At 70.1% G+C, this 223,491-nt stretch carries 222 protein-coding genes (2 of these 222 running past the window's edge); 100 read left to right on the forward strand and 122 right to left on the reverse strand.

The window, feature by feature from the left end; genetic code table 11:
• Positions 1-641: the 3' portion of a DUF6766 family protein gene (locus tag ABD235_RS10615; protein ID WP_344172561.1), read on the forward strand. It extends 31 nt beyond the left edge of the window; 641 of the gene's 672 nt are visible here — the last part of the coding sequence; its start codon lies beyond the left edge, outside the window; it ends in the stop codon at positions 639-641.
• Between the two features lie 68 nt (positions 642-709).
• Positions 710-916 carry a hypothetical protein gene (locus ABD235_RS10620; protein ID WP_344172563.1) on the forward strand — a complete coding sequence of 69 codons (207 nt, stop codon included), beginning with the start codon at positions 710-712 and terminating at the stop codon, positions 914-916.
• Positions 917-951: 35 nt separating this feature from the next.
• Here ABD235_RS10620 and ABD235_RS10625 read toward each other — a convergent pair whose 3' ends face one another.
• Positions 952-1,833, reverse strand: a complete 882-nt coding sequence (locus ABD235_RS10625) for a manganese catalase (protein WP_344172565.1) — start codon at positions 1,831-1,833, stop codon at positions 952-954.
• 167 nt (positions 1,834-2,000) lie between these two features.
• Between ABD235_RS10625 and ABD235_RS10630 the strand changes: the two genes are divergently transcribed.
• Positions 2,001-2,804, forward strand: a complete 804-nt coding sequence (locus tag ABD235_RS10630; RefSeq protein ID WP_344172567.1) for a sigma-70 family RNA polymerase sigma factor — start codon at positions 2,001-2,003, stop codon at positions 2,802-2,804.
• A gap of 7 nt (positions 2,805-2,811) precedes the next feature.
• Here ABD235_RS10630 and ABD235_RS10635 read toward each other — a convergent pair whose 3' ends face one another.
• Both ABD235_RS10635 and ABD235_RS10640 read right to left on the reverse strand, forming a co-directional pair.
• Entirely contained in the window at positions 2,812-3,462 is a 651-nt protein-coding gene (locus tag ABD235_RS10635; RefSeq protein ID WP_344172569.1) for a methyltransferase, read from the reverse strand.
• Positions 3,459-4,571, reverse strand: a complete 1,113-nt coding sequence (locus ABD235_RS10640; RefSeq protein WP_344172571.1) for a carboxylate-amine ligase — start codon at positions 4,569-4,571, stop codon at positions 3,459-3,461. Before ABD235_RS10640 ends, ABD235_RS10635 begins: the two co-directional genes overlap by 4 nt.
• 168 nt (positions 4,572-4,739) lie before the next feature.
• Here ABD235_RS10640 and ABD235_RS10645 point away from each other — a divergent pair, with 168 nt between their 5' ends.
• Positions 4,740-5,195: a DUF4383 domain-containing protein gene (locus ABD235_RS10645; RefSeq protein ID WP_344172573.1), complete on the forward strand. Its 456-nt coding sequence runs from the start codon at positions 4,740-4,742 to the stop codon at positions 5,193-5,195.
• Positions 5,196-5,288: 93 nt separating this feature from the next.
• Positions 5,289-5,909, forward strand: a complete 621-nt coding sequence (locus ABD235_RS10650) for an acetate uptake transporter family protein (RefSeq protein ID WP_344172574.1) — start codon at positions 5,289-5,291, stop codon at positions 5,907-5,909.
• 9 nt (positions 5,910-5,918) lie between these two features.
• Here the strand turns inward: ABD235_RS10650 and ABD235_RS10655 are convergent, their stop codons facing one another.
• A complete protein-coding gene (locus ABD235_RS10655; protein WP_344172576.1) occupies positions 5,919-6,704 on the reverse strand; it encodes an SDR family oxidoreductase in 786 nt (261 codons plus the stop codon).
• 95 nt (positions 6,705-6,799) lie between these two features.
• On the opposite strand from ABD235_RS10655, the gene ABD235_RS10660 reads away from it, so the two are divergent.
• The gene (locus tag ABD235_RS10660) at positions 6,800-7,054 is read left to right on the forward strand and encodes a hypothetical protein (protein ID WP_344172578.1); all 255 of its coding nucleotides are present in this window, start codon (positions 6,800-6,802) and stop codon (positions 7,052-7,054) included.
• A 54-nt stretch (positions 7,055-7,108) separates the two neighbouring features.
• Here ABD235_RS10660 and ABD235_RS10665 read toward each other — a convergent pair whose 3' ends face one another.
• The 3 genes from ABD235_RS10665 to ABD235_RS10675 form a co-directional block, all read right to left on the reverse strand.
• A complete protein-coding gene (locus ABD235_RS10665) occupies positions 7,109-8,230 on the reverse strand; it encodes an L-dopachrome tautomerase-related protein (RefSeq protein WP_344172580.1) in 1,122 nt (373 codons plus the stop codon).
• 24 nt (positions 8,231-8,254) lie between these two features.
• The gene (locus tag ABD235_RS10670; protein WP_344172582.1) at positions 8,255-8,668 is read right to left on the reverse strand and encodes a CBS domain-containing protein; all 414 of its coding nucleotides are present in this window, start codon (positions 8,666-8,668) and stop codon (positions 8,255-8,257) included.
• 76 nt (positions 8,669-8,744) lie between these two features.
• Positions 8,745-9,578: an SDR family oxidoreductase gene (locus tag ABD235_RS10675; protein WP_344172584.1), complete on the reverse strand. Its 834-nt coding sequence runs from the start codon at positions 9,576-9,578 to the stop codon at positions 8,745-8,747.
• A gap of 131 nt (positions 9,579-9,709) precedes the next feature.
• On the opposite strand from ABD235_RS10675, the gene ABD235_RS10680 reads away from it, so the two are divergent.
• Positions 9,710-9,868, forward strand: a complete 159-nt coding sequence (locus ABD235_RS10680; RefSeq protein ID WP_344172586.1) for a hypothetical protein — start codon at positions 9,710-9,712, stop codon at positions 9,866-9,868.
• Positions 9,869-9,892: 24 nt separating this feature from the next.
• On the opposite strand, the gene ABD235_RS10685 is transcribed toward ABD235_RS10680, so the two are convergent.
• The gene (locus ABD235_RS10685) at positions 9,893-10,738 is read right to left on the reverse strand and encodes a hypothetical protein (RefSeq protein WP_344172588.1); all 846 of its coding nucleotides are present in this window, start codon (positions 10,736-10,738) and stop codon (positions 9,893-9,895) included.
• On the reverse strand, positions 10,735-11,229 hold the full coding sequence (locus tag ABD235_RS10690; protein ID WP_344172590.1) for a SigE family RNA polymerase sigma factor: 495 nt from the start codon (positions 11,227-11,229) through the stop codon (positions 10,735-10,737). Before ABD235_RS10690 ends, ABD235_RS10685 begins: the two co-directional genes overlap by 4 nt.
• Positions 11,230-11,349: 120 nt before the next feature.
• On the opposite strand from ABD235_RS10690, the gene ABD235_RS10695 reads away from it, so the two are divergent.
• On the forward strand, positions 11,350-12,093 hold the full coding sequence (locus ABD235_RS10695) for an SDR family NAD(P)-dependent oxidoreductase (RefSeq protein ID WP_344172592.1): 744 nt from the start codon (positions 11,350-11,352) through the stop codon (positions 12,091-12,093).
• 55 nt (positions 12,094-12,148) lie between these two features.
• Here ABD235_RS10695 and ABD235_RS10700 read toward each other — a convergent pair whose 3' ends face one another.
• The 4 genes from ABD235_RS10700 to ABD235_RS10715 all read right to left on the reverse strand — a co-directional run bounded on the left by ABD235_RS10700 (position 12,149) and on the right by ABD235_RS10715 (position 16,654).
• Positions 12,149-13,087, reverse strand: a complete 939-nt coding sequence (locus ABD235_RS10700) for an RNA polymerase sigma-70 factor (protein ID WP_344172594.1) — start codon at positions 13,085-13,087, stop codon at positions 12,149-12,151.
• 80 nt (positions 13,088-13,167) lie between these two features.
• Positions 13,168-13,962, reverse strand: a complete 795-nt coding sequence (locus ABD235_RS10705) for an inositol monophosphatase family protein (protein WP_344172596.1) — start codon at positions 13,960-13,962, stop codon at positions 13,168-13,170.
• A gap of 19 nt (positions 13,963-13,981) precedes the next feature.
• Positions 13,982-15,193 (reverse strand): GNAT family N-acetyltransferase, encoded by a 1,212-nt coding sequence (locus ABD235_RS10710; protein ID WP_344172598.1) that lies wholly within the window; start codon positions 15,191-15,193, stop codon positions 13,982-13,984.
• Positions 15,194-15,250: 57 nt separating this feature from the next.
• Positions 15,251-16,654 carry a PepSY-associated TM helix domain-containing protein gene (locus ABD235_RS10715; protein WP_344172600.1) on the reverse strand — a complete coding sequence of 468 codons (1,404 nt, stop codon included), beginning with the start codon at positions 16,652-16,654 and terminating at the stop codon, positions 15,251-15,253.
• Positions 16,655-16,798: 144 nt separating this feature from the next.
• Here ABD235_RS10715 and ABD235_RS10720 point away from each other — a divergent pair, with 144 nt between their 5' ends.
• Both ABD235_RS10720 and ABD235_RS10725 read left to right on the forward strand, forming a co-directional pair.
• Positions 16,799-17,344 carry a hypothetical protein gene (locus ABD235_RS10720; protein WP_344172602.1) on the forward strand — a complete coding sequence of 182 codons (546 nt, stop codon included), beginning with the start codon at positions 16,799-16,801 and terminating at the stop codon, positions 17,342-17,344.
• 123 nt (positions 17,345-17,467) lie between these two features.
• Positions 17,468-18,025, forward strand: coding sequence for a sigma-70 family RNA polymerase sigma factor (locus ABD235_RS10725; RefSeq protein ID WP_344172604.1), 558 nt, complete (start codon positions 17,468-17,470; stop codon positions 18,023-18,025).
• Here ABD235_RS10725 and ABD235_RS10730 read toward each other — a convergent pair.
• Positions 18,011-18,379 (reverse strand): hypothetical protein, encoded by a 369-nt coding sequence (locus ABD235_RS10730; RefSeq protein ID WP_344172606.1) that lies wholly within the window; start codon positions 18,377-18,379, stop codon positions 18,011-18,013. The two genes, ABD235_RS10725 and ABD235_RS10730, sit on opposite strands and share 15 nt — an antisense overlap.
• A 180-nt stretch (positions 18,380-18,559) precedes the next feature.
• Between ABD235_RS10730 and ABD235_RS10735 the strand changes: the two genes are divergently transcribed.
• From ABD235_RS10735 to ABD235_RS10760, 6 genes are all read left to right on the forward strand, one after another.
• Positions 18,560-20,155: a RecQ family ATP-dependent DNA helicase gene (locus tag ABD235_RS10735; RefSeq protein WP_344172608.1), complete on the forward strand. Its 1,596-nt coding sequence runs from the start codon at positions 18,560-18,562 to the stop codon at positions 20,153-20,155.
• Positions 20,156-20,234: 79 nt separating this feature from the next.
• Entirely contained in the window at positions 20,235-20,927 is a 693-nt protein-coding gene (locus ABD235_RS10740) for a GAF and ANTAR domain-containing protein (RefSeq protein ID WP_425553099.1), read from the forward strand.
• Positions 20,928-21,085: 158 nt separating this feature from the next.
• Positions 21,086-21,793 (forward strand): ANTAR domain-containing protein, encoded by a 708-nt coding sequence (locus ABD235_RS10745; RefSeq protein WP_344172612.1) that lies wholly within the window; start codon positions 21,086-21,088, stop codon positions 21,791-21,793.
• A complete protein-coding gene (locus ABD235_RS10750; protein ID WP_344172614.1) occupies positions 21,790-22,491 on the forward strand; it encodes a GAF and ANTAR domain-containing protein in 702 nt (233 codons plus the stop codon). The genes ABD235_RS10745 and ABD235_RS10750 overlap by 4 nt, the downstream gene beginning before the upstream one ends.
• A gap of 77 nt (positions 22,492-22,568) precedes the next feature.
• On the forward strand, positions 22,569-23,465 hold the full coding sequence (locus ABD235_RS10755) for an aldo/keto reductase (protein WP_344172616.1): 897 nt from the start codon (positions 22,569-22,571) through the stop codon (positions 23,463-23,465).
• 140 nt (positions 23,466-23,605) lie between these two features.
• Positions 23,606-23,818, forward strand: coding sequence for a hypothetical protein (locus tag ABD235_RS10760; RefSeq protein ID WP_344172618.1), 213 nt, complete (start codon positions 23,606-23,608; stop codon positions 23,816-23,818).
• 3 nt (positions 23,819-23,821) lie between these two features.
• On the opposite strand, the gene ABD235_RS10765 is transcribed toward ABD235_RS10760, so the two are convergent.
• The 4 genes from ABD235_RS10765 to chvE form a co-directional block, all read right to left on the reverse strand.
• Entirely contained in the window at positions 23,822-24,844 is a 1,023-nt protein-coding gene (locus tag ABD235_RS10765; protein WP_344172620.1) for a LacI family DNA-binding transcriptional regulator, read from the reverse strand.
• A gap of 99 nt (positions 24,845-24,943) precedes the next feature.
• Complete coding sequence (mmsB, locus tag ABD235_RS10770) at positions 24,944-26,194, reverse strand: multiple monosaccharide ABC transporter permease (RefSeq protein ID WP_344172622.1); 1,251 nt, start codon at positions 26,192-26,194, stop codon at positions 24,944-24,946.
• A complete protein-coding gene (gene mmsA, locus ABD235_RS10775; RefSeq protein WP_344172624.1) occupies positions 26,191-27,729 on the reverse strand; it encodes a multiple monosaccharide ABC transporter ATP-binding protein in 1,539 nt (512 codons plus the stop codon). Before mmsA ends, mmsB begins: the two co-directional genes overlap by 4 nt.
• Positions 27,730-27,760: 31 nt before the next feature.
• Positions 27,761-28,900, reverse strand: coding sequence for a multiple monosaccharide ABC transporter substrate-binding protein (gene chvE, locus ABD235_RS10780; protein ID WP_344172626.1), 1,140 nt, complete (start codon positions 28,898-28,900; stop codon positions 27,761-27,763).
• A gap of 231 nt (positions 28,901-29,131) precedes the next feature.
• Between chvE and larA the strand changes: the two genes are divergently transcribed.
• Entirely contained in the window at positions 29,132-30,433 is a 1,302-nt protein-coding gene (larA, locus tag ABD235_RS10785) for a nickel-dependent lactate racemase (RefSeq protein ID WP_344172628.1), read from the forward strand.
• A 3-nt stretch (positions 30,434-30,436) separates the two neighbouring features.
• Here larA and ABD235_RS10790 read toward each other — a convergent pair whose 3' ends face one another.
• From ABD235_RS10790 to ABD235_RS10800, 3 genes are read right to left on the reverse strand one after another with little or no spacing between them, the layout of a single operon-like run.
• Entirely contained in the window at positions 30,437-31,228 is a 792-nt protein-coding gene (locus ABD235_RS10790; RefSeq protein WP_344172630.1) for an MBL fold metallo-hydrolase, read from the reverse strand.
• On the reverse strand, positions 31,225-32,022 hold the full coding sequence (locus ABD235_RS10795; RefSeq protein ID WP_344172632.1) for an alpha/beta hydrolase: 798 nt from the start codon (positions 32,020-32,022) through the stop codon (positions 31,225-31,227). Before ABD235_RS10795 ends, ABD235_RS10790 begins: the two co-directional genes overlap by 4 nt.
• A 27-nt stretch (positions 32,023-32,049) precedes the next feature.
• Complete coding sequence (locus tag ABD235_RS10800; protein WP_344172635.1) at positions 32,050-32,844, reverse strand: alpha/beta fold hydrolase; 795 nt, start codon at positions 32,842-32,844, stop codon at positions 32,050-32,052.
• A gap of 169 nt (positions 32,845-33,013) precedes the next feature.
• Here ABD235_RS10800 and ABD235_RS10805 point away from each other — a divergent pair, with 169 nt between their 5' ends.
• Positions 33,014-33,973 carry a helix-turn-helix domain-containing protein gene (locus ABD235_RS10805; RefSeq protein WP_344172637.1) on the forward strand — a complete coding sequence of 320 codons (960 nt, stop codon included), beginning with the start codon at positions 33,014-33,016 and terminating at the stop codon, positions 33,971-33,973.
• A gap of 6 nt (positions 33,974-33,979) precedes the next feature.
• Here the strand turns inward: ABD235_RS10805 and ABD235_RS10810 are convergent, their stop codons facing one another.
• From ABD235_RS10810 to ABD235_RS10830, 5 genes are all read right to left on the reverse strand, one after another.
• Positions 33,980-35,410, reverse strand: coding sequence for an alpha-L-fucosidase (locus tag ABD235_RS10810; protein WP_344172639.1), 1,431 nt, complete (start codon positions 35,408-35,410; stop codon positions 33,980-33,982).
• Between the two features lie 73 nt (positions 35,411-35,483).
• Positions 35,484-37,178, reverse strand: a complete 1,695-nt coding sequence (locus tag ABD235_RS10815) for a type 2 periplasmic-binding domain-containing protein (RefSeq protein ID WP_344172641.1) — start codon at positions 37,176-37,178, stop codon at positions 35,484-35,486.
• A 33-nt stretch (positions 37,179-37,211) separates the two neighbouring features.
• Complete coding sequence (locus ABD235_RS10820) at positions 37,212-38,156, reverse strand: carbohydrate ABC transporter permease (protein WP_344172643.1); 945 nt, start codon at positions 38,154-38,156, stop codon at positions 37,212-37,214.
• Entirely contained in the window at positions 38,153-39,142 is a 990-nt protein-coding gene (locus tag ABD235_RS10825; protein ID WP_344172645.1) for an ABC transporter permease, read from the reverse strand. Before ABD235_RS10825 ends, ABD235_RS10820 begins: the two co-directional genes overlap by 4 nt.
• Positions 39,142-41,538, reverse strand: coding sequence for a glycoside hydrolase family 95 protein (locus ABD235_RS10830; RefSeq protein WP_344172647.1), 2,397 nt, complete (start codon positions 41,536-41,538; stop codon positions 39,142-39,144). Before ABD235_RS10830 ends, ABD235_RS10825 begins: the two co-directional genes overlap by 1 nt.
• A gap of 135 nt (positions 41,539-41,673) precedes the next feature.
• On the opposite strand from ABD235_RS10830, the gene ABD235_RS10835 reads away from it, so the two are divergent.
• The 4 genes from ABD235_RS10835 to ABD235_RS10850 are packed head-to-tail and all read left to right on the forward strand — an operon-like array spanning position 41,674 to position 46,604.
• A complete protein-coding gene (locus ABD235_RS10835) occupies positions 41,674-42,993 on the forward strand; it encodes an L-fuconate dehydratase (protein WP_344172649.1) in 1,320 nt (439 codons plus the stop codon).
• Positions 42,990-43,775 (forward strand): FadR/GntR family transcriptional regulator, encoded by a 786-nt coding sequence (locus ABD235_RS10840; RefSeq protein ID WP_344172650.1) that lies wholly within the window; start codon positions 42,990-42,992, stop codon positions 43,773-43,775. The genes ABD235_RS10835 and ABD235_RS10840 overlap by 4 nt, the downstream gene beginning before the upstream one ends.
• Entirely contained in the window at positions 43,747-45,774 is a 2,028-nt protein-coding gene (locus ABD235_RS10845; RefSeq protein ID WP_344172653.1) for a glycoside hydrolase family 36 protein, read from the forward strand. The genes ABD235_RS10840 and ABD235_RS10845 overlap by 29 nt, the downstream gene beginning before the upstream one ends.
• Positions 45,775-45,824: 50 nt before the next feature.
• On the forward strand, positions 45,825-46,604 hold the full coding sequence (locus ABD235_RS10850) for a FadR/GntR family transcriptional regulator (RefSeq protein WP_344172655.1): 780 nt from the start codon (positions 45,825-45,827) through the stop codon (positions 46,602-46,604).
• On the opposite strand, the gene ABD235_RS10855 is transcribed toward ABD235_RS10850, so the two are convergent.
• The 6 genes from ABD235_RS10855 to ABD235_RS10880 are packed head-to-tail and all read right to left on the reverse strand — an operon-like array spanning position 46,589 to position 52,185.
• Positions 46,589-47,425 carry an amidohydrolase family protein gene (locus tag ABD235_RS10855; protein ID WP_344172657.1) on the reverse strand — a complete coding sequence of 279 codons (837 nt, stop codon included), beginning with the start codon at positions 47,423-47,425 and terminating at the stop codon, positions 46,589-46,591. The genes ABD235_RS10850 and ABD235_RS10855 overlap by 16 nt on opposite strands.
• On the reverse strand, positions 47,422-47,760 hold the full coding sequence (locus ABD235_RS10860; RefSeq protein WP_344172659.1) for an L-rhamnose mutarotase: 339 nt from the start codon (positions 47,758-47,760) through the stop codon (positions 47,422-47,424). Before ABD235_RS10860 ends, ABD235_RS10855 begins: the two co-directional genes overlap by 4 nt.
• Positions 47,757-48,938 (reverse strand): mandelate racemase/muconate lactonizing enzyme family protein, encoded by a 1,182-nt coding sequence (locus ABD235_RS10865; protein WP_344172661.1) that lies wholly within the window; start codon positions 48,936-48,938, stop codon positions 47,757-47,759. The genes ABD235_RS10860 and ABD235_RS10865 overlap by 4 nt, the downstream gene beginning before the upstream one ends.
• Before the next feature lie 28 nt (positions 48,939-48,966).
• Positions 48,967-49,866 carry a carbohydrate ABC transporter permease gene (locus ABD235_RS10870; protein ID WP_344172663.1) on the reverse strand — a complete coding sequence of 300 codons (900 nt, stop codon included), beginning with the start codon at positions 49,864-49,866 and terminating at the stop codon, positions 48,967-48,969.
• 2 nt (positions 49,867-49,868) lie between these two features.
• Positions 49,869-50,810 (reverse strand): carbohydrate ABC transporter permease, encoded by a 942-nt coding sequence (locus tag ABD235_RS10875; RefSeq protein WP_344172666.1) that lies wholly within the window; start codon positions 50,808-50,810, stop codon positions 49,869-49,871.
• A 1-nt stretch (position 50,811) separates the two neighbouring features.
• Positions 50,812-52,185 (reverse strand): ABC transporter substrate-binding protein, encoded by a 1,374-nt coding sequence (locus tag ABD235_RS10880; RefSeq protein WP_344172669.1) that lies wholly within the window; start codon positions 52,183-52,185, stop codon positions 50,812-50,814.
• Positions 52,186-52,361: 176 nt separating this feature from the next.
• Here ABD235_RS10880 and ABD235_RS10885 point away from each other — a divergent pair, with 176 nt between their 5' ends.
• Positions 52,362-55,010, forward strand: coding sequence for a right-handed parallel beta-helix repeat-containing protein (locus ABD235_RS10885; protein ID WP_344172672.1), 2,649 nt, complete (start codon positions 52,362-52,364; stop codon positions 55,008-55,010).
• Between the two features lie 55 nt (positions 55,011-55,065).
• Here the strand turns inward: ABD235_RS10885 and ABD235_RS10890 are convergent, their stop codons facing one another.
• The 4 genes from ABD235_RS10890 to ABD235_RS10905 are packed head-to-tail and all read right to left on the reverse strand — an operon-like array spanning position 55,066 to position 58,448.
• Positions 55,066-55,959 (reverse strand): SDR family oxidoreductase, encoded by an 894-nt coding sequence (locus ABD235_RS10890; protein ID WP_344172674.1) that lies wholly within the window; start codon positions 55,957-55,959, stop codon positions 55,066-55,068.
• Positions 55,960-55,961: 2 nt separating this feature from the next.
• Positions 55,962-56,507, reverse strand: coding sequence for a hypothetical protein (locus tag ABD235_RS10895; protein ID WP_344172676.1), 546 nt, complete (start codon positions 56,505-56,507; stop codon positions 55,962-55,964).
• The gene (locus ABD235_RS10900; protein ID WP_344172679.1) at positions 56,504-57,571 is read right to left on the reverse strand and encodes an NAD-dependent epimerase/dehydratase family protein; all 1,068 of its coding nucleotides are present in this window, start codon (positions 57,569-57,571) and stop codon (positions 56,504-56,506) included. The genes ABD235_RS10895 and ABD235_RS10900 overlap by 4 nt, the downstream gene beginning before the upstream one ends.
• A gap of 46 nt (positions 57,572-57,617) precedes the next feature.
• Positions 57,618-58,448: a SigB/SigF/SigG family RNA polymerase sigma factor gene (locus ABD235_RS10905; RefSeq protein ID WP_344172681.1), complete on the reverse strand. Its 831-nt coding sequence runs from the start codon at positions 58,446-58,448 to the stop codon at positions 57,618-57,620.
• A 210-nt stretch (positions 58,449-58,658) separates the two neighbouring features.
• On the opposite strand from ABD235_RS10905, the gene ABD235_RS10910 reads away from it, so the two are divergent.
• The 5 genes from ABD235_RS10910 to ABD235_RS10930 all read left to right on the forward strand — a co-directional run bounded on the left by ABD235_RS10910 (position 58,659) and on the right by ABD235_RS10930 (position 61,728).
• Entirely contained in the window at positions 58,659-59,225 is a 567-nt protein-coding gene (locus ABD235_RS10910) for a hypothetical protein (protein ID WP_344172683.1), read from the forward strand.
• 103 nt (positions 59,226-59,328) lie between these two features.
• The gene (locus ABD235_RS10915) at positions 59,329-60,273 is read left to right on the forward strand and encodes a manganese catalase (RefSeq protein WP_344172685.1); all 945 of its coding nucleotides are present in this window, start codon (positions 59,329-59,331) and stop codon (positions 60,271-60,273) included.
• A gap of 74 nt (positions 60,274-60,347) precedes the next feature.
• Positions 60,348-60,554 carry a DUF6343 family protein gene (locus ABD235_RS10920; RefSeq protein ID WP_344172687.1) on the forward strand — a complete coding sequence of 69 codons (207 nt, stop codon included), beginning with the start codon at positions 60,348-60,350 and terminating at the stop codon, positions 60,552-60,554.
• 5 nt (positions 60,555-60,559) lie between these two features.
• Positions 60,560-61,378: an MBL fold metallo-hydrolase gene (locus tag ABD235_RS10925; RefSeq protein WP_344172689.1), complete on the forward strand. Its 819-nt coding sequence runs from the start codon at positions 60,560-60,562 to the stop codon at positions 61,376-61,378.
• A 29-nt stretch (positions 61,379-61,407) separates the two neighbouring features.
• Positions 61,408-61,728 carry a hypothetical protein gene (locus ABD235_RS10930; RefSeq protein WP_344172692.1) on the forward strand — a complete coding sequence of 107 codons (321 nt, stop codon included), beginning with the start codon at positions 61,408-61,410 and terminating at the stop codon, positions 61,726-61,728.
• A 9-nt stretch (positions 61,729-61,737) separates the two neighbouring features.
• Here the strand turns inward: ABD235_RS10930 and ABD235_RS10935 are convergent, their stop codons facing one another.
• A complete protein-coding gene (locus tag ABD235_RS10935; protein ID WP_344172694.1) occupies positions 61,738-62,970 on the reverse strand; it encodes a neutral zinc metallopeptidase in 1,233 nt (410 codons plus the stop codon).
• Between the two features lie 102 nt (positions 62,971-63,072).
• Between ABD235_RS10935 and ABD235_RS10940 the strand changes: the two genes are divergently transcribed.
• Together ABD235_RS10940 and ctaD are read left to right on the forward strand one after the other, a co-directional pair.
• Complete coding sequence (locus ABD235_RS10940) at positions 63,073-63,666, forward strand: hypothetical protein (protein ID WP_344172696.1); 594 nt, start codon at positions 63,073-63,075, stop codon at positions 63,664-63,666.
• A gap of 38 nt (positions 63,667-63,704) precedes the next feature.
• On the forward strand, positions 63,705-65,450 hold the full coding sequence (gene ctaD / locus ABD235_RS10945; protein WP_344172698.1) for an aa3-type cytochrome oxidase subunit I: 1,746 nt from the start codon (positions 63,705-63,707) through the stop codon (positions 65,448-65,450).
• Here ctaD and ABD235_RS10950 read toward each other — a convergent pair.
• Entirely contained in the window at positions 65,447-66,841 is a 1,395-nt protein-coding gene (locus ABD235_RS10950; RefSeq protein WP_344172700.1) for a M20/M25/M40 family metallo-hydrolase, read from the reverse strand. The two genes, ctaD and ABD235_RS10950, sit on opposite strands and share 4 nt — an antisense overlap.
• Positions 66,842-66,915: 74 nt before the next feature.
• On the opposite strand from ABD235_RS10950, the gene ABD235_RS10955 reads away from it, so the two are divergent.
• A complete protein-coding gene (locus ABD235_RS10955) occupies positions 66,916-68,217 on the forward strand; it encodes an APC family permease (RefSeq protein ID WP_344172702.1) in 1,302 nt (433 codons plus the stop codon).
• A gap of 85 nt (positions 68,218-68,302) precedes the next feature.
• Here the strand turns inward: ABD235_RS10955 and ABD235_RS10960 are convergent, their stop codons facing one another.
• On the reverse strand, positions 68,303-68,815 hold the full coding sequence (locus ABD235_RS10960; RefSeq protein ID WP_344172704.1) for a universal stress protein: 513 nt from the start codon (positions 68,813-68,815) through the stop codon (positions 68,303-68,305).
• A gap of 206 nt (positions 68,816-69,021) precedes the next feature.
• Here ABD235_RS10960 and ABD235_RS10965 point away from each other — a divergent pair, with 206 nt between their 5' ends.
• Complete coding sequence (locus ABD235_RS10965) at positions 69,022-69,603, forward strand: TetR/AcrR family transcriptional regulator (protein ID WP_344172706.1); 582 nt, start codon at positions 69,022-69,024, stop codon at positions 69,601-69,603.
• A 40-nt stretch (positions 69,604-69,643) separates the two neighbouring features.
• Here ABD235_RS10965 and ABD235_RS10970 read toward each other — a convergent pair whose 3' ends face one another.
• From ABD235_RS10970 to ABD235_RS10990, 5 genes are all read right to left on the reverse strand, one after another.
• Positions 69,644-70,339 (reverse strand): hypothetical protein, encoded by a 696-nt coding sequence (locus ABD235_RS10970; protein WP_344172709.1) that lies wholly within the window; start codon positions 70,337-70,339, stop codon positions 69,644-69,646.
• A 68-nt stretch (positions 70,340-70,407) separates the two neighbouring features.
• Positions 70,408-70,848 (reverse strand): TraR/DksA family transcriptional regulator, encoded by a 441-nt coding sequence (locus tag ABD235_RS10975; RefSeq protein ID WP_344172711.1) that lies wholly within the window; start codon positions 70,846-70,848, stop codon positions 70,408-70,410.
• A 109-nt stretch (positions 70,849-70,957) separates the two neighbouring features.
• Entirely contained in the window at positions 70,958-72,175 is a 1,218-nt protein-coding gene (locus ABD235_RS10980; RefSeq protein WP_344172713.1) for a PucR family transcriptional regulator, read from the reverse strand.
• A 10-nt stretch (positions 72,176-72,185) separates the two neighbouring features.
• Complete coding sequence (locus ABD235_RS10985; protein ID WP_344172715.1) at positions 72,186-72,851, reverse strand: response regulator; 666 nt, start codon at positions 72,849-72,851, stop codon at positions 72,186-72,188.
• Positions 72,827-73,834 carry a sensor histidine kinase gene (locus tag ABD235_RS10990; RefSeq protein WP_344172717.1) on the reverse strand — a complete coding sequence of 336 codons (1,008 nt, stop codon included), beginning with the start codon at positions 73,832-73,834 and terminating at the stop codon, positions 72,827-72,829. Before ABD235_RS10990 ends, ABD235_RS10985 begins: the two co-directional genes overlap by 25 nt.
• Positions 73,835-74,014: 180 nt before the next feature.
• Here ABD235_RS10990 and ABD235_RS10995 point away from each other — a divergent pair, with 180 nt between their 5' ends.
• The 5 genes from ABD235_RS10995 (at position 74,015) to ABD235_RS11015 (ending at position 78,065) form a co-directional block, all read left to right on the forward strand.
• Positions 74,015-74,329 (forward strand): TraR/DksA C4-type zinc finger protein, encoded by a 315-nt coding sequence (locus ABD235_RS10995; protein WP_344172719.1) that lies wholly within the window; start codon positions 74,015-74,017, stop codon positions 74,327-74,329.
• 8 nt (positions 74,330-74,337) lie between these two features.
• Complete coding sequence (locus ABD235_RS11000; protein WP_344172722.1) at positions 74,338-75,132, forward strand: rod shape-determining protein; 795 nt, start codon at positions 74,338-74,340, stop codon at positions 75,130-75,132.
• Positions 75,133-75,253: 121 nt separating this feature from the next.
• Complete coding sequence (locus ABD235_RS11005; protein WP_344172724.1) at positions 75,254-77,116, forward strand: FAD-dependent oxidoreductase; 1,863 nt, start codon at positions 75,254-75,256, stop codon at positions 77,114-77,116.
• Complete coding sequence (locus ABD235_RS11010) at positions 77,116-77,268, forward strand: hypothetical protein (RefSeq protein WP_344172726.1); 153 nt, start codon at positions 77,116-77,118, stop codon at positions 77,266-77,268. Before ABD235_RS11005 ends, ABD235_RS11010 begins: the two co-directional genes overlap by 1 nt.
• 65 nt (positions 77,269-77,333) lie before the next feature.
• Positions 77,334-78,065, forward strand: coding sequence for a lipoate--protein ligase family protein (locus tag ABD235_RS11015; protein ID WP_344172728.1), 732 nt, complete (start codon positions 77,334-77,336; stop codon positions 78,063-78,065).
• An 11-nt stretch (positions 78,066-78,076) separates the two neighbouring features.
• Here ABD235_RS11015 and ABD235_RS11020 read toward each other — a convergent pair whose 3' ends face one another.
• Positions 78,077-78,820, reverse strand: coding sequence for a GAF and ANTAR domain-containing protein (locus tag ABD235_RS11020; protein ID WP_344172730.1), 744 nt, complete (start codon positions 78,818-78,820; stop codon positions 78,077-78,079).
• A gap of 153 nt (positions 78,821-78,973) precedes the next feature.
• Between ABD235_RS11020 and ABD235_RS11025 the strand changes: the two genes are divergently transcribed.
• Entirely contained in the window at positions 78,974-79,156 is a 183-nt protein-coding gene (locus ABD235_RS11025; RefSeq protein ID WP_344172732.1) for a hypothetical protein, read from the forward strand.
• A 137-nt stretch (positions 79,157-79,293) separates the two neighbouring features.
• Here ABD235_RS11025 and ABD235_RS11030 read toward each other — a convergent pair whose 3' ends face one another.
• The 3 genes from ABD235_RS11030 to ABD235_RS11040 are packed head-to-tail and all read right to left on the reverse strand — an operon-like array spanning position 79,294 to position 80,530.
• The gene (locus ABD235_RS11030; protein WP_344172734.1) at positions 79,294-79,752 is read right to left on the reverse strand and encodes a DUF6098 family protein; all 459 of its coding nucleotides are present in this window, start codon (positions 79,750-79,752) and stop codon (positions 79,294-79,296) included.
• 35 nt (positions 79,753-79,787) lie between these two features.
• Positions 79,788-80,282 carry a DUF1269 domain-containing protein gene (locus tag ABD235_RS11035; RefSeq protein ID WP_344172736.1) on the reverse strand — a complete coding sequence of 165 codons (495 nt, stop codon included), beginning with the start codon at positions 80,280-80,282 and terminating at the stop codon, positions 79,788-79,790.
• A gap of 14 nt (positions 80,283-80,296) precedes the next feature.
• Positions 80,297-80,530, reverse strand: coding sequence for a hypothetical protein (locus ABD235_RS11040; RefSeq protein ID WP_344172737.1), 234 nt, complete (start codon positions 80,528-80,530; stop codon positions 80,297-80,299).
• A gap of 109 nt (positions 80,531-80,639) precedes the next feature.
• Here ABD235_RS11040 and ABD235_RS11045 point away from each other — a divergent pair, with 109 nt between their 5' ends.
• Positions 80,640-81,695: a lysylphosphatidylglycerol synthase domain-containing protein gene (locus ABD235_RS11045; RefSeq protein WP_344172739.1), complete on the forward strand. Its 1,056-nt coding sequence runs from the start codon at positions 80,640-80,642 to the stop codon at positions 81,693-81,695.
• Here the strand turns inward: ABD235_RS11045 and ABD235_RS11050 are convergent.
• Together ABD235_RS11050 and ABD235_RS11055 are read right to left on the reverse strand one after the other, a co-directional pair.
• Positions 81,692-81,952 (reverse strand): SHOCT domain-containing protein, encoded by a 261-nt coding sequence (locus ABD235_RS11050; RefSeq protein WP_344172741.1) that lies wholly within the window; start codon positions 81,950-81,952, stop codon positions 81,692-81,694. The genes ABD235_RS11045 and ABD235_RS11050 overlap by 4 nt on opposite strands.
• Positions 81,949-82,416, reverse strand: coding sequence for a DUF6325 family protein (locus ABD235_RS11055; RefSeq protein WP_344172743.1), 468 nt, complete (start codon positions 82,414-82,416; stop codon positions 81,949-81,951). Before ABD235_RS11055 ends, ABD235_RS11050 begins: the two co-directional genes overlap by 4 nt.
• Positions 82,417-82,593: 177 nt before the next feature.
• Between ABD235_RS11055 and ABD235_RS11060 the strand changes: the two genes are divergently transcribed.
• Together ABD235_RS11060 and ABD235_RS11065 are read left to right on the forward strand one after the other, a co-directional pair.
• Positions 82,594-84,594: a hypothetical protein gene (locus ABD235_RS11060; RefSeq protein ID WP_344172745.1), complete on the forward strand. Its 2,001-nt coding sequence runs from the start codon at positions 82,594-82,596 to the stop codon at positions 84,592-84,594.
• A 19-nt stretch (positions 84,595-84,613) separates the two neighbouring features.
• Entirely contained in the window at positions 84,614-85,765 is a 1,152-nt protein-coding gene (locus ABD235_RS11065) for a S1C family serine protease (protein ID WP_344172747.1), read from the forward strand.
• On the opposite strand, the gene glsA is transcribed toward ABD235_RS11065, so the two are convergent.
• The 7 genes from glsA to ABD235_RS11100 all read right to left on the reverse strand — a co-directional run bounded on the left by glsA (position 85,734) and on the right by ABD235_RS11100 (position 93,462).
• Positions 85,734-86,768 carry a glutaminase A gene (glsA, locus tag ABD235_RS11070; protein ID WP_344172749.1) on the reverse strand — a complete coding sequence of 345 codons (1,035 nt, stop codon included), beginning with the start codon at positions 86,766-86,768 and terminating at the stop codon, positions 85,734-85,736. The two genes, ABD235_RS11065 and glsA, sit on opposite strands and share 32 nt — an antisense overlap.
• 1 nt (position 86,769) lies before the next feature.
• Positions 86,770-88,566 (reverse strand): SLC13 family permease, encoded by a 1,797-nt coding sequence (locus ABD235_RS11075; RefSeq protein WP_344172751.1) that lies wholly within the window; start codon positions 88,564-88,566, stop codon positions 86,770-86,772.
• 9 nt (positions 88,567-88,575) lie between these two features.
• On the reverse strand, positions 88,576-90,243 hold the full coding sequence (locus ABD235_RS11080; protein WP_344172753.1) for an AbgT family transporter: 1,668 nt from the start codon (positions 90,241-90,243) through the stop codon (positions 88,576-88,578).
• The gene (locus ABD235_RS11085) at positions 90,240-91,766 is read right to left on the reverse strand and encodes a leucyl aminopeptidase family protein (protein ID WP_344172755.1); all 1,527 of its coding nucleotides are present in this window, start codon (positions 91,764-91,766) and stop codon (positions 90,240-90,242) included. Before ABD235_RS11085 ends, ABD235_RS11080 begins: the two co-directional genes overlap by 4 nt.
• 76 nt (positions 91,767-91,842) lie before the next feature.
• The gene (locus ABD235_RS11090) at positions 91,843-92,325 is read right to left on the reverse strand and encodes a DUF1269 domain-containing protein (protein WP_344172757.1); all 483 of its coding nucleotides are present in this window, start codon (positions 92,323-92,325) and stop codon (positions 91,843-91,845) included.
• 79 nt (positions 92,326-92,404) lie between these two features.
• Positions 92,405-92,926, reverse strand: a complete 522-nt coding sequence (locus ABD235_RS11095) for an RDD family protein (protein ID WP_344172759.1) — start codon at positions 92,924-92,926, stop codon at positions 92,405-92,407.
• A complete protein-coding gene (locus ABD235_RS11100) occupies positions 92,911-93,462 on the reverse strand; it encodes a hypothetical protein (RefSeq protein ID WP_344172761.1) in 552 nt (183 codons plus the stop codon). Before ABD235_RS11100 ends, ABD235_RS11095 begins: the two co-directional genes overlap by 16 nt.
• A 237-nt stretch (positions 93,463-93,699) precedes the next feature.
• Here ABD235_RS11100 and ABD235_RS11105 point away from each other — a divergent pair, with 237 nt between their 5' ends.
• A complete protein-coding gene (locus tag ABD235_RS11105) occupies positions 93,700-94,146 on the forward strand; it encodes a DUF6069 family protein (protein ID WP_344172763.1) in 447 nt (148 codons plus the stop codon).
• Here the strand turns inward: ABD235_RS11105 and ABD235_RS11110 are convergent.
• The 3 genes from ABD235_RS11110 to ABD235_RS11120 all read right to left on the reverse strand — a co-directional run bounded on the left by ABD235_RS11110 (position 94,115) and on the right by ABD235_RS11120 (position 98,403).
• On the reverse strand, positions 94,115-96,847 hold the full coding sequence (locus ABD235_RS11110; RefSeq protein WP_344172765.1) for a winged helix-turn-helix domain-containing protein: 2,733 nt from the start codon (positions 96,845-96,847) through the stop codon (positions 94,115-94,117). The genes ABD235_RS11105 and ABD235_RS11110 overlap by 32 nt on opposite strands.
• Before the next feature lie 112 nt (positions 96,848-96,959).
• Entirely contained in the window at positions 96,960-97,814 is an 855-nt protein-coding gene (gene qcrC, locus ABD235_RS11115; protein WP_344172768.1) for a cytochrome bc1 complex diheme cytochrome c subunit, read from the reverse strand.
• A 94-nt stretch (positions 97,815-97,908) separates the two neighbouring features.
• Positions 97,909-98,403: a hypothetical protein gene (locus tag ABD235_RS11120; RefSeq protein ID WP_344172770.1), complete on the reverse strand. Its 495-nt coding sequence runs from the start codon at positions 98,401-98,403 to the stop codon at positions 97,909-97,911.
• A 204-nt stretch (positions 98,404-98,607) separates the two neighbouring features.
• Between ABD235_RS11120 and ABD235_RS11125 the strand changes: the two genes are divergently transcribed.
• On the forward strand, positions 98,608-99,078 hold the full coding sequence (locus ABD235_RS11125; RefSeq protein ID WP_344172772.1) for a DUF7144 family membrane protein: 471 nt from the start codon (positions 98,608-98,610) through the stop codon (positions 99,076-99,078).
• A 23-nt stretch (positions 99,079-99,101) separates the two neighbouring features.
• Here ABD235_RS11125 and ABD235_RS11130 read toward each other — a convergent pair whose 3' ends face one another.
• On the reverse strand, positions 99,102-99,455 hold the full coding sequence (locus ABD235_RS11130; protein ID WP_344172774.1) for a PRC-barrel domain-containing protein: 354 nt from the start codon (positions 99,453-99,455) through the stop codon (positions 99,102-99,104).
• A gap of 198 nt (positions 99,456-99,653) precedes the next feature.
• On the opposite strand from ABD235_RS11130, the gene ABD235_RS11135 reads away from it, so the two are divergent.
• From ABD235_RS11135 to ABD235_RS11175, 9 genes are all read left to right on the forward strand, one after another.
• Positions 99,654-100,778: a polyprenyl synthetase family protein gene (locus ABD235_RS11135; protein WP_344172776.1), complete on the forward strand. Its 1,125-nt coding sequence runs from the start codon at positions 99,654-99,656 to the stop codon at positions 100,776-100,778.
• A 28-nt stretch (positions 100,779-100,806) separates the two neighbouring features.
• Positions 100,807-102,333 (forward strand): phytoene desaturase family protein, encoded by a 1,527-nt coding sequence (crtI, locus tag ABD235_RS11140; protein ID WP_344172778.1) that lies wholly within the window; start codon positions 100,807-100,809, stop codon positions 102,331-102,333.
• 68 nt (positions 102,334-102,401) lie between these two features.
• On the forward strand, positions 102,402-103,304 hold the full coding sequence (locus ABD235_RS11145) for a phytoene/squalene synthase family protein (RefSeq protein WP_344172780.1): 903 nt from the start codon (positions 102,402-102,404) through the stop codon (positions 103,302-103,304).
• On the forward strand, positions 103,301-103,654 hold the full coding sequence (locus tag ABD235_RS11150) for a lycopene cyclase domain-containing protein (protein WP_344172783.1): 354 nt from the start codon (positions 103,301-103,303) through the stop codon (positions 103,652-103,654). Before ABD235_RS11145 ends, ABD235_RS11150 begins: the two co-directional genes overlap by 4 nt.
• Positions 103,651-104,001 carry a lycopene cyclase domain-containing protein gene (locus ABD235_RS11155; protein WP_344172786.1) on the forward strand — a complete coding sequence of 117 codons (351 nt, stop codon included), beginning with the start codon at positions 103,651-103,653 and terminating at the stop codon, positions 103,999-104,001. The genes ABD235_RS11150 and ABD235_RS11155 overlap by 4 nt, the downstream gene beginning before the upstream one ends.
• Complete coding sequence (locus tag ABD235_RS11160; protein WP_344172788.1) at positions 103,998-104,723, forward strand: class I SAM-dependent methyltransferase; 726 nt, start codon at positions 103,998-104,000, stop codon at positions 104,721-104,723. The genes ABD235_RS11155 and ABD235_RS11160 overlap by 4 nt, the downstream gene beginning before the upstream one ends.
• Complete coding sequence (locus ABD235_RS11165; protein WP_344172790.1) at positions 104,720-106,303, forward strand: FAD-dependent oxidoreductase; 1,584 nt, start codon at positions 104,720-104,722, stop codon at positions 106,301-106,303. The genes ABD235_RS11160 and ABD235_RS11165 overlap by 4 nt, the downstream gene beginning before the upstream one ends.
• Positions 106,304-106,404: 101 nt before the next feature.
• A complete protein-coding gene (locus tag ABD235_RS11170; protein ID WP_344172792.1) occupies positions 106,405-107,289 on the forward strand; it encodes a Rieske (2Fe-2S) protein in 885 nt (294 codons plus the stop codon).
• A gap of 165 nt (positions 107,290-107,454) precedes the next feature.
• The gene (locus ABD235_RS11175) at positions 107,455-108,153 is read left to right on the forward strand and encodes a GAF and ANTAR domain-containing protein (protein WP_344172794.1); all 699 of its coding nucleotides are present in this window, start codon (positions 107,455-107,457) and stop codon (positions 108,151-108,153) included.
• Here ABD235_RS11175 and ABD235_RS11180 read toward each other — a convergent pair.
• From ABD235_RS11180 to ABD235_RS11195, 4 genes are all read right to left on the reverse strand, one after another.
• A complete protein-coding gene (locus ABD235_RS11180) occupies positions 108,150-108,848 on the reverse strand; it encodes a GAF and ANTAR domain-containing protein (protein WP_344172796.1) in 699 nt (232 codons plus the stop codon). The genes ABD235_RS11175 and ABD235_RS11180 overlap by 4 nt on opposite strands.
• A 280-nt stretch (positions 108,849-109,128) precedes the next feature.
• Positions 109,129-110,358, reverse strand: coding sequence for a multidrug effflux MFS transporter (locus ABD235_RS11185; protein ID WP_344172798.1), 1,230 nt, complete (start codon positions 110,356-110,358; stop codon positions 109,129-109,131).
• Positions 110,359-110,378: 20 nt separating this feature from the next.
• Positions 110,379-110,897 (reverse strand): cyclophilin-like fold protein, encoded by a 519-nt coding sequence (locus ABD235_RS11190; RefSeq protein WP_344172800.1) that lies wholly within the window; start codon positions 110,895-110,897, stop codon positions 110,379-110,381.
• A 25-nt stretch (positions 110,898-110,922) separates the two neighbouring features.
• Positions 110,923-111,942 (reverse strand): zinc-dependent alcohol dehydrogenase family protein, encoded by a 1,020-nt coding sequence (locus tag ABD235_RS11195; protein WP_344173705.1) that lies wholly within the window; start codon positions 111,940-111,942, stop codon positions 110,923-110,925.
• Positions 111,943-112,090: 148 nt separating this feature from the next.
• On the opposite strand from ABD235_RS11195, the gene ABD235_RS11200 reads away from it, so the two are divergent.
• The gene (locus ABD235_RS11200) at positions 112,091-112,984 is read left to right on the forward strand and encodes a helix-turn-helix transcriptional regulator (protein WP_344172801.1); all 894 of its coding nucleotides are present in this window, start codon (positions 112,091-112,093) and stop codon (positions 112,982-112,984) included.
• Here ABD235_RS11200 and ABD235_RS11205 read toward each other — a convergent pair.
• Positions 112,942-113,784, reverse strand: a complete 843-nt coding sequence (locus ABD235_RS11205; RefSeq protein ID WP_344172804.1) for an SDR family oxidoreductase — start codon at positions 113,782-113,784, stop codon at positions 112,942-112,944. The two genes, ABD235_RS11200 and ABD235_RS11205, sit on opposite strands and share 43 nt — an antisense overlap.
• A gap of 146 nt (positions 113,785-113,930) precedes the next feature.
• Here ABD235_RS11205 and ABD235_RS11210 point away from each other — a divergent pair, with 146 nt between their 5' ends.
• The 4 genes from ABD235_RS11210 to ABD235_RS11225 all read left to right on the forward strand — a co-directional run bounded on the left by ABD235_RS11210 (position 113,931) and on the right by ABD235_RS11225 (position 118,839).
• Entirely contained in the window at positions 113,931-114,827 is an 897-nt protein-coding gene (locus ABD235_RS11210) for a helix-turn-helix domain-containing protein (protein ID WP_344172806.1), read from the forward strand.
• 129 nt (positions 114,828-114,956) lie between these two features.
• On the forward strand, positions 114,957-115,610 hold the full coding sequence (locus ABD235_RS11215; protein ID WP_344172808.1) for a fasciclin domain-containing protein: 654 nt from the start codon (positions 114,957-114,959) through the stop codon (positions 115,608-115,610).
• Between the two features lie 44 nt (positions 115,611-115,654).
• Entirely contained in the window at positions 115,655-117,133 is a 1,479-nt protein-coding gene (locus tag ABD235_RS11220) for a cryptochrome/photolyase family protein (RefSeq protein WP_344172810.1), read from the forward strand.
• Positions 117,134-117,237: 104 nt separating this feature from the next.
• Positions 117,238-118,839 (forward strand): DHA2 family efflux MFS transporter permease subunit, encoded by a 1,602-nt coding sequence (locus tag ABD235_RS11225; RefSeq protein ID WP_344172812.1) that lies wholly within the window; start codon positions 117,238-117,240, stop codon positions 118,837-118,839.
• Here ABD235_RS11225 and ABD235_RS11230 read toward each other — a convergent pair whose 3' ends face one another.
• A complete protein-coding gene (locus tag ABD235_RS11230) occupies positions 118,840-119,772 on the reverse strand; it encodes an SDR family oxidoreductase (RefSeq protein ID WP_344172814.1) in 933 nt (310 codons plus the stop codon).
• A 41-nt stretch (positions 119,773-119,813) separates the two neighbouring features.
• Positions 119,814-120,437, reverse strand: coding sequence for an NADPH-dependent F420 reductase (locus tag ABD235_RS11235; protein ID WP_344172816.1), 624 nt, complete (start codon positions 120,435-120,437; stop codon positions 119,814-119,816).
• A gap of 147 nt (positions 120,438-120,584) precedes the next feature.
• Between ABD235_RS11235 and ABD235_RS11240 the strand changes: the two genes are divergently transcribed.
• Positions 120,585-121,484 carry a LysR family transcriptional regulator gene (locus ABD235_RS11240; protein ID WP_344172818.1) on the forward strand — a complete coding sequence of 300 codons (900 nt, stop codon included), beginning with the start codon at positions 120,585-120,587 and terminating at the stop codon, positions 121,482-121,484.
• A gap of 13 nt (positions 121,485-121,497) precedes the next feature.
• On the opposite strand, the gene ABD235_RS11245 is transcribed toward ABD235_RS11240, so the two are convergent.
• Entirely contained in the window at positions 121,498-122,082 is a 585-nt protein-coding gene (locus ABD235_RS11245) for a TetR/AcrR family transcriptional regulator (protein ID WP_344172820.1), read from the reverse strand.
• A gap of 124 nt (positions 122,083-122,206) precedes the next feature.
• On the opposite strand from ABD235_RS11245, the gene ABD235_RS11250 reads away from it, so the two are divergent.
• The gene (locus ABD235_RS11250; protein ID WP_344172822.1) at positions 122,207-122,941 is read left to right on the forward strand and encodes an SDR family NAD(P)-dependent oxidoreductase; all 735 of its coding nucleotides are present in this window, start codon (positions 122,207-122,209) and stop codon (positions 122,939-122,941) included.
• Between the two features lie 26 nt (positions 122,942-122,967).
• Complete coding sequence (locus tag ABD235_RS11255) at positions 122,968-123,105, forward strand: hypothetical protein (RefSeq protein ID WP_344172824.1); 138 nt, start codon at positions 122,968-122,970, stop codon at positions 123,103-123,105.
• On the opposite strand, the gene ABD235_RS11260 is transcribed toward ABD235_RS11255, so the two are convergent.
• The gene (locus tag ABD235_RS11260) at positions 123,095-124,012 is read right to left on the reverse strand and encodes an alpha/beta fold hydrolase (protein ID WP_344172826.1); all 918 of its coding nucleotides are present in this window, start codon (positions 124,010-124,012) and stop codon (positions 123,095-123,097) included. The genes ABD235_RS11255 and ABD235_RS11260 overlap by 11 nt on opposite strands.
• A gap of 46 nt (positions 124,013-124,058) precedes the next feature.
• Between ABD235_RS11260 and ABD235_RS11265 the strand changes: the two genes are divergently transcribed.
• Positions 124,059-124,523 carry an MDR/zinc-dependent alcohol dehydrogenase-like family protein gene (locus ABD235_RS11265; RefSeq protein ID WP_344172828.1) on the forward strand — a complete coding sequence of 155 codons (465 nt, stop codon included), beginning with the start codon at positions 124,059-124,061 and terminating at the stop codon, positions 124,521-124,523.
• A 229-nt stretch (positions 124,524-124,752) separates the two neighbouring features.
• Positions 124,753-125,811, forward strand: coding sequence for a response regulator transcription factor (locus ABD235_RS11270; protein ID WP_344172830.1), 1,059 nt, complete (start codon positions 124,753-124,755; stop codon positions 125,809-125,811).
• Here the strand turns inward: ABD235_RS11270 and ABD235_RS11275 are convergent.
• From ABD235_RS11275 to ABD235_RS11290, 4 genes are read right to left on the reverse strand one after another with little or no spacing between them, the layout of a single operon-like run.
• Positions 125,748-126,923 carry a zinc-dependent alcohol dehydrogenase gene (locus ABD235_RS11275; RefSeq protein WP_344172833.1) on the reverse strand — a complete coding sequence of 392 codons (1,176 nt, stop codon included), beginning with the start codon at positions 126,921-126,923 and terminating at the stop codon, positions 125,748-125,750. The genes ABD235_RS11270 and ABD235_RS11275 overlap by 64 nt on opposite strands.
• A complete protein-coding gene (locus ABD235_RS11280; RefSeq protein WP_344172835.1) occupies positions 126,920-127,414 on the reverse strand; it encodes a hypothetical protein in 495 nt (164 codons plus the stop codon). Before ABD235_RS11280 ends, ABD235_RS11275 begins: the two co-directional genes overlap by 4 nt.
• Positions 127,411-127,989 (reverse strand): type 1 glutamine amidotransferase domain-containing protein, encoded by a 579-nt coding sequence (locus tag ABD235_RS11285; protein ID WP_344172837.1) that lies wholly within the window; start codon positions 127,987-127,989, stop codon positions 127,411-127,413. The genes ABD235_RS11280 and ABD235_RS11285 overlap by 4 nt, the downstream gene beginning before the upstream one ends.
• Positions 127,989-129,149: a glutathione-independent formaldehyde dehydrogenase gene (locus tag ABD235_RS11290; protein WP_344172839.1), complete on the reverse strand. Its 1,161-nt coding sequence runs from the start codon at positions 129,147-129,149 to the stop codon at positions 127,989-127,991. Before ABD235_RS11290 ends, ABD235_RS11285 begins: the two co-directional genes overlap by 1 nt.
• Positions 129,150-129,335: 186 nt before the next feature.
• Between ABD235_RS11290 and ABD235_RS11295 the strand changes: the two genes are divergently transcribed.
• Complete coding sequence (locus tag ABD235_RS11295; RefSeq protein ID WP_344172841.1) at positions 129,336-130,106, forward strand: ZIP family metal transporter; 771 nt, start codon at positions 129,336-129,338, stop codon at positions 130,104-130,106.
• A gap of 16 nt (positions 130,107-130,122) precedes the next feature.
• Here ABD235_RS11295 and ABD235_RS11300 read toward each other — a convergent pair whose 3' ends face one another.
• On the reverse strand, positions 130,123-130,665 hold the full coding sequence (locus ABD235_RS11300) for a TetR/AcrR family transcriptional regulator (RefSeq protein ID WP_344172843.1): 543 nt from the start codon (positions 130,663-130,665) through the stop codon (positions 130,123-130,125).
• Between the two features lie 114 nt (positions 130,666-130,779).
• Between ABD235_RS11300 and ABD235_RS11305 the strand changes: the two genes are divergently transcribed.
• The 3 genes from ABD235_RS11305 (at position 130,780) to ABD235_RS11315 (ending at position 133,568) form a co-directional block, all read left to right on the forward strand.
• Entirely contained in the window at positions 130,780-131,607 is an 828-nt protein-coding gene (locus ABD235_RS11305; RefSeq protein WP_344172845.1) for an oxidoreductase, read from the forward strand.
• 64 nt (positions 131,608-131,671) lie between these two features.
• Positions 131,672-133,129: an MFS transporter gene (locus ABD235_RS11310; protein ID WP_344172847.1), complete on the forward strand. Its 1,458-nt coding sequence runs from the start codon at positions 131,672-131,674 to the stop codon at positions 133,127-133,129.
• A 79-nt stretch (positions 133,130-133,208) separates the two neighbouring features.
• A complete protein-coding gene (locus ABD235_RS11315; RefSeq protein WP_344172850.1) occupies positions 133,209-133,568 on the forward strand; it encodes a PRC-barrel domain-containing protein in 360 nt (119 codons plus the stop codon).
• 45 nt (positions 133,569-133,613) lie between these two features.
• Here ABD235_RS11315 and ABD235_RS11320 read toward each other — a convergent pair whose 3' ends face one another.
• A complete protein-coding gene (locus ABD235_RS11320; RefSeq protein WP_344172852.1) occupies positions 133,614-134,474 on the reverse strand; it encodes an alpha/beta hydrolase in 861 nt (286 codons plus the stop codon).
• A gap of 35 nt (positions 134,475-134,509) precedes the next feature.
• Entirely contained in the window at positions 134,510-135,298 is a 789-nt protein-coding gene (locus ABD235_RS11325; RefSeq protein ID WP_344172854.1) for an SDR family NAD(P)-dependent oxidoreductase, read from the reverse strand.
• A 229-nt stretch (positions 135,299-135,527) separates the two neighbouring features.
• On the opposite strand from ABD235_RS11325, the gene ABD235_RS11330 reads away from it, so the two are divergent.
• Positions 135,528-136,688 (forward strand): LuxR C-terminal-related transcriptional regulator, encoded by a 1,161-nt coding sequence (locus tag ABD235_RS11330; protein ID WP_344172856.1) that lies wholly within the window; start codon positions 135,528-135,530, stop codon positions 136,686-136,688.
• A gap of 6 nt (positions 136,689-136,694) precedes the next feature.
• Here ABD235_RS11330 and ABD235_RS11335 read toward each other — a convergent pair whose 3' ends face one another.
• The 3 genes from ABD235_RS11335 to ABD235_RS11345 all read right to left on the reverse strand — a co-directional run bounded on the left by ABD235_RS11335 (position 136,695) and on the right by ABD235_RS11345 (position 146,055).
• A complete protein-coding gene (locus ABD235_RS11335) occupies positions 136,695-141,536 on the reverse strand; it encodes a hypothetical protein (RefSeq protein ID WP_344172858.1) in 4,842 nt (1,613 codons plus the stop codon).
• A 13-nt stretch (positions 141,537-141,549) separates the two neighbouring features.
• Positions 141,550-144,840, reverse strand: a complete 3,291-nt coding sequence (locus ABD235_RS11340; RefSeq protein WP_344172860.1) for a hypothetical protein — start codon at positions 144,838-144,840, stop codon at positions 141,550-141,552.
• Positions 144,841-144,972: 132 nt separating this feature from the next.
• Positions 144,973-146,055: a LacI family DNA-binding transcriptional regulator gene (locus ABD235_RS11345; protein ID WP_344172862.1), complete on the reverse strand. Its 1,083-nt coding sequence runs from the start codon at positions 146,053-146,055 to the stop codon at positions 144,973-144,975.
• A 112-nt stretch (positions 146,056-146,167) separates the two neighbouring features.
• On the opposite strand from ABD235_RS11345, the gene ABD235_RS11350 reads away from it, so the two are divergent.
• From ABD235_RS11350 to ABD235_RS11360, 3 genes are read left to right on the forward strand one after another with little or no spacing between them, the layout of a single operon-like run.
• Positions 146,168-147,250 (forward strand): substrate-binding domain-containing protein, encoded by a 1,083-nt coding sequence (locus tag ABD235_RS11350; RefSeq protein WP_344172864.1) that lies wholly within the window; start codon positions 146,168-146,170, stop codon positions 147,248-147,250.
• A gap of 28 nt (positions 147,251-147,278) precedes the next feature.
• Positions 147,279-148,310, forward strand: coding sequence for an ABC transporter permease (locus tag ABD235_RS11355; protein WP_344172866.1), 1,032 nt, complete (start codon positions 147,279-147,281; stop codon positions 148,308-148,310).
• Positions 148,307-149,122, forward strand: coding sequence for an ATP-binding cassette domain-containing protein (locus ABD235_RS11360; protein WP_344172868.1), 816 nt, complete (start codon positions 148,307-148,309; stop codon positions 149,120-149,122). Before ABD235_RS11355 ends, ABD235_RS11360 begins: the two co-directional genes overlap by 4 nt.
• Positions 149,123-149,236: 114 nt before the next feature.
• Here the strand turns inward: ABD235_RS11360 and ABD235_RS11365 are convergent, their stop codons facing one another.
• Entirely contained in the window at positions 149,237-149,890 is a 654-nt protein-coding gene (locus ABD235_RS11365; protein ID WP_344172870.1) for a response regulator, read from the reverse strand.
• Positions 149,891-149,958: 68 nt separating this feature from the next.
• Here ABD235_RS11365 and ABD235_RS11370 point away from each other — a divergent pair, with 68 nt between their 5' ends.
• Entirely contained in the window at positions 149,959-150,402 is a 444-nt protein-coding gene (locus ABD235_RS11370) for a pyridoxamine 5'-phosphate oxidase family protein (protein ID WP_344172872.1), read from the forward strand.
• A gap of 190 nt (positions 150,403-150,592) precedes the next feature.
• Here the strand turns inward: ABD235_RS11370 and ABD235_RS11375 are convergent, their stop codons facing one another.
• Positions 150,593-151,525 (reverse strand): universal stress protein, encoded by a 933-nt coding sequence (locus ABD235_RS11375; RefSeq protein ID WP_344172874.1) that lies wholly within the window; start codon positions 151,523-151,525, stop codon positions 150,593-150,595.
• A 166-nt stretch (positions 151,526-151,691) separates the two neighbouring features.
• On the opposite strand from ABD235_RS11375, the gene ABD235_RS11380 reads away from it, so the two are divergent.
• Positions 151,692-153,446, forward strand: a complete 1,755-nt coding sequence (locus tag ABD235_RS11380; RefSeq protein WP_344172876.1) for a GAF domain-containing sensor histidine kinase — start codon at positions 151,692-151,694, stop codon at positions 153,444-153,446.
• On the opposite strand, the gene ABD235_RS11385 is transcribed toward ABD235_RS11380, so the two are convergent.
• The gene (locus ABD235_RS11385; protein WP_344172878.1) at positions 153,447-154,325 is read right to left on the reverse strand and encodes a universal stress protein; all 879 of its coding nucleotides are present in this window, start codon (positions 154,323-154,325) and stop codon (positions 153,447-153,449) included.
• A gap of 246 nt (positions 154,326-154,571) precedes the next feature.
• Here ABD235_RS11385 and ABD235_RS11390 point away from each other — a divergent pair, with 246 nt between their 5' ends.
• The 3 genes from ABD235_RS11390 to ABD235_RS11400 are packed head-to-tail and all read left to right on the forward strand — an operon-like array spanning position 154,572 to position 156,999.
• Complete coding sequence (locus ABD235_RS11390) at positions 154,572-155,555, forward strand: Acg family FMN-binding oxidoreductase (protein ID WP_344172880.1); 984 nt, start codon at positions 154,572-154,574, stop codon at positions 155,553-155,555.
• Complete coding sequence (locus ABD235_RS11395) at positions 155,552-156,022, forward strand: hypothetical protein (RefSeq protein WP_344172882.1); 471 nt, start codon at positions 155,552-155,554, stop codon at positions 156,020-156,022. The genes ABD235_RS11390 and ABD235_RS11395 overlap by 4 nt, the downstream gene beginning before the upstream one ends.
• Positions 156,019-156,999: an Acg family FMN-binding oxidoreductase gene (locus ABD235_RS11400; protein WP_344172884.1), complete on the forward strand. Its 981-nt coding sequence runs from the start codon at positions 156,019-156,021 to the stop codon at positions 156,997-156,999. The genes ABD235_RS11395 and ABD235_RS11400 overlap by 4 nt, the downstream gene beginning before the upstream one ends.
• 60 nt (positions 157,000-157,059) lie before the next feature.
• Here the strand turns inward: ABD235_RS11400 and ABD235_RS11405 are convergent, their stop codons facing one another.
• Together ABD235_RS11405 and ABD235_RS11410 are read right to left on the reverse strand one after the other, a co-directional pair.
• A complete protein-coding gene (locus tag ABD235_RS11405) occupies positions 157,060-158,019 on the reverse strand; it encodes an Acg family FMN-binding oxidoreductase (RefSeq protein WP_344172886.1) in 960 nt (319 codons plus the stop codon).
• The gene (locus ABD235_RS11410) at positions 158,019-159,083 is read right to left on the reverse strand and encodes a zinc-dependent alcohol dehydrogenase family protein (RefSeq protein WP_344172888.1); all 1,065 of its coding nucleotides are present in this window, start codon (positions 159,081-159,083) and stop codon (positions 158,019-158,021) included. The genes ABD235_RS11405 and ABD235_RS11410 overlap by 1 nt, the downstream gene beginning before the upstream one ends.
• Before the next feature lie 211 nt (positions 159,084-159,294).
• Here ABD235_RS11410 and ABD235_RS11415 point away from each other — a divergent pair, with 211 nt between their 5' ends.
• Positions 159,295-160,164: a universal stress protein gene (locus ABD235_RS11415; RefSeq protein ID WP_344172890.1), complete on the forward strand. Its 870-nt coding sequence runs from the start codon at positions 159,295-159,297 to the stop codon at positions 160,162-160,164.
• Positions 160,164-160,682, forward strand: a complete 519-nt coding sequence (locus ABD235_RS11420; RefSeq protein WP_344172892.1) for a DUF1579 family protein — start codon at positions 160,164-160,166, stop codon at positions 160,680-160,682. The genes ABD235_RS11415 and ABD235_RS11420 overlap by 1 nt, the downstream gene beginning before the upstream one ends.
• A 54-nt stretch (positions 160,683-160,736) precedes the next feature.
• On the opposite strand, the gene ABD235_RS11425 is transcribed toward ABD235_RS11420, so the two are convergent.
• Positions 160,737-161,666, reverse strand: coding sequence for an alpha/beta fold hydrolase (locus ABD235_RS11425; protein WP_344172894.1), 930 nt, complete (start codon positions 161,664-161,666; stop codon positions 160,737-160,739).
• Between the two features lie 221 nt (positions 161,667-161,887).
• Between ABD235_RS11425 and ABD235_RS11430 the strand changes: the two genes are divergently transcribed.
• Entirely contained in the window at positions 161,888-163,000 is a 1,113-nt protein-coding gene (locus tag ABD235_RS11430) for an alpha/beta fold hydrolase (RefSeq protein ID WP_344172896.1), read from the forward strand.
• A 191-nt stretch (positions 163,001-163,191) separates the two neighbouring features.
• Positions 163,192-165,948 carry an ATP-binding protein gene (locus ABD235_RS11435; protein ID WP_344172898.1) on the forward strand — a complete coding sequence of 919 codons (2,757 nt, stop codon included), beginning with the start codon at positions 163,192-163,194 and terminating at the stop codon, positions 165,946-165,948.
• On the opposite strand, the gene ABD235_RS11440 is transcribed toward ABD235_RS11435, so the two are convergent.
• Positions 165,908-166,522, reverse strand: coding sequence for a peroxiredoxin family protein (locus tag ABD235_RS11440; RefSeq protein ID WP_344172900.1), 615 nt, complete (start codon positions 166,520-166,522; stop codon positions 165,908-165,910). The genes ABD235_RS11435 and ABD235_RS11440 overlap by 41 nt on opposite strands.
• 256 nt (positions 166,523-166,778) lie before the next feature.
• Between ABD235_RS11440 and ABD235_RS11445 the strand changes: the two genes are divergently transcribed.
• Together ABD235_RS11445 and ppk2 are read left to right on the forward strand one after the other, a co-directional pair.
• Complete coding sequence (locus ABD235_RS11445; protein WP_344172903.1) at positions 166,779-167,327, forward strand: flavodoxin domain-containing protein; 549 nt, start codon at positions 166,779-166,781, stop codon at positions 167,325-167,327.
• A 104-nt stretch (positions 167,328-167,431) separates the two neighbouring features.
• A complete protein-coding gene (gene ppk2, locus ABD235_RS11450; protein ID WP_344172905.1) occupies positions 167,432-168,268 on the forward strand; it encodes a polyphosphate kinase 2 in 837 nt (278 codons plus the stop codon).
• Positions 168,269-168,344: 76 nt separating this feature from the next.
• On the opposite strand, the gene ABD235_RS11455 is transcribed toward ppk2, so the two are convergent.
• From ABD235_RS11455 to ABD235_RS11465, 3 genes are all read right to left on the reverse strand, one after another.
• A complete protein-coding gene (locus tag ABD235_RS11455) occupies positions 168,345-171,047 on the reverse strand; it encodes a bifunctional acetate--CoA ligase family protein/GNAT family N-acetyltransferase (protein WP_344172907.1) in 2,703 nt (900 codons plus the stop codon).
• A gap of 17 nt (positions 171,048-171,064) precedes the next feature.
• Positions 171,065-171,613 carry a PEP/pyruvate-binding domain-containing protein gene (locus ABD235_RS11460; RefSeq protein ID WP_344172909.1) on the reverse strand — a complete coding sequence of 183 codons (549 nt, stop codon included), beginning with the start codon at positions 171,611-171,613 and terminating at the stop codon, positions 171,065-171,067.
• A gap of 87 nt (positions 171,614-171,700) precedes the next feature.
• Positions 171,701-172,264, reverse strand: a complete 564-nt coding sequence (locus ABD235_RS11465) for a hypothetical protein (RefSeq protein ID WP_344172911.1) — start codon at positions 172,262-172,264, stop codon at positions 171,701-171,703.
• 231 nt (positions 172,265-172,495) lie between these two features.
• Here ABD235_RS11465 and ABD235_RS11470 point away from each other — a divergent pair, with 231 nt between their 5' ends.
• From ABD235_RS11470 to ABD235_RS11485, 4 genes are all read left to right on the forward strand, one after another.
• Positions 172,496-173,374: a universal stress protein gene (locus tag ABD235_RS11470; RefSeq protein ID WP_344172913.1), complete on the forward strand. Its 879-nt coding sequence runs from the start codon at positions 172,496-172,498 to the stop codon at positions 173,372-173,374.
• Positions 173,375-173,448: 74 nt separating this feature from the next.
• Positions 173,449-173,910, forward strand: a complete 462-nt coding sequence (locus ABD235_RS11475; RefSeq protein WP_344172915.1) for a GyrI-like domain-containing protein — start codon at positions 173,449-173,451, stop codon at positions 173,908-173,910.
• Positions 173,911-173,987: 77 nt separating this feature from the next.
• Positions 173,988-174,158, forward strand: a complete 171-nt coding sequence (locus ABD235_RS11480) for a hypothetical protein (protein WP_344172917.1) — start codon at positions 173,988-173,990, stop codon at positions 174,156-174,158.
• 146 nt (positions 174,159-174,304) lie between these two features.
• A complete protein-coding gene (locus ABD235_RS11485) occupies positions 174,305-174,868 on the forward strand; it encodes a hypothetical protein (RefSeq protein WP_344173726.1) in 564 nt (187 codons plus the stop codon).
• A 677-nt stretch (positions 174,869-175,545) separates the two neighbouring features.
• Here ABD235_RS11485 and ABD235_RS11490 read toward each other — a convergent pair.
• The 4 genes from ABD235_RS11490 to ABD235_RS11505 form a co-directional block, all read right to left on the reverse strand.
• Positions 175,546-176,904, reverse strand: a complete 1,359-nt coding sequence (locus ABD235_RS11490) for an amidase family protein (RefSeq protein ID WP_344172919.1) — start codon at positions 176,902-176,904, stop codon at positions 175,546-175,548.
• Positions 176,905-176,924: 20 nt separating this feature from the next.
• Positions 176,925-177,506 carry a class I SAM-dependent methyltransferase gene (locus tag ABD235_RS11495; RefSeq protein ID WP_344172921.1) on the reverse strand — a complete coding sequence of 194 codons (582 nt, stop codon included), beginning with the start codon at positions 177,504-177,506 and terminating at the stop codon, positions 176,925-176,927.
• 77 nt (positions 177,507-177,583) lie between these two features.
• On the reverse strand, positions 177,584-180,436 hold the full coding sequence (locus ABD235_RS11500; RefSeq protein WP_344172923.1) for a helix-turn-helix transcriptional regulator: 2,853 nt from the start codon (positions 180,434-180,436) through the stop codon (positions 177,584-177,586).
• Between the two features lie 13 nt (positions 180,437-180,449).
• Positions 180,450-180,929, reverse strand: a complete 480-nt coding sequence (locus tag ABD235_RS11505) for a DUF427 domain-containing protein (protein ID WP_344172925.1) — start codon at positions 180,927-180,929, stop codon at positions 180,450-180,452.
• Positions 180,930-181,362: 433 nt separating this feature from the next.
• On the opposite strand from ABD235_RS11505, the gene ABD235_RS11510 reads away from it, so the two are divergent.
• The 3 genes from ABD235_RS11510 to ABD235_RS11520 all read left to right on the forward strand — a co-directional run bounded on the left by ABD235_RS11510 (position 181,363) and on the right by ABD235_RS11520 (position 183,885).
• Positions 181,363-182,055 (forward strand): methyltransferase domain-containing protein, encoded by a 693-nt coding sequence (locus ABD235_RS11510; RefSeq protein WP_344172927.1) that lies wholly within the window; start codon positions 181,363-181,365, stop codon positions 182,053-182,055.
• 269 nt (positions 182,056-182,324) lie between these two features.
• Complete coding sequence (locus tag ABD235_RS11515) at positions 182,325-183,461, forward strand: MFS transporter (RefSeq protein ID WP_344172930.1); 1,137 nt, start codon at positions 182,325-182,327, stop codon at positions 183,459-183,461.
• Positions 183,462-183,483: 22 nt separating this feature from the next.
• Positions 183,484-183,885, forward strand: a complete 402-nt coding sequence (locus tag ABD235_RS11520) for a MerR family transcriptional regulator (RefSeq protein WP_344172932.1) — start codon at positions 183,484-183,486, stop codon at positions 183,883-183,885.
• A gap of 21 nt (positions 183,886-183,906) precedes the next feature.
• Here the strand turns inward: ABD235_RS11520 and ABD235_RS11525 are convergent, their stop codons facing one another.
• The 3 genes from ABD235_RS11525 to ABD235_RS11535 all read right to left on the reverse strand — a co-directional run bounded on the left by ABD235_RS11525 (position 183,907) and on the right by ABD235_RS11535 (position 186,705).
• The gene (locus tag ABD235_RS11525; RefSeq protein WP_344172934.1) at positions 183,907-184,800 is read right to left on the reverse strand and encodes an SDR family oxidoreductase; all 894 of its coding nucleotides are present in this window, start codon (positions 184,798-184,800) and stop codon (positions 183,907-183,909) included.
• Positions 184,801-184,854: 54 nt separating this feature from the next.
• Positions 184,855-185,595 carry an SDR family oxidoreductase gene (locus ABD235_RS11530; RefSeq protein ID WP_344172936.1) on the reverse strand — a complete coding sequence of 247 codons (741 nt, stop codon included), beginning with the start codon at positions 185,593-185,595 and terminating at the stop codon, positions 184,855-184,857.
• Positions 185,596-185,715: 120 nt separating this feature from the next.
• Positions 185,716-186,705 carry a GlxA family transcriptional regulator gene (locus ABD235_RS11535; protein WP_344172938.1) on the reverse strand — a complete coding sequence of 330 codons (990 nt, stop codon included), beginning with the start codon at positions 186,703-186,705 and terminating at the stop codon, positions 185,716-185,718.
• Positions 186,706-186,844: 139 nt separating this feature from the next.
• Here ABD235_RS11535 and ABD235_RS11540 point away from each other — a divergent pair, with 139 nt between their 5' ends.
• Positions 186,845-187,501: an HD domain-containing protein gene (locus ABD235_RS11540; RefSeq protein WP_344172940.1), complete on the forward strand. Its 657-nt coding sequence runs from the start codon at positions 186,845-186,847 to the stop codon at positions 187,499-187,501.
• Between the two features lie 8 nt (positions 187,502-187,509).
• On the opposite strand, the gene ABD235_RS11545 is transcribed toward ABD235_RS11540, so the two are convergent.
• On the reverse strand, positions 187,510-188,793 hold the full coding sequence (locus tag ABD235_RS11545; protein WP_344172942.1) for an NAD(P)/FAD-dependent oxidoreductase: 1,284 nt from the start codon (positions 188,791-188,793) through the stop codon (positions 187,510-187,512).
• Between the two features lie 42 nt (positions 188,794-188,835).
• Entirely contained in the window at positions 188,836-189,474 is a 639-nt protein-coding gene (locus ABD235_RS11550; RefSeq protein WP_344172944.1) for an HD domain-containing protein, read from the reverse strand.
• A gap of 241 nt (positions 189,475-189,715) precedes the next feature.
• Here ABD235_RS11550 and ABD235_RS11555 point away from each other — a divergent pair, with 241 nt between their 5' ends.
• A complete protein-coding gene (locus ABD235_RS11555; protein WP_344172946.1) occupies positions 189,716-190,174 on the forward strand; it encodes an SRPBCC family protein in 459 nt (152 codons plus the stop codon).
• A 123-nt stretch (positions 190,175-190,297) separates the two neighbouring features.
• Complete coding sequence (locus ABD235_RS11560) at positions 190,298-191,173, forward strand: phosphotransferase family protein (protein ID WP_344172949.1); 876 nt, start codon at positions 190,298-190,300, stop codon at positions 191,171-191,173.
• Between the two features lie 61 nt (positions 191,174-191,234).
• Here the strand turns inward: ABD235_RS11560 and bdeA are convergent, their stop codons facing one another.
• The 6 genes from bdeA to ABD235_RS11590 form a co-directional block, all read right to left on the reverse strand.
• On the reverse strand, positions 191,235-192,113 hold the full coding sequence (gene bdeA / locus ABD235_RS11565; RefSeq protein ID WP_486336032.1) for a bis(hydroxyethyl) terephthalate hydrolase: 879 nt from the start codon (positions 192,111-192,113) through the stop codon (positions 191,235-191,237).
• A gap of 94 nt (positions 192,114-192,207) precedes the next feature.
• Complete coding sequence (locus ABD235_RS11570) at positions 192,208-193,527, reverse strand: ABC transporter substrate-binding protein (protein WP_344172953.1); 1,320 nt, start codon at positions 193,525-193,527, stop codon at positions 192,208-192,210.
• A complete protein-coding gene (locus ABD235_RS11575; protein WP_344172955.1) occupies positions 193,524-194,540 on the reverse strand; it encodes a branched-chain amino acid ABC transporter permease in 1,017 nt (338 codons plus the stop codon). Before ABD235_RS11575 ends, ABD235_RS11570 begins: the two co-directional genes overlap by 4 nt.
• Positions 194,537-195,388 carry a branched-chain amino acid ABC transporter permease gene (locus tag ABD235_RS11580; RefSeq protein WP_344172957.1) on the reverse strand — a complete coding sequence of 284 codons (852 nt, stop codon included), beginning with the start codon at positions 195,386-195,388 and terminating at the stop codon, positions 194,537-194,539. The genes ABD235_RS11575 and ABD235_RS11580 overlap by 4 nt, the downstream gene beginning before the upstream one ends.
• Positions 195,385-196,104 (reverse strand): ABC transporter ATP-binding protein, encoded by a 720-nt coding sequence (locus tag ABD235_RS11585; RefSeq protein ID WP_344172959.1) that lies wholly within the window; start codon positions 196,102-196,104, stop codon positions 195,385-195,387. Before ABD235_RS11585 ends, ABD235_RS11580 begins: the two co-directional genes overlap by 4 nt.
• A complete protein-coding gene (locus ABD235_RS11590) occupies positions 196,097-196,891 on the reverse strand; it encodes an ABC transporter ATP-binding protein (protein WP_344172961.1) in 795 nt (264 codons plus the stop codon). Before ABD235_RS11590 ends, ABD235_RS11585 begins: the two co-directional genes overlap by 8 nt.
• 145 nt (positions 196,892-197,036) lie before the next feature.
• Between ABD235_RS11590 and ABD235_RS11595 the strand changes: the two genes are divergently transcribed.
• Positions 197,037-199,715: a helix-turn-helix transcriptional regulator gene (locus ABD235_RS11595; protein WP_344172963.1), complete on the forward strand. Its 2,679-nt coding sequence runs from the start codon at positions 197,037-197,039 to the stop codon at positions 199,713-199,715.
• On the opposite strand, the gene ABD235_RS11600 is transcribed toward ABD235_RS11595, so the two are convergent.
• Entirely contained in the window at positions 199,712-200,569 is an 858-nt protein-coding gene (locus ABD235_RS11600; RefSeq protein ID WP_344172965.1) for an alpha/beta fold hydrolase, read from the reverse strand. The two genes, ABD235_RS11595 and ABD235_RS11600, sit on opposite strands and share 4 nt — an antisense overlap.
• A gap of 87 nt (positions 200,570-200,656) precedes the next feature.
• On the opposite strand from ABD235_RS11600, the gene ABD235_RS11605 reads away from it, so the two are divergent.
• On the forward strand, positions 200,657-201,136 hold the full coding sequence (locus tag ABD235_RS11605; RefSeq protein ID WP_344172967.1) for a MarR family winged helix-turn-helix transcriptional regulator: 480 nt from the start codon (positions 200,657-200,659) through the stop codon (positions 201,134-201,136).
• An 80-nt stretch (positions 201,137-201,216) separates the two neighbouring features.
• Here ABD235_RS11605 and ABD235_RS11610 read toward each other — a convergent pair whose 3' ends face one another.
• Positions 201,217-202,353 carry an epoxide hydrolase family protein gene (locus ABD235_RS11610; RefSeq protein WP_344172969.1) on the reverse strand — a complete coding sequence of 379 codons (1,137 nt, stop codon included), beginning with the start codon at positions 202,351-202,353 and terminating at the stop codon, positions 201,217-201,219.
• Between the two features lie 85 nt (positions 202,354-202,438).
• Here ABD235_RS11610 and ABD235_RS11615 point away from each other — a divergent pair, with 85 nt between their 5' ends.
• The 3 genes from ABD235_RS11615 (at position 202,439) to ABD235_RS11625 (ending at position 204,838) form a co-directional block, all read left to right on the forward strand.
• On the forward strand, positions 202,439-202,951 hold the full coding sequence (locus tag ABD235_RS11615; protein WP_344172971.1) for a CGNR zinc finger domain-containing protein: 513 nt from the start codon (positions 202,439-202,441) through the stop codon (positions 202,949-202,951).
• An 85-nt stretch (positions 202,952-203,036) separates the two neighbouring features.
• Entirely contained in the window at positions 203,037-203,951 is a 915-nt protein-coding gene (locus tag ABD235_RS11620) for an alpha/beta fold hydrolase (RefSeq protein WP_344172974.1), read from the forward strand.
• 158 nt (positions 203,952-204,109) lie between these two features.
• A complete protein-coding gene (locus ABD235_RS11625) occupies positions 204,110-204,838 on the forward strand; it encodes a GAF and ANTAR domain-containing protein (RefSeq protein WP_344172976.1) in 729 nt (242 codons plus the stop codon).
• A gap of 15 nt (positions 204,839-204,853) precedes the next feature.
• Here ABD235_RS11625 and ABD235_RS11630 read toward each other — a convergent pair whose 3' ends face one another.
• The 12 genes from ABD235_RS11630 to ABD235_RS11685 form a co-directional block, all read right to left on the reverse strand.
• The gene (locus ABD235_RS11630; protein WP_344172978.1) at positions 204,854-205,795 is read right to left on the reverse strand and encodes an NADP-dependent oxidoreductase; all 942 of its coding nucleotides are present in this window, start codon (positions 205,793-205,795) and stop codon (positions 204,854-204,856) included.
• A gap of 221 nt (positions 205,796-206,016) precedes the next feature.
• Positions 206,017-206,850 carry a helix-turn-helix transcriptional regulator gene (locus ABD235_RS11635; RefSeq protein WP_344172980.1) on the reverse strand — a complete coding sequence of 278 codons (834 nt, stop codon included), beginning with the start codon at positions 206,848-206,850 and terminating at the stop codon, positions 206,017-206,019.
• 14 nt (positions 206,851-206,864) lie between these two features.
• Complete coding sequence (locus ABD235_RS11640) at positions 206,865-207,371, reverse strand: MarR family winged helix-turn-helix transcriptional regulator (protein ID WP_344172982.1); 507 nt, start codon at positions 207,369-207,371, stop codon at positions 206,865-206,867.
• A gap of 47 nt (positions 207,372-207,418) precedes the next feature.
• Complete coding sequence (locus tag ABD235_RS11645) at positions 207,419-208,147, reverse strand: DUF427 domain-containing protein (RefSeq protein WP_344172984.1); 729 nt, start codon at positions 208,145-208,147, stop codon at positions 207,419-207,421.
• A 180-nt stretch (positions 208,148-208,327) separates the two neighbouring features.
• Complete coding sequence (locus ABD235_RS11650; RefSeq protein ID WP_344172986.1) at positions 208,328-209,653, reverse strand: metallopeptidase TldD-related protein; 1,326 nt, start codon at positions 209,651-209,653, stop codon at positions 208,328-208,330.
• Entirely contained in the window at positions 209,650-211,101 is a 1,452-nt protein-coding gene (locus ABD235_RS11655; RefSeq protein ID WP_344172988.1) for a TldD/PmbA family protein, read from the reverse strand. The genes ABD235_RS11650 and ABD235_RS11655 overlap by 4 nt, the downstream gene beginning before the upstream one ends.
• A 97-nt stretch (positions 211,102-211,198) precedes the next feature.
• Entirely contained in the window at positions 211,199-211,420 is a 222-nt protein-coding gene (locus ABD235_RS11660; protein ID WP_344172991.1) for a hypothetical protein, read from the reverse strand.
• Positions 211,417-212,211, reverse strand: coding sequence for a COG4280 domain-containing protein (locus ABD235_RS11665; protein ID WP_344172993.1), 795 nt, complete (start codon positions 212,209-212,211; stop codon positions 211,417-211,419). Before ABD235_RS11665 ends, ABD235_RS11660 begins: the two co-directional genes overlap by 4 nt.
• Before the next feature lie 174 nt (positions 212,212-212,385).
• Complete coding sequence (locus ABD235_RS11670) at positions 212,386-213,195, reverse strand: ABC transporter ATP-binding protein (protein ID WP_344172995.1); 810 nt, start codon at positions 213,193-213,195, stop codon at positions 212,386-212,388.
• Between the two features lie 9 nt (positions 213,196-213,204).
• A complete protein-coding gene (locus ABD235_RS11675; RefSeq protein WP_344172997.1) occupies positions 213,205-214,233 on the reverse strand; it encodes a FecCD family ABC transporter permease in 1,029 nt (342 codons plus the stop codon).
• Entirely contained in the window at positions 214,230-215,285 is a 1,056-nt protein-coding gene (locus tag ABD235_RS11680; RefSeq protein WP_344172999.1) for a FecCD family ABC transporter permease, read from the reverse strand. The genes ABD235_RS11675 and ABD235_RS11680 overlap by 4 nt, the downstream gene beginning before the upstream one ends.
• Position 215,286: 1 nt before the next feature.
• The gene (locus tag ABD235_RS11685) at positions 215,287-216,309 is read right to left on the reverse strand and encodes an ABC transporter substrate-binding protein (RefSeq protein WP_344173001.1); all 1,023 of its coding nucleotides are present in this window, start codon (positions 216,307-216,309) and stop codon (positions 215,287-215,289) included.
• A 244-nt stretch (positions 216,310-216,553) separates the two neighbouring features.
• Between ABD235_RS11685 and ABD235_RS11690 the strand changes: the two genes are divergently transcribed.
• Positions 216,554-217,477, forward strand: coding sequence for a MurR/RpiR family transcriptional regulator (locus ABD235_RS11690; RefSeq protein ID WP_344173003.1), 924 nt, complete (start codon positions 216,554-216,556; stop codon positions 217,475-217,477).
• 4 nt (positions 217,478-217,481) lie between these two features.
• On the opposite strand, the gene ABD235_RS11695 is transcribed toward ABD235_RS11690, so the two are convergent.
• Genes ABD235_RS11695 through ABD235_RS11705 form a run of 3 tightly spaced genes read right to left on the reverse strand, consistent with a single transcriptional unit; the run spans position 217,482 to position 220,591 of the window.
• The gene (locus tag ABD235_RS11695; RefSeq protein ID WP_344173005.1) at positions 217,482-218,060 is read right to left on the reverse strand and encodes a Chromate resistance protein ChrB; all 579 of its coding nucleotides are present in this window, start codon (positions 218,058-218,060) and stop codon (positions 217,482-217,484) included.
• Between the two features lie 39 nt (positions 218,061-218,099).
• A complete protein-coding gene (locus ABD235_RS11700) occupies positions 218,100-219,875 on the reverse strand; it encodes an FAD-binding protein (protein ID WP_344173007.1) in 1,776 nt (591 codons plus the stop codon).
• The gene (locus ABD235_RS11705) at positions 219,872-220,591 is read right to left on the reverse strand and encodes a VIT1/CCC1 transporter family protein (RefSeq protein WP_344173009.1); all 720 of its coding nucleotides are present in this window, start codon (positions 220,589-220,591) and stop codon (positions 219,872-219,874) included. Before ABD235_RS11705 ends, ABD235_RS11700 begins: the two co-directional genes overlap by 4 nt.
• Positions 220,592-220,766: 175 nt before the next feature.
• Between ABD235_RS11705 and ABD235_RS11710 the strand changes: the two genes are divergently transcribed.
• The 3 genes from ABD235_RS11710 to ABD235_RS11720 form a co-directional block, all read left to right on the forward strand.
• Complete coding sequence (locus ABD235_RS11710; protein WP_344173011.1) at positions 220,767-221,945, forward strand: peptidase MATCAP family protein; 1,179 nt, start codon at positions 220,767-220,769, stop codon at positions 221,943-221,945.
• The gene (locus ABD235_RS11715; RefSeq protein ID WP_344173013.1) at positions 221,942-223,006 is read left to right on the forward strand and encodes an ATP-grasp domain-containing protein; all 1,065 of its coding nucleotides are present in this window, start codon (positions 221,942-221,944) and stop codon (positions 223,004-223,006) included. The genes ABD235_RS11710 and ABD235_RS11715 overlap by 4 nt, the downstream gene beginning before the upstream one ends.
• Positions 223,007-223,129: 123 nt before the next feature.
• Positions 223,130-223,491: the 5' end (the start) of a sulfite exporter TauE/SafE family protein gene (locus ABD235_RS11720; protein ID WP_344173707.1), read on the forward strand. Its footprint extends 364 nt past the window's final position; 362 of the gene's 726 nt are visible here — the first part of the coding sequence; the start codon lies at positions 223,130-223,132; its stop codon lies off the right edge, out of view.

Below are 223,491 nucleotides of genomic sequence, written 5' to 3' on the forward strand. Positions count from 1 at the left end.
TGGGCTTCGGCGCGCTGTTCCTCGGCGCCCTGATCGGCCAGGCCTTCGCGGGCCTGGCCGACTTCAACAACCAGCAGGTCGCCGAAGGCCTGGCCACGGTCAGCTTGGGCCATTACGTCACCTCGGCCGACTTCGCCGTCGACGTCACCGAGAACTGGCAGAGCGAGTACCTGCAGTTCTTCCTGTACGTCGTACTGACGGTCTGGTGGGTCCAGCGCGGCTCACCCGAGTCCAAGCAGCTCGACGAGCGCGGCCGGGAGTCCGACGAGAAGCAGAAGGTCGGCAAGTACGCCCAGTCCGACTCACCCCAGTGGGTGAAGGCCGGAGGATGGCGGACCAGGATCTACTCCTCGTCGCTCGGCCTGCTGATGGTGACGGTCTTCCTGGCCTGCTGGCTCGTCCAGTCGGTCGCCGGCTGGTCGACGTACAACGAGCAGCAGCTCGAGCAGCTCCAGGATCCCCTGTCCTGGCTCTCCTACCTCGGCTCAGCCGACTTCTGGAGCCGCAGCCTGCAGAACTGGCAGTCCGAGTTCCTCGCGGTGGGTTCGATGGCGGTCTTCAGCATCTACCTCCGCCAGCGCGGCTCCCCCGAGAGCAAACCGGTCGGCACCTCCCACGAGTCCACCGGCATCGCCGGCTGACCAGCGCGTGCGCATGGAGGGGCGGACGTCGGGTACAGCATGATTTTCCCCGGACGGAGGACCGAACCATGGGTGCCGCACTGGTAATACCACTGATCGTCATCGTCCTGGCAGCGGTCGCCTACCTGGTATGGACGCTGTTCGCGGCCGGCCGCGGCGCTGTCGAGGTGGCCAAGTCGGCGCGCGGTGAGAACTCGGGCGAGACCGCGGCCCACACCGACACCGACGATCACAGCAAGATCCGCGACGTCTCGACCAAGCCGCCGCAGGAGTAGCAGCCCGGCCGGCCGGCGACCGGCCGGGCCGGGCGTCACTCCTTCTTGAGTTTGTCCTGGGCGGTTCCGGCCAGCTTCTCCATGGTGTTGGGCAGGTCGGTCGTGCCGTAGAAGCGGGCGTCCGGGTGGGTCGGCGGCGGCATCGGGGCGCTCGTGGTGGGGCCGTCGTGGTAGGTGAACTCGCCGTTGCCGTCCGGCGTCGGGCCCTTGGCCCAGGTGCCCTCGCTCGCGGTCTGGCCGTCGCTGAAGTTGAGGTACTGGTACGAGACCTCGGTGTGCTCCTTGCCCTGCGGGAAGTTGCTCGGCACCGGCAGCTTCTCGGCGCCTTCCTCGCGGAGTTCGGCTGCGGCGGCCAGCCACATGTTCTGGTGCATCGTGTCGCGCGCCAGCAGGAACGACAGCAGATCACGGACGCCGTGGTCGTCGGTCATGTGGTACAGCCGGGCGACCTGCACCCGGCCTTGCATCTCCGCGTTGGCGTTGGCCTGGAAGTCGGCCAGCAGGTTGCCACTGGCCGTGATGTAGCTGCCCTGCCACGGGTTGCCCATGCTGTCGGTCGCCCGCGCGCCGGCGCCCGCGACGATGGCCTGCTGGATGTCGGTGCCACCGACCACGGCCGCGACCGTCGGATCGTCCTGGACCGCGTCCTCGGTGATGCCGAGCGGCGCCTTCTCCAGCAGCTGGGCGATCATCGTGGCCAGCATCTCCACGTGCCCGACCTCCTCGGCGCCGACACCGAAGACCAGGTCGCGGTACTTGCCGGGCGTGTGCATGTTCCAGCCCTGGAACATGTACTGCATTGCCACCGTGATCTCGCCGTACTGGCCGCCGAGCACCTCCTGCAACTTGCGCGCGTAGACCGCGTCGGCACGATCCGGCGTGGACTTGAACTGCAACTCCTGACGATGGAAGAACATTCGCCGCCTCCTCGGGGCTAGGGGAAGCCGCAGGGTTCCCCAAGCCTTCCCGTACAAACGGTCGGCGAGCAGCGATTGTGGCCGGGAAACGTGGGTATCGGGCGACAGTCCGGCGACAGGTCAAACCGCGGCCGCCCCGGCCGGATCTTCGGTGAGCAGGCCCGCCCATGCCTCGAGATCACGCAGCCCACCCGTCCACCACCGTCGAGCGGCGACAGGTCCTGCGGGACCGGCGCTCGGCGGAGATCGAGCACCTGCTCCGGCTCGGCGCCGCCGTCGACGCGGACCGCAGGGCGTCGTACCAGGACCGGGCCGTCGAGCTCGGGGTTCCGATGGCGCACACGCTGGCCGCCCGGTACCGACAGCGCGGTGTCGAGCGCGAGGACCTGAACCAGATCGCCTGCGTCGGTCTGGTGAAGGCGGTGCGCGGCTACCGTCCCGGCCCGGAGACCGACTTCCGCTCGTACGCCGTACCGACGATTCGCGGCGAGCTGCGCAAGCACTTCCGCGACACGGCCTGGATGGTCCGGCCGCCGCGCCGGATCCAGGACCTGCAGACGGCGATCAACGCGACCGAGGGCGAGCTGGCGATCCGCCTGCAGCGTTGGCCGACGTACGACGACCTGGCGACGGCGATCGGCGTACCGGCCGGTGAGATCGTCGACGCGCAACGCGCGCAGGGCTGCTTCCACCCGGTCTCACTGGACGCCCGGTTGCGGACAGCGCCGGACCTCACGCTGGAGCATCTGCTCAGCGGGCCGGGCAACACCTACGAACTGGTGGAGCACGTCGAGACGCTGCGCCCGGTGGTCGCCCAGCTGCCCGAGCGCGACCGGCTGATCCTGCGCCGGAGGTTCGTGGACCACCGCAGCCAGGCCGAGATCGGCGCGGAGATCGGGGTCAGCCAGATGCAGGTCTCCCGACTGCTCCAGCGGATCATGCTGCTGCTGCGCTCGGCGCTGCTGGCCTGAGGATCTGTCAGCGGACCAGTGGCACCGTGGCCCGGATGACCACGACGTCTTCCTCGTCGATGTCGGCCGGGATCCTGCCTTCGGCTTGCTGGGCTCGCATCAACGGGCCCAGCGGCCCGCGGACCTGCGTCCGGACCTCGGCATCGACCAGGCCGGCGGCCCGCAGCCGGTCCAGCGTGGTCTCGGTGCCGATGAGCGAGGAATGGACGAGCAGCAGCACCCCACCGGGCCGCAGGTGGGCCAAAGCCCCGTCGCACAACGCGTCGAGGACGATCCGACCGTCGTGGCCCGCTTCCCACGCGCGGCTGGCGCCACGGCGAGGCACCTCGGGCCTCGGTGAGGGCACGTACGGTGGGTTGCTGGCGATCAGGTCGAACTGTTCGCCGGCCACCGGCGCGAAGTTCCGGCCGCGCCGCGTCCGCACGCGAAGGCCGGCCCGGGCCGCGTTGAGCCTGACCGTGAGCAGCGCTCGCCGGGAGACGTCGACCGCTGTCGTGGACGCGCCGCACTCGGCCGCGGTCAGGGCGAGAACGCCGCTGCCCGTACAGATGTCGAGCGCCGTCGAGCCTGGGCCGAGGCGCTCCTGGCGGATGGCGTCGGCCAGCATCCACGAGTCGGAGATCGGGGCGAAGACGCCGGGCAGCGTGAGCAACTTCATCGGGTGAACACCTCCGTGAGCCAAGGGACCGAACCTTCGGGACCGAGCGCCCGGAGGTGCTCCACCGGCGGGTCCTCCACGATCGCGCGGGCGTCGTCGAGGTCCGCCGGTGCGTAGGGCTCGGCGAAGTCGATGAGGTCGTGCAACAACCGGCGGGTGGGCCGGGCCTCGCCGGTCCGAAGATCGAGCAGTTCGCCCCGGACGCCGTCACGCAGCGCGGCCCACCGGTTCTCGGCGATCCTCCAGGTCGGTGCCGGCGGCTGCAGCCCGCCGAGTTCGTGCCGCTCGGCCAATCCGGTGGCGAGTGCGTGGACGAACCCGGCGATCGCGTGGGTCCGATCCACGGTGGCCTGGACGTCGAGGACCCGCAGTTCGAGGGTGCCGTAGCGCAGGTGCGGCCGCAGCTCCCACCACCATTCGGAGCCGTCGGCAACTGTTCCGCCGTGGGCGAGCCAGTCGAGATCCTCGGCGTACTGCTCCCAGGAGGCGATGACCGGCGGTACGCCTTGGCGGGGCAACAGGGAGGCGATCACCGGACGTACCGAGCACAGGCCGGTGTCGCGTCCGCCGATGAAAGGCGACGCACCGGCCAGTGCGGCCAACTCCGGCAGGAGATTCCGCAGTGCGTGGTACACGGCCAGCGTGGTGTCGGCGTTGCCGAAGGCAAGGTGTATCTGGAGCGACGAGACCAGCTGGCGTTCGATCACCGAGCGGTACCGGGCACCGAGCTCGGCCGCCCGCGCCGTCGGTGACAGCGTGGCGGGTCCTTCGAAGAGCGGATGCACGGGTGCGGCGATCACGGCAAGTTCCGGGTCGCAGGCCGCAGCCAGCAACGCGCGGGTGGCGCGCAACTCGTCGACGGCGCCCGCGACGTCCTTGTGTACGGCGGTCGCGATCTCGACCTGGCAGGCCACCAGCTCCGGCTTCACCCGCGGGTCGTCGATGCGCGCCAGCACCGGGGCCGCGTCCGCGGGCGCCCAGTTGCCCCGCCGTACGAGCAGCAGCTCTTCTTCGAAGCCCACGGTCCCGGCCACGGTGCTCGAGAACAACGACCGGAGGTCGTCCGGGCGGGTCGGCGCGGGGGTGGGATCGGGTGTGGCAGCGATCATGAAACCTCCCGTCGGCACCGAACGAGACGGTGCCGGCGTTCCTGAGGCTCACCTCCGAACCTGACCTGCCGGTACCCGGCGCAAAACCGGTCGTGCGGCGGGCGATATCGGCCGTTACGCGGGGGTACCGGGGCCCGAAGTTTCCTCACTCACAGGAAGGTCGGGCTCATGGCGCAGGCCGGCATCAGCAAGAACTCCACCACCACCGTCCAGAAAGCGGCCACCGCGGTAGCGGTCGTCTTCCTGGTCGTGGGCGTCCTGGGATTCATTCCCGGGATCACCACCGACTACGACACGATGACGTTCGGCGGCCACCACTCCGAGGCCAAGCTGCTGGGCATCTTCCAGGTGTCCATCCTCCACAACATCGTGCACCTGCTGTTCGGCATCGCCGGTCTGGCGCTGGCCCGATCGTTCAGCGGAGCCCGCAACTACCTGATCGGCGGCGGCATCGTCTACCTGGTGCTGTGGATCTACGGCCTGGTCATCGACCAGACCAGCTCCGTGAACTTCGTACCGGTCAACACCGCCGACAACTGGCTGCACTTCGTCCTCGGCGTCGGCATGATCGGTCTCGGCGTCGCCCTGTCCCGCGACGTCCGCACCCACGCGCACAGCCGCTGATCCGGACACACCACATGGTCGGGCCGACACCCAAGGGTGCCGGCCCGGCCTTGTTGTCGGACTACCGAGGCCGATCGCGGGTACCGCACTGGCATGTCCACCGTCGAACCCCGCGTGGTCGTCCGGCCGCTCGCGACCCCGCTCCCCCTCGGCTTCCTCGCGCTCTGCATCGCCACGCTGTCCTTCTCCGCGGTCCAGCTGCACTGGATTCCCGCGTCGCAGGGCCACACGGTCGCCTTGGCCGCCGTCGCCCTGACCGCGCCCCTGCAACTCCTGGTCTGCGTCATCGGCTTCCTCGCCCGCGACCCGGTCGCGGCGACGGGCATGGGCGTCCTGGCAGGATCCTGGGCAGCCGCAGGCCTGGCCACCCTGTCCGCGCCACCAGGGGCGCTCAGCGGCGGCCTCGGGATCGTGCTGGTCGGTGCCGGGCTCGCGATGCTCGTCCCGACCGCCTCGGCGCTCGCCAAACCGGTCGCCGCGCTCGTCATGGGAATCAGCGCGCTGCGCTTCGGCGTCACCGGGATCGCCCACCTCGCCGCCTCCGACCAGTGGCTGACCGTCGCGGGATGGATCGGCGTCGTCCTCGCCGCGGTCAGCCTGTACGCCGCCCTGGCGTTCGAGCTCGAGGCGACGGCGAAGCGCCCGGTGTTGCCTCTCCTCCGGCGGGACGCCGTGGCAACCGACGAGGAACCGGGCGTCCGCTCGCAGCTCTGACCGACGCCCTTACGGGCGGCGCCAAGACGGGTCTTGCAGGTGGCTGCCGGCCATTGGGCCCATCTGCAGCATTCCGCCGTCGGCGGCGATGCTGGTGCCGGTGATGTACGACGCCTTCGGCGAGGCCAGGAACGCGATCACCGCGGCGATCTCGCGGGCGTCGCCCGGGCGGCCGAGTGGCACGCCAGGGCGGTCCTTGCCGTGCGGGTCCTCGTCGGTCTGGCCTGTCATCGGGGTGGCGATCTCGCCCGGGGCGACCGAGTTGGCGGTGATCCCGTGCTCCCCCAGCTCGATCGCCAGCGTCTTCACCAGCAGGCCGAGCCCGCCTTTCGCCGCGTCGTACGGCGCGGCCCCGACGCGCGGCTGGTGCTCGTGCACGCTGGTGACGGCGATCAGCCGGCCGCCGCGGCCCTGCTCGATCATCCGCCGCGCGGCCCGCTGCAGGCACAGGAAGGCGCCGTCGAGGTCGACGCTGATCACCTTGCGCCACTCGTCGTACTCGAGGTCGACGGCGAGCTTGCTCGTTCCGGTCCCGCTGTTGGCGACCAGTACGTCGACGCCGCCGAGCGATTCGATCAGCTCGTCGACCGCGCTCACGGCGCCCGGCAGCTGCTCCAGATCCAGCTGCCGCACCTCGGCACGCCGTCCGGTCGCGCGAACCTCCTCGGCCGTCTCCTCGGCGCCGTCGTGATCGCTGTGCCACGTCACGCCGACGTCGAAGCCGTCCTGCGCGAGCGCCACCGCGGCGGCGCGTCCGATCCCACTGTCCGATCCAGTCACGATTGCTACAGGCATGCCCGCGCGGTACCCCCGCCGTACCATCGAAAACGGCGACCGCCCGCCGTGTCGTGGACGGGCGCTTGACTCACCGCCGGCCGGGTACCGGTGGAGTGCAGACCGTTGCTCTCCGAGGAGGTTGCGATGCCCGGCAAGTCGTCGAACGTGAAGAACGAGAAGCAGTACGAGGCGCTGAAGGACAAGGGCATGCCAAGGAGCGCGCCGCGAAGATCGCCAACGCACCGAAGTCGAGCGAGCACGGCGGTCAGCAGAGCGGCAAGGGCGGCAACAGCAAGCAGGGCGGAACCACCGCCCAGAAGAAGAAGGCCGGCAGCAAAGGCGGAAAGGCGACCGCCAGCAAGAGCTGACTCCCTGGCCGGCCGCAGCACTGACGTGCCTGCTGCGGCAGGCCGAGTCGGGGTTCAGCGCATCAGACGGACCGGACCGGCGTCGATCGGAGTACGGAACAGCGCGTACGGCGGCTCACGGAGGTCCTTGCCGCCCTGGTAGTCCGCCTGCCGATGCAACTGGTTCGCGGTCACGTACAGGTAGCCCTCGGCGACCGCCAGGGTGTCCGGCCAGAGCAACCGCACGTCGTACAGGAGCGTCTCGAAAGTACCGTCCGGAAGACGACGCAGTACGGCGTTGTGCTCGCCGGCCGTGATGTAGAACCGGCCCTTGTCGTCGCTCTCCAGGCCGTCCCCGACGCCGCCCTTGTCGCCCTCGTCCACGACGGTCGCGGCCACGTCGTCGTCGGACACCGAGCGGTCGAACAGCGCCTCGGTGGACACGCTGTACCAGTGCCTGCTCGCCAACGGGCAGTACCAGAGCCGTTGTCCGTCGGCCGAGACGGCGATGCCGTCCGAACCCATCGCGACGGGCTCCGAGGGGCCGTTCCCCGGCTGCTTGAGGAACGGCCGGCCCTCGACGATCGGGCGGCAGTTGCTCAGGGCAACTGCCTTGGTGCTGGGATGGTCGTGCAACCGTCGCCACGCCTCACCGGTACCGAGGTCGACCACGACGATCCCGTTCGGGCCCGACTCCGAGGAGTCGGTGATGTAGGCCGCGCCCGCCGTACCGCGGGTCAGGTCGAACCGGACGTCGTTCAGGTAGGTCGTCTCCAGCGCGACGTCGCGGGGCATGACGATCGTGCTGACCACTTCGTCGGTGGTCAGGTCGACGCAGACCAGCTTCGGACCGCCGTACCGCGTCGGCTGGAACATCGGGCTGCCGGTGTCCAGCACCCACAGGCGATCCGCGGGATCGACCACTACCGACTGCACCGACACGAAGGCGTTCGCGTCGTCCACATCCTTCGCGGAGTTCCAGCCGCTGTCGGGATACGGTCGCTCCTCCCCGGCGCGAAGCTCGACGACCGTCGCCGCGGGATGGTCGCCCCACTCCGGGAAGTTGACGAAAACCCGCCCACCGCGCGACACCGTGACGCCGGTCGGCATGGCTCCGTCGAACGAGTGCACCAACTCCAGCTCGCCCACCGGCTCGGACGCCTTCAGGTTCCGGGGATTGCCTGCGTTGCTGCTCATCGTGCCTCCATCGCCGGACTCAGCTCACTGGGAGATGTCCTGAACGGTGTCACCGGTCTGCTGCTCGGACATCGCGCGGGCGACGTCGGCCTGGGCCAGCATGCCGACCAGGTCGTGACCGTCGATCACCGGCAGCCGCCGTACCTGGTGCTTGCTCATCGTCTGCATCGCTTCCTCGATGCTGTCGTCGGCACCGATGGTCACCGGTTTGCCCTGCCCGAACTGGCCGGCCAGCGCGGTGGCCGGATCGCCGCCCTCGGCGATGCAGGACACCACGATGTCGCGATCGGTCAGCATGCCCTTGAGCCGGTTGTCCTCGCCGCAGATCGGCAGCGCGCCGACGTCCAGGTCACGCATCTTGCGCGCGGCGTCCACCAGCGTCTCGTTCTCGCCGACGCACTCCGCGCCGGCCGTCATCAGATCGCGTGCCTTGGTCATCATCACTCCCTGGGGGTTGGGGTCCTCGGCGCCCCGGTGCCCAGCGGTTCCCGCCCCATGCAGCGGCTGCGGCGCCTTACTTGCCGGGCGTCGTGACCCGTTGTGCGATGCGATCGAAGAGGCGATCAGGCACCAACCGCCGGACCTTCGGTACGACGGTCGCCGCCGCCCCGCTGGTGTAGCGGGTCCGCGGCCGAGCCACCGTCACCGCTTCGACGATCCGCTCGACGCCTTGGTCGACCCCGGCGCTCTCCTTGCCCATCCGCGACAGCCGTTCGCGCAACGCGTCGACCCGCTCGCGGTAGCGATCGTTCGGCGGCAGCGAGTCGAGCGTCTTGGCCGCCTTGGACCAGATCGGGGTCGCCAGCGGACCCGGCTCCACGATCACCACCTGGACGCCCTCGGGCGCCAGCTCCTGCCGCCAGGCGTCCGCGATCGCCTCGAGCGCGTACTTCGACGCGTGGTACGCACCGGCGAACCCCACCGCAACGAGCCCGCCGACCGACCCGACCAGTACGACGCGAGAGCCGTCGACTCGCCGCAGCATCGGCAGGAACTGCTGCGTCACCGCGACCTGCCCGATCACGTTCACCTCGAACTGCTCCCGCAGGTTCTCGATCGGCAGGGTCTCCAGCGGCCCGGGGAACCCCTTGCCCGCGTTGTCGACCAGCGCATGCAGCCCTTCCGAGCCCAGCGCGAGATCGACCTGCCCTGCGAACTCCTTGATCGACGCCGCACTCGTCACGTCCAGCCGTACGACGGTCGTCCGGTCCGACGTCTGCCGGTCCAGCACCTCGGCGTCGTGCTGGTCGTGCACCCCGGCGAACACCCGCCACCCGTCCCGGTCCAGCCGAACCGTCGTCGCCGCCCCGATCCCACTGCCCGCCCCGGTCACCACCGCGCTGCGCATAGCTCTCCTTCCGTCGAGCCACGCCGGTGCCCCGCGAGCGCCGGGTTCAAGCGCTCCGTGCCGGTTTGCGGGTCCCGATCCAGGAAACCGGGTGGGTGTTGCGAAGACATCCCCGACCGAAGGACGCCGCGATGAGCACCACACCGATCCCACCCGTGCCGTTCCTGCCCGACCCGGCTGACCCCGACCGCCCGGCCGGGGCAGATCCCGACGACCCGGACACCACGCTAGACCCGGAGCCCGAACCCGACGCCGACGAGGACCCGGACGAGCAGCTCCCCCGGGACTGACACCCTCCGGAGGAGCGGCCTCGATCAGCTGCTGATCTTGAACTTCGGGGACGTCACCAGTTCCGCCAACTGCTGAGCGGTGAACACCGGCTGCGCCAGCGGCGGTCGCTGCGCGTCCTCGCTCTGCCTGGCCTGTGCCAGGAGCACGACGGTGCCGTCCTCGTACCGGTAGGCGGCCCATTGGTCGAAGCTCCTGCTCCCCTTGGCGGTCCGCACGCCGACCTTCTTGCCGTCGACGTCCACCACAGCACAGTCACCGGTGTCGCCCCAGAAACTCTTCGCCAGCTGGCACGGGTCCGCTGCAGGCTTGCCGTCGGGCGTGATCGACTGCACCAGCAACTGCCCGACTCCGCTGCCCTTCTGCACCGGGATCATGGCCAGGTACTCCCAGTAGTCCTGCTCCCCGTCGCTCGACGCGTACTGGCTCTGCGGCCATCTCATCTTGCGCCCGTCCGGGTACTTCAGGTCCGGTGTGCTGAACCCGGCCGGCACCAGCGAGGAGAGGTCCGTCATCAGCGTCACGGACCGATCGGCGCGCGGACCCGCGGTCGCCGTACGGTCCACCTGGCCCTCCGGCCACGGGTCGTTGGTCTTGCGCGTCGTCGGCGCCGCGCTCGGCGTCGGCGTCGTACTAGTGCCACCGGCAACCATCGGGCTCGCCGACCGGTCACCGGCCAGGTCGGCGACGATCGCCGGTCCGACCGCGACGACAACCGCCAGCGGTACGACGGCAACGCCCGCCCACGCGATCGTTCGCCGCTTGCGCGCCCGGCGGCCCTGCTCGCGCGCTCGTGCGGGATCCATCGACCCTGGTGGGCTGCTGCGCACCATCACGTCGTGCAGCGCCTCGTTGAGATCCTCTTCGTTCACCGAACCTTCTCCTCTTCCAGCAGACCGCGCAGCGTCGCCAACCCGCGCGCGGCCTGGCTCTTGACGTTTCCGGGCGAGCAGTCGAGCAGCACGGCGGTCTGTTCGACGGACTGGTCCTCCCAGTACCGCAGGACCAGTACGGCGCGCTGCCGCGGCGGCACCTTGACCAGCGCCTCCAGCAGCACCAGCCGCTCCTCGGCCTGACCAACCGCCGGCGCCGCCCGATCAACCGTCGGCGACCCGACCGACTCCAGCCGGAACCACCCCCGGCGCCGCTCGGACAGGAACGTACGGACGAGTGTCTGCCGGGTGTAGCTGTCCATCGCCTCGTGCCGCTGAATTCGCCGCCACACCAGGTACAGCTTGGTGAACGTCTGCTGCACCAGGTCCTCCGCACGATGCCAGTCGCCGCAGAGCAAGTACGCCGTACCGCGCATCGCGTCGGAGCGCGCCGCGAAGTACGCCTCGAACGCGGCGTCCCGGTCACTCATCTGGTCTCCCCTCCTCGTTCTTCGGGTTAGACACGCCTCCGGAGCCGAAGTTGGTTGCATCCACCGGCGTATTCCTCGAACCGGATGTCACAGCCGCCTGCGGTACCTCGTCTCGGGGGCATGACGAACACGATGCAGACCTCGGTGCTGATCACCGGAGGCAACAAAGGACTTGGTTTCGAGGCGGCCCGGCGGCTTGGGGAGCAGGGATGGAAGATCTTCCTCGGTTCGCGCGACGTCGGCCGGGGGACCGTGGCGGCCGAGAAGCTGGCGGCCGACGGCGTCACCGTGGTGATGGTCCCGCTGGACGTGACGTCCGACGAGTCGGTGGCGGAGGCGGTCCGGCTCGTACGGGAGCACACCGACCGGCTGGACGTGCTGATCAACAACGCCGGCGCCCCGGGCCGGGGCGTAGCGCCCGCGGACGCGACGGCCGACGAGATCCACTCGGTCTACGACACCAACGTGTACGGACCGGTCAGGGTCACCCACGCGTTCCTGCCGCTGCTGCAGGCGGCGGAGAACCCGCGGGTGGTGATGGTGTCCAGCGGCGGCAGTTCCTTCACCGTCGTGACCGATCCCGAACAGCCGTTCTCGAAATTCCACGAGCTCGCCTACAGCTCGTCGAAGGCGGCGCTGAACATGCTCACCGTCCGGTACGCGCAGGCGCTGCCGGGGATCAAGTTCAACCTCGCGACGCCCGGCGAGATCGCGAACAAGAAGTTCGCCGCGACCGACATGAACAACCACACCGGCGCGCTGACCGTCACCGAGGGCACCGACTCGATCCTGCGGCTCGCGATGCTGGACGCCGACGGGCCGACCGGCATCTTCGTCGACCGCCTGGGCCCGGTCGCGTGGTGAGCGCCTGACGGGCTCCGGGCGGAGCGTTCGGTCCGCCCGGAGCCCGGCGTACAGGTCAGTCGGGCCGGCGGGTCTGCCGGAGCGCTCGGGTGATCGCCCAGGCGTCACCGACCGGGCCGACGTGGCCGAGCTTGTCCGGGTTGAGCACTGAGCGGATCGTCTGGATCCGCCCGTCGAGCGTGTCGAGCACGAACGTGCAGACGACTCCGCCGGCCCGGTCGCGAAGGATCGCGCCCGGCTGACCGTTCAGCGCGCGCACCTCCACGCTCGCCTCCAGCCCGGCGAGCGCCGGGAAGAACGACGCGAGCAGCCTGGACACGTTGTCGGCGCCGACCACGCTCCGAGCCAGCGCGGGCGCCTTGCCACCACCGTCTCCGACCAGCTGTACGTCGGCCGCCAGCAAGTCCCGGACGCCGTCGACGTCGCCGTCGCGCAGCGCGTCGAAGAACCGGGCGGCGAGTTCCTCGCGTTCCTGACGATCGGCCTGGAACCGGGGCCGCCCGAGATCCATGTGGCGTCGCGCCCTCACCGCCAGCTGCCGGCAGGCGGCCTCCGACCTCCCGACGGCCGCAGCCACCTCCGGAAAGCCGAAGCCGAAGACCTCCCGCAGCACGAAGACCGCGCGCTCCAGCGGAGACAGCCGCTCGAGCAGGAGCAGCGCGGCCATCGACACCGAGTCGGCCAGCTCCGCGGACCGCGCAGGATCGTCGTACGGGTCGTCGAGCAGCGGCTCGGGGAACCACTCTCCGACGTACCGCTCCCGCCGGACCCGCGCCGACCGCAGGACGTCGATCGAGATCCGCGTGACCACCGCCGACAGGTACGCCTTGGCCGAGACCGGCTTCGTCCCCGCGGACTCGTACCGCAGCCAGGTCTCCTGCACCGCGTCCTCCGCCTCGGCCACACTGCCGAGAATCCGGTAGGCGATCGAGAACAGCAGCCCCCGCAGCTCGTCGAACTCCTCCCCCGGCGTAGGTCCGAGAACCTCCGTCACCAGCCCTCACCTCCCTGTCCCATCCCGGCGATCACACCCCCAAGACGAAACAGCCCCGTCCTCGTGTGACATCGAGCAATTCAGTCGAAGGGCCAGGTACTCCGAGCAAGCTCCCAAGCCTGCGGCGTCGTCGCCGCGAGCGTCCCGAGCCCGGTCGCGTCGGCGCGGTAGTCCGTGCCGTCCAGACGGCGGGCCACCCCGCCGGCCTCGGCCAGCAGCAGCGAACCCGGCGCGTGGTCCCACGGCAGGATCCGTCCCCAGCAGATGAAGTCGATCGAACCCTCGATCAGCGCCGGATAGTCACACGCCGAGTTGAGGCTGCCCAGCGTCCGCCGGTACGGGACCGGACGTGACTCCATCAGCGCGTGCTGCTCCGGCGGGAAGAAGCGCGTGTGGAAGACACCGCGCAGGTCCGCGACCGCAGGCGCCGTCGTGCCGACCCGCACCCGCTCGCCGTTGCGGAACGTTCCCGCCCCGGCCTCGGCCTGCCAGCCGACGCCGAACTCCGGCTGCCAGATCCAGCTGGCGACCGCCTCGCCGCGCTCCACCAGGGCGATCGCCATCCCGTACGCCGGATCGCCGTCCACGAAGTTGCGTGTGCCGTCGACCGGATCCACCAACCAGCAGGAACCGCCCGGATACAGCACGTCGAGCACCGACGGATCGGCCGCCACGGCCTCTTCGCCGACCACCGGCAGGTCAGGCCGTACGGCGCGCAGCGCGGACTCCAGGAACGCCTCGGCCTCACGGTCCGCGATCGTCACCCAGTCCCCCGGCGACTTCTCCGCCATCTCCGCGTCGGCCAGCGCCCTGAACCTCGGCCGGACGAACCGGTCGCCGGCCTCCTGCAAGAGCGCCAGTACGTCGTCCGCCACGTCCCGCGCGCTCCCGCGGTCAGAAGATCTCCAGGCTGACCGGCGCGACCGACCACCCGAAAGCAGCTGTGGCCGCGGCAAGCGCACCGGGAGTGTGCTCCTTCACCCGCCCAGTGGCGGCGAACTCCGCCAAGGGCCGGCCGCCGAGGTACGCCGCGGCGAACTCAGTCACCGATGCCGAAAGATCCGGCGCGGACTCGGTCCGCTCGCAGCTTGCCTTCTCGGTGTCCCCGGTCAGCCGGAAGCGCCCGTTGTTCGCCTCAACGAGATCGTCGGTCACCTCGATCACCACGTCGACGGCGGTCGCGTAACGTCGCTGGGCAAGGGCGCGCGGAACATCGGTGAGCCGAACCCACAGCGACTCCCCCACCCGGCGGTTGAGCGCGGTCGGGTTGCTCACCAGCTGCAGCAGCGGCTCGTCCACGGCGGCGTGGCCGTACTCCAGCTTGGCGGCCAGATCGAGCGTCAGCAGGTGCTGCCACAGCACGTGGTACGCCGTCGGCTCGAGCGCGACCAGCTCCTCGACCGACACCTCGTTCGCCGGACCGGTGGGCCCCCAGTTCATCTTGCCGCGCCACAGCGCGTACCCGTCGATCACACCCGCCGAGTCGCGATGCACCAGGATGTGCCGGGCACTCTTCCCGCCGCGATGGTCAGGCTTGTCCTGCAGCAGCCCGCGCCACACCAGCTCGGACCGCCCTGACACCCCCGGACGCCTCGTCTGGAACTCACCCAGTACGCCGGCCAGCAGCCCCGGCGCCTCCTCGGCCGAGATCTCCTCGAGGAGACCCACCGAGCCGGACACAGGACGCGGCCTCACCCGGTGCAGGTCGACCTCGTACGACACGCCCCACGCCGCCGACGCGTAACCGAATCGGCCGTAGATGCCCGACTCGCTCGCCCACAGCACCGCCAGCGCCTCGGGCGCCTCGCGCAACTGCCGACTCATCAGCCCGGACAGAATCCCCCGCCGCCGGTGCGTCGCCCGGACCCCGACCGCGGTGACGTGCGCCGCCCCGACCACGGCGCCCGGGACCGACAGGTCACGAGTCATCGCCTTCGCCGTACCGACGAACTGGTCGCCGTCCACGGCGACCAGCGCCCGCTCCGGCTCGAACTGCTCCCGGTCCAGGTCGGTCGGCGAGCTCTCGAACATCATCGCCGCCGCGAACAGTCCCGAGAACCGGTCGTGCTCGTCCGCCGTCGCCGTCCGCACCACGTAGTCCACCATCACGGCATCGTCACACGCCGCTCCGACAATTCTCCACAGCTTTCTGCCGGGCAGCTTCTACCGGGCGACGTTGAACCACGCTCGCAGCGCACCGACCCGGCGCAGGACGAGCTGGTCGAGCAGCAGGACGGCGGCCAGGGTGATCCCGAACAGCGGCAGAAACAGCGCCAGCGCAACGACCAGCACCGCCAGGGCGGGAGTCGCCCGCAGCGGGAGGCGGCCGCGCGGCGCGCCGAGCGCCTTGGTCTTCGGGCGGCGACGCCACCACATCAACGGCCCGCTGACGCACATGAACATCACGCCCAGGCAGAAGGCCGTCGTCAGCCAGAAGTTCAGGAGACCCAGGCGCCGCCCCTCGTGCAGGGCGATGCCCTGGGCCACGACCTTCGCCAGCGCCGGGTAGTCGCTGTACCCGTACGTCGAGACCACGCGGCCGCCGTACTGGTCGACGTGCAGGGTGCGTTCCTTGCCGGGGTCGCTGAAGGCGTACCCGATCGCGGAGAACACGCCTTCGCTGTCGGCCGGCAGCGCGACCGTCATCGGGCGCTGCAGCCCGTTGCGCTGACCCACCTCGATCGCGGTGTCGACGGTGGCGACCGAGCGGCGCCCGTCCTGGGGATTCGAGCGCGGCACCTCGGTGTTGCCGAGGCCCCAAGGAACGGTGTGGCTGTGCGGGAGCGACTCGTCGAGCGTCGAGGTCGGCTTCGACAACGCGCCCGGGTCGGCGCCCCAGAACGACGTCCCGTGGCTGGTCGCGAACTCCTGCGTCTTGGCGCCCCAGAACCCGGTCCACGGCAGTCCGGACACGATCAGGAACAGCAGCCCGACGCCGAGGATCGCGCCCGTCCGCCCGTGCCGGGACCGCAGTACGGCGCCCGCCGCACCCGCGGCCCGGCGCCTGGCCCGCGCCACCCGTCCACGGACGAAGAGGTAGTAGCCGGTCAACGCCATCACGATCGCCCAGCAGGCGGCGACCTCGATGACGAAGTCACCCACCCGCCCCGCCATCAGTTCCCCGTGCAGCAGGATCGCGCCGCCCGACAACGTCGTGTCCGGGTTCAGCGAGCCCAGGACCGTGCCCTCGTACGGATCCACGAAGACGTCGCGCGGGCCGGCGGCGGTGTCGACCGAGAAGACCGTCGAGCGGTCCGGGCCGGACGGCTCGGTCATCGAGACCACGGTGGCGTCGGGAAGGGCCCGCTGGACCGCGTCGAGCTGCGCCGAGTACGGCTGGGCGACCAGACCCGCGGCATGGTCGACCTTCATCAGATCGGCGTGCAGAACGGGCTCCAGCTGGAAGCGGAACAGGTAGATCAGCCCGGTCGTGGCCAGGATCAGCAGGACCGGGACGACCAGGAAGCTCGCGTAGAAGTGCCACCGCCAGAACGCCCGGAACAGTCCCGACCCGCGCCCACGGGCAGCGGGGGTCGCGACCCCTTCGACAACCGTCCCAGCACTCACGCCGCACTCCTTCTGTTCGTCGTCCGCATCAGGAGTCGGTTCACGAGCTCGTTCAGTTCCAGTGACCTGGCTCACACCGAGCCCGAGGTTCCGGTACGCCGGGCTCTGGGGCCCCGCGCGGCGGGATGCGACGATGGTCCGGCCATGCAGCAGCACTGGGGAACCCGAGCCGCCCGCGCCGTGATGTTCACGGCCGTCTGCGTGCTGCTCGCCGTCCTCGGCCACGTCGTGATGTCCGGCGCGTCGGTCCCGTGGTGGGCGGTCGTCCCGGCGTCCGCGTCGATCGCGACCGCCACCTGGATCCTGGCCGACCGGGAACGCTCGGTGCCGTTCGTCGTCGTCGGCACGGTCGTCGCCCAGGCCGAGCTGCACGTCGTGTTCACGCTGGCCCAGTCGTTGCTCCCGGCCCCGATGCACCACCACCTGGCGGACTCGTCGTCGGTGGGAATGCTGGCCGCGCACCTGATCGCCGCGCTCCTGTGCGGCCTCTGGCTCGCGTACGGCGAGCACGCGACGTTCGCCGTACTGCGGACCGTCGCCGACCGGATCCTGCTCCTGCTCGACCCGTGGCGCAGCACTCCGTCCTGGCCGCGGCTGCGGCCGATTCCCACGACGGCGCCGCCCCGGCAGTACCTGCTCGCCGACGCCATCACCTCCCGAGGTCCACCGCGCGGAACCGCTGTCGCCTGACAGCACGCACACCCGGGCCCGACGCCCGGGTCCGAGCCATGCCGTTCGGCAGGCCCGCGTACTTCCGCCCGCCGGCCGCGTCACCAGCGCGGCCGGATCCTGAACCTCAGAAGGACTTCTGTCATGACGTCTGCCCAGTTGGAGCATCCGCCCAACGACCCCTGCACCCATCTCGCGATCGCCGCCCGCAACGGCGATCTCGTGGCCCTGGACAACTTCGTCCGGGCGCTCCAGCGCGACGTACGCCGCTACGTCGTACACCTCGCCGACGATCCGCAAGCGGCCGAGGACCTCACCCAGGAGACGTTCCTGCGCGCGCTGACCAGCCTGCACCGGTTCCAGGGCCGGTCGTCGGCCCGGACCTGGCTGCTGGCCATCGCCCGCCGTACCGTCGTCGACGACCTGCGCCGCCGGGCGTCCCGACCCCGCATCGCCGACCGGGACTGGCAACTCGCCGCGGACCAGGCCCAGCCTTGCGACCTCCCCGGCTTCGACGACGGCATCGCCCTCGCCGAGCTCCTCGACCAACTCCCCCGCGACCGCCGTGAGGTCTTCGTCCTCACCCAACTGGCCGGCGTCCCGTACGCCGAGGCCGCCGCCCACCTGGGCTGCCCGATCGGGACCATCCGCTCGCGCGTCGCCCGAGCCCGAAGCACCCTCGCCGACTCACTCGTCGCCTGACCCCGCGGCTGCGTGCGGCGTATCGGTCGGTACGCCGTACGGAGCCGCACCCAGAGCAACCGGCGACCCCGTCCTGGGGAGGTCCCGCAGGGCGCGTTCCAGGGTCCGGGCCACGGCGCGGTCGCAGCAGGTGTCGTCGCCCATCCAGACCTGGTGGACGAAGACCTCCGCAACCAGCTCGGAGGGACGTCCGCAGTCGCCGGCCGAAGCCTCGATGAACTCGCGGGCCCGGCTCGCGCTCACCCCGAACGACTCCATCAGCACACCCACAGCCTCTTCCACCGCCGTCAGCTCCGCGGTTCGCGAGCTGCCGCCACCGCCCCGGTCCGAGCGCATCATGATGTCGGTCCTCACAACGAACTGGTAGCGACTCCCGGCTCCAGGTCGAACCTTGCCACCAGCCCCTACCCGGTACCCCGGCGCCGGACCCGCATTCCCGCGCTGGGGCGAACAGGCGTGCCGGGCATCGGGCCGGGTACCGCACCGTCGAACTTTCGGCCGCACGGGCCGAGTGCGATCCAGGGGGAGGTCCGAGTGCGCGAGCAGCTCGAGCAGGAGGCGCGGGCCCGGTTCGGATGGACCGAACTGCGGCCAGGTCAGCTGGCGGCGATGACCGCGGTGATGGAAGGCCGCGACACGCTCGCGGTGATGCCGACCGGCGCCGGCAAGTCCGCGATCTTCCAGGTCACAGCTCCGCTGCTCGGCGGCCTGACCGTCGTGGTCAGCCCGCTCATCTCGCTGCAGCACGACCAGGTCGCCCATCTGGACGGCGCCGCGGCCCGGGAGCTGAACAGCACGATCAGCGGCACCGAGCGGGTCGAGATCTTCGCCGCGCTGGACGACGGCCGGATCGATTTCCTCTTTCTCGCCCCGGAGCAGTTGACCAAGCCCGACGTACTGGACCGGCTCGCCGCGGCGCAGCCGACGTTGTTCGTGGTCGACGAGGCCCACTGCGTGACGTCCTGGGGGCACGACTTCCGGCCCGACTACCTCCGTCTCGGCGACGCCGTCGAAGCTCTCGGACACCCGGTCACCGTGGCGCTGACCGCGACCGCCGCGCAGCCTGTGCGCGAGGAGATCGTCGAGCGGCTGCGGCTGCGCGACCCGCTGGTGGTCGTCGCCGGCTTCGACCGGCCGAACCTGCACCTGGCGGTACTGCCCGCGAGCGACATCGACGTACGGCGGGAGCTCGTGCTGCGACAGGCGACGGAGAACTCGGGCTGCGGCATCGTCTACACGGCCACCCGGCGTGAGACCGAGGAGTACGCCGCGGCGCTGACCGACCGGGGCCGACGCGCCGCGGCGTACCACGCCGGGTTGCGCAAGGCGCAGCGCGGCGCCACGCACGACGCCTTCCAGGCAGGCGACCTGGACGTCGTCGTGGCGACGACCGCCTTCGGCATGGGGATCGACAAGCCGGACATCCGGTTCGTGGTCCACGCCGCGCTGGCGGACTCGCTCGACTCCTACTACCAGGAGATCGGCCGGGCCGGACGGGACGGGGAGGAGGCGAAGGCGGTGCTCGTCCACGGGTCCGGCGACCTTGGCCTGCGCCGGTTCCAGACCGCGTCGCCGCCTGACGTCGAACTGGTCGAGCGAGTACTCACCACGATCCGGAGGTCGGAGCGAGCCCTGCTCCGCAGCGAGATCGCCGAACGCACCGAGCTCTCGCGGCCGTTGGTCGGACGGTGCTGCTCACTGCTCGAACAGGTTCGGGCCGTGCGGTTCGGCAAGCGCAACCGGCTGCATCCCGTCGGCGACTCCCCTACGGCCGCCGACGACGCCGTGGCGCTGGCCGAGACGAGGCAGCGGGTCGAGCAGTCGCGGCTGGACATGATGCGCGAGTACGCCGAGACGAGCGGCTGCCGGCGGCAGTTCCTGCTCGCGTACTTCGGTGAGCAACTCGCCGGTCCGTGCGGCCACTGCGACACTTGCGAAGCCGGGCTGCCCGACACCGGCGCGACCGATTCGCCGTACCGGGTGAACGACCGGGTGCGGCACGAGGAGTTCGGACCGGGCGCGGTGCTTCGGTTCGAGGACGGCAAGATCGTCGTCCGGTTCGACGCGGTCGGGTACCGCACGCTGTCTTTGGCGACGGTTGAGGAGAAGGGGCTGCTGACACCGCAGTGATCCAGGCTTGTGCTCGGCGCGGAGGCGTGCAGACTGTAAGCACCGGTCGGCGTCCAGCTCGGCCCCTGCTCAGGAGCCGATGGTGACCGAACTGAACATCGTGACGGTGATGAACACCGTCGCGGAGACCCTGACCTACCCGATCAAGCTGGACGAGGCCTTGGAGCAGATCACCCAGGGCGCGGCCGACACGGTCCCCGGGATCGACCACGCGAGCATCACGCTGACCACCCGTCACGGGCAGATCGAGACCCTGGCCCCGACCGACCAGGTCGCCGTCCTGCTCGACGAGCTCCAGTACGACCTCCGCGAGGGCCCGTGCCTGGACGCCGCCTTGCGCGACCCGTGGGTCCAGGTCGACGACCTCGCCGCCGACGACCGCTGGCCGGGGTACGGCGCACGTGCCGCGGACGAGTTCGGGATCCGGTCCCAGCTGGCGTTCCAGTTCCGGGCCGAGCCGCACGCGCGCGGTGCGTTGAACCTGTACGCGAACAAGGCGCACGCGATCGACATGGACACCCGGCAGGTGGGCGCGATGTTCGCCCGGCTGGCCGCGATCGCGCTCGGCTGGTCGCGGCACGACGAGACCCTCGGCCACGCGCTCGGCAGCCGCGAGCAGATCGGCCAGGCCGTCGGCATCGTGATGGAGCGCTACCAGCTCGACCCGGACCGGGCCTTCTCGTTCCTGGCCCGCACGTCCCAGACCGCGAACGTCAAGCTGCACGACGTCGCCGCCGCGCTGATCGCCGAGACCGTCACCCGGGCCCGCTGACGCCGGATCGACGGGGCGGCGCTCCGGCGCCCGACCGACGGGCGACGAGCTCCGGCGGCCGATTCGCCACGGGTACCGGCCGTGAAGGCAGGCCGTCAGGCGGTGAGCGGCCGCCGCGGGTGCCGACCGACCACCTCGAGCGACGGGACGACGAACAGATGAGCGATCTGGACCGGACGACGCTGCTCGTGCGGCTGGCGAGGCTGATCGCCGACGACGACGCGGACCGGCCGCTGGAGTCGCGTCTGTGCCACGCCTATCTGGCGATCCTGGGCGGCGACGGCGCGGCGATCACGCTGTCGTACACCAACACCGACCGGGTGACGCTCTGCACGACCGACGACCTCGCGGCCCGCCTCGAAGACCTCCAGGAGGTCCTCGGTGAAGGGCCCGGACCGACGGCCTTCCGGACCGGGGCGATCACGGTCGCGGACCTGCGGACCGATCCCGGACCGTGGCCCCTGCTCGCCGACGCCGCGCGCTCCCTTCCCGGGGCCGCTGTGCTGCACGCCGTACCGATCCGTCCCTGGGACGACGGCGTCATCGGGGTGCTGACGATCCATCAGGACGGTACCGACGTTCCTGCCGACGAGCCGGCCCAGTTCCTGGCCAACGCCATCGGCGTGGCGCTGGTCAAGGACCGGCCGGACGAGTCGACCCTCGACGACGGGCCCTGGGCAGCACGGTCCGAGGTCCACCAGGCGACCGGAATGGTGGTGGCCCAGCTCCGGGTGAGACCCGACGACGCGATCGCCCTGCTCCGGGCGCACGCCTTCTCCCACGACGTTTCGCTGTCCGCCGTAGCCCATGAGATCACCAGCCGGCGACTGAAGTTCTCCGACGACGCCGAAAGCGAGACCTCATGACCGCCTCCACCGCTTCGCAAGCGCTCGTCGACGCCGCCGCCGCGGTGGTCAGCCGGACCGACGTCGCCGACACGTTGTCCCGGCTGCTGGCCGACTGCGCCAAGTTCACCGCGGCCGACGCGATCGGCGTACTCGTCCACGACGACCACGGCGGACTCGAGATCCTCAGTGCGACCTCGCACCGTGCTGCCGAGCTCGAGCTGTACCAGCTGCAGCACGACACCGGGCCGTGCGTCGACGCGGCCCGCGATGGCGAGCCGCTGGTCGCCGACTCCGACGCCGACCTCACCGGCCGCTGGGGCGAGGTCGGCGAAGCGATCGTCGCCGCGGGCTTCCACGCCGTTCACGCGGTCCCGCTGCGTTGGCACGGTCGCCTGGTCGGAGCCCTGGGCGCGTTCCACACCGATGCCGGCACGCTCGACGACGAAGCCCGGCAGCTGACCCAGGCGTTCGCCGACCTGGCCACCCTCGCCATCGTCCAGACCCCCGACCTGACCGACCACCAGCTCCAGGAACGCGTCCGCGACGCCCTGGCCGGCCGAACCGTGATCGAACAAGCCAAAGGCGTTCTGGCCCACACCGGCAACCTCGAGATGGACGCCGCCTACCAGCACCTCGTCCGGCACGCCGCCGACCACAACACCACCCTGACCGACGCCGCCACCACGATCATCCAGCAAGCACGGCAACGCCCCTGACCACCCGCAAACAGGTACTGGCGAGAGGGGTAATGACAGGGCCTGGTCCCTGCTCGGCTCTGACGTAGCGTGAAGTCATGGCCAAGGATTCATCGGTACAGAACCTCACGTTGAACAACGGCGTCCAGATGCCCGCTCTCGGTCTCGGTGTGTTCCAGACCCCGCCGGACGAGACGCGCGCCGCGGTGACCTCGGCGCTCGAGCTCGGCTACCGGCACGTCGACACCGCGGCGGCGTACGGCAACGAGCGCGAGGTCGGGCAAGCCATCCACGACTCCGGCATCGCCCGCGACGAGTTGTTCATCGAGACCAAGGTGTGGATCAGCGACTACGGGTACGACGAGACGCTGCACGCCTTCGACAAGAGCGCCGGCAAGCTCGGCGTCGACCAGCTCGACCTGCTCATCCTCCACCAGGCGCTGCCGAGCGACTTCGACCGGACCCTCGCCGCCTACCGCGCGCTCGAGACCCTGCTGGCCGACGGCAAGGTCCGCGCCATCGGCGTCAGCAACTTCATGGTCGATCACCTCCGCGACCTGCTCGCGGCCACGACCGTGGTGCCCGCGGTCAACCAGCTGGAGATCCACCCGTACTTCCAGCAGCGCGAGGTGCAGGTCCTCGACCGCGAGCACGGCATCGTCAACCAGGCCTGGTCGCCGATCGGCGGCATCACGTTCTACCGCGACAGCGGTCACACCAGCGCCCTCGAGGACCCCGTCATCGGCGAGATCGCCCGCAGTCACGGCAAGTCGCCGGCTCAGGTGATGCTGCGCTGGGGACTCCAGTACGGCCGCTCCGTCATCCCCAAGTCGACGAAGCCCGAACGCATCGCCGAGAACCTCGACGTCTTCGACTTCGAGCTCACCGCCGACGAGCTCGCCGCGATCGACGCCCTCGAGACCGGCAAGCGCGGTGGACCGGAGCCCGAGGACATCACCCTGACGACCTTCGGGATGCCGATCCCCGAAGCCTGACCTGTCGGCAGCTGGATCGCCGCGTACAGTGGATGGTGACCGAGGGCTCCTCGGCTCGTCAGCCTGGGCGTGCCGTCTGCGGTGAACCATCAGTTGGATTCGCGGCGCAGCGTGCGCGTTTCTCGAGGGCAGGCGCTCGCGTGAGCAGCCATGACGAACCACCGAATCTCAACCGCCCGGTGATGGTGATCGCCATGGCCGAGGGCGTGCTGATCGAGCGGTACCGGCTACCGATGGAGCTGGCCCGCGCGCTGCTCCACTCCCGAGCCGTCGCCTGCGGTCTGTCCCTGAGCGAGGCGGCCAACTGGCTTCTCGCCACGAACACACTCCCCAGCCCGCATCCTGCTTCGTGAGCGCTACCCCTGCTGCCGGCGACCTGACGCCTTGACGCGCGGCGGCGGCGCCGTGGTGCTGCGGACCAAGAGCGTCGGCTGGACCGGCTCGGGCTGGACCGACGTACCGCCGATGCGGGCGAGGGCCACCTGGATGACGCGTCGCCCCAGTTCCGCGAAGTCCTGCCGCACGGTCGTCAGCGGCGGCGCGTAGTACGCCGCCTCAGGTACGTCGTCGAAGCCGACCACACTGATGTCGTCCGGGACGCGGATTCCGGCTTCGGCGAAAGCCCGGAGCAGACCCAGGGCCATCTGGTCGTTGGCGGCGAAGACGGCGGTGACCACCTCTCCCCCGCGGCGCCGTGCGATCAGCTCGCGACCGGCCAGGTAACCGGTCGGCGGCCACCAGTCGCCGTGCAGCACCCGGGGCACCACGGCGCCGGCCGCTTCGAGCTCCAGGCGCCAGCGGCGTTCCCGGGCATCGGCCTCGAGCGCGTTGGCCGGCCCCCGCAGGTGGTGGACCGTACGGTGCCCGAGCTCCAGCAGGTGCCGGGTCGCGAGTGCGGCGCCCGCCTCCTGGTCGACCCAGACCGCGCTGTCCTGCCCGCCGTCCTCGGCCTGTACGGCGATCATCGGCACCCGAGGGCTCACGTCCGGCAGCGCGCGGACGGCACCCTCGTACGTGCTCAGCGCGACGATCGCGTCGACCGACTGGGTGGCGAGCCGTTCGACGGCCTCGATCATGTCGCCCGCGGTGTCGTCGTCGAGGACCGACACGGTCAGGAAGTAGCCCGCCTCGCGCGCCGCGCGTTCCAGGCCGAGCATCGTCTGCGCCGGCCCGTACTGGCTGATGTTGGCGATCGCGAGTCCGAGCGTCCGGGACGACCCGGTCACCAGGGCCCGCGCCGCGCTGTTCGGCCGGTAGCCGAGCTCGGCGATGGCCTCCAGCACCTTCTTCCGGGTCGCCGCGGCCACGTTCGGCCGGCCGTTGATGACCCTGGAGACGGTCTGGTGCGACACGCCCGCGTGCGCGGCCACGTCCGACATGCCCAGCGAGCGGACGCCTACCACCGCGGCGCCGTCATCGCCGAGATCTGCTGCTCCCGAAACCGCAACGGGCCCCCCATGGCTGGACTCCGAACGTCGTCACCGTGATGCGCCGGCGCGACGTTTATTGTAGATGTCGAAGGCAACGGCGAGCAGCAGCACCATGCCCTTGACGATCGACTGGGTGGACTGGTCGATGCCCATCAGCTGCATCCCGTTGCTCATCACCGCCATGATCAGGCCGCCGACCATCGCCCCGACCACCGTGCCGACACCACCCGCGACGGCCGCGCCGCCGATGAAGGCCGCCGCGATGGCGTCCAGCTCGAACATGTTGCCGGCCGCCGGCTGGGCCCCGTTGGACCGCGACGAGTAGATGACCCCGGCAATCCCGGCCAGGAACCCCATGTTGACGAAGATCCAGAAGTTGACCTTGCGGACCTTCACCCCGGACAGCATCGCGGCCGGCAGGTTGCCGCCGATCGCGTAGACCTGGCGGCCGAACACGGTGTTCTTGGTCATCAACCCGTAGGCGATCACGAGCACCGCCAGGATGATCAGGACGATCGGCAGACCGCGAGCGTGCGCGAGCTGCCACGCGAAGTACATGACGACCGCGGCCACCACGACGACCCGGGTGACGAACAGCGGGAACGACTCCACCGGCTGCTCGTAGCGGATCCGCGCCAGCCGGGTGCGGAACACGCTGACGGCGTACCCGGCCACCGCGAGCCCGGCGATCAGCAGGGTGAACGCGTCGTACCCGTTCCCGCCGAGCAGGCCGTTCAGGAAGCCGCTGGCGACCTGCTGGTACTCCCCCGGGAACGGCGACAGCGAGACGTTGTCCAGGACCTGCAGCGTCACGCCGCGGAACAGCAACATGCCCGCGAGCGTCACGATGAACGCCGGCATGCCGACGTACGCGACCCAGAAGCCGTGCCATGCGCCGACCAGGCTGCCGACCGCCACGGCCGCCACCACGCCGACCCACCACGGCTGGTCCTGCTGGATCACCAGTACCGCCGACACCGCACCGGTCAGCGCGACGATCGACCCGACCGACAGGTCGATGTGACCGGCGATGATCAGGATCACCATGCCGATCGCGAGCACCAGGATGTAGGAGTACTGGAGCACGATGTTGGTGATGTTGCCCGGGCTGAGCAGCACACCGTCGGTCAGGAACGCGAACAGCGCCACGATCACGACGAAGGCGATGTAGATACCGCTCTGGCGCAGGTTGCGCCGGATCAGCGTCAGCGGATCGCTGGTGCCGACGTGCAGCGCGGCCGACGGCGCGCCCTCCGCGGCCGCGTCCCGCGGACGGGTGGACGGTTCGGTGCTGGTCATCCCGCGAACTCCTTGTCCGTCGTCATGCGTGCCATCAGCCTTTCCTGCGTCGCCTCGCCGACCGGCAGCTCACCGGTGATCCGCCCGGCCGACAGGGTGTAGATCCGGTCGCACATCCCGAGCAGCTCCGGGAGCTCCGACGAGATCAGGACCACCGCCTTGCCCTGGGCCACCAGCCGGTTGACGATCGTGTAGATCTCGTACTTCGCCCCGACGTCGATCCCGCGGGTCGGCTCGTCCAGGATCAGCACGTCCGGATCCGTGAACAGCCACTTGGACAGCACGACCTTCTGCTGGTTGCCGCCGGACAGCGTGCCGACCGGATCGAGCACGGTCCGGGTCTTGATGTTCATCTCCCGGCGTCCCTGCTCGGCGACCTTGATCTCCTCGTTGGCGTTGACCCAGCCGGCCCGGGCCAGCTTTCCCAGCGCCGCCGCGGACACGTTCGCCCGGACGTCGGCGATCAGGTTCAGCCCGTACCGCTTGCGGTCCTCGGTGGCGTAGGCGATCCCGTGGCCGATCGCCTCGGACACCGTGCGGGCGCGAACCTCCTGGCCGTGCAGGTAGAGGCGGCCGCTGACGTCACGCCCGTACGAGCGACCGAAGACACTCATCGCGAGCTCGGTCCGGCCGGCCCCCATCAGACCGGCGATCCCGACCACCTCGCCGGCTCGTACGGACAGGCCCGCACCGTCGACGACCTTGCGTTGCTGGGTCGGGTGCCACACCGTCCAGTCCTCGATCCGCAGCACCTCCTCGCCCGGCTCGGAGACCCGGTCGGGGTAGAAGCTGTCCAGGTCGCGGCCCACCATGGCGCGGATGATCCGGTCCTGGGTCGCCTCCTCGGCGCGCATGTCGAGCGTCTCGACCGTGCGCCCGTCGCGGATCACCGTCGTGGTGTCGGCGATCGCCGTGATCTCGCTCAGCTTGTGGCTGATCATGATGCAGGTGATTCCGCGGTCCCGCAGCCGCCGCAGCAGGTCGAGCAGGTGCGCGGAGTCCACGTCGTTGAGCGCGGCGGTCGGCTCGTCGAGGATCAGCAGCCGGACCTCCTTGGACAACGCCTTGGCGATCTCGACCAGCTGCTGCTTGCCGACCCCGAGCTGGATCACCGGGGAGACCGGGTTCTCGTGCAGCCCGACCGACGTCAGCAGCTCACGGGCGTCGGCGTTCGACCGGTTCCAGTCGATCAGGCCGCCGCGCCCACGGCGTTCGTTGCCCAGGAACAGGTTCTCCGCGATCGACAGGTTGGGCACCAGCGCCAGCTCCTGGTGGATGATGACGATGCCGACGGCCTCGGAGTCGCGGATCCCTCCGAAGTGCACCGGCCGGCCGTCGAACCTGATCTCGCCGTCGTAGCTGCCGGTCGGGTAGACCCCGGACAGCACCTTCATCAGCGTCGACTTTCCGGCGCCGTTCTCTCCACAGATGGCGTGGATCTCACCGCGCCGGACGCTGAGGGAGACGTCCTCGAGCGCCTTCACCCCGGGGAACCGCTTGGTGATCCCCCGCATCTCGAGCAGGACGTCGTTCACGGAGCCTCCTTCACGCACCCGGCGCGGTCGATCACTTCGCCTGACCGGCGGCGACCTCGGCGGTCGTGTAGTACCCGGAGTCGACCAGCTGCTTCTGGATGTCGTCCTTGAACACAGTCTGGATCGGCAGCAGGTACGCCGGGACGACCTTGACCCCGTTGTCGTAGGTCTTGGTGTCGTTGGACTGCGGCTGCTTCTTCTGCAGGAACGCCTCGGCGGCGTTGACCGCCTGCTCGGCCAGCAGCCGGGTGTCCTTGAAGATCGTCGAGCTCTGGACGCCGGTGTTGATCAGCTTGACCGAGGCGATCTCCGCGTCCTGACCGGTGATCACCGGCGTCGGGTTGGCGGCCGTGCCGTAGCCCGCGTTGTGCAGCGCGGTGATGATGCCGCGCGAGATGCCGTCGTACGGCGAGAGCACGCCACCGACCTTGGCCCCGTCGTTGTAGCTCGAGGTCAGCAGGTCCTCCATCCGCTTCTGCGCGGCCTCCTGCTGCCAGCGCAACGTGGCGACCTGCTCCATGCCGGTCTGCTTGGACTTGACGACCAGCGTGCCGTTGTCGAGGTACGGCTTGAGGGTCTCCATCGCGCCCTTGAAGAAGTACTGGGTGTTGTTGTCGTCCAGCGAGCCGGCGAAGATCTCGATGTTGATCGGGCCGGTCTTCGTGCCCTTCGAGCCGTCCGGCTTCTCCAGGCCGAGACCCCGCAGCAGCGCCTTGGCCTGGGCGACCCCGACCTTGTAGTTGTCGAAGCTGACGTAGAAGTCGACGTTCTTGCTGCCGCGGATCAGCCGGTCGTAGGCGACCACGGGGATCGACTTGTCGGCCGCGGCCTGCAGCTGGCTGCTCAGCGCGGTCCCGTCGATCGCGGCGATGATCAGGACGTCGGCGCCGCGGGTGATCATCTGGTCGACCTGCTGGGACTGGGTCGGGATGTCGTCGTTCGCGTACTGCAGGTCGACCTTGTAGCCCTTGGCCTCGAGCTTCTCCTTGACCGCCTTGCCGTCCGCGATCCACCGTTCCGACGTCTGGGTCGGCATCGAGACCCCGATGGTCAGGTCGGCCGGCTTGTCCGCGGCGGTGTCGGTGGCACCACCCGCTCCCTCTCCACCGCACGCACCGAGGCCGAGCACCAGTAGGGCGCCACTCAGAACCGCCACAAGCTTGCTCTTCACGAACCGTTCCCCTCCGGGAGAGGTGTCACTCCCGCATCTCAGACCCCGCACGACTGTTGGCGGTCACAGTGTTAGCGTTAACACATAGGCCGTCAAGACATCGGCCGGGCATCCCGGCGTCACGGTCCCGTAACGAGAATTTTCGAAGTCCAGCTGGACATCCATTGCCGGAAGAGGCTTCGGTGATGGCGAGTGATTCTTGAGCGCGTTAACAATTGTAGGATGCCGGGTATGAACCGGAGTGACGAGATGCGGACCGAGACCCGGCTGGCGTACGGCGAGACAGGGCTGTCGCTGACCTTCGATCCGGAGGTCACGACGATCGTCGAACCCGTCCACAGCGCGGCCGCCCCCGACCAGGTCGAGGCCATCCGGACGGCGCTGCGCGAGCCCGTGGCCGGCCCGCCGTTGCGCGACCGCGTCCGGCCGGGGCAGACGGTGGCGATCTCCGCCTGCGACGGCACCCGGCCGCAGCCCCGGCACCTGATGATCCCGGCCGTCATCGACGAGCTCGACGGGATCATCGACCTGGACGACATCGTCATCCTCGTTGCCACCGGCACCCATCGGGGGAACACCGAGGACGAGCTGCGGCAGATGTTCGGCGACCAGGTCGTCGACTCGGTGCGCATCGTGAACCACGACGCCAGGGACTCCGCCCAGCTGGTGTGGCGGGGTACGCACGGCAACGGCGTACCGGTCTGGCTGAACCGTGAGTGGAGCGAAGCCGACGTCCACATCACCACCGGCTTCGTCGAGCCACACTTCTTCGCGGGTTTCTCGGGCGGCCCGAAGCTGGTCGCGCCCGGGCTCGCCGGCCTGGACACCGTCCTCGTCCTGCACGACGCGGCGCGGATCGGTCACGCCCGGGCGACCTGGGGTGTCACGCAGGGCAACCCGGTGCACGACGACGTCCGGGCGATCGCCACGGCGACCGGAGTGACCTTTGCGCTGGACGTCGTGCTGAACCGGGACCAGGACGTCGTCGCGGCCTTCGGCGGGGACCTGCTGCCGATGCACGCGGCCGCGGCGTCGTTCGCGCAGCAGATCGCGATGCGCCCGGTCGACCGGCTCTTCGACGTCGTCGTCACCACGAACTCCGGCTTCCCGCTCGACCAGAACCTGTACCAGGCGGTGAAGGGCATGTCGGCCGCCTACCAGGTCGTCCGCCCGGGCGGGACGATCATCTGCGCGGCCGAGTGCCGCGACGGCTTCCCGGACCACGGCCTGTACCGCAAGGCGCTCGAGTCGGCCGAATCCCCCCAAGCGCTGCTGGCCGAGATCGCCGCGCGGTCCGAAACCGTCCCGGACCAGTGGCAGATCCAGATCCAGGCCAAGATCCAGTCCGCCAATCGAGTGGTCATGCACACCGGTTTCCTGAGCGACACCGACCTCGCCGCCGCGCACCTCGAACAGACCCACGACATCTCGGCCACCGCGGCCCAGGCCCTCGCCGAGGCCGGCCCGGGCGCGACGATGTGCGTCCTTCCCGAAGGACCGCAGACCATTCCGTACCTGGCGGAAGGGCAATAGGTCTCAGACGGTCAGCGTCTTGGCGACTCCGAGCGTGAGCCAGGTCAGGCTGTCACGCACGGCCGCCGGTGCGGCGCCGAAGGCCTGCTCGATGGTGTCGCGGCCTTGCGTGAAATGGCGCCAGCCCTCGTAGTGCACCGGGACAACAGTGTGCGGGCGAACGAGTTCGCAGAGCTCGACGCCCTCGGCGCCGGACATGGTGTAGCGGATCGGGCCGGTGACACCGAACTGGACCGCGCCGAGGTGCAGCACCAGCGTGCCGACGTCGAACCGCTCACCGACACGCCGCACCCCGTCGTACAGGACGGTGTCGCCGGAGATCCACAAGACGCCGTGCTCCTGGCCCTCCCAGCGCAGAGCGAAGCCGGTGACCTCTCCGGTGATCGCGCGACTGAGCGGGGGTCCGTGACGGCACGGCGTCGCGGTGATCTCCAGCGCCGGCCGGTCAGGGCCACGCAGCGTATAGGCCGACCACGGCGCCAGACCGATCGCGTTGCCGCCGAGCCGGCGTGCGCCGGCGACGGTCGTCACGACGACGCCGGCGCTCGGCAGCAGCGCGCGGCCGGCGTCGTCCAGGTTGTCGCCGTGGTGGTCGTGAGTGAGCAGTACGGCGTCGATCGGCGGCAGGTCCTCGACCGCGACCGCGGGACCGGCCTCCTTGTGGGAGGCCGAGCCCCAGCCGAAGGTGTAGCGGCGTCCGGGCGGGTCGAAGGTCGGGTCCGTGAGCAGCCGCCAGCCGTCGACCTCGATCAGCGTGGTCGGGCCGCCGATGTGCGTGATCCGGGCGACGCTCACGGACGGGCGTGGGCGAGCGCCCAGTCGAGCACCTCGTCGGCGATCTGCTGCCAGCCGTCCTGCGCGGGCAGCAGGTGCGCGTAGCCGTCGTACTGCTTGTGCTCGGTGACCGTGTCCGACTTGTAGTGCTTGGCGTTCGAGCGCTGCACCTCCGGCGGCATGATGTGGTCCTCGGAGCCGGAGACGAACAGCAGTGGCGCCCGGTCGTCGTTGTGGTAGTCGACCCAGGTGTCCTGGTGGCCGGGCTGGAAATTCGCGAGCACGCTCCCCCACAGGATGCCGCCGTTGGCGGGGATCGCGTACCGCTCGTACAGCGCGCGGGCGTCGGCGTCGGTGAACGTGTTGGTGAACGCGTACTTCCACTCCTCGAACGTCAGCGGGACCGTCTTGTGCCGGTTGCCCGGGTTCTTCAGGACGGGGAACGTCGACTTCACCTGCGACAGCGGTACGACGCGCACGCCTTCCGTGGGTGCGGAGTTCATCGCCACCCCCGCCGCGCCGAAGCCGTGGTCGAGCAGGATCTGGGTGAAGGCACCGCCGGCGGAGTGACCAATGATGATCGGCGGCGCCGCCAGTGCGCCGACGACCGACTCCAGGTGCTCGATGATCTGCGGCACGGTCACCTTCAGGATCGGCGTCGGGTCGGCGTTGAGCGCCTCGACCTCCACCTCGAAGCCCGGGTACCCCGGCGCGAGCACCGTGAACCCGCGCTGCTCGTAGTGCGTGATCCAGTGTTCCCAGCTGCGCGGCGTGACCCAGAAGCCGTGCACCAGGACGATGGTGTCAGGAGCCATGAGCGTTTCCTTTGCGTACGACGGGTGTCAGGACGTCTTGCGGACAGCGGTGAGGATCAGGTCGGTCGTCGCCTCGGGCTCGGAGATCATCGCGACGTGCGACGCCGCCACCTGGACCGTGCGAGCTCCGGCGCGCTGCGCCATGAACCGTTGCGCCGCGGCCGGAATGACCTGGTCGTCCTTGGCGATCAGCGTCCAGGACGGAATCGTCTTCCACGCCGGTACGCCGGACGGCTGCCCGAGCGTGGCGACGTCGGCGGGCCGCTGGCTGACCGCCATCGCCGCCGCCGTCGCCCGCGGAACGTCGGCGGCGAAGACCTCCCGGAACAGCGACAGCTTGATGTAGCCGTCTACGCCACCAGGATGCGGCCGGAAGTCCAGCGCCGCCTCCCCCAACTGGCTCCCCGGGAACAGGGCCGACAGTCCGCCGACGGTCTCGCCGGCGTCCGGCGCGAAGGCGGCGATGTAGACCAGCGCCTTGACGTTCGGGTTGCCCGTGGCGGCGTTGGTGAGCACGAAGCCGCCGTACGAGTGCCCCACCAGGACGATCGGGCCCTGCACGGTGGCCAGCACGCTGCGCAGGTACGCGCTGTCGAAGTCCACGCCACGCAGCGGGTTGGCCGGTGCCAGCACCGGATATCCCTTGCGCTGCAGGCTGCGCGCCACGTCGTCCCAGCCGGACGCGTCGGCGAACGCGCCGTGCACCAGGACGACAGTCGGTTTGGGGCGGTGCTCGCCCACGGCGGTCGCCGACCCGGCGACGCCGAAGATCAGGGCGATCGCCAGCAGGAGATGGGCAACGGGCCACTTACGCAGGATCATGGTCGGTCCTCGGAGTCGGTCGAGCGCAACGGGGGACGGCGATCGCATCAGTGGGGCGCCTGCTGGCCGAAAACCTAGCCTCCCGCCCGCGGCCCGCCCTAGGATGTGGGTGCACGAGGCTGGGCCCTCGGTGCACACTTCCCGGGGGCGGGAACGGGAGGGGGCTGGCGTGGCTGTTCTGCTCGACACCGCCGCGCTGCCGCACCAGGACCGCGCGGAGGCCTTCTACGCCGCGATGATGTCGGCGAGCGTGCCCTCGCGCGTGGAGCACGAGGTCCCCGACGGCGAGGTGTACGCACGGATGGACTTCTGGCAGCTCGGTGCGCCGGACCTCTTCCGCAGCGAGGGTTCGGGCATCCGGCTGGTGCGAACGCCGAAGCACGTCAGGATCGGTGCGCCCGAACGGCTCGCGCTCGCCGTCCAGGTGATCGGAACCGGCAGGTTCAGTCAGGCGAACGCCCAGCAACGGGTCGGCACCGGCGAGCTGATGCTGGTCGACCTGACCACGCCGTACGACTTCGCCTGGCGAGGCGTCGGCGCGTCCCAGGCGTTCCAGATCGACTACGCCGACCTCGGACTGAGCGTCGAGACCGTCCGTACGGCGGCTCAGCGGCTGCCCAGCAGTCCCCTGTACGACCTGGTGCTGCACCACCTCACGGTCCTGTCGACCGTCAGCGACGCGCTCCAGGGATCCAGCGCGGCCGCCATGCTCGGTGAGGCCACCACCCGGCTCGTCCGCGCTCTGCTGACGTCGGCCGCCGAGGACACCCGGCACGACGTACCGGCGATGACCGACGTGCTGTTCACCCGGATCACCTGGTACGCCCGCCGGCACCTCGCCGATCCCGAGCTCAGCCCGGCCCGGATCGCGGCCGAGCACAACATCTCGCTGCGCTACCTCTACAAGCTGTTCGCCAGGCACCACCTGAGCTTCGAGCAGTGGCTGATCGCCGAGCGGCTCGCCGCCGCCCGGCGGCAGCTCGCCGCACCCGAGAGCCGGCACCGCCCGATCGCGTCGATCGCCGCCCAGTGGGGGTTCCTCGATCCCGGCCACTTCGCCCGGCGCTTCCGGATGGCCCACGGCATGACACCGCAGGAGTGGCGCCGTCAGCAGGCCACCCCGGAGTAGGGAGCCTCAGGCCAGGGTGATGGCCAGGCAGTTCGCCACCTCCAGCGGAGCGGTGTCGGGCAGCCGAACCGTCAGTACGCCGTACGACTGCTCGAACGGCACCGGGCCGTGGCCGAGCAGCCGGACCTCCGTCACGGTCTCGTGGTCGACGAGGCTCCGGATCACCGACCGGCCGTCGGCGGGCCAGGCCAGCTGGAACGCGTACAGGGTGTTGCCGCGGCGGGTGAAGCGGAAGTCGGCGCTGGTCCAGCTGACCCGGTCCTCGGTGAATCCCTTGACGACCACGCTCGACGTTCCCTCGCCGGACACCCGGAACGGCCGGGTCCCGTAGATCCCTTCACCGCAGACCCGCATCCAGGCGCCGACGTCCTCGAGCAGCTGCTCGCACTCGCTGTCGATCGTGCCGTCGGGGAGTTGCGGCACGTTCAGCAACAGGTTGCCGTTCTTGGACACGATGTCGACCAGCAGCTCGACCACGTGGCCGGCGGTCTTGTAGACGTCGCGGACGTTGTAGAACCAGTCGCCGACCGAGGTGTCGGTCTGCCACGGCGTGGGATGGATGGCCCGGGTCTGGCTCCGCTCGATGTCCATCACGCCGACCGCGCTCACCTCGGGCCGGCGGTCCTTCTGCTGGTACACCGCACGACTCGCGCCGTGAACCTTCGCGCTGGTGTTGTAGAGATGCGCGACCGCCCGCAGACCGGGGCCGTAGTCGGCCTCGCCGAACGGCAGCGGGCCGTCGGTGTACAACAGGTCCGGCTGGTACTTGTCGATCATCTCGGTCACGGCCGCGAGCCAGTACTCGTGCCACGCGGGTTCGGTGGCGTACCAGGGGTCCGGCACGTCGACGTCCTCCGCGGGCAGGTACTCGCTGTTGTCGAGGTACAGGTCCTGGTACGCCGGATCCGTCCCGTCGTACGGCACCCCGGCGTACCGGCCGAACCGGTCGGCGCCCTTGTTGACGGCCGTCCAGCTGAACGTGGCTCCGAGATGTTCGGTCAGCCCGAACGGCAGCCCGCGGTCGTCCGCGGCCGCCTTCCACAGCGCGACGATGTCCTTGCCCGGCCCCATCCGCACCGAGTTCCAGCGGTTGACGTCCGACGCGTAGTTGAAGAAGTGGTCGTGGTGCGCGGCCTGGGCCACGAAGTACTTGGCGCCCGCGGCCACGAACCGGTCCATCAGTTCGTGCGGGTCGAACCGTTCGGCCCGCCAGAGCCGAACCAGGTCCTTGTAGCCGAACTCCGACGGGTGCCCGTAGGTCCGCAGGTGGTACCGGTACTGGTCACTGCCTTCGCGGTACATGTTGCGCGCGTACCAGTCGCCGTACCGGGGCACCGACTGCGCACCCCAGTGCGACCAGATGCCGAACTTCGCGTCGCGGAACCAGTCCGGGCACTCGAAGGCGGTCAGGGACTCGAAGCTCGCGTCGAACGGCACAGGCTGCTCCTCGAAACGGTGGACAGGGCTCCGGACCGGCCGTTCACCAATCGGCCGGTCCGGAGGGGGTGGGTTACTTGGTGGGGACCTTGTCGTACGCGGTCTGCTGGATCTCCAGGTAGCGCTTCAGCCCGAGACCCTCGAGTCCCTTGACGTAGGCGTCCCAGTCGCTGTCGATGTTCTTCGAACCGGTGACGAACTGCAGCGAGTTCTGCTGGATGTAGTTCTCGAGGTTGGTCTGCAGGGTCGCCACCTCACTGGCCAGCGACGGGTCGATCCACACCTTCCAGAACGGGTAGATCTGCGCCTTGTCCTCCTTGCCGGCGTACAGCTTGGTGGCCTCGAACAGCTTGCGCTCGTACCCGGGCTGCGAGTGGATGTCGGTGTCGATCACCTCGGAGTTCCGGAACTTCGCGGCGTTGTTGTACTGCGCCAGCGGGCCCCACCCGGAGTTCCGCGGCTTCGAGCCGGGCTTCAGCGGGATCTGCTTGAAGCTCGGCTTCAGCGACTTGTCGAGCGCCACGTCACCGGGAGCGGGGTTGACCCAGGCCTTGCCCTCGGAACCGAACTGCCCGTTCTTCTGGCCCTCGTCGGTGAAGATGTAGTCGAGCATCTTGATCGCCTGGATCTGCTTCTCCGGTGTGGCCTTCGACGTCAGGACGAACGTGGCGCCGGGAATGCTGGGGAAGACGTAGCCGGCGTAGTTCGCGCCACCCGGACCGGTCAGCGGCGGTACCGCGTCGTACTGCTTGTCCCGCCCGTCCGCCGAACCGACGGTGACGAAGATGCCCGAGTGCATGACGGTGCCCCCACCGAGGATGACGGAGCCGCCGTGGTTGCCCTCCTGCTGCATCGCGTCCGGGTTCTGCGTGAAGGCGCCCTTGTCGATCAGGCCTTCCTTGTAGAGCGAGTTGATGTACCGCAGGCCTTCGCGCCAGCCGTCCTTGTTCGCCTGGACGTCGACCTTGCCGTTGTTGAGAACCAGTGTGGTGTTGTTGCCGCCGCTGTTGTTCTGCCCCTGCGGGTCGTAGATGAAGGCGTTCATGAAGTACGGGATGAGGTTGTCGCGGACGTTCGCGCTGATCGGGATCTCGTCGGCCTTGCCGTTGCCGTTCGGGTCCTGGGTCTTGAACGCCTGGAGCACCTTCCGCATGTCCTCGGTGGTCTTCGGCTGCTCCAGGCCCAGCTTCTTCAGCCACGCCGAGTTCAGCCACAGCTTGTCCGGGTACGAGCAGTGGAAGCAGTCCACCCACTGCGGCATCCCGTAGATCTTTCCGTCCGGCGCGGTCGCCATCGCCTTCCACTCCGGCGTGGAGTCCAGCGCCTTCTTGATGTTCGGCGCGTACTGGTCGATCAGGTCGTTCAGCGGTACGACGACACCCTGATTTCCCAGCTTCAGCAGGTCCGCCGTCGTGAACTGGTCGACCCAGGGGATCAGCAGGTACAGATCGGGGTAGTCGCCGCTGGCCAGCGAGATCTGCCGCTTTTCCTTCGCGGGACCGCCGTCGTACGTGGTGGTCTGCCACTTGAGGGTGAGGTTGAGCTTCTGTTTCACCAGCTTGGTGAAATCGCTCGTGGCGAGGTTCTGGTCGGCCGACTGCGGCGCGAACACGTTCAGCGTGACATCGGGATTCCCGGTGATCGTCGGCAGCGGCTTGCCCTGCGCGTCGTCACCCGAGCCTTGCCCGGAGCAGGCCGCGAGCACGAGCGCCAGGAGGCTCAGGCCGGCAACCGCGGCCTGCCTCCTCCTTCTGAACTGTACAGACATAAGTCCCTCACAGGGTCGAGGTGGTGCGGAGGATCAGCCCTTCACGGCGCCGATCAGGATTCCCTTGGTGAAATAGCGGGCGACGAACGGGTAGATCAGCAGCACCGGCACGCTCGCGACCACGATCAGCGAGTACTTGAGCAGGTCGGCGAGCTGCTGACGCTGGATGACGACGGACGCGTCGACGGCGCCGCCACCGGTCGTGTTGAGGATCAGGATGTTCCGCAGGACCAGCTGGAGCGGGAACAGGTCCGGGTTCTTCAGGTAGATCAGCGCGTCGAAGTACGAGTTCCACTGCAGGATCGCGTACATCAGCGCCACCACCGCGATCATCGGCTTGGCCAGCGGGATCACCACCGACCACAGGAACCGCAGGTCCCCGCAGCCGTCGATGTCGGCGGCCTCCACCAGTTCCTGCGGGATCGCGGTCCGGAAGTAGGTCCGCGCGATGATCACCTGCCAGACCCCGATCGCCTGCGGGATGATCAACGCCCACCGGGTGTCCAGCAGACCGACCGACTGCACCACCAGGTAGGTCGGTACCAGCCCGCCGGTGAACAGCATCGTGAACAGGATCAGGCTCATCACGACGTTGCGGCCGACCAGCGTGTGGCGCGACATCGGGTAGGCGATCGCGATCGTCATGGTGACGCTGACGATCGTGCCGACCACCGTGTAGAACAACGAGTTCACGTACCCCTGCACGACCTGCGGGTTCTCGAACACCGCGTGGTACCCGCGCAGCGAGAAGTCCACCGGCCAGAACAGCACCCGGCCGCCCGACACCGCCTCCGGACTGCTGAACGAGCTGGCCAGGATGTAGAGCAGCGGCATCAGCACGACCAGGCCGAACACCACCAGCAGCAGGTAGACGCAGAACATGAAGATGCGGTCGGTCCGCGGCTCGCGGATCCGGCGGGCGCGCGCCGCCCGGCGCTCGGCCCTGGTCAGGGTCCTTGGCTCAGTCACAGTGGTCATGACCACAATCCGTTCCCGGTGATCCGCTTGGCGATCATGTTCACGAGCAGCAGCAGGACCAGGTTGATCACCGAGTTGAACAGCCCCACCGCGGTCGCCATGCTGAAGTCGGCGTTGAGCAGACCGGTCTTGTACACGTAGGTCGCGATGATCTCCGACTGGCTCAGGTTCAACGGGTTCTGGAACAGGAAGGCCTTCTCGAACCCGATGGCCATGATGTTGCCGACGGCAAGCACCAGGATGATCACCGCGGTCGGCATGATCCCGGGCAGGTCGACGTGCCAGATCCGCCGCAGCCGGCCGGCGCCGTCGACCCGGGCCGCCTCGTGCAGCGCCGGGTCGATCCCGGCCAGCGCCGCCAGGTAGATCACCGCGGAGTACCCGGTGGTCTGCCAGACGTCGGACCAGACGTAGATGTGCCGGAAGTAGTCGGGATTTCCCAGGAAGTCGACGGACGGTACGCCGAAGAAGCCGAGGCCCTCGTTGACGATGCCCAACCGCGGCGACAGCACCAGGATCGTCATCGACACCACCACGACGGTGGAGATGAAGTACGGCGCGTAGGTGACCAGCTGCACGGTCTTCTTGAACAGTCCGGTGCGCACCTCGTTCAGCGCCAGGGCCAGGATGATGGCGAGCGGGAAGCTGGCCCCGACGGTGTAGACCGACAGCACGAAGGTGTTCTTCACCAGGGTCCAGAACACCGGGTTGCTGAAGAAGGCGTCGAAGTTCTGCCAGCCGACCCACGGGCTCGCCCAGATGCCCTTGATCACGTTGTAGTTCTTGAACGCCAGCACGGAGTTCGACATCGGGATGTACTTGAAGACGACGAACCACACCAGCGGCACGACCATCAACAGGTACAGGGTCCAGTGCCGTCCGAGACTTCGCCGGAACCTCTTGATCCCCACGCGTTCCCGGCGCCGTCGTCTCCGCCGCTCCGGAAGCTCGCCGGCCGGTGGCCGTACGGTCGTCAGCGTTGCCATCAGACCTCCTCGTCCTGGCGGAGCGCCGCGTTCACCCGGAGCGCGACTCCGGCGGTCAGCCGCACCTCGATGCGTTCCGCGCCGAGCCGGACGACGCGCTCCTGGTCCCGGTCGGCGGTGAGAACGGCCTCCACGCCGTACGGCGTCCAGGCGAGGTCGACCGTGACGGCTCCGCGCGCCCTGAGTCCGGACACCCGCCCGCTGGCCCACTCGGCCGGCAGCGCGGGCAGCAGCTCGATCTCGCCGGTGTGGCTCTGCAGCAACATCTCGGCGATCCCGGCGGTCGCGCCGTAGTTGCCGTCGATCTGGAACGGCGGGTGGGCGCAGAACAGGTTCGGGTAGACACCGGCGCCGCTCCCGGGCCGGCCGGTCGCCGTGTCGTCGGCCGGGCTGAGGAACGCCCGGACCAGCCGGTGCGCCGCTTCCGCATCGCGCAGCCGCGCCCGCAGGCAGATCTTCCAGGCCAGCGACCAGCCCGTCGCTTCGTCACCCCGCAGGTCCAGGGTTCTGGCCGCCGCGGCAGCGAGCTCGGGTGTGCCGTCCGGTGTGATCGCGGAGTCGGGGTGCAGACCGATCAGGTGCGACATGTGGCGGTGATGCGGATCTTCCTCGGGCAGGTCGGCGGCCCACTCCTGCAGCTGCCCCTGCGCGCCGATGGGCGGATCGGGCAGCCGCTTGCGGGCCATGGTGAGTTCGCCGACCAGCGGGTCGACCACGTCGAGCAGTTCGGCCGCCTGCTCGACCCGGAGGAAGAGGTCCGAGATGAGCGCGAGGTCCATCGTCGACGACACCGTGACGGAGGCCGGTTGGCCGTCGTCGGCGAGGTAGTCGTTCTCGGGCGAGGTCGACGGCGCCGTACCGAGACTGCCGTCGGGCAGCTCGACCAGCCAGTCGATGCAGAACTCCGCCGCGCCCCGCAGTACCGGCCAGGAGTCGCCGAGGAACTCCAGGTCGCCGGTGAACTCGTAGTGGTCCCACAGGTGCCGGGCCAGCCAGGCGCCGGCCATCGGCCAGTTCGACCAGCGGGGATCACCTTCGACGGGGAACGACCAGCACCAGGCGTCGGCGTTGTGGTGCGCGGTCCAGCCGCCGCAGCCGTAACGCTCCTGGGCGGTCCGGCGGCCGGCCCGCGCGAGGTCACCGACGTACCGCAGCAAGGGTTCGTGGCACTCGGACAGATTGGTGGTCTCGGCCGGCCAGTAGTTCATCTCGGTGTTGATGTTGATCGTGAAGTTGGAGCTCCACGGCGGCCGCAGGATGTCGTTCCAGATTCCCTGCAGCGTGGTCGGCAGCCCGCCGGGTCGCGAGCCCGCGACCATCAGGTAGCGCCCGTAGTTGAAGGCGAGTGCGGCCAGCGCCGGGTCGTCGACCTGGGAAGTCCGTTCGATCCGGACATCGGTCGGCAGCGCGGACTCCTCCGCCGGCCCCTCCAGCTCGAGCGACGCACGGCGGAACAACTTTCGGTGGTCCTGCTGATGATCGGCCAGCAGTACGTCGTACTCACGCTCCAGCGCCGCGCGCACGATCCGGTCCGCGTTCGACCAGCACTCGTGCCCGGTCCGCGTCGGCGCGACGAACGGACCGTCGTACCCGGTCGCCGTGGACAGCACCACGGTGATCTGGGTCGCGCCCTCCACGACCAGCTCGCCTTCGCTCGCGCGAATCTGGCCGTCGCTCCTTACTCGCAAGGCGATCGCGCCCTCCATGCCGCGGTCGTCACCGTCGGAGTACCGCACGGGCTCCGGCACCTGGCGATGCGGCGGTGCAACGTCGGCGGGCGTCTGCACGAACAGGCCGAGCCCGTCCTCCACCGCGTACGGCGTTGACGGCAACTGCGACGTCAAGCGGCAGCCCAGACCGAGAACGGGCTCCGACGCGGTCAACCGCTGAACGAGGACGCCGTCCGGCGCGCTGACGAACACCTCCTGCCGGACCGCCACTCCCCCGTACTCGTACTGCGTCGTGGCGATCGCGCCGTCGAGATCGAGCTCCCTCCGGTAACCCGCAACCTCTTCAGCCACAGGGATCCGGCCGTCGACGCGGGTTTCGAGCAGGAGATCGCCCAGCGGCAGGAATGCCTGGCAGTAACCGGAATGAAAACCGCCTGCCAACTCGTGCGCCCGGCGAACATCGCCCGCCGTCAGCGCGTCCCGCACAGCCTGTACGGCGTCCGCACCGGTCGCACCGAGCGGAACCGACAGCAGGCGGGCGGTTTCGGGGCCTCCCGACCACAACGTCTCGTCGTTCAGCCCGATCCGATCACTGCCGACGCCTCCGGAACACATCGCGCCGATCCGCCCGTTGCCGACCGGCAACGCCTCCAGCCAGGTTCCGGCGGGCCGGTCGTACAGCAACCTTCGCGCACCGGCGGGATTCGAGCTCTTCAGGTCGCCCATGTCAGAGCCTTCCGAGACGAGTGAATTATTAATCCCATGAATTGCCGGGATCGTAGCGCCGCGCACGCTCCTGGTCCATACTTGGTTGCCATCAAGGCAGATAAAGATGCCATCAATTGATCGTGAGGGGTCCGCATGCCACGCATCAGCTCGGTGGAGGTCATCGACGTCCGCTTCCCGACCTCGCTGAACCAGGACGGCTCGGACGCGATGAACAAGGACGGCGACCACTCCGCGGCGTACGTCGTCCTGCACACCGACGACCCCGGCCTCAGCGGTTTCGGCTTCACCTTCACCATCGGCCGTGGCAACGACCTGTGCGTCGCCGCGGCGGTGCAGCGGGCGCAGCCACTGATCGGCCGGGACGTCGACGCGATCTGCTCCGACCTCGGCGGGATCTACCGGGAGCTGCAGTCGGACAGCCAGCTGCGGTGGCTCGGCCCGGACAAGGGGGTCATCCATCTCGCGCTGGCCGCGGTGATGAACGCGGTCTGGGACCTGGCCGCCCGGCGGGCCGGGGTTCCGCTGTGGCGACTGCTGTCCGAGATGTCCCCCGAAGAGCTGGTCGCCGCCGCCGATCTGCGGTACCTGAGCGACGTCCTCACCGCCGAGCAGGCCGTCGCCCTGCTGGCGGCCCAGGAACCGGGCCGCAAGGAACGGCTCCGGGAGATCGAGGAGTCCGGCTACCCGTGCTACACCACCTCCGCGGGGTGGCTCGGCTACTCCGACGAGAAACTTCGCCGGCTCAGCGAGGAAGCCGTTGCCAGCGGCTACAAACACGTCAAGCTGAAGGTCGGCGCGAACCTGGCCGACGACGTCCGGCGCTGCGGCATCGCTCGCGAGGTACTGGGCCCCGACGGCCACTTGATGATCGACGCCAACCAGGTGTGGGACGTGCCGCAGGCGATCGAGTGGATCAACGCACTGGCCGAGTTCGACCCGCTGTGGATCGAGGAGCCCACCAGCCCGGACGACGTCCTCGGGCACGCGGCGATCCGCAAGGCCGTGGCGCCGATCGGGGTCGCCACCGGCGAGCACGGCATGAACCGGGTGCTGTTCAAGCAGCTCTTCCAGGCCGAGGCGATCGACTACTGCCAGCTCGACGCGGCCCGGCTGGGCAGCGTCAACGAGGTCCTCGCGGTCTACCTGCTCGCCGCCTCGTTCGGCGTACCGGTCTGTCCGCACGCGGGCGGCGTCGGCCTGTGCGAGCTCGTCCAGCACCTCTCCGTCTTCGACTACGTCGCGGTGTCCGGCAGCCTCGAGGGACGCGTCACCGAGTACGTCGACCACCTGCACGAGCACTTCACCGAGCCCTGTGTGATCCGCGACGGTGCGTACGTCCTCCCGGCGGCGCCCGGTTACAGTGCCGAGATGCACAGGCAGTCACTGGAGACCTATCAATTCCCCGAAGGCACCTACTGGTCGTCCCGCGCCGGCGAGGACCCGCGACCATGACGTCGGCCAAGGTGGCCGAACAACCTCCTCGCACCCCTGGTTTCTCGCAGAGCGACGTGGTCGTGCAGGGAATCCGGCAGATGATCGTCGACGGCCATCTCCGCCCGGGCGACCGGCTCCCGGTCGAGAAGCACCTCGCCGCGGCGCTGGGCGTCTCCCGCAACCCGCTGCGGGAAGGAGTTCGAGCGCTGTCGATCATGGGCGTCCTGGAGACCCGGCAGGGCGACGGGACCTACGTCACCGCGCTGGACTCGTCGATCCTGCTGGCCCCGATGGGGTTCGTGGTGGACCTGCAGGACGGCAGCGGTACGCCGCACCTGCACGGCGTACGACGGATTCTCGAGACCGAGGCGGCGGCCGCGGCCGCGCAGCGGATCGGTCCGGACGAGCTGGAGGCCGCCGCCGAGCTGCTGCGCCACAACGAGGCCGAGCTGCTGCTGGACGAACCCAACCACGAGACCGTGATCGAGAACGACATCGCCTTCCATCGCATCATCGCGCAGTCGGCCGGGAACCCCGTGCTGGCCGCGCTGATCGACGCGCTGGGCGGACGGACGATGCGGGACCGGTTGCGCCGCTCCATCACCCAGCCGGGCGCGGACGAGACCGCGCACCGCGAGCACCTGCTGATCCTTTCCGCCCTCACGGCCCGCGACTCCGACCGCGCGCGGGTCCGGATGGCGACCCATCTGTTCACCGTCGAGGACTCGCTCCTCGGACTCGACCTGACGGGCACGAAGAGAGAGTCACCGGATGAAGCCACTGCACTGGAACGCACCTGAACTGTCCCTGACGTTCGTCCTGGACGACGGCCCGGTCCGGCTGCTCGCCGAGGGCGACGGCACGCGGCGAGCAGCCGGTACGCCGGACGCGGCCCGGCCGATGGTCGAGGTCACGGCCGTCGGCTCCGGGAACACCCTCAGCACCAGCCGGCACGTCGACACCGTCCTCGGCCATCGGCTGCGCTACGTCCGTCACGACGACACCGGGACGACGCTGCGCATCCTCCAGGAGGATCCCGAGTCGGGTCTGCAGGTCACCAGCGTGTTCGAAGCCGGTGCCGGGGTCCGCGCCTGGTCGGAGGTCGCTCATCCCGGGCCTGGGACGCTGCGGCTCACCTTCGTGTCGTCGCTGGTCGTCGGTCTCGGGTCGGTGGACGTCGAGCTGTACTCGGCCGAGACGAGCTGGATGGCCGAGAGCCGTTGGTCCGCCCAGCGGTTGCGGTCCGGGGCGCTGGCCGACATCGTCCACGCTCCCCACCAGCCGGTCGCCAGAAGCCGGGCCGCGGTGACCAGCCTCGACTCCTGGTCGACCGGCGAACGCCTTCCGGTCGGCGTACTGGTCGACCAGCAGTACGCGCTGGGCTGGCAGATCGAGCACAACGGGCCGTGGCACTACGAGATCGGCGAGACCCGGTACGGCGGCTACCTGCTGCTGAGCGGCCCGACCGATCAGGAGCACCAGTGGAGTGTCGAGGTCGGCGCGGACAGTCCGTTCACCACCGTGCCGGTGTCGCTGGTCGCCGGATCGGACCGGGACAGCGCGTTCGCGGCCCTCACCCGCCAGCGCCGCGCCGTACGGCGCCGTCGTCCGGTCGACGACCGGATGCCGGTCGTCTACAACGACTACATGAACACCCTGCTGGGTGATCCGACGACCGAGAAGCTGCTGCCCCTGATCGACGCCGCTGCGGACGTCGGCGCCGACTACTTCTGCATCGACGCCGGCTGGTACGCCGAGGGCGACTGGTGGAACACCGTCGGCGCCTGGCAACCGTCGACGACCCGCTTCCGCAACGGGCTCGGCGAGGTGATCGAGCGGATCCACGCGCGCGGCATGGTGCCGGGCCTCTGGCTCGAACCCGAGGTGATCGGCACCCGCTCGCCGATCGCGCTCGAGCTTCCCGACGACGCGTTCCTGACCCGCGGCGGCACCCGGGTCACCCAGTCCGGCCGGTACCTGCTCGACCTGCGCAGCCCGGCCGCGCGGCAGCACCTGAACGACACGGTCGACCGGCTGATCGCGGACTTCGGCGTCGGCTTCTTCAAGTTCGACAACAACACGACGACCGGTCCGGGCACCGACAAGGGCGGAACGTCCCTCGGGCAAGGACTGCTGGAGCACAACCGCGCGCTGCTCGACTGGCTGGACGACCTCCAGGCACGGCATCCGGACCTGCTGATCGAGAACTGCGCGTCGGGCGCGATGCGGATGGACTACGCCATGCTGTCCCGTCTGCACCTGCAGTCGACCTCGGACCAGGAGCATCCGTTGCTCTACGCACCGATCACCGCGGCGGCGCCGGCCACCGTACTGCCGGAACAGGCGGGTCACTGGGCGTACCCGATCAGCGGCAGCACCCGCGAGGAGTTCGTCTTCGCGCTCGTCAACGGCATCCCCGGCCGGCTCTACCTGTCGGGTCACCTGAACCGGATGGACGCCAAAGAGCTCGACCTGGTCCGGTCCGCGCTCGCCGCCCACCGTGAGATCCTCGCCGACCTCGACACCCTCGTCCCGTCGTGGCCGCTGGGACTACCGGCGTGGGGCGACGAATGGATCGCGCTGGCCCTCGACGGTCCCAGCGTCTCCTACCTGGCGCTGTGGCACCGCGCGGCCGGCCCGTCCACCATCACGCTTCCACTCCCCCGCTCGAACGTCGTTCCGCACTTCCCCACCGACCTCGACGGCTGGACCTTCACGCCGACCGGCGACTCGCTCACCGTCACCACCACGACCCCCGAGCCCTCGGCCCGCGTTCTCCGGCTGAACGACCCGGCCTGAGTCACCGCGGTCAGGAGGAACTCGGGCCGGCCGTCGCTAAGATCATACGTATGGCGAAGGACTCGATCACCGCGGCGCAACTGACCCCGCGACGTCTGCCCGTCGGCCGGCTCGGGGTCTCGGTCGTGGCCGAGCTCGTCGACCTGATCGTGACGGGCCGGCTGAAGGAAGGCGATCTGCTGCCGCCCGAAGGCCCGCTGAGCGAGCACTTCGGGGTGAGCCGGACGGTACTGCGCGAGTCGGTGAAACGCCTGGAGGAAAAGGGTCTGGTGACCGTCTCGCAGGGTCGCGGCACCCAGGTCCGGGCGCCCGGGTACTGGAACATGCTCGACCCGGTGGTGCTGTCGGCCCTCATCGACAACGACGAGAGTCTCGGCGTCCTCGACGAGCTGACGATCGTGCGCGCGAGCCTGGAGTCGGCGATGGCCGGCGCGGTGGCCGAGTCGCGCACCGCGGACGAGCTCCGGCGGCTGGAGAACGCGTTGACGGCGATGCGGGAGAGCGAGTCGGAGACCGACTCGTTCCGGCAGGCCGACGTGATCTTCCACTACGCGGTGATGGAGATCTCCGGCAACCGGCTGGCCGAGAACATCGCCAAGCACATCTACAAACGCGCCGTGGAGTCCAGCCGGTACCAGGGCATCAACCCGCCCGACGCGGTGGCGGTGACGCTCAAGGAGCACGAGGCGATCGTCAAGGCCATCGCGCGCAACGACGTGGCCGCCGCGGAGAAGGCGATGCACTCGCACATCCACGGGTCGTGGGAGCGCCGCCGGCTGTCCGACGCTCCCCGGCCGCGCGGCCGCAAGCGGGCTCAGAAGAAGCAGTAGACCTCGGCGGCGTTGCCGCCGTACATCTGTTCGCGCTCGACGTCGGACAGTCCCGCGAGCAGTTCGTCCACGGCCTCCTTCCAGGCCGTTGCTCCCCCGCCGAGCTCGGCCAGTGGCCAGTCCGACCCGTACAGCAGGCGATCCGGACCGAACGCTTCGAGCGCGACCGCCACCCGGTCGGCGAGGTCCTTGGCGTGCCAAGATCTTGGCGCGAGGCCGGAGACGAGGCCCGAGACCTTGGCCACGACGTTCGGGCGAAGCGCCAAGCCTTGCAACCCGGCAGCCCATGCGCTCGCGTCCTGTCCGGGGACCGGCGGACCGCCCAGATGGTCGAGCACGAAGCGCAGCCCTTCGTGGCGACCACTCAGGAGCGCAGCCTGCGGCAACTGCCAGTCGCGCAGGACGAGGTCGAAGCAGAGCCCCTCACGCTCGAGCACCTCGAGGCCGCGGGCGACGTCGCTCCGCAGCAGCCATACCGGATCAGGGTCGATGTGAGCCAGGTGCCGCACACCGACGACCGGGACGGTCGCGTCGCGGCGGATGCGGTCGAGCTGGGGATCCACCTCCGCGGTGAGATCGACCCAGGCGACCAGTCCCGCGACCACCGCCGGATCCAGCCGGGCGAGCCGGACGCTCTCCTCCACGCTGTTGCTCGACTGGACCACGACCGCACGGTGAAGTCCCGTCGCCGCGAGCATCGCCTTCAGGTCCGCCGCGCCGAAGTCCCGGGCGATCGGCGCCATGGTGCCCGGATCGATCCAGTCCTGCGGGTCCAGCGCCCGGTCCCACAGGTGCACGTGCGCGTCGATGCCCTCGGTCATCCCAGGTGCCACACTTCGTCGATCGGTTGCCACAAGGCGCCGGGCGTCCGTTCCTCGGCGATCCGCACCTGGCAGGGATCGGTGTGGGTCCACCACTCCTGCGAGACCGGGTCGTCGGCGATCCGTCGCATGTCCGCGTCGTGGTCGTCGCCGACGTACTCGTAGTACGCGAAGAGCACGTCGCCGAAGACGAAGATGCTGTAGTTGCGGATGTTGCACTCGACAAGCTTCTGCTCGACGCCCGGCCAGACGGCGCTGTGCAGCGCCAGGTACTCCTCGCGCTTCTCGGGACGGACGCCGACGACGAACGCCCGGCGCTCCGGCGCGCGCGTCACGAGACCGGCCTCAGCGGTACGGCGGGAACGTCGATCACGTCCGGCTCGGCCACCAGCCGCAGCGCGGCGCGCTCCGGCCGGATGTGCGGCCCGGCCACGGCGGGGAGGTCCGCCGCGGAGCCGGCCGGTGCGAGCCGGGACTCGTCGACCACGATGCCGAGGCCCGGGCGGTCGCCCAGGACGATGCCGCCGTCGTCGAACTCCTGGTCGACGTCGAGGCCGACCGGGAAGTGCAGGTCCTGGACCTCGTAGGTCAGCAGGTTCGGTACGGCGGCGGCCGCGTGCGCGATCGGGTTCGCGTTGTACGCGACCGGACTCACCGGCAGGTCGTGACCGTGCGCCAGCGTCGCCACCCGCAGGAAGTGCGTGATCCCCCAGACGTTGCCGACCTGGACGATGTCGAGCGCCTTCGCGTCGAGCAACGGGCGGTACTGCTCCAGCCCGGTCAGGTTCTCGCCACTGGCGATCGCCGCGCGCACCTTGCCCCGCAGGGCCGCCATCCCGGCGGCGTCCCACCGGCGCAACGGCTCCTCCACCCAGGTGAGGTCCAGGCGCTCCTCGATGGCGGCCACGTACCGGGCCGCCTGCGCCTGGTTCCACGCCTCGTTGGCGTCGAACATCAGCGCGGGCCGGCGGGAGTTGCGGCCGAGCACGTCCCGGACGATCTCCAGCCGGGGCAGGTCACGGTCGAGATCGCGGCCACCCTTGACCTTGCCGGCCTTGAAGCCGCGGTCCGCGAACCCGCCGTACAGGCCGGCGAGCTCCTCGTCGGTCAAGCCGTACTCGAGCCCGGACGCGTAGCCGGGGACGAACCGTTCGCGCGCCCCGAGCATCCGCCACAGCGGCTCCTCGGCCGCCTTGGCCTTGAGGTCCCACAGGGCCATGTCGACCGCCCCGATGGTGCCGAACACCGAGCCGGAGTGACCGGCCTTGAACACCCAGTCGAGCATCCGGTCGTACAGCGCCACCACCGATCGCGGGTCCTCGCCCTCGACGGCCGGGAAGACCCGCGCGATGTCGGTGTGGGCGCCGAGGCCGACGCCCTCGATCCCGGCGTCGGTCTCGATCACGAGCACGGGGACCGGCGTGGTGGTGCCGCTCTGCACGCCGTTGACGTCGCCGGTCACCCTCCCCCAGTCGTGCACCGTGCTCAGACTGCGGTATCCGGTGATCTTCATCTGTGGTTCTCCTTGGGAGCCGGGGCGGTCATTCCTTGGTTCCTCCCGCCGTCATTCCCGCGACCAGGAACCGCTGCGAGAAGAGGAAGACGATCAGCACCGGCAGGATCGAGACGATCGTGGCCAACGCGAGGGTGGGGAGCTGGATGGAGTCCGACCCCGCCGAGCTGGGGTTGAACGCGGGGGTGGCGGCCAGCAGCGAGGTGAGGCCGACCTGGATCGGATAGCCGTCGCTGGAGGGCAGCATCACGAACGGCAGGAAGAAGTTGTTCCAGTTCTGCACGAAGCTGAAGAACGCGACCAGGGCGACGATCGGCGACGCCAGCGGCAGGGCGACCCGGGTGAACACCTGGAGCTCCGAGCAGCCGTCGATCCGGGCCGCCGCGAGCAGGTCGCGCGGGATGCTGGTGGAGAAGTAGATGTAGGTCAGGTACACGCCGAACGGGAAGAACGACATCGGCAGGATCACCGACAGCGGACTCCCGATCAGGCCGACGCTGTTCAGCTCCAGGAAGATCGGCAGCACCAGCGCGGTGTTCGGGATCAGCATGACGACCAGGGTCAGCACCAGCAGCGCCCGCCGGCCCTTGAACTCGGTGAGCGCGAGCGCGTAGCCGGCCGGGATCCCGACGACCAGGGTGATCACCAGCGCGCCCACGGCGTAGACGGCGGAGTTGGCGATCCAGGTCGTGACCGCGCCGTCCTGGAAGGCGAACAGCTGGTTCCAGTTGGCGACCAGATCGTGCCACGACCCGACCGAGAACGGGTTCGCGACGGTCAGCGCCTTGGCGGACTTGGTGATCGCGAGCAGCAGCCAGACCACCGGTACGGCGAAGAAGAAGACGCAGAGGGTCACCACGACCCCCGCGACGGACCGTCCGCTCCACCCCCGGAGGTTCACGCGGCGCTCGACAGACACGGCTGGCATACTCATTCCTTCTCGAAAAGGCCACCGCGGGTCACGAACACCCACGACAGCAGCAGCGCGACGACCAGCAGGATCAGCGAGATCGCGGCGGCGCCGTTGAAGTCGTTCTGCTGGAACGCGTACTGGTAGGCGAGCTGATTGAGCGAGTAGTCGTTCGGGACCACCGCGTTGCTGGCCTGGCTGAGCAGCTGCGGCTCGACGAACAACTGCGTGCCGGCGGCCAGCGACATGACGCCCATGTAGGCGATCCACTTGCGCAGCAGCGGCAACTGGATCCGCAGGGCGATCTGTACGGCGCTCGCGCCGTCGACCTGGGCCGCCTCGATCACCTCGGTGCTGATGTTGTTCAGCGCGCCGTACATGATCACGATCCAGCCGCCGGCCCCGGTCCAGAACGCGATGATCGCGAAGATCGCCGGCAGGTTCCCGGGCTGGATGACCGCGACGAAACTGTCGAAGCCGAACGCCCGGAGCAGACCGCTGACCGGGCTGGCCGTCGGATCGAGCACGAACAGCCAGAGCAGCACGCTGGACGCGCCGGCCAGAGCGCCGGGGAGGTAGTAGACGAAGCGCAGACCCGTACTGATCCACCGCACCCGTACGGCGTGGACCAGCAACGCCAGCGCCACCACCAGGACGACGAGCGCGACCAGCCAGATGACGAGGTAGATGGTCACGTGCAGCACGGCCGGCCAGAACCGGAAGTCGCCGACCACCTTCGTGAAGTTGCCGGCGCCGGCGAACCCGCCGTCGGCGTTGGTGAAGGCCAGCACCACGGCGTACAGGGCGGGAGCGACCCCGAAGGCCAGCGTGAGCAGCGCGTAGAGCGAGACGAACAGGTAGCCGATCCGCGTGTGACCGGGCGCCCGGCCGCCGGCCCGGGCGGGCCGCCGGCGCTCGGGAGCGTCGACGGCCAACCGGTCGGTCGGTGGAGCGATGGTCATGTCAGTTCACCGTGTATCCGTTGACCTTGGCCTGGTTCTCGATCGCCTGCTGCCACGTCGGCAGGAGCTCGACGATCGACTTGCCACCGGTGACGGCCGTGGTCATCGTCTTCGCCCAGACCGCTTCCTGGCTGAAAATGCCGTAACCCCAGCCCTCCCAGACCTGCGACGCGGCGGTCGCCACCGGCGCCAGCGAGGTCGCGAAGTACTTGCTGGACTCCTGCTTGGCGATCCACTTCTCGGCCGCCGGCGCGTAGGCCGGGTACCCCGGCGCGACGTTCACCTGGTAGTCGTCCGCGGTGGTGACGAACTGGACGAACTTCTCGGCGGCCGCGAGGTTCTTGGAGTGGCTGGAGACGAACCACGTGCCACCGCCGACGTTGCCGGTGACCGGCTTGTCCTCACCCTTCCACGGCAGCGGCGCCGCGACGCCGAGCTGGCCGGCCGGCACGTTGAGGGACTGCGGGTTGTTGAAGATCGCGCCGGCGTACCACGCCGGTCCGGGCATCATCAGCACCTTGCCGGCGTACTTCTTCACGAACTCCGGGGTGAAGACGCTCACCACCGGGACGGTTCCGTTGCCGCGCAGCGTGTCGAGCATCGTCGCCGCCCGCTTGCACTCGGTCGTGTCGGTCTTCACCGTGACCGACTTGGGGCCGGTGACGTCGTTGGCCTGGCACTTGCTCGCCCACAGGAAGACCTCGGGCGTCCACGCGTCACCGGCGGTGCCGATGATGTAGCCGGGGTGCTCCTTGGCCACCTTCTCGCCGAGCGCCTGGTACTCCTCCCAGGTCGTCGGTACGGCGTACCCGAACTGGTCCAGCAGCTTCTTGTTGTACCAGAGCACGGCCTGTGCGAGGTCGTTGCGCAGGCAGTACACCTGGCCGTCGACGGTGCACGGGTCGAGCGACCCGGGCGTGAACTTCGAGAGCGTGTCGGCCGGGACCAGGCCCTTGTCCAGCACGGCCGCGAACGCCTGCTTGCCGTTGCTCTTCTGGCTGGCCCACGCCGCGTCGTTGTTCTGGGTGGAGAAGACGACGTCGGGCCAGCCGTCGCCGGCGCGGTCGAACAGCTGCATCTTGGTCCGGAACGAGTTCGACCCGTTCGCCGATCCGTCGTACGCGACGACCTCGATCTTGGTGTCCGGGTTGGCCTTCTGGAACGCCTTCGCGGCGGCCTGCCGGTCCGCGTCCACCCACACCTTGATGGTCGAAGCGCTGTCCTGCTTGGCCTCGGGGAACCCGCGCGAGCCCTCCTCGGCCTTGGCGCCGCTGCCGCACCCGGCGAGCGCCAGCAGTGCGGTTCCCGCGCAGAGGCCGACGACGGTCGCCGCCGTCCGGCGGCGCCGGCGAACCGGCCTGTGGATTCCGACCATGAGCTGTCCTTGTCTCGTCGACTCTCTAGGGCATACGTATGACGTTTTACCACTGCCGTGGACAGGACGCCAGAGGCCGCCGGAAGGATGGGCTCAAGACGTTACGACCTCTTGTCGGAAACATCATACGTATGTTAACTCTGTCCCGACGCCCCGACGACAGGAAGCGATCGACCATGACCTTGACGTCCGCATCGCGACGTTCGACGAGCACGCCCGCAGGGCGCAGAGCAGCCCTGGTCGCGCTGCTCGGCGCCGGCGCCGTGATCGCCTCGGTACTCAGCCCGTTGGGCGCGCAGGCCGCGCCCGCGACCACCTACTACGCGGCACCCGACGGCAAGGACTCGGGCCACTGCAGCCAGGCGAAACCGTGCTCGCTGGAGCGGGCGCAGCACGTGGTCCGCCCCGCTGCCAAGCACGGCGACGTGACCGTACTCCTTGCTGACGGCAACTACCGGCTCTCTGCGCCGCTCCGGTTCGGGGCCGACGACGGCGGCGGCCGTCACACCATCCGTTGGGTCGCCGCGCCCGGCGCCCGTCCCGTCATCACCGGCGCCTCGAAGGTGACCGGCTGGACCCGGTCCACCGCGGGCCCCGGGATCTGGACGGCGGACACCCCGGCGGGACTCGACACCCGTCAGCTGTACGTGAACGGCGTGATCGCCCCGCGCGCGTCCATCCGCCTCGCCAACGCCGACGTCACCCCGACGGCGACCGGCCTGACCATCAAGAACCCCGCGCTGAGCTACCTGGCCGGCCTTCCCGACCAGAGCCGGATCGAGTTCCAGTCGCTGGGCGACTTCACCAACCGGTACTCGCCGGTCCAGAGCATCAGCCCGACCCAGATCACGATGGCCCAGCCGGCCTGGGACAACAACACGTGGGGCTGGGACACGGTCCAGAACTCCTTCCTGGCCGGGCCGAGCTGGTACCTCGACAACTCGCTGAGCTTCCTTACCCAGGTCGGCCAGTGGTACATCGACCCGACCGGCGGCAAGCTCTACTACAAGCCGGCCGACGGCGTCGACCCGAACCAGCTGGACGTCGAGCTCCCGCGGCTGCAGTCGCTGATCAGCATCGGCGGCAGCTACGACGAGCCGGTCACCGGGCTCGCCTTCGAGGGCATCCAGTTCTCCGGGACCTCGTGGCTCGGCCCCTCGGCCGACGGGTACGCCGACCAGCAGAACGGGCTGTTCATCAAGGGCGCCTACGACTACCGCCCCGCCGACGCGTTCACGAGCTGCTCGCGCGGCTGCGAGATGTTCGAGCGCGCGCGGACCACGTGGTACCAGGAACCCGCCGCCGTCCAGGTGTCGGCCGCCGGCCGCATCTCGTTCACCGGCAACACGTTCACCAACCTCGGACAGTCCGCGCTCGGGATCGGCAACGACGCGAACGCGACCCTGACCGGTGTCGGACTCGGGGCCAGTGACATCGATGTCGTCGGCAACCGCTTCCTGGAGACCAGCGGGCACGGCATCGCGGTCGGCGGCGTACTGCCCGACGCCCATCACCCAAGCGACCCGCGGATGACCAACCAGGACGTCCTGATCGAGAACAACACGGTCAACCGGGTGTCGGTGGACTACAAGGACAACAGCGGGATTCTCAGCACCTACGTCACGAACGCCAGGATCCTGAACAACGAGGTCTCCAACGTCCCGTACGACGGCATCGACACCGGCTACGGCTGGGGCATCAACGACGCCGGTGGCTCGAACGACTACGTCGATCGCGGGTACTACAACTGGAACACGAAGTACACGACGCCGACCACGCTCAAGGACAACCGGGTCGAGGGCAACCTCGTGCACAACACCAAGGCCCGCTTCGCCGACGGCGGCTCGGTCTACAACCTGTCCGCCAGCCCCGGCACGGTGGTCAGCAAGAACTACCTGTTCAACATCTCGGGCGTCGGTCTGTACCTCGACGAGGGCTCGCGGTCGATGACGTACGAGAACAACGTGGTGCAGGGCGGCTCGTTCGTCTTCACCAACGCCTACAGCCTGCGCAACAACACCAGCGACAACGTCATCCGGAACAACTGGTACAACTCCGGCGGAGTCTCGGCACCGAACGCCGCCGCGCACAACAACCAGCTGACCAACAACCTGAAGATCAGCGGGGCCAACTGGCCCGCCGGGGCGCGGGACGTGATCTGCGCCGCGGGCGTCGCGCCGCAGTACCGCACGTCGCTCAACGCGAACCAGCTCGGCTTCACCGGCTGCTCGACCGAGGCGCCCGTCGGTTCCGGATTCGTCGTTGCCAAGGCCTCAGCCGTCAGCTCGTACTTCGGCCAGAGCGGCGACGGCTTCGGCATCGCGGCCGCCGGGGCCGACGTCTGGGGCGCGGGCGGTCAGCGCGACGACCAGTTCGGCGCGATCTACCGGGCCGGCGCGTTCACGCCGAACGCGAGCGTCTCCACCCGGGTCGTGTCGATCAACGACGCCAACGCCTGGGCCAAGTCCGGGGTCATGGTCCGCAACGACATGACCAAGGCGGGAGCCTCGGCCGGCTACGCCGTGGTCGCCGCCACCGCCCGCAACGGGGTCGTGTTCGAGTGGGACTCCAACGGCGACGGCTACCTCGACACCGACGCCCGCGCGAGTGTCGACAGCTACCGTCCCGTCTGGGTCAAGCTCGCCCGCTCCGGTACGTCGTACAGCGCGTCGTACTCCTACGACGGCAAGAACTACGTCCCGGTCGGAGCGCCGGTGACCCTGCCGTCGGCCGCGGCACAGCAGGACGCGGGGATCTTCTCCACCTCGCACGACGTGAACCAGTCCGCCATCAACCAGTTCGACCAGGTCGCCTTCACCGGCTGAGCCGCTGACCTGCCGCAGGCCTTCCCCGTCCGGAGGGCCTGCGGCTTCGAACCGCCTAGGGCAGCGGCTGGCCTCCCGTGACGCCGATGCGCTCGCCGGTGATGTAGCTGGACTCCTGCGAGGCGAGGAACACGTACGCCGGAGCCAACTCGGCCGGCTGCCCGGCGCGGCCCAGCGGGGTGTCGGCACCGAACTCGTCGACCTTCTCCGCCGGCATCGTTGCCGGGATCAACGGAGTCCAGATCGGGCCGGGGGCCACGGTGTTCACCCGGACGCCCTTCGGCGCGAGCTCCTGCGCCAGGCCCTTGGTGAAGTTCACGATCCCCGCCTTGGTGGTGGCGTAGTCGAGCAGGTTCGGCGACGGCTGGTAGGCCTGGATCGACGAGGTGTTGATGATGCTGCCGCCCGGCTTCAGGTGCGGTACGGCGGCCTTGCACAGCCAGAACATCGCGTACAGGTTGGTCTTCAGCACCCGGTCGAACTGTTCCGTGCTGATCTCGGCGATCCCTTCCTGCGCCATCTGGTACGCCGCGTTGTTGACCAGGATGTCGAGACCGCCCAGCTCGCTCACGGCCCGCTCGATGATCTCCTGGCAGTGCGACTCCTCGCAGATGTCACCCGGCACCAGGACGGCCTTGCGCCCCGCGCTCTCGATCAGCTTGCGCGTCTCCTGCGCGTCGGACTCCTCGGACTCCAGGTACGAGATGAGGACGTCGGCACCCTCCCGCGCGAACGCCAGCGCCACGGCCCGGCCGATCCCGGAGTCCCCGCCGGTGATCACCGCCCGCTTGCCGTCCAGCTTCCCGGAGCCGCGGTAGCTGTCCTCACCGTGGTCCGGCTGCTGGTCCATCTCCCGGGTGCGGCCAGGATGCTCGAGCTGCTCAGGCCCCTGCGCATCGGCGCCGGGGTGCTGCGTGGTCGGGTCGTCCGGCTGGTGCTGGTCAGACATCGTCAGGCTCCTTCGACGTACGGCGTACTGGTACAGCGACGCGGTACCCAGGTCGTCACCCCTGACTCTCCCCCCGGCCGTGCCGGCTCCCCTGGTACGCGAGCTCGCGCAGCTGCCGCAACCAGCGCGTGCCCGGTCGGTTCGCCGGTCGGGGTGAGCATCAGCCACCAGGAGACCCCGGCAACGTCGTACGGCGCGAGCGAGCCGTAGCGGACGGCGCTCCAGTCCGGAGACGGCACCGGGATCCAGCGGCTCAGCCGCCCGTGGCCCGCGGTCGAGAACAAGAAGTCCCACGGATCGCCGGCCGGCTGGATCCTGAGCGCGATGCCGAGGACGTCGGGCCGGCCTCCCGGCGTACCGGCGCCCTTCGACAACTGGAGGTCGACGGGATGGTCGCCTTCGGGCAGCAGCGCGTTGGCGGTGTCGACCACGACGTGTCCGGCGAAGCCGACGCGTTGCGGATGGACTCCGGGTGCACGCCGCAAGCGGGCCAGTGCGGAGAACAGGGAGGAGACGCCGGTCGCGGGCGGGCGGACGAGACCGGTCATGGTTCCCGCCGGTGACTCACCGGGCCTCGGCGGATCAGCTCCGACAGCTCGCTGAAGACCGTACGGCGGCGTAGTACGTCCGTCGTGCCGGAGTCTACGCGGTGCATGCCGGCGACGGTTTCCTCCAGCACGGTTCGGGCGTCCTTCGTCGGTTTCCAGCCGAGCTCGTCGCGGGCCCGGGCGGAATCGAGCGCTGGTACGGCGTACCCGAGATCCAGCCAGCCCGGCGAGACCGGCTGCAGCCGCGCGTGCCAGGCCGCCGCCATCGCCGTCCGCACCACCGGGAACGGCACCGGAACCCGGCGGGCGCCGAGCACCTCGGCGATCAAGTCCGCCGTGGCCGGGACCTCAGCCGCGAGGTTGAACGCGCCCGCGGAACCGGCGTCCAGGATCCGGGCGATCGCGTCGGCGACGTCGTCGGCGTGCACCATCGACACGGTCATCCCGTCCGGCAGCGGCAGCACCGGCAGCGCGTTCAGCGCGCCGGCGGGGACGAGCGCCGGTACGCCGTATCGCAGCAGCGCGCTCCCGGCCGACGCCTGCCCGATGATGCCCGGTCGCAATCGCGCGACCACCGGTGCGTCCGCCGAACGCTCGAAGTCGTCGAGCAACCGTTCCGCCGCGACCTTGTGCCGGCTGTACGACGAACTCGGCACCGCCGCCACCGGCCAGCTCTCGTCCACCGGGGCGCCGTCGTCGCGCTTGGCGGCGTACGCACCGACCGACGACATGTGCACGAGGTGAGCCACACCCTCCGCAGCGACCGCGTCGAGGACCCGTTGCGTGCCACCGACCCCGACAGCTTCCAGGTAGTCGACCCGGTGCGAGGGCTGGAACGCCCAGGTCAGGTGCACGACCGCGTCCGCGTTCCGCACCGCCCGCTGGAGGGACTCGCCACAATCCGCGCGGGACAGGTCGACCGACCACCAGGTGATCCCGTCGCCGCGAGCACCGTCGGGAATCCTGCGCGCGATCCCGACGACGTCGTACCCGCCGGACCTTCGCAGCCGCCTGGTCAGCGCCGTACCGACGCTGCCACTGGCGCCGGTGATGACAACTCGCATGGCGCTCCAACCTCTCGGTGTTTCCGCACCGGTACCCGCTCGAACCTCACGCCGTGGCTTGCGCCGCCTGCAAGCGCTCTCGCAGCGAGGCGAGGATCCTCGTGAGCAGCCGGGAGACCTGCATCTGACTGATGCCCAGCTCCTGTCCGATGTCGACCTGCTTCCAGTTCTCGACGAAGCACAGTTCGAGGATCCGCCGGTCGCGCCGATCCAGGTCGCTGATCAACGGACCGAGCTGGTCGATCGTCTCGATCCGGCGCAGGTCCGGATCCTCGTCGTCGGCGATGACGTCGACGAGCCGCAGGTCGCCGTCCTCGTGGCCGACCGGCCGGTCCAGCGACAGCACGGTGAAGCAGCCGCGGGCCGCCTCGGCCTCCCGGACCTGATCGCTGTCGACGCCCATCCGGTCGGCGAGCTCGTCCAGGGTCGGCTCGCGGCCGAGCTCCTGCACCAGCAGCGGCAGCACCCGGGCGATCTTGCCCTGCAGGTCCTGCAGCCGGCGCGGAATGCGGACGGTCCAGCTGCAGTCGCGGAAGAAGCGCTTCACCTCGCCGCGAATCGTCGGTACGGCGTACCCGATGAAGGGCACGCCGGCCTCGAGCCGGAAACTGTTGGCCGCCTTCATCAGTCCGACGCAGGCGACCTGCTCCAGGTCTTCCTGCTCCACGCCACGGCCGCGGAACCGCCGCGCGATCCCCCGGGCGATCTCGAGGTTGAGCTCGACCACCTCTTCGAGCAGCTGCTGCCGCCGGACGCCGTCGGTGGCCTCCGCTCTGGTCCGCAACAGCTGGTGGGTCGCCGCTTCGCGCAGCGCGCGTTGCTCGGACGAGGAGCAGTCGGTGGGAACGGATCGATCGACGAGTGGTGGGGTGTGCATCGGCGTGACCTCGCGGTGCGTGCGTCACGGCGCGGCCTCATCTCCGGACCACGGTCAGTGCTGAGCCGCCAGGCGGGAACGACCACTGCGCGTTCGGTGCCCGCGCCAACGGCCCGTCAAACAACCGTCGCGGTTCGGCCTGGAGTCACTCTCTGTTTGACACCGATCACTCAGGGCACCGGCGAAGCGGCCGAGTGAACGGGGCAAGCCATGGCTGACGACATCGAGCGAGTGCTCGGACTGACCGCGTACGACGCGCACGGCGCGAAGGTCGGCGTGATCATGGCGCTGCACAGTTGCGCCGCCACCGGGTCGATCGAGTGGGCCACGGTGGTTCGCGGAGTCGCGAAGTCCTCGCACGCGCTGGTCCCGCTGGTGGGTGCGCGGATCGCGGACGACGGCGTCCACCTCGCCGTACTGCGCGGTCTCGTGCGGCGGGCGCCGGACGTGACGATCGACGGCGCACTGCCGCCGTCGGACCAGGACCGTCTCGAGACGCACTACGGGCTTCGGCGAACGACCCGCAAGCCCGAGGAGTCGGTGTCGGCCCGAGTGGTGGTCGCTCGCTCGTCCGGTACGGCGTACCAGCCGCTCGGAACCCGTCGGCACCGTGAGCGGCCGGCGGGCCGGCCACGGCGGCGCCGGCCCGAACGCGAGACCCACCAGCGGGGCATCGAGGTCCTCAGATCCGAGAAGCAGCGCGAGCGATCTCTTGCCGACCGGCTGCTCGGCTGGATCCGGGCCTGCCTCCGGCGGTGGACGACGAAGCCCCACTAGTCCTGGCCGCCGCCGCATCTCCTCGGGATGCCGGGGTACCGGTGGCCACCCTCCGTGGCCACGAACCGCGTGGCCCGCGGTGTCTTTCGACGAAGGAGTGACGATGTTCCGGCACACCAAGCGGCTGCAGTTCGAGGCGAAACCAGAACGTCCTGACCCGGTGTACGCGCGCAAGTTGCAGGAGCTGATCGGTGGCGCGTTCGGCGAGATGAGCGTGACGATGCAGTACTTGTTCCAGGGCTGGAACTGCCGGGTCGAGGGCAAGTACAAGGACCTGTTGATGGACACCGCGACCGAGGAGATCGGCCACGTGGAGATGCTGGCCACGATGGTCGCGCGGCTGCTCGAAGGCGCCCCGGCGACGATGACCGCCGAGGCGGTGAAGGACCCGGTGATGGCCGCCGTGATCGGCGGCATGGACCCGATGCAGGCGATCGTGGCCGGCGGCGGGGCGTTGCCGGCGAACTGCCAGGGCGTGCCGTGGAACGGTGGCTACATCGTGGCCAGCGGCAACCTGCTGGCCGACTTCCGGGCGAACGCAGCGGCTGAGGCGCAGGGGCGGTTGCAGACCGCGCGGCTGTACAACATGACCGACGACCCGGGCGTGAAAGCGATGCTGCAGTTCAACCTGGCCCGGGACACGGTGCACCAGAAGCAGTGGCTGAAGGCGATCGAGGAGCTGGAGGCCGACGGGCTGGAGACCCCGATCGTCCCCAACGCCTTCTTCGACGAGGAGGACCAGGTCCACAACCACACCATCTGGGGCTTGTCCGACGGCACCGACGGGCCCACCGGCGGATGGTCCGAGGGCGACGACCCGCTGGAGTACCTGCTCGATCCCGAACCGCTGGGCGGCCCGGGGACCGCGCCGACTCCCGATCCCGCGCTGTTCAGCACCTACTCGACCGTGCAGGACGCCGAAGGCACCGTGAAGGCGAAGGCCCAGGCGGCGAAGAAGTCGAGCACGAAGAAGACCGCCGCGAAGAAGACGACGGCCCGGAAGACCGCCGGCAAGAAGACGGCGAAATCCGCCAGGAAGCGTGCGTAGGGCTGGGTACCGGAAAGGACCCGGGTCCGCCGCTCGCACCGGCGGCCCGGGTCCGCTCCCGAAGAGGTGATCCCATGCTGCCCACCGAAACCCGAACCCCGCTGGACCTGCGCCTCGTGCTCTCGTCGGCCGCGATGCTCGTGGCCGCCGTCGGAGCCATCGTGCTGGCCCTGCTCGGCCTGCCGCAACTCCTCGTCGCCGCACTGGCTCTGCTGGCCGCCGTGGCGCTCATCGATGTCGCGGGAATCCTCAGCGCCCGCCACGAATCCCGCCTCGGCTGATCACCATGCCGCCGTACGACGCAGCTCCCGGCGAGCACGCGATCACCTTCGTCGGCAACGCCACGACGATCATCCGGCTCGGCTCCTTCACCCTGCTGACCGACCCGAACTTCCTGCACCGCGGCCAGCGTGCCTACCTGGGCAAGGGACTCTGGTCCCGCCGGTTGCAGGACCCCGCGTTCACCGTGGCCGAGCTGCCGCCACTGGACGCGGTGGTGCTGTCGCACCTGCACGGTGACCACTTCGACCGGGTCGCGCGCCGGGAGCTCGACCGTTCGGTCCCCCTGGTGACCACCGAGCACGCCGCTCGGCGGCTGGCCCGGTCGGGCTTCGACACCCACGCCCTCGCGACCTGGGACACGTGGCAGCTGAGCAACGCCGACGAGACCCTGACCGTCGAGTCGATGCCCGGCCTGCATGCGCGTGGATTCCTCAGGACCATGCTGCCACCGGTGATGGGCTCGCTGCTCACCTACCAACGGGGCTCCGGTACGCCGTACACGATCTATCTGAGTGGTGACACGCTGACCGGCGACCACCTCGACGCGATCAGGGACCGCTGCCCGCAGATCGACGTCGCCGTCGTCCATCTCGGTGGCACCAGGATCCTGTTCTCGACGGTGACGATGGACGCCGTGCAGGGACTGGACTTCCTGCACCGGATCCGGCCCGGCGTCGCCGTACCGGTGCACTACGACGACTACCGGGTGATGAAGTCCCCGCTCTCGGACTTCCTCGCGGCCGTGCGGGCGGATCCCGAGCCGTGGCGGATCGCCGCGCCCGCGCGGGGCGAGACGATCACTCTGAAGAGCTCCCCACGTTAGCCCGACCTCCAGGAGGGAACCGGTCGACGATGATCGCACCACTGCTCACCGCGTCCTTGACCGTCGCCATGCTCGCCCAGGGCCCGGTGCAGGCTGCCCCCGACCTGGCGGCGTCCGCACCCACCGCGGTCTCCGTCGTCCCTGCCGCGGACAGCCCGTCCCCGACACCGTCGCTCGGCGCCACCACCACTCCGGCGGCCCAGCTGCCCGGTGACAACGACGGTGACGCGGCTGACTACTCGCAGACCGGTTTGGTCTTCGTCTCCGCCGGAGCCCTGGTGCTCGCGGTCGGCGGTTCCGTGGCCTTCTACCTGATCCGCCGCGGCCGCCGTCGCCGTACGCCGGCCTGACGCGCAGGCTCAGAGACAGGCTTTCGCGTTCTCGAACAGTCCGGTCCGCAACGACTTGGTCCTGGCGAACGCACCGCCGTTGTGGAAGCTGCTGGTGACCACCTCGGCCAGGGCCTCGTCGAGGTCACCCGGTGACAGCTGCGAGCTCTCGAGGTCGGAGCCGGCCAGGTACGCCAGCCACGCGCCCGTGAAGCAGTCGCGCTGGACGACCGCTTGTTCGCCGGTGGCGGGCAGGCCCAGTTCACCCTGCGCCGCCTGCGCCCAGGCCTGACTGAGCAACGTCCCGGTCGCGAGATCGCCGATCTGCTCGTGCGCCGCCTGCAGCTCCGGCGTCAGCCGGTCGACCGTCGGAGGCGGGGTGAAGGTCCGCCCGGGCTGGAGCTGCGGCAGGGTCGAGGTCCAGAAGGCGTTCAGGGTCCGGGTCAGGACGTCGACGGCTTCGGCGTACGGAAGATTGCCGCCGCTCTGGGACTCCGAGACCGTGCGGAACGGAAGCTCGGTGGTGACGACGCCCTGGCGCGGGAACTGCGCACACTTCGTCGCCCCTTGCTCGTAGCCGGTCTGGAAGGCATTCACCCGGTCGAAGCCGAGGCCGTGCGCCTGCTGCGCCGCGGCCGCCGTACCGGGTTGGTCCCGCAGGGTCAGGATCGTCGCCACGGCGCTGTCCAACGCGCCGTCCGTCAGCTCGACGGCATCCGCCTCGGACGTCTCCGCGTAGTGGGTCCACGATCCGGCGAAGCAGTCGGCCTGCAACTCCCGTACGACGGACGGCGCGTCGACGCCGGCCCGGGCCTGGACCGCGTGCCCGGTCTCGTGCGCGAGGACGATGGCCGGTGCGACGCTGCCGAACTGCTCGACCAGTCGCGGGAACAACTCGGCCGCGTCCCAGGCGATGTAGTCGTCCTGCCCACCCCCGCAGTAGAACGCGTTGCCGGCCAGGTCCTCGTACGTCTGCCGCTGCCCACCACACGAGAACGGCGCGCTCTGCGGCGTCTTCGCCTGATAGCCACCCGCGAGCCGGGCGAACTGCTGGTCGTAGACCTTCGGCATCTCAGCGGTCCAGTACGCCGTCAGGCTCTGCTGCGCCGCGTCGGTGACCCCGGTCGACTCGGCCGTCCGCCCGAGCGACACCTGCCCCTGGTCCACTTCACGGCGCTGGTTCGACACCAGGGCGATCGCGACGACGAGCGCCGCCACGACGACCAGCAGACCGAGGCGTGCGGACCCACTGTGCTTGTGCATGCGACGGCGGTACCCAACCGGTCGCGCTGTAGCCGCTCGAACTCGTCGGATTCGTGCCGCATGTGAGCCGATCGGCGGGGTACCACCGGTCGGGAGGTTCCGATGGCTACTCACCGCAAGAACATCACGCTGGTACCGATCCTGGCGCGCGGCGCGCATCGCGATCCGCGGCGCGGCGCCTGTTTCATGGAGTACGCGTCCCACCTGGCCGGCCTGGACTGGTCGGACCGGCCGGCCTGCACCCATCCCCTGCTGGCGCTGGTGGCACGGGAGGTGAACGACGAGATGTCCGACGCCGCGCGCGCCTCGCTGGTTCCGATGATTCCGTCGGTGATCGGCCTCGTCCCGACCGACCCACGGTTCGTGCCGTCGCTGGTGGTGCGCTGCGTGCGGCTGGTCCTGCCGATCGTGTCGCCGCAGTTCCGGCGAACGCTGACCCGCGCCGAGCGCAGGGCTCGAGACGTGCTGGCCGAACTGGAGGCGCAACAAGAACCCAGCCTGCGCGCCACCGGGTTCACAGCCGAGGCGCCGTTGATGGTGGCGGGGACGATCCGGGCGGTCTCCGACTTCCGGGCCCGCGACGCGGACGCGTTGCTGCGCCGGCTGCTGGCGGAGGCGATCGACGAGGCCCGGTCCTGGATGCACGATGCGAGCGACTCCGCGCCGGTGACCAGGCCGGCGGAGCGGGTGCGGTAGTGCGGCGTACGACGCTACGAAGGGGGTACTGACGGCCGATGGTGGATCTCGCACAGCGCCGACCGGTGGCGACCGTGGACGAAAGCACGTCCCGCGGCCGACTGGGACAGGCAGTGGTTCGCATCCTCACCACGACCGATCACAAGGTGATCGGCCATCTCTACCTGATCACGTCGTTTGCGTTCTTCCTGCTCGGCGGCCTGATGGCACTGCTGATCCGGGCCGAGTTGTTCTCCCCCGGACTGCAGATCGTCAACGAAGAGGTCTACAACCAGCTCTTCACCATGCACGGCACGATCATGCTGCTGCTCTTCGCGACCCCGCTGTTCGTCGGCTTCGCCAACGTGATCATGCCCGTCCAGATCGGCGCACCCGACGTCGCGTTCCCGCGCCTCAACATGTTCAGCTACTGGCTGTTCCTCTTCGGCGGACTCATTGCCTCGGCCGGATTCCTCACCCCACAAGGCGCCGCGGACTTCGGCTGGACGGCGTACTCGCCGCTGTCCGACTCCACGCGCTCACCGGGCATCGGCGCCGATCTGTGGATCATGGGGCTCTACCTGGCCGGTCTCGGCACGATCCTCGGGGCCGTCAACTTCGTCACCACCATCATCACCATGCGCGCACCGGGGATGACGATGTTCCGGATGCCGATCTTCACCTGGAACACCTTCGTCACTTCACTGCTGGTGCTCATCGCCTTTCCCATCCTGGCCGGTGCACTGCTGATGCTGGAAGCCGATCGAAGACTCGGCGCCCACGTCTTCGACGCCGCGAACGGCGGCCCAATCCTGTGGCAGCACCTGTTCTGGTTCTTCGGGCATCCCGAGGTCTACATCATCGCGCTGCCGTTCTTCGGCATCATCACCGAAGTCCTGCCGGTGTTCAGCCGCAAGCCCGTCTTCGGCTACATCGGCCTGGTTGCGGCAACGATCGCGATCGCCTTGTACTCAACGGTTGTCTGGGCGCACCACATGTACGTGACGGGCGCGATCAACCTGCCGTTCTTCTCGTTCATGACGTTCATCATCGCGGTGCCCACCGGCGTGAAGTTCTTCAACTGGATCGGGACGATGTGGGGCGGCGCGATCTCCTTCGACACACCCATGCTCTGGGCCGTCGGGTTCCTGACCACGTTCCTGTTCGGCGGCCTGACGGGCGTCATCCTCGCCTCGCCGGCCCTGGACTACCAGGTCTCCGACACCTACTTCGTCGTCGCCCACTTCCACTACGTCGTCTTCGGCACCGTCGTCTTCGCCATGTTCGCCGGCTTCTACTTCTGGTGGCCCAAAATGACCGGCCGAATGCTAGACGAGAAGCTCGGCAAGCTGCACTTCTGGCTACTCTTCGTCGGCTTCCACACCACCTTCCTCGTCCAGCACTGGCTCGGCGTCGAAGGCATGCCCCGCCGCTACGCCACCTACAGCGCCAACGAAGGCTTCACCACCCTCCACCAGGTCTCATCCATCGGCGCAATGATCCTCGGCGCCTCCACACTCCCCTTCCTCTACAACGTCTACAAATCCCGCAAATCCCCACTCGTCGGCGTCGACGACCCCTGGGGTTGGGGCCGCTCCCTGGAATGGGCGACCAGCTCACCCCCGCCGAGGCACAACTTCGTCAGCCTGCCGCGGATCCGCTCCGAGTCCCCGGCCTTCGACCTGCATCACCCCGACATCGCCAAGATGGAGTACGGCGACAGCGGCTCCCCCAGGGACAACCTGCTCGACGCCGGCGAGGACCAAGGCCGAGTCGAGAACCTGAACAGGAACGACGAGAACTAGCGCTCGCGAGCGTCCAGACGAGGCCACAGAGCCGCCAAGGTGGCGGCCCCGTGGCGCAGCACCTCGAGCGACACCCGCTCGTCGCTGTCGTGCCAGCGGTCCTCGGGCAGCCCCGTGCCGAAGAAGACGACCGGGACCTCGAGAACCCGCGCGATCAGCTCCGCCGGCCCACCGCCGGCGTTCCCCATCCGGCCCACGGGACCACCGAAGCCCTCCCCCATCGCCTCCGCGAGAGCTTGTACGGCGGGGCGGTCGGCGGGCGTCTCGTACGGCTCGGCCCCGCTCTGCTCGTCGACGTCGAACCGGTAGTCGACCGACGGGTCGATGGTGTCGGCCACCCACCGGCGAAGCTGCTCGGCCACGACGGGAACGGTCTGGTTCGGCACCGTCCGGATGCTCAGATCCGCCGCGGCCACGGCCGGGATCGTTGCGGTCGGCAACCCGACGGCGTCGCCACCGAGGATCGAGATCACCTCGATCGCCGGCCGCGTCCACAACTGCTCAGGAACGGTGTACCCGGCCTCGCCGGACGCGCTGCGGGTCTGCGACCGCGCCACCCAGTCGTCCTCGGAGAACGGCAGCGCACGCAGCTCCGCGCGGCGCTGTTCGCTGGGCTCCACGACGTCGTCGTAGAAGCCCGGGACGGTGATCCGGCCCTTCTCGTCGTACAGGCCGGCCAGGAGGCCGGACAGCGCGAGGATCGGATTGGGCGCGGGCCCGGACACGGCGCCCCCGTGGACGTCGCGCAGCGGTCCGTACACCTCGAGCCGGGCGTTGATCGTGCCCCGCGTCGAGGTGCAGACGGCCGGGTGGTCGGCGCGCCACAGCATCGTGTCGGAGAAGATCACCAGCTCGGCCGCCAGGCGTTCGCGCTGTGCTTCGAGGGTTCGCTCGAGGTGCGGCGAACCGGTCTCCTCCTCGCCCTCGACGAGGAACTTGAGGTTGACCGCCGGTGCCTCTCGGCCGGTGGCGGCGAGATGCGCTCGCAGCCCCCACAGATGGGCGAGCACCTGCCCCTTGGCGTCGGAGGCACCACGCCCGTACAGGAAGCCGTCGCGAACGACCGGCTCGTACGGGCCCGTCTCCTTCCACTGCTCGTCCTTGCTGATCCGGACGTCGTGGTGGCTGTACACGAGAACCGTCCGCGCTCCCGGCGTCGCGCACCACTCCGCGTAGACGGCGGGCGCCTCGTCCTCGGACCAGACCTCGACCGTCGGAAACCCGATGGCGCGCAGCGTCCCGGCCAGCCAGTTCGCCGACCGGTTCACCTCGACTGCCCGCTCCGGCAGCCCGGCCACCGACGGGATCCGGACCCACTCGGTGAGCTCGGCCACCAGGTCGGCCTCGTGGTCGGCCAGGAACTCGTGCGACGCTCTCTCGACGTACGCCATCAGTCCGCTGTACCCGCCGTCGTGGGCGTTAATCCGAGGAGTTGCCGACCGGTGACCCGTGGGCACCGGGACGTATGGCTCTGCGACGCGAAGTGACCACCCCGCTGCTCTACCTGTTCATCCTGGGCGACATCCTCGGCGCCGGTGTCTACGTGCTGGTCGGGCAAGTAGCCGCCGAGTCCGGCGGCGCGGTCTGGCTGCCACTCGTCCTCGCGCTGCTGCTCGCGCTGCTCACCGCGACGTCGTACGCCGAGCTGGTGACCAAGTACCCGCGCGCCGGCGGTGCCTCCTACTACGCCCACCGCGCCTTCGGGCCATTCGCCGGATTTCTCACCGGCTTCTGCATGCTTGCCGGAGGCATCGTTTCGGTCGCCGCGCTGGCCCGGGCCTTCGGCGGCGAGTACCTGGCCGAGTTCGTCACCTCGCCGCCGGCCCTCGTCGCACTGGTCTTCCTGGCCGCCCTCGGCGCGCTGAACGCGTACGGCATCAAGGACTCGCTACGGGCCAACATGGTCGCGACCGCCATTGAGGTGTCCGGGCTGCTGCTCGTCGTCGGCCTCGGCGCCTGGGTGATCGCCCGTGGCGACGCGGACCTCGGCCGGCTCACCCAGGTCGGTACGTCGAGCGGCGGTGTCGTCGCCGCGACGCTCAGCGGCGCCGTTCTCGCGTACTACTCGTTCGTCGGCTTCGAGACCTCGGTCAACGTCGCCGAGGAGACCAAGGATCCGCGGCGTTCGTACCCGCGCGCGCTCTTCGGCGCCCTCGCGACGGCCGGTGTCGTCTACCTCCTGGTCGGCCTCGTCGCGAGCGCCGCCGTACCGACCGATCAGCTCGTGAAGTCCAGCGGTCCCCTCCTGGAGGTGGTCCGGGCCGCCGGCGGCGTACCGACCTGGATCTTCAGCGCCGTCGCCCTCGTGGCGGTCGCGAACGGCGCCCTGCTCACCGGCATCATGTCCTCGCGCCTCGCCTACGGCATGGCCCGCGACGGCCTGCTCCCCCGCGCCCTCACCCGCTTGCTCCCAGGCCGCGGTACGCCGTGGGTCGCCATCGCCGTCACCAGCGGGCTCTCGCTCCTGCTGGCCCTCACCGGCGAGGTCGCCCAACTCGCTTCCACGCTGGTGCTGCTCCTGCTGGTCGTCTTCACCTCAGTCAACCTCGCGGTCCTGGTCCTCCGCCGCGAGCCGGTCGACGAGGACCACTTCCGCGCCCCCACCGCCGTCCCCGTCCTCGGCATCGCCTCGTGCCTCCTCCTTTTCACCCAGATCGAGGCAGGCGTCTGGCTCCGCGGCGGAATCCTGATCGCCGCCGGCCTGATCCTCGGCCTCGTCGCCGCCCGCACGAAGCGCCGGCACCAAGAGCCGGCCGCACGAGCGTGACCGACGGCGCCCGGGCGCACGGCCGCGGCCAACGGGGCCCGGCTGCACGGCCGTGAACAACGCGGCCGACAGGCCGCGGCGCGGGCTACGCGTCGACCAGATCCTTGCCTGGGGCACCTGGTTGGGGCTCCGCGACGGTCTGCTTCGCCGCCGCACCGGGGCGTTCGGCGTACGCGGGCGGGATGATGACCACGGGAACCGTCGCGTGCTGCGCGACCTGCTGACTCACCGAGCCGAGAAGCAGACTGGCGATACCGCCTCGTCCGCGTGAACCCACGACCAGCAGTGAACTGCCGCGCGCGGCCTCGATGAGGGCCTGCGCCGCGGGTCCCTGGACCATCACCTGGTCGAGCCGCACGAAGGTGCGCCCGGCCCGCTCGAGCGACTCGACACTGTCCTCCAGAGTCAACCGCGCTATTTCGGCGACCGTGGCGGGGTCCACCATCATCGCGCCGTACGGCGAAGTCACCCCGGCGGCCGGCAGCCACGCGTGGACGACAACGAGAGCGGCGCCCCGCACCTCGGCCTCGGCGGCGGCCCACTCCAGGGCCTGCTGTGCTGTTTCGCTGCCGTCGACACCGACGACGATCTTCTGCATGTCTCCTCCTGGGTAGTGGGTGATCACCGTGTATTTCGAGCGAAGAGGCGAAGGGTGATGAGAACCACCGTCACCCCGAGCACCATCAACAGGACCAGGTCGCTTCCATCCGTCGCTGCCATCGCTGCTACTCCCTCTCTGTCCGAATTAACGATACATTCAGTGTAGCGTAATTAGCTGCCGATCTGTTCCGGGAGACTGGTGCCATGCCTCACAGCTCAACAGGTCGCGGCCGGCCCCGTCTGGAGTCGACCGACGACCGCATCCTCCAAGCGGCGCTCGAACTGCTCCGCGCCAAAGGCCCGGCCGCGGTGAACGTGGACGCCGTGGCCGCCCGGTCCGGCGTGGCCCGTACGACGATCTACCGCCGCTACCGCAGCCGCGACGAACTGATGGCCGCCGTCCTGGAGCGACTGTTCGACCCCGCCGTCCTGCCCCCGGATCTTCCGGTCGGCGAGAAGCTGCGCTGGGTCCTCGACCGGATCAGCGACATCCTGGAGAACCGCCTCGGTCCCGGCGCCACCGCCGCGGTCGTCGCCGACACCGATCCGGAGTTCACCGCCGCCGTCCGCGCACGCCTGGCGGGCCGGCTGAGTGGGCTCACCGACCTGATGAACGCCGACATCAAGACCGGCCGGCTGCACGCGACCGTCGACCCCGACACCGTCCTCGGCGTACTGATCGGCGCCTATCTCGCCGAGGTCCTGCGCTTCGGCTCCCCCCGCCCCGGCTGGACCGACCGCGTCCTGGGATTCGTCACTCCGGCGGTGACCGCCGAGACCGACTAGCGCCCGAACGGCGTGGACAAAGCCGAAGCACAGCTGTCCGTTACTTGTCCGTGTCGTGCAGCAGCGCGTCCCAGTCGATGGATGCGCCACCTGCCGCGCCGTCGCCGAGGACGAACCGGCTGGGGTCGCCCGCCGCTCGCGGGCCCGATGCCAGCCACGCCGCCAGTCCGCTCGCGGTGCGGCGCTCGATCTCGTCGAGGTACGCCCGCCGCTCGTCGACGATTCGCAACTTTTGCTCCGCCGTACCGGCCCGTTGCAGAGCGGAGAAGCTGACCCGCCAGGCCAAGCACAGGGCTCTGTCGTCGAGGAGGTCCAGCGCGATGCGCGGCGGAGGCTTGGGACCAGGCTCCTCAGGACGAGAGCGCTCGCTTTCCGACAGGTGGCCGTGCTCGCGGAGTTTTCGAAGGCAGTACGTCGCGACAGCCGGCGAACCACCCACGACGAGCGCCGACAGCAGCACGGCTGTCGGCGCGCCCAGCAAGGTCGCCAGGCCGAGGAACGCGACAGCGCCCGCCGCGGACGACATCGCACTGACGGTCACGACTCGCCGTCGACGCCGCGGAGCGAGATCGGCGCCAGGGTTGTCCAGAACGACCATGGCCGCGACGCCGCCCGTGAGCGCCGCCGGAACCATCAGCAGGACAACGCCCGCGAGAGGCCACGTCGCGGCCATGACGAGGCCCAGCACGCCGACCAGGCCACAGAAGCTCCACCAGGCGATCCGATAGGCCTTCATGTCCCGCTCCCCTTCTGCGGCGTGATTCGGTCGGGCAAGTCACCGGGTGGTTTCCGGGGTCGGTCGATTCACCAGTTCGACGGTGGGTCGCTGGCCGGGAAGGAGTCGCGGCCCCAGACGTCGACGATGTGGGGCTGGGCCGGTCGGTGCTCTTCGCGTGACTGGTCGGCGTACTCGCACCGCAGGCAGAGGGCTGCCATTGGAAGAGCATGGAGGCGGTCCCCGGTCAGCGGACCGGCACACCGCTGGCAGGTGCCGAAGCTGCCGATGGCCAGCCGGAAGAGCGCGGCGTCGATCTCGCTCAGGACGCCGGCCGCGGCCCGCTTCAACGCCGCGTTCACCTCCGCCAGCGCCTCGTTGGTGATCGACTCCGCCTCGTAGGCGAGTTTGGTCAGCTGGTCGAGGCGGAACTGTCGTTGCTCCTGCAGTTCCTGGCGGAAGAACTCAAGGTCGACCGCCTGCTGAGTGCGTCGTACGTCGCCGGCGCGCTCAGTGTTCAGGTCTGTCATCTCGGCTCCCTTCATGCCTCCAGCCTGCCGCGCTCCACCCTGTTCGGGTACGGCGGTCACCGGCCAACCTCGAGCGCCCACGTTGCCGCCGCCCGGCAATGTCGGCTGGTCAGGAGACCGACGGCAGCTCGCGCTCGGGCCACTCCAGCAACCGTGCGCCCAGCACCGCGGCCTGCAGGGTGAACCGGTCGGTCGGTACGCCGGGATCGAGGCCCGTCAACGTGCGGATCTTGCCGAGCCGGTAGGTGATGGTTCGCACCGCCACGTTGATCCGGCGGGCAGCCTCGGTCGCGACTTCTCCGGCGGCGAAGTAGGCCTCGAGCGTGGCCACGAGCGGCTCGGCCCCGCCGCGGGCCCGGCCGAGCGGACCGAGCACGCTGGTGATCAGGTCACCGATGGCCGCCTGGTCCCGCACCAGGACCCGGTAGATGAGCATGTCCCGGGCCGTCACGACATCGGGCTGCAACCGCAGGCGACCCGTGAGCACCAACGCTTCGCGGGCCTCCTCGTACGACCGGGCGATCCCGTAGGCCCCCGGATAGGCCCGTCCGGTGGCCACCCGCCATCGCCGTTCCTCGCGGTGCCGGGTCAGCGCGGCCTGCATCAGCCCGCCGATCTCACCGCCCGTCTCCACGCCGGCCGACGTCACGGCAGGAATCAGGACCACGAGCAGGTCGTCCTTCGTCGCGACGAGCACGTCGCGGTCCCCCAGCTGGTCGAGGACGAACCGTTCCAGCACGCTGACCGTGAGCTCGCCTTCGGGCAGGCCCGCGTCCGAGGTGGCCAGTACGACGTGGTGGGCCCGGCCGAGATCGAGCCCGAACGGCTCGGCGCGCTCCACGATCCGCGACAGGTCGGAGTCCCCCCGCAACAGGTCGTCGACCAGCTCCCGCCGCAGCGACTCTTCGTGCCGGATCAGCTGCCGCGTCGCCGCCTGGTAGCTGTCCACCAGTACGGCGATCGCGTCGCTGGCCCCGCGGAGCACCGCTTGCGCCGAAGCCCGTACGGCGTCGCGGTCGCGGTGCGGCACGACGTCGGGCAGGTCACGCCACATCCGCCACGCCGCCGAGAGGTACAGGTCGACCACTCGGCCCGCGGGGATTCCCTGCTCGGCCGCTCGTCGTCCGAGCTCGCGCACGATCGCCAGCTCGTAGTCGCGGGGCCTCCGGCCGGAGATCGCGACGTCGGCCAGCAGGCCCAGGTACTCGACCACGAGATCCAGCGGGGCCTCGGTCTTCCCCGCGGCCGCCTTCGCGAGATCGAGCAGCCACGCCCGGTCGGGACCGCCGGCGGCCGGTCGGGCTGGGGTTCGGTCCGAGGTGGTCATCTGGCTCCTGTCAGGGCTGGACCAGGCCGGCCCGGATGGCGTAGCGGGTGAGCTCCAGCCGGTCGCGCATCCCCAGTTTCTGCAGCATGTTCGCCCGGTGCCGCTCGACGGTCTTGACGCTGATGAACAGCGTTTCCCCGATCTCCTTGGACGAGTAGCCCTCGGCAACGAGTTTGAGCACCTCCTCCTCCCGCACGGTCAGCACCCGTTCGGGAAGGTCGTGGCCACGCCGCAGCCGGTCGAGGTAGTTGCGGATCAAGGCGTTCACCGCACCGGGATAGAGGAACGGCTCACCGCGCATCGCCGCCCGGCAGGCCTCCACCAGGTCGCGGTCGACGACCGACTTCAGCACGTAGCCGGCGGCTCCGGACTTCAGCGCCTCGAAGAAGTACTGCTCGTTGTCGTACATCGTCAGGATCAGGATCCGCAGGCCGGGATGGGCGGCCGACAGTTCGCGGGCCGCCTGGAGCCCGGTCATCCGCGGCATGGCGATGTCGAGGATGGCCAGGTCGACCGCGGTGGTGCGGGCCAGCTCGACCGCCTCCCGGCCGTCGCCGGCCTCGGCGACCACCGACAGATCGGGCTCGCCCTCCAGGATCAGCCGGACCCCGCGCCGTACCAGCGCGTGGTCGTCGGCGAGCAGGATCCGGGTCACGCCTTCTCCGGGCCGCGCCATGTCAGTCCCCCCTCCTGATCGATGCGCACCGACAACGTCACGACGGTCCCGCGACCGGATCCGGACTTCAGGTCGAGGGATCCGCCCACCAGCAGGGCCCGCTCGCGCATGCCCCGCACTCCGTCGCCCTCCTCGGCGAGCCCGAGGCCGCGGCCGTCGTCCTCGATCCGCAGCACGACCCGCTCACCGTCGTGACTCAGCCGCAGCTCCACCTGGGTGGCTTCGGCATGCCGGGCGACATTGGTGAGCCCTTCCTGGGCCACCCGGTAGAAGACCAGCTCGGTCTGTTGATCGAGCGCGGGCAGACCGGGCTGGAACTCGTGGTGCACCGGCAGGCCGGCGTGGGTCGAGATCTCCGTCGCCAGCGAGGTCAAGGCGCTGACGAGGCCGAGGTCGTCCAGCACACCGGGGCGTAGCCGCCGCGCCAACCGGCGTACGTCGTCCAAGCTGGCCCGGGTCGTCTCCTGCGCCTGGTTCAGGTCCGCGCGCAGCACGGGATCGTCGACGCGGTCGGCGGCCCGTTTGAGCTCCATCAGTACGGCGGTCAGGCTCTGGCCCACCTCGTCGTGGAGCTCTTGGGAGATCCGGCGACGCTCGGCTTCCTGCGCCGACAGCGCGCGGGAGTTGCTCGCGGCCCGCTCGGCCTCCAGTCTGGCCAGCATCTCGTTGAAGGCACGGATCAAGCGCGTCACTCCGCCCTGCCCGGCCACGGGAAGACGTTGTCCCGGACGCAGCAGGTCCACCGTCGCCATCTGACGCGTCAGTCGGTCCAGTGGCGCCAGCCCGAGCTGCAGCAGGACCGCGTTGGCGACCAGCATCACCGCCAGACCGACCACCAGCACGACGGCCTCGGTGAACAGGACCGGCACCGACACGGTGACCGGTGCCCACAGCAACAATGCTGTGGCCGCGCACAGCACCACGGCGTTCAGGACGAAGATCCGCCAGAACAGCGGGACCGACGTCACCTCGACAGGTCGCATACCCCCAGCCTGCCCCCTCGCCCGGGTTCCGTCGATCGGGGGTGACACTCATCCGCTACGCCGTCGGCCGAAATGGGTGTTGAGCCCGATGGTGGGAGCGCGTCCTGGCGGCAACCCTTGAGGCAGGCCGCACCGGTACCGGATCACCAGGCCTCCCGACAACGCCGAAAGGACGCCCTCATGAGCACCGACGTGGGCCGCCCCCAGCACCTCACCGTGCACGAAGCCCGCCAGCGGCTGGAGCACGAGCGCAACTCCCGGCTCGTACAGCTACGAGCCATCGAAGCCGGCGCCGGTCCCGCCGAAGCGGACCTGAGGAACGCGCAAACCGCGGCCATCCAGCGGACGCTCAAGGAGATCGAGGCGGCCGGACAGCGCCTGCTCGACGGCACGTACGGGACCTGTTCGAGCTGCGCCACCGCGATCCCCGCCGAACGGCTCGAGATCCTTCCGTACGTCCGCTTCTGCGTCACCTGCCAGCAGCGATCGACCTGAGCGCCGTCATGAACACTGAGCCGGCCAGACGCCGCAGCGTCTGGCCGCGCGGTCGTTCGAGGCCCGGCGTCGCGATCGATCTCGGCAGCGCCCGCACCCGCGTCTGGACCTCCGACGCCGGCCTGGTGGCCGACGCGCCTACCGTGTCGTCGTTCCGGGACGAGCTCAACCATCCGGTACGGCGCGGCAGCATCGTCGACCCCGAAGGCGTCGCGTGGTTGCTGAGGCACCTGCTGCACGGCACCGGCACCCTCGGAGCACGCCCCGGAATCCTCGTCCTGACCATGCCCGCGCTCTGCACGGCAGCCGACCGAGCCGCCGGCTTGTCCGCGGCCGAGGTTCTCGACCCGGCGACCGTTCTCACCGTCGACGGCGTCAAAGCCGCAGCCATCGGAGCCAACGCCGATTTCAGCGGACCTCAGCTCGTCGTCGACTTCGGCGCCCATCTCACCGAGGTGGCGCTCCTGTGCGAGGGATCGGTCAGCGCAGCCAGTTGCACTGCCATCGGCACCAGCGACCTCGCAGGCTCAGTCACGACCACCACGCTCGTCGAGGTCGTGCTCGACATGGTCAGCGGCTTGCTGCGCACCGACTGCGGGCCGCAGATCGTCGACGCCCTCGACACCGGGCCGGTGCTCACGGGCGGCGGCAGCCTCCGACCGGCGATCGTCTACCAACTGTCCAAGCGGTTGTCGTGTCAGGTCCGGCCGGCGCCCAGGCCGCACACCGCCGCCGTTCGCGGCGCGGCGCAACTCGTACTGGCCGCGCACCGGCATCCCAGCAGCAGCCTCCGACGGACCTGAGCCCCGCGCCGCCTTCGCGTGTGGTGTCGGTCATGTTCCGGGCAGACCGGGAATGGAACGCGCGTCTATTTACGCTACACATGGTGTATCGGAAATAGATGAAGCAGCTCAGGAGGACATCATGGACAACAGTTCGGCACGACACCGCGGCTCGATCGGCACCGTGGCGCAGCTCGGGATCCCCGGCGAGGTGGACGTGGCGGTCGTCGGCTCCGGCGGGGCGGGGCTGATGGCGGCACTGTCGGCCGCGAAGGCGGGAGCGCGGGTGCTCGTCGTGGAGTCCCGGGAGATCGTCGGTGGAGCCACCGGGATCTCCGCGGGTGCGGCCTGGATCCCCAACCACGGCTTCTCGACCGAGGCCCTGCAGGTGAACGACGACCTCGATCAGGCCCGCGAGTACATCTACGGCGAGGGCCGGGACCAGGTGCTCGACCACGACCTCGTCGAGCAGTTCCTGCGCACGGGTCCCGAGGTCGCCCGGTTCGTCGAGGAGCACGCCCGGTTCGGATGGATCCCGACGCTCTGGCCCGACTACCGCTCCGACATCGCCGGCGCGTCGGTCGGCCGGGCGCTCTTTCCCGGTCCCTACTCCCCCGAAGGACTCGGCGAGGCCGCCGCGTTCGTCCGCCCGGCCCTGACGACCGGCATGGCCAAGAACCCGCTCCCGTTCTGGTTGCTGGGCGGGATCGGCAGTGACGACGTGTGGCTCGCGGGTCCGGCCCTGGTCGGAGCCCTGCTGGAAGCCGTACTGCGCAACGGCGTCGACGTCCGCGTCGAAGCGCCCGCGGTCCGGCTCGTCACCGACGAACCGGGAGTGCAGGGCGTCGTGATTCGGACCGGCGGGGTCGAACACACGGTGCTCGCCGGTCAGGGCGTCATCCTGGCCAGCGGTGGGTTCGAGAGTTCGCCCGAAGTCACCACGGCCTACCTCGGCGCGCCTTTCGGCGTACAGGTTTCTCCGAAGGGCCATGACGGCATCGCGATGCAACTGGCGCAGGAGCTCGGCGCCGACCTGACCGGTGTGGAGGACGCCTGGTGGATGCCGGGGGTGCAGCTGCCCGGTGAGGAACTCGAGGGCCGGCCGCTCGGTCGCGTGTTCCTGGGCGAGCGCGCACTTCCGCACAGCATCATGGTGAACAGCAAGGGCGAGCGCTTCGCCAACGAGGCGCTCCCCTACGACCAGCTCGGCAAGATCATGCGGGAGGCCGACCCGCAAACCGGTGCCCTGCCGAACGCCACGGCCTGGCTGATCTTCGACCACACCTACTGGACCAAGTTCGGGATCTTCGGCGTCGCGCCCGGTGGCACGGTGCCCGACTATCTCCATCGTGCGGAGACCCTGTCCGAGCTGGCCGCCGAGATCGGGGTCGACGAGGCCGGGCTGCTCGGCACTGTCGAGCGGTTCAACCCCGGCGCTGCCCGAGCCCAGGATCCGCAGTTCAACCGCGGCGACACCTTGTTCGACCGCTACTTCGGCGCGTACTACCCGCGGCTGGGCAAGAACTCGCCCGACGCGAGGTTCCCCGCCGTCACCGCGAAGGCCCGCACCGCCTTCGCCGCGCTGATCGGGCCCCTGGTGAGCAAGCTCGCGGGACGGGTGGCGAGGAGGAACGATCCCGACCGTCTGCGCAAGGCCGTGGTCGGGCCCCTGGCACGGATCATCCGGCCTGTCCTGAAGAGCCCGAAGTCCAGCGTGCTCGGGCCGATCGAGACCGCGCCGTACTACGCACTGCAGGTCGAAGCCAGCGCGCTCGGCACCGTGGGCGGCCCGCGGACCGACGCCCTCGGGCGCGCGCTGGACACCGACGGCCAGGTCATCCCGGGCCTGTACGCCGCCGGCAACGCGGGAGGCGCACCCACCAAGGGCTTCTACGGAGGCGCCGGCGGGACGATCTCGCTCGGCCTGGTGTTCGGCTTCCTGGCAGGACGAGAAGCAGCCCGGCAACCGAAGAGCGCGCACCTCGTGGCGGGTGAGCGGAAATGATGAGTACGACGACGCTCGAGATCGCACTCCTGGTCCTGATCGCGGTGGCAACGCTCGCGGTGTGCTTCGGAGGCATCGTGCTGGCCTACCGGGTGGAGCAGGACACCTCGGACAAGGCAGCTCGCGCCCGTCGCACCACCAAGGAGTTGTAGTTGCTCACGGCAACCAAGGCCTGACTGGGTGCGGACTGTCAGGCGGAGGGTGACACGATGGTGGCATGCAGCTGTTCGTGGGTCCCGTCGGTGATGCGGCGATGGAGCTGGCTGTGGGCAACGCCCTGGTCCGGCGGGCGTCCAGCGGTGAGGTGACCGACGCGATCCGCATCTACCGGCCCGCCGAACCGGTGCTGGTCTTCGGGCGGCGGGACACGCGTCACCCCGGGTTCCCGGCCGCCGTACAGGCCGGGCGCGAGGCCGGCTTCGTGCCGCTCGTCCGTGCGGTCGGCGGACGACCGGTGGCCTACACCTCGGAGGCCGTCGTCGTCGACCACGTGCGCCACGACGCGCGCGCTACCGAGGACCACCAGCGGCGTTTCGCCGACTTCGGAGTCCAGTACGCCGACGCGCTGCGTGAGCTCGGCATCGACGCGCGGGTGGGCGAGGTTCCCGGCGAGTACTGTCCCGGAGCGCAGAGCATCAACGCCCGCGGTGCCGTCAAGCTGGTCGGCACCGCTCAGCGGGTCGTCCAGCGCGCGTGGCTCTTCAGCTCGCTGACTGTCACCGGCGACGACGACCCGATCCGCTCACTCCTGACCGAGGTCTACGCCCACCTGGAACTCCCCCTCGATCCCGCGACCGTCGGCTCGGTGACCACCGAACGCCCGGATCTGACCTCGGCAGAGGTCGAGCAACACTTCCACGCCGCCTTCGCCCCCGGTACGACGCCGACCGCCCTCGATCAGCCCACCCTCGACCTGGCCGCGTCGTACGCCCCCGATCACCGAGTGTGAAGGTGAGCCCGCTACCGGTGGGCGCCGGCCTCGGCGTTGCGGACGAGCTCGGCCGCCACGTCGCGGAGCTTGCGGTTCGTCTGGCGGCTGAAGCGGACCAGCGTCTCGAAAGAGCGGCCGGCGGTGATCGAGTAGCGCTCCATCAGCAGGCCGACCGCCTGTCCGATCAGGTCGCGGGTCTCGAGGGCGGCCAGAAGGTTCTCGGCCCGCTGCGCGCCTGAGTAGGCGACGGCTGCTTGGGCGGCGAGCAACCTGCCGACGTGCTCGGACTCGTCGGTGAACGCGCCGGCCTCGTGCGCGTACAGGTTGAGCGCGCAGAGGCTGTCGTCCTTCACGAACAGGGGGAACGCCAGCATGCTCAGAGCGCCCAGTTCGGCCGCGCGCGGCGCGAACCGCGGCCAGCGGGTCTCCCGGCGCATGTCCTCGACCCGGACGATGCGCCTGTGGCGCAGAGCGTCCAGGCACGGTCCTTCCCCGACCTCCGACATCAGCGCGTCGACCTGGGCCGGCAGCTCGCCCGACTCGGCCTTGTGGACGACGCGGTGGCTGTCGGCCACCTCGGTCACCGAACCGGCTCGAGTCCCCGGAACCAGGTCCATCGCGGCGTCCACTGCTTCTCGCAGTACGTCGTCGGGGTCGTCCACGTGGTGCAGTTCCCGGGCCAGTTCGCTCAGCACGTGGGCGAGCACCTCCGGTCCGGCCTGCTCGTTTCGAGGTGCCGGCCCGAGACTCCACAACCTGCGGCGATCGGTCACGAGCTCTCCCAACCCCTCCTGGGTAGCACCGCGCGGCGGCCCAGTCCAGGGGTGACAAGATGTGGAAGGGTCTTGATCGCCGCGCTTCCAAAGGTCATAGTGGTTCAGCCTCAGACATTCGGGCGCCGCTCACCGCGACCTGTCGAGGCTTCCATGCGCGATCACGAGACCAGCACCGTTCCGCAACTGATCGTTGCCCTGCTCGTCGTCGAGGACGAGTTGCGCGCAGCCCGCCGCAGCGCCGATCTCGAGCGACTGACGGCCCTGATCCGGCGCAAACAGCTCACGCTGCACGAGCTCCGCCGCCGCCACCGGCAACTGTCGAGTCCGGCCTGACCCGCCACCCACCGTCCGGTTGCGGGCCCGCCCTCTTCGGAGGGGACAGGGGGAGCGGGCCCGCAACCACCTTCCGCCACAGAACGAGAAGTGTTGCGCCCGCTACCTGCGCACCGGCAGGTCGCGCCGGTGCCAGTTCACGTCGAGTCCCGGCCGACGTCGAAGCGCTCCTGGTACAGGGCTTTCGCCTCGTCCAGCGCCCGCCGGCCGATCCGAACCAACGGACGGACCTCGACGACCAGCGGTTCGTGGTCCGGTCCCCAGCCCGCCACCTCACCGGTCAGCAGCCACGGGTAGCGGTCCTCCTCCTCGCCCAGTTCGGCGTACTTGCACACCCGCCGTGCGATCCAGTCCTCCGGCTGGCGAGGCCACCACGGCTCAGGGGTGACCGGTGTCGCCGACAGGCCGGGCAGATCCACGTCCGCCTCGTAGTCCCGGCTCACCCCGGACTCGGCGTCGTGCCAGGGACCCTTCGAGTACCGCAGCAGTACGCCGTCCCGCCGGTCGATGAACTCGACCAGCTCGGCCAAGCTCCCGATCACCGGGAGCTCGCGCGGCAGCTCCGCCACCACCCGCGGCGACAACTTCTCGCTCATGCCGCCGCGGTACCCGCCCAAAAGCCCGCCATGCCCTACTCGGCGAACATCTCCCGCAGGGCCTGTTCCTGCTCGGCCGAGAGGTTCGACTGCATCAGCTGCGGCTTCTGAAGGCCGGTGGCGTCGAAGGTCGCCTTGACCTGCTCGCGGGCCACGTCGCTGGTGAGCAGGAACAGAGCCGACGTACCGGGCGTGATCTCGTCCCGGACCGCCTTGATGAACTCGTCGTCGATCCCCACGTCGACCAGGGACCCCGCGACGGCGCCCGACGCCGCGCCCAGGGCGGCCCCGGCCAGCGGCATCAGGAAAATCAGGCCGAACAGCATCCCCCAGAACATGCCGCCGATCGCGCCGGCGCCGGTGAGGTTGCGGACCTGCCGGGTCTTGGGACGTCTGGCCTCCGGCTGCCACGACACCGACGCGGCGTCGTGGATCTTCAGCACGTCCTGTTTCGCGAGCACCTCCAACGTGGCGATGGCCTGGTTCGCGGCGTCCCAGCTCGCGAACCGCCACACGGTCAAAGTCGCCATCGCACTGCTCCAATTCACCGGGATGGGCGGCCACTGTCGGGCGACCGGTTCGGCGGGACCTGCAGGACCTCCAGGATGTCCACGCCGAGCATGTCCAGATGATTGAGTACGCCGGCCAGTGCCGCCTGGTCGACGAGGTAACCGTGCAGGACGGTCTGCGCGGGCTCCGCGTCGGCCGACAGCGCGGGGAACGCATCCGTCAGGTCGCGCGACAACTCGCCTTTGACCCGGATGACGTAGTGGCCCATGACGCAACGCCCCTTTCACCCAACACCTCGATGCTGCTGCGCCGGGCCGCCGGTCGACTCCCCCGGATCGGGGGATGGTGGTACCGCTCCGGCTCCGCACGCTGTTGCCATGGCCGAGCCTCTTCCGCATCCCGCGACACCGGCGGACGCCGCCCCCAAGCGGAAGATCCCGAAACCCCTGGTGCGGTTCGGCCGGATCGCTCTCGTCGTCGTGGTGGCGTGGCTGCTGCTGCGCCTGCTCCGTGACGTCAGCTGGTACGACGTGGGCGCGGCGGTCGCGCACCTCAGCGTCTGGCAGATCGCGGTCCTGCTGGTCGCCGTACTGCTGCGGCGCGCACTGCTGGCCGCGCCACTCGCGCTGCTGATCACCGGGCTGGGCTACCTGCGGGCGATGGTCAACGACGTCGCGGCGGCATCCGTCGCGATGATCGCGCCGTCGCCGAGCGACGTCGTGATCCGGCTGGCCATGTTGCGGTCGTGGGGCATCGACACCACCAACGCCGCGTCTGGCCTGACCGTCAGCACGCTGCTGTTCTACGTCGCGCGGCTGGCCGCGCCCGTTGGAGGGTTCCTGCTGTTCTGGGCCACCCGGACCTTCTACGCGCCGTTCGCCTGGGCGGCCCTGCTGTTCGGCAGCGCCGCCGCGCTGCTGCTGGGCGGACTGCTCTACGCACTGCGGGCCGAGCGCACGGCCGCGAAACTCGGCCGTCTGCTCGGATCCCTGCTGCGCCGGGTCCGGCCTTCCACTCGGGGCCCGGACGTCTGGGCCGGACTGCTGGTCGACTTCCAGTCGCACAGCGCCGAGCGGATGCGCCGGCGCGGAGCGCTCGCGGTCGCCAGCCAGATCGCGCTGGTCGCCGTGGAGGCGAGCGTCCTCATTCTCTGCCTGGTCTTCGTCGGCGTGAAGCTCGACGGACCGACACTCGCGATCCTCGCGTGCAGCTTCCTGATCGTGTACCCGCTGAGCGGGCTGCCGATGATGGGCGCGGGAATCCTCGACGCGACGTACGCCGCCTTCGTCGCCGACCACAGCACGGTGGCCGCGACCGACCTGGTCGCCGGACTGCTGGTCTGGCGGGTCGCCGTCCAGCTCCTGCCGGTGGTGGTCGGTCTGCTCACCGTGCTGGTGTGGCGACGGCTCAACGCCAAAACCGGCGGAGCCTAGTCCGTCGTACCGAGGATCTTGGCCTTCTCGGCCTCGAACTCCGCCTCGGTCAGTACGCCGGAATCCCGCAGCTCGCCCAGCTCCCGCAGCTGCCGCAGCGCGGCGGACCGCTCGTCGCCGGCCGAGGCCGCGGGCGGTGGTGGAGCCGTGGTCGACGCGGCCCAGGCTCCTTGCTGCCGGGCTGCTACCCGGTTGTGCACTCGCGACGCCGTACCGGCGATGACGGCGGTCCGCGCCGCGGTCCTGAGCAGTCTCACGTCAGATCCTCCGGTCCGGTGCCGAGGGCCGCTTCGAAGTCGGCGGCCGGGATCCGTCCGGCGGCGGCCAGCCGCCCGCCCTCCTGCCGGAGCGCGGCCTCCATCGCGACGATCCACTCGTTCTCGTAGATGACGACGACGCCGAGGTTCCCGGGCTCGACGAACTCCCCGGCCTGCCGGAGATCCTCGGCGTCCAGCAGGCCTGAACAGGCTCCGGCGAACGGCAGCAGCTCCGGCAGACCCCAGTTGTTCGGTGCGACGAGGGACAGCGATCCGTCCGCCGCCTTCCGGACCACCTCGAGGTCCAGGACCCGTACGACATCCCGCTCGGCCAGCTGCAGCAGCGCACCGAACCCGTCCTTGCCCGGACCGTCCGGCGGGATCTCGATCACCAGCAGGTCGATCGGACCGAGGACCTGATCGGCGTCCTGCCCGGACACCTGCGACGACACCTGCGACGACATCAGCGACCTCCGCTCGCGCCGCGGGTGCGCGCGACCCATGCGTCGTACGCCGGCACGACCGTCATGGTGCCAGGCCCTTTCCGTCGCGCGGCTCACCCGATTCGGGTGAGCCCGCGGGCCCGGCGGCATCAGCGTTGGATGGTGTGGTGACCCACGCGGCGCACTCATCCTGAGGGCATGGCCGCGACCGCGTGGAGACGTGTTCTCCCGCTGGTCCTGTCCGCCGTCGCGGCGGCAGTACTCCTGTGCCCACCCGGCCGGGCAGTGGCCGCCGGCCCTCAGGACGAGGCCGGGCAAGCGCTGGCCGAGCGCTACTCCCCCGTCGTCCGGTTGCAAGGGGACTCGTCCCGCTGCGCCGACGGCGAGCAGTTCCGGCCGACCGACGTGGAAGCCGTGCTGGGCGATCAACAGGTCGCGCTGCGCGGTCCCTGGCGACCACCGGACCTGATCAAGCCGCAGCCGGAGGGAAGCGACATCGGACGCGGTTACCCCGGCCACTTCCTCGACTTCCCCGGTGATCCGCTCCGGCCCGGATGCGGCTACGCGGAGTGGTCCGCGGCGATCAACTCGGTGCATCCGGCAACGGTCTACGCGCACGTCGTCGCCGATCCGGGACACCCAGGCCAGCTGTCCTTGGAGTACTGGTTCTTCTACGTGTTCAACGACTACAACAACACCCACGAAGGAGACTGGGAGTCGATCCGGCTGGTGTTCGACGTCCAGACCCCGGAGGCCGCGCTGGGCACCGCGCCGACGGCGGTCGGCTACAGCCAGCACGGCGGCGCCGAACGGGCGCTGTGGGATGACGCGAAGCTCGAGATCGTCGACGGCACGCACCCGGTCGTCTACCCGGCGGCGGGTTCGCACGCGAACAAGTTCGGCCGGCGCCTGTACCTCGGCCGCGGCTCGGAGGGACTGGGCTGCGACGACACGACCAGGCCGCTGCCCGGGATCAGTCCGCGCGTCGCCTACGTCCCGATGGCGCGCGCGGACTACCTGACGCAGTACCCCTGGCTGGCTTTCGAAGGGCGTTGGGGCGAACGGCAACGCTCCTTCTTCGACGGCCCGACCGGACCGAACATGAAGAGCTCGTGGACCAGGCCGATCGAGGACGCCGAGTCGACCTGGCGCGACGACAGCAACACGGTCCCCGCCGGGAGCGTTCTCGGACCGAGCAGCACCGGCGCCTTCTGTACGGCGGTCGGTACCGGCTCGAACCTGCTGCGCGAGACGCTCGACCGGACCTGGCTGCTCGGTCTGCTGCTCACGGCGCTGGTGGTCCTGATCTGGTTCGCCGCGAGCCGGACGCGGTGGACCGACGCGGATCCCCTGCCCGCCCGTAAGCGCCGCGCCTGGGGCCAGACGGTCGTCGCCGCCGCGAGGTTGTTCAGGCATCGCGTCGGCCTGTTCACCGGTTTCGCCACCGCCTTCGTCGTCCTGAGCCTGGTGACGGTCGCCTTGGCGAGGATCCAGGTGGCCAGGCGGGACGCTCCGGCCGACCTCGGTGCTCCGACCGAGAACGCGACCGGCTTCTGGGCGTCCCTGCTCGCGCTGGCGGTCACGATCCTCACGCTCGCGACGTACGTCGTCCTGCTGTCGGCCGTCACGGCGACACTCGACCAGCTCGACCGTGGGGGCCCGGCGACGACCGAGCACGCCCTGCGCCAGGTGAGCGCGAACTGGCGGCCGGTGACCCGCGTCGCCGTGCAGTACTTCGTCGTGATCGCCGTCCTCACGATCTTCGTGGCGACGATCCCGGTGGCGATCTACTACGCCGTCAGTCGCGCCTTTGCTCTGCCGGTCGTCATGGCCGAACACTGCTCCGGCCGTACGGCGCTGAAGCGCAGCCGCTTGCTGATCAGGGGCCGGTGGTGGCGCACCGCGGGGCCGCTCGCGGTCGTTCTCGGACTGGGTGTGGCGGTCGGGCCGGTCGCCGGGATCCTGCTGCTGCTCGGCACGGACCTGTCGGCCACGCTGATCGACGTGGTGTCGTCGCTGCTGTTCGCCCTGGCGATGCCGGTCGCCGCCGCGGCCCTCGCCTACCTGTACTACGACCGCGCGACGTCAGGGCCTCGATCACCTGGATCAGGTGAGCTTCCCGACGCCGGCCGAACCTACGCTCGGGGTGGTGACGGGAGCGTCGAGCCCGACCTGACGCCGGTGCGCTCCGACTCCTGAACCGACGGAGGAGGTCCAGATGGTCCAGACCGACGGCGGCCCGCCGGACCCTGCCACCCCCTCATCGCCCGGCCGCGGCCGGCTCGGGACCGTCCGGCTGTTGTCGATCACGACCGCGATCGGCCTGATCGTCGGTGCCCTGGTCACCTCGCTGATCTTCGTCGCCGTCCAGCGCGACGACAGCGCCGCCGGTACGGCGTCCTCGGCCGGCGGCGCCGATCCCGCGACGGCGATGTGCGCCGCGATCGGAGTGGCGAACCAGGTGCTGCCCTCGATCGTGAAGATCAGCGCGCGCCGCGGCGCGCAGGCCGGCACCGGCTCGGGACAGGTGATCCGCGAGGGTGGCTACATCCTGACCAACGACCACGTGATCTCGGTGGCCGCCGGTGGTGGCGGCGCGGTGTCGGTCCAGTACAGCGACGGCCACGAGTCCGCCGCCGTGATCGTCGGTCGCGACCCGAGCACCGATCTCGCCGTACTCAAAGCCGCTGACGAAGCGAAGGGGTTTCCGCTGATCGCTTTCGGGTCCTCGGCGGCGCTGCAGGTCGGCCAGCCCGTGGTCGCGCTCGGTGCTCCGCTGGGACTGGCCAGCACGGTCACGTCCGGCATCGTCAGTGCGCTGGACCGGTACGTGCCGGTCCCGGGCGACGGAGTCACCCATCACCTGATCGGAGCCGTCCAGACGGACGCGGCGATCAACCCCGGCAACAGCGGGGGCGCGCTGGTGGACTGCGCAGGACGCCTGGTCGGCGTCAACGCCGCGATCGCCACCGTGCCGAACGCCGCGGGGATCGGCGGCGGCGGAAGTGTCGGCCTCGGCTTCGCGATCCCGCTGGACCTGGCCGGTCCGATCGCCGACGAGCTGATCCGGACCGGCAAACCGGGGCACCCGACGACGGGGCTGCAGGTCCAGGAGATCCCGCCGGCGGTCGCCCAGGCGGCGAACACCCCGCCGGGGCTTTTCGTGGTCGGCGTCGACGCGGCGGGACCGGCGGCCAAGGCCGGGCTGAAGGCGGGTGACGTCATCACCGCGATCGACGGCCAACCCGCGGTCAGCACTGAGCAGATCGTCGTCGCCACGCTGACCCGTGACGTCGGCGACACCGTCGAGCTGACCTACCTGCGGGCCGGGACGCCGGTCAGCGCGACTCTGACCTTGGCAGCTCCGTAGCCCCCGGTACGACGGCCGGTGCCGGCGGCACCGGCTGCGAGGCGAGCAGGTCGAGACCGAGCCGACGCGCCAGGAAGCGTGCGGCCAACTGCCCCCGCACACTGTTGCCGGCCTGGTCCAACCGCGGCGCAAACGTGCCGAGCGCGCCCTTGCCCGGCGAGACGGTGACGATCCCGCCGCCGATCCCGCTCTTGCCCGGTACGCCGACGTCGAGCAGCCAGTCGCCGGAGGTCTCGTACAGGCCGGCGATCGTCATCACCGCGAGCGTCTCCCGGGCGGTGTCCGGATCGACCACCCGCTGCTGCGTCACCGGACAGATCCCGCCGTCGGCCAGCGTCGCGCCCATCACCGCGAGGTCCGTCGCGGTCACGCTCAAACAGCTCTGCCTGGTGTAGAGCTCGACCGCCTCGCCGGGATCGCCGGCCAGCCCGTCGACGCTGCGCAGCAGCGCGGCCAGGGCGCGGTTGCGGTGGTTCGTCGCGAGCGCCGACTCGAGGACCAACCGGTCCAGGCCGAGCTCGCGGCCCGCGAAGGACGACAGACCGTCGACGACGAACCGCCAGCGCGCGTCCCGCGAACCGCCCGGTGTCAGGCTGGTGGTCGCGATCGCCCCGGGGTTCACCATCGGGTTGGTCCGGCCGCGCGGCGACCGCTCGACCGCCTGCACGGAGTTGAAGGGCAGCCCGGTGGCGTTCACCCCGACCAGCGCGCGGATCGCGTCGAGGCCTGTCGCCTGGCAGACCAGCGCGAACACGAACGGTTTGGCCACGCTCATGATCGTGAACGGCTGCCGTGCGTCACCCGCCTCGAACAGCCGCCCGTCGGTCGCGGCGACGCAGACGCCGAAGGAGTCCGGCTCGGCCGCGGCGAGCGCGGGATACACGTCGGACACGACGCCCTCGCCGACGTCGCGGAAGGTCTCGTACGCCGCGCGGACCACCTCGGCGACGCTCGTCCGCTCCGGCAGGCCGCCGGTCGACACGTACCTGCCCGGCGACGGCATCTCAGAACGGCCAGACGAGCGGGATGATCACCAGCGCCGTCAGCAGCCACCACGCCATCACGACCAGACCGAGCTTCCAGTAGTCCCCGAACCGGTAGCCGGCCGGGCTCATGATCATCATGTTCGCCGGGGTGGAGATCGGCGTCAGCAGCGACGCCGCGCCCGCGACGGCGATCAGCATCAGGACCGGACGAACCGACGTACCGGTCCCTTCCGCGGCCGCCACCGCGATCGGCGCGACGATCAGCACGGTCGCGGTGTTGCTGACCATCTGCCCGAGCGTCGCGGTGAGCAGGAAGAGGGCCACGAGCAACAAGTACGGCCGGCCCGGCCCGACGGTGTCGACGATCAGGTCGGCGATCCGGTCCGCGCCACCGCTGGACTGGATCGCGGCCGACAGCGGGATCAGCGCGCCGATCAGCACCACGATCTGCCAGGAGATGGCGCGGTAGGCCTGCCGTGGGCCGACGACCTTGGTCAGCACCATCGCCGTCGCGGCGAGCAGGCCGGCCATCGCCGGCGGGACGGCTCCCGTCGCGAGCAGCACCACCATCGCCGCGAGGACGGCGACGGCGACCGACGCCTTCGGCCCCCACGGCACGGCCTGGCGCCGGACGAGTTCCGGCGAGTCCACCAGCAGGACGTCCCGGTCCTTGGTCAGCTCGTCCAGCGCGTCCCACGGTCCGTGCACGAGGATCGCGTCCCCTTCGGCCAGCTGGGTCTTGCGGTCACCGCGATCCTTGCCCATCCGCTGAACGGCGATGATGACGAGGTCGCGGCCTCGGTGCATCCCGGGAAAGACCGTCTCACCCACCAAGGACGACCGGGGCGGGATGACGGCCTCCACCACTCCGGCCTCGCGCGACATCAGGTTGTCGACGGGCGTCGGTGCCGTGCTGACCACGAGCGACGAGTCGCTGGTCAGGCTGCCCACCTGGTCCGGCGGACCGGTCACCACCAGCACGTCGCCGACATCGATGGCCGCGTGCACGCGCGCCCGTCCGCGTTCGTCCTGGACGCCCACGACCACGACGTCGGGGTACGGCGTCAGGTCGAGGTCGCCGACGTCCTGACCGACCAGCCGCGACAACTCGCGCACGCGCAGCCGGTAGAACCCGTTGGCGAGGGCGTAGTGACTGTCGAGCGTCTGGGCGTGCACGGCCAGGTCGGCGGCCGGATGAGCGGGCCGGGCGGCCGGGAGCAGCTTGGGGCCCAGGAAGACCGAGATCGCGATCGTGCCCAGGACCAGCGGCACGCCCACCACCGCGAACGAGAAGAACGGGAACGCACCGGCGCCGGCGTCGGCGGCCGCGTCGGAGACGATGATGTTGACCGGTGTCCCGGTCAGCATCAGCAGCGAGCCCGCGCTACCGGCGAAGGTCAACGGCATCAGCATCCGGGACGGCGGCTCACCGATCCGCAGCGCGAGCATGACGACCAGCGGCAGCAGCGCCGCGGTCGCGCCGTTCAGCGTGATCAGCGCCGACAGCACGGCGCAGAGGCCGGTGACGGCCACCAGCAAGCGCACCCGCGTCGTACCGGCGTACCGGACGATCGTCTGGCCCGCCCACGCGGTGACGCCGGTGGAGTCGACCGCCTCGCTCACCACGAACAGCGTCGCGATGAAGATCACCACCGGGTCTCCGAACCCGGCGAGCACCTCGGTGAAGTCGAGCACTCCCGTGGCCCACAGGGCCAACGCGGTCAGCACGGCCACGAGCTCGACCGGCAGCCGGTTCCAGACGAACAGCGCCACGGTGAGCCCGAGGACGACCAGGCTCACCGTTCCGTCATCCACTGCGACCGCCTAGCCGAGATGCACCGGAGCGGACGGGCCCCACGGGATCCCGATGAGGTACCACGCGACGTAGAACAGGGTCCAGGCGATCAGCACGATGATCGTGTACGGCAGCATCATCGACACCACGGTGCCCAGACCGGCCTTCTTGCGGTACTTCTGGCAGACCAGCACGATGAACGGCAGGTAGACCATCAGCGGCGTGATCACGTTGGCCGGACCGTCGCCGACCCGGTACGCCGCGACCACCGTCTGCGGTGCGACGCCCAGCCGGTAGAACAGCGGGATGAAGATCGGCGCGAGGATCGCCCACTTCGGGATGACGCCGGGCATGATCAGGTCGATCACCAGCACCAGCACGATGAAGCCGATCAGCAACGGCAGGGCGCCGATGTCGGCGCGCTCGAGCAGGTCGGCCAGGCCGGTCGCGGCCAGCGTCGACATGTTGGTGTAGTTGAAGTAGGCAATGAACTGGGCGATCAGCAGCATCAGGAAGATCAGGCCGCCCAGACCGTTGAAGGTTTTGACGATCGCGTTGATCACGTTGGTGCTGCCGGTCAGCGACTTCGAGCCCTGGCCGTAGCCGAGGCCGGCCGCGAGGAACAGCATCGAGATGATGAACAGCAGGCTGCTCATGAACGGTGAGGACCCGAAGATCTCGCCGGTCTCGGGATTGCGCAGCGGAGCGTTCGGGATGAACGTCAGCGCCGAGACGATCGCGGCGGCGACCAGCAGGTAGTAGACCGACCAGCGCAGTCCGCGGGACTCCAGTGCGGCCTCCTCCTCGCTGGGCACGTGGTCGGCCGGGGCGTCGGCCGGCGCCTCGGACGCGTCGTACTTGCCGAGCCTCGGTTCGAGGATGCGCTCGGTGATCACGGTCATGACGATCGCGCAGAAGATCGTCGCGGCGATGCTGAAGTAGAAGTTGTGGGTGACGTTGAGATGGACGTCCGGCGCGACCAGCGCGATCGTCTCGTTGGTGACCTCGGTGATGATGCCGTCGGCCGGGGTGATCAGCACGTTCACGAAGAACGCCGCACTGACGCCGGCGTACGCCGCGGCGATCCCGGCCAGCGGATGGCGACCGAGGGAGGCGAAGGCGGCCGCGCCGAGCGGGATCAGCACCAGGTAACCGGCGTCCGAGGCCACGCTGGAGATGCCGCCGAGCAGCACGATGATGAACGTGATCGCCCCCTTGGGCGCGACCTTCACCATCTTGCGGATCAGGGCCGCGATCAGGCCGGCCTCCTCGGCGACGCCGACGCCGATCATCGCGACCAGGATGACGGCCACCACCCCGAAGTCGTTGAAGTTCTGCACGGCCGTGGTGAAGATGAACCGGATCCCGTCGCCGGTCAGCAGGCTCTCGGCGGTGATGGTCTCCTCGTGCACCTCGAAGTCCGGCACCGCCGCCGCGGGCGGCGCGTCGTTGCCGGGCACGCTGGTCCCGCCCGGGTAGACCGGCGCGACCTCCGACGTGCTGGGCTCGGCGACCTCGGTGGTGACGCTGGCGCCGGTCCAGGCCAGGATCTGGGAGACGACGATGACGGCGACGATCAGGCCGAGGAAGATCAGGGCCGGGTGCGGCACCTTGTTGCCGACCCGCTCGATCCCGTCCAGAACGCGTTGCATCCCGCCCTTCTTGGCGGGCGTCTCCTCGACGGTCTTGGCGTTCACGGCCGGGTCTCCCCGGAACCGGCGGCCGGGCGGGCGAACCGCAGCGCGAACTCGATCAGCAACTTGGTGCCGGCGCCGGTCGCGCCCTTGTTGCGCCACGTCCGGGGCTCGGCCAGCTGCGCGGTGCCCGCGATGTCCACGTGGGCCCAGGGCCGGCCGTCGACGAACTCCTCCAGGAACAGCGCGGCGGTGATGGACCCGGCGTTCGGACCGCCCATGTTGCTCAGGTCCGCGATCGACGAGTCGAGCTGCTTGCGGTACGACCGGTGCAGGGGAAGCTCCCAGACGGGCTCGTCGACGACGTCGCCGGCCCGCCGCAACTGCTCCACCACGGCCGGGTCGTTCCCCATCACGCCCGCGATCTCGACCCCGAACGTGCGCAGGCACGCCCCGGTCAGGGTCGCGATGTCGACGATCGCGTCGACCGGTTCCTCCGTGGCCAGCGCCAGCGCGTCCGCCATCACCAGGCGGCCCTCGGCGTCGGTGTTCAGCACCTCGACCGTCGTACCGTTGCGCATCCGCAGGACGTCGCCCAGCTTCATCGCCGAGCCCGACGGCATGTTGTCGGTGCACATCAGGTAGCCGGTCACCGTCGTCGTACAGCCCAGGGCCTTCAGGGCCGTCATCGACGCGAGCACGGCCGCCGCCCCCGACATGTCGTTCTTCATCTGCGCGTGCGACTCGTCGCTCGGCTTGAGGCTGATGCCGCCGGAGTCGTACATGACGCCCTTGCCGACCAGCGCGATCGTCCCGGTCGGGTTGTCGGGGCGGTAGCGCAGCCGGATCATCCGCGGCGGCTCGACGCTGCCGCGGTTGACGCCGAGCAGGCCGCCGCACCCCATCGCGATCAGCTGGTCCTTGTCGAACACCTCGACCTCGAGGCCGGCCGCCGGAGCGACCTCGACGGCGACCTCGGCCATCCGGGCCGCCGACAGCGTGCTGGCCGGGCAGTTCGCCAGATCCCTGCCCAGGCAGTAGGCCTCGGCGACGACCCGGCCGCGCTCGACGCCGGCCGCCACCTCGTCGGCGACCTCGTCGGGAGCGACGACCAGCAGCGACTCGAGCGACGCACGATCGGCGTCCCGGCCGACGAAGTACCGCCAGCGCGCCAGCAGCACGCCCTCCGTCACCGCCTGCGCGAAGTCGGCCGGCGAGATGCCCGAACCCTGCGCCGGTACTTCGACGGCGAGGCGCCGGTGCCACGGAACCGATCGCGCGAAGTCCGCGGCCAGGTCGCGGACCAGCGTGACGTCGATGCGATCGGGCTCGCCGGCCCCCACCGCGACCCGGATCGGGCCGTCCACCCGGGTCCGGACCAGCGTCTGCCCCCGCTCGGCGGTGAACCCGGCCGACGCCAGCTCGGCCGCGTCCGCGCCGAGCTCGTCCGGCGGCTCGGTGCCGAGCAACACCGGTACGGCGATGGCGTCGGCCTCTTCCGCGGCCTGCTTCGCCGCCACCACCCGGACCGGCACCCGCTGCCGGGTGGAAGGGATCGGGTCGAAGTCCGTTGTGGTCGTGGTCATCTGATCTCCTCCGCCGAAGGACGGCGCCGTCACCGCGGCGCCGTGCTCCGGGCGCTCAGTTGTTCGGCTCAACCGCTCACGGCTGGAGGGCCTGGACGAGTTCGTCCTCGCGCTCTTTGCTGAGGTTGGTCTGGATCACCGTCGGGCCGTACGGCTTCAGCGCGTCGACCACCCGATCGACCGTGGCCGACCGGGCGAGCAGGAACACGGCCGCCTTGCCTTCCTGCAGCTGCTGGCCGACCTCCTTGATCATCTGGTCGTTGATGCCGACGTCGGTCAGCTTGCCGGCCATCGCCCCACTGGCCGCGCCGACCGCCAGGCCGGCGATCGGGTTCAGGAAGATCAGCCCGATCAGCGTGCCCCACAACGCGCCACTGGCCGCCGCGGCTCCGGTGAGGCTCATCGTCTGCTGGATGCGGACCTTGCCCTTCTCGTCCTTGTAGGCGATCGCCGCGTCCTCGCGTTGCAGCAACGCCTGCTTGGCCAGCTCCTCGGTCAGCTGGATGACCTTCTCGGCATCCTCGCGGCTGTCCAGACCGAGCACCACCAGATGAGTCATGTCGTAGTCCTTCCCGGGTCGGCGTCTGCTGTGCGCGGTCCTCATCCCACCAACCGGCCGCCGCCGGGACATCCTCCGATTAGGGTGATCCGGGCTTTCGCCGCTGCTTCTCGGCGCGGATCAGGAAGGCCGACAGCGGACCGGGCAGCTCGGCGCTGCGGTCTCCCCAGTCGTAGACGACGGCCGTACCGGCGATCAGGTCGTGCAGACCGCGGTGCCGGGGATGGAAGACGACCGGCAGGAGTCCCGCGCCCGCCGGCAGCACACTGACCACGAACGCGGCCACCCGCACCAGCGCCTGGCCGGCCTGGATGGTGCCACCGTCGGACCGCACGACCCGCAGACCGACGACACCTTGGCCCGGCGTCCGGCCCGCGATCGCGAGGAATCCGAAGGCGTAGCAGAACGCGAGCACAGACAGGCCGACCACGGCAGGCACTGCCCGCCGTACCGACGCTCCCCAGAAGGCGGTGGCCAGCAGCTCGAGTCCGCCCAAGCCGATCGCGAACGACGCCAGGACGACGAACGCGTCGAGCGCGGTCGCGGCGGCCCGGCTGACCGCGCCCGCGTAGTGACCGGTGACCGTCAGGCGTCGGTCCACGCCTGCTCCGGTACGTCGAGCAGCGGCGGCGCGGTCGGCAGTGCGCGGGGGTCCCGGCGCAGCAGCCGCACGACGACGAGGTCGAGCACGGTGTCCAGTCCCGCGAGCTGCCGACGGACCAGATCGACGAGTGAACCGGCCAGCCGGGTCTGGCTCTCGACGACGACGTCGGCCAGACCGGACCGCCGTACGAGGAGCTCGACGTCCAGGCTCGCGGCCACGCGGTTCAGGTCGACCCGCTCGACCAGCCGCTGGACGTCGACTCGCTCCAGCAGTCGTTGGACGTCGATCCGATCCAGCAGCCGTTGGACGTCGATCCGGTCGAGCACGCCTTCGAGGTCGACGCGGGCGATCAGCCGGTCCAGGTCCACCCGGTCGAGCAGGGCGTCGACGTCGACGTGGGACAGGATGACGTCCGGTTCGACGCTCTCGACGACGCGGCCGGTGACCTTCCCCGCGAGCCGTCCCAGCACCGCGCCCGGCCGGGTCATCGCGCGGGTCCGGTTCGCGTGCGCTGTCGCATGCCGTGCCTCCACCCGTCCGCGTCTGCCGCCACCTTCGCCGTCGGGCGCACGGGCTGGATCACCCGCGGCGGGTGATCCAGCCCGTGCACCACTTCCGCAGGCGGCGACGGGCGGCCGGGTTTCGACGACCGACGTCGCCGGGCTCACGCGGACCTCGCCCGGTCCTCGGGACCGATCACCCGCTGCGGGGGATGAACTCACCGCGCCGGACCGCCACGATCGTCACGATCACGGCGTACCGGAGGGCTGATGAGCGAGTTGGTGAACGGTGGACGCGTGTGGATCGGCCGCCTGTGGTCGGGAGGCGTCGCCACGGCGGTGATCGCCGGCCTGATCGCGGTCGTCGGGATCTTCCTCGCGCGCGGTCTGTTCGACGTACCGGTGCTCGCCCCGGAGGGCGCCGGGGCGTGGGGCGACGCGGACACGGTGACCTACGCGCTGTCGTGCTCCCTCGCCGCGCTGGTGGCCACCGGCTTGCTGCACCTGCTGCTGGTGACCACACCACGGCCCTTGAGGTTCTTCGGCTGGATCGTCGTCCTGGCCACGCTGGTGGCCGCGGCCGCGCCGTTCGTCGTCGACAGCCCGATCACCTCGAAGGTCGCGACCGCGATCATCAACCTCACCGTCGGCGCCGCGACGGGGATGCTGCTGACCGAGGTCGCGGTCAAAGCGGTCCCGGGCCGTGGAGCCCTCTGAGCTGCTCGGTCAGGCCGACGGTGCGCGCGACCCGGAGCGCCGCCGACCGCTTCTCCACGCCCAGCTTGCGGTAGAGCGACATCAGGTGCGTCTTGACGGTGTTGTCGGTGATGTAGAGCGCCTGACCGATCTCGGTGTACGAGCTGCCGAGCGCGAGCTGGTCCAGTACGTCGGCCTCGCGGGCGGTCAGCCGGATCCGCGCCCCGTTGACCACGGCCTCGAGGCTCCGCGCCGGCGCGGCCACCGGGTTGCGTCGCGTCCGCGCCAACGGAGTCATGCCGCCGGTGGGCACCGACCCGCTCAGGTAGCCCGACAGCTTCTCGAGGCCGACGGCCGCGAACGGATGCGGGTTCGGACCGGCCAGGTGGATGCGCAACTGGTCCACGAACACCGACTCGCCTCCCGCCGGAACCAGGGCGTGCAGGGTCCCCTGCGGCGTGGCCCGGTTCAGCGCGTCGACCAGCGACGCTTCCGCGGCCGGCTCGTCGCCCAGCCGGACGAGCAGCACGGTGCGGAACGACGCGGCCGCCGCCGCGATCGGCGGGTACAGCTCCGGCTGGTCGAGGATCCGGTCGATCGACGTCACCGTCGACTCCAGGTCCTTCTCGCCGATCGAGATCATCGTCCGGACCAGCTCGGCCACGGACCTGTTCCCGGTCCGGTCGAGGTCGTCGAGCTGCGCGTCAGCCCTGGTCCGGTCACCGACCAGCACGGCCAGCCACAACCGCATCAGCGCCAGGTCGCGGGAAAGGAACGACGGCAACGGCCCGGCGGCCGCCGGTTCGCCGACGAGCTCTCGCGACGCCTCGTCCAGGCGGCCCTCCTCGATCAGCAGCAGGGCACGCAAGATCGTGTGCAGGGTCGTCACCAGGCTGTCGGAATCGGCCGGGCCTGCGGCCACGACCGAGTCGTTCCAGCGTCGGCCGAGGGCGGGATCGAGCTGGCTCATCGCCGCCAGCCCCAGCACCAGCTGCGCGCGGACGGCGTATTCGTGCGGCAGTTCGTCCTGGTCCACCGTGTCGAGTGCGGCCTGCGCCGACTCCGCCGCGGTCTGGACGTTGCCGCGGACGTACTGCACGACCGCGCGGTGCGCGAGCCCACCGGCGACCAACCGGGCATGGTGAGCGACGCGCGCCGTGACCACGGCCTCGTCCAGGTGGATCAGCGCCGCGTCGAGCTCGTCGGCCCAGGTCTCGGCGGCCGCGAGGTCGACCAGCAGCCAGGCCATCCGCTCGGGCGCGAGGACGGCCCGCCTGCGCCAGGCGCCCCGCGCGACACCGCGCTCGGCGCCGCCGCCGTTCTCGGCGCTGTCGATCGCCAGCAGGGACCGGGCCCGGTCGATGGCGGAGCGGACGTCGTACCAGCCGTAGCGAGCCTCCCACAACCGCAGCAGCATCGTGTCCGCGTGCAGAGCGTCGTCATCGGCCGTCGAAGGCCCCGCCTCCATGGAGGCAGCGACGTCGTCCGCCGAGGCCGCGTCCATCACCGCGCCGGCCGCGTCCCCGCAGACCCGCCGCAGCAGACCGCGGACGCCGTACAGGTGCGGGCGGGACGCCAGGAAGCCCTCCGGGAGGGTCTCGAAACCGGCGGTCACCAGCTCGTGCTCCCCCGCGGCCAGGATCTCCGGCCCGTGCCCGAGCAGGATCCGGGCCATCATGACGGGATCGTCGGCCCCGAGCGCCCGGCGCAGCGCGGCTCTCCCGTCGCCACGGTTCTCGTAGTGCAGCGCTGATCGACGGTGCGCCGCGGCAACCGTCTGGCTGTCCTCGGCACTGCCGGCGACCCTGCGACGGAGCAGCTCGATCATCAACGGGTGGTACCGGAACAGCGGTTCGCCGTCCTCGCCGTCGACGTAGGCGGTCACCAGCAAGCCGTTGCCGGCCAGGTCCGCCAGCATCGCACCGGCGTCGGCGTCCCCGCTGAGCATCACCGCCAACGGCCCGGTGACGGTGCCGACCCCGAAGGTGCTGAGCAGCATCGCCTGGACCCTGTCGTCGAGTGTGCCCACACTCTCGCCGAGCAGGAGATCGAGCACCGGGCGCTTGCTGAGCAGCGGCCACCCGGCACCGGAGGACGCGAAGGTCCGGGCGGCGAGCACCAGCGCGGCGGCCCAGCCGCCCGCATGGGCCTGGAACGAGCGGACGTCGTCCCCGGTGGCGTCGTGGGCATGTGCCCGCACGAGTGCGGCGGCCTCGACGTCGGTGAAACGGAGGTCGTCGGAGCGCAGCGTCAGCGCGAGTCCCCGCAACTCGAGCTCCGCCACCGGCAGCGGCAGGTCGTACCGCGTGGCCAGCACCAGGCGGACGGCGTACGACGAGTGCTTCAGGAGCTGTGCCAGGTCCGCGACCAGCGCGGCGGGCAGCAGGTGGGCGTCGTCGACGACGATCGGATCGGGACAGGTCGGCGGTTCGGCGCCGACCAGCTCCTGCAGCGTTTCCCGCAGCAGGTCGGGCGATTGGCCGGACAGCCAGGTCATGGACCGATCCGCCCGTCTTCGGCGGCTGACCCAGTCCGACAGCAGGACCGTCTTGCCGGTGCCGGCAGGTGCCACGAGCAACGTCAGCGGGCCCCGGGCGCCGAGGTCGAGAGCGGTGTGGAGCCGTTCACGGGTCACCAGCGTCAACGGCGGCTGGGGAAATCCCTCGCCGGTTCGCAGGCGGAAGCCCGGCTCGCCGTGGTGCGGCGTCGAGGTGCTCGTCATCGTCGCCCCTCCCCGGCCGACGTACCGTGAACTCTGTGTGGTCTCCGCTCATCGGCCTGCAAAATATCGACACTAACCGGTTCGCGACGGTTCCGGCAGGGGAGATCGCGTTTCAAACCTCCGTTCGCCGGCGGCCGACCCTGGGCACCTTCGCTCCGATCCACACCGCGACGGCGACCAGCGCCCCGATTCCGACCGCCCATCCCCACAGGCCTTCCGACACCGGGCCCAGCCGTCCGAGCGGGAAGCCGCCCGGATCCTCGGACTCCTGCAGGGCCACGATGTAGGCGATCACCGCTCGCTTGTCCTGCGGGAGCAGGACCTGGTCGGAGAACACCGGCATCTGCTGAGGGCCGGTGAGCATCGCCTGGTACATGTTCCTGGGCGTCGTCTGCATCAGCGAGGGCGCGTAGCGGCCGTGCGGCAGCGCACCCCCGCGGCCGGCGAAGTTGTGGCAGGCCGTGCAGTTGGTACGGAACAGCTCGCCACCCCGGACGATCTCCTCCTGCGTGGCGTTGGCGACGTCGTAGGACTCCTCCGCCGGGACGGCCGGGCCCGGGCCGAGCGAGGCGACGTACGCCGACAGCGCCGCGATCTCCGCGGTCGTGTACACCGGCGGCTTCTGCGCGATCTGGGTGCCGGTCTGCGCCGCGGGCATCCGGCCGGTGCTGACCTGGAAGTCGACCGCGGCCGCGCCGACGCCGATCAACGTCGGACCGGTCTCGCGGCCCTCGCCGTTCGTGCCGCCTTCGGCGTGCAGCCCGTGGCAGCTGGAGCAGCCGACCGCGAACAGCCGCCGGCCCTCCTCGATCTGCTGCGACTGCGGCCCGTCCGCACCCGTCGCGCTCTGCGGCGCCAGTACGGCGTACGCCAGGCCGACCGCCACCAGCGCGGAGCAGACGACCAGCGCCTTGGCGAGCCGGCCTCGGCGCAACGGCCGCGCGGCCGTCCTGTCCGCATCGCGCATCTCCGCACCTCCCGGCTCACGCCCCACCAGCAAACCCGAGCCCCAGACCGCGGAAATCACCCGAACCGGGTGATCCGCGAGGCTCGGGGTGGGGTCAGCGGGCGTCGCGGGCGGCTTGCCGGCGGGCGCCGGCGGCGCGGGACGACGCGTCGCGCTTCAGGCCGCCGGTGGTCTTGGTGGCCCGTCGCCGTACGCCGTCCGGACCGGAATCGTGCGCCGCCGGCGTCGGCCGACCCTCCCGCTCGGCGGGTCGCGCCGCAGCGATCCGTTCCTTCCGCAGCTCCGTCGCGGCTTGCCTGGCGGCTCCGGCGACCTCGCGGCTCACCCGCGCCAGCACCGTCTCGAACAGTTCCGCCTTGTCCCGGTCCCGCTGGTTCCTCGGATAGGACTGGCCACGTCCACCGGCCTCGGCGACCGCCGCTCCGGCAGCGCGACGGTAGTTCTTCACGTACTTCGTCCGCGCCCGCCGGATCCGCTGGTGCAGCTCCAGCAGTTCGTCCTCGTCGAGACTCTTGACCGCGTCACGTTCGGCCTCGGCCACCAGCAGGCGCTCGGCCTCGGTCAGCGAGTTCAGCAGCGCTTGGTTCATCGCAGTCTCCTAGCAGCCGGTCGCGACCCTCTGTCCGCGGCGCACACCCGCATGCTCGCCCCGATCGGGCCGGCGCAGATCACCCCGAGAAGATGAGGCCGCGCCGGCAGTCGCCCACCAAGGGTGACGCGAGAGCTGCCCGGACGGACCTACGGTCGATGCGCGCCCGGCGTCCGCCGGGTGCCGAGCAGGAGGTGGACCCCGATGGCCCACGGTCGAACCGACGACGAGGGTGCCCGGCCGTACGTCACCACCGAGCACCGCGCAGAGTCAGGCACCGCGTCGGACTGGGCGAGCGGTGGGGTCGCGTTCGCGGCGGCGATGCTGCTGATGATCGGCACCTTCCACCTGATCGCCGGGCTGGTCGCGATCATCAACAGCGAGTTCTTCACCGCCGTCCGGGCCTACACCTACGACCTCGACGTCAGAGCCTGGGGCTGGATGCACGTGGTGTTCGGTGTGATCGCCGTGGCGGCCGGCGTCGCCTTGTTCTCCAGAGCCCGCTGGGCGGAGGCGTTCGCCCTGGTGGTCGCCTGGTTCAGTGCCATCGACAACTTCTTCTTCATCCCCTACGCCCCGTTCTGGGCGCTGCTCTTGATCGCGCTCGACGTCTGGGTCATCTGGTCCCTGACCCGCCCTCGTCACGCCGCCCGGCACGCCGACCCCAGGCCGTAAGACCTTTCATCTGGCGCGGTCCGTCATCGCCGGCCGAGCCGCCGCTCTCCGACCGAGGTGGCGGTGTACGGCAGGTCGTAGTGCGCGAAGACCTTGGGCTCCTCCGCTCCGGTGAGCTCGCCGTCGGTGTCGATGGACGGCGCTTCGTGGATGAGCTTCTTCGGGTAGCGCACGCGGACCGCGTTCGGTGAGACGGTGGCGCCGTCGACCGGCACGAACACCAGCCGCTTCCCGAGCATGCCGACCTTCACCGTCACGAAGGCCGGCTGGTCGGTCGAGGTGTCGACGTAGACCGCCTCGAGCTCGCCCACCTTGTCCCCGTCGGGGTCGATGACTTTCTGGCCACTCCAGTCGCGCAAGTTCTCTGCGGGAAACATGACTTTCAGTACCCCCGCGCGGGCCGCGCCAATCGGGGCGCGCACTGCACAACTTTGCGGTTTCGGCGGTCGATCCCCGGGGCACCGACCAGCAGAACTTACGCACGACCCCTGATTGCACAAGTTTCGGACCGGCTGCATCCGGCGAGGCGGCTTCGGCGGAAGTAGGTGTGAGACAACTCGAGGACGGAGATTGCTTTGGTACAGCCGTCGACCATCCGCGCGGACCACGACCTGGTGACCGCGGCGCCGGACGATTCCCCCGAGGAGTGGCTCGAGACTCACGTCCTCGACACCCGCACAACGGTCGCGGAGTTCATTCGCCGGCGCTGCGCCGAACACTTCCGAGCGCCGGACACCGAGATCCTGGGCGAGACCCTCGCCCCTTTCGTGGCCCGCGGCAAGTACATTCGCTCGACGTTCGCCTGTCTCGGTTGGCTCTGCGGCCGTCCCGAATCCGTCGGCGCCGCCCAGGCCGCGGCCAGCCTCGAACTGGTGCACGCGTTCGCGCTGATCCAGGACGACATCATGGACGAGTCCGCGACCCGCCGAGGTGCGCCGACGGTCCACGTGCAACTGGCCAGGTGGGCAGCGGACAAGGTCGACCAGCCCGAGCGCTTCGGTCGTTCGGCGGCCGTCCTGCTCTCGGACCTGTGCCTGGTGTGGGCGGAGCGGATGCTTCGCGAGGCCGAGCTGCCCCGCGAGGCGCTGGACCGAGCCTGGCCGGTCTTCGATCTGCTGCGCAGCGAGCTCGCCGTCGGACAGTTCAGCGACCTCCTGAACGAGAACTGGGCCACCACCTCGCTCGACGCCGTCCTCGATGTCGCCCGCCGTAAGTCCGGCAACTACTCCGTACGACGACCCTTGGAGCTCGGCGCTGCTCTGGCAGGCTGCTCGCCGAACGTGACGGCGGCGCTGTGCCGGTACGGATCCGCGATCGGTGAGGCGTTCCAACTCCGCGACGACCTGCTGGGAGTCTTCGGCGACCCCGCGGTCACCGGCAAACCGCTCGGCGACGATCTGCGGCAGCACAAGGCGTCCACGGTGATCGTCGCCGCACGCGATCTCTCCGACGACCGCCAGCGCCGGCAGCTGGCCAGACTGTCAGGGCAACGACCTGCGCCGGGGCCCGACGAGGACGCGTGGGTTGCCCAGTGGCAAGAGCTGATCCTCGACAGCGGAGCGACTCAGTGGGCCGAGCGGGCGATCGCGAGCCGGGTCGACGACGCACTCGTCGCCTTGGCCAACGCTCCCGCGATTCCTCCGTTCCCCCGACGAGGACTCCTGCTGCTCGCCGACCGCTGCACCAGCAGGAGTCACTGATGCGCAGCGTCCGAAGGAACCGGCAGCCATGCGTACGGTGACAGGCCGCACCGACCACGTCGTGGTGGTCGGTGCCGGATTCTCCGGACTCGCCGCCGCGCTCCACCTCGCCGGCCGCGGGCGAACCGTGACGGTGCTGGAACGCGCGAGCACACCGGGAGGACGGGCGGGGCGGCACGATGTGGACGGCCACCACTTCGACACCGGCCCCAGCGTGCTGACGATGCCCTCGATCCTCGACGACACCTTCGCCGCGGTCGGCGCCGATCGGCACCGGCTGCTCGACCTGAGCGAGCTCGATCCGGCGTACGACGCGAAGTTCGCCGACGGCACCAACCTCCTCGTACGGCGTGAAGCCGACGCGATGACCGAGGCAGTGCGGGACTTCGCCGGCGAGCGTGACGCGCGCGGCTACGTCCGCCTGCGCGAATGGCTCCAGACCTTGTACCGCGTCGAGTTCGACCGGTTCGTCGCCTCGAACTTCGACTCACCGCTCTCGATGCTGTCGCCGCAACTGGCGCACCTGGTCGCGCTCGGCGGATTCCGGCGGCTGGATCCGGCGATCGCCCGCTTCATCAGCGACGAGCGGCTGCGGCGCGTGTTCACCTTCCAGTCCCTGTACGTCGGCCAGTCGCCCCAGGCCGCCTTGGCGCTGTACGGCGTGATCACCTACATGGACACGATCGGCGGCGTGTTCTTCCCCGCGGGCGGAGTCAGCGCGGTGCCCGACGCACTCGCGCGGGCGGGGACCGACGCGGGCGTGACCTTCGAGTACGGCGTATCGGTGACGGCGCTGGAACGCGCGGGACGCCGGGTCAACGCTGTCCGCACCGACGACGGGCGCCGCATCCCTTGCGACGCGGTCGTTCTGACCACCGAGCTGCCGGTCAGCTACCAGCTCCTCGAAGGCGCACCGCGCAGGCCGGTCCCCCTCCGCGCCGCGCCGTCGGCCGTCGTACTGCACGCCGGCCTCCACCGCCCGCTGCCCGACCTCGCCCACCACACGATCTCGTTCGGCGCGGCCTGGCGGTCGACCTTCACCGAGCTCATCGACACCGGCCAGCTGATGCGTGACCCGTCCCTGCTCATCACGCGTCCCACCGCCACGGACCGTTCGCTGGCGCCGCCGGCGGCGGACACCATCTCCATCCTCGCGCCGGTCCCGAACCTGTCGCACGCTCCGGCACTGGACTGGGATCGCGACGGTGACCGGTACGCCGATGAGCTCGTCGATCTGGTCGAGAAGCGTTTCGCGCCCGGCCTGAGTTCGGCGATCGCTGTCAGGCATCTGATCACGCCGGCCGACTGGGCCCGGCTGGACATGGTCTCGGGCACCCCGTTCGCCTGGTCGCACACCTTTGCCCAGACCGGACCGTTCCGGCCGGGCAACTTTCCCCGGCGTACCGACAACGTCGTCCTGGCCGGCGGCGGCACCGTCCCAGGGGTCGGAGTACCGACAGCGTTGCTGTCCGGCCGCCTGGCGGCCGACCGCATCACCGGCCCGGTCGGGGCACGCCGACGACGACCGGTCCCGTCGACAGGAGACTCCCGATGAGAGCAGAGCTCGACGCGGCCGGCATCACCGAGCCTCACCTGAGGCGAGCGTATGCACGCTGCCGGCGCTTGAACGCGCAGCACGGCAAGACCTACTTCCTGGCGACCCGCATGCTGGCACCGGCCCAGCGGCCCGCGATCCATGCCCTGTACGGGCTCGCGCGCTACATCGACGACATCGTCGACCTCCCGCCGGAAGGCGCCACCACCGCGGACATCGATGCCTCGCTGGCCGAGGTCAGCGACGCCCTGCGCCACGGCTTGACCGATGGCGAGAGCCGCGATCCGGTGCTGGCCGCGGCGGTCGACACCATCGGCAGGTACGGCATCGATCACAGCCTGTTCGACGACTTCCTGACGTCGATGCGGATGGATCTGACCGTCGAGCGGTACGCCACCCGGCCGGACCTCTACCGCTACACGCGGGGATCGGCGGAGGTGATCGGGCTCCAGGTCCTGCCGGTGCTCGGCACCGTCGCACCGCCCGGCGAGGCCGCTCCGGCCGCCGCCGCGCTGGGACTGGCCTTCCAGCTCACCAACTTCCTGCGCGACGTCGCCGAGGACTTCGAACGCGGCCGGATCTACCTGCCGCTGGACGAACTGGCCGCCTCCGGCGTCGATCCGGACCGGATCGGCTGGTGCGTGCGGAACCGGCGGACCGACCCTCGGGTGATCGCGGCGTTGCGGGCTCAGATCGCGGCCACCCGCGCGGTGTACGCGAAGGCGGAGCCGGGGATCGACCAGCTCGCCGAGGTGTCGCGGCCGTGCGTGCGGACGGCGTACGTGCTGTACTCGGAGATCCTGCAACGGATCGAGGACGCCGGGTACGACGTCTTCTCCCGCCGGGCGAGCGTCGGTGCGCGGCGCAAACTGGTGGTGGGCACTGCCGCGCTGGCTCAGGCGGTTTGGGTCCGGCGCCGCCGACCCGGCGGATGGGTGCCCCCGGCAAGCGGTGAGGTGACGGCTTCTTGAGCGACCACTGGCAGTACCTCCTGGTGATGGCGGCCTGCGTGGCGATCACGCTGCCGCTGGAACTCATCGGTGCTCGCGTGTACCGACGGCCCGCCCGCTGGATGCGGGCCCTGCTGCCGGTCGCGGTGGTGTTCCTGGTGTGGGACGCGATCGCCATCGCCGCGGGGATCTGGAGCTACAACCCGGCGTACGTCACCGGGTGGACGTTGCCGTTCGACATCCCGGTCGAGGAACTGGTCTTCTTCGTCGTCGTCCCGACCTGCGGGCTGCTCACCTACGAGACCGTCACCTTGATGCTCGCGCGGATCGGCCGGTTCCGCCGAGCGCGCCGGGAACGGGTGCCGGGATGAGCGGGATCGGTTACACCCTGCCCGCGGTGGTCGCCCTGGTCGCTGTCGTCGTGCTGGAGCTCGCGTGGCTGCGCACCGGCCTGTTCCGGCGTCCGGCGTACTGGATCAGCATGGTGATCGTGCTCGGCTTCCAGATCCCCGTCGACGGGTGGCTGACGAACCTGAACGCGCCGATCGTGCTGTACGACGCCGACCACATCACCGGCCTGAGATTTCCGTGGGACATCCCGGTCGAGGACTTCGTCTTCGGGTCGGCGTTGGTCACCGCGGTGCTGCTGCTGTGGGAACGCAGCGGCCGCGGTCGCCGAGACCACTCCCCCGAGCGACGACGAGACGAGGTTCGATGAGCAGCCGACGGATCGATGGACTGCCGCGCAGCGAAGTACCCGCCGCGTTCGACGTGGGGGCCTCGGCGTACGACCGGCTGGTCGGCGCCAGCCCGGGGTACCACCGCCAGTTGCGACTGTCCGCGGCTCGTCTGGAGCTGCCGCGGCAAGGTGACGGCTTGCGGCTGCTCGACGCCGGTTGCGGAACGGGCGCATCGACGGCCGCGCTGCTCGCCGTCGCGCCCCGGGCGGAGATCGTGGCCTTCGACGCGTCGGCCCAGATGCTCGAACAGGCGCGGGCCAAGGGGTTCCCGTCGTCGGTCCGCTTCGTGCACGCCTCGATCGAGGCCCTCGAGCTCGATGGCCCGTTCGACGCCTGCCTGGCGGCGTACCTCGTGCGCAACCTCGCTGATGTCGATGCGGGGTTGGCCAAGCTGCACGGGCTTCTTCGGCCGGGCGGCCGGTTGGCGGTCCACGAGTACTCGGTGGCCGACTCGAGGGCGGCGCGGGCGGTCTGGAACGCGGTCTGCTGGAGTGTCATCATCCCCGCCGGTCGGCTCGCGACCGGCGACTCCACGCTGTACCGCCACCTGTGGCGCAGCGTGCTGGCCTTCGAGGGAGCTGCCGCGTTCCGCCAGCGGCTGGCCGGCGCCGGCTTCACCGACGTCGGCGTCGGGCAGATGTCCGGCTGGCAACGCGGCGTCGCGCACACCTTCACCGGCACCCGGTCCGAGGCGGCATGACCCGTCCGCGTCCGACCTTCGCCGTACCGTCCGATCCTCGCGCCGAACGGCACAGCCCGCCACGGCCGACTGGTTCCGCTGACCCGACCGGCCGGCGGCGGGTCGCCGTCATCGGCGCCGGCATCGCCGGGCTAGCGGCCGCGACCGCTCTGGCCGAGCGTGGTGTCGACGTGGAGCTGTTCGAGAAGGAGCAGTACCTCGGTGGTCGCGTCGGTGCGTGGCCGCACCAGCTGAGCGACGGAACCTCGGTGACGATGAGCCGCGGGTTCCACGCGTTCTTCCGCCAGTACTACAACCTGCGCGGCCTGCTGACGCGCACGGACCCAGAACTGGAACGGCTGACACCGGTCGACGACTACCCGCTGATCGATCACACCGGCCGGACCGACACGTTCCGCGGGCTGCCTCGCCGGCCTCCGTGGAACGCGCTGGCCTTCGCCGTGCGCAGCCCGACCTTCGCGACCAGCGATCTCCTCCGGCTGAACGCGAAAGCGGCGCTGCCGCTGGCGACCGTGCGCGTCCCGGACGTCTACCACCGGCTCGACCACGTCGCCGCCGACGAACTGCTTACCGCGATCAACTTTCCGGTCGCCGCGCGGCATCTGGCCTTCGAGGTGTTCTCGCGCAGCTTCTTCGCCGATCCCGGAGACCTGTCCGCGGCGGAGCTGGCCGTCATGTTCCACCTGTACTTCCTCGGCTCGTCGGAAGGCCTGCTGTTCGACGTACCGACGGGCACTTTCTCCGGCGCGCTGTGGGATCCGCTCGGCGACCACCTGACCGGGTTAGGCGTAGCAGTCCGTACGGCGACGCCCGTGCGCTCCGTCGAACGCGGCGGGGCCCGGCGCTTCCGCGTCCACCTCGCCGAGGGCAGCACCGACGTCGACGCGGTCGTGCTCGCCACCGACATCGCGGGTCTGCAGTCGCTGGTGCGATCGTCGCCGGATCTGGGCGCCGAGGCCTGGCGCGACCAGGTGGCCGGGCTGCGGACCGCTCCCCCGTTCCTGGTCCGACGGTTGTGGCTCGACAAGCCCGTCGCGGCCGAGCGGCCGGCGTTCATGGGCACTGGCGGATGGGATCGGCTGGACAACATCTCCGTCCTCGAACGGTACGAGGACCAAGCCCGCGACTGGGCTCGCCGCCGGGGCGGATCGGTGGTCGAGCTCCACGCCTACGCGGCCGCCGAGCTGGGCGTGAGCGCCGCCGACAGCGCGTCCGCCGTACCGGCTGTGGCGGCGAACGTGGACAAGATGCTGCACGCCGTCTATCCCGAGACCGCCGACGCCGCCGTACTCGACAGCGTGGATCTGTGGCGGGACGACTGTCCGCTGTTCGCACCCGGCAGCTTCGCGGGACGGCCGACCGTTCGGACCCCGGACGAGCGGGTCGTGCTGGCCGGCGACGGTATCCGGATCGACCTGCCGGTCGCGTTGATGGAACGCGCGGCCACCACGGGCATGCACGCCGCGAACCTGTTGCTCGGTTCGTTCGGGCTGCGCGGGCACGACCTGTGGACCGTCCCGAACCGCGGCCGGATCCGCGGCCTGGACCGACTCGGCACGAACAGGTGGGAGGCACGATGAACAGCAGCTCACGATGGCCCGTTCAGTGGCGGCCGAAACAGCCTTGGGCACAACAGGTTCCGACCTACCGTGACGCGTCGCCCGCGCTCATCGAGGCGGCGGTGAAGCGAGCCACGGCTCGTCCGTCGGGCAACTGGTTCGTGTTCGCGGCCAGCCGGGACATCCGGGCCGACCGGCCGACGGGTACGACGGTCGCCGGTACCGAGCTGGTCGCCTGGCGGCAGACCGACGGCGAGCTGCGCGTGGGTCCAGGCGCTTGTCCACACCTCGGCGCACCGCTGGCGCTGGGCAAGATCGAGCACGGTCAGGTGGTGTGCCGCTGGCACGGCATGAGCGTCGGCGACGACCACGGACGCAACGGCTGGCTGGCGTACCCGAGCCACGACGACGGCGTCCTGTGCTGGGTGCGCCTGGACCGCGTCGGCCGCGAGGAGCCGACCGCTCTGCCGCCGGTCCCCCAGCGGCCACCCGGCAAGCAGCTCGACGCCGTCGCGGTGATGACCGGCCGGTGCGAACCGGTCGACATCGTCGCCAACCGCCTCGACCCGTGGCACGGCGCCTGGTTCCACCCGTACTCGTTCTCCGACCTGCGAGTGCTGCAGACACCCGCCGAGACCGACGACCCCGCCGACGACCGGTTCCTCGTCGACGTGACCTTCCGGCTCGGCGGGCCGATCGGCGTACCGGTACGTGCCGAATTCACCTGCCCGGGACCGCGCACGGTCGTCATGCGCATCCTCGAAGGCGAAGGCGAAGGCAGCGTCGTCGAGACCCACGCGACGCCCCTCGGAGCCGACCGCGACGGCGTACCGCGGACGGCCGTGATCGAAGCCACCATCGCGGCGTCGGACCGCCCGGGCTTCCAGGTCGCCCGCCGCGCCGCGCCGCTACTCCGCCCGGCGATGAAATGGGCCGCGGCCCGGCTCTGGAAAGACGACCTGGCGTACGCCGAACGCCGCTACCAACTCCGAAGCCAAGGCCGCTGAGGCGCTGCGGACCCTGCACAAGTTTGGCGGTCGGAAGTTGTGCGCCGCGTGGAGATGGCGAAGAATTCTGCGGTGTGAAGCGGTAGGCGATCGACCGGTCGCTCTCCGCGGTGTCGGCTCAGGAAGCGGGCCCAACGGATTCGATCGTCCGGAGGCTCGCTCGTCATGTCCACTGCTCAGTCGCCGTCGGAGCCCGTCCACCTGTTCGCCGCCTTGGTCTCCGAACTGCACGAGGAAGACACCGTCGCGGCCGTCGCCGCGACGGTTGCGGACCAAGGGGCCGCGATCATGGGCGACGGTGCGATCAGCATCGCTCTGGGGCGGCGGCGCCGGCTGGTGTCCGAGGCCGCCAGCGAGTCGGGCCTGCTCGACGTCATGTCGTCGCAGACCGACCTTTGCGAAGGACCGGCCCTCGACGTGAGCGAGGGCGCGAGCGCGGTGTACTGCCCCGACCTGGCCGCGACCGAACTGTGGCCGCGCTGGGCGGCGGTGGCCGCGTCCCACGGCTGGCGGAGCTGGTTCAGCGTGCAGCTGCTCGATCGGGGCCAGAACCTGTTCGGCGTACTGTCGTTCGCCCATCCGCTCGCGGACGCGGTCACTCCCGAACTGGCCGATCGGATGTGGACGCTGTCGCTGCATGCCGCGATCGCGCTGGACCGCGCCCAGGCCCAGGAGAACCTCGTCCGCGCGGCGGAGGCCCAAGGCAGGGTCGGCCTGGCCTGCGGAGTGCTGATGGAACGCCACAACGTCACCGCCGAGCAGGCGTTCAACACGCTTCGCCGCTGCTCGCAGGACCAGCAACGCAAGCTCCGCGACGTCGCCGCCGACGTACTGAACGACCTGCAGGCCGGCCCGAAGCGCTAGCTCCTGGTTCTGCTGACCAGGTCGGCGACGATGCTCTCGGCGACGGCCCTGAGCTTGGTGTTGCTGTCCTGCGAGGTCCGGACCAGGAACGCGAAGGCACGGTCGGGGTCGACCGTGTACCGCTCCATCACGATGCCGACCGCCTGACCGATCACGTTCCTGCTGATCAGCGCCTGGGCCATGCTGTCGTCCTGCCGCGCCCAGCCCATCGCGACCGCGACCAGCCCGGCGAACAGGGCGCCCAGCGCGCGGGTGTCCGCGTCGAGGCTGTGCTTCTCGTCGGCGTACAGGTTGAGCGCGCCGCGCGCGTGCGGCTCGGCCCGGAACTGGAAGGCGATCTGGGCACCGAATCCGAGCGCCGCCGCTTTCGGCCCGTACTGCGGCCACCGCGGATCGATGGACAGGTCGCCGGACTCCACCACCGGCTCGGCCAGCGCCGCTTCCAGGCACGGGCCTTCCTGCAGCTCGTACTGCAGCTGGTCGGCGCGCACCACGCGCTCGTCGGTGGGAGCGAGCGTCTCGATCTTGCCGTCGCGGGTCGTGATCGACAGACTCGCCTGGTCGATCCCGGGAACGGTGTCGATCGCACTGGCCAGCAGTTGCTCGAGAGTCTTGTCCAGATCGATCGGCGCCCGCAGCGTCGCAGCAGCGGCGGTCATCACCGCCGCCAGGTCGTCGGACTGAGCCGAACTCATCGCACATCCCCTCCCACCGAACACAACAATCCGGCTCACCTTAAGGGTCCACGACGCGCTCCGCACAGTTGGCAACGCCGCTCGCAGCCAACCCGTGGCGACGGCTCACCTTCGGTAGCAGCACCGTCACCAGGCGATGAGCTCGGCGAGTCGGCGGGCCCCGCTTTCGTCCGCTTGGCCCGTGGTGGATAGTGGAGGCAGGAACCTCTGCCGCTCGAGCGAATGAGTGCCCAGGTCCCGGGGGTTCAGCAGAGAGCACCGGGGCCGCTCCTACCAGCCCCTACGGCGTACGGCGCACCGGCTTGGCCACGAGCAGGAGGCCGGCCATGGACACGGCAGCGCCGGCAGTCACCAGGGCGGCCATCGGTACGGCGGTGTGCTCGCCGCCCAGCCCGGCGATCGGCGCGATCGTCCCGGCCGCGACCCACTGGACGAATCCCAGGACGGCGGACCCGGTACCGGGGTGATCCCGTACGGCGGCAGAAGCCAGTGCGCCGCCGTTGGGGATCATCAGCCCCTGCGCGGTCATCAGGACGAAGAAGCACGCCAGCGCCAGAACCAGCGGCGTGCCGAACCACAGGGCGCCGACCAGCAACGCGAGACCTGCGGCCAACGCAGCGAGCTGGCCGACCAGGATGAGCTTGCGGGTGGAGACTCGTCCAGCGAGCCGCGCCGCGATCAGCGCGGCGACGGTCATCCCGGCGGCGTTGGCGGCGAAGTCGACGGAGTACGCGATCGGCGAGAGCCCGTTCATGGACTGCAGCACGAACGCGGACGTGGCGACGTACGCGAACAGCGCGCCCATCGCGGCACCGGCGACCACCAGGTAGCCGACGTACTCGCGGTTGGCCAGGACGATGCGCCCGGCGGCGAGGAAATTGCCCAGTCCACCGGCGTGACGGCGCTCGGGCGGGAGCGACTCCGGGACCGCGACCAGGACCGCCGACGTCATCGCCAGACCCAGTACTGCGACGAGCCAGAACGAGACGCGCCAGTGCGACAGCTGCAGGATGAGTCCGCCGAGCAGCGGACCGACGATGGGAGCGATGCCGCCGACCGCGGCGATGACGTTCAGAACCCGCACCAGCCGTACGCCGGTCGCCAGGTCGACGATGATCGCCCGGCCGGTCACCATCGCCCAGCCGCCGGCGAAACCTTGGACGAGCCGCGCCACCGTCATGACCGCGATGCTCGGCGCGAGCGCGCAGACGACCGAGGCCGCGGTCATGGCCAGCAGCGCCGCGAGCAGCGGCCCCCGCCGGCCGCGTTGGTCCGAGACCGGCCCACCGACGAGTTGGCCGAGCGCCATACCGACGAAGAACGTCGTCAAGGTCAGCTGGACCTGCGTGGCAGTGCTGGACAGGTCACCCGCGACCTGCGGGAAGGCCGGGACGTACATGTCGGTGGCCAGCGGCGCGATCGCGGTCAAGAACACCACGGTCGCGATCAGCCCGGCCGTCAACTGTGCTTTCAGCACCGGCCTGGCGTCCTCCGACGGAGCCTGTTGCATGTTGTCTCTTCCGTTCGGTGTCAGCGCTGGAGCTGGACCGTGATCGAGCCGTCCATGGCCGCGATGCGCTCGGCGGCGTCGTCGCGCAGGCGGCCCAGGACGACGATGCCGTCGTAGTAGGACTGGTCGCCGTAGTAGAGGACGAGATCGTTGCCCGGGGCGTAGTAGCCGACATCGCCGACCGCGGGGTCGGCGCCGGCCGGCTGACCGTCCAGGGACAGCGGTGACGGCAGGCGACCTGTCTTCTCCACCCCTCCGTGGTCACTCATCCGGACAGTGAGCGGCAGAAGGGCAGCCAGATCGCGACTGGCGGCGCTCTCGTCGAGCGTGGCCTGGAAGTGCTCGTCGCCGATCGTGATCCGAAGTCTCATCCCGTTCTCCTCGCTGCTGGTCGGTGTCGTGGGTCGAGCGGTGTCGCTGCTGGTCGGCGTTGCCACTCGAGCGGTGTCCCCGGGTGTGGCATCGGCGCCGCAGGCAACCAGCGTCGACCCGATGGCCAACGCCACCACCGCGACCGCGGTCCGACGAAAGTCCCTCATCGCTCCCTTTCGTGGCAGGCCTTCATCAGACGGTGAGCAGGACCTTCGTGGCGGTCCGCTGGTCCATCGCCCGGTAGCCCTCGGCGGCCCGGTCCAGCGGCAGGGTCAGGTCGAAGACCTTGCCGGGGTTGATCTTTCGGTCCCAGATGAGCTGGATCAGGTGAGGCAGGTACTGCCGGACCGGTGCGGGCCCGCCGTGGAGGTGGACGCCGGCCATGAACAGCTCGTCACCGGGGATCGCGACCTCGTGGGAGACACCGACGAAGCCGACGTGGCCGCCGGCCCGGGTGGAGTGGATGGCCTGCATCATCGCCTCCTGCGTACCGACCGCCTCGATCACCGAGTGGGCTCCGAGCCCGCCGGTGAGCTCCTTCACGCGGGCAACACCTTCCTCGCCGCGTTCCTCGACGATGTCGGTGGCGCCGAACTCCCGGGCCAGGGCCTGGCGATCGGCGTGGCGGCTGAACGCGATGATCCGCTCGGCGCCCAGCTGCTGGGCGGCCAGGATGCCCAACAGGCCGACAGCGCCGTCACCGACCACCGCGACCGTCTTCCCCGGACCGGCCTGGGCAGCGACAGCGGCGAACCAGCCCGTGCCCAGTACGTCGGAAGCCGCCATCAGCGACGGGATCAGGTCGGCGTCGGGCATCCCCGCGGTGGCGACGAGCGTGCCGTCGGCCAACGGGATGCGGGCCCGCTCGGACTGGGTGCCGATGGTTCCCATCAGCACCCGGTGCACGCAGTACGCCTGGTAACCGGCCTGGCAAATCTCACAGGTGTTGTCGGAGGCCCAGAACGAGCCCACCACGAAGTCGCCCACCTTGACGGTGCGGACCTCGTCGCCGACCTCCTCCACGACGCCGACGTACTCGTGCCCCATCACCTGGTGGTCGACGGGCTCGGCCCCGCGGTACGGCCACAGGTCGCTGCCGCAGATGCAGGTCGCCGACAGGCGGATGATCGCGTCGGTCGGGGCGAGGATCTTCGGGTCCTCGCGGTCCTCGACCTGAACGTTGCCGGGGGCATGCATCACTACCTGGCGCATCGCGTGCTTCTCCTTCGTCATCGAGAACCCCCACGAACGGGGGCACCTTCCCAGTGAACGCGCCGGCCGGGCGGGGAGGAAGTCACCGTCGATGGGTGTACTGACAGGGCACCCCTCTCACGGCGGTCGACGGGTTACTGTCGGAGTCGTGGACAACCGTTCGGAGGTACGCGAGTTCCTCACCACCCGCCGCGCCCGGATCACGCCGGAACAGGCCGGCCTGCCGACCACCGGCACCCGCCGGGTCCCCGGCCTGCGCCGCAGCGAGGTCGCGACCATCGCCGGCCTGAGCGTCGAGTACTACGCCCGCCTGGAGCGGGGCCAGATCGCCGGCGCTTCGACCGGCGTACTGGACGCTCTCGCGCGAGCGCTGCAACTGGACGAGACCGAACGCGCTCACCTGTTCGACCTCGCCCGGGCAGCCGACGGCATCCCGACCTCGGGACGCTCACGCCGTCGTACGCCGGGCAAGGCCGCGTCGCGGCTCAGCCTGCAGTGGGCGCTGGACGCGATCACGGACGCCGTCGCGTTCGTCCGCGACCCGCACCAGAACCTGCTCGCGACGAACTCGCTCGGCCGCGCCTTCTACTCCCCCGTCATCGGCGACAGCGGGCGCACGCCGAACCTGGCCCGGTTCCAGTTCCTCGATCCGGCCTCCCGGGACTTCTATCCCGACTGGGACCTGTTCGCGCAGATGTGCGTCGGCATCATGCGCGCCGAAGCCGGCCGCGACCCGCACGACCGCGGTCTCCAGGACCTCGTCGGCGAACTCTCCACCCGCAGCGAGACCTTCCGCCGCCTCTGGGCCGACCACAACGTCCGCACCCACGGCTCCGGCACCAAGCGCTTCAACCACCCCGTCGTCGGCGAGCTCACCCTCGCCTACGAAGAACTCGCGATCACCGCCGAGCCCGGACTGGTCCTCCTCGTCTACACCGCCGAACCCGGCTCCCCTTCCGCCGAACGACTCCACTTGCTCGCCTCCTGGGCAGCACCGGCTCAGGCGTCGGCGTGGGCCAGGGACGACGACAGCTCGCGGTAGGCATCGGTCTGAGCGTGGAGCAGGTCGGCCTTGTGGTCGGCTGTTTCGACGGCGTCCGCGCCGGCGACGAAGCGCAGCGGCGGCTCAGCCTGACCTGCGAGCTCGACCAGCGCGTCGGCGAGTTTGGCGGGGTCGCCGCCCTGTCGGCCGTCCATGCTGGTGAAGAACTCGATCGTCTGCTGGGAGCGCTCGGCGTAGTCGTCGATCGAGGTCGCCGGGTAGCTGGTCGACTCCGGCGTCAGTAGCTCGGTACGGAAGAACCCGGGCTCGACCAGCATGGTGCGGATACCGAACGGTGCGACCTCGGGCGCCAGCGACTCCATCCACCCCTCGACCGCGAACTTCGAGGCGGCGTACGCGGTCATGAACTCCCCGCCCGCCAGGCCGGCGGTCGACGAGATCGTCACCACCAGACCAGAGCGCTGCGCACGCAGTACCGGCAGCGCCGCGCGCGTGAGGTTGAGCGGGCCGAACAGGTTGGTCTCGACCTGGGCCCGGAAGTCCTCGGGGCTGATCTCCTCGAAGAACCCGGCGTAGTAGTTCCCGGCGTTGTTCACCAGTACGTCGATCCGCCCGAACCGGTCGACCGCGGCCCGAACGGCCGACTCTGCGGCTGCCGGATCGGTGACGTCGAGGCCGAGAACCTGGAGATCTTCGTGGGCGCCGACCGCCGCCGAGACCCGCTCGGCGTTGCGGCCGGTGGCGACGACGGCGTGCCCGGCCGCCAGGGCGGCCTTGGCGAGGTCGACTCCCAGACCCCGCCCGGCGCCGGTGATGAACCAAACCTTCTTGTCGGTCATGCGACTGTGCTCCTCTGTCTCGGACACCGCGGAACCGCGGTGCCGATGTCCAAAGCAACCACCCGGTCCGAGGCGGGAGGAGTCCCTGTCAAAGGGGTACTCAGAGGGACCCCCAAGCCCCCGGACACGCTCGTAGAGTGGAGGACATGGCAGCCGGAAACGATCGCGACCTCCGGACCGACATCCGGGAGTTCCTCATCACCCGGCGCGCCCGGATCAGCCCCGAACAGGCCGGCCTACCGATCTACGGCGGCGCCCGGCGACGCGTCTCGGGCCTGCGCCGGGAGGAAGTCGCCCTACTGGCCGGCATTTCGACCGAGTACTACACGCGCCTCGAGCGCGGCAACGCCACCGGGATGTCCGAGAGCGTCATCGCCGGGATCGCGCACGCGCTGCAGTTGGACGAGGCGGAACGGACGCATCTGCTCGCCCTGCTGCGCAGCGCCGGCACCACCCGCCGGCCACCGCTCCGCCGTCCAACTCCGCAGCGCGTCCGCCCAACCGTGCAACGCGTCGTGGACTCGATGGCCGGTACGCCGGCGTTCGTCCTCAACGGACGACTCGACGTCCTGACCGCCAACGCACTCGGCCACGCGCTGTTCGCACCGGTGTTCGCCGACCCGGCCCGGCCGGCGAACACCGCCCGGTTCGTGTTCCTCGACCCGCACGCCACCGGGTTCTTCCGCGCCTGGGACACCGTGGCCAACGACACCGTCGCCACCCTCCGCGCCGAGGCCGGCCGGGATCCGTACGACCGCCAACTGTCCGACCTGATCGGCGAGCTGTCCACCCGCAGCGACGCGTTCCGCGTCCGCTGGGCCGCGCACAACGTCCGCATCCACTCCACCGGCGTCAAGCTCCTCCACCACCCGGTCGTCGGAGACCTCGACCTGCCCTACGAATCCTTCCCCCTGGCAGCCGACGCGAGCCAGAGCCTCGTCACCTACACCGCCGACCCTGACTCCCCCTCGCAGGACGCCCTGAACTTGCTCGCCAGCTGGTCCGCGCCCGCCGTCGAGCAGGCCGCCCCGACGCCGGAGTAAGCGATCGGCGGTCGCAAGGCATCCGGCGTTGCACAAGTTTTGCACAGGTGCATCCGCGGCGGCCCGTTCGCCGGAAGAAGCGGTGAGAACGGCGGCAACGGTGCCGTCGTCCGGCCGAGAGGTTGTCCCATGCGCAAGATCTCACGACGTCTGACCGCCAGTGCCGTCGCGTTCGGAGTGCTGCTCACCAGCGCTGTCGCGACCACGACCCAGGCCGACGCGACCCAGCGGCTCGGAACCCGCAGCCTGGCCGCCGTACTGGCCTCGGACGGTGACACGTTCGACCGCAACTGGAAGGACTACGACGTACTGACCCAGGCGGTCGGCGCCGTGCTGGCGGCCAAGCCGAACAGCCCGGTCAAGGTGCTGGCCGACGGCAACACCGCGCTCACCGCGTTCCTGCCGAGCGACCGGGCCTTCCAGCTGCTGGCCAAGGACCTGACCGGCAAGTGGTACAGGTCGGAAAGCCAGCTCTTCGCCGGGCTGGCCGGGCTGCTGGGCGTCGACACCATCGAGGCCGTCCTGCTGTACCACGTCGTCCCCGGCGCCACGATCGACAGCCGTACGGCGCTCAAGTCCGACGGCGCCAGGCTGACCACGGCCCTGCCGGGAGGCACCGTGAAGGTGGACGTGCTGAGCAAGCGCTACCGCCTGATCCGGCTGATCGATGCCGACCGCAACGACACCGACCCGCTGGTGAACCCGTGGGCCCTCGACATCAACAAGGGCAACAAGCAGATCGCCCACGGCATCTGGCTGGTACTGCGTCCGCTCGACATCTGACCTGCACGGGATCGCCGTAGCCGTCGGGTGGGTACTGCCGAACCATGAAGCGACGATGGTTGTTCGCCGACCAGCTGGGACCTCACTTCGTGGACTCGACCGACCAGCCGGTGCTGCTGATCGAGTCGAAGGCGGTGTTCGCCCGGCGGCGGTTCCATCGTCAGAAGGCTCACCTGGTGCTGTCCGCCTTGAGGCACCGCGCGGCCGAGCTCGGCGACCGCGCCCAGTTCGAGCGAGCGGGGACCTACCGGGAGGCGCTCGACCGGGTCAGCGGTGAGCTCAGCGTCTGCCAACCCACGTCGTACGCCGCTGATCGGTTCGTCCGTGGTCTCGAGCGGGTCGAGGTCCTCGCGGCCCGGGGTTTCACCCCCAGCCGCGGGGACTTCGAGGACTGGGCCGGCCGGCGTGGTGCGAAGCGGTTGCTGATGGAGGACTTCTACCGCGAGGCCCGGGTTCGGCTCGACGTCCTGATGGAGGGCAGGAACCCGGTCGGCGGCCGGTGGAACTTCGACCACGACAACCGCGAAGCGCCGCCGAAGCAGCCGACCCTGGACACCGCGGAGCCGTGGTGGCCGACCGAGGACGAGATCGACGAGGAGGTCCGGGCCGATCTGAACCGCTGGGAGCGCGACGGCGACGTCCGCTTCGTCGGCGCCGACGGTCCCCGTCGCTTCGCCGTGACCCGGCGGGAGGCGTTGCACGTCCTGCGCGACTTCGTCGGGAATCGCCTGCCGGGGTTCGGGCCGCACGAGGACGCGATGCTCGCCGCGGACGACTGGATGGCACACTCGTTGCTGTCGGCACCTTTCAACCTCGGCCTGCTCGATCCGCTCGAAGCGGTCGAGCGGGCTGAGGACGCCTATCGCTCCGGCGCAGCGCCCCTGGCTTCGGTCGAGGGGTTCGTCCGCCAATTGATCGGCTGGCGCGACTACATGTGGCACCTGTACTGGCACTTCGGACACGACTACCGGCACCGCAACAAGCTCCTCGCCCGCCGGCGACTCCCCGACTGGTTCACCGAACTCGATGCCGACGGCACGGTCCAGGCGCGCTGCCTGTCCGAGGTCCTGCGCGGTGTCCGCGAGCACGGCTGGGTGCACCACATCCCCCGGCTCATGGTCCTCGGCAACTACGCCCTGCAGCGCGGCTGGAGCCCGCAGGAGCTGACGGACTGGTTCCACCGCTCCTTCGTCGACGGCTACGACTGGGTGATGGTCGCCAACGTCGTCGGCATGTCCCAGTACGCCGACGGCGGCCTGCTCGCGACCAAGCCGTACGCCGCCGGCGGCGCCTACATCAACAAGATGAGCGACTTCTGCGGCGACTGCCGCTACAACCCCCGCCTCCGCGTCGGCCCCGACGCCTGTCCGTTCACCGCGGGCTACTGGTGGTTCCTCGACCGCAACGCCGACCGTCTCCAGGGCAACCAGCGCATCGCCCGCCAACTGACGGCGCGGACCCGCCTGGACGACCTGCCGGAGCTCGTGCAGCAGGAGGAGGCGCGCGGAAACAGCATCCCGTGACGGATGTGCGCGGTCCTGAGGGCCGGTCGAGAAAGTGCTCGTCGTCGGGCGTGGTTCGGGCGTACGCTCGTGGGCGATCAAATCCTGCCGCAGGGGGGACGACGATGAGCCAGCCGGCAACCCAGGCCGACTATCCCGACGAGATCGATGCCGCCGTACTGAAGATCGCCGGGGTGGTGGTGCTCGGCGCCATCATGTCGATCCTCGACATCACGGTGGTCAACGTCGCGCTGCCGACGTTCCAGGACGAGTTCGGTACGGCGGACGGGCCGATCGCGTACTCGCACGTCGCCTGGACGGTGACGGCGTACACGCTCGCGCTCGCGACCGTCATCCCGCTGACCGGGTGGGCGGCGGACCGGTTCGGCACCAAGCGGCTGTACATGACCGCGATCCTGCTGTTCACGGCCGGCTCCGCGTTGTGCGCCACCGCCTCGAGCATCGACATGCTGATCGGCTTCCGGGTCCTGCAGGGACTCGGCGGCGGCATGCTGATGCCGCTCGGCATGACGATCATGACCCAGGCCGCCGGACCCCGCCGGATGGGACGGCTGATGGCCATCCTCGGCGTACCGATGCTGCTCGGCCCGATCCTGGGGCCGATCCTCGGCGGCTGGCTGATCCAGGTGGCGAGCTGGCACTGGATCTTCCTGATCAACGTGCCGCTCGGCGTGGCCGCGCTGGTCTACGCCTGGTTCGCGCTTCCCGCGGACCGGTCGCAGCGGTCCGCGTCCCTGGACCTGCTCGGCCTGGCGCTGATGTCCCCCGGGCTCGCGTTGTTCTTGTTCGGCGTCTCGTCGCTGCCCGCCGAGGGCGGTGACTTCGGCGCTCCCCGGGTGTGGGTTTCGGTGCTGGCCGGGGTGCTGCTGATGGGAGCGTTCGTCTGGCACAGCTTCCGGCCGGAGCACCCGCTGCTGGACCTGCGGCTGTTCCGCGACCGCAACCTCACGGTCTCGATCGTCACGATGTTCCTGTTCGCGGCGGCGTTCTTCGGCGGGTTGCTGCTGGTCCCGACGTACTTCCAGCAGATCCGCGGCGAGTCGACGCTGCACGCCGGGCTCCTGGTGGCGCCGCAGGGCCTGGGCGCGATGGTCACGATGCCGATCGCCGGGCGGCTGGTCGACAAGATCCCGGTCGGCCGGATCGTGCCGTTCGGGATCGGGCTGATCGTGATCGGCATGTTCGGCCTGACCCAGGTCACCGCGACCACGCCGTACCCGTGGCTGATCGCCATGCTGGTCGTGATGGGCTTCGGGATGGGCGGCACGATGATGCCGCTGTTCACGACGGCGCTGAGGACCCTGTCGGGTTCCCAGGTCGCGCGCGGCTCGACGCTGCTCAACATCACCCAGCAGATCGCGTCGTCGTGCGGCGTCGCGACGATGTCGGTGATCCTCACCAACCAGCTCAACAACTCTCCGATCATCCCCGGCACCCAGCAGATCCCCGGCGCCGGCGAGGGCCTGCGCGAAACCCAGGCCGCCATCCTGTCCAACACCCGCCCGGAGAACCTGGCCCCGCTGCATCTGGACCCGGCGGCAATCGCCCGCGGACTGGTCGACGCCGCCACGTCGTTCTCCCACACCTACTGGGTCGCCTGGTCCCTGGTCCTTCTCACCCTGGTGCCGGCCCTGATGCTCCCCCGCAAGCAGCAGGAGCACCCGGCCGTCCACAAGGAAGACCTCCCACCGGCAGCCATCCCCTGATCAGGCCGGAAAGTAGTGCCCGTTGTCCAGGTCGGCGAGCAGGCCGGGCTGAGCAGGCTCCCAGCCGAGGTCCCGACGGGTGATGAGGTTGGACGCCGGGTAGCTCTGGGTCACGATGTTCGCCAGAAACCCGAAGTATCCCGGCACCATCAGTTCGTCCGCGGGAACGCTCACGACGGGCAGGCCCAGCCGGCTGCCGATCGCCTCGGCGATCTCGCGGAGCGGGATCGCGCCGTCGGCCACCGCATGCCAGTACCTGCCCGCCGGACCCTTCTCCAGCGCCAACCGGAACAAGGCGGCGACGTCGCGGGCATGGACGGCGTTCCACAGGTTCGCGCCGTCGCCCGGGTAACCGACGAAGCCCTTCTGCTGGGCGATGGCGATCAGCTGCAGGAGAAAGCCGGCCCGGTCGGTCGTGCTGTGCGCGATGTTGGCGATCCGTACGACGGAAGACCGCACTCCCCGCTCGGCGAGACCGATGACGGCGGTTTCCACGATGTTGCGAGTCCGCAGGGTGCCCTGGTGCTCGTCGCCGACGGGAAGGGCCGGGTCGTCCTCGGTGACCGGCCGGCCCAGTTGCCCGGGAGAGCCGATGCTCCCTGCCGTGACCAGCGGCTTTCCGGTGCCCGCGAGCGCCTCGCCGTACGCGTGCATGATCGGGAGCTCCGCGGCAGCCACGGCGTCGATCCCGCCGGTCAGCAGCAGGTCCTGCCGGTGCGCGACGTGGATGACGCCGTCGGAGTCCGAGGCCGCCTCTTGGAGTCCGTCGAAATCCTCGAGGTCGCCGCGACGCACCTTCGCGCCGAGCGCCGACACCGTTGCCGCGGCCGTGTCCGACCGGGCCAGGCCGGTGACCTCGTGCCCGGCGGCGACGAGCTCGGGAATGATGTACGAACCGGAATGGCCGGTCCCGCCGGTGACGAAAACGCGCACGCTGCTGCTCCTGGTGAATGATTCGGTGGAAGAAATTGCGCTCAGCTGAGAATGCTGACGCCGAGAGCGACGTCGAAGGTGCCCGCGCCGTTGCGCGCCAGGCCCATCAGCAGCGGCCCCACGCCCTCGAGCCAGCGGGCCATCTTCAGGTCGCCGACGTCGAGCGGACGCAGTCCGAGGCTCTCGACGAACGCCGACACGGCGGCCTTCGCCTGCGGGTCGTCGCCGGCGACGAACACGTCCAGCGGGCGCCCCAGGGCCAGGACGTGGCCGAAGACGGTGTTGAACGCCTTGACGACCTCCGCGCTGCCCGGGAGGGCCTTCGCGATTTCCTGTGCTCCGGACGTGCCAGGAGGCGTGACCAGCTCGGTGGCGTCGGCGTTGAAGGTGTTGGAGATGTCGATGACCACCTTGCCGGCCAGCGCCTCGCCGTACTCGCTGATCACCGCCGCCGCACCGGCGTACGGGACGGCGAGGATGACCAGGTCGCCGGTGGGAACGGTGCCGAAGGTCCCGGCCGTGGCGCCGCCGCCGAGCGTGGTGGCCAGTTCCTTGGTCTTGGCCTGGTCGCGGCCGACGACCTCGACCTCGTTGCCTCCGGCAAGTGCTCGTCCGGCAAGGGCCCGAGCCATGTTCCCCAGGCCGATGATGCTGACGCTACTCATGAATTCTCCTGCTTTCTTCACCGAAAAGAACGGCATTTCTCCTGCATTTCCCAACCCCCGAAACGATGTCATTGGCCGGAACTGACTGTCCAAGACTTGTTTCGACCGTGGTGATACCGTCAAGGCATCACCAGACCGGGAGGTTCCATGGATCTGGACCTGCGCAAACTGCGCTACTTCCGCGCCGTCGCCGAGGGCCTGCACTTCGGCCGCGCCGCCGAGGAGCTGCACATCGCGCAGCCGGCGCTCAGCCGCCAGATCCGCGCACTGGAGAAGGACCTCGGCGCCGCGCTGTTCACCAGGAACCGCCACGGCGTGGTCCTGACCGACGCCGGTCGGCAGCTGCTGACCGACACCGGGCCGCTGCTCGCGTCCGCGGACGCGGTCCGCCGCCGGGTCGCCGTGGCCGCCCACGGAAGCCGACGACTGGCGGTCGGTTTCCGGACCGGCATCCCGGTCATTCCGGCGACCCAGGTCTTCGAGGCCCAACATCCGGACGTGGTCGTGGACGTGCAGCGGATCGAGTGGGACGACAGCGCGGCGATGCTGCTCGACGGCCGCATCGACGTCGCGTACGTACGGCTGCCCATCGACGAGACCGGCCTGCGCGTGATCCCGCTGTACACCGAGCCGCTTCTGGTGGTGCTTCCCACAGGCCACCGGCTGGCCGGCAAGGAGGAAGTCACCGAGGCCGACCTGACCGGCGAGCCTCTGGTCTGGCACGCCGACCCGAGCACGCAGCCCACCAGGCGCCCGCACCCCGACTCCGGGCTCCGGGCGCGCGGCGTGGAGGAGAAACTCGAGCACGTCGCAGCCGGCCGGGGCATCTCGTTCGTGGCCCGTTCGGAGACGGTGTTCTACTCACGCCCGGACATCAGCTACGTCCCCATCCCGGAGCTCGCGCCCGACCAGGTAGGTCTCGCGATGGCGGCGTCGCGCACCTCGCCACTGGCCGACGACTTCTTCGCCGCCGCGCAGGCAACGGCCGGCATCACCGCAGACTGCGGGAACTACGAGGCTTATCCGGACGGCCGCAGAGAGACGTAGCGCCGTCCGGATCTCATCGTTGGGCTGACGCCGGGATGGCGTTGTCGATCAGGACTTCGGCGATGGCGGCAGCAGTGGGGAACGATTCGCTGTTGAGGACCCGGGTGCGGGCCGAGGCGCCGTCGATGAGCAGCGCCAGCTGTTCACCGAGTTGCTCAGGGTTCGTGGCGCCGGCTTCGCGGGCGGTTTCGGTCAACCGCGCGGCGATGGCGACCTTGTAGTCGCGGGCGTACTGGGATGCCGGGTGCTCGGGGTCGTGGAGCTCGACGGCCGCCCCGATGTAGGGGCACAGGGGCATCGACGCCGGGATCTCGAAGGCCGCGAGAAGGCGTTCGCGCGGCGTGAGGTCGGTGCGGTCGAACACTCCGGGCATGATCTCGGGGTCGAACCGGCGCAGGTACTCGGCGACCAGTTCGTCCTTGCTCGGAAAATGCTGGTACGCCGTGCGCTTGGACACCTGAGCCACCGCGCACAGCTGGTCCATGCCGGTGCGGTTGATGCCCTGCTCACGGAACAGCTGCTGTGACGCGCTGAGGATGCGCTCGCGCGCACCCCGGCCGCGCCGCCGGCCCAGGGGCCCCTTCTCCGACTCCGTCATGTCTCCAGCATACGCCGCGCGGTACCGATCGGTGTACTTAGCTTGCACTCCTGCCCGCCGCCGGGATACGTTACGTACACAAATCGGTGTACATAGCACCGCAACCCCCAACAACGGAGTGATCGTGGGAAAGCTCGATGGCAAGGTCGCAGTGATCACCGGCGGTTCCACCGGCATGGCACTGGCCGGCGCCAAACTGTTCGTCGAGGAAGGAGCGCACGTCTTCATCCAGGCCCGGCGGCAGGAAGCCCTGGACGACGCCGTCAAGGTGATCGGCCGCAACGTCACCGCCGTCCAGGGCGACGCGGCCGACCTGGACGATCTCGACCGCTTGTACGACGCCGTCAAGCGGGAGAAGGGCTCGATCGACGTCCTGTGGGCCAGCGCCGGGATGGGCGAACCGGGGCCTCTCGGCGAGATCACCCCGGAACAGTTCGAACGCGCCTTCTCGCTCAACGCACGCGGCACGTTGTTCACCGTGCAGAAGGCATTGCCACTGATGAACGACAACGGCTCGATCCTGATGACCGGATCCAACGCCTCCCTCGGCGCCTTCCCCGGCTGGAGCCTGTACGCCGGAAGCAAGGCCGTCCAGCAGGCGTGGGCCCGCGTCTGGCTCAACGAGCTGCGCGACCGCAAGATCCGGGTAAACGTCCTGACCCCCGGCCAGGTCGCCACGGCCAAGCAGGAAGAGCTGTTCGACGAGGCGACCAAGGCCGCCTTCGAGTCGCTCATCCCCCGCGGACAGATGGGCCGGCCCGAGGAGATCGCCACCATCGCCCTGTTCCTCGCCTCGGACGACTCCAGCTACGTCAACGGCCTGGAACTGGTCGCCGACGGCGGCACCACCGCCATCTGACCCCCACCAGGAAGAGAGCACATCTCATGAGCAGCATCACCCTCATCGGCACGGGAAACATGGCCCGGACCATCAGCACGCTCGCGGTGGCGGGCGGCAACACCGTCGAGGTCATGGGACGCGATCAGCCCAAGGCCGACGACGTCAACGAGTTCACCGACTGAGTCCGTCGAAGCGGAGGATGGCGTTGACAAGTTCCTCGGGGTTCTCCTCGGCGATCCAGTGACCGGAGCCCGAAATGCCAACGACCGTTGGATTCTCGGCGAGCTCACGCCCGATCTCCTCGGCACCTTTCGCATGAGCGAGGCTGGCCATCCCGTACATCCCCAGGACGGACATGGCCAGCTTCCCGTCCGCCTGCAACGCAGCGCGGATGTCTCGAGCATCCTGCTCGAACGCGCGATACAGCTCGAAGCCCGCCCGCAGCGCTCCCGCCTGCTCGTACGCCGTGAAGTACGACGCGGAATCGACAGCGGTCGGCCTGGCCGCGTGCCGATCGAAGAAGTACTGCAAGTACAGCCTCTCCCGCCCCGCGACGAGCATCTCCGGCAGGTCGAGCTGGTTGTGGAACGAGAAGTGCCACTCGGTGGGTGACGACTTCATCCGATCGAACCACGCGGTGCCCGGTTGGGACGCCTCACCGAAACCCAGCGCCCGCGTGTGGTCGCGATAGCGGAACGCGTACGCCGTCGCGACCATCGATCCGATGTCGTGCCCGAGCACGAAGGCCGGGCCGTCCAGTCCGAGGTGGTCGTGCAGCAGGAGATGGATGTCCTCGGCCATCTCCCACTTCGTGTAGCCGCCGCGCGGCAGCGTCACCTCGCCCCGAAGATCGCCCGGCCGACCCGGCGAAAGGCTCGGGCGCGACGAGTGGCCGGCGCCGCGGTAGTCCGGGGCGATGACGCGGTACCCGGCACGCGCCAGCGGCTCCAGCACATGGCGCCATTGCCACGCGGTCTGAGGGAACCCGTGCAGGAGCACGAGCGTGTTCGATCCTTGTCCGGCGTCGTAGTAGTGCATCCGTACGCCCGTGTCCAAGTAGGCAGTGCCCGTGAGCTTGCTGAGCGCCATGCGCAACCTTCCCGTCGTCAGCCGTTCCGGACGACCGATGGTAGTTGTGAGGCCTGGGAGCGGATGGTTCCGCTTCGGCCTCGAAGCCCGCGACAGCGTCCTCGTTCCCGACGGGATCAGCCCGGAGGACGCCGAAACCGTCGTCGTCAACGGCGTCACCGCGTGGCAGATGCTGCACCGCGCCGCTCAGGTGAAACCAGGTCAGACGGTGCTGATCTTCGGCGCGAACGGCGGCGTCGGCGGAATCCTCATCCAGCTCGCCCAGCTCCACGGCGTCACGGTCATCGGCGCCGCGTCCCCGCGCCACCACGACGCCCTCCGGGCCGCCCGCGTCGTACCGGTCGACTACGCCGACCCGAACCTTCCCGCCGTCGTACGCCGGCACGCCGCCGCGGGCGTCGACGCGGTCTTCGACAACATCGCCGCCCGCTTCCCGCTCACCGAAGCGGCCGCCGCGCTGGAACTCGCCGAGTCTCGCACGCTGAACGGCAAGGTCATTCTCTTGCCCTAAGCAACCATATCGGCAGACGGGGGCGGCCAGATCAGCCACGGCACCGGGACGAACGGCGTCCACAACCGCGGCGGCGCCGACTCGCCCGGGCGTGTCGGGGGATATTCGGTCGCCGCGTGGGTACCGACGGGCCTTCCTCAGTCGGCGAACGGCTTCGGCCGGTCGTGGACCGCGATCTCCTCGGAGCGTCGGGCGCCTGCTGATTCCGTGGCCCTGAAGGGAGTTCACCATGCGGGACGATCCGCCCGTCGCCGCGATGACCGAGATCGCCGCGTCCACTTCTCCCCTGCCCGACCGCGCGAGAACGCTGCTCGAGAGACTCGATCGATGGGTGCCCTTCGACGCCGCCTGGGTCGCGCTGACCGATCCACGGGCGAAGGTCTACGCACCCATCGGCAGCTCCGGGCTGGACCGGTCCGTCACCGCCTACCTCGACCGTCCGGCGGTAGCGGAGGAGATCGAGCTGACCGGACTCAACCGCGACCGACCGCCGGTCAGTACGGCGGACCTGCCGGTCGGCGTCGACGAACTGGCGACCTGGACCGAGTGCCTCGCGCCGGCCGGTTTCCGGGAGGCTCTGGGCGTGCCACTGTTCGAGCCCTGTGGCCGCCACGTGGGAATCCTCGGCCTCCTGTACTCCAGCAGAGAGCCACCGGCGCCGGCGACGCGCGACCGCCTCGGGCAGCTCTCCCCGCTGATCGCTCGGGCGCTGTCCCCGATGCGTTCGCTGCTGTTCACCGCGCGCATCGTGCAAGGTGCCGTCGCGGGAGTGGTCCTGCTTCAGGACGGCACCACCTCGCCGCTGTCAGGCCTCGACGACCACGCGCTCCTGATCGCGGAGTCGCCGGTCGTGGAGATCGCCCGGGGTACGCTCCTGGCCGGGCAGGTCTACCGGTCGTTCCTGTGGCCGGTGGAGGACGCGGGCGACCACGTGCGGATGACCGTACTGGCCGCGTCCGAGCTCCCTGATTTCGTACTGGGCGTACTCCTGGTGACGCCCGACAGCGATTCCCGGGGCCTCACCCCGCGCGAGCTCCAGGTGCTCGGTCTGCTGGTGGAGGGCAGCTCCAACCAGCAGATCTCCACGCGGCTGGCCGTCGCTCCCCGTACTGTCGCCACCCACGTCGAGCACCTCCTGAACAAGTTGCAGGCGGCAACGAGGACGGTCGCCGCGGTGCGGGCCGAGCGGGAGGGCTGCTACGTCCCTCCCGCTCCGTCACCCACTCACCCAGCGGGACGGAAGACGGCACGAACGCACCCGTCCTCCTTGTCCTTGAACATCCGGTAGCCCTTCGGTCCGTCCTCGAGCGGCATCACGTGCGTCGCGAGGTGCTCGGTCCGCACCTCGTCCCGGCTCATCCGCTCGAGGATCTCCGGGATGTAGCGGTGCCCGTGCTGCTGGGCGCCCCGCAGGGTCAGCGCCTTGTTCATCACCGCGCCGAGCGGGAACTTGTCCACCAGACCGGCGAAGACGCCGAGGGTGAACACCGTCCCGCCCTTGCGGCAGGCGTAGATCGCCTCACGGACCGCCGCGGGCCGGTCGGTCTGCAGCCGCAGCTGCTGCTTGACCTGGTCGTAGAGGTACTGCGGGCCAGGGCTGTGCGCCTCCATCCCGACCGCTTCGATGCACACGTCCGGTCCCCGGCCTCCGGTCAGCTCGCGGAGCTCGGCCGGAACATCGGCCTTCTCGTAGTCCAGCGTCTCGGCCCCGATGTACGTGCGGACCTGCTCCAGCCGGTTGTCGAACCGGTCGATGACGACGACCCGCTCGGCCCCCATCAGCATCGCCGAGCGCGCGGCCATCTGGCCGACGCCTCCCGCACCCCACACCGCGACGACATCACCAGCCTGTACGCCGGCCTGGTGCGCTCCCGTCCACCCGGTGGGCGCCGCGTCCGAGGCGAACAGCGCCCGCTCGTCGGAGACGTTGCCGGGGATGGGGAACGCGCCTTGATCGGCGTACGGCACCCGGATGTAGCGGGCGTGGCTGCCGGCCCATCCACCCATCGCGTGCGAGTAGCCGTAACACCCGCCGATCGACTGGCCCCACAGGGCCTCGGTGATGCCCGGGTTGGGATTGCCGTTGTCGCACAGCGACCACAGGCCCTGCTTGCAGTACCAGCACTGTCCGCAACTGGTGAAGGAGACCACGACCACGCGGTCGCCCACCTGGTGTTTGGTGACCCCGCGACCGACCTCGGCAACGGTACCCATGAACTCGTGACCGAGGACGTCACCCGCCCGCATGGCCGGGATGTAGCCGCCGACCAGGTGCAGATCCGAGCCGCAGGTCGCGCTCAGCCCGACCTCCAGGATGATGTCGTGGTCGTTGAGGATCTTCGGCTCGGGGACGTCCTCGACCCCGATCTCGTTGACCCCGCGCCACGTCACCGCCTTCATCGCACACCGGCCTTCGGCGCGGCCTTGGTCCACGACTCCAGCAGCACGCCTCCAGGAGTCGCCGTACGCCGGCCGTGGGGCGCGGGATCGACCGCAAGCACCTCGCCCACCTCGATCAGCTGCTTGGCCTGGCGCAGCGCCGACCGCAGGTCCGCCTGCGGATCGCTGCCACGCAGCCGGTTGAGCGCGCCGCCCGAGGACGACTGCTCCCGGTCGCGCAGCCGAACCGCCAGCTCGGTGCCCTTGCTGCCGGCAGCGGGACGGATCCGGACCTCGATCCGGTCACCGAACTCGGCCAGCGGAGCGGGCAGCTTCGCGGCGTCCAGCTCGGTCGGGTCCCGCAGTACCGTCACCACGAGCCACCCGGACGCCGGCTGACTCCCGCCCGCGGGCCGGCCGCCGGACGGATCGACAGCCGAGCGCAGTTGCCGGACCAGCGTCCCGCCGGCCCGCGCGGCCAGCGACGCCGCGTTCCCGATCGACGAGTTCATGCCCGGCCTCCCGCGCCCGCCGACTGCGGCGCCTTGGCGAACTCCTCCACGATGCGTCCGCAGAACGCCGGCAGGTCGTCCGGCGACCGGCTCGTGGTGATGTTGCCGTCGGTCACGACGTCCTCGTCGACCACCTCGGCCCCCGCGTTGCGCAGATCGGTGCGGATGCTCGGCCACGACGTCAGCCGGCGGCCCCGCGCGACGTCGGCCTCGACGAAGTTCCACGGCCCGTGACAGATCGAGGCGACCGGCTTGCCCGACCGGACGAAGTCGCGGACGAACTCCACCGCGGCGGGTTCCATCCGCAGCTTGTCGGGGTTGACCGTCCCGCCCGGCAGCAGGAGCGCCTCGTACTGGTCCACCGACACCTTGCCGACCAGCTGGTTCACCACGAAGGTGCCGGCGTCCTCCAGATCGTGGTCGCGGGCCTGGATCTCCCCGCTCTTGATGGACACGACCTCGGTGACGGCGCCGGCGTCGTCCAGCGCCTGCCGCGGCCGCTCCAGCTCGACCCGCTCCACGCCGTCGGCCGCGAGGATGGCGACCCGGCGTCCTTTCAGAACCGTGCTGGTCATCAGGCACCTGCCCCGGCCATCGAAGGATGCAGGACGATCTTCGTCCAGCCGTCGTCGCGCTTGTCGAAGTGCTCGTAGGCCTCCGGCGCCTGGTCCAGCGGCAGCTCGTGGCTGACGATGAACGACGGCTCGGCCTTGCCCGCGGCGATCAGGTCGCGCAGCTGCCGGTTGTACTTCTTGACCGGCGCCTGCCCGCTGCCGATGTGCTGACCCTTGAACCAGAACATGCCGTAGTCGAAGGCGAGCTTGCCCTGCTTGGCCAGCTCGTCGGAGGCCCCGGGATCCTGCGGCACGAAGACGCCGACGTTCCCGATCTTCCCGGTGAACCGCACGGAGGCGACCAGCCGGTTCATCGTCAGGTTCGGCTGCTCCTCGCCGCCCGGCTCGTGCGCCTGGTAGCCGACGCACTCGCAGCCGTTGTCCGCACCCAGCCCCATCGTCTCGTCGAGGACGGCCTGGACCGGATCGACCTTCGAGTCGTCGATGGCGATCGCGCCGATCGACTCGGCCAGCCGCAACCGGTCGGGATGCCGGTCGACGACCATCACCTTGCCGGCGCCCCGGATGGTCGCCGAGAGCGCGGCCATCAGCCCGACCGGGCCGGCGCCGTAGATCACCGTCTGGTCGCCCGGCTGTACGCCGGCCATCTCGGTCGCGTGGTAGCCGGTCGGGAAGATGTCGGCGAGCATGACGTAGTCGGTCTGCCGTTCCTCGGCGTCCTCGCCGAGGCGCAGGCAGTTGAAGTCGCCCCACGGCACCCGCAGCAGCTCGGCCTGTCCCCCGCCGTACGGGCCCATGTCGGCGAAGCCGTACGCGGCGCCCGCCAGGTTCGGTTCGGGCTGAGCGGTCAGGCAGTAGTTCGTGAGCCCCCGCTCGCAGTTCTTGCAGTGCCCGCACGCGATGTTGAACGGCAGCACGACCCAGTCGTCCACGCGCACCTTGTCGACCCCGTCGCCGACGTCGACCACCTGACCCAGGTTCTCGTGGCCGAACCAGCGACCGGGCTCGAAGTCCGTCCGGCCTTCGTACATGTGCAGGTCCGAGCCGCAGATGTTCGCCGACGTGATCCGCACCAGGACGTCGGTCGGTCGTTCGATCTTCGCGTCCGACACCTCCTTGACGCTGATCTTCCCCGGTCCCTCGTACACCACTGCCTTCATGCCGCCTCCTCGTCGCGGATTCGCCGTACTGTGCTGATCTCTCCTTTCCATTACAGGCAGCACCACGTGCTCCCCGGTATCGGCAGAACTGCCGACAATCCCGCGGGCGCAGGTCTCCACGGCCGGCGTCTGCATCGGACCCTGATGGGTACAAGAACGCCTGACAACCGAGGGAAGGAGTGCCCGATGGCGGGGCCGGCGCTGACGGCCGTCTGGTTTCAGGCCGGACTCTGGGGACTGCTCGCCGGCGGGGCCCTGGTCATCGGTGCTGCCGTCGCCTGGTTCGTCACGGTTCCCCGGTCGGCGGTCGCCGGCATCATGGCCTTCGGTGCCGGGGTCCTGATCTCGGCGCTGGCCTTCGACCTCGTCGACGAAGCGGAGTCGACCGGCGGCCTGCGGCCCACGGTGGCCGGGTTCCTCGCCGGGGCCGCCGCGTACGTCGCCGCCAACGTCGTACTGGCCCGGCGGGGCGGGCGGCACCGCAAGCGGTCGGAGGATCAGCAACCTTCGGAGGAGGAGCAGAAGGGCAGCGGGGTCGCGATCGCCGTCGGCGCCCTGCTGGACGGCATCCCCGAATCGGTGGTCCTCGGGCTGTCCCTGCTCAGCGGCGAAGGCGTCGGCGTCGCCGTGCTCGTCGCGATCTTCATCTCCAACCTGCCCGAAGGCCTGTCGAGCGCCGCCGGGATGAAGCGCAGCGGCCGGTCCGCGGGCTACGTCTTCGGTGTCTGGTGCGGCATCGCGATCGCCAGCGGCCTGGCCGGCCTGCTCGGAGCACTCTTGCTCGACGGCGCGTCCCCAGCCACCATCGCCGTCATCACCGCCGTCGCCGCGGGCGCGATCCTCGCCATGGTGGCGGACACGATGATCCCCGAGGCGTTCGAGCGCACCCAGCTCTACACCGGCCTGATCGCCACCGTCGGCTTCATCACCGCCTTCACCGTCGAACGACTGGGATAGGCGGGGCCGGTCCGGCTCAGGAGCGGCCAACTCCGCGGAGCAGGGTCTCGACGACAAGATCGGCCGCCTGGGCGGCCTCGAGGTGGGTGAGGTCGTCGGCCGCGACCTTGGTGACCTGGCGCAGCAGGCCCTCGATCCACCCGTCGGGCAGGTCCGCGCGGAACAGTTCTTCGTCGACGCAGCGGCGGATGAAGGCGTCGAGGCGATCGCCGAGCTCGCGGCGCCGGACCGCGGTCGCGGGGTCGGCGGCCATCTGGTCGAACGCGACCGGCCAGCGCCGGGTGGCCTCGACGATGCCCTCGACGTAGCGGTGCAGCGCCACCGCCACCGGCGCCTCGGTCAGCCGGGCGTTCTCGAAGGCGATCTCGACGGCGTCGTACCGCGCTGTGTAGATCGCGGCGAGCAACGCCTCGCGCGACTCGAACTGCCGGTACACGGTCCGGCGGTCGACGTCGGCCTCCGCCGCGATCCGGACCATGCTCGCGCCCGGATCGGCGGCCAGCAGCCGCGCGGCGGTGCTGAGGATCTTCTCGAGGTTGCGTGCTGCGTCTGCTCTCACTCCCCCAGCCTAGCCTGCGTGACAGTACGAGTCGCTACCGCATCATCGCTGTTGTCTTCTAGAACCTAAATGCTACAGTGATGTGACAGAACAAATCTGGAGGAGACGATCATCATGAGCAAGACCTGGCTGATCACCGGCAGCTCGCGCGGCCTGGGTCGCGCGCTGACCACCGCCGTGCTCGACAGCGGAGACCGCGTCCTGGCGACCGCCCGCCGTCCCGAGCAGCTCGACGACCTCGTCAAGCAGTACGGCGACGCCATCCACCCCTTCGCCCTCGACGTCACCGACGCCGCGGCCGCCCGGTCGGCCGTCCAGACCGCCGTGGACGTCTTCGGCGGCCTGGACGTGGTGGCGAACAACGCCGGCTACGCGAACAGCGCCCCGATCGAGGAGATCGCCGAGGACGATTTCCGCGCCCAGATCGAGACCAACCTGTACGGCGTCGTCAACGTCACCCGCGCCGCGCTGCCGCTGTTCCGCACCCAGCGCGGCGGTCACTTCCTGCAGTTCTCCTCGATCGGCGGCCGCGCCGGCGGCACTCCCGGGATGGGCGCCTACCAGACCGCGAAGTTCGCCGTCGAGGGCTTCTCCGAGGTGCTGAACAACGAGGTGAAGCCCTTCGGGGTCAAGGTCACGATCGTCGAGCCCGGCGCCTTCCGCACCGACTGGGGCGGCTCCTCGATGACGCTGCACCAGGTCGGCGCGGACTACGAGTCCACCGTCGGCCAGATCAACCGCTACCGCGCCGAGACCGACGGCAAGCAGCCCGGCGACCCGGCCAAGGCCGCCCGCGCGATCGTCGACATCGTTGCCCTCGACAACCCGCCGTTGCGGCTGCTGCTGGGCAAGGACGCGCTCGAACACGCCGACAAGGCCTCCAGGTCCCGCGCCGAGGAAGCCGCCCGCTGGGCCGACGTCACCACGTCGACCGACTACTGAACCCACCAACCACTCGACCCCTGGGCACGCTGACCGCGGCCTAGGTCCCGAAAGAAGCGTTTCGATGTCCACCCCCGCCCCGGGCCGCGCCCGGACCGTAGCACTCGCGCTCATCCTCGGCTGCCAGCTGATGATGGCGCTCGACACCTCGATCATCACCACCGCACTCCCCCACGTGCAGCGCGACTTCGGCTTCACCCAGGCCGGCCTGTCCTGGGTCCAGAACGCCTACGTGCTCGCCTTCGGCGGCCTGCTCCTGCTCGGCGCCCGGGCCGGTGACCTGCTGGGTCGCCGCCGGGTGTTCGTCGCCGGGCTGGCCCTGTTCACGGCCGCGTCGCTGGCCGCCGGTCTCGCGCAGAGCGCCGAGTGGCTGGTGGCCGCCCGCGCGGCGCAAGGCGTCGCGGCGTCGTTCGCCATCCCGTCGACGCTCGCCCTGCTGGTGGCCAACTACCCCGACCCGGCCGGACGGACCCGCGCGATCGCCTTGTACAGCGCGGTGATCGGCGCCGGCGGCAGCGTCGGGATCGTCATCGGTGGTGTGTTCACCGACCTGCTGTCGTGGCGCTGGGGCATGCTCGTGAACGTCCCGATCGGGATCGCGATCGTTGCCCTCGCCTTCCGGTTCCTGCCCGAGACCGAACGTCGTACCGGCACCTTCGACCTGGCCGGCGCACTCACCTCCACCGTCGGCATGAGCGCACTGGTGTTCGGCTTCATCCGCGCGGCGGACGCCGGCTGGGCCGACCCGGTGACGATCGGCTCGTTCGCGCTCGCCGTACTGCTGCTGGTCGCGTTCGTACTGGTCGAACGTCGGGTCGCGCAGCCCATCACCCCGCTGCGGCTGTTCGCCAGCCTCGAGCGTTCCGGCGCGTACGCCGGGCGCGTGCTGATCGTCGGCGCGACCTTCTCCACCTTCTACTTCCTCAGCCAGTACCTGCAGGGCGTGCTCGGTCTGACCGCGCTGGAGACCGGTTTTGCCTACGTCCCGATCACCGGCATGTTCTTCGCGATGGTGTACGTCGTACGACCGCTGGTGACTCGGCTCGGCCGCCCGGTGCTTCTGGTCGCGTCGCTGGTCGTGGCGCTGGCCGGCATGACCTGGCTGGCCCAGATCCACGCCGGCTCGACGTACTTCCCCGACATCGTCCTGCCCCTGCTCGTCATCGGCGTCGGTCAGGGCATCGCCATCATCCTGATGACCCAGGCCGGCGTCGCCGACGTCGCGCCGCAGGACGCGGGCGCCGCCTCCGGCCTGGTCAACGTCGCCCACCAGCTCGGCGGCTCCCTCGGCATCGCCGTCCTCACGATCGTCTTCGCCAAGGCCGCCGGCGACACCCCGAACCCCGCGCAGCTCGCGGCCGGCTTCCACGCCACCTTCACCGGCGCGGCGGTCTTCTTCGTCCTGGCCCTGATCCTCGCGGTGGTGATGTTCCTGGGCTCCCGGGCCTCCGCCCGCCGCAGCGCCGCGCTCGGCGACCGAACCGTGGCGATCGGTGACCACGCGATGACGCGCACCCGCTGAAAAACCCTGCTGCACAAGGAATCACAGCCCCTGAGCTGGGGTACCGGGCCATGGATCGAGGTACGGAAGGAGCACTGCCATGAGTACGTTCGATCCGTGGAACTACCGGGAGGACGCCGGTTACACCCCCGGGACCGACATCGTCGGGTACAAGATCGCCGCCACCGACGGAGACATCGGCAAGGTGGACGAGGCGACCAACGACATCGGCTCGGCGTCGATCGTCGTCGACACCGGACCGTGGATCCTCGGCCGCAAGGTCCTGCTGCCGGCCGGTGTGGTGCAGCGCATCGACACCGCCGAGGAGAAGGTCTACGTCGACCGCACCAAGGACGAGATCAAGGACGCGCCCGAGCACGACGCGGACAGCGGCGCCGACCGCGACTACCGCGACCGGGTCGGCAAGTACTACACCGAGTACTACACACCCGGACGCTGATCCGAAGCACTCCGGCCCGGCACGATCGTGCCGGGCCGGAGCCGTTCAGACAGCGCGTTTCAGGAAGGCCAGAGCAGTCTCGGCGACCTCCTGCCAGCCGTTGTCGATCGTGAGGGCGTGACCGCGTCCCTTGATCTCCGCGATCTCGGTGACGCCGGGATTGTCCTGCTGCTGCTTGAAGGACGCGTTGGCCACTGCCCACGGGACGGTGTTGTCGAGCTCGCCGGAGATGATCAGCAGCGGCCCGCGTTCGGGGTTGTCGGTGTCGACCTTGGCCTCCGTCCACGGATTGAGGTTGGCGGCCGCGGCCTGGAACAAGGGCTTGCCGGGCGCCGGTACGGCGTACGTCTCGTACAGGTGCTCGGCTTCCTTCTCGTCGACGGCATTCGCGAAGGCGAAGCGGAACTGGTCGAAGGTGAGCGGCACGGCGCGGTTGCGGTTGGCCGGATTGCCGAGCACCGGGAAGGCCGACTTCAGCGCCGAGATCGGCAACGGCAGGACGCCCCGGAACGGCGCCGGGTCGATCGCGACCGACGCCGCCGCAAGTCCGCGGCCGGCCAGGATCTGCGTCAGCAGACCGCCGAAGGAGTGCCCGACCAGGACCGGTTTGGTGTCCAGCCCGCGGATGATCTCCTCGTAGTGGTCGGCGACGTCCGCGATCGACTTGCCCGCGAACGCTTCCGGGTGGGCGTTGCCCTCGGCCACCGTCTCGGGATCGTCGGGCCAGCCGGGCGTCAGCGCGACGTACCCGTTCTGCTCGAACAACGTCACCCACCGGTCCCAGCTGCTGGGCAGCAACCACAGCCCGTGGATGAAGACCACCGGCGGTCGCCCGGTGTCGTTCGCGTGCCGGCACTGCTCCAACTCGTGCTCGGTGATCGTGCGGGCCGCTGCGGCGTCGGACATGAAAGCTCCTGGCGTGGAAGATGCGAACGGGATGGTCAGACGGTGGTGATGAGACCGCCGTCGATGACGAAGTCGCTGCCGTTGACGTTGCCGGCGCGGTCACTGGCCAGCAGCAGCACGAGATCGGCAACTTCCTGCGGCGTCGTGAAACGGCCGGTCGGGCTGTCGGCGGCAGCGCTGCCCGCGACCTCGTCGGGACGCAGGCCGCGGGCTTGCGCGATGGTTTCGGCGACGCCACCGGCTCCCAGCCACAGATCGGTCTGCACCGGACCGGGACTGATCGTGTTGACCCGGACGCCGCGAGGACCGAACTCCTTGGACAGCGACTTCGACAAGTTGAGCAGGGCACCTTTCGCGGCGCTGTAGTCGATCACCGCCGGGTCGGGCAACGAAGCGTTGACCGAAGCAACAGTCACGATCGCCGGTGCGGGCCGCCCGAGCAGGTGCGGCAAGGCCGCCCGGATGCTGCGGACCGCGGCCAGGAAGTTGATCGTCAGCGTGGCCGTCCACTCCTCGTCGGTCACGGCCAGGAACCCGTCGAGCCGCGGCCGTACGGCGCCAACGTTGTTGACCAGGACGTCGATGCCCTGGTGCCGCTCGACGGCCTGTTCGATCAGGTACGCCGGTCCGCCGGCCTCGGTCAGATCGACCTTGACCACGGACACCGGGAAGCGGTCGGCGAGCAGATCGAGCTCGTCGCTGCCGTGCAGCGCACCGGCCACGACCGTGACGCCTTCCTCGGCCAGCGACCGGGTGATCGCCAGGCCGATGCCCTTGCTGGCGCCGGTCACCACGGCGATCTTGCCGGTCAGGTGCAGCTCCACGTGCTCTCCTCGGCGTCCGTACGGCGGTTCCGCGGCCGCTCGCGCGCGGACGGCCGGCCTGTCGTCCCCGACGGTACGGGCGGCGGGCCCCACGCCGACACCACGTGATCACGTAGTACGAATCGCTTGCCGCCCGGCCGTCCGGCGAGCGACGATGAGTCCAGTTCGTGCCTGGGGATCCGGCAGCCGCGTGGCGCCTGGAGCGTTTTCACCCGACGCCGGAGGGGCCGTGGACGACGCAGGGAACCGAACCCGTTCGGGAGCGGTGCAGCACGTGCTCGACCGGGTCGAGAGCGGCGGCCACCGGTCAGGCACGGTGTCCGAAGCGATCCAGCGCTCCTGGCAGCGGTCCGCCGACGCCGGGCTCCCCGCCGACCACGTCGCGGTCCCGTTCGACGCCGACGTCGACAACGACGGCAGGCTTCGCTGGGCCGCCGCGCCGGTCCTGGCCGCGGTCAGCGCCGACCTGTCCGACCTTCCGGTGGCGCTGCTGCTCAGCGACCACACCGGACACCTGGTCGAACGATGGACGAGTTCGAGCAAGACCTCGGACCTGATGGACACCATCGGCGCCGCCCCTGGCTATCTCTGCCGCGAGGAACTGGTCGGCACGAACTCGATCGGCCTGGCCCTGCTGACCTCCGGCCCGACCGTCGTCCGGGGCTTCGAGCACTACGCCGACAACCTGACCGCTGTGTCGTGTGCCTCGAGCGCGGTCGTCCATCCCGCCACCGGTCAACTGCTCGGCGTCGTCAACGCGACCTGCCCGGGAGGCATCTACAACGCCGTCATGCCCGCGCTGGTCGGACGCGTCGTGGCCGAGACGAGCCGCCGGCTGCTCGAGGAGTCCCGCGTCCCGTCACCGGTCCTCCGCGCGGCGTTCCTCGACGCACGCCGTAGATCGAAGGGCGCCCTCGCCGCGATCAGCGCCAACACCATGTTCTTCAACACCGCCGCCGGCCCGATCCTCACCGCCCCGGCCGACCGCGTCCTCCTGTGGGACTGGGCCGAGCAAGCGATCCGAGACCACAAGGGATCCCTCGAGGCAGCCGTCCCCTACACCACCGGCGCCAGGACCACCCGCTGTCTCCCCGTGTACGACGGACCGACGCTGGCCGGGGCCATCGTCTGGATCGGCCGCCGGACCGGGCTCGGCCCAGCCACCGAGGCAGCCACCGACGCCACCACCGACCGCTGGTCCAGGCTCACCGACTCCGAGCGAACGATCGCCGAGCACGTGGCCCGCGGCCTCACCAACCGGGAGACCGCCGCCCTCCTGTTCCTGTCCCCCCACACCGTCGACTACCACCTCCGCCAGATCTTCCGCACCCTCGGCGTCCGCTCCCGGGTCGAACTGGCCCGCACGGCCGACAGCTCGGTACGCCGTTGACGAGAGCTACAACGTGACCGTGTCGGCGTAGATCAACCGCGGGACCTGCACCGCTTCCCGATCGGCCGCCGGAGGGTCGCCGTCGAGCAGTTCGTGCTCTTCGACCAGCACACGCCAGGTCGACTCGTCGCCGCCCGGCCGCCGCAGTCCGGGGTAGCCGAGCGCGTCGCCCGCCGGCGTACCGGCTTCTGGTGGGAGCACCACCGACCCGGTCCAGGTCGCCCGGTAGGTCGTGGATTCGTCGACGCTCACGGCAAGCAGCAGGGACGACGAGACGGTCTCCCACGCCAGGTCGCCGGTTCCCGGCGGCCGGCTCTGGATCGTCGCGCGCACTGTGCGCGTCTGCTGCAGCCGCGCCGCCTGGACCGCGGCGGCACCAGTCGGACTGTCCGCACTCAACTGCTCCCCCGGCAACCCAGGGATCGGCCCTCGCGGACGCAGCCAGTTGACCACTCCGGTCAACGTCACCTGGACGTGCTGCGCGTCCGGACGCCCCACGGTGAGCGTGCGTGTCGGCAACGGCTGCACCCAACCGGTCAGTGCGACCGGCGACAGCGAGTTCCCCTCGATCGAGTGCGGCTGGTAGCGCGCGACGGCAAGCCGGACGAACGGCCACAACGCCGGAGTCTCCTGCAACGCGATGTCGGCGAACCACCGGCGGGACGCCTCGTCGTACTCCGGCTGGTAGCCGAGCACCCGCACTTCCGGGTTGTGCTGGACGTCGCGCAACGCGACAGCCGCCGCAACGGCGACAGGGTTTCCTGGTTCATCGGTCCACCCGCGGTCGCGTCCGCCGAGCACCTCACCGTGCAGCGGCGGGCGGATGTCGACGCTCTCGGCTGCTCCGGTCTCGACCGCGTCCAGCACGAGGTGGTCGAAGGCGAGCAACGGCGGGACGGTCGGATTCGACGTCCGGCCGCCGTCCTGTACGACGGGGTCGGCCGCCCACAGACTCGTCGCGCCGTCGGGCGCCTGCAGCGCCTTCGGCCAGCGCAACCACGAACCGTTCTCCTCGAACCACTCGTCGGGGTCGAAGACCAGTACGCCGAGCAGCTCGCCGTCGCCGGACGAGTACCACGGTCGGGCCAGCCACACCCGCACACCCGAGCGGCGGACCTTTCGGAACGCGAACGGATCGTCGGGTTCGGTCTGCTCCTCCCACCGCAGCAGCGGCACCGCGTCGAGCACCACGGGCGCGGCCGGCCGCGCGGACGAGAGGATGTCGAGTGTCACCGGCTCGCCCTCCACCGGCTCCGACGGGAGCTGCGACGGTTCGAAGTACTCGCCGTAACGGGTGGTGCCGCTCGGCACGTACGTCACCCGGCGGTAGTGCGTGTCCTCGAACGTCTGCAGCATCCGGTGGAACCCGACGCCGCCGAGCGCTGTCGCGAGCGCGCCGGTCGGCTGGAAGTCGTACAGGAACAGGACGCCCGTCCGTTCGCCCTCCCCGACCGGTGACCGGACGACGACATCCGACTTCGACGCCTCCTGCGGACCCGCCGCCGCGACGTCGTCGACCTGCTCCGTCCAGCTCGCCCGTACGACGAGCAGGTCGGTGCTCGAACCGTGCACGTCGACCAACCCGCTCAACGCGGCCACCGCGCGACCCGGTGGCCGCAGGAAGACGCCGAGCGCGGAGAGCTTCGGAGGGCGCACCGGAGTAGGCACCGCATGCACCAGCCGGACGTCGACCGATGGCGTGAGCCACCACGTCCAACCGGCCGAGGTCGCACGCATCAGAGCGGCGGCGGCAACGACCTCGTCGGTGGTGTAGCCGTCGGACGGGTCGGCAACGCTCGCCAGGTGCGAGCGCCACAGGCCGAACTTCTCCAGCTCCTTCACGTCGACGGTGCTCGACAGCGCGACCCGCACCTGTTCACCCGGCGGGACGGTCACCAGCACCTGGTGATCTTCGACCCGCGCCGACAGGACGTCGCCGCGTTCGACCACGAGCCTGAGCGGCTGCAGCGACGGCCACTGTCCCGGATAGGCCACCGAAACCGCTTGCAGGGCACGCGGTTCGAGCAACGCGTGCGGCGCACCGGCTGCGTAGAACGTCAACGAGACACCAGTGGCGTAGGGATCGGGTAGGTACGGCAGCCGGAGAGCATCGGTGTCATGGACGACGTACTGACCCTCGCCGATGGGTCGACCTCGATCAGCGGTGATCTCGGCGAGCGTCGCTCGGTTCGGCGATCCGGTGTCCGCGCCCGGCCGGTCGACCAGCGCGATCCCCGGTTGCTCGTCGAGCGCGTTCGGGTCGCTCAGGCTGGGCACGAACTGGTCGAGCAGCGTCCCGCGCTCGGCCAGCGCCACGGCGTACAGGCGCTGGATCTCGGCCGCGTCGCCGGTGCCGATGGCGGTGTCGAAACGGCCGGCGGTCTCGGCTTCCAGTTGCGTCGCCTTGGGTGGGGCAACGTGCCGTTCGGCGGTGGGCCGGGTGTCCGGGCCGGGTGCGTCGGGGATTCCGCTGCGCACCACGAGGTGGGCGGGCTGCTCGCCCGTCCCGAGCAGTTGCCGCGGGACGAGCGCCGGCGCCGGGACAGGTTCCCACCGCAGGTAGGGACGCGGCGCGGTGACGACCGATCGAGCGGCTCGTCGTACGTCGTCGGGAAGCTGCAGGTCGTCGTTGCGCGCCAGGACGGCGAACTCGTCCGCGCCGATCCGCAGCTGCGGCCGGACGCGCAACTGCTCGCGCGACTCCGCGAGGATGCGTGCCGCCGCTTCGACCTCGTCGACCCTACGTGGCGCGCTCTCGTCCGTCGAAGCCTCGGCCACCAGGTCCTTCAGGATCGCGTCGACCCGCTCGTCACCGGAGAGCAGCTCGTCGGGCAGCGCATCAACCGGTTGTGCAACTGCCCGCAGATGCTCGACGATCGCCGTCCGCCGGGCCTCCGCGATGCCGCCACGATCGCGCTGCGCGTACATCTCGCGAAGCCGGTCGAGATGCGTCCGGGCCGCGTCGACCGCGGCGTCGTCCGGGCCGCCAGGCAGCCGCCGCTCCGCAGGGATCTGCGGCACCGAGTTGCCCGCCAGGTCAACGGCGAGCACCCGAAAGCTGTACGACGTTCCGTACCGCAGCCGAGGCAACGACCTCGGTTCGACCCGCGTCGTGATGTGCGCCCCGTCGATCGGCTGGTCCGGCGAGGTCTCGGTGACGACCTCCGTCGAGCCATCGGGTCCCGGGGGCTCGACGTGGACGATCGTCAGTCCGGGCCGTGGCGCCGACAGACTCCAGCCGTCCCAGCCGGCGACGACCTCGTGCAGGTAGTACCCGTTGACGGTGTCGCCCGGGGCCCGGTTGAGGGCCGAGAGTTGCAGGAACCCGACGTCGGGTTCGTCCGCGAGGACGGGGACGCCGCCCGGCTCACCGGTCACGGTCACGCGCCGACGGTGCAGGCTGTGCCACTGCTTGGTGACGTCGTCCCACACCTCGACCCGGATTCCCCGCACCAGGTCGTCGAGCAGCAGCTCACGATTGCCGTCACCGGCCAACTGCTCCGCCTGCTGCACGCGCTCGCGAACCTGGGCGGCCCGATCACGACGCGCCAGTGCGAAGCCGGTGGCCCGCAGCGTGCCGGGCGCGGACGTCGCCGGGTCGCCGTTCGCCTCGCCGGCGTACTGCCGCACGAGGTTGCGGGTGTACTGATCGAGCTTGAGCCCGGACGCGTCCGGGTCGGCGTCGAGCACCACCCACTCGTCGTCGCCGAGCGGCAGCGCCCCGCCCACCCACGCATCGGTCGACCGCGCGGCGAACACCGGACCGTCCACCACGACCGCCGTACGGCGTGGTGGCAGCACCTCGAGATCGGCTGCCGGCGACGTGACGGTCACGCTCACCCAGGTGGCACCCGCGAGCGCGGCCCGCGCACCCTCGGCGTCGAGGCCGTCCAGGACCACGTCGACCGCGAGACCGAGTCGGCGCAGCAGCGCGGGCGTCGAGCCGAACGACCCGGCCTTGGCGTGGAAGTCGTGGTCCGGCCGGTCCAGGCGCGGGGTCGGTGGAGCCTCCGGCTCGGGCTCGGTGCGCGGTTCCTGCAGCGGTTGCTCCGGCCGTTCGTAGTACCGGCGCATGGCGTGCGCGTCGACGATCAGCTGCAGCTGCGGGTTCGCCGCGAGGTCCTGACCGACCAGCGCGTCCAGCTGCCGGGTGACGCGAAGGTCGGCCTCGGGATCGTCCAGCAGCACCTGGACCGGTGACGGCCGGTCGGAGATCTCCGAGTCGTAGTCCGGCAGGGGCGGGAGCTGCCCGTCGTGCCCGTGCTCCGGGTCGGCGTCGGGCGGCTCGGTGAGCGGACCGATGGTTGTCAGTGCGTCCCGCAGCCGCTGGGCCGCGACCTGCAGCGGGCGGCGTCCCCGGACAGGTGCGTCCGCGAGCAACCGGACCAGCGGGCCTTCCTGATCCAAGCTCGCGAGTGTCTCCAGCAGACCGGTCGCGATGGGGTTCCCGTCCAGACCTGGTCGTCGCATCGGTGACCCGGTGATCGCCGCGAGGTGCAGGTCCACCGCGTGATCGCTCAGCCGGCTTGCCGGGTTGGTGTGCAGTGTCTCGCCGGACAGCGCCGGCGTCGGAAAGGCGGCGACCGGGGTGCTCGACGGCAGCACGGCTGCCCAGGAGGCGGCGTCGGGGCTGGACACGACCCGCAGCGGCAGAGCGGCGTTGGGATCGAGCGACGTGGTCAGCGACAGGCTGCACCCCGCGAGAGTGCCCGGCCAGTCCGCAGCGGTCGGGAAGTCGGAGAGCACCGCGCCGTCCACCAGCTTGTGGGTCAGGAAGACCGTGAGCTGGTACGACGCGTCGTCCGCCAGCGAGTGCGGCAACGCGGTCGCCATGACGGTGGTGGGCATGGCTTCTCCTGTCTCAGACCGGCGCGAACGCGTCGCAGTACAGCGACCAGTCGGCGTTCGTGCCGTCGGCCGCGGGTGGCATCACCTGGTACATCGTCGGGTCGCCCTTCGAGCCCGCGAGCCGGCGCTCGACCGAGATCTCGACCGAGGCGGAGAAGAACAGCACCTCGACCTCGACCACCAAGGAGGCGCGGCCGATCAGCTTGCCGGTGTCGAAGTGGTACGTGAGCGACAGCTCGAGCGTGATCGACGCACTGACCAGACCGAGCACGTCGACCTCGCCGCGGATCCGGAAGTACGCCGTCAGCAGCCCCTTGTCGGCTTCGAGCCGCAGATAGACGCCGACGGCGATCGACACCGACCCGGACGCGACCCCGAGATCGACCGACAGGCAGGCGCACGCCTCGAGCCCGAGCTCGAGCAGCACCAGCCCCTTGGGCGAGGCCCGCAGCCCGAGCCATCCGCCGCCGCCGATGCACATCACGGTGAGCCGGAACGGCGCGTCCTTCGCGCAGAAGTGGAACCCGACCGTCATCGCGTCGCCGAGGAACGGCACCCGGGCGTCGGCCCCGAGCGCGATGTTCTCCAGGCTGAACACCCCGACCGAGACGTTGGGCAGGGTGAGGTCGAAGCCCGCCGTCACACCGGCCGGCGTGACGTCGACGCACGGCGGATCGGAGAAGCCGTCGAACGGGATCAGCTCGCGCAGCCGGTCGACGAAGCCCAGCGGGCCGAGGAAACCGATGCCGCCGAAGACGACGTCGACCTCGGGCTTGCCCACCGAGCCGGCGTGGAAGGCGATCCGCCGGAACTTCAGCTTCATCAGGCCGCCCGGCCCGTCACCGATCAGGTTGAGATCGAAGTCGACGAGCTCCGCGAGGATGTCCACCTCGGGTGGCGCGGTCGCCGACGCCCTGACCTCGACGTCGATGCGCAGGGCGTGGTCGACCTTGGGCTGGAAGAGGTTCGGTACGCCGATCTGTGCACCCCACGGCTGAATGTCGGGCCGCCACCGCAGCCGCGCCGTGACCTGTCCCCCGACGACGCCCTCGAGCAACTTGGCGAGTTCGCCGGCATCCGCGGCGAGCGCGGTCAGCGTCTGCAGCATCCGCACCGGTTTCGCCAGCGCCGACCGCACCGCAGCCGGTACGCCGGGTACGCCGATCGCGTCCCCCAGCAGCCCCAGCTCGCTCGAAAGCGTGAGGGCGGCGGGGCCAACTGCACCCGTCGTACCCGGCAAACCCTGGACGGCGGTGATGAGCGCGTCGAGGGCATTCCTGAGGCCGACCAGCCGGGCATCCAACGCGTCCTTGGCCTGCTGGGCAACGGCGCGTGCCCCGTCGTGGGCCGCCTCGGTGACCTCCCGGGCAAGGCGAGCCTCGGCGTTGTCCAGCTCCGCCTTCAACCGCTGCGCCTCGGTGACCAACTTGGTCACAGCGTCGAGGGTGTCGGACACGAACGCCGGCGCCTCCGCGAGACTTCCGCCCTGCGGCAGCAGGTCGAGCAGGCTGAACAACCCGAACAGTTTGGGCATCGCACCGGACAGGAACGACTTCGGATCGAACTGACCGGCATCGAACGCCGAAGGACCGTTGCCGTTCTCCCCGATCGCGCCGAGCGCGCGGGAGATCCCTCGCACCGAGAGGTTGGGGGCGACGAACCCGCCGGAGCGGTCCGATCCGTTGGTGAAGTCGACAGCAGGCGCCGTGCTCTTCAGGGCGAGGACGAGTTCGCCGGCGTTCGGCATACCGGGCACGGGCTGGGCGTCGAGGGCGCGGGCGGGCAGCCCGTCGGCAAGGTACGGCTTGGCGAAGACGAGGTCGACCGCCGGTGCCTGCGGGGCCAGGTGCCGCATCGACGGAACGACCGCCCGGGTCTCGGTCAGGAACGGCCGCGAGGTGACGTTGGCCGAGTCGATCTCGGCGTCGAAGATCAGGTGCGCGACCTCGATCGAGGTGTCGCCGGCCTTGACCGTCGGAGCGACCGCGAGAGTCTGGCCGCGACCCTGGATCTGCCGGACCGGGAAGTAGCGCGGCGCCGCCTCCTCCGGGAACCGCACGAACACCTGCTCGTTGTCCTTCTCCGCCTGGACGAACACGAGCGGCGCCGCCCAGCTGCGGGTCTGGCCGCCGCGGTCGACGGTGGTGAGCGTGAACGGGAACGGCCGCCCGCCGCGGAAGGGCACGAACGGATGCCCGCCGCCGACCGGCTTCTCGAGGTCCGGCGTGACCAGCGGACTCACCGAGATCCGGCCGAACGGGTTGTCGCGCTCGGCCGGGTCGTAGTCGCGAACGGGCTGGCGCAGGACGATGAACCGGCGCTGCCACAGGTAGGCGACCGGGCTGGCGCGATGCCTGACCTCGCGCTCGGTGATCTCGACCAGGTAGCACCGGTGCCCGAACGGGTAGAGGAATCCGGGGTAGGTGATGCGCACGTAACCGTCGCGACCCATGAACGCCTGGTGCCGGTAGTCGACGATCGTCGACGGGAACTCCCACGATCCCTTCCAGTCGAACCAGGCGCCGAGGCTGGAGAGCCGCAGATTCCTGACCTCCAACGGAGTTCTCGCGTTCCCGCGCTCTCCGCCGTGGGTCTGTTCGACGATCGCTTCCCGGTTCTCCCGGGTGACCGCCTGCGCGAACTCGGCCGGTTGACCGGGCCCGGGCGGCGGCAACTCACGGTCGCGGGTCCAGAGCGCGCGGACGATCCGCTGCTCGTCGTTGTCGTCGTCGAAGCCTTCGTCGGTCCTGACGCTCAGCCGGGTGCGCCAGAGCTCGGGGCGGCCGGCGGGACCCTTCGGCGTACTGTCGTGGCGGAACGCGCCGCGCTCACTCGGCGAGACGATCAACCGGTACGGCGCTTCGATGGCCGTCTCCAGTTCTCCCGGCGGCTCGCTCCCGCGGTCGCCCAACGCCTCCCCGGCCGGCGTCGCGTTGGGTGCGACCCGCAGGCGCAGTACGGCGATCGCCTCGAGCACATCCCTTACTGTGTAGGGAATCCGGGTACCCTCGGGCACCTCGTACACCAGCCTCGTCGGACCGGCCGCGACGTGGCTCGACGGGGTGTTCGGGACGGCCGGAGCCGGTGGCGGTGCGCCGGCGTCCCAGACCTGCTCGCCCAGGTGCTGCGTCGGGAAGTGCACGACGAGGAGCGCGTCGACGCCGGCCACGAGTTCCGAACCGCCCTCGGCCGGCTCGATCGTGCAGCCGTACGCGACCAGCCGAAGATCGATCAGGTCGTCCGTGCGCAGCAGGCGAACGTCGACACGCTCGCCCCCTGGCCCGTCCTCGGGCCGACCCCCCATGTGCGGCACCCCCTCCGCGACGTTGCACCACCGACAATGCAGACCGCGCAGCCTGCCGTCAATGGCCGAGGCTCAGTCGCTCCTCGCCGCGGTACGCGACCTGCCCGGCGCCGTGATCTCCCCGCTCCGGGCTCAGTCGCTCCTCGCCGCGGTCCGCGGTCGGCCCGGCGCCGTGATCTCCCCGCTCCCCCGGCGTACCAGCGACGGCTCCAGGACGAGGTGTTTCGGAGGACCCGCGGCACCGTCGAGGCGGTCGAGCAGCAGGCGCCCGACCTCGGCGCCGATGCGTTGGACGTCCTGCCGGATCACGGTCAGGGCGGGCTCGACCAGGTCGGCGGTCGGGAAGTCGTCGAAGCCCACGAGGGCGATCTGGTGCGAAAGCCCCGCGGACCGCAGGGCGCGAACCGCGCCGATGGTCAGGGTGTTCCGTCCGGTGACGAACGCGGTGGGCGGATCCGGCAGGGCCAGCAGTTTCGCGACCACGCGGGACGCGTCCTCCTCACCCCGGACGCTGGGCACCAGAAGCGAGGGGTCGAGCTCGAGGCCTGCCGCGGCGAGGGCCGCCCGGTACCCCGCGATCCGCTCCTGAGCGGTTTCGATCTCCTCCAGGTCGCTGAGCATCGCGACCCGGCGGTGTCCGCCCTCGATCAGGTGGGCGGTCGCCCGGGTGGCGCCGAGGACGTTGTCGACGGTGACCGAGTCGCAGTCCAGGCCGTGCGGGCGGCGGTCGACGAACACCAACGGCAGTCCGGCCCGCTGCTCGCTGACCAGGTACTCGTGGCGGCGCGAGGCCGGCATCAGCACCAGACCGTCGGCGCGACGCGCCACGAGATCCGCGACGATCCCCCGCTCGCGCTCCGGTTCCTCGTCGAGGCTGGCCGCGAGAACGGACAAGCCGGCCTCCCGCAGCGAGTCCTCCAGCGCCCGGAGGAGGCCGGCCGAGAAGCTGTTGCCGACGTCCTGCAGCAGGGCGCCGACGATGCCCGACCGCGAGTCCTTGCGCCGCAACGTGCTGGCGCCGAGGTTGTGCCGGTAGTCCAGCCTCTCGGCGGCCCGCAGGACGCGCTCGCGCACCTCGACCGATGCTCCGGCCTCGCCGTTCACCACCCGCGACACCGTCTTGACGCTCACCCCGGCGAGTTGCGCCACGTCCTTCATCGTCGACCGGGCCGGTCGATCGCGGTCGCCCCCCGCCTGCGTCAACGTTGTCGTCACGATCGCAGTATTTCTCATCGAGCCCTTGACCACAAGGACATTGGATGGTCCTCTTCTTACGTCAACGTTGACGTAAGAACAAACTCTGCTGACTCCGGGGAGGACCCCTCTCATGTCCATCACCACCCGCACGGCACGCCTCGGCGTCGCCGCGGCCGCACTGACCGGTCTTCTCGCGCTGACGGCCTGCGGCGGCGACGACACCGGCGCGTCGGCCTCGTCGACCGACAAGATCGGCGTCTCGCTGATCACCAAGGACTCCAGCAACCCGTTCTTCGTCGCCATGCAGAAGGGCGCCAAGGAGGAGGCCACCAAGAACAACGTCGACCTGACCGTCGCCTCCGGGAAGTCCGACGGCGACGAGCAGGGCCAGGTGCAGGCGATCGAGAACGCCATCGCGCAAGGCCAGAAGGGCATCTTGATCACGCCGAACGGACCCGGCGTCAACAGCGCGATCAAGAAGGCCCGCGACGCCGGGCTGTACGTGATCGCGCTGGACACCCCGCCGGACCCGGCCGACACCGTCGACATCACCTTCGCCACCGACAACTTCGAGGCCGGCAAGCTGATCGGGCAGTGGACCAGCAAGCAGCTGGCCGGCAAGCCCGCGACCATCGCGCTGCTCGACCTGTTCAACGACAAGGTCGTCTCGGTCGACTACAACCGCGACCAAGGCTTCCTCACCGGGCTCGGCGTCGACGTCAAGGACGCCAAGAAGAACGGCGACGAGGACAAGACCGGCTCGTACGGCGGTGGCTCGTACACGATCGTCTGCAACGAACCCACCCAGGGCGCCGAGGACGGCGGGCGGTCGGCGATGGAGAACTGCCTGACCAAGAACTCCAACATCAACGTCGTCTACACGATCAACGAGCCGGCCGCGGTCGGCGCCTACAACGCCCTCAAGGCCGCCGGCAAGACCTCCGACGTGCTCGTGGTCTCGGTCGACGGCGGCTGCGCCGGCGTGAAGTCGGTCAAGGACAACGTCATCGGCGCGACCTCCCAGCAGTACCCGTTGAAGATGGCCGCGCTCGGCGTCGAGTCGATCGCCAAGATCGCCCGCGGCGGCGACAAGCCGAAGAACACCGACGGCCTGGACTTCTACAACACCGGCGTGGCCCTGGTCACCGACAAGGCGGCGGCCGGCGTGACCAGCATCGACACCGCCAAGGGCGGCACGCTGTGCTGGGGATGAGCGGTAACGGACGCGCGGAGCTGACGACATGACGACGCAGAGCACCACCCCTGGCGCCGCGGCGCAGGAGCTCGCCCGGCGCGAACACACACCGGCGCAGCGGATCCAGCATCTCCTCCACCAGCACCCGGCACTCAGCCCGGCGATCATCCTGCTGCTCACGGTGATCTGCTTCACCGCCGTGAACAGCCGGTTCTCCAACCCCGCGGCGCTGTCCCTGCTGGTTCAGCAGACGGCCGTCATCGCGGCCCTCGCGGTCGGCCAGACCCTGATCATCCTGACCGCCGGCATCGACCTGTCGGTCGGCGCGATCACGATCCTGGCGACGATGGTGACCGCGACGCTGGCCGCCGAGAACGGGTGGCCGGCCGGACTGGCCCTGGCCGCCGGGGTCGTCCTCGGGCTCGCCGCCGGCGCGCTCAACGGGCTCCTGGTGACCCGGATCGGACTTCCACCGTTCATCGTCACGCTCGGCACGCTGAGCATCTTCACCGCCGTCGCGCTGCTCTACTCAGGTGGGCAGAGCATCCAGAACAACCGGCTCCCGGACCTGCTCAACTGGACCGGCGAGGGCTTCTCGATCGGCCAGTTCCGGATCACCACCGGCGTACTGATCGTCATCGCCCTGTACGCCGTGGTCGGCTTCGCGCTCAGCCAGACCTCGTGGGGACGGCACGTCTACGCCGTCGGCGACGAACCGGAGGCCGCGCGGCTCAGCGGTGTCCGCTCGCGCCGGGTGCTGTTCAGCGTGTACGCCGTGGCCGGCCTGATCTACGGGATCGCGGGCTGGGTCCTGATCGGACGCGCCGGGGCCGCCAGCCCGAACGCGATCGTCGATGCCAACCTGGACAGCATCACCGCCGTCGTCATCGGTGGGACCAGCCTGTTCGGTGGCCGCGGCGGTCTGCTCGGCACGCTGCTCGGTGCGCTGATCGTGCAGGCGTTCACCGTCGGGCTGTCGCTGGCCGGGGTCGACGCGCAGTACCGGCTGCTCGCGGTCGGCGTCCTGGTGATCGTCGCGGTCTCGGTGGACCAGTGGATCAGAAAGGTGCGCTCATGACAGCCACGATCGACGGCACGCAGGCCACCCAGCTGCGCGTGCCGATCCTGTCGGCCCGCGGGCTGGTCAAGACGTTCGGCCGCGTCATCGGCCTCGACGGCGTCGACCTCGACCTGTACGGCGGGGAGGTGCTCGCGGTCATCGGCGACAACGGCGCCGGCAAGTCCACGCTGATCAAGTGCCTCACCGGAGCACTGATCCCCGACGCCGGTCAGCTCACGCTCGAGCAGGAGCCGATCGCCTTCCGCGGCCCGCAGGACGCGAGAGCCGCGGGCATCGAGACCGTCTACCAGACGCTGGCCGTCGCACCGGCACTCGACATCGCCAGCAACCTCTACCTCGGCCGGGAGGAACGCCGCCGCGGACCGCTGGGCTCGATCTTCCGCATGCTCGACCACCGCGGCATGCGCGAGCGCGCCGCGGAAGCGGTCAGCGAGCTCGGCATCCAGACCATCCAGAACATCCAGCAGACCGTGGAGACCTTGTCCGGCGGCCAGCGCCAGGCCGTCGCCGTCGCCCGCGCCGCCGCGTTCGGCAGCAAGGTCGTCGTACTCGACGAGCCGACGGCCGCACTGGGGGTCAAGGAGTCCAACCAGGTCCTCGAGATGATCAAGGGCCTGCGCGAACGCGGTCTCCCGGTAATCCTGATCAGCCACAACATGCCCCACGTCTGGGAGGTCGCCGACCGCATCCACATCCAGCGCCTCGGCCGCTGCGCCGGCGTCATCACTCCCCAGTCCCACACGATGAGCGACGGCGTCGCCATCATGACCGGAGCCGTCAACCTGCCCACCGCGGAACCGACCACCTGATTTTCCGCGTCCGACCCGGCCGCCACTCGACGGCCGGGTCGTGCGGATCAGGACCTTCGGCCCTACCGTGAGCCTCGGCCCGCGGGAAGGCTTGGGGGCATCATGCAACGGCTTTCAGGACTGACGGCGCTTCGTCCGCTCGACCGCGTAGACCGCGGCTTCGGTGCGGCGTTCCATGCCGAGCTTGCGGAGCAGGCCGGAGACGTAGTTCTTCACGGTCTTCTCGGCCAGGAACATGGTCTGCGCGATCTGCCGGTTCGTCTTGCCGGCGGCGATCTCCTCGAGGATCTTGCGCTCCTGCTCGGTGAGCGACTTGTACCGCGGGTCGTCCTCCTCCTCGGCCGGGTGCCGCAGGCGCTCCAGTACGGCGGTCGTCATCGCGGGGTCGAGCAACGACTCCCCCGCCGCCAGCCGCCGTACGGCGCCGACCAGATCCGTGCCGCTGACCTGCTTCAGCAGGTAGCCGGACGCGCCGGCCATGATCGCCGTGAACAGCGCCTCGTCGTCGGAGAACGACGTCAGCATCAGGCACGCCGGCGGGTTGTCCATCGCCGACCGGATCTCCCGGCACACCGAGATGCCGTCGCCGTCCGGCAGGCGCACGTCGAGTACGGCGACGTCCGGCTGCAGGGCCGGCACCCGGGCGATGGCGTGCGCCGCCGTACCGGCTTCTCCGATCACCTCGATGTCGGGTTCGGCCTCCAGCAGCTGGCGCAGGCCGAGCCGGACCACCTCGTGGTCGTCGAGCAGAAACACCTTGATCGCCATCGTGCCTCGCCAACTCCTCGGAGAACCCTGGGGCCCAGGGTAGACCCGCCCGCGGTGGGCAGGCCCTGATGACAACCTCACGCGAGTTCGACGGTACCGGGCTGGAGATCCTGACCGCCGAGGAATCCCGCAAGCTGCTCGCCTCGGTGCCGGTCGGACGCCTGGTGTTCACCCTCGGCGGGCTGCCCGCCGTCCGGTTGGTCAACTTCCTGGTCGACCGCGACACGATCGTCATCGCGACCGGGCCCGGTGACAAGTACCGTGCCGCCGAGCGTGGCGACGTGGTCGCCTTCGAAGCCGACGACATCGACCCGGACCGCCACCTGGGGTGGACGGTGACCGTGATCGGTCACCTTTCGGTGGTCTCACCGGAGGACACCGCCCGGCTCCAGCGCGCCTTGCCACTACATCCGTGGGCACCCGACCGTGACCAGCACTACGTACGGCTGGGCATCGAGACCAGCTCCGGCCGGCGCCTGCTCCCCTGGGGTCTCCGACCGCAAACCGCTTGACCGCGGCCAGAAGCTCCTCAGAGATCGATCTGGCACTCATCACCCAGGCGGGGTCGAGGCCCTGTCCCGTGCATCATGCCGACCCATGGCCTGCGGCACCAGGTACGCCGCTACCGTCAGGCCGGCGACCACGTCCGCCCGGATCCGGACGAACCGGATCCGGCGCGGCGAGACGCCGGCGGCGGTCATGTCAGTACGTCGGTACGACGATCTCGCCACGTCGCGCGGCCGTCACCAGGCGGCGCAACTCCAGCTCCTGGGCGGTCAGCGCGTGCGGGACGATCGCGACCGGGCACGTCATCGCCGCGATCGAGCGCCGGGCGACCGGATCGGACGGCAGCGGTCCGGCGTGCGAACCGACCACCACCAGGCCGACGTGCTGACTCTCGCGCACCAGGGCCGCGGCGGCCGGGCGGCTGCTCAGGAACCGGGTCACCCGGACCTCGGGGAACTCGTTGCTCCACACCGCCAAAGCCTCCGCCAGGGTCTGGTCCGCCCGGTGGATCCAGGAGTGATCGACGTCCTCGTCGTTCCCGGCGTGGTCAGCCGGCAGTCCGGCGTGAACGACGACGAGATCGCCCTCACGATCGGCCGCCGCCCGGAACGCGAACTCCAGCGCCTCGTTCGACAACGGCGTACCATCGATGCCTACGGCAACGTTTCGGTCCAGGGCCGACGGCTTCCAGGTCTCCGGTACGACGACCACCGGGCAGCCCAGCCGGGCGGCCAGGTGCAGGTTCGACTGTGCGGCCAGCAGGCGGTGCGGTCCCCGTGCCCTGGTCCGGCCGACGACGAGCATCCGAGCGTGCCGGGCCGCGTGCCGCAGCACCTTCGCGCGCGACCCTTCCTCGGTCTCCGCAACGACTTGCAGCGCGTAGCCGTAGCGGTGCCGCAGATGCGCGACCGCGGCCCGCGCGACCGCGTCGGCCAGGTCCGCCGGAGACTTCGGCCGGTAGCTCGGCGTCATCGGCGAGAACGAGGTGTGGGCCTGGTACGGCGTCACCAGCACCAGCTCGGCCCCGGAACGCATCGCCTCCAGGCAGGCGTAGTCGACGATCCGCAATCCCTCCGCCGTACCGTCGACCTCGACGACAACAGGTCCGGTGCGTGTCCAGGTGCTCATGTCCAGCCTCCACTTTCGGTCACCTTCAGGGTCGCGCCGGACGGTGCTCCGCGGCAGAGCCGCCAGGCCCTCCTTCGCTGGGCCGGACGGCGGTCTCACCCGGGACCTTCGTCCCCCGCGCCGACGACTGTTCACTTCGTGCGACGACCTGCGTAGGGTGAAACGAGTGACAGGGGTCGAGGGGGAACACAAAGCGAGCTGGGACGAAGGTGCCCTCGAGTTCGCCGGCTTGTCGCGGGTCAGACTCGACGCACTGCTGCAGGAGCTGCTCGGTCGCGTCGACGAGATCATGGACTCCCAGGAACGCCTGCGCGCCCTGCTGGACGCGGTCGTCGGCATCGGCGCCGACCTCGACCTGAACAGCACCCTCGACCGCATCGTCACCGCCGCCTGCGAACTGGTCGGAGCCCGGTACGGCGCTCTCGGCGTCGTCGGCCCCGACGGCAAGCGCCTGTCCCGCTTCATCACCCACGGCGTCGACGCCGACCAGATCGCCCAGATCGGCCCGTACCCCGAAGGCCACGGCATCCTCGGTCTGCTCATCGAACACCCCGAGCCACTGCGCCTGACCGACCTGTCCGAGCACCCGCGCTCGTTCGGCTTCCCACCCAACCACCCACCGATGAAGTCGTTCCTCGGCGTCCCGATCCGCACCCGCGAGTACGTGTTCGGCAACCTCTACCTGACCGAGAAGCCGGACCACGCCGACTTCACCGAGGACGACGAGCGCACCGTCACCGCCCTGGCCGCCGCAGCCGGCGTCGTGATCGACAACGCCCGCCTGTACGCCGACACCGAGCGCCGCCGCCGCTGGCACGAGGTGACCGCCGAAATCACCCAGCTGATGCTCGGCCAGGTCGACCCGCACGAGGCCTTGCAACTGATCGCCACCCGCGCCCGGGAGGTCTCCGGATCACTGGTCGGCGCGGTCCTGCTGCGCCAGGACGGTCACCTCGTCGTCGAAGCGCTCGATGCGCCGGCGTCCTTTCAGGCCTTTCGCGGTCGCCGGATCGCGCTCGACCAGCCTGGGCTGGCCGACATCCTCGACAGCGACGAGCAGGTGGTGATCGAGGACCTGGCCGATCTCGTCAAGGAGAGCGGCCGCCTCACCGAAGCGCCGGAGCTCGAAGAACTCGGCCGGACCATCCTGGCCCCGCTGCCCGCTGGCAGCAGCACCGCCGGCGGCGTACTGGTCGTCGCGGCCGCGACCGGTACGGCGCTCGGTGTCACCCCCGGCACCGACCTCGTCCGCATGTTCGCCAACCAGGCGACACTCGCCCTCGACCGCGCCCAGGCCCAGCGCGACCAGTCCGTGCTCGCCGTCCTCGAGGACCGCGACCGGATCGCCCGCGACCTGCACGACCTGGTGATCCAGCGGCTCTTCGCCACCGGCCTGCAGCTGCAGGGCATGCAGCGCATGGTCCGCCCGGACGTGCAGGAGCGGATCAGCAAGGCCGTCGAGGACATCGACACCACCATCCGCGACCTGCGGGCCGCCATCTTCGAGCTGCACCACCAACCCGGGCAGAGCTCCCTGCGCGCGAACGTCCAGTCCCTCGTCGCCGAGTACGCCGAACCGCTCGGGTTCCGCCCGCGCCTGGTCTGCGACGGCCCGCTCGACACCGCCGTACCGGCGTCGGCCCGGCCGCAGATCCTCGCCGCGATCGGGGAGTCACTGTCCAACGTCGTCCGGCACGCCCAGGCGACCGACGTACTGGTCGAAGTGTCCGTCACGGGCACCGAGGTCGTCGCCCGCGTCAGCGACGACGGCGTCGGCATCTCCGGCAACAGCCGGCAGAGCGGCCTGCGCAACCTGCGCGAACGGGCCGAGGCATTGGGTGGCGCCGTGCGGATCGCGCCCAACGATCCGCACGGCACCGTGCTGGAGCTCCGCGCGCCCCTCAACGCGGCCCCCAGCTGATCAGGAGTCGTCGCGCCGTGCGTGGACGACCGCGATCGGGCAGGTGGCGTGGTGCAGGACGCCGCGGGCGACGGAACCGAGCAGCATCGTGGTGACGCGGCGATGCTTGTGGCCACCGACCACCAGCAACTGGGCGTCGGCCTCCGCGGCGGCGGTGACGACACCGTCCACGGGGTGGCCGCGGCGCAGGTCGACCTCGATCGTCAGACCGGGATGCTCCGTCCGCCACGGCTTCGCCACCTCGTCGGCGTGCCGCCGGGCGTTCTGCTCCCACTCGTCGCTGATGTCCGCGATGTTCATCGCGTCCCAGCTGTAGACGTTCGGCAGGTCCCACACGTGGACCAGGCGCAACGGCAGCCCGCGCTCGATCGCCGCGGCGACCGCGAACTCCATAACTGCCTCGTGACGCTCGGAGTCGTCCACCGCGACCAGCACCGGTCCGGCGTGGTCGGACGGCTTCCAGCTGTCCGGTACGACGACAACCGGGACGGCGGCTTCGGTCGTGGCCTGCTCCGAGGTGGAGCCGATCAGCAACCGCTTGAAGGCGCCCATCCCCCGCCGGCCGAGCACCAGCATCCGGCTGTCGGCCGCGACCTCGGTCAGGGTCCGGGCCGGAGGCCCGACCAGCAGATCCATCTCGTGGTCGAGCCGGCCGGGTGCCGCGTCCAGGTGCTTCTGGACGTCCTTGACCAGGTCCATCGCGGCGTCGTCGATCACCGTCGGCTCCCAGTACGGCGCGTGCCGGAGCTTCTCCTCGATCACGTGCACTGCGCGGAGCGGTTCGCGCCGCAGCAGGGACTCCTGCAACGCCCACTCCAGAGCTCCGGTGTCACGCCAGGAGCCGTCGACGCCGACGTAGATGACAGGCTTGACGGTCATCGTCGTCACCACAGCCAGGCCGCGAGGTCACGGCGGTGCGAGGTGGTTGTCATGGTCTGTTCCTTTCACTTGCCGGGCACTTCGAGCGTGCGCCGGCTGGAGTACCGGCGGGCAGGGCCCGCGGTCACCACCGGAGGTGCCGAAGGGCCTGTCGGGTCGGGACCCTTGCCCGCAGCGGGCACGCACCGTCGAGGACGAGGCTGGGGGCAGACGCGAAGTGCGCGCCGGCAGATCGAGGAGGACCCCATGTCGGACGACCGGCTGTCGATGGAACAGATCGATACCCTGCTGAGCGCCGCCGTGGCGGCACCGAGCATGCACAACACCCAGCCCTGGCGGTTCGAGGTCGAGGGTCACGTCGTCGACGTCTTCATCGACGGCTCCCGCGCCCTGCTCGCCGAGGACCCGACCGGCCGGGCGATGCGAATCGCCACCGGCGCCGCGATCTTCAACCTGCGTTGCGCTGCCGCGTGGATGGGCTTCAGCACCTGGTTCGGGCTGTGCCCGGATCCGCGCGAGCCGGATCTGGTCGGCAGGCTCGTCCTCGAGCCCGTGGCGACTCCTGACAACGACCTGTGCGACCTGTACGGCGAGATCCCGCGCCGGCACACCAGCCGTACGCCGGTCGCTGCCGAACCGCTCTTCCAGGACGACCGGCTCGCTCTGATCCGCGCCGCCCTGCAGGAGAAGGCCGAGCTGACCTGGCTCCCCGACGACCGGATCGACAGCGTGATGGACCTCGTCCTCGACACCGACCTGCGCGAGATCCACGACTGGCACCGCAGCGCCGAACGGACCCACTGGATCGGCGGCGACCGCCCGCACGACGGCGTACCGAGCGGCGCCCTCGGCCCGCGTTCCGACCACTACCCCGCCGCCGTTCGCGACCTCGGTACGGCGCCGAGCGACCGCACCAGGCCGCGCGCGGCTTTCGAGGACCACCCGGCGCTCGCCGTACTCTCCACCGAGCACGACGAGGCCGGCGACCAGGTCGCGGCCGGCATCGCGCTGGAGCGGATCCTGCTCACCGCGACCCGTCGCGGAATCGCCGCGTCGTTCCTCAACCAGCTGCTCGAGTACGACGACCTGCGCCGCAAGGTCCAGCGGACCACCGGCAAGGCGGGCTTCGCCGACATGGTGATCCGCTTCGGCCGCAACCGAACCCCCGCCGTCACCGGCCGCCGTCCGGTGGCCGACGTCGTCACCATCCGCTCCGAGGAGCAGTCATGACCGACTCCCCCGCCTCCCTGCAGCTGGAGCTGACCCGCTGGGAGCACGAGCTGGACGCCCTCGAGAACGAGAGCATCGCGGAAGGCTGGTCCACGCCCGAACGGCTGCTGGCGGCCATGCAGAGCACGGTCGCCGCGTACCAGCGCCGCATCCTGCCGCGGCTGCGGGCCGAGCACGACCTGGCCGTGCCCGATGCCGCCGCCATCACGTCGTACGACGTGATCGTCGAGGACGAACTGGTCCGGCAGGTTCAGCAACTGGACGACCTGCGCCGCGACCTGATCACCCAGGGCAACACCACCGACCTGCAGCTACGGATCGCCGGAACCTTCGCGGCGCTTCGCGCCCTCGCCACCGTCACCCTGCGCTTCGGGCAACAGGCCGAACGGCCCCCACTGGACCAACGAGCCACGCGGTCCCCGGGCCTCGGCCGTGCGGTACGGCGCTACGAACGGAGCCTGCGATGACGCCCGGTCCGCAGGCCCTGACCGACGACGAGGTCGGCATCCTGCTCGCCGCGGCGACGCACGCGCCGTCCATGCACAACACCCAGCCCTGGCGGTTCGAGGTCAACGGCTCGACCGTCGACGTCCTGCTGGACGCCGAACGCGCTCTGCCGGCCGAAGACCCGGCCGAGCGGATGATCCGGATCGGACTCGGCGCCGCCGCGTTCAACGTCCGGGTCGCCGCCGCGGTGCTGGGCCACGACACGACGTACGCGACCGGCCCGGACCCGTCGCGTCCGGACATCGCTGCCCGGATGTTCCTGGCCGAGCGCAGACCTACGACGGCCACGGCCCTGAGCAGCCTGTACGGCGAACTGCTGCGCCGCCACACCTACCGCGGTCCGATGACCGAGCACGACCTGTCTCCGCACGTCCGGGACCGGCTCGACGACGCGGCGCACAGCGAAGGCGGCGAGCTGCACTGGCTGGACCACGCCCAGTGCGTCCTGCTCGGCGGCATCCTGCGCAAGGCGGACCAGTTGGACCTCGCCGACGAGGGCCGCGTGCACGAGCGGCTGCGATGGATCGGCGGCGACCGCAACCGCGACGGCGTTCCTGCCGGCGCCCTGGGCCCGGTCGCGGTCCGCCGGTCGGCCGTCCGCGATCTCGCCGCCGGCTTCGACAGCGCCCACCGCAGCCAGGCGGTCTTCGAGACCCGGCCGGTCGTCGCGGTGCTCACCAGCAACGGCGACGACGGGCACGCCTGGCTCCGATCGGGCCAGGCCCTGCAACGAACGTTGCTCACAGCAACGTCGTACGACGTCGCGGCCTCGTTCCTCAACCAGGCGCTCGAGCACCCGGTCCAGCGCCTGAAGATCCGCGAACTGACCGGTGGCCACCGGTGGCCCCAGATGATCCTGCGGATCGGACATCCCGCCCACGCCACCGGATGCACCCCACGCCGCGACTGGCACGAAACGCTCCATCCCAGCAACTGAAGTCGCCCGGCAAGATCGTCCCCCTGGCCGCGTCCCCTGGTCGAGGGCCCGTCGATCCGGTCAGTCGAGCAGCACGTCCGCGATCGGGCGGCGAGGTGCCGGCGGGACCTGCGGTCCGTAGCCGAAGCGGATGACGGACTGCGGACGGCGCCACGCCCCGAGCGGGTCGCCGACCAGCCAGCGCAGCGTGTCGTGCTCGATCGCCTGGTTGAGCAACGAGGTGGAGACGCCGTGGGCGGTCGCCTCGAGCAGCACGCGTTCCATCGCCTGACCGGCTCGCAGCCAGTCGACCGGGCCGTCGTGCGCAGTGCTCAGTACGACGAGTTGCGGGTCCGCCTCGAACCGCGCCGCCGGCCTGATCGCATCGACCGGTGTCACCGCCAGGTCCCGGGCCGTGACACCGTCGACAGGCCGGGGGCCGAGGTTCCGTGACGGTACGCCGTCCAGCGGGCGTTCGCCGCCGACCCATCGCCGGCGCTCCGTCGTACGGGCTTGCTCGACGGCGTCGAGCTCGCCCGCCTCGATCGTTGCCAGCTGCACCCATTTGAGCCGGGACGGCCCATCGAGCCACTCCAGCTCGGCGCCCTCCAGCCGTGCGGTCACGTCGAGCAGTTCGCGCACCTCGTCCGGGACAGGCCGGTCGACGTACGGCTGCCGGTTGGTCCGCCGCGCCCACACGGCGCTCTCCAGCACCCGCAACGGCGCGGTGTCGGCGTCCACGCCGGTCAGCTCGATCTCTGCGACCAGGTCCGGCCGGGTCCGGTCCAGCACGTACTGGACGGCGGCGCCGAAGCCCTGGTACGCCGCGGCCACCCGAAGGTTCAGGATTGCCGCGCCCAGGGAGACGTGCAGCATCCGGCGGTCCGGGTCCTCGGCCGGCAGCTCACGCGCCTGGTCGCGATGGACCTCGACCACCCAGCCGCGGAAGCGGAACTTCCACGGCTGGGTGTTGTGCATCGAGGGCGCCGCCACCGCTGCCCGCAGCAGCTCGTCGCGGATCCCGTCCGCCGGACCAGTCATCAGCGGGTCTCCGGCTCGATTCCCGCCTCGCCGAACAGGGCCACCTTCAGCGCACCGGTCTCACCGGCCCCGGAGAAGACGTCGTACGCGTCCTGCATCTCGTCGAGACCGAAGCGGTGCGTGATCAAGTCGGGCAGCTCCAACCGGCCCGCGGCGAGCATCGCCAGCAGCCTCGGTGTGCTGGAGGTGTCGACCAGACCTGTCGTGATGGTGACGTTCTTGATCCACAGCTCTTCGAGGTGCAGCGTCGCAGGAGCACCGTGCACACCGACGTTGGCCACCGTGCCGCCGGGCCGGACCACCTGGGTGCAGAGCTCGAACGTCTCCGGGATACCGACCGCCTCGATCGCCACCTCGGCGCCGAGCCCGCCGGTCAGTTCACGGACCGCCGCGACGACGTCGTCGTCCGGCGCGAGTACCAGGTCGGCACCCCGTTCGAGCGCCGCCTTGCGCCGGGCGTCCGCCGCATCGACCACGATGATGCGCGCCGGGCTGAACAGCTTGCTGGTCGCGATCGCCGCGAGACCGATCGGTCCGGCTCCGACGATGACGACGGTGTCACCGGGCGACACCCGGCCGTTGAGCACCCCCACCTCGTACGACGTCGGCAAGATGTCGGCCAGCTGTAGCGCGGCCTCGTCGCTGACGTTGTCCGGTAGCTTGTGCACCGACCGGTCCGCGAACGGCACCCGGACCTGCTCGGCCTGGGTGCCATCGATCAGGTGGCCGAGGATCCAGCCGCCCCCGCCGAGGCACTGCCCGTAGTGACCCTGACGGCAGTACTCGCACCGGCCGCAGGAGGTGATGCAGGAGATCAGCACGCGGTCGCCGACCGCGACGCCCCGCACGCCCGCGCCGACCTCGGTGATCGTGCCGACCGCCTCGTGACCGAGGATCCGCCCGGGCTGCACGGTCGGCACGTCGCCTTTCAGGATGTGCAGATCGGTGCCGCAGATGGTCACCGCGTCGACGCGCACGATTGCGTCCTCGGGATCCTGGATCACCGGGTCCGGCACCTCGTGCCAGCTCCGTTGCCCCGGACCGTTGTAGACCAGCGCCTTCATGGCAGACCTCCTCGAAGAGATGTATCCCCTCGACCATCGGCGGATGGGACCGGATGCAGCAGGGCCCAAACACACCAGTGCACCGGGACCTTCGCCGCGACCGGTCGGGCCCTTACGCCCTGGCAGCGCCGCCCCGACGGCGCTCGACTGGAATCGCGACGAGCGGGCCGGTCACGGCTCGCCGCCGCACTGCCGACCGAGAGGTACGCCGATGTCCGCACAGCTCGCACGTCCCGTCGTCGTGGGGGTCGACGGCTCCCGCGACGGCCTGGTCGCACTCACCTGGGCGGCCCGATTCGCGACCGCCCGCCAGGCGCCCCTGCACGGCGTCCACGTCGTCGACGAGAGCAGGCATCCCGCGGTACCGCCGTCAGACTGTCCGGACGACGGCGCCGAAGTGCTCGACGACGCCGCGGACGAGCTGGAGCGGATCGGTTTCGCCGGCGCCACGCTGGAGGTCCGGCACGGCCATCCGGCCACGATCCTGGTCGGGCTCTCGTCCCGGGCCAAGGCACTCGTCATCGGCCGGCGCGGAGCCGGCGGCTTCGCCGAGCTCGTCATGGGATCCACGTCCCAGGTGTGCACCGCGCTGACCCGCGCGCCGCTGGTCGTCGTACCGGACTGCTGGGAGCCCGAACGACCCCGGCACGGCCGGATCGTCGTCGGAGTGGACGGCTCGCCCGGTTGCCAGGCCGCTCTCGCCTTCGGGTTCGACCTCGCAGAGGCAACCGGAGCCGAGGTCCGGGTGGTCCACGCGGCCGACGTCCCCGAGTCCTACCCGGTGCCCGGCCTCTGGCCCGATCCGAACGACAACGCCTGGGCTCCGTACGCCGAGAAGTTGCTGGCGGCAGCGTTGGACGGTTGGTCCGCCAAGCATCCAGGAGTCGGCGTCACCACGTCGTACGAGGCTGCGCATCCGGTGCTGCTGCTCGCCAACGAATCTCGCGCGGCGGACCTCGTCGTCGTGGGCGGGGTCGGCCGGACCGAGTTCACCCCGCTGCGGATGGGATCGGTCGCCCGCGGCCTCCTCCACCACACCCACTGCCCGGTGGCCGTGATCCATCAAGAGGAGACGTCCTGATGACCGTTCACGACGTGCCGCAACCGATCCGGGCCGGCGAGAAGATGCGCGCCCTGGCCCGCTTCCACCGCGACGTCACCTGGACCGGCACGATTCAGGCCGGCGGGATGGGCCCGGGCACTCCTGCGATGACGGCGACGGGCGAGGCTGTCCACCACCAGATCCAGGACGGCCTGTGGATCATCGGCGACCACCAGCAGGACCAGTACCTCGCCGACGGTAGCTTCGTGCTGCGCTGGTATCTGCACTGGGTGGCCGGCTGGGACCCGGAGGCCAAGGAGTACCGGGCCACCGTCGCCGACAACTACGGCCATGCCGAGATCCTGCGCGGCTGGATCGAGGGTGACCTGCTGACGTTCCAGAGCATCGGCAACCAGCCGGTCCGGATCCGGCTCTTCTGGCACCTGGCCGACGACTCGGTGATGACGTGGCGCAACGAGGTGTCGGTCCACGGCGGCCCGTTCACGCTCGTCGAGCGCTACGAGTGCCACACGGTCCAGGTGCCGGCTCCGTGGTGACCTGCACGACGTCGACGAGGTGATCGAGCTGTCCGCCGGCCAACTCGCCGGTGCTCAGTCGGACAGGAACGCCGTCAGCACTGTGAGCAGTTCCTCGGGCGCCTGTTCCGCGACCCAGTGACCGGCGCCGGCGATCACAGCACCCTGTACGTCGGTCGCGGTCGGCTGCATGCCTTCGCGGACGTGGTCTCCCCAGCTGTCCGCGCCGCCGATCGCCAGTACCGGCATCGCCAGCGGCCGCGTCGCACGGTCCTTGTTCTGCGCCATCGTGGCGTCCCAGGCGCGGTAGAACCCGAAGCACCCGCGCAGTGACTCGGGGTCGAGGAAGCCGTTGACGTAGTAGTCGATGACGGCCTCGGGCAGCGGTTTGCCGCCCTGGATGGCGAACTCGTAACCGAAGAAGACGTGTTCCTTGCCCTCGACGAGCTGCTCGGCCACCTTGCCGGCGCGGTTGAACGGGATGTGCCAGACCTTGTCGTTCAACGGCGCCGGGACGAACAGCGGCGGCGCGGGTGACACCCCGGGCGGCCCGGGGATCTCGGCGACCGCGAGCTGGGACACGCGGTCCGGATGGTCGGCTGCCAGCGCGTAGCTGATCACCACGCCGGTGTCGTGCCCGACCACCGCGAAGTGCTCGTGCCCGAGGGCGTCCATCAGCGCGATCTGGTCACCGGCCAGGGTGCCCGCGTCGTACCCGTCGTCGGGCTTGCCCGTACGGCCGAGACCGCGCTGGTCGACCGCGACCACGGTGTGGTTCCGGGCGAGGGACGGCATCAGGTGACGCCACGCGTACCAGCTCTCCGGCCAGCCGTGGATCAGTAGTACGGCGGGTCCGTCACCGCCGATGACCGCGTGCTGACGCAGGCCGTTCGTCTCGATGAGCCGGCTGCTGAACGTCTCGGCGAACCCGGCCGGAAGGTCGGGCGCTCGGGTGACGGTGCCCGGGCCGTCGGCCACGGCGAACCGGGTGAGATCTGTAGGCATGACAGGTCCTTTCGACAGCACTGCAGGGGATGTCGGCGGTGACTGCGGCCGGCTTCTCCATGCTCGTGCCGGATGCTCACGGCGGTGACCCGGGAGAGTCCCTGGTCGAGCCTCCGGAGCGGTGACCAGTGCTTCCGACCGGTGTGTAGCAGAGGCCGTCCTGACCACGCTGGTCAAGCACTCGGCCACCGACGGCCGGTGTGCCGAACCGAGGAGAAGTCATGAACGCCAAAGAGCAAGATCCGGATTCGCAGGGCGACGCCACCGTGGATCCGGCAGCGCACGACCGTCGCCGTGGAGTGTCGCGACGCATCTTCACCGGCGGTGCCGCTGCCGCGGGAGCCGCACTCGTCGGCGGCTTGGCGTCGCCTGCCGCGGCGTCGGGCAACGGATGGGTGTCCGGGGACTCCGGCACCGTCTCGACCGCGCCGCGGTTGCCGGCCGGATTCACCCCGACGTTCCGGAGCCGCTTCGTACAGGCCAACGGGATCCGTCAGCACGTGGTGATCGGGGGCGACGGGCCGCCGCTGCTGCTCGTGCACGGCTGGCCAGAAAACTGGTACGCCTGGCGGTTCCTGATGCCGGCCCTCGCCAAGAACTACACCGTCATCGCCGTCGACCAGCGCGGCATCGGACTGAGCGAGAAGACTTCCGGCGGGTACGACGCCGGTACGCTCGCCCGCGACCTCGCCGAGCTCATGACCGCGCTCGGACACCGCAGGTTCGCGGTGTTCGGCCACGACACCGGCATGGTGATCAGCTACGCCCTGGCCGCCGACCACCGTGATCGCGTGGCCCGCCTGGCCGTTGCCGAGGTTCCCGGCCCACCCGGCGTGGTTCCGGCGCCCGACTACTTCATCTTCCCGGAGCTGAACAACAAGCTGTGGCACATCGCCTTCAACCGGGTCGACGACGAGCTCGTCGTCGACATGGTCAAGAGCAACGCCGACGCCTACTACCGCTACGAGTACTCCATCCAGGGCGGCGGAGCGACACTGCCGGACTACGCGATCAGGTACTACGTCGGCCTCTACACCCGCGACCGGGACATCCTCCGTGCCTCGTTCGGGTTCTACCGCGCCTGGGACACCACCTTGAACCAGAACGTCGAGCGCGCCAAGACGGATCTGACCATCCCCGTGCTCGCGATCGGCGGCGTGAACAGCTGGGCCGAGCACGTCAAGGACGGCATGCTGCCCGCGGCGACGGACGTGACCGGGGCGATCATCCCCGGCGCCGGCCACTGGATCGCGGAGCAGGCACCGGCCGCGACCCTCGCGGCGCTGTCCCCGTTCCTCGCGCCGTACCGTGCGGCCTACCGGACCTCGAAATGACCGCGCCGAAAGAACTCGGCCGTGGTGACCTCATGGCTGTTCCGGTGCTGTCGATCAGGCTCTAGTCTGCTGGAAGCGGTCCTGTAGAGCTGTCACTGGGGATGGTCAGAAGTACCCCGGCGTCCCAGTGGGAGCGACATGGCGCGGCAACTCCACGGTGTCTCGCGACACGGTGTTCCGGAAGGCCCGCCTTGACCGGGGACGGCGCCGAGTCGGCCACCGGGCTGCTCGGACGCCGCGTCGAGTGCGAGGCGCTGGATCGGTTGCTGGCCGAGGTGCTCGCCGGCGCGAGCAGGGTCGTGATCCTGCGTGGGGACGCGGGCGTGGGCAAAAGCGCGTTGCTGGGCTACCTGTCCGGGCAGGTAGCCGGCTGGCGAATCGCGGCCGTCACGGGCGTCGAGTCGGAGATGGAGCTGGCGTACAGCGGCCTCCATCAACTGTGCACGCCGCTGCTGGACCACCTCGACCGCCTGCCGGCGCCGCAGCGCGATGCGCTCCGGACGGTGTTCGGACTGAGTGCCGGGCCCGTGCCCGACGGGCTGATGGTCGCGCTCGCGACGCTCTCCCTGGTGGCGGAAGCTGCCGAGAAGGATCCGTTGATCTGTTTCGTCGAGGACGCGCAGTGGCTGGACCGGTCGTCCGCGCGGGTCTTCGGTTTCGTGGCCCGTCGTCTGCTCGCCGAGCGCGTGGCCTTCGTCTGCGCGGCGCGTCCGGGGACCGAGAGCGATGTCTTCGAGGGCCTGCCCGCGCTGTGGATCACCGGTCTGCGCGACGGCGACGCCCGGGCGCTGCTGCTGGGCAACGTGTACGGTCCGCTCGACACGGCGGTCTGCGACCAGATCGTGTCGGAAAGCCACGGGAACCCGCTCGCGCTGCTCGAACTGCCGCGTACCTGGAGCGCCGGCGATCTGGCCGGAGGATTCGGCCTGCCCGACCACCACGCGGTGGCCGGCAAGATCGAGCTGAGCTACCGACGGCGTCTTCTCGCACTCCCCTCCGACACCCGACTGCTGATCCTCGCCGCTGCCGCGGAGCCGCTCGGCGACGTGGCCTTGCTCCGCAAAGCCGCCGCCTCACTCGGTGTGGACATGGTCGTCGCCGCACCGGCGATGGACGCCGGGCTCCTCCGGATCCGCGGCCGGGTGGAATTCGCCCATCCGCTGGTCAGATCCGCCAGCTACCGAGCGGCCGACGTCGCGGACCGCTATCGGGTTCATCGCGCTCTCGCAGCGGCCACTGATGCCCACGCCGACCCTGACCGTCGCGCGTGGCACCGCGCCCTGGCGACGTCGGGACCCGACGCGGGTGTCGCGGCCGAACTCGAACACTCGGCCGGCCGGGCAAGTGCCCGCGGCGGTCTCATGGCAGCCGCGGCCTTCCTGACCCGCGCGACCGAACTGACGGCCGAACCGGCAGATCGCGTTCGGCTGGCGCTGACCGGCGCTGTCGCGAACGTACAGACCGGCGCCTTCGAGATCGCGCAACGTCTCCTCGGCACGGCGCGGGAAGGCCCGGCCGACGAGGCGCAACGTGCGCAGATCGACATGGTGGGCGCCTTGCTGGCCTTCACCTCCAAACGAGGCAGTGAGGCCACGCCGCTCCTGCTGGCGGCGGCGCGACGTCTCGAACCGCTGGATCTGCAGCTGGCGCGACAGACTTACCTGGACGCGTTCTCGGCCGCCCAGTTCGCCGCCCGCCTCAACGGCGGGGTCAGCGTCGTCGACGTCGCCCGGGCTGCTCGCGCTGCTCCTTTGACGCCAGAGCTGCAGCCCACGGCCGGTGACCTGTTGCTGGACGCTTTCAGCGCGCTCGTCGAGGACTACGACGGTGCGTCGCAAGCCTGCCGAACGGCGTTGCGGCGACTGCGCGACGAACAGATCCCGAGCAACGAGAGACTGCGCTGGCTGTGGCAGGGCTGTGTTCTCGCGCTCGAGGTGTGGGACGACGAGAGTGCCTACGCGCTGTCCTCCCGCCACCTCAAGCTGGCCAGGGAGACGGGCGCGCTGAGTGAACTCCCCTTGGCGCTCGGATCACGAACGCCCGTTCTGGTGTTCTGCGGCGAACTGTCGGCGGCCGCGGCACTGGTGCAGGAGGCACGGTCGGTCCGGGAGGCGATGGGAGTCGACGAAGCGCCGTACGGCGCGTTGACCGTTGCCGCGTGGCGCGGACAGGTCACCGAAGCCGGCGAGCTGATCGAGGTCACGCTGCGCGAAGCGGGCGCGCGGGGCGAGGGGGTCGGCGTCGCGATCAGCGAGTACGCGCACGCGGTCCTCTGCAACAGCCTGGGCCGGTACGACGAGGCACTGGCCGCCGCGCGGCGCGCCTGCGAGGATCCGCAGGAGATGGTCGCGCACAACTGGGGGCTGGCGGAGCTGGTCGAGTCGGCCACGCGAACCGGGCACCCGGAACTGGCGACCGAAGCCGCCGAGCGCCTGGCCATGAAGGCGCGGGCCGGCAGGACCGACTGGGGGCTCGGGATGGCCGCCCGGGCCCGAGCCCTGCTCAGCGAAGGTGACGACGCCGAGCACCGGTTCCGAGAGGCGATCGGGCATCTGGGCCGGGCGCGGGTGCGCGCCGAGCTCGCCCGGGCTCACCTGCTCTACGGGGAATGGCTCCGGCGGTCGAACCGCCCCGGGGACGCGCGCGGCGAGCTGAGCACCGCCTCCGAGATGTTCGCCGCGATGGGAATGGAGGGATTCGCCGACCGCGCCCACCGCGAGCTGGCGATCGCCGGATCGACCGCACGGAAGCACACGATCGAGACGCGGGACGACCTCACCGCCCAGGAAGCCCAGATCGCCCGGCTGGCTCGCGAGGGACTCACCAACCCCGAGATCGGCGCCCAGTTGTTCATCAGCGCGCGGACCGTGGAATGGCATCTCCGCAAGGTGTTCAGCAAGCTCGGTGTCAGCTCCCGCCGCCAGCTCCGCGGGACGCTGATCCGCTAGCGGTCGAGCGCCTCGCCCACCCGTGGAACGGTGCGCGATCGCCGGATGCCCACGCCTCGTCGAGACCTGGCGCGCTGAGATCCCAGTCCGGGCGGATCTCGCGCGTCACCGCACGCAGGTCGAGCCACAGGTCGTCGACCGTGGGACGCCCCCAGAACCAGTAGCCGTTGTAGACCGTGTGGACGACCAGTTCGGGCTTGAGCACGAGCGTGTACGGGATCATCGGGTCGTTCGCGGGGTCGGTGAAGTCCTGGATGCCAAGATCCTGCTGGACCGTCCGCTCCGGATCGGACAGGAACGTCCACCGCGCGCCGGCCGAAGCACGGAAGTCCTGCACCTGGGCCCGTTCGTCGGTGGAGATCGTCACCATGCGGGCGTGGCCTACCGCGGCCTTCGCCTGGAACGCCGCCAGCTCGAGGTGGTGCTGGTGCTCTTCGGGGCAGTAGTGGCCGCGGGCCAGTACGAGGATCAGCGGATCGCGACCCTGCAGCTCGCTGAGAGCGCGCGTCGTACCGGAGTGATCGGGCAACGCGTAGTCGGGAAGGACGCCGCCGGGAGTGATGTCGCAACGCATCGATGATCACCTCTCACCTGGCGGGCCGCTCGCGCGCTGCGAACGGTGCGCCGGCCGATCCACCCACTCTCGCAGCCGCGAGCAGTCCACCGCCCCGGGACAATCCCTGGCGCTGTCCCTGGTCCCGTGGACGGCACAGGACTCAAGGTCCCCTCGGACCGGGACCTTTCGCCCTGCCGCTCGCCGACCGTCCGCACGATGCTCGAAGTGCGAGCGATCCGTCCGTCCGGGCGGTCACCCGACGAAGGAGGATCTGATGTCCAGGAAGGTGCTGGTGGCCTACGCCACCAAGTCCGGGTCGACGGCCGGCATCGCTTCGGCGATCGGGACCGAGCTGCGCCGCCACGGCCTCGAGGCCGACGTCCGCGAGGTCGGCAAGGTGGGGTCGATCACCGAGTACGACGCGATCGTGCTGGGCAGCGCGATCTACATCAGGCGCTGGCGGCCCGAGGCGGTCCAGTTCCTGCGCAAGCACGCCCGCGAACTGCGCGACCGCCAGGTCTGGCTGTTCCACAGCGGCCCGGTCGGACCCGACAAGGACCAGACCCAGACGATGCCGTCGAACGTCGCCAGGCTGGCCCACCGGATCGGCGCCACGCCCGCCATGACGTTCGCCGGCTGCATCTCACCGGACACCGCGAAGGGGTTCCTGGCGCGGAGGATGGCCACCGGCAACCTCGCCGGCGACTCGCGCGACTGGAAGCTGATCGCCGCCTGGGCCTCGGACGTCAGCGCCGCCATCCACGCCCTCGACACGGCCCCGTGGCACCGCCCACTGGACGAGCCGTCCGGGAAGCAGTCGTAAACACCGGGCGTGTCGTCGCCGGCTCCGCGCCACCCGATCAGCCGTCCGCCGCGAGCGGCCGGCTGATCTCGTACGGTGGTCGCCTACGGCGACGGGAGGCACGGATGGCGGGCAAGGCCGGCAAGAAGGCCAGTGACGGACGGCTGCCGAAGAAGATCTACGAACGCGAGCTGCTGCGGCTGCAGGCCGAGCTCGTGAAGGTGCAGGAATGGGTCCGGGTCGAGGGCGCGCGGGTCGTGATCGTCTTCGAGGGGCGCGACGCCGCGGGCAAGGGCAGCACGATCAAGCGGGTGACCGAGTTCCTCAACCCGCGGGTCGCCCGGATCGCCGCACTGCCCGCGCCCACCGAGCGGCAGCGCACCCAGTGGTACTTCCAGCGGTACGTCGAGCACCTGCCCGCCGCCGGTGAAATCGTCCTGTTCGACCGTAGCTGGTACAACCGGGCCGGCGTCGAGCGCGTGATGGGCTTCTGCAGCAGCCAGGAGTACTCCCGGTTCCTGCACCAGTGCCCGATCTTCGAGCGGCTCCTGGTCGAGGACGGCGTCCTGCTGCGCAAGTACTGGTTCTCGGTCAGCGACAACGAGCAGGAACGGCGCTTCCGCAGCCGGCTCGAGGACCCGATGCGGCAGTGGAAGCTGTCCCCGATGGACCTGGAGTCGATCTCCCGCTGGGAGGACTACTCGCGCGCCAAGGACGAGATGTTCGTGCACACCGACATCCCCGAAGCGCCCTGGCACGTCGTCGAGAGCGAGGACAAACGATCGGCGCGGATCAACATGATCGCCCACCTGCTCTCGACCGTCCCGTACTACGAGGTGCAGCGTCCACCGCTCGCGCTGCCGCCCCGCCCGCCGTCCAAGGGCTACGAACGGACACCACGCGAGATGCAAACCCTCGTCCCCGACCGCGCCGCAGGCCTGATCAAGGAGTCGCGCGGCTGACCAGAGGGTGAGGACGCCCTGGTCAACCGCGCAGTCGGTACGACGGTCCGCCCGCCGGCAGCCGGTCCACGCGTTCTCACCGCAGCCGGCGGGAGTACCAGTCGGGCTCGGGACCTGCGACGGGCGCGAGGCGCAGCTTCACGTCAACGGCGTACGCACCCGACGGCGCCGCCAGCAACGGGTTGATGTCGAGCTCGGCGATCTCCGGGATCGCGTCGACCAGCCAGGCGATCCGGTGCAGAACCTGCACCACCGCGGCCTCGTCGGCGGGATCGGCCCCCCGATAGCCGGCCAGCAGCGGCGCACACCGCAGCGACCGCAGCATCTCGGTGGCGTCGAGGTCGGTGAGCGGAAGCCCCCGCCAGCGCCGGTCGGCGAGCAGATCGGTCAGTACGCCGCCGCTACCAACCATCACGACGGGCCCGAACAACGGGTCCCGGACCATCCCGATCACCAGCTCGGTGCCCTTGGGAGCCATCGCCTGAACGACGACCCGCTGGTCGCCGATGGCCGCAACCATCTCGTCGTACGCCGACTCCACGGCCTGCCGGTCGGTCAGGCCGACCACGACTCCCCCGACGTCGGTCTTGTGGACGATCCCTTCCGCCGCGGTCTTGAGCACCAGCGGATAGCCAACGGATCCGGCTGCCGCGACGACCGCGCTCCGGCCCGACGCCTGCAGGGCCGGGACGACCTCGATCCCCGCGCAGCGCATCAACTGCTCGGCGTGGCGCGAGTCGATCCAGCCACCGGTCGGATCGTGCCGCAGGTAGTTGCGAACGACCATCTGCGCGCCGTCGCGATCCACCGTGTTCAGCACCGGCACCGCTCCCTGTGGCCGCGCTCGCCACTCGGCGTACCGGACCACGTGGGACAGCGCGCGCACGGCGCTCTCCGGGAACGGGAACACCGGCAGGCGTGAGCCGTCCTCCAGCGCCACCAAGGGCGCGGCCTCGGGCGCGCCCAGGCTGTTCACCAGCACCGGCAGATCCGTGCCGGCCGCCGCCGCGGCCACCGCGCGGTAGGCGTCGCCGACACTGCCGGCGCGGGTCGCGGCGTAGCAGACCAGGACGGCGTCAACCTCACCACTGTCCAGCACCGTCCGTACGGCGCGCTCGATCGTTCGCGGCGAAGCGGCCGCGCCGAGATCCACCGGATTGCCCGCACCGACGGCACCCGCGGCATCAGCCAACTCTTGCTGCGTCGGCGCGCTGAACTCCGGAACCTCCAGCCCGAATCGTCCCGCAGCATCGGCGGCCAGGACTCCGGCGCCACCCGCATTTCCGATCACAGCCAACCGTCGACCGCGCGGCAGCGGCCGCCCGGCCAGCACCCGGGCGGTGTCGACGAGCTCCTCCAGCGTCTCCATCCGCAGTACGCCGGCCTGGTCGAACAGCGCGTCGACCGCCGTGTCCGGGGTCGCCGCGGCCGCGGTGTGCGAGGCACCCGCGCGCCGTCCACCGCTGGACCGGCCGCCCTTGACGACCAGGATCGGCTTCGTCCGCCCGACCGTCCGGGCGATGCTGCCGAATTTGCGCGGGTTGCCGAACGACTCCAGGTACAGACCGATCACCTCGGTCCGTGGCTCGTGCCACCAGTGCAGCAGCAGGTCGTTGCCGCTGACATCGACCTTGTTGCCGAGCGAGACGAACTCGGAGATGCCGAGGCCGGACCGCCCGGCCTGGTCCAGCACCGCGATACCGATCGCGCCGGACTGGGCCGCGATCGCCAACGTCCCGGGCGCGGGAGCGAGGCTCGCGAACGTGGCGTTGAGCCGCACGTCCGGAGCGGTGTTGACAATGCCCAGACAGTTGGGCCCGATCAGCCGGATGCTGTGCTGCCGGGCCACCGCCAGGATCCCAGCCTGTTCACGGTTGCCCTCGGCACCGAGCTCGGAGAATCCCGAGGTCAGGATCACCGCGCCGGCCACGCCCGCGCGACCGCACTCGACCAGCACGGCGCGGACGTGTTCGGCGGGAACCGCGATCACGACGAGGTCGACCGGACCGGGGACCGCCCCGATCGACGCGAAGGACTCGACGTCGGCGATCCGGTCGGCGTACGGGTTGACGGCGTACAGGCGCCCCGCGTAGTCGCCCTCGGCCAGGTTCCGCAGGACTTCGTGGCCGATCCCGCCCGGCCGACGGCCGGCGCCGATCACGGCCACCGCGCGGGGTGACAGCACCGGACGCAACGACTGGTCCTCGGCCTTGCCTTCGCGCTCGGCCATCCGGTCGAGGGTCCGCGCCGAGTACGACGTGTCGAGCGACAGCTCGACCAGCCCGCTGTCCAGCGTGCGCACCTGCTCGAAGCCGGAGTTGGCGAACACCTTCAGCATCGCGCCGTTCTCGGCCAGCGTGTCAGCCAGAAGTCGCTTGATGCCGTGCTCACGGGCCAGCGCCGCGAGCTGCTCGAGCATCAGCGTCCCGATCCCACGACCTTGGACGGCGTCGTCGAGCAGGAAGGCCATTTCGGCCTCACCGCGGCGCAGCAGCTCGTAGCTCGCGACGCCGACCAACTGGCCCCCGTACTCGGCGACGAGGCCCGCGTGATCGCGACCGGCGTCGGCGAGGTGATGGGCGTGCTCGTCCGCGTTCAGGCGGCTGACCCCGAAGAACCGCAGATAGATGGTGCGGTCCGAGACGCGATGGTTCAGCGCCTTCAGCGCGTCCTCGTCATCGGCCCGCAGCGGACGGATCCTGACCACGGAACCGTCCGCGGCCAGGACGTCCCAGCCGCTCACGGTGGCTACGGACACGGGCTCTTCCAGGGTCGTCACAGCAGGTCCTCTCGGTTTCACGTGGTCAACGCGCCGGCCGGCACCGGCTTGCGGATCTTCCGGACGACGTCGATCCGGTGCGCCGGTACCAGCAGGGCCGCCATCGGCCGGACCCCGACGGTCGGTGCCGCGAGCAACTGATCGAACCCGCGCTGCTCGCGGTAGGCGATCGACGGGGCACTGAACGCCGCCGCGTAGCACCGCTTCACGGCCGCGAGCAGGTCCCGCCCGTTGCCGACGTTCAGGAACGACTCCGGCCGCCAGGCCGGGCCGGGTAGACCGGTCGTGTTCTCGTTGCGGACGGCAACCAGGGTCCCGTCGCCGCCGAGCTCCTCGTACGCCGCCAGGATCTCCTCGGCCAGTTCCGCGGGAAACCTCGACCACGCGATCGCCGTACGGATCGCCGCCGCGACGGCGACCAGGTCCCGGCCGCGCCGGTACCGGCGAACCTCCGCCGCGATGACGGGCCGAAGCCGCGCGGACCGGACGAACTGCCGGTACGTCTCCGGCGTGGTCGCGAACGCCGTACCGGCGTTGGTGCTCCACCGGGTGATGTGCTCGTTCATGACAGTGTCCTTTCCGCGCGTCAGGGAATCAGAGACAGCAGCCGATGCCTCATCCGAGGAGACGAGGCACCGGCTGGTTCGGGGTGGTCAGCGGAGCCAGGAGTAGCGCTGGACCAGGGTGGTGGCGGACCAGACCTTGCCGAAGCCCCAGGTGTTGCCGGCGGCAACCAGGGCGAGGACGATCAGGGTGATGGCGCCGAGGATGTGGTCGTCGAGGAACGGGTTGGTCTCGGGCGGCAGCGCGGCGGACCACATCATCAGGTAGAGGACGGTGCCGGACACGGCGGCGATCCGCATCCCGATGCCGAGCATGAGCGCCAGGCCGATGCCGAGCAGCGCGATCATGAACAGCGGGGTGACCCAGAAGTCGCCGACCAGGGACCGGTAGAAGTCGGCGAACGGGCCGCTGGTGCCCTTGCCGAGGAAGCCCGCGGTCGGGTCTCCGCCGTCGATCCAGCCCTTGCCGGCCGGGGTGGCGTAGCCGAAGCCGAAGACCTTGTCCACGAACGCCCACAGGAACGTGAAGCCGAACGCGATCCGCAGGACGGCCAGGGCGCGTCCGGCGGCAGTGCTGATGCGGGCCGGCTGGGTACCGGTCGTGGCGGCAGAGTTACCAGTGGTGTTCTGGTGCCGGTGGCCGAGGGTCGTCATGGTCTGTCCTTCGTTCGGTCTGGTTGATGCCTCAAGCTTCGGCAACAGCGCCGTGCTCGCATCAGGGCCGTGAGTCCTCGATCCGGCCCGCCAAGGTCCCGAGGACGCAGGACCTTGGCCGCGACCTGGTACGGCGCGGTGTCATCGGTCCCGTCACGACGGGACTCACGGCCCTGCTGCCCGGCGAACGCGCCTCGCACGGTGGATAGCAGCCGCAGAGGAGGCGCGCCCATGAACAACTGGATCACCCGCGGTCCCATCGCCGTCGAGATCGACGGCGCGAGTCCGGCCGTCCTCGACTTCGCGTGGCAGGAGGCCGCGCGGGCTCGCGCGGATCTGGTGATCGTCGCCCCGTACCAGAATTTCTTGCCCACGGCGGGGACCGGTGCCTTGCAGCCGTCCGCGGCGGCCGAACGGTCACTTGAAGCGGCCTCCGCACAGTTGCGGGAGCGAGACGCCGGCCAGGTCGAGATCACGACCCTGGCGGTGAACGGTCCGCGACTCGAGGTGCTCGCCGACGTCGCAGCGCTCGCCCGCCTGCTGGTGGTCGGCGCACCGCACCCGCGTGGACCTCACGGTCTCGTCGCGGCCCAGCGCTGGTTGCAGTTGGCCTCGCGGACCGGACGTCCGCTCGTCGTCGTTCCGCGTCGCCGGCCGCTCTCGGCCGCCGTCAACAGCGTCGCCGTCGGCATCGACGGCACCGAGCTCTCCCTGGAGGCGGTCGCCTTCGCCTTCGAGACCGCGGCCAACCGCAACGCCGAGCTGCTGGTGATCCACTCCCACCACACGCCGTACCGGACCCGCGGCGACGCGGCCTCGGCGGAGCTGACCGTGGCGGAGACCCTGGCCGGCTGGGACGAGGAGTACCCGAACGTGAAGGTCAGCCGGCTGGTCACCGCACGTCCGGTCGTCGACGTCCTCGTCCGCGAAAGCGAGAACCACGGCCTCGTCGTGCTCGGCGCGCACGCCGGACCGGTCCCCGCGAACGACCCGGTGGCCCGCCGTTCGATCGCGGAGATGACCTGTCCGGTCGCGATCGTCCCCCACCACGTCACGCGGACCGAGATCGACCGCCTGAACCGCAGCAGGCTCGGCGCGGCGGCCTCCTGAAATCGGGACTTTCGGCCCTGCTCGCGGGCGCCGGTCGTGGTGAAGGTGGAACCACCCCCTTCCAGGAGGACGAGATGCGTACCGAGACCAGGGCCACCACCGAACAGGCCACCGCCGTACGGCGGGCGACCCTCGACCAGGGACAGCCGGCCGGCTGGTTCCCGCGTGCGTTCGGGGAGGTCGCCGACTACCTGCACCGCCATGGGATCGCGCCGTACGGCTACCCCTTCGCCCGCTGCCACCGGGTGGCCGACGGACGGTTCGAGGTGGAGGCCGGCTTCCCGGTCGCGGTCCCGATCGACGGCAACGGCACGATCGAGCCGTCGAGCCTGCCCCGGGGACAGGTGCTGGCGGTGTGGCACGTCGGCGCTCACGAGACGGTCGGTACGGCGTACCGGGCCGTCGACGAATGGCTGCGGAACGAGAGCGCCGCTTCGACGGGCGATCCGTGGGAGGTCTACCACGACCTCCCGACCGGCGACCCGCTGCGCCGGCGAACGGAGATCCTCCAGCCGATCACCTTCGCCGGCGCCTGACTGCCGCAGACTGTTTCGAAGTTCTTCGATTGACCGGATGATCAGTTGGTCAAACCACCGTTGGTGAGGAGTGCGCCATGAACGAGAGTGAGTTCGCCGTGGATCTGCGGCGCCGCGTCGCGGAAGCCGAGCGGGCGCTGGACACAGCGCGAGCCGAAGGCGACTTCTACGGGATCGACGTCCGGACGGGCGAGCTCGACAGCTTGCTGCGCGTGGCGGCGGAGAACGGGATCGATCCGGGACACTGAGGTGTGACTGCCGAAGAGGTGTTCCCCGTCCTGGATCTCCGGCTCGCCTGCCGAACGGTCGGCACGGGCCGCCCAGTGGTGTTCGTCCACGGCAACCCGACCTCGTCGTACCTGTGGCGAAAGGTGATGAGCCCCCGCCTTGGCCGTTGCATCGCGCCCGACCTGCCAGGCATGGGTCGCCCGGACCCGTCGCCGGAATCGCCTACCTGGAGACCCTCGTCGCGCCGGTCACCTGGGACAGCCCGAACGCGCCCAACCCGGACCTGTTCAGACCACTCCGCAGCCCGGCCGGTGAGCAGATGGTCCTGACCGACAATGTCTTCATCGAACAAGTCCTCCAGGCCGGCACACTGCGGCAGCTGGACGACGCAGACCTCGCGGCGTACCGGCGTCCCTACCTCGACCCCGGCGAATCACGCCGCCCGATGCTCACCTGGGCCCGAGAGATCCCCATCGACGGCGAACCCGCCGACGTCCACGACGTCGTCACCGCGAACGCCCAGTGGATGAGGACCTGCGACGTCCCCAAGCTCTTCGTCAACGGCGCTCCCGGCGCACTGCTCACCGGCCCACTGCGTGAACTCTGCCGCACCTGGCCGGCTCAGGTGGAGGTCACGGTCAACGGCTCCCATTTCTTGCCCGAGGACTCCCCTGCCGAGATCGAATCCGCGCTGGCACAGTGGATTTCACGACTGCCGCAGAGCATCTGAGTACGGCGGTCCTCAGCTGCGCGGAGCTGCCTGGGCAGCGGTGCGGAGAGTGCGGATCGGCGAGCAGACGATCCACAGCGTCGCGGTCGCCAGGCTGGCCGCGCCGAGGGGCATCGTGCCCAGGTGATGAGCCGGTAGGCGGCGTTCGCGCGGCCGAGCAGGGCGGTCGGGGTCGCGACCTGGCGGATGGTGACGGCGTGAGCGTTGGAGGCGCCGATGCCGATTCCCATCACCAGGAACACGGCGATCAGCAGGCCGACCGCTCCCGGTGTTCCCGGGGCCACGCGCGCCGAGGCGAGTGGTGCGGTGTTGCCGAGGGCAAGCGCTCCGACGAGAACCCACCCGTAGCCCCAGCGGGCACTGAGCCGGCTGCCGAACCAGGCGCCGGCGAAAGAGCCCAGCCCGCCCGCGACCAGCACCGCGCCGACGGCTGCCGGTGAGAAGACCAGATCGCGTACGGCGTACAGCAGGAAGCCGACGGTGAAAACCTCCTGGAACAGGTTGAACGTCATCGCCCCGTCCACAACCACCGGAAGTCCCGGCTCGACCAGGCACTGCGCGCTCCCCCGGTCGGCTCCTGCACCTGCTCACTCGTGGCCATCGCCCTCACCTCTCTCGGTTCTCGATGTCCTCTCCGCGTGTTGCCAAGGCGGCCTTCGAGGCATCGGGCATCTGCCTTAGACCCCACCGCCTTGGTCGAGAACCGGTGGCCGGCGGTAGCCAGGTGCGATCCCGGCCGCCTCCAGCCCACGAGCGACGGCGAGCAGTTTCGCGTCCGACCAGCGCGGACCGACCAACTGCAGGCCGACCGGTACGCCGTCGCCGTCCACGCCGGCGGGCACGGTCAGCGCAGGCAACCCCACCAGGCTCGAGAACGCGTACAGGAAACCCTGCTCGTGGTACGGAACTTGGTTGCCGTCGACATCGAACGTCTCGGCGTCGCAGTGCGGGAAGGCCACCGTCGCCGCGGCCGGCATCACCAGCGCGTCGTACTCGTGGAAGAAGGCGTCCCAGGTCGCGACCACCGCGTCCCGCCGATGCAGGAGATCCAGGTAGCCGAGCAGCCCCTGCTCACGCGGGTCGCTGGTCAGCATGGTCAGCAGGTCGCCGAACAGCTCCAGCTGCGTGTCCCAGTCCACGTCGGGCAACGCCTCGACGACCGCCCCGCCGGCGTTGACCACCCCCTTGCCCAACGCGCGTACCCGATCACTCAGTACGCCGGCGATCGGCGCACCGGGAATCGTCGGCGCGACCGCCAGCCGCATCCCCCGTACGGCGACGTCGGCGCGATGCTCGAACGGCACCGGCGACACGTCGGCGTCGTACCCGTCCGGCCCGGCGATGATCGACAGCAGCAGTTCGAGGTCGTTGAGGCTCCGCGCGATCGGGCCGAGCGACGCCATCACCCGAACCGGCCGTGGTCCTGGAGTCCTCAGGAAGCCGGTCAGCGGAACCAGGTGCTCGGTCGGCTTGAGTGAGTACACGCCGCAGAACGCCGCGGGCTGCCGCAACGACCCCGCGAGGTCCGAGCCGATCTCCGCGGGGGTCAGCTCGGCCGCGACAGCGGCGGCCGCACCGCCACTCGATCCGCCGCACGTTCGCGAAACGTCCCACGGGTTGCTGGTCCGGCCGAAGATCGCGTTGGCGCTCTGGTAGTCCGCGAGCCAGGCCGGAACGTTCGTGTGCCCGATCAGGTTCGCGCCGGCCGCCCGCAGCCGCGCCGCGATCGCGCCGTCGGCAGTCGCGACCCGATCCAGCTCCGGTGCTCCCACAGTGGTTCGGAGTCCGGCGACGTCGTGCGCGTCCTTGAGAGTCATCGGTACGCCGTGCAACGGACCGATCGGTTGCCCGGCCGCCAAGGCCCGGTCGTCTTCGATCGCACGCTCCCGGGCGCCTTCCACGTCCAGCGAGACGACCGCGTTCACGGCTTCGTTCCGGGTGGCGATCTGCTCCAGGTAGGAGTCCAGGACGTCGACCGCGGACAGTTCGCCGTCGGCGAGGAGACGGGCCAGTTCGGTCAGTGAGAGTGCCTGCATCGGAATCTCCATCTCGGTGCTCATCGGGCCTTGCGGGCCAGGAAGGTGAGCCAGGTGTCTCCGTCGCCGTCGTCGTACCGCTGGCTCCAGTCGACCCGCAGGCCGGCGTCGCCGAGCAGGCCGGCGTACTCGGCCTGGTCCCAGTACGACATGAGGTAGTCGCCGCTGGTCTCACCGGCGCCTTCGCGAACCGACACCAGGAACGCGCCCGCCGGGCGTAAAGCTCGCGCGATCTTGCGGAGAACGACCGGCGTGGACCTCCGGTCGACGTGGATCAGAACGCAGAGAGCCAGCACCCCGTCGTACTGCCCGGGCACCTCGTCGCTGATCACGTTCAGCGGCTCGACCTGCCGGCCGCGCGACGCCTGCAGCTCGCGGAACGCGCGGGTGGCATCGGTACGACGGACCGTCGCGCCGCAGGCCTCGACGAAGTCCGCGTCGCGGCCGGTCCCGGAGCCGATCTCCAGCACCAGGCCGCCGGGCGGCAGCGCGTCGATCAGCCGCAGCAGGGCCTGTTCGGTGAAGGTGGGTGGGAAGTCGTCCATCTGTGCGGCGTACTGGAGCGCTTCCCGCTCGTACGACGCGATCGTCGAGTTGGTCATGAGGTCCTCCGAGGAGTCGGTTCGTCCTGACCCCAACTCTTCGGCTAAGGCACCGCGTCGCACATCGGCCAGATGCCCTAGTCCAGGTCGAACAGCCTCAGCCGATGGGCGACGGCCGCGGCCTCACCGCGTGAGCCGACGCCGAGCTTGCCGAGGATGTTCGACACGTGCACGCTCGCGGTCTTGGGCGAGATGAAGAGCTCGTTCGCGATCTCGCGGTTGCTCCGGCCCGACGCGACCAGGTTCAGTACGCCGAGCTCGCGCTCGGTCAGCCGGAACGGCTCGTCGACGACGGTCGCCGGAGCGTCGGCCAGATCGACCCGCATCCGCTGCGCGAGGGTCGTGACCTGCCGGTGCAGGACGTGCGCACCGATCGTGCCCGCGAGCGCGGCGGCCTGCCGCAGGCTCGAAGCGGCCGCTGCCCGATCGCCTTCACCCGCCGAGGCCGTCGCGGAGCGCATCAAGGCGTAGGCCCGCGGATAGGGCCTGGCCAGATCGTTCCAGGCGGCCGCCGCGGCGTCCCAGAGCGCAGGATCCTGCGGTCTGGCCAGCTCCGCGCGGACCACCTGCGCGTGCGCCCTCTCGACTGGCCACGGTGTCGGCGTACCAACGGCAAGCGACTCCAGGTCAGCCGTCGATCCCGACTCCGCGCAGGCTCGGCTCGCCGCGGCCAGGAGCGGCCACAGGTAGCGAGGATCGCCACCGCGTCCGATCTCCGCGACTGTCGACGCCACAGCCAGTGCACCGGCCCGGTCGCCGTCGGCGTACTTCTGCTCCAGCTCCAGCTGGGCGCGCGGCAGCGCGTGCTGGGCCTCGGTTCGGGGGTCCGCCAGGCCGGCCAGCTCCGCCAGCGTGGACTCGATCACCGCGGACTCACCGCGCGCCACCGCGATCCGGCCGCGACAGAGCAGCAGGTTCATCCGGCCGTACGGCGCCGGCTCGAGATCGAGCGCGCGCTGGACGATCTCGAGCGCCTCCTCCCACTGGCCCGCGGACACCAGCGACTCGGCCAGGTTCTGGGCGATCAGCTCGGCGACGTACCGCGCTGATCCCAACTGCGAGGTCCGGAGCAGCCCGGCGCGTCCGGCCTCGATCGCGGCGGCATGGTTGCCCCGGCTCTCGTTGGCGTGGGTCAGGCCGACGTACGCCAAGAGCTCCAGTCGGACCGAGCCCGCGCGGACGGCGAGCTGCAGCGCTTCGGTCAGGAAACCGAGCGTGTCCGCGCCTTCGCGGGTGCCGAGGTGGGCCTGCGTGATCAGGGCCTCGGCGCGGATCGCGTCGTCCTCGGAGGTCTCCGCGAGTTCGCACAGCTCGTTTCCGAGCGGGAGTGCCTCTTCGCGAAGGTCGTGCCGCATGAGGACGCGAGCCAGCTGCCCGAGGGCCTGAGCACGAACGGGTCCGGGGCGGTCGGCCAGCCGGACGGCCTCGCGGAGATCGTCGACCTGGCCGGGAAGCAGCCGCTCCTGCCGAAGCTCGGCCCGGCGCAGCACCAGCGCGGCCAGGCGTTCGCCGCCGGCGTCGGAGAGCTTGCCGATCGCGAGCTCGACGAGGGTCAGCCCGCGCTCTGGGCGCCCGGCCCACAACGCGGCATCGGCCGCGAGTTCGAGCGCTCCGACATGATCGACCCCCGTCACGGCGGCCGCATCCGGGACGCTGTCCCACAGACGCAGCACCTGCTCGAGCATGCTCAGCTGCTCGGCGTACCCCAAGCCGTGGCGGGATTCGCCGGCCGCCTGCCAAGCCGCCCGGAGCGCTCGCTCGTCGTCGTGGGCACCGTTCCAGTGAACGGCCAGCCGGGCGGCGGTCCCCGGCGTAACGTCTGCTTCGAGGGCTTCGGCGTACGCACGATGCCAGCGGCTGAGCTCACCGGCCATCAAGTCCGCACTGACGGCCTCACGGATCAGCGCATGCCGGAACGCGTAACCATCAGGCTCGGTGACCACGACATTGGCCGCGGCGGCGGGCCGCAGCGCATCGGTCAACGCCGCATCGTCGAGGCCGGTCACCCCAACCAGGAGCCGGTGTCCCACTCGAACACCGCCCACGGCCGCGGCCCTGACGACCTCCCGAGTCTCGGCAGGCAGGCCGTGCACGACCTCGAGCAACAGGTCACGCAGGGACGCCGGAAGATCTGCCCGGACGGATCCGTCCGGGTTCGTCATCGTCTCGGTGAACAGCGGGACCCCGTCACCACGCTCGTAGATCGCCTTCACAACGGCGGGCGAGGCCGCCCGGCCGAGGATGCTCTCCAGCTGGTCCGCGACCTGGCTCTGCGTCAGCCGCGGCAGCTCGATGCTGACCACAGCCGCGGACCGCGCCATCCGGGCCAGCAGCAGTCGCAGAGGGTGCCCACGATGCAGTTCCTCGGACCGGAACGTCACGATCAGGACGACCGCGTTCCACCGCAGGTTGGCCGCCAGGAAGCTGAGCAGGTCCCGGGTCGAGTCGTCGGCCCAGTGCGCGTCCTCGATCACCACCACGACCGGCTGCGCCGCGGCCAGCCGCTCGAACAGCCGCAGGAAGACCTCGAACAGCCGGGCCCGGGCCATCTCCGGGGTCCCACCACTCGGCGGCGTACCGAACTCGGGCAGCAACCAGGCCAGCTCCGGAGCGCCGTCGACCAACTCGGCGATCTCGTCCGGCCCTCGTCGCCGCAGCAGATCTCGAAGCGCGCCGGTGAAGGGCGCGTACGGGAGAACGCCCTCGCTCAACTCAACGCAGGCGCCGGCCAGGGCAAGCGCCGTCTCGTCCAGCTGAGCAACGAACTCTTCGGCGAACCGCGACTTCCCACCGCCCGCCTCGGCCCCGACCAGGACGAGCCGCGAGTCTCCCGCCCGTGCCGCGTCGTACGCAGCTCGCAGTGCCGCGAGCTCGGCGTCCCGCCCGCAGAACCGCGGACTCAGCCGACCGACACGCCCGATGTCGCGCACGCGCTACCTCCGATCAGCTCATTGCAGCACACCGGTGGTCCACCAGATCGCCGCTGGTGAGGGTCAGTTCGTCGGCGCGTTGGCACGCCACTTGGTGGTCGGGCGCGATCTCTCGCCAGACCGGGGCCTCGACTCGGCAGCGGTCGAGTAGGGGCACCGGGGATGGAAGTAGCAGCCGCTCGAACGCCGAAGCCGCTGGCTGATCAGTGTGCAACGACTTCGACGTCGTCGGTGAACGCGATCCGTTCTTGAGCTTCCGTGCCGACGGTAGTGGATGCCGGTAGGTCCACGCGGCGTCGGCGTTGGTCGCGCCGTACACGGTGACGCTGTAGTACGACGCGATGCCCTTCCACGGGCACAACGACTTGGTCGGGCTGGGCGTGAAGTACTCCTGGCGAAGAGCTGACTCCGGGAAGTAATGGTTGCCGTCGACAACTACAGTGTCGTCGCTCTCAGCCAGCACCACACCGTTCCACACCGCACGTACCGTCATCGGTATCAACCTTCTGTCCCACGCCGACCAAGCCCAGGCTGGCCAGTACCCAGGGCGAACCCGACTGACGCGACCGAAGTACGGGTCGGTCGGCGCCGCGGTGGCCGAGGTCCGATCCGCGCAGCCATCAACCCTTGTCGCAGGTGTGCTGACAATTTCCTCGGCCGACCTGAGTGCGAGACGTTGGGTCGGATGCTCGCGGTCACGACAGTGAAGCAGGCAGTGATACATCACGCTTGGTCACCGAGATCGGTAACGAAGGACCCCGGTTCCGCGATAGCCAAGATGGGTGGGGTCGGTTCTTCACAGCGTGTGCAGTTGCGGTGGCCGGCCGTTGCTCGCTCGGGCGCCTTGCCCGGGCGAAATCGGGGGAATCATGTCCGTTCAAACGAAGTTGCTCGCTGGGTTGAACCGGTCGGTCAGACCGTTGGGGGTGCAGCTCACTCGCGGTTACAGCAGCGATGCGGCCATCAGCCCGTTCCTGCCGATGCGGAGGACTGTGGCGAAGGCCGAGCGGGCCGGCCTGTCCGTGGGCGACTACCTCGACCGCTACAGCGCGGAGCCCGGAGCGACGGCGGCGACCGTCGAGGCGATGCTGCGTCTAGGGGGCCTGGAGAAAGGGGTCGAGCGCGTCTGCGAGATCGGCCCCGGGTCCGGTCGCTACGCGGCTCCTGTCTTGACTGCGCTGCAACCACGCTCGTACGAGGTGTACGAGACCGCAGCGGACTGGATTCGCTATCTGCGCAAGGAGTTCCCCCAGCTGACCGTGCAGCCGGCCGACGGGCACACTCTGCGGCACACGGCGACCGAGTCGGTCGATCTGGTCCACTCTCACAAGCTGTTCAACTACATCCCGTTCGTCGCCACGTTGGGATACCTGGCGGAGATGGCGCGGGTCGTCCGGCCGGGCGGAGTGGTCGCGTTCGACGTCATGACCGAGGACTGCCTGAACGATGCCGCCACCACTACGTGGCTGGACCATCCCGACCGGGGAATCATCTACTCGCTGACCCCGCGTCGCTGGGCGCTCGATTTCCTGGCGCGACGAGGGCTCGACCTGCTCGGCAATCACTTCGTCCCGCTCAGCGGTATGCGCACCGAACTGCTGGTCTTCCGGCGCCGCTGATTCGCCAAGGTCCTGGTCGGCGGTCAGGTTGGCCGCCTGCTGGCACACCTCCACACAGCTCGTCCGAGGCCATCCGCGAACGCGGCTACGCCGTCGTACCGATCGTGTGACGTCGCCGGCAGTGACCGACCTCATAATCCCCTCACTTGACCCTCACACTGCTGTGAGGGTTCGAGCCTGGGGGCATGCGAAACCGAACGGCACAGCCGACCGGCATCCCGGCGGCGACTCCCACGAAACAGCGACTCCCTCTGGCGCCCCTGGCCGCGATGGCCACAGCCTCCTTCATCACCGTCCTGACCGAGGCACTGCCCGGAGGCCTGCTGCCCGCGATGAGCGGCGACCTGCGGGTGAGCGAGTCCGCGATGGGCCAGGCGGTGACCGTCTACGCGATCGGCTCCGCGGTCGCGGCGATCCCATTGTCCGCCGCCACGTCCGGGTGGGGGCGCAAGAGGTTGCTCCTGGCCACGATGGCCGGGTTCGCCGTCGCCAACACGCTCACCGCGATCTCCGACCAGTACCTGCTCACGATGGTCGGCCGCTTCATCGCGGGAGTCTGCGGTGGGCTGGTCTGGGCGATGATGGCGGGCTACGCGCGGCGGATGGTGCCCAGTTCGCTGCACGGCAAGGCGATCGCGGTCGCGATGGCCGGGACGCCGCTCTCCCTCGCGCTCGGCGTACCGGCGGGAACGCTGCTCGGTCAGGCGCTCGGCTGGCGGATCGCCTTCGTGACGATGAGCCTCATCGCCGTGGCCGTGCTCGGGTGGCTCCACCTGACGGCCCCGGACTTCCCCGGCGAACAGCGCGAGCGTCGGTCCCGGGTCGCGCACACGGTGCGCCTTCCTGGCGTGACACCGGTTCTGCTCGTCGTCCTGACCGTCGTCCTGGCGCACACCATCCTCTACACCTACATCGCGACGTTCCTCGACAAGTTCGGCATGGTCGGCTCCACCGCGCGAGTCCTGTTCGTCTTCGGTACGGCGTCGGTGGCGGCCATCTGGTTCGTGGGCTCCCACATCCACCGCCACCTGCGCCGGCTCACCGTCACCGGCACCCTGCTGTTCGCCGCCGGGGCGACCCTGCTGGCAACGCTGGCCGGCAGCCCGGGCTTCGTGTATGCCGCAGCGGCCCTGTGGGGACTCGGATTCGGCGGCATGGCGACCCTTCTCCAGACAGCACTGGGCCAAGCGGCCGGCCCGGCCGCGGACACCGCTCAGGCCATGCTCGTCACCCTGTGGAACACCGCGCTTGCTCTCGGCGGAGTCGCGGGTGGTCTGCTCCTCGACGGACTCGGCGCCGGATCGTTCCCCTGGTCGGTCCTCGCGATCCTCGCTCTGGTTCTGGTCACCGTGGTCGTCGACAGGCACGGGTTTCCCGCACCTCGGTCGACGGCCACGGGGCAGTGAGCCGCGTCGTACCGTGGAAGCCATGAGGATCGGAGAGCTTGCCGAGCGGACGGGCGTGTCCCGGCGCCTCCTGCGCTACTACGAGGAGCAGCGCCTGATCACGCCCACCCGCGCGGCCAACGGCTACCGCGAGTACCAGGAGGCGCACCTGGACATCGTGCTCCAGATCAAGGGGCTGCTCGACGCCGGACTGCCGACCCGGATCATCCACCAGCTCCTCCCCTGCCTGAACCAGCCGCAGACCATCCACGTTCCCGATGTGACCCCGGAGATGATCGTCACCCTCCAGCAGGAACAGGCCCGCCTGTCCGAACGCATCGAGTGCCTCAGACGCAACCGGAAGGCGATCGCCGACTACCTCGACACGGTCGTGTCGATCAAGTCGGCGAACGTCCGGACGACTGATCAGCGCGCGTCCGCGTGAAGCCCCGCCCGCGGCGAGGGATCACTTCGGTACGACGGTCAGCAGGTCGGCCAGGTCGATGCGGGTCAGGAACTCGCGGCGGATGCGGTCGGCGACGTCGCTGACTTCCTCGGAACCGTCGTTCGCCGGGTCGATCGTGACGCGGTACGGGCGCTCGCCCGCCGGGAGGTCGACGATCCTGGCGATCTCGGCCGAGACCAGGGAGGCGTCCGCGTCGGCCGGGGCGAGGGCCGCGAGCTTCTGCGACACCTGCTCCATCAGGCCGGCGTAGTGCTTCTCGTACTCCGCCTCGACCGCCGCGTCGGCCGGGCGGCCGCTGTGGGCGAAGTGGTTGGTGCCGTGGGTGAACGAGCCGGGGACGACGATCGAGGTCTCGATGCCGAAGCGGGCCAGTTCGGCGGCGTAGCTGACGGCGAGCGAGTCCATCGCCGCCTTCGCTGCGAAGTACGGCGCCAGGTACGGCGGAGTGCCGCCCTTGACGCTCGAGCTCGACACCCAGATCACGAGCCCCTCACCACGAGCCCGCAGGTGCGGGAGCGCCGCGCGGTTGACGCGCTGGGTGCTGAGCACGTTGACGTCGTACAGCTCCGCGAGCTGCTCGGGGGTGAAGGCCTCGGCCGGACCGACGACCATGTGTCCGGCGTTGTGGATCAGTACGTCGATGCGTCCCTGCTCGTCGATGACCTGGGCCACCGCGGCGTCGACCGAGTCCTGCGCGTTGACGTCGAGCTCGATCGAGCGCAGGTCGACGTCGTGCTCGGTCGAGTAGTCGGCCGCGGCCTGGACCTGCGGCGCGTTGCGCCCGGTCGTTTCCCGCATCCCGGCGTACACGGTGCTGCCCCGGTCGGCCAGTGCCCGTGCGGTCAGGGCCCCGAACCCGCTGGAGGCCCCGGTGATGACGACGACGTTGCCCATGTCCTTCTCCGTGTTCTCGAGGTGGTCTCTTGGTGTCGGGTGACGACGGCGCCGTCAGATGATTCCGCCGTTGGTGTAGATGATCTGGCCGTTGACCCAGCGCGCCGGGCCGGCCAGGAACGAGACGACCTCGGCGATGTCCTCGGGCCGGCCCAGCCGCTCGAGCGGCGGCATCTTGGCGAGGTTGTCGATCGTGGCCTCGTCCTTGCCGTCGAGGAACAGGTCGGTCGCCGTCGGGCCGGGCGCGACGGCGTTGACGGTGATGTCGCGGCCGCGCAGCTCGCGGGCGAGCACGAGCGTCATCGCGTTCACCGCGCCCTTGCTCGCCGCGTACGCCGAGTACGACGGGAACTGTAGCTTCGCCACCGAGGTCGAGAAGTTCACGATCGCGCCACCGGCGCGCAGCCGGCGTACGGCCTGCTGGGACACCACGAACGTGCCGCGGATGTTGGTGCGGTGCATCCGGTCGAGGTCGTCGAGATCGAGCGACTCCAGCGGGCTCAGCAGCATGATGCCGGCGGTGTTGACCACGACGTCGATGCCACCGAACTCCCGCTCGACCTGGTCGAACAGGGCCGTCATGTCGGCCTCGTCGGCGATGTCGCCGGTGACCGCGATCGCGCGTCCCCCGGCGTCCGTGATCGCCGCGACGGTCTCGTCGGCGCGGACCTTGTTGCCGGCGTAGTGCACGGCCACGGACTGCCCGTCGGCGGCCAGCCGCTCGGCGACCGCACGGCCGATGCCGCCGGACCCTCCGGTCACCAGTGCGACCCGGTTGTTGCTGTCGGTGTTCATCGTGGTCCGCCCCTCAGCTGGAAAGCGTTGTTCTGTTGCTCTCCAGCGTGGCCCCACCCGGCCTGGCGCGCGCCACGATGACGGCCGTGAACCCCACGAAAAGGGACACGGCCGCGGGGCCTAGGGCACGGTCGCCCCGGACGGGCGAGTCGAGCCGGCCGACCGGAAGCGGTGCTGGTACTTGAGCGGCGAGATGCCCAGCTGGCTGATGAAGACCCGCCGCAGCGCCTCCGACGTCCCGAAGCCGGACAGCTCCGCCGCGAGCGTGACGCTGTGCCCGGCGTTGAGGTGCGCCTTGGCCAGGTCGAAACGGATCAGCTCGAGGTACTTCGCGGGCGTCGTGTTCAGCTCCTCGTGGAACAGGCGGGTGAGGTGCCGGGGACTCACGCGGGCGAGCTCGGCCAGGGACGTGACGCTGTACGGCCGGGTCGGGTCGGCTTTCAGCTGGTCGACGACCCGGCGCAGGATCGGCGTACGAGGTCCTGGTCCCTGCAGCGTGGTGGAGAACTGGGACTGCCCGCCCGCCCTCTGCATGTACACCACGAGTGACTGCGCGACCACGCGGGTCATGTCCTGTCCGTGGTCTTCCTCGAGCAGCGCCAGGGCGAGATCGATCCCGGCGGTCACTCCGGCGGAGCTGTACGTCGTGTGGTCCTTCACGAAGATCGCGTCCGGCTGCACCGCGGTGGTCGGGTGCCGGCGGGCCAGCTCCTCGGTGTGCTTCCAGTGCGTGGTCGCCCGCTTCCCGTCCAGCAGCCCGGCCGCGCCGAGGATGAACGCCCCGGTACAGATCGACGCGATCCGACCCGACCGGTCGGCCAGGTGCACGGCCGCGTCGCGCAGCTCGTCGCGCACCGGCGTACTGGGAAAGACCTCTCCCCCGGCCACCAGCACGGTGTCGTACCGCTGCTCCGAGAAGGCCGACGCGTCGACCGGGATCCGCATCCCGATCGACGTCCGTACGTCGTTGCCGTCGGCCGACAGCATCGAGATCCGGTAGTCGGCCCCCGACAGGCACGCTTCGGCGAACACTTCCGACGGTCCGGCGACATCGAGCATCTTGGCGCCTTCGAACACCAGAACCCCCACCTGGTGGGGAGAAGTCGTCACCACGGCCGTTCCTTCCTCGAGCGGTCGACCCACCGCCTTCGGTGCTCCCGGCAACAGAACCCTGGCGGTGGCCGAAATCGAGGGATTCATGGCCCGGCGGCAGGGGCCCCGAAGGTGGTCCCACCAGCAGAGTAAGGCCATGACTCAGACCACCTCGAACCCGACCACCATCGCCGGCATCACGATCCCGGACAGCCCGCTCGCCGTCGAGGCCACGACGCTGATCCGCGAGACCACCACGCCACTGATCTTCCACCACTCCCGCCGCGTGTTCCTGTTCGGCAGCCTCCAGGCGCGCGCCCTCGGCATCACGCCCGATCCCGAGCTCCTGTACGTCGCGGCGCTGTTCCACGACACCGGCCTGGTCGCGCCGTACCGCAGCGACGACCAGCGCTTCGAGCTCGACGGCGCCGACCAGGCGCGGGCGTTCCTGCTGAACCACGGCCGCTCCGAGGACGACGCCCAGACCGTCTGGACCGCGATCGCGCTGCATACCACGCCGGAGGTCCCCTACAAGCTGGCGCCGGAGATCGCCGCCACCACGGCCGGCGTCGAGACCGATGTACTCGGTCTGCGTCTCACCAACCTGCAGGCGACCGAGATCGAGGAAGTCACCTCGGCCCACCCGCGTCCGGACTTCAAGCGGCAGATCCTGCAGGCCTTCACCGACGGCTTCAAGCACCGCCCCGACACCACCTTCGGCACCGTCAACGCCGACGTGCTCGAGCACTTCGTCCCCGGCTACCGCCACATCGACTTCGTCGACGTCATCCAGAACTCGACCTGGCCGGAGTGAGACACCCGTCAGTTGTTGGCGGTGCAGTCGAGGCGTACCTGGTCGGCGCCGACCAGGCCGAGCTGCACCGCCTGCGGCGGCATGACCGTGTTGATCGCCCAGTCCGCCGCGGTCCGCGTCCGGTTCCCGGGCAGGGAGAGCAGGTGGTAGCCGCGAGTGACCGCCTTGGCCGGCAGACCGGACAGCGGGATCCCCAGCGGGCTCGCGGCCGACTGCCAACCGCCGAGGTCGACCAGGAAACCGAGATCATGATGCTTGTACGGCGTCAGCTCGCCACCCTCCAGCGAAGCGGCCACGTTGTGCGCGACCAGCTTCCCCTGGCGCTGCGCGTGCTGCGCCGTCATCCCGGTGAACGACCCGGGCTGGGTGACGTCGGGAACGGCGGCACAGTCGCCGGCGGCGAAAACGTGCGCCCGGCCCTCGACGACGAGCGTCTCGTGGACCCGGAGTCGGCCGCGATCGGTGGCCAGCGAGAGCCCGTCGACCAACGGATCCGGCCGTACGCCGACGCACCAGACGAGCGACCGGGTGGGGATCTCCTCACCCTTCGTCATCCGCAGGCAGTCGGGCGCGGCGTACGCGACGGACTCGCCGGTACGGACTTCGACGCCGCGCTTGCGGAGGACCCGCTCGGCCGTCGACGACATCCGCGGATTGAGTCCCGGCAGGAGCCGGTCCGCGAGGTCGGCCAGCACCCAGCGCACCTTCTGCTCCCTCAGAGCCGGTAGCTGCCGTACGAGTCGTCGCGTGAACAGCTGCCCTTGGGCGGCGACCTCGGTGCCCGTGTACCCGGCTCCGACCACGACGAAGGTGCACCGCGCGTCACGTTCGTCCCGGTCCTTGGTCGCCGCGGCGAGTTCCAGCTGACGGGTGATGTGGTCGCGCAGGAACAGCGCCTCGGAGATGCTCCGGAACCCGTGCGCGTACTCCGCGACGCCGGGGATCGGCAGCAGCTTGTTGACGCTGCCCGACGCGAGGACGAGCCGGTCGAACTCCGTCGTACAGCGCTGTCCCTCCGGATCGACCCACTCGACCCCGTGCCCGTTGATGTCGACGCCGGTGACCGTGCCGAGCTTCAGCTTCACGTTCGGCAGCCGGTTGGGCAGTGACACGCAGATCCGGCGCGGCTCCAGCACTCCGGCCGCGACCTCGGGCAGCAGCGGGAGGTACAGGAAGTAGTCGGTCGGATTGATCAGGACGATCTCGGCGTCGGGCACGCTCCGCTGCAACCCCCGCGCCGCGTGATACCCCGCGAAGCCCGCCCCGACGATCACCACGCGTGCACCCTTCATGGGTGACCCCTCCCTTTCTCGTTCACCGACCGGATGGGTGGCTCAGGTCGGCCAGGCCGACGACCGGACCCGCTCGACCACGCTGAGCCGGCGGAAGTCCGGGACCAGCTCCGCCAGGATGTCAGCGTTCATCGTCCCGAAGGTGGTGTCCGGGCGATCCTTCAGCGCGTCGACGAACGTCTGGAGGAACTCGTGCTTGAAGTCCCCGCGCGGATCGGCCGCCGTCACCGCCGCCACCTCCGCGGGATCCAGCAGGTCGAGGCCGTACCCGATCGCGTCGGTCAGTACGCCGTACGTCGTGACGGCGATCTCCGGTCCCATCCGGGCGGGCACACCCGGCGTCGTGTGCAGCGCGATCGCCGTCCAGACGACGTCCGCGGCCGCCGTACCGAAGCCGTGGTCCAGCAGGAACCGCCGGGCGTGATCCGCCCCGTCCAGCTCGAACCGCTGCTCGGTCCGCGAGAACGGGGTGAGCAGACCGGCGTCGTGGAACAGCGCCGAGTAGTAGACCAGCTCCGGATCCGGCTCCAGCCCGAGCAACCGGGCGTGCATCATCGCGAAGGCGAACACCCGCCGCGAGTGCCGGTAGACGAACGGGCTGGTGTGCTCACGCGCCCACTCCGCGGCGTCGACCGCCGCCGGCGTCTCGGGGATCTGAACTGCTGGCGTGATCTCGGTCATGGACCTCGTACTTCCCGGTGTCGTCACGGCGAACGGTTCGCCCGCTCCCCACGGTGACTCACCCACCCTCCCCCGCGCCGCCCTCATCCGGCCATGAATCACACGCATCCGGACACGCCGGCCGGTACGCCGCCATCCGCCCGAATCACTTTTGCATAAGTTTGGCCCCGTCTCCGGTGGCACTTCACGGGTACCTGACCGGCGAAGTCAGATCGAGGATCCACCGATGCGAGGAGCAGCAATGAGCAACACCACGGAGTCGGTCGACGTCGATGTCGACGTCACCACCGCCTACAACCAGTGGACCCAGTTCGAGTCCTTCCCGCAGTTCATGGAAGGCGTCGACGAGATCCGGCAGACCGACGAGACCAGCACGCACTGGAAGACCAGCATCGGTGGCGTCACCCGGGAGTTCGACGCCGAGATCACCGAGCAGCACCCCGACGAGCGGGTCGCCTGGAAGTCGGTCGACGGCACCAGCCACGCCGGCGTGATCACGTTCCACCGCCTCGGCGACCAGCAGACCCGCGTCACCGCGCAGATCGACGTCGACCCCGAAGGCCTGGCCGAGACCGTGGCCGACAAGACCGGCATCATCTCCCGCCGGATCAAGGGCGACATGGAGCGCTTCAAGACGTTCATCGAGTCCCGGGGCACCGAGACCGGCAGCTGGCGCGGAGACGTCAGCCCCGGCCGCTGAGTCGAACGGCACCACGCGTCGACCGGCGGTGACGAGCTGCTCGCGGACAGGCGGGGTCCAGTCCACGAGCAGCTCGTCAGCCTGTCGCTTTCCGTCCTTGCGCTCTCCCATACCCTCCACACTGTGAGCATCCAGCAGGACTCCCTCGAACCAGACGTTCGTCACCTGGTCGGCATCGGGCTGCCAGGCCTCACCGTCAGGACCGTCACGCGGCTCGGTGCGGGCCTGGACAACGTCGCGTACGACGTGAACGGCGAGCTCGTGGTCCGCATCGCCCGCGAGCCGGAGTCGGTACGCCGGGAGGCCGCGCTGCTGGCCCGCGTCGGCGAGGTGAGCCCGCTTCCGGTGCCCGAGCCGATGTTCGTGCTGGAGGAGCACCACTGCCTGGCCTACCGGAAGGTCCCCGGTACGCCGCTCCTCGAGGTCCCGATCGACGACCGAGGGCGGGTGTCCCAACCCGTCGGCGCGCAGCTCGGCGCGTTCCTCGCCCTACTGCAGACGTCCGGCACCGATCGATGGACCGACCTGGTCGACGTCGACGACGAACCGCTGGCGGACTGGCGCGACGAAGCAGCAGACCACGTCACAGAGCTTGCCGAAAACCTGACCGCCGACCACCGCCGCCGGATCGAGTCCTTCCTGCGCGACCCGTCGCCGGAACCCTCGCGGGAGCTGGTCTTCTCGCACAACGACCTCGGCGTCGAGCACGTGCTCGTTGCGCCGGGCAACGACAAGGTCGTCGGCGTCATCGACTGGTCGGACGCCGCCCTCTGCGATCCGGCCCGCGACTTCGGCCTGATCCTGCGCGATCTCGGCCCAGCAGCCCTCGACGCGGCCCTCGGTCGGCACCCGGCCGGCGATCACCTCCGCGACCGCGCGTGGTTCTACGCCCGGTGCGCGTTGCTGGAAGACCTCCACTACGGCCTCACGACCAACCGCCCGGCGTACGCCGACAAGTCCCTCGCCGCGCTGGACCGGCTCTTCGCGCCGACCTCTTAGGCGTCACAAAGCGCCTGTCCCGTCGCCGCGCCGGCGACGGGAAAGGCGCGGCGAGACCGCGTCAGGAGTGCGGGCAGGTGTCCCGGTACTCCGCGATCCGGAGGTCGGGTGACGGCGCCGGGCACAGGAACTGCTCGTACCTGGTGTCGTTGTCGATGAACCTCTTCAGCCACGAGATGCTGTACTTCGCGATCGTCGTGTTCGAGCTGTTCGGCGTGAAGTGGGTCGCGCTCCGCAGCTCCAGGTAGGCCTTGTCGAGCGTCGACGGCAACGTGTTGTAGAACGGCGACGAGTGCGACGCCACCGGTGCGATCGTGTCGCCGTCCGCCCCGACCACGAGCGTCGGCACCTGGACGTCACCCCAGGTCTTGTCGGTGTGCCACCCGGTCAACGGGATCGCCGCCTGCAGCGCCGGCCGCTCGGCCGCGGCCCGGAGCGTGCCGCCACCACCCATCGAGTGACCCATCACGCCCAGCCGGGTCGCGTCGATCCGGGTCCGGACCGTACTGCGCTGGGTCAGGTAGTCCAGCGCCGCCAGCAACTGGTCGGCCCGGCTGTCGGGCTGGTCGTAGACCGTATCCGTGTCGATCGTGAACACGACGAAGCCCTGCGACGCCAGCCGCGGCCCGAGCCAGGCGATCGACGACTGCCGAGCGGTGAACCCCGGCGAGATGGCCACCGCGCCGAAGGTGCCGGCCGTGGTCGTCGTGGGGTAGTAGATCGTGCCACCGCCGAACCCCGCCACGGTCGACGAAACCGACGTGGACGAGGTCGCGAACGGCCCGCGGGAGGCCTCGATGCTGGAGTTGCTCGGCGCGGGACCACGTTCGTACGGGTTGTCGGCGGCCTGGCTCGGCGGCGCCGCGACGGCGACGGCACCCACCAGAGCTGCCGTCAGCGTCACTGTCGGAAGAACACTGCGAAACCTCACGTAACTCACACCCTTGATGATCGGGACGGATTCAGGTGGTCACTCGGTGTAACGACGTGCACTGTCATCCTCCGGCGTGCAGACCCTGCGCGCATCGGTGGAATCACCGGCTGACGAGGTCGATCTCCTCCGGCGTCGTCCGCTTCTCCTCGTACGGCGTCACCGCGCCGGTCTCGCGGTCGGTCACCCGCGGCTCCTGCAGCGTCTTGACGCTGCCGTCGGCGGCGATCTGGAACACCAGGGCACCGGTGTACCCGGCGTGGTCGTCCTTGCTGAAGGCGAACGGCGTCAGGCCGGGCCCCTTGAGCTCGCCCGAGGACATCGCGTCCATCAGCTTCTGCCGGGTCAGGTCGCGGCCGGCGGCCTTGAGCGCCTGCCCGAACGTGTACGCCTGCACCATCCCGTACAGCAGCGTGTCGGTGAACGGCTCCTTCGGGATGTACTTGTCGTGGATCCCCTGGAAGAAGGCGGTCCACGGATCGTCGGCCGCCCGCGAGCTCGGCAGGTACCGGGTGCCGATCACGCCGGCCAGCAGCGCGGCACCGGACACCTGGCTCCCGCCCTGCTTGGCGAACTGCTCGACCAGGCCGGTCAGCGTCGCGGGGTCCGCCCCGATGCTGCTCACCACCAGCTGCGGCTTGTAGCCGAGCTTCAGCGAGGTGAGGATCGTCAGCGCGGTGAAGGCGGGGATGCACTCGCACACCAGGACCTCGGCACCGGACGCCTTCAGCGCCGAGATCTGCGGGGTGACGTCGGTGTTGGCCGGGTCGTAGGTCTTGCGCGCCACGATCTGCGGCTTGATGAACTGGTCGAGACCCTTCTGGGTGTCGGCGCCGACGTCGTCGCCCTGGACCAGCAGGCCGACCTTCTTCCCGGCGTACTTCTCCTGGATGTACTGCCCCTGGACCTTGCCCTCACGGGTGTAGTCGACCTGGTAGCCGAAGGTGTTCGGGTGCTTGTCCGGCGAGTTCCACAGCAGCGCACCGGAGGACACCAGCAGATCCGGTACGCCTTCGGCCGTCAGGTAGTCGAGGACCTTCGAGTGCGTCGGCGTTCCCAGGCCACCGACGATGGCGAAGACCTTGTCCTGCAGGACGAGCTTCTTGACCACCTCGACGGTCCTGGTCGGGTTGTAGCCGTCGTCCTCGACCCGGTACGTGATCTTGCGGCCGTTGATGCCACCGCTGTCGTTGAGGTGGTCGTACACGGCCTTGGCGCCGACGGAGATCTTGCTGTACCCCGGCGCCGCCGGACCGGTGAGCGGTTGGTGCGTACCGATCACCACCTCGGTGTCGGTCACCCCTGGTGCTGCTCCTCCTTTGTCGGCGCCGCTGTTGGCCGGCGTCTCGCCGGCACCGCCGCATCCGCTGAGCACCAGCGCGGAAGCCAGGGCGACCGCGACGGCAGAACGCTTGTTCCTCATTGTTCTCCTCGTTGAGAGGGAACCGGGCGTCGCACCCGGCTCCGGACCTTGCGCAGGCCGCCTTGGATCCCCGCCGGGAAGGCGAGGACGATCACGATGAGCACCACGCCGTACAGGGCGAGCGGGAGGTTGTCGGACAGGTTGCTGCGCAGGTCGAGCAACTCGGCGAGGTCGTCGGTCCAGACCTGGACGTAGACGAGCGCGATCGCACCCCACAACGCGCCCCACAGGCTGCCGAGCCCGCCGAGGACCAACGCAGCGAGCAGCGACAGCGACAGCGCCGGAGTGAACGAGCCGGGCGCCGCCGTACCGAGCAGGAACGCCTGCAGACCACCCGCGAGTCCGCCGCACGCCGAGCTGACGAGGAACGCGAGGATCTTCGTCCGACCGACGTGGACGCCGGCGAGCGCGGCCGCCACCTCGTCGTCGCGGACTGCCCGCAAGGTGCGGCCCAGCCGGCCGCGGGCGAGATTCGCCAGCACCGCCAGGGCCAGCAGGACAGCTGCCCAGACGATCCACGCCTGCCAGCGAGTGGCCGGTACGGCGCCGAGTGCCGCGGGCTGACTGTTGACCGTGAAGCTCAACCCGTTGCTGCCGGCAAGCACATCCGGGAACCGTTGCGTGACCGCCGGAAGCCCGACCGCCAGCGCCAGGGTGGCGCCCGCCAGGTACGGCCCGCGCAACCGGGCCGCGGCGGCTCCGGCCAGCAGGCCCGCGACGCCACCCGCGACTGCCGCCAGCACGAGGTCGACCCAGATGGGAAGAGCCGGCACCCGCAGTACGAGAAGAGCGACCGTGTAGGCGCCGATGAACATGAACGCGCCGTGCCCCAACGAAATCTGCCCGTTGAAGCCGGTCAGCAACGCCAGACCGGCGACCGCGATCAGGTAGTAGCCGACGGTCGCGATCCGCAGGTTCGTGAACGGATCCGTGGCGACCGTGAGCAGGACCAGCAGCGCCAAGGCGGCACAGGCGGCAGCCAGGTGGACGGCAAAAGGCGGGAGTTTCCTCATGCGCGCCTCGCCGTGGCCCGGCCGAACAGCCCCGCGGGCCGGATCGCCAGCACCGCAACGAGAATCGCCAGTGCGGCCAGGGGTACCAGCTCCGGGCCGAGCAGGCCCGACACATACGACAGACCGATCCCGAGCGCCAGCCCACCGACGATCGTGCCGAGCGGATTGTCGAGCCCGCCGAGCACCGCCGCGGTCAGCGCGTAGACGAACACCTCGTCGAGCACCGTCGGCGAGATGAACGGCGGAATCGCGAGCATCCCGGCCAGCGACCCCACGGCCGCGGCCAGGCCCCAACCGATCGTCAGCATCACACCGACCCGTACGCCGAGCAGCCGCGCCACCTCGGGATGTAAGGCCGCCGCCCGCAGCCGCAACCCCAAGGCCGTGAACTTGAACAGCAGCAGGACCCCGGCCGCGGTGACGACCACCGCCAGTACGGCGAACAGATCGCTGGCCGAGAACCGCCCGCGGAAGTCGAACGGGTACGAGAACGCGTGCGGTTCGTTGGACCAGATCATCCCCGCGACCGCCTGCAGCACCAGCAACAGCCCGAGCGTCACGATGATCGCGCTGAGCTCCCCCGCGTTGCGGAGCGGCCGGATCAGCAGCCGCTCGACCGCGACCCCGAGCAACGTGCCCGCCACGACGGCGACCACGAACCCGAGCCAGTAGCTGCCGGTGCTCTTGGTCACGGAGTAAGCGAGATAGCCCGAGATCAACGCGAGCGCGGGCTGCGCGAAGTTCACGACCCGCGTCGCGCGGTAGATGATCACCAGCGACAACCCCAACGCGGCGTACACGGCCCCACTGGACAGGCCGGCCACGGTCAGGTTGAGGAAGGTGGTCACCGTGCTCCCCTCAGGCCGAGATATGCATCGCTCAACTGCTCGTCAGCGAGCAGCGAGGCCGCGTCGTTTGACGCGACCAGCTCGCCCAGGCCCAGCACGAAGCCGTGGTCGGCAACCGACAACGCGCTCCGTGCGTTCTGCTCGACCAGTACGACGGTCAGGCCGGTGTCCGCGCGGAGGTCACGCAGTACGGCCATGATCTTGGCGGTGACCAGCGGCGCGAGGCCGAGCGAAGGCTCGTCCAGCAGCAGCATCCGTGGCCTGCCCATCAGCCCTCGGCCGATCGCCAGCATCTGCCGCTCGCCTCCGGACAAGGTCCCGGCCGGCTTGTCGAGCCGCGGCGCCAGCGGCGGGAACAGCTCGAGGGTCGCGCCCAGGGCGGCGGCGCGGTCCTCTCGATCTGCCCGCCACAGCGCGCCGAGCCGGAGGTTCTCCGCGACCGTGAGCTCGGGGATGACGCCGCCGCCCTCGGGAACGTGCGCGATCCCGGACCGTGCGATCCGGTCGGCGGGCAGCCCGGTGAGGTCCTGGCCGAAGGCGGTGATCCGGCCCGCGGTCGGCCGGATCAGGCCACTGACCGTCCGCAGGAGAGTCGTCTTGCCTGCGCCGTTCGCACCGAGGACGGCGGTGATGCTGCCCTCCTCCACCCGCAGCGACACGTCGGAGAGCGCACGGACGAGTCCGTGGTGAACGGTCAGTGCCTCGATCTCAAGCACTGGGCCTCTCCCCGGGGGCAAGACCCAGGTAGGCATCGGCGACGGCAGGATCGGCCCGTACGTCGTCCGGCGAGCCGGTCGCGATGACCTCGCCGAAGTCGAGCACCACCACCTCGTCGCAGACGCCCATCACGAGATCCATGTGGTGCTCGACCAGTACGACGGCGGTGGCGTCGGTCAACGCTCGGATCCGGGCAGCCAGTTCGTCCGTTTCCGCCATCGACAAACCGCTCGCGGGCTCGTCGAGCAGCAGCAGCTCCGGCTCGGACACGAGCGCCCGGGCCAGCGCGACCCGCTTGCGCGAGCCGTACGGCAGCGCCCCGGGAAGGTGGTGGCGGACGTCGGCGAGATCGAGCTCGCGCAGCAGCCGGAGCGCTCGGCTGCGCAGCTCCCTCTCGTCGCGAGCAGCTCCCGCCGTACCGAGCAAGGCCGCGATCGAGCCCGTCCGGGCGAACCCGCCGGCGCCGGCCATCACGTTCTCGAGCACGGTCAGACCGCCGAACAGGCCGAGCCCCTGCAAGGTGCGGGCGATGCCGAGCCTGGCCAGCTGGTCCGGCCGATGCTTGCCCAGCGGCCGGCCTTTCCAGCGCAGGTCGCCCGCTTCCGGCCGGACGAAGCCGCAGATCACGTTGAAGAGCGTCGTCTTGCCGGCGCCGTTGGGGCCGATCACGCCCAGGACGCTGCGCGCGGCGATGCTCAGCGAGACGTCGCGCAGCGCGACGAGTCCGCCGAACCGGACCGTGACTCCGCTGACGTCGAGCACCTTCTCGGGGAAGGGGATCGTCATCTGGCTCCTTCCCGCTGGCGATGGTGTGCAGCAGTCTGGGCGGATCGCTCGGGGCCGGCATCGGTACAACCACCAGTCGTGCGGCCCCGAGGTAATTCCGTACCAGCTCTTCCCAGCCCGGGCACGGCGACCAACACTGTGCGGTATGGCTGCCGAGGTCGTACTCCGCGGACGGGACCAGGAGTCCGCCGCGGTGCAGGAGGTCCTGACGGCGGCGCGTTCCGGCGTCGGCTCGGCCTTGGTGATCACCGGGGGCCCTGGCTCGGGCAAGTCGTCCTTGCTGCGCAGCGCGTCGACCGCGGGCTTCCGCGTGCTCACGGCTCAAGGCGTGCCGGCCGAGTCCGCGCTCGAACCCGCCGGCCTGCATCGGTTGCTCCACCCGGTGGCCGATCGGCTCCCCCAGTCATTGCGGAAGGCAACGGGTCTGGCGGCGGGGTCGCCGGCCACTACCTTCGTGCTGCAGACCGAGCTGCATCGGCTGCTGTGTGAGCTGGCGGCCGAGCAGCCGGTCCTCGTCCTCGTCGACGACGCGGGTCTGCTCGACCGGCCGTCGCTGGAAGCGCTGGCGTTCGTCGCCCGTCGCGTCAGCGGCCACCAGCTCGCCGTACTGTTCACGCTGGAGCCGCATCGTGGCGAGAATCCGCTGGCCGGTCTCCCGGCGCTGGCCCTGCGGCCGTTGGACGATCCGGCGGCGACGGAGCTGCTCTCCGACTTCACTCCCCTGGGCCTGTCGGAGGATCTCGCCGAGGACATCCTCCACCTTGCCGGCGGCAACCCGCTGGCGCTGACCGAGCTGGCGTCGTCCGAACCAGCAGGCCGGTTGCCGCAGGACAGCCTGCTGCGGGCTCACCTTCGAGCCCGCTTCCGTGCCCTGTCCCCCGACGCCCAGCAGCTCGTCCTGCTCGCGGTGGTCGACGAAGACCTCGAGTTCGACACCGTGGTTCGCGCCGAGCTCGACGCTCTGGACGAGGCCCGCGACAGTGGGCTGCTGCTGGTGCAGGGCGATCACGTCGGGCTGACTCAGCTGACCCGGTTCGTCCTGCGTGCCGAGGTCTCCTCGAGCGAACAGCGCCAGGCCCACGCGGTGCTCGCGACCGTGCTCGATCCCGAGCAGCACACCGCACGCCGGCTGTGGCATGAAGCGATGAGCCGTACGGCGCTGAGCCGCGCGCAGGCCGGCCACCAGGCTGACGAGCTCGGTGCCGCGGCGGCGCGCTCACGGCGTACGGGCAACTATCCGGTCGCGTCGGCGGCCTCGCAGCGCGCCGCGACGCTGGCGGTGTCGCCGCAGGACAAGGCCGCGCACCTGATCGCCGCCGCGGCCGATCAGTGGTCGACAGGCAAACCCCGGACGTCGCGCGCGATCCTTCGGGAAGCAGCCGTCCACGTCCGGGGTCCCGAGCTGCACGGGCTCGCCGACTTCGTCCGCGGCGGCGTCGAACTGGGCGACAGCGCACCCAGTACGGCGGTCCGGAGCCTGCTCAGGGCGTCCGGCGAACTGCTCGACTCGCACCGGACGCTCGCCGTCACCGCGCTGGTCTTCGCCGCCGAGGCCGCCAGCATCGCGGGCGACCAGGCCGAGCACGCCGGCACCGCCGCTCGCGCGGCCGCGCTTCGCCGCGCGGACGAACCGCCCGTCACGGCACTGATGTTCGACCACCTCGAAGGCATGGCCGCCACGTTCGCCGGCGACCATCCGGCCGCCCGGGCCGCGCTCGATCGCGCCGTACGGCTGTCGAGGGAGCTGCCCGATCCGCGGTCGAAGATCTGGGGCAGCCAGGCGGCGTATGTCCTGGGCCGCGCCGGCCGTTCCTTCGAGCTCGCCACCCAGGCGGTGGCCGTCGCGCGCGACACCGGGATGACCTCGCTCGTACCGTGGGCCCTGGTCTACAAGTCGCTGTCCGCGCTCCTGCTCGACCAGCACTCGATCGCGCTGGACTGCTCGCTGGAAGGCGTCCGCGAAGCGACGTCGATGGGCCAGCCCAACACCGTGGTCGACCACCTGACGATCCTCGCGCTGATGGCGGCGCTGCAGGGCGACAAGACCACCGCCGTCCACCGGTTGCACCTGGCCGCCGCCGACGTGACGCGCCGTGGCCTCGGCCGTCCGAGCACCTTCGGCTCGTGGACGCTGGCGTGCGTCGACCTGGTCGACAACCGGCCCGCCGACGCGCTCAACCGCCTCCGCCTGCTCGCCGTCGACACCGGCCGGGTGCACCCGGGCATCAAGGTGATGACTGCCCCGCACTACGTCGAGGCCGCGGTGGCCTGCGGCCGGCAGGCGGCGGCGACCAAGGTCCTGCGGCAGTACGAGGGCTGGGCGACCAGCACGGGCTGTCCGGCCCGGCTGGCGCTCTCCCACCGTTCGCACGCCTTGCTGGCCGGCGCCGCGCCTGCAGCCGACGAGCACTTCCGCGAAGCCATCCGCCTTCATCGGGTCGGCGGTACGCCGATGGAACTCGCCAAGACCGAACTCTTCTACGGTCACCGCCTCCGTCGCGACCGCCAGCCGAAGGCCGCCCGTCAGCACCTGCGCGACGCGCTCCAGATCTTCCAGCAGTACGACGCCGCCCACTTCGTCGCCCTGGTCCGCGCCGAACTACGAGCCTCCGGCGACACCATCGCCCCCACCCGGCCGACCCCCACCGCTGACCTCACACCGCAACAGTCCCAGATCGCCCAACTCGTCGCCGAAGGCGCCACCAACCGCGAGATCGCCGCGCAACTGTTCATCAGCCACCGCACGGTGGAACACCACCTCCGCAACATCTTCACCCGCCTGGACGTCCGCTCCCGCGTCGAACTCGCCCGCTTGCTGGGCTAAGCCTTCGCGTAGAAGGGCAGGAGAATCTCGGCGAGGCGATCAGGTGCCTCCATCGCGACGAAGTGCCCGATGCCGTCGATCACCGCCGAGCTGACGTCGGTGGCGACCTGGGCGAAGGTGTTCGGCGTGAAGTCGCCGGACGAACCGCCGATCGCCAGCACCGGCATCTCGAGCTTCCGCTGCGCCAGCTCCTTGATCTGATCTCCTTCCGACAGCAGCGACCGGTAGAGACCGGCCGCGCCGGCCCACGCGTTCGGCCGCGCGTACGAGCGGACGAGTTCGTCGATGTCGTCGCTGTTGAAGGCGTCGGGGGTGCCGCTCATGGCCGGGATCGCGTAGTCGGCGAGGAAGGCTCGTTCACGACCGGCCAGCAACATGTCGGCGATGCCGGGCGCAGCCAGTACGCCGATGTGCCACGCGCCGCCGTGCGTGACGTCGCCCAGCATCTCGACGCCGAAACCGGGCAGGCCTGTCTCGATGGCCGTGACGCTCCGGACCAGCTCGGGGTGCGTGGCGGCGACGCGGTAGACGGTCGCGCCGACGACATCCTGACCGCTCAGGTGAACCGGACCCACGTCCAGCGCCGCGATGAGTTCGCTCAGGTCGGCCGCCGCGGTCTCGCTGTCGTGCTGACCCCCTGCGACCTCGGAGTCTCCGAAGCCGCGCAGGTCGACGGCGAAGACACGATGCCGCTCGCTCAGCAAGGGAATGACCTTGTGGAACACCCACCAGGTCTCGGGAAACCCGTGCACCAGGACCACAGGCGACCCCCCGCGTCCGGACGCCACGTAGTGCAGCCGCGTCCCGTTCACGTCGGCGGTGTGATGGGTGATGCCGGGCAGGGTGGCACTCATGGTCGACTCCCGATTAGACAACATTGTTGTCCATCACAATAGACAACAATGTTGTCGTTGTCGAGGTCTCGGCCCTAGGGTGAAGCCATGTCACGCTCTGGCGCCAATCTCGCCCTGCTGATGCTCGGAGGCTTTCGTTCGCTGGTCGACGCGGCCACGATCGAGCTGGCCAACCGCGGCTACGACGACGTACGCCCGCTGCACGACTTCGCCCTGCGAGCCGTCGCCGCCGGCGCCGACAGCGCCTCGGAGCTCGGCCGGCGCATGTCGGTCACCAAGCAGGCAGCAGCCAGGACGGTCGCCACCTTGGAGGAGCGCGGGTACGTCGTACGAACGCCGGACCCTGCCGACGCCCGACGGATGCGCATCGAGGTCTCCGACCGGGGATTCGCGGTGCTGCAGGAAGGCGAGGGCATCTTCGACGACCTCCGCACCCAGTGGCAGCAGCGAATCGGCCCCGAGAAACTTGCGGAGCTCGAGTCGCTGCTGACCGAACTGGTCGGACCGCAACCGGTCCGCTTCGACACCCCCGGCTGGCTGGCCCGAGACCTCGGAGAGTCGACCTAGGTCTCTTCCCGCGTCTGCTCGGCCGGAGTCCATCTCCTGGCTGTGCAGTGGGAGCGGGTGAACAGGTGTGAGAGGAGACCTCAGGACAGCTCGGAGAAGAAGGCGGTGAGGTCCTCGGCGAGCAGCTCTGGTTCCTCGCGGGCGGCGAAGTGGCCTCCGCGGGGCATGGGGGTGTAGCGGGTGAGGTTGTAGGTTCGCTCGACCCATTCGCGAGGCGCCCGGCCGCCGAGGTCGTGGGGGAAGAGCGCGATCGCGGTCGGCACTTCGACGCGTTCGACGGCCGGGCTGACGCCTTGGGCCCGCTCGTAGTACGGCCGGAACGACGTCGAGATCGTGTTGGTGAACCAGTACAGCGACGCCTGGGTCAGCAGGAAGTCGTCGCCGAAGCGGCCGGCCGGGTCGCCGTCGCAGTCGCTCCAGGCGCGGTACTTCTCGAGGATCCAGGCGAGCAGGCCCGACGGGGAGTCGGACAGGCCCTGGGCGAGGGTCAGCGGGCGGGTCTGCTGCTGGTGGGAGTAGCCGCGTTCGGCCTCGAACCACGCCTGCTCCGCGGCGAGATAAGCGCGTTCGTCGTCGGTCAAGCGAGCTGCGTCGTAGCTCTTCGGTCCAGCGGCGTCCAGGAGATGTACGCCGACCACCGCCTCCGGATGGGCCTGCGCGAGCAGGGTGGACTCACCCGCACCCAGGTCAGAGCCGTGGACGCCGTACCGCTCGAAACCGAGCACGTCATGCATGAGCCGGTGCCAGAGTTCGGGGGTCAGCGGAGCCTGGTCGAGGGTGGGCCGCTGCGGAGAGAATCCGAACCCGGGCAGGCTCGGGACGACAACGGTGAACGAGTTCTCCGCGCTGCCGCCGTACCGCGAGGGCGAGGACAGCCGGTCGGCCAGCTCGGTCAGTTCGAGGAACGAACTGGGCCAGCCGTTGGCCAGTAGGAGCGGTAGCGCGCCGTCGCGCTCGGCGTCGAAACGCAGGTAGTGAACGGACGTGTCGCCGACCTCGGCGAACCCGGACGGCAGGGCATTGATCGCCGCTTCGTGCTTGCGCCAGTCGTACGCCGTGGACCAGTAGCCGACCAGCCGGCGCAACTCGTCGCCGTCGGTACCGGCCTTCCAGGCGTCGACCGGCCAGGGCTTCGCCCACCGCGTCCCGCGCAGGCGTGCGCGGAGGTCGTCGAGGTCGGCGTCGGACACCGTGAGTAGCTGTTGAGGGCTTGGCATCTGCTGCATCCTTTCCATCGACACCATTGAAACCTAACAACGGTGTCGCTCCATTGCAACACCTGTATCTGTGTACAGTGGTGTCGTGGATGGCTTGGACGTGATCGTCGAGTTCCTCAACACGGTCGACCAGCGATCGTTCAGTCGGCACGGCCAGAGCCATGTCGGCGGCGAGCGGCTGGCGTCGCCCGCTGACCTGGCGGAGTGCGACATCCTCACGGCCGGTGACGAGCTGGGCCCGGAGGATCTGACGGACGCCATCACCCTCCGTACGGCGCTGCGCCAGTCGCTGTCGGGCGAGATCGATGCCTCCAAGGCCCTCGCGGACTACCCGCTTCAGCTCGCGCCCGACCACTCGGGCGGGCTGCGAATCGCTGCCCAGTCGGGCAGACCATGGCTCGACGCCATCGTCGAGACCGTGGTCGTGGCCGTGGGCCGCGGAGAGTGGAGCCGAGTCAAGCTGTGCGCGGCGCCGGACTGCCGGTGGGCCTTCCACGACACCTCGCGCAGCGGTCGCGGTCGCTGGTGCGACATGAACATCTGCGGCAACCGCCACAAGACCCGCGTCTACCGCGAGCGCCGTCAGCAGGCCGGCTGATCCGCTGTCACAGATCCGCGGCGTGCCCTGTCTTGATGACTGAGCGGGCCATCCTTGGGGCCCGCACCGCGCGAAAGGATCTGCTGTGCCAGCTGCCCGGCCCGGGACGGAGTCGGCGAACAACTCGGTAGGCGACGACACGGCGCTGGCGGCGGAACTGCCGGGCGACTTCACCAGCGCGTACGCCGAGGTGAACGGGACCACGTTGCACTACGTCGCCGGTGGACGTGGAGCACCGCTGGTACTGCTTCCGGGATGGCCGGTCACCTGGTGGGAGTTCCGCAAGATCATGCCGATCCTGGCGCAGCGGTACCGCGTGATCGCCGTCGACTTCCGGGGCATGAACCTGTCGGCGAAACCACGGTCGGGCTACGACAAGAAGACGATGGCGCGGGACGTCCTCGAGCTCGTCCGCCACCTGGGCTACTCGACCGTCAACCTCGCCGGGCACGACATCGGCGCCATGGTGGCGTTCAGCTACGCCGTCAACTTCCCCGATGCCGCCACCAAGCTGGCTCTCATGGAGGTCGGCCACCCCGACTCCAGCCTGTACGACCTGAAACTGCTCCCCCAGGGACAGGCGCCGAACCTGTGGTGGTTCGCGCTCAACCAGCTCCACGGCCTTCCCGAGCACCTGCTGGCCGGTCGCATGCGGTACGTCGTGGATCACATCTTCGACTCCCACCTTGCCGACCGGAGCAGGCTCGACGAGCGCGACCGCCAGATCTTCACCCGGGCCTACGACCCGGCTGATGCCATCCGGGCCGGCGACGGCTGGTTCCAGGCCTTCGAGCAGGACGTCTCGGACTTCGCCGAGTACGGCAAGGTGACCGTGCCGATGCTGGGCCTGGCGTCGCCGGCGAACTACGCGGCTGTGCAGAGCGTGTGGCCGCGGCAAGGCGAGGACGTCCGCGTGGTGAAGATCGACGACACGGGCCATTTCCTGCCCATCGAGCAGCCTGAGGCGGTGGCCGGCGCCCTGGTCGACTTCTTCGGTTGACCCCGCCTGATCGACCACCCGCTGAAGCCGGCCGGGCACGACTCGGCGGCGGCAGCGTGCCTAAGTTTGCGCCTGAACTTGTGCGGGGTACGAGATCATGGACTGGCCCACTCAGGGAGTGGGCCGACCCGATCGAGCGTGGGTGGGAGGCCCCTGCTGTGTCACAGACTGATTCCTCGGCCGAGGCGTTCGGCCGACTGGCGGCTGAGCTGCAGGCCGCCGAGGGCGTGGAGCTGACCGTCGAGACCGTCGTCCAGTACGCGCTCCAGGCAGTGTGGTGCGACTACGCCGCGGTGGTGCTGATCACCAAGGGCCGGCGCCCGCAGATCATGGCCCTGACCGACCCCAGACTGGCCGACCTCTACCGGCACCAGATCGACGCAGGCGCCGGGCCGATGATCACCGCTCTCGAGGAGCGCTCGGCGCTCCTGATCCCCGACGTGGAGACCGAGACCCGGTGGGCGCCGCAGTGGAGGGAGCAGATGCTCGAAGCCGGGATCCGGTCCGCGATGCACCTGCCCCTGCTGGTCGCCGGCCGGCCCGAAGCGGTCCTCGCCCTCTACAGCACCAAACCCGACGCTTTCAGCGCCGACGACCTCGACGTCGCCCACATCCTGGCCCAGCACAGTTCCGCGGCGATCGCTTCGGCCCGGCACGTGGACACTCTTACCGAGGCGATCGACGCCCGCCGGCTGGTCGGCCAGGCGATGGGCATGCTGATGGAGCGCTACCGCCTCGACGAGATGCGGGCGTTCGAGGTGCTCCGGCGCTACTCGATGGACAACAACTGCAAGCTGCGCGACGTCGCCCAGGAGCTGATCGACACCCGCGAACTGCCCTCGTCCCCTCCACGCGCTGACCAGCGGGCACCGAGATCCGCGGGGTGAACCCGAGCGCCTTCTCTAGTCGAGAGTGGCGCTCGGGGCGACGAAGACGACCTTGCCGTTGATCGGGGCGTCGGCGGCTTCGGCGTGCACCTGCGCCAGTGCGGCCAGCGGCACCCGCCGGGTCTCGCCGAGGTGCAGCTTGCCGGCGTCGAGCAGGCTCACCAGCTGGGCGAGCTCTTCGGCGTCGGGACGGAAGAACAGATTGACTCCCCGTACGCCGCGAGCCTCGTCGGACGCCGCGGGCATCCACACGGTCGTGTTGACCAGTACGCCGCCGTCCCGGATCACCGCGGCCAGGGCGGCCATCTGCTCCGGGGGGATCGGGGCGAAGTTGAGCACCACGTCGACCGGCTCGGACAGCTCCGGGATCCCAGGGCCGTGGATCTCGTCGGCGCCGGCCGTCTTCGCCTGCTCGGAGCTGCGCGGGCCGGTCGTGGCGATCACGTACGCGCCGGCATTCTTGGCCAGCTGCACCGCGTACACGCCGACGGCGCCGCCCGCTCCGTTGATCAGCACCCGCTGGCCCGCGGTCAGCTCCGCGTGGTCGAACAGCGCCTGCCACGCGGTGAGCCCGACCAGCGGTAGTCCGGCGGCGTCCTCCAGCGGGACGCTCGTGGGGGCGGCCGCCAGAATCCCGGCCGGGGCAACGACGTACTCGGCGGCGGCGCCGGTACTGGTCAGCGGCAGAGCGCCGACGACCCGGTCACCGATGGCGAAGCCGGTCACGTCCTCGCCGAGCGCGTCGACCGTGCCCGCGATGTCGAGGCCGGGAGTGTGCGGCAGCTGGACCGGGATGGGTCCCTGCATGACACCGGCGCGGATGTTGCCCTCGACCGGGTTGAACGACGTCGCCGCCACCCGGACCCGGACCTCACCGACGCCGGGGACCGGCTGGTCGGTGTCCTCGTAGCGCAGGACTTCGGGGGCGCCGTACTCGTGGAAACGCACTGCCTTCATGACGAGCCTCATCTCTGGGAACGTTGTGCTTCGAATTCGAAGCACTTCTCCACCATAGCGCGCTTCGAATTCGAAGCAAATAGGTATGGCCGTGATAGCGGTCTCAGCCGGCCAGGGTGGCCGTCGGCCGGTAGGAGCTTGACTTGCTCAAGCCTGGCGCAGAACGAGAAGCGGGTGAATGCTCTCCTGATCCATGGCACGACAGACCATGGACAAGAGCTTCAGCTTCGGCTCACGCCTCGCGCCGTCAGCCGCCGGAGCTTCGCCTCACTCGGCGATCCGGGCTCGGCCATGAAGACCAGCAGGTCCTGGCCCTCGTCGGGATCCACCAGCCGGCGGCTGTACAGCTCCAGCTCGCCCAGTTCCGGGTGCCGGTAGCGTTTGAGCTCGTGGTGATGGGTGACGTCGACCTCGTGCCGCCGCCAGACCTCGGCGAACTCGGGGCTGACCGCCAGCAACGCGTCGACGATCTCCCCGGCGGTGCCCGCCGGATCGGTCGTGTACGCCGCCCGCAGGTCCACGACGAAGACCCGGCCGCGGACGTCGTGGTCCTCGGGCGGGTAGATGGCCCGCTGGGACGGGTCGGTGAACCAGCGGTAGACCAGGTAGCGCGACAGGCCGTCGTACCGGGTGTAGTCACCGAACAGCGCCATCGCCGCCGGGGTCTGCAGCAACGCCTCACCGAACCGCGAGAACACGATCGCGGGCGTGTCCGAGAGCTGCTCCGCGATGGTCCTGATGGCCAGACCGACCCGGTCGTCCGGCGGGGTACGCCGCGGAGCCGCGTGCCCACCGAGGGCGAACAGGTGTTCGCGCTCACTCGGGCTGAGCCGCAATGCGCCGGCGACAGCGGCCAGTATCTGCTCGGACGGCATCGGACCGCGCTCCTGCTCGAGCCGGCTGTAGTAGTCAGCCGACATGCCCGCCAGCACCGCGACCTCCTCGCGCCGCAGCCCACCGGTACGACGCCGGCTCCCCCGCGGCAGCCCCACCTCCTCCGGCTGCAGTGCCGCCCGGCGAGCCCGGAGAAAGTCCGCCAGCAGCGCGCGATCCATCGCTCTCCCCTGCCTCAGCCGGCCTGGTTGCGCCGGGCCCGAGGCTTGGCCGACCGAGGCGGAGCGGCGCGCATGTGGTCGCGGATCTTGCCCAGGACGGAGTTGAGGGCGGCGACGTCGTCGGCGGTCAAGGCCTCGAACAACAGGTGCTGGACGCGGTCGACGTGCCCCGGAAGCACCTGAGCGACCAGGTCACGGCCGGCATCCGTCACCGCCACGATGACACTGCGCTCGTCGTCGGGCGACGGCGAACGGGTGATCAGGCCGCGCTTGTCCAGCAAGCCCGCCTGATAGGTCAGCCCACTGCGGCTGTACACGACACCGTCGGCCAGGTCGGTCATCCGCAGCTTGCCTTCGGGCGAATCGACGAGCCGAGCGAGAACCTGGAACTGCACATAACTGAGGGCGCCGTCGACGCGCAGATGCTCGTCGACGGCGTACTGAAGAAGGTTGCTGACCTCCACCAGAGCGAAGTACGCGCCCAGCTCCTCCGCCCTCAGGCCCGGCGCTGCTTCACTCATCCTGCGATCGTACCTGCTTTGAATTCGAAGTTGTCCACGGCGGAGAGTCAGCGGGAGAAGTGCGTGACCACCCGATCCAGACGCACCCCGTCAACGGTCAGGTCGACCTGCTCGTTCAGGAACGCGACCAGCCCCATCACCGGGCGCAGCGCGACCGTGGGGAAGTCGTACGACCAGGCGATGTCGGGCTCGCCCCCCGCCGACCAGTACTCGCTGGTGCGCCCCTTGTACGGGCACTGCGCCCGCGTCGGGCTGGGGGTCAGGTGCTCGAAGTTCACCGCGTGCCGAGGGAAGTAGTACCGCGTCGGCAGCCCCGTCTCGAACACCATCACCGTGGCGTCGGACTCGGCGAGCACGATCCCGTCGAGCTCCACCCGGACCCGACGCGACGAGCGCATCGGATCGACCCGGTGGTACGGACTCCTGGGATGCACCCAGACCTGGTCGTCCTCCTCGAACCAGGCGTCCATCGCGTCCCACTCGAACGTCACCCGCCCGGGAACCAGCCCGTCGTCGTACACGCGGGCCCGTCCGTGACCGGCCTCGTGGATCCGGGCCAGGCCACGCTCCTGCTGCTCGGTCTCCCCGGTGTACCGCAACAAGCCGGGCGCCACGTCCTCGACGGGGATGTAGTACGCCGGGTAGCCCGGCCATTCCCACAGGTAGAGCGCGTTGGTGGTGTCGACGACGCAGCGGTTCGCGAGGGTCGCCCTGATCCGGCGCGGGACCGGCGCGATGTGGTCCACCGGCACGATCATCGGAGGGAAGTCGGTCACGACAGGGTCCTCTCATTCGTTCTCGAGCCCGCCAGCCGGTACTGCGCCGACGAGCATGCTCACGAAGGAAGACCAGACAGCGATGGCGCCTGTGACCACAGGTGTTCTGCCGCGCGTGGAACAGCAGCGCCCCGCGGTGTGTCGGTCGGGCGCGGGGCGCTGCTGGTCTGGGTGCGCCGGTCAGGCGAGGACGAAGGGACCGGCGTCGATCAGGAGGGACGGGACGACGACGCTGTCCATGAAGGTCTGGTCGCAGATCTCGCGGTCGGTGCCGACGGCCAGTACGGCGTTCAGGACCTCGTCCATCCGGAAGGTGAAGCGCAGCTGCGGGTGCCAGGCAACGAGTTTGCCGTTCTCGGCCCAGTACGTCGCGTCGCGGGTGGTGCCGGTGACGAGGGTCTGCGTGGGGTGCAGGACCCTGAGGTAGTCCAGCCGGTTCACGACCAGGCCGCTGCCGCACTCCTCGAGCAACTCGTCCTCGGTCGACTCCCCCGCGTCGAGCAGCAGGTGCGACGGCACGGGATCACCGCCGAATCGCCAGCCGTCCGGGACCGCGTGCCCGGTCGGTACGCCGCCGGTCAGGTCCGCGCGGCGGCGGTCCGACACGACCCCGCTGAGCACGCCCCGCTCGATCAGCGGCGTACGGCGACGGACGTTGCCCTCGGCATCGAAACCGCTGAGCAGTCCGGCCGGGTCGGTGGCGTCGTCGGTCAGCGTCAGCAGCTCGCTGACCACCCGCTCCCCCATCCGGCCGCTCACCGCCGAACGCCCGGTCGCGTAGTGGTGCGCGCCGAGCGCCCAGAAACCGTAGGTCGCGATCAGGCTGTTGACGGCCTGCGGCTTCAGCAGGACCCGGCAGGACCCGCGGTACGCCTCCCGGACGGGCAGCGGAGCCAGCGCCGACCGCAGGCGGTCCGCGATCTGGTCGACCGCGATCTGGTCGGCGTCGCGGTGCACCAGCTTGACGCTGGCGGACTGCTCGCCCTGCTTGGCGATCGCCTGGATCGAGGCCTTGGTCAACGTCTCGGACCGGAACAACCCGGCCGAGTCGGCGACCACGCGGTCGTGCACGTCGTACCGGATGGCGCCGCCGAGCTTCATCGAGCCGTCGAGCCCGTCCCGCACCTGGGTGAACCAGCGGTGACGGACGGCGGGATCCGCACCGACCACGGAATCCGCAGCTGACGCGAGCTCGCTCGAAGGCTGCTGGGCCGGCGGATGCTGCTCCGCCGGACGATCGGCGGCCGGCAACTCCGCGAGAGCCGCGTCGAGGCGGGCGGACAACGCCCGTACGGCGTCCGCATCGAGCGTCTCCAGCGTGCCCGCGGCGGCACGCCCCGCGCGGTTCACGCGGACCCGCACCCGAAGCCGGCGCTCGCTGTGCTGGGCGGTGATCTCGGACTCGGCGTACCGCAAGAGGTCGGTGTTCTCGCCGAGGACGTCGAGCCGGGTGCCTTCACCGAGGATGGTCAAGGCCTGCTCGATCTGGGTCTGTTCGATCGTCATCGTCCCACCTGCACGTTCTGGAAGCGGCCGGGAACCGTGCCGTGACCGATGTGGGCCACCTGCAACGGTTCGCCCTTGTTGCAGGACGGGACGCCGTGGATCTTCCACTCGTCCGGTCCGCCGAGCGCGTCGAGCGAACCCCAGAACCGGGGGGTGTCGCTCTGGTAGCTGCAGTTCTTCAGCAGCCGGCCGACCTTGCCGTCGCGGATCTCCCAGCCGACCTCGGTGGTGAACCGGAACGACATCCGCTGGTCGTCGATCGAGAACCCGCGGTTGGTGTCGACCAGGATCCCGCGCTCGGTGCCGGCGATCATCTCCTCCAGCGAGGACTCCCCCGGCTCCAGACAGATGTTCGTCATCCGCACGAGCGGCAACCGCTGCCACCCGTCCGCCCGCGACGCGCCGGTCGACTCCGCCTCCAGTGCGGCGGCCGACTCCCGGCCGGACATGTAGCCGAGGAAGACGCCGTCCTTGATCAGCTGCGTGCGCTGAGCCCGGACACCCTCGTCGTCGTACCCGAAGGAACCCAGGCCGCCGGGGATCGTCGCATCGGCGTACGCCGAGACGATCGGCGAGCCCCACCGGTAGCTCCCGCGGCGTTCCGGCGTCGCGTAGGTACCACCCGCGAGGCTGGCCTCGGTACCGAGCGCCCGGTCGGCCTCCATCGGATGGCCGGCGCACTCGTGCAGGACCATCGCCAGTTGGTTGCCACCAGCAATCAACGTGGTGATCTCGTCCGGGCACTGCGGGGCGGTCAGCAGCGCGACCGCCTCGGACGCGACCCGGGCCGCGTTCTCCACCAGGCCGAGCGACTCGACGTGCTCCCAGCCCGCGGTGGCGAAATCACCCCGCTGACCGCGGATCTGGCGCGGCACCCCCTGCGGGAACGAGCGGCGCTGCAGGTCGTTCCCATTGCCGGCGTTGACCAGCAGCCCGCCACCGCTCTCGGTCAGGGTCTGCTCGATCAGCGCGCCCTCGGTATTGGCGAACACCTTGTGGTCGCGGTAGAAGTCCACGGAGGCCTCGATCTGCTGGACCAGCGGTCCGGCGGTCGAGGCCTCCTTGACCGTCGCCGACAACAGGTCGAGCTTGGTCGACAGGGCGACCTCGAACGGGTCGATCTCCAGCGGTGACGACCAGGTCGCCCGGGTCGTCACCGGCGGGCCGAGCGCGACGCGCCCGCCGCCCCCGGCCGCACGGGCCTGACCCACGGCCTGGGCGATCACGGTGTCCAGGCCGTGCGGGTCCAGCCGGTGCGTGGCCGCGAAACCCCAGTGGCCGGCGACCACCACGCGCAGGCCGAGACCGAGTGAGTCGTCGTACCCGACCTCACCCGGCCCCTCGAGCTCGACCAGCACCTGCTCGTGGGTGCGGTGCACGACCCGGACGTCGGCGTAACCGACGTCGGCGGGGAGTAACGCGAGCAGGGCTTCGGCGATGTCGCGCATCGGACGGACCTCCTTGGGAACGGACGGATCGGCCAGGCGCCTCACGGTGACTGTAGCCGCTGTTACAGGAACTACGCTAGATGTCGCAGACGCTACATCAGGATTTCTTGCCGGGCCGGACGTCGATCGCCAGGCTGATCGCGAACGCGGCCACGATCAGCGCGCCACCGAGCAGGGTCAGGCCGGTGTCGCCGAACAGCTTCGCCGTCATCGCGGCGTACAGCACGACCAGCGACGCGACCACGGCCACGGCGATCTTCCAGTCGTCGCCGATGATGAAGTCGTACCAGAACTGCCCGAAGGCCTTGAGGAACTTCACTTGTCCACCTCCACAGGGGTTCCGGCCACGGCCGGGGTCTTCGCGGGAACGCGCAGCACGGCGACGAAGATCCGGCTGAGCAGGAACCACGCGGCCAGCAGGGCCAGGATCATCAGGTCGTGACCCGGCCAGTCGAGACTGGCGCGGCCGTCCTGGAAGATCCCGATGCCCTCGACGGCCCAGTACGTTCCGAACGACGCGAGCAGCAGGCCGACGCCGTACTTGAGCAGGTTCTCGTTGATCATCGACAGCGGGCGGCGCAGTGCCACCGCGATCACCAGCACCACCACGACCGCGGCGAGCGCGCCCGCACTGGCCCCGGGGATGTTGCCGGCGTTGAGGCCGAAGGTGATCACGATGAACACCACCTCCATGCCCTCCAGGAAGACACCCTTGAACGACACCATGAACGAGAACATGTCGATGCTGCCGGTGCTCTGCCCCGCCGCCTTGGCCGCTGCGACCTCTTCCTGGTAGATCGCCGCCTCGTCGTGCACGGCCTTGCGTCCCGACGACCGCAGGATCGCCTTTCTCAGCCACTGCAGGCCGAAGATCAGCAGCAGGCCTCCGATCGCCAGCTGCAGCGCCGACTCGGGAAGCCAGGTGGCCAGCGCGTAGCCGGCGAACACCGTCACCACGGCCAGGGCGCCGAGCGCGGCCAGCGTGCCGAGCAACGACGACTTCCAGCTCCGGGTGTAGCCCATCGCCATCACGATCGTGGTGGCTTCCACCATCTCCACGAAACACGCGACGAACGTCGCGATGATCAGGCCCCACGTTGCCGCGTCCATCTCTCACTTCCCTCAGCTCGATGAAACATATGCTGCATCGAACGATAGTTACGTTGTTTCGTGAGTGTCAACGAGTCGTCCCAAATCAGTTGCTAGAGGCAACTTTCGGGCAGGCCGAAGCGCCCGGCGGCCCCGAGTCCGCGGGATCCACCGGGCGCCTGGGCGCTCCGAGGCCTACCCGCAGGCCACCGCCAGCTGGGCCCGCAGGCCCGCCCGCAGCGGGATGCACATCGGCTTGCCGCTGACCGGGTGCGGCACCACCTTCGACTCCACCCCGAACACGTCGCGGATGATGTCGCAGGTGAACACGTCCTCGGGCGCCCCTTCGGTGACCAGGGCCCCGGACTTCATCACGAACACGTGGTCGGCGTACTCCGCGGCCATGTTGAAGTCGTGCAGCACCATCGCGACCGTCTTGCCCTGCTCCTGGTTCAGCTGGTGCAGCAGGTCGAGCACCTCGAGCTGGTAGGCGACGTCCAGGTACGTCGTCGGCTCGTCGAGCAGGATCAGGTCGGTGCCCTGGGCCAGGCACAGCGCGATCCAGACTCGTTGCCGCTGGCCACCGGACAGCTGGTCGACGTGCTGGTGGCGCAGTACCGCCGTACTGGTGACCTCCATGGCCCACTCGACGGCATCCTTGTCGGCCTGGCTCGGGACCTTGAGCGAGGTCCGGTGCGGGTGCCGGCCGAACCAGACCAGGTCCTCGACCGAGATCGACTCGGGCGCGGTCAGGACCTGGGGCAGGATCGCCAGCAGCCGCGCCACCTCCTTGGTCGAGGTTTCGTGAATCGACTTGCCGTCCAGGATCACGCTGCCCTTGGCCGGCGGCAGCAGCCGGGCCAGGGCCCGCAGCGCGGTGCTCTTGCCGCAACCGTTCGGCCCGATCAGCACGCTGACCTTGCCGTCCGGGATGGTCAGGGTCAGGTCCCTGGCGATGACCGTCTGGTCATAGGCCAGCTGGACTCCTTGTGCCTGCAGACGCATGGCGGTCTCCTACTTTCCGGTCTTCACGAGCAGGTAGAGGAAGTACGGTCCGCCGACGACGGCGGTGACGAGTCCGGCGGGAATCTCCAACGGCGGCGCGAGTCCGCGGCCGAGCATGTCGGCGATCAGCATCAGCAGTACGCCGAACACGGCCGCCGACGGGATCGACGCGAGGTGCCGGCCGCCGAAGACCCGGCGCGCCATGTGCGGCGCGATCAGGCCGACGAACCCGATCGTCCCGGACACCGCCACCGCCGCGGAGGCGAGCGCGACCGCGAACAGCAGCAGGATCCGCCGGGTCCGCTCGACCGGCTCCCCCAGCCCGGCGGCGAGGTCGTCGCCGAGCCCGAGGACGTCGAGCTTGCGGGCCCAGATCATGATCAGCGGAACCAGCACCAGCACCCAGGGCAGGATCTCCAGCACCGAGCTCATCGACCGGCCGAACAAGCTGCCGGTCAGCCAGATCAGCGCGGCACTGACGTCCAGCGGGTTCTGCACCAGCAGGAACCGGATCCCCGCTTCGAACGCCGCGCTGACCGCGATGCCGACCAGCGCGATCCGGACCGGTGTCGCACCCCGGCGGTAGGCCAGCAGGTACACCAGGGCGGCGGCCGCGAGACCGCCGACGAAGGCCGCCGGCACGATGGCGAACACCGGCAGACCGGGCAGTGCGAGCAGGAGCAGCATGCCCGCGAAGCCCGCGCCCTTGGTCACGCCAACCACATCCGGCGCGGCGAGCGGGTTGCGGATGACGCCCTGCATCACAGCACCGGAGACCGCGAGCGCGACACCGACCAGCCAGGCGAGCAGGACTCGCGGCAGCTGGAAGTCCACCACGATCTGCGCGGCCTGGTCGGTGGTGTTGCCGATCAGGGCGTTGGCGACGTCTCCCATCGAGACCTCGGTCGCGCCGACGCTGAGGCTGTACAGACTGAGCAGCACCGCCGCCACGGCGAGCGATCCCATCAGGATCTTCGGGTGCCGCTGAGCGACCGTCGTACGGCGGACGTGCTGGGCGACGATCGTCGTGGTCGTCATGAGGTCACCTTCTGCCGGCGGGCCAGGTACACGAAGATCGGCGCACCGATCAGGGCGGTCACCACACCGGCCGGGACTTCGAACGGAGGTTTCACGTACCGCGACAGGACGTCGGCGTACAGCACGAGGACGCCGCCGCCGGCCGCGCACAGCGGCAGCAGCACCGCGTAGTTGGAGCCGACCAGCCGCCGCATGATGTGCGGCACGATCAGCCCGATGAACGCCACCGGGCCGGCCACCGACACCGCGGCACCGCAGAGCACGATGACGAGGGTCGATCCGATGATCCGCGTGCGCTCGATGTTCTGGCCCAGTCCGCGGGCCATGTCGTCACCGAGCGCCAGCAGGTTCAGCGGCCGGGCCATCGCGAACGCGCCGGCCAGACCGAGCACCAGCCACGGCAGCAGGTTGCGAACGTCCGGCCAGGCGGCGAAGTTGACGCCGCCGACCAGCCAGAACAGCACGCTGTCGGTGGAGTTCTCGTCGAAGATGATCAGCACCTGGGTCAGGGAGATCAGCAGGCTGCTCGCCGTGACGCCGGCCAGGGCGAGCCGGATCGGACTGACTCGTCCCCGGCCCGAGCCGGCCAGCAGCATCACGGAAACACCGGCCGCGGCCGCTCCCCCGAACGCCAGCAGGATCGTCGGCGCACCGGACAGCGACGGCACGACGGTGATCGCCAGTACGACGACCAGCACCGCCCCGGCGTTGACGCCCATGATCTCGGGCGCCGCCAGCGGGTTGGCCGCGACGGCCTGCATCAAGGCCCCGGCCACCGCCAGGGCGGCGCCGACGCAGAGCGCCAGCACCACCCGCGGCAGCCGGATCGACTGGACGATCAGCTCGTCCGGTTCGTTCGCCCGGAAGATCGCCCCCGGCAGCCGGGACAGCGAGATCGACTGGCTGCCGATCGACAGCGCCCACGCGACCCCGACGACCACGATCACCAGCAGGGCCAGGCTCACCCAGGTCACCCGCTGCTTGCTGGTCACGATCTTCGGCCGCTTGGGGCCGGTCTCCTGGGCCGGCCGGGGCAGTACGGAGGTGCTCATGTCACTTCCCGTACAGGAGTTTGACGGCTTCCTTGGCGACGACCTCGGAGGCGATCAGCCCGCGGGAGCGGGACCACTCGTTCGGGTCGACGTCGAAGGTGGCGTTGTTCTTCACCGCCGGGAGCTCCTTCCACAGCGGGCTCTTGGTCCACTGGTCCCGCAGCGTCGGGCCGTCGTTCGGCGCGATGAACATGACGTCGGGCTTGTTGACGACCAGCGTCTCGAGGGTGAGCGAGACCGACGCGTCACCGGACTCGTCCGGCAATGACGAGCCGATCCCGATCGCCGACAGCACGCCGGGTGTGTAGGCCTTCGGCGGGAAACCGGTGAAGCCCTTCTCCGAGGCCCGGACGAACAACGCCTTGCGGCTCTCGCCGGCCGGCGCCTGCGCCTTCAGGCCGGCCATGGTCTTGTCGTGCTCCTCGAGCCGGGTCTTCATCTCGTCGCACTTGTTCACCGCGATCGCGGTCGACATCTCACTGTCCAGCACCTGCTGGTAGTTGCCGTTCAGGCTCGGGAACGCGATCGTCGGCGCGATCTTCGACAGCTGGGCGTAGATCGCCTTGTGCCGGCCCGAGTCGGCCACGATCAGGTCCGGCTTCAGCGCGGTGATCACCTGGATGTTCGGCGTGGCCCGTAGACCGACCGACTTGTACGGGCCGACCTTGTCGCGCAGCGCGGCGATGATCCGCTCCGGCTGGTCGTCGTCGGCCACGCCGACCGGCGACAGGCCGACCGCGACCAGCGCGTCGACGAACGAGTACTCCAGCGTCACCACCTTGGTGGGGCTGCCGGTGATCGTGGTGGTGCCCAGGTCGTGCTTGACCGTACGGGTCTGCTGACCGCACTGATCCTGGTTGACGTCCGAACTGACGCCTTTGGCCGCCGCGGCGCGATCGGCGTTGGGAGCGGCGCCGGTCGCCGGCGAGGAGCCGGCACCGCCGCAGCCGGACAGGGCGGCTGCGGCGGCGGTCAGGGCGAGGGCGGCGACAACGCGGCGGCCCGGAGAAGCGAGGTGGGACATGGCGGGTGCTCCTGGTCTCGGCAGAGCAGTGCAGGGTGAGATTCAGCCGCCCGGCGAGGGGATCACCGGCCCGGAACGGTCTGAGAAGAATTCGGCGTTGTGTTTGCTACGAATATTCAGATGACGGTAATGACCACTACAATCGCTGTCAACGGGTCGAGCCGTCATTTCCTTGCGGCGACATCGCACCCGCGGATGTCATGATCGGTGCGTGCCCGAACAACCACAGCGAGGCGGAGGAAAAGTGTCCGTAGCGAAGACGCCGACCTTGCAGGAGCGGGTCGCCAGCCGGATCGGTTCACTGACCGCCACCGAGCGCAAGGTCGCCGAGTACCTCGCGGCCCATCCGCAGGAGGCCGCGTTCGGCTCGGCGGAGGAGCTCGGCAAGGCGACCGGCACCAGCGACGCCAGCGTCGTACGGACCGCCAAGGCGCTCGGGTTCGACGGCCTACCCGGCCTGAAGCGTTCCCTGCAAGGGCATCTGCAGACGTTGCTCAGCCCGGCCAGCCGGCTCAGCAACAGCCTGGAGGGGGTCACCGACGGACCCGAGGCGATGCTGACCGCGACATTGCGCGACCACGTCGAGCGGCTGCAGGCGGCCGAACGCACCCTCGACGGCGCCGAGTTCCGGCGCGCGGTCGAGCTGCTCGGGGCCGCCCGCGAGACGCTCGTCTGCGGGTTCGCGGGCCTGGACGGCGTCTCGGCGTACATCGCCACGCACCTGACCAGGATCGGTCACCGCGCTCGCGCCGCCTCGGACACCGGCTACCGTCTCGCGGATCGGCTGCTCCTGCTGGGCCCCGAGGACGTGGCGATCGTGATGGCGCACAACCGCATCCAGCGCGAGAGCCGCGTCATCCTGGACCACTGCACCGCTGTCGGCGTACCGGTGATCCTGCTGACCGACACGCTCGGCGAAGCCCTGCGCGACAAGGTGGACGTCGTCCTGTCGGCACCGATGAGCCGGCCCGGCACGTTCACCAGCCAGGCGACCGTGCTGATCCTCCTGGAGGCGCTGACGATCGCCGTCGCCGCCGCCGACCGGGAGCGTGCGCTCGAGGTCACCGGGCAGATGCACCAGCTCCGCGAGGAGCTGAACGGCCACGCGCTCAACGACGAGACCGCGTTGGTGGCGGCTCGCCCCAAACGCCGGCGCCGGCGCAAGTGACGGCTCAGATCTTGCCTTCGGTGCGTTCGTAGACGTCGGCCTCGAACTCCTCCAGCAACCGCTCGCAGTCGAGCACCTTGGCCCGCGCCAGCTCCTTGCCTTCGGCATTCATCCAGTCCCGGTCCTCCACCTTGGCCAGCCAGCGCCGCAGCTTCTCCAGGTCCTGGCGGATCTCCTCGGCCTCCTCGAAGGTGTAGTTCTCCCGGAACCGCTCGAACTCGATCTCCTTGACGAACTTGGTGTCGCACTCCTCGACGATCTCGGCGTACTCCTTGGCGGACTGGCTGCGGAAACCGTCGACGAACTGGGTCTGCGCGTCCTCGCCGACGTCGGTCAGGGTGAGGAAGACGCTCGAGCCACCGAGCTCGGTCACCTTCTCCCGGACCTTCTCCATCCCGGTCCGCAGCTCCTCGCGGTCGGGCAGCACGCACACGGCCTGCTGCACGTAGAACCCGCCGAGCCGCTTCAGCTCCCGCCACACCGCCACGCGAGCGCGCGACGAGTCGCTGGGAACCTTGTAGATCAGCAGCAGCCACCGATCGCTGTTCACGTCGGTCGCCGCCTTCTTCTGCCGAGTCGCCATGCCGGACAGGTTATCCGGCCGACCGATCGCGGCGGGCGTTCAGGCGCCGGCACGTCCGGCTCGTTCCCGCAGACCGTCGACGAGGTAGGGCATCACCTCCTGCCAGTCCGCGACCAGGCCCACGTCGCAGTGCGCGAAGACCTCCGCCGCCGGATCGGTGTTGATCGCCAGCACGGTCCCGGCCCGGCTCGCGCCGGCCAGGTGGTTGTGGTTGCCGGACAGGCCCACGGCGACGTACATCCGCGGGGCCACGCTCCGGCCGGTGATCCCGAGCTGGCGCCCGTGCGGCAGCCAGCCCTGGTCGGTGACCTTGCGGGTGGCGGCCAGCTCGGCGCTCAGCAGCTCGCGGATCGGTTCCAGCGCGCCGTACTGGGTGGGATCGACGCCGCGGCCGACGCCGATCACCACACCGGCCCGGTCGAGCGCGTCGCCTTCGTGCCCGGTACGACGGTCGAACCGGGTGATCGCCGGATCGTCGCCGACCGGCAGAACCTGATGCCCGTACGCCGGCAGCTCGCGCGCCCGCGGCAACGGCAGCATCCCCGTGCGCAACGTGGCGATCTGCGGCGAGCCGTGGCTGACGATCTCCGCAAGATTGCCACCACCGGACGGCTTTAGGCCCTGCAGGCGCCCATCGCCGCGGATCGTGAAGCTGACCAGGTCTGACATCAGACCCGCGTCCAGCGCCACCGCGAGTCGAGCCAGCACCTCGCGCTCCCACGGCAGCGCGCCACCGATCACCGCCCAGGGCGCCAGTTCGCCGATCATTCCAGCCAGTACGGCGGCCACCGGGCGCGGCTCGTCGCCGGTCAGCGACACCACCGAGTCGGCGCCCCAGCGGGCCAGGTCGGCGGCATCAGCCGTGGAATCAATGCGCACGGCAATCACCCGGGCGCCGATTTCCGCCGCCAATTCCGCGGCGGCGGCGAGTAATGCCCGGGTGCATTCCTCGGGCGCCGGTCCGGTGAGCGCAAAGATGCTCTGATCGCCGTTCGCCGAAAGCGGTACGGCGGGCGAGGACTCCGGTTGATGGTCGAAGGTGTCGAAGCAACCGCGGTTGAACAGCTCGGCGATGGCCCGGTCGACCTGGACCTTCGGCGTACCGCGAAAGATGACCGGCTCGCGGGTCAGGCCGATCGGTCTGACCCCGGTGACCTTGGTCGGGCTGCCGGCCAGGCCCCAGCGCGCCGGAGGGAGGTCGGCGACGGTGACGTGGCGGATGTTCTCGCCGTTGGGCCACTCCTCCACCGGGACCTTGCAGGGTGGGCAGGATCGTTCAGCCACCGCGATGACGGCGGGGAGATCGATCAGGACCGACTCGGTGCCGTTGTCGTACTGGACGACGGCACGAATCCGGTTCGCCTCCTGCTGCTCGAGGTCGAGGACCGGGCCGGCGAACGGCAGTCCGAGCAGCTCGGCCACCATCGAACCGATGGCTCCGGTGCTTCCGTCGACCGAGCTCGCGCCGACGAGGACGAGATCGGCGCCGTCGACCAACCCGGTGAGAGCCTTCGCTGTGACCAAGCAGTCCGACCCCGCCAACGCCGGATCACTCAGGTGGACGGCGTCGTCGACGCCCCAGGCGAGCGCCTCGCGCAGGACGTCGGTCGCGGACGCGGGGCCCATCGTGACCGCCGTACTGCGGCCGCCCGACTCCTGCGCCAGCCGGACGCCTTGGGCGACAGCGCGACGGCACCACGGGTTCATCTCCGTGACGGCGCCGCCGCGCTCGAGCCGGCCGTCGGCGTCCAGGCGACCACCGTGGTCCCCCTTCGGCACCTGCTTGGCCAGCACGGTCACCCGCAACGGCGTCACGACAGCCCGGTCCCCACCGCGAGGCCGATCAGGAAGGTCACCCCGGCCGACAGTCCACCGAGCAGCAGCTGGCGGCCTCCGCCGTACCAGAACGGGCGGGCGGTGATCTTCGCGACGATGCCGCCGGTGACCACGAGCCCGATCACGCTCAGCAGGAGCGCCGGCCACACACTGCCCGCGCCCAGCAGGAACGGCAGCAGAGGAATCAGCGCACCCACCGCGAAGGCCGCGAACGACGAGCCGGCCGCCAGCCACGGCGACGGCAGGTCGTTGGGATCGACCCCGAGCTCCTCCCGGACGTGGACCTCGAGCGCGACGTCCGGGTCAGCCGTCAACTCCTTGGCCACCTCGGCTGCCAGCTCCGGGCGCAGGCCCTTCGCCTCGTACATCAACGTCAGCTCGCGCAGCTCGTCCTCGGGGTGGGTGCGCAGCTCGCGACGCTCGGTCTCGATCTCGGCCTGCATCAACTCGGTCTGCGACGACACCGAGGTGAACTCCCCCGACGCCATTGAGCAGGCGCCGGCCACCAGGCCGGCCAGCCCGGTCATGATCACGACCTTCCCGCTCGCACCTCCACCGACCACCCCCGCGACCAGCGCGAAGTTCGACACCAGCCCGTCCATCACGCCGAAGGTGGCCGGCCGCAGCCACCCACCCGTCACATCGCGGTGCGAGTGGTGAAGCTCCGCCGGTTGATCGACGACATCCGCGGTCATCTCGTCAGTCCTTCCGCAACAGTTAGGTATGCGTAACCTTCCGTCCAACGCATCACCTGTTACATCAGACTAGGCGTTACTTTCCCGCCTTGGCAACGGGTTCCCCCGAACCGACCGTCCTCGGCCCGACCCAACCCGAGGGGTAGTGACCCGGCGAAAGGGGTACGTGGGCGAGATGACTTCTTCGCATCAGGGACTTGGACCTGCTGTCGAGATCGATGAGCGGCTGACGGCGATCGAGCGCAGGCTCGATCTGCTGCTCAACCTGACGCCGGTCAACGCGGCGGAGGCTTGGGCGGACTTCGAGCGCGGCGACTTCGGGGCAGCGCCGACGTTGCGGCTGCGGCCGTTGGAGTTCGAGCCCGACCTGCTGCGCCGGGAGCTGTACGACCTTGAGATCGAGACGGTGGACGATCCCGCGTTGCACACGCTCTTCCGGTCCAAGCGGGACGAGATCGCGCGCGAGATCACGATCCTGGAGGATCGCGACACGTCACGGTTCGTGTACGGATCGCTCCAGCTGTACGGCGAGGTGTCGCCGCCGCTCGCGTCAGCGGCCGAGGAGTTGCTCGACCTGATTCCACCACAGGCTCCGAGCAGCCGCAGTGTCACGGCGGGTGCGTTCGCGCAGGCCGCTCAGGAGGAGTTCGAGCGGTACCAGGCGGTGTACCCGGACTTCCCGACGGCCGTCGAGGTCCGTGAGGACGTCTCCGAACTGATGGTCTCGTTCGGCCGGCTGCTCATCCCCGAGACCGCCGCGATCCGGGCGGACCGCGTCGAACCCTTGCTGCACCACGAGGTCGGGACCCATGTCGTCACCTACCAGAACGGCGCCCGGCAGCCGTTGACGTTGCTGACGATCGGGTTGCCCGGTTACGACGAGACCCAGGAGGGCCTGGCCGTCCTGGCCGAGTACCTGGTCGGTGGACTGGATCCGCGGCGGCTGCGGGTGCTGGCGGCCAGAGTCGTTGCCGTGGGCAAGATGCTGGAGGGTGCGGAGTTCCTGGACATCTTCGAGTCGCTCCGCGGGGAGTACCGGATCCCGGTCAAGACGGCCTGGTCGATCGCGATCCGCGTCGTCGTCGGCGGCGGGTCGGTGAAGGACGCGATCTACCTGCGCGGGATCACCCGCATCCTGGAGACCCTTGCTGAAGGCAACAGCCTCGACGTGCTCTTCGTCGGCAAGCTCGCCCTGGACCACGTCTCGCTGGTCCAGGACCTGCTCGACCGCGGCGTCCTCGAGGAGCCGTGGGTCCGCCCGCGGTGGCTGGAGGTTCCCGGCGCTCAGGAACGACTGGACAGATTGCGCGCCGGGGCCTCGGTCACCGACCTGTACGAAGGAGTCGCATCGTGAAGCTGGCGTTCTTCGTCAACGACGTGCCGAACGAGATCGACGAGTACGCGACCACGCGCCTGGCCAGAGCCGCCGTCCAGCGTGGGCACGAGGTCTGGTACGTCGGAGTCGGCGACGTCGAGGCCGGTCCGGGCGACGGTGAGCTGACGGCCCGGGCCCAGGCCGCCGAGTTCCGGCCCGGCGACACGCTCGCCACCTTCATGAGCCGCCTCAAGGAGCGCGACGCCGAGCGGATCGTGATGGACGACCTCGACGCCCTCTTCCTGCGCAACGAGTCGATCGACGACCTGCGGTACCGGCCGTGGGCGAGTCCGCTGGGTGTGGTCTTCGGACAGATGCTCGCGGCCCGCGGCGTGACGGTGGTGAACGATCCGTCGAACCTCGGCCGCGCGACGAGCAAGCTCTACCTGGAGGAGTTCCCGGCCGCGATCCGGCCCCGGTCGCTGGTGACCCGCGACCCGGCGGCGATCGAGCGCTTCGCGGCCGAGGTGGGGCACTGCGTCGTCAAGCCGCTGTACGGGTCCAAGGGGCGCAACGTCTTCATGATCGAGGACCAGGGGGCGGCGAACCTCGCCCAGATGACGGCGGCGGTCCTCGAGGACGGCTACGCGATCGCTCAGGAGTTCGTCGACGGCGGTGAGCACGGTGATGCCCGGATCTTCCTGCTGGAGGGCCGGCTCCTGGAGCACGACGGCAAACCGGCCGCCTTCCGGCGGGTCCCGACGGGCAACGATCCGCGGGCCAACATCAGCGCGGGCGGGCGTTCGGTCCCGCTCGAGCTCGGCGCCGGCGAACGCGACATCATCGAAGCGATGAGCGAGAAACTCGTTGCCGACGGCATGTTCTTCGTGGGCATCGACGTGATCGGCAGCAAGGTGGTGGAGATCAACGCGGAGAGCCCCGGCGGCCTCCAGAGCGTCGAGAGGCTCTACGACATCGACGTCTGTCCCACCGTCATCGAGGCCCTGGAACGCCGTACCGACCTGGAAATCGCTACGCGGCCGTCCAGCAGCCCAGCTTCGCGACGGCCACGACTACGGGACAGGCAGGGCAGCTCATGAACACAATCCGCCGATCAGCAGACCGCCGTCGCTCAACGGGCAGCAGGGCCCCCACGATCTCGCCGCGCAGTTCCTGGCGACCGAGCACTGGAGCCTCCTGGCGACGCGCAGCATGAGGTGGTGATGCTCGAACTCCCCACCGTTCTTGCCGCCTCGGCCGCCGCGTTCGCCCTGGCGCTGCTGTCGGCGGTGGCAGGCTTCGGTGGCGGGGTACTCCTGCTGCCGATCTTCACCGCCTTGTTCGGACTCCGAGTCGCCGTCCCGATGCTCACCCTCACCCAACTGTCCAGCAACGCCGCACGGGTCTGGTTCAACCGCCGCGACCTGCACTGGCCGCTCATCGGCTGGTTCGCCGCAGGCGCCGTGCCGTTCGCCGTCGCAGGGGGACTGCTGCTCGCGCATGCGCCGATCAGCCCGCTCAAACGTCTGCTCGGTGTGTTTCTGATCGGCGTGGTCGTCTGGCGCCGGCTGAACCGCCGCCCCCG

It is taken from the genome of Kribbella lupini (assembly GCF_039529595.1).
In the GTDB taxonomy this organism is placed as follows: Bacteria; Actinomycetota; Actinomycetes; order Propionibacteriales; family Kribbellaceae; genus Kribbella; species Kribbella lupini.

Coding starts and splice junctions, on each gene's coding strand:
- ABD235_RS10880 (WP_344172669.1), bottom strand. CDS start 52,185: ATGGTCGGAATCCACAGGCCGGTTCGCCGGCGCCGCCGGACGGCGGCG.
- larA (WP_344172628.1), top strand. CDS start 29,132: ATGAACCGGAGTGACGAGATGCGGACCGAGACCCGGCTGGCGTACGGC.
- ABD235_RS11410 (WP_344172888.1), bottom strand. CDS start 159,083: ATGAAGGCGCTGGTCTACAACGGTCCGGGGCAACGGAGCTGGCACGAG.
- ABD235_RS11375 (WP_344172874.1), bottom strand. CDS start 151,525: ATGAGCACCTGGACACGCACCGGACCTGTTGTCGTCGAGGTCGACGGT.
- ABD235_RS10800 (WP_344172635.1), bottom strand. CDS start 32,844: ATGATCCTGCGTAAGTGGCCCGTTGCCCATCTCCTGCTGGCGATCGCC.
- ABD235_RS10835 (WP_344172649.1), top strand. CDS start 41,674: ATGCCACGCATCAGCTCGGTGGAGGTCATCGACGTCCGCTTCCCGACC.
- ABD235_RS10950 (WP_344172700.1), bottom strand. CDS start 66,841: ATGGCGTACGTCGAGAGAGCGTCGCACGAGTTCCTGGCCGACCACGAG.
- ABD235_RS11570 (WP_344172953.1), bottom strand. CDS start 193,527: ATGAGGAACAAGCGTTCTGCCGTCGCGGTCGCCCTGGCTTCCGCGCTG.
- ABD235_RS10720 (WP_344172602.1), top strand. CDS start 16,799: ATGCAGCAGCACTGGGGAACCCGAGCCGCCCGCGCCGTGATGTTCACG.
- ABD235_RS10890 (WP_344172674.1), bottom strand. CDS start 55,959: ATGTCTGACCAGCACCAGCCGGACGACCCGACCACGCAGCACCCCGGC.
- ABD235_RS11475 (WP_344172915.1), top strand. CDS start 173,449: ATGCGTACCGAGACCAGGGCCACCACCGAACAGGCCACCGCCGTACGG.
- ABD235_RS10750 (WP_344172614.1), top strand. CDS start 21,790: ATGACCGCCTCCACCGCTTCGCAAGCGCTCGTCGACGCCGCCGCCGCG.
- ABD235_RS11270 (WP_344172830.1), top strand. CDS start 124,753: ATGCGGGACGATCCGCCCGTCGCCGCGATGACCGAGATCGCCGCGTCC.
- ABD235_RS11295 (WP_344172841.1), top strand. CDS start 129,336: ATGGCGGGGCCGGCGCTGACGGCCGTCTGGTTTCAGGCCGGACTCTGG.
- ABD235_RS11490 (WP_344172919.1), bottom strand. CDS start 176,904: ATGCAGGCACTCTCACTGACCGAACTGGCCCGTCTCCTCGCCGACGGC.
- ABD235_RS11090 (WP_344172757.1), bottom strand. CDS start 92,325: ATGACTCATCTGGTGGTGCTCGGTCTGGACAGCCGCGAGGATGCCGAG.
- ABD235_RS11205 (WP_344172804.1), bottom strand. CDS start 113,784: ATGACCGACAAGAAGGTTTGGTTCATCACCGGCGCCGGGCGGGGTCTG.
- ABD235_RS11125 (WP_344172772.1), top strand. CDS start 98,608: ATGGCCCACGGTCGAACCGACGACGAGGGTGCCCGGCCGTACGTCACC.
- ABD235_RS11060 (WP_344172745.1), top strand. CDS start 82,594: ATGGCCGCGACCGCGTGGAGACGTGTTCTCCCGCTGGTCCTGTCCGCC.
- ABD235_RS11305 (WP_344172845.1), top strand. CDS start 130,780: ATGAGCAAGACCTGGCTGATCACCGGCAGCTCGCGCGGCCTGGGTCGC.
- ABD235_RS11520 (WP_344172932.1), top strand. CDS start 183,484: ATGAGGATCGGAGAGCTTGCCGAGCGGACGGGCGTGTCCCGGCGCCTC.
- ABD235_RS11395 (WP_344172882.1), top strand. CDS start 155,552: ATGACCGACTCCCCCGCCTCCCTGCAGCTGGAGCTGACCCGCTGGGAG.
- ABD235_RS11000 (WP_344172722.1), top strand. CDS start 74,338: ATGAACACTGAGCCGGCCAGACGCCGCAGCGTCTGGCCGCGCGGTCGT.
- ABD235_RS10905 (WP_344172681.1), bottom strand. CDS start 58,448: ATGCACACCCCACCACTCGTCGATCGATCCGTTCCCACCGACTGCTCC.
- ABD235_RS10640 (WP_344172571.1), bottom strand. CDS start 4,571: ATGATCGCTGCCACACCCGATCCCACCCCCGCGCCGACCCGCCCGGAC.
- ABD235_RS11465 (WP_344172911.1), bottom strand. CDS start 172,264: ATGACGACCCTCGGCCACCGGCACCAGAACACCACTGGTAACTCTGCC.
- ABD235_RS11440 (WP_344172900.1), bottom strand. CDS start 166,522: ATGCGTTGCGACATCACTCCCGGCGGCGTCCTTCCCGACTACGCGTTG.
- ABD235_RS10765 (WP_344172620.1), bottom strand. CDS start 24,844: ATGTCGGACGTGGCCGCGCACGCGGGCGTGTCGCACCAGACCGTCTCC.
- ABD235_RS10650 (WP_344172574.1), top strand. CDS start 5,289: ATGTCCACCGTCGAACCCCGCGTGGTCGTCCGGCCGCTCGCGACCCCG.
- ABD235_RS10820 (WP_344172643.1), bottom strand. CDS start 38,156: ATGACCACTGTGACTGAGCCAAGGACCCTGACCAGGGCCGAGCGCCGG.
- ABD235_RS11420 (WP_344172892.1), top strand. CDS start 160,164: ATGACCGTTCACGACGTGCCGCAACCGATCCGGGCCGGCGAGAAGATG.
- ABD235_RS11600 (WP_344172965.1), bottom strand. CDS start 200,569: ATGAGTGCCACCCTGCCCGGCATCACCCATCACACCGCCGACGTGAAC.
- ABD235_RS11360 (WP_344172868.1), top strand. CDS start 148,307: ATGACAGCCACGATCGACGGCACGCAGGCCACCCAGCTGCGCGTGCCG.
- ABD235_RS11055 (WP_344172743.1), bottom strand. CDS start 82,416: ATGTCGTCGCAGGTGTCGTCGCAGGTGTCCGGGCAGGACGCCGATCAG.
- ABD235_RS10910 (WP_344172683.1), top strand. CDS start 58,659: ATGGCTGACGACATCGAGCGAGTGCTCGGACTGACCGCGTACGACGCG.
- ABD235_RS10925 (WP_344172689.1), top strand. CDS start 60,560: ATGCCGCCGTACGACGCAGCTCCCGGCGAGCACGCGATCACCTTCGTC.
- ABD235_RS10840 (WP_344172650.1), top strand. CDS start 42,990: ATGACGTCGGCCAAGGTGGCCGAACAACCTCCTCGCACCCCTGGTTTC.
- ABD235_RS10740 (WP_425553099.1), top strand. CDS start 20,235: ATGGTGACCGAACTGAACATCGTGACGGTGATGAACACCGTCGCGGAG.
- ABD235_RS10795 (WP_344172632.1), bottom strand. CDS start 32,022: ATGGCTCCTGACACCATCGTCCTGGTGCACGGCTTCTGGGTCACGCCG.
- ABD235_RS10645 (WP_344172573.1), top strand. CDS start 4,740: ATGGCGCAGGCCGGCATCAGCAAGAACTCCACCACCACCGTCCAGAAA.
- ABD235_RS11355 (WP_344172866.1), top strand. CDS start 147,279: ATGACGACGCAGAGCACCACCCCTGGCGCCGCGGCGCAGGAGCTCGCC.
- ABD235_RS10870 (WP_344172663.1), bottom strand. CDS start 49,866: ATGCCAGCCGTGTCTGTCGAGCGCCGCGTGAACCTCCGGGGGTGGAGC.
- ctaD (WP_344172698.1), top strand. CDS start 63,705: ATGGTGGATCTCGCACAGCGCCGACCGGTGGCGACCGTGGACGAAAGC.
- ABD235_RS11370 (WP_344172872.1), top strand. CDS start 149,959: ATGACAACCTCACGCGAGTTCGACGGTACCGGGCTGGAGATCCTGACC.
- ABD235_RS10620 (WP_344172563.1), top strand. CDS start 710: ATGGGTGCCGCACTGGTAATACCACTGATCGTCATCGTCCTGGCAGCG.
- ABD235_RS11340 (WP_344172860.1), bottom strand. CDS start 144,840: ATGGGGGGTCGGCCCGAGGACGGGCCAGGGGGCGAGCGTGTCGACGTT.
- ABD235_RS11335 (WP_344172858.1), bottom strand. CDS start 141,536: ATGCCCACCACCGTCATGGCGACCGCGTTGCCGCACTCGCTGGCGGAC.
- ABD235_RS10845 (WP_344172653.1), top strand. CDS start 43,747: ATGAAGCCACTGCACTGGAACGCACCTGAACTGTCCCTGACGTTCGTC.
- ABD235_RS11025 (WP_344172732.1), top strand. CDS start 78,974: ATGCGCGATCACGAGACCAGCACCGTTCCGCAACTGATCGTTGCCCTG.
- ABD235_RS11530 (WP_344172936.1), bottom strand. CDS start 185,595: ATGAACACCGACAGCAACAACCGGGTCGCACTGGTGACCGGAGGGTCC.
- ABD235_RS10980 (WP_344172713.1), bottom strand. CDS start 72,175: ATGACCACCTCGGACCGAACCCCAGCCCGACCGGCCGCCGGCGGTCCC.
- ABD235_RS11240 (WP_344172818.1), top strand. CDS start 120,585: ATGGATCTGGACCTGCGCAAACTGCGCTACTTCCGCGCCGTCGCCGAG.
- ABD235_RS10885 (WP_344172672.1), top strand. CDS start 52,362: ATGACCTTGACGTCCGCATCGCGACGTTCGACGAGCACGCCCGCAGGG.
- ABD235_RS11665 (WP_344172993.1), bottom strand. CDS start 212,211: ATGGACGCGGCAACGTGGGGCCTGATCATCGCGACGTTCGTCGCGTGT.
- ABD235_RS11255 (WP_344172824.1), top strand. CDS start 122,968: ATGAGCAGCATCACCCTCATCGGCACGGGAAACATGGCCCGGACCATC.
- ABD235_RS11155 (WP_344172786.1), top strand. CDS start 103,651: ATGAGCGGGATCGGTTACACCCTGCCCGCGGTGGTCGCCCTGGTCGCT.
- ABD235_RS10855 (WP_344172657.1), bottom strand. CDS start 47,425: ATGACCGAGGGCATCGACGCGCACGTGCACCTGTGGGACCGGGCGCTG.
- mmsB (WP_344172622.1), bottom strand. CDS start 26,194: ATGACCAGCACCGAACCGTCCACCCGTCCGCGGGACGCGGCCGCGGAG.
- ABD235_RS10670 (WP_344172582.1), bottom strand. CDS start 8,668: ATGACCAAGGCACGCGATCTGATGACGGCCGGCGCGGAGTGCGTCGGC.
- ABD235_RS11385 (WP_344172878.1), bottom strand. CDS start 154,325: ATGACCGTCAAGCCTGTCATCTACGTCGGCGTCGACGGCTCCTGGCGT.
- ABD235_RS11495 (WP_344172921.1), bottom strand. CDS start 177,506: ATGACCAACTCGACGATCGCGTCGTACGAGCGGGAAGCGCTCCAGTAC.
- ABD235_RS10990 (WP_344172717.1), bottom strand. CDS start 73,834: ATGCGACCTGTCGAGGTGACGTCGGTCCCGCTGTTCTGGCGGATCTTC.
- ABD235_RS11635 (WP_344172980.1), bottom strand. CDS start 206,850: ATGGATCGCGCGCTGCTGGCGGACTTTCTCCGGGCTCGCCGGGCGGCA.
- ABD235_RS11010 (WP_344172726.1), top strand. CDS start 77,116: ATGAGTACGACGACGCTCGAGATCGCACTCCTGGTCCTGATCGCGGTG.
- crtI (WP_344172778.1), top strand. CDS start 100,807: ATGCGTACGGTGACAGGCCGCACCGACCACGTCGTGGTGGTCGGTGCC.
- ABD235_RS11235 (WP_344172816.1), bottom strand. CDS start 120,437: ATGAGTAGCGTCAGCATCATCGGCCTGGGGAACATGGCTCGGGCCCTT.
- ABD235_RS11505 (WP_344172925.1), bottom strand. CDS start 180,929: ATGACGGTACGTGCGGTGTGGAACGGTGTGGTGCTGGCTGAGAGCGAC.
- ABD235_RS10815 (WP_344172641.1), bottom strand. CDS start 37,178: ATGTCTGTACAGTTCAGAAGGAGGAGGCAGGCCGCGGTTGCCGGCCTG.
- ABD235_RS11710 (WP_344173011.1), top strand. CDS start 220,767: ATGACTTCTTCGCATCAGGGACTTGGACCTGCTGTCGAGATCGATGAG.
- ABD235_RS11695 (WP_344173005.1), bottom strand. CDS start 218,060: ATGGCGACTCGGCAGAAGAAGGCGGCGACCGACGTGAACAGCGATCGG.
- ABD235_RS11320 (WP_344172852.1), bottom strand. CDS start 134,474: ATGTCCGACGCCGCAGCGGCCCGCACGATCACCGAGCACGAGTTGGAG.
- ABD235_RS10825 (WP_344172645.1), bottom strand. CDS start 39,142: ATGGCAACGCTGACGACCGTACGGCCACCGGCCGGCGAGCTTCCGGAG.
- ABD235_RS11415 (WP_344172890.1), top strand. CDS start 159,295: ATGTCCGCACAGCTCGCACGTCCCGTCGTCGTGGGGGTCGACGGCTCC.
- ABD235_RS11210 (WP_344172806.1), top strand. CDS start 113,931: ATGGCAGCCGGAAACGATCGCGACCTCCGGACCGACATCCGGGAGTTC.
- ABD235_RS10975 (WP_344172711.1), bottom strand. CDS start 70,848: ATGACAGACCTGAACACTGAGCGCGCCGGCGACGTACGACGCACTCAG.
- ABD235_RS11225 (WP_344172812.1), top strand. CDS start 117,238: ATGAGCCAGCCGGCAACCCAGGCCGACTATCCCGACGAGATCGATGCC.
- ABD235_RS10955 (WP_344172702.1), top strand. CDS start 66,916: ATGGCTCTGCGACGCGAAGTGACCACCCCGCTGCTCTACCTGTTCATC.
- ABD235_RS11260 (WP_344172826.1), bottom strand. CDS start 124,012: ATGGCGCTCAGCAAGCTCACGGGCACTGCCTACTTGGACACGGGCGTA.
- ABD235_RS10875 (WP_344172666.1), bottom strand. CDS start 50,810: ATGACCATCGCTCCACCGACCGACCGGTTGGCCGTCGACGCTCCCGAG.
- ABD235_RS11285 (WP_344172837.1), bottom strand. CDS start 127,989: ATGACCAGCACGGTTCTGAAAGGACGCCGGGTCGCCATCCTCGCGGCC.
- ABD235_RS11430 (WP_344172896.1), top strand. CDS start 161,888: ATGAACGCCAAAGAGCAAGATCCGGATTCGCAGGGCGACGCCACCGTG.
- ABD235_RS10960 (WP_344172704.1), bottom strand. CDS start 68,815: ATGCAGAAGATCGTCGTCGGTGTCGACGGCAGCGAAACAGCACAGCAG.
- ABD235_RS11290 (WP_344172839.1), bottom strand. CDS start 129,149: ATGAAGGCAGTGGTGTACGAGGGACCGGGGAAGATCAGCGTCAAGGAG.
- glsA (WP_344172749.1), bottom strand. CDS start 86,768: ATGCCGTCGCCGGGCAGGTACGTGTCGACCGGCGGCCTGCCGGAGCGG.
- ABD235_RS11275 (WP_344172833.1), bottom strand. CDS start 126,923: ATGAAGGCGGTGACGTGGCGCGGGGTCAACGAGATCGGGGTCGAGGAC.
- ABD235_RS10915 (WP_344172685.1), top strand. CDS start 59,329: ATGTTCCGGCACACCAAGCGGCTGCAGTTCGAGGCGAAACCAGAACGT.
- ABD235_RS10625 (WP_344172565.1), bottom strand. CDS start 1,833: ATGTTCTTCCATCGTCAGGAGTTGCAGTTCAAGTCCACGCCGGATCGT.
- ABD235_RS11685 (WP_344173001.1), bottom strand. CDS start 216,309: ATGTCCCACCTCGCTTCTCCGGGCCGCCGCGTTGTCGCCGCCCTCGCC.
- ABD235_RS11670 (WP_344172995.1), bottom strand. CDS start 213,195: ATGCGTCTGCAGGCACAAGGAGTCCAGCTGGCCTATGACCAGACGGTC.
- ABD235_RS11480 (WP_344172917.1), top strand. CDS start 173,988: ATGAACGAGAGTGAGTTCGCCGTGGATCTGCGGCGCCGCGTCGCGGAA.
- ABD235_RS11705 (WP_344173009.1), bottom strand. CDS start 220,591: ATGACCGCGGATGTCGTCGATCAACCGGCGGAGCTTCACCACTCGCAC.
- ppk2 (WP_344172905.1), top strand. CDS start 167,432: ATGGCGGGCAAGGCCGGCAAGAAGGCCAGTGACGGACGGCTGCCGAAG.
- ABD235_RS11005 (WP_344172724.1), top strand. CDS start 75,254: ATGGACAACAGTTCGGCACGACACCGCGGCTCGATCGGCACCGTGGCG.
- ABD235_RS10655 (WP_344172576.1), bottom strand. CDS start 6,704: ATGCCTGTAGCAATCGTGACTGGATCGGACAGTGGGATCGGACGCGCC.
- ABD235_RS11425 (WP_344172894.1), bottom strand. CDS start 161,666: ATGCCTACAGATCTCACCCGGTTCGCCGTGGCCGACGGCCCGGGCACC.
- ABD235_RS10725 (WP_344172604.1), top strand. CDS start 17,468: ATGACGTCTGCCCAGTTGGAGCATCCGCCCAACGACCCCTGCACCCAT.
- ABD235_RS10695 (WP_344172592.1), top strand. CDS start 11,350: ATGACGAACACGATGCAGACCTCGGTGCTGATCACCGGAGGCAACAAA.
- ABD235_RS11400 (WP_344172884.1), top strand. CDS start 156,019: ATGACGCCCGGTCCGCAGGCCCTGACCGACGACGAGGTCGGCATCCTG.
- ABD235_RS11245 (WP_344172820.1), bottom strand. CDS start 122,082: ATGACGGAGTCGGAGAAGGGGCCCCTGGGCCGGCGGCGCGGCCGGGGT.
- ABD235_RS10965 (WP_344172706.1), top strand. CDS start 69,022: ATGCCTCACAGCTCAACAGGTCGCGGCCGGCCCCGTCTGGAGTCGACC.
- ABD235_RS11545 (WP_344172942.1), bottom strand. CDS start 188,793: ATGAAGGGTGCACGCGTGGTGATCGTCGGGGCGGGCTTCGCGGGGTAT.
- ABD235_RS11350 (WP_344172864.1), top strand. CDS start 146,168: ATGTCCATCACCACCCGCACGGCACGCCTCGGCGTCGCCGCGGCCGCA.
- ABD235_RS11640 (WP_344172982.1), bottom strand. CDS start 207,371: ATGAGTGAAGCAGCGCCGGGCCTGAGGGCGGAGGAGCTGGGCGCGTAC.
- ABD235_RS11365 (WP_344172870.1), bottom strand. CDS start 149,890: ATGGCGATCAAGGTGTTTCTGCTCGACGACCACGAGGTGGTCCGGCTC.
- ABD235_RS11405 (WP_344172886.1), bottom strand. CDS start 158,019: ATGACTGGTCCGGCGGACGGGATCCGCGACGAGCTGCTGCGGGCAGCG.
- ABD235_RS11215 (WP_344172808.1), top strand. CDS start 114,957: ATGCGCAAGATCTCACGACGTCTGACCGCCAGTGCCGTCGCGTTCGGA.
- ABD235_RS11655 (WP_344172988.1), bottom strand. CDS start 211,101: ATGCGCGACATCGCCGAAGCCCTGCTCGCGTTACTCCCCGCCGACGTC.
- ABD235_RS11085 (WP_344172755.1), bottom strand. CDS start 91,766: ATGACCACGACCACAACGGACTTCGACCCGATCCCTTCCACCCGGCAG.
- ABD235_RS11130 (WP_344172774.1), bottom strand. CDS start 99,455: ATGTTTCCCGCAGAGAACTTGCGCGACTGGAGTGGCCAGAAAGTCATC.
- ABD235_RS11630 (WP_344172978.1), bottom strand. CDS start 205,795: ATGAAGGCAGTGCGTTTCCACGAGTACGGCGCCCCCGAAGTCCTGCGC.
- ABD235_RS11065 (WP_344172747.1), top strand. CDS start 84,614: ATGGTCCAGACCGACGGCGGCCCGCCGGACCCTGCCACCCCCTCATCG.
- ABD235_RS10710 (WP_344172598.1), bottom strand. CDS start 15,193: ATGGTGGACTACGTGGTGCGGACGGCGACGGCGGACGAGCACGACCGG.
- ABD235_RS11590 (WP_344172961.1), bottom strand. CDS start 196,891: ATGACGATCCCCTTCCCCGAGAAGGTGCTCGACGTCAGCGGAGTCACG.
- ABD235_RS11160 (WP_344172788.1), top strand. CDS start 103,998: ATGAGCAGCCGACGGATCGATGGACTGCCGCGCAGCGAAGTACCCGCC.
- ABD235_RS11650 (WP_344172986.1), bottom strand. CDS start 209,653: ATGACGATCGAACAGACCCAGATCGAGCAGGCCTTGACCATCCTCGGT.
- ABD235_RS10970 (WP_344172709.1), bottom strand. CDS start 70,339: ATGAAGGCCTATCGGATCGCCTGGTGGAGCTTCTGTGGCCTGGTCGGC.
- ABD235_RS11045 (WP_344172739.1), top strand. CDS start 80,640: ATGGCCGAGCCTCTTCCGCATCCCGCGACACCGGCGGACGCCGCCCCC.
- ABD235_RS11015 (WP_344172728.1), top strand. CDS start 77,334: ATGCAGCTGTTCGTGGGTCCCGTCGGTGATGCGGCGATGGAGCTGGCT.
- ABD235_RS11460 (WP_344172909.1), bottom strand. CDS start 171,613: ATGAACGAGCACATCACCCGGTGGAGCACCAACGCCGGTACGGCGTTC.
- ABD235_RS11680 (WP_344172999.1), bottom strand. CDS start 215,285: ATGAGCACCTCCGTACTGCCCCGGCCGGCCCAGGAGACCGGCCCCAAG.
- ABD235_RS11575 (WP_344172955.1), bottom strand. CDS start 194,540: ATGAGGAAACTCCCGCCTTTTGCCGTCCACCTGGCTGCCGCCTGTGCC.
- ABD235_RS10865 (WP_344172661.1), bottom strand. CDS start 48,938: ATGAAGATCACCGGATACCGCAGTCTGAGCACGGTGCACGACTGGGGG.
- ABD235_RS10690 (WP_344172590.1), bottom strand. CDS start 11,229: ATGAGTGACCGGGACGCCGCGTTCGAGGCGTACTTCGCGGCGCGCTCC.
- ABD235_RS11190 (WP_344172800.1), bottom strand. CDS start 110,897: ATGAGGGACTTTCGTCGGACCGCGGTCGCGGTGGTGGCGTTGGCCATC.
- ABD235_RS11555 (WP_344172946.1), top strand. CDS start 189,716: ATGAGCAACACCACGGAGTCGGTCGACGTCGATGTCGACGTCACCACC.
- ABD235_RS11180 (WP_344172796.1), bottom strand. CDS start 108,848: ATGAGTTCGGCTCAGTCCGACGACCTGGCGGCGGTGATGACCGCCGCT.
- ABD235_RS11470 (WP_344172913.1), top strand. CDS start 172,496: ATGAACAACTGGATCACCCGCGGTCCCATCGCCGTCGAGATCGACGGC.
- ABD235_RS10935 (WP_344172694.1), bottom strand. CDS start 62,970: ATGCACAAGCACAGTGGGTCCGCACGCCTCGGTCTGCTGGTCGTCGTG.
- ABD235_RS10850 (WP_344172655.1), top strand. CDS start 45,825: ATGGCGAAGGACTCGATCACCGCGGCGCAACTGACCCCGCGACGTCTG.
- ABD235_RS11675 (WP_344172997.1), bottom strand. CDS start 214,233: ATGACGACCACGACGATCGTCGCCCAGCACGTCCGCCGTACGACGGTC.
- ABD235_RS10920 (WP_344172687.1), top strand. CDS start 60,348: ATGCTGCCCACCGAAACCCGAACCCCGCTGGACCTGCGCCTCGTGCTC.
- ABD235_RS10930 (WP_344172692.1), top strand. CDS start 61,408: ATGATCGCACCACTGCTCACCGCGTCCTTGACCGTCGCCATGCTCGCC.
- ABD235_RS11310 (WP_344172847.1), top strand. CDS start 131,672: ATGTCCACCCCCGCCCCGGGCCGCGCCCGGACCGTAGCACTCGCGCTC.
- ABD235_RS11035 (WP_344172736.1), bottom strand. CDS start 80,282: ATGGCGACTTTGACCGTGTGGCGGTTCGCGAGCTGGGACGCCGCGAAC.
- ABD235_RS10630 (WP_344172567.1), top strand. CDS start 2,001: ATGCCTCGAGATCACGCAGCCCACCCGTCCACCACCGTCGAGCGGCGA.
- ABD235_RS11175 (WP_344172794.1), top strand. CDS start 107,455: ATGTCCACTGCTCAGTCGCCGTCGGAGCCCGTCCACCTGTTCGCCGCC.
- ABD235_RS11550 (WP_344172944.1), bottom strand. CDS start 189,474: ATGACCGAGATCACGCCAGCAGTTCAGATCCCCGAGACGCCGGCGGCG.
- ABD235_RS11605 (WP_344172967.1), top strand. CDS start 200,657: ATGTCACGCTCTGGCGCCAATCTCGCCCTGCTGATGCTCGGAGGCTTT.
- ABD235_RS10995 (WP_344172719.1), top strand. CDS start 74,015: ATGAGCACCGACGTGGGCCGCCCCCAGCACCTCACCGTGCACGAAGCC.
- ABD235_RS11165 (WP_344172790.1), top strand. CDS start 104,720: ATGACCCGTCCGCGTCCGACCTTCGCCGTACCGTCCGATCCTCGCGCC.
- ABD235_RS10680 (WP_344172586.1), top strand. CDS start 9,710: ATGAGCACCACACCGATCCCACCCGTGCCGTTCCTGCCCGACCCGGCT.
- ABD235_RS11040 (WP_344172737.1), bottom strand. CDS start 80,530: ATGGGCCACTACGTCATCCGGGTCAAAGGCGAGTTGTCGCGCGACCTG.
- ABD235_RS10830 (WP_344172647.1), bottom strand. CDS start 41,538: ATGGGCGACCTGAAGAGCTCGAATCCCGCCGGTGCGCGAAGGTTGCTG.
- ABD235_RS11595 (WP_344172963.1), top strand. CDS start 197,037: ATGGCTGCCGAGGTCGTACTCCGCGGACGGGACCAGGAGTCCGCCGCG.
- ABD235_RS11280 (WP_344172835.1), bottom strand. CDS start 127,414: ATGAACTCGTCGATCGGGAACGCGGCGTCGCTGGCCGCGCGGGCCGGC.
- ABD235_RS11315 (WP_344172850.1), top strand. CDS start 133,209: ATGAGTACGTTCGATCCGTGGAACTACCGGGAGGACGCCGGTTACACC.
- ABD235_RS11120 (WP_344172770.1), bottom strand. CDS start 98,403: ATGAACCAAGCGCTGCTGAACTCGCTGACCGAGGCCGAGCGCCTGCTG.
- ABD235_RS11220 (WP_344172810.1), top strand. CDS start 115,655: ATGAAGCGACGATGGTTGTTCGCCGACCAGCTGGGACCTCACTTCGTG.
- ABD235_RS11540 (WP_344172940.1), top strand. CDS start 186,845: ATGACTCAGACCACCTCGAACCCGACCACCATCGCCGGCATCACGATC.
- qcrC (WP_344172768.1), bottom strand. CDS start 97,814: ATGCGCGATGCGGACAGGACGGCCGCGCGGCCGTTGCGCCGAGGCCGG.
- ABD235_RS11445 (WP_344172903.1), top strand. CDS start 166,779: ATGTCCAGGAAGGTGCTGGTGGCCTACGCCACCAAGTCCGGGTCGACG.
- ABD235_RS10635 (WP_344172569.1), bottom strand. CDS start 3,462: ATGAAGTTGCTCACGCTGCCCGGCGTCTTCGCCCCGATCTCCGACTCG.
- ABD235_RS10675 (WP_344172584.1), bottom strand. CDS start 9,578: ATGCGCAGCGCGGTGGTGACCGGGGCGGGCAGTGGGATCGGGGCGGCG.
- ABD235_RS10895 (WP_344172676.1), bottom strand. CDS start 56,507: ATGACCGGTCTCGTCCGCCCGCCCGCGACCGGCGTCTCCTCCCTGTTC.
- ABD235_RS10900 (WP_344172679.1), bottom strand. CDS start 57,571: ATGCGAGTTGTCATCACCGGCGCCAGTGGCAGCGTCGGTACGGCGCTG.
- ABD235_RS11185 (WP_344172798.1), bottom strand. CDS start 110,358: ATGCAACAGGCTCCGTCGGAGGACGCCAGGCCGGTGCTGAAAGCACAG.
- ABD235_RS10985 (WP_344172715.1), bottom strand. CDS start 72,851: ATGGCGCGGCCCGGAGAAGGCGTGACCCGGATCCTGCTCGCCGACGAC.
- ABD235_RS11610 (WP_344172969.1), bottom strand. CDS start 202,353: ATGCCAAGCCCTCAACAGCTACTCACGGTGTCCGACGCCGACCTCGAC.
- ABD235_RS10755 (WP_344172616.1), top strand. CDS start 22,569: ATGGCCAAGGATTCATCGGTACAGAACCTCACGTTGAACAACGGCGTC.
- ABD235_RS11515 (WP_344172930.1), top strand. CDS start 182,325: ATGGCCACAGCCTCCTTCATCACCGTCCTGACCGAGGCACTGCCCGGA.
- ABD235_RS11030 (WP_344172734.1), bottom strand. CDS start 79,752: ATGAGCGAGAAGTTGTCGCCGCGGGTGGTGGCGGAGCTGCCGCGCGAG.
- ABD235_RS11390 (WP_344172880.1), top strand. CDS start 154,572: ATGTCGGACGACCGGCTGTCGATGGAACAGATCGATACCCTGCTGAGC.
- ABD235_RS11105 (WP_344172763.1), top strand. CDS start 93,700: ATGAGCGAGTTGGTGAACGGTGGACGCGTGTGGATCGGCCGCCTGTGG.
- ABD235_RS11195 (WP_344173705.1), bottom strand. CDS start 111,942: ATGCGCCAGGTAGTGATGCATGCCCCCGGCAACGTTCAGGTCGAGGAC.
- ABD235_RS11110 (WP_344172765.1), bottom strand. CDS start 96,847: ATGACGAGCACCTCGACGCCGCACCACGGCGAGCCGGGCTTCCGCCTG.
- ABD235_RS10745 (WP_344172612.1), top strand. CDS start 21,086: ATGAGCGATCTGGACCGGACGACGCTGCTCGTGCGGCTGGCGAGGCTG.
- ABD235_RS11525 (WP_344172934.1), bottom strand. CDS start 184,800: ATGGGCAACGTCGTCGTCATCACCGGGGCCTCCAGCGGGTTCGGGGCC.
- ABD235_RS10665 (WP_344172580.1), bottom strand. CDS start 8,230: ATGAGCAGCAACGCAGGCAATCCCCGGAACCTGAAGGCGTCCGAGCCG.
- ABD235_RS10940 (WP_344172696.1), top strand. CDS start 63,073: ATGGCTACTCACCGCAAGAACATCACGCTGGTACCGATCCTGGCGCGC.